Below are 191,266 nucleotides of genomic sequence, written 5' to 3' on the forward strand. Positions count from 1 at the left end.
AACTGTTGCTGTAACCTTGTGATATTCAGTATGGTTAGCGATTTGTTTTTCAAGTTCTTCGATACGAACTTTTGCATTAAGGGCTGCTTCATAATCTTCTTTAGCAGCTGCAGCTTCTTGTTTAGCTTTTTCTTCTTCAATTTCATGTTCCACAGCATGTACATCTGTCACTGGGTGTTGTGCTGCCAAGTGAGCAGCTGTCACATCGACAAGGTCTATAGCCTTATCAGGTAAGCTACGTTGTGGAATGTATTGAACTGAGTAATCAACAGCTGCTTTCAAGACTTCATCTGGCAAAATGACGTTGTGGTGTTGTTGATAAAGATCACGAATACCTTGAAGAATCTTGAAGGTATCTTCAGCAGATGGAGCATTAACCTTCACTTCGTTGAAACGACGAGCAAGGGCTGCATTTTTCAAGATAGTATTACGGTATTCATCTTGAGTAGTTGCGCCAATCACTGTCAATTCTCCACGTGAAAGAGCTGGTTTCAAGATATCAGCAAGACCTTTAGACCCTTGACCATCACCTGTGCTACCAGCACCAAGGATTTGGTGAATTTCGTCGAAGAAAAGGATAATATTTCCAGCTTCTTTGACTTCGTTTACCAAGTTTTGAATGTTTTCTTCAAAGCTACCACGGTATTGAGTACCAGCTTCAAGTCCAGAAATATCAATAGAAATGATCTCTTTGTTCTTGATTGCTGCAGGAACGTCACCATTCACGATAGCTTGGGCCAATCCTTCTACTACTGCAGTTTTACCAACACCAGCATCACCGACGAGAACTGGATTATTCTTTGTGCGACGAGAAAGAATTTCAGAAGTTTCTTGGATTTCTTTATTACGTCCAATAACCGGATCTAACTTACCTTCACGTGCTTCTGCTGTTAAGTTACGTCCAAGTTTTGCAAGAATCCCATCTTGTTTCATACCTTTACCTTGAACGTACTGAGCTTGTTCACTTCCTTCGCTTGGAAGTTGACCAGTTTGACGGTAAATAGCGAATTCTTCAGGCGTTACTTCACGGCCGTTAATCAAGTAACGACGGTTTTCTGAACTGTATCCACGCATACCACCCATCAATTGGTTAAATAAATCATCCATGTTGTTAAAGTTATTAAAGTTGTTATTCATATTTCATACCTCGTTTGTTTTCAAATTTACTTAGTCAAAATAATTTGACTTTCTCTGACCTTTGTTTTAAAAAATTTAGACTAGCTATTTGCTACTCTACGTATAATTTCAGGTTTTTCTTTATCCAATACAGGTTTTTCGATTGGACTTCTAAAAATACTAATGTTAACCATAGGTTGTACCTCTTTTCTAGGTTTTACCCTTACTTTGATCTTAAGATAGTATATACAATCACCTTAAAATCAAGGTTTTCTAAGGACTTTCATGATCCTTATGTTTTTAGTATATCACTTTGGTCAGTTTTAGTCAATAGATTTGACCAAATTTGACTAATTTTTTTTAAAAAATTTTTATAACAAAAAAACCAGTCACTCTGACTGGTTTTTGATTTACTATTTATAAATCTTAGCTCAATGCATCATCCATTGAAAGAACTTCGTGGAAGACACGTTGTGTTAATTCAGTTTTTTGCTCTGGAGTGAGGTATTTAGTGTTTACACAGTATCCAGAGATACGTACGATTACGTCTTCACCTGACATGATCTTTTCGTAAACATCGTTCAAGTCCATAACGTTCAAGTTAACGTGTTGTCCACCGTTTTCGAAGTAACCATCAAGGATTGTTACTAAGTTATCAACTTGTTCGTCACGAGTTTTACCAAGAGCACGTGGTGAAACTTGAGTTGTCAATGAGATACCATCAGCTGCATAACCAAAGTCAAGGCTAGCAAGTGAGTTCAAGTTTTGCAACCATCCACCTTTAGCTTTGTTAGATGGGTTCGCACCTGGTGAGAAGAATTCCAATTTAGACAAGTTCACAGAACCATCTTCGTTGAGGTATACACCTTTGTGGACTGGTGAGTTACCAGTTTGTTTAGAGTAAGCAACGTTAGATGTGATTGTCAAAAGTGATACAGTAGCTTCTGCGTCTTTGTAAAGTTTGTGGCTACGTAGACGAGTTGTGTAAGCTTCGATCAACCATTCTGCCAATTCGTTTGAACGTGGGTCATCTTCACCCCAACGTGGGTATTCACCGATTGTTTCGTAATCGTAGATGTAGCCATTTTCGTCACGGATTGGTTTAACTGTAGCGTACTTGATAGCTGACAATGTATCAACAGTGTTAGCAAATCCACAGATACCGAATCCCATGTTAGCACGTTGTTTAGTTGGCAAGAAGGCCATTTGAACAGCTTCGTAGTTGTACTTATCAGTCATGTAGTGGATGATGTTCAAAGCATCTACGTAAGTGTCAGTCAACCAGTCAAGAGATTTTTCAAAGTTTGCCTTAACTGATTCGAATTCAAGAACTTCGTCACGGATTGGTTCGATGTCAAATACTTTATAGTCTTTATGAACATCGTCGTAACCACCGTTCAAACCAGTAAGAAGAGCTTTAAGAACGTTAACGCGAGCACCGAAGTACTGGATGTTGTGACGTTGTTCTTCGTTTTCTGGGTCAAGTGGAGACACACAACATGAGATACAGCTCATTTCACCGTATCCATCTTTAGCCATTGTTGTAACACCTTCGTATTGGATTGAAGAGTGTTTGTGGCTCATGTGCATACAGTAGCGACGGAAGTTGTATGGCAATTTGTCAGTCCAAAGAACTGTCAAGTTTGGTTCTGGAGAGTTACCGATGTTATCAAGAGTGTTCAAGAAACGGTAATCCATTTTAGTAACACGGTGACGACCGTCGTTACCCATACCAGCCATAGAAGTTGTGATGAAGGTTGGGTCACCTGAGTACAATTGGTCATAAGCTTTTGTACGAGCAAATTTAACTGTACGAAGTTTCATAACGAAATCATCAATAAATTCTTGGATTTCTGATTCAGTAAATGTACCACGAGCAAGGTCACGTTCTGCGTAGATATCCAATACGATTGGCACACGTCCTAGAGATGTAGCTGCACCGTTGATAACACGGCAGACAGCCATGAAGGCAATGTTTACCCATTGGATAGCTTCTTTAACGTTCATCGCTGGTTTGCGAACATCAACTCCGTAAAGATCACCCAAGCGTACAACTTGTTGCAATGCTTGATATTGAAGGTTGATTTCTTCACGAAGACGGATTGTTTCTTCATCAATTTCTTCGATTGAGTTCCAATCGTTCACTTTTTCTTGCATCAAGTAGTCTGCACCGTAAAGAGCAAGACGTGCATAAACACCGATGATACGTCCACGTGAGTATGCATCCGGAAGACCAGTTACAGTGTGAGCGTGGCGAGCACGACGGATGTTTGAAGTGTAAGCACGGAAGATACCGTCGTTAACAGTTGTTACATATTTTGTGAAAATTTCGTGAACAGCTGGATCTGGTTCGTATCCATTTTCTTTCAAAGTAGTTTCAGCCATACGGATACCACCTTTTGGCATGAAGTTCAATTTGAAGAGTTCATCGTTTTGGATACCAAAGATAACTTCGTTTTCTTTGTCGATGAATCCTGCAGGGATGTCAGCGATAGAAGTTGGACGAGTGTCCATTGGGAAACGAGTTTCTTCGTAGTGTGCTTTAGTTTCTTCTACGATTTTTTTGATGTGAAGTGAACGCTCTGTTGGTCCTGCAAGGAAGCTTTCGTCTCCATCATAAGGTGTGTAGTTAGCTTGTACAAAGCGTGATACACTTGCTTTTTCTTTCCAGTCAACACCTTTAAAGCCTTCCCAGGCTTTGTCAAAAATGTCCTGTGCTTCAACAACTGTCTTAACAACCATGTTAATGTCCTCTTTTATCTTTCTAGTAACAGTAATCTGTTACATTCATATATTCAGTATAACACACAGTAAACGATTCCAACAAGTGAAATCACACTTTTTAGGCACTTTCTTTTATAATACAGTTGTTATTTTAGTACAAACTGTAGTATATTTTTGAAAAATAATTAGCTATTTCCTATTTTTTCAGAAAAAAGGTATAATAAGGCTAGAAAAACTACCAAAGAAAGGCCATTTCATGCTGATATTTCCACTGATGAATGATTTATCCCGTAAAATTATCCATATTGACATGGATGCCTTTTTTGCTGCTGTAGAAATTCGTGACAATCCTAAACTTAAAGGGAAACCCGTTATTATTGGTAGCGACCCTAGGAAAACAGGTGGTCGGGGTGTTGTTTCAACCTGTAGTTATGAAGCCAGAGCATTCGGCATTCACTCAGCCATGAGTTCTAAAGAAGCTTATGAACGCTGTCCTCAAGCTATTTTTATTTCTGGGAACTATGACAAATATACTACTGTTGGCCAACAGATTCGAGCTATTTTTAAACGATATACGGATAAAATTGAACCCATGAGTATCGACGAAGCTTATCTAGATGTAACTGAAAACAAGCTTGGTATCAAATCTGCTGTTAAAATTGCTCGTTTAATTCAGCAGGATATCTGGAATGAATTACAATTAACAGCTTCTGCTGGTGTATCATACAATAAATTTTTAGCTAAAATGGCAAGTGACTATCAAAAGCCTCGTGGTTTGACAGTCATTCTTCCTGATGAAGCTGAAGATTTTCTCAAACAAATGGATATCGCTAAGTTCCACGGTGTGGGCAAGAAAACAGTTGAAAAACTCCATCAAATGGGTGTATATACGGGTACTGACCTTTTAGAGGTTTCTGAAATCACTCTCATTGATCGTTTCGGAAGACTCGGTTTTGATCTATATCGTAAAGCTCGAGGTATAGATAACTCTCCTGTCAAATCAAATCGTATCCGTAAGTCTATTGGTAAAGAAAAAACTTACAGTAAGATTCTAAGTCTAGATGAAGATATTAAAAAAGAACTAACTCTCCTTTCGGAAAAAGTTGCTCTTAGTCTTCAAAAATATGAAAAAAGTGGTAAGATCGTCATTTTGAAAATCCGCTATGCTGACTTTTCTACTTTGACAAAACGAAAAACACTGAATCAACAAACACAAGACTCTAAAGAAATTGCTCAAAGTATTATCCAACTCTATGAAACACTGAGTGATAAAGACAAGGGAGTCCGTTTATTAGGAGTTACTGTGACTGGATTTTAAAAACCTTGAAGGAATCTACCCTCAAGGTTTCTTTTCTTATACAAATAGTCGAATGAAGCTATAAAGTAGTAACACACTACCAAGGACAATACGGTATTTACCAAACACTGTAAAGTCGTGTTTTTTGACATAGCTAGTCAAGAAACGAATGGCAACCATGCTGACTGCAAAAGCCACTACCATTGCTACCAAGAGCAAGAAGAATTGACCAAAACTCAAGACTTCTCCAGCCTTGATGAATTTAAAAATCTTCAAAGCGCTGGCTCCAAACATAACTGGAATTCCTAGATAGAAGGTAAATTCTGTTACCACTGAACGACTAGTCCCATTCAACAAACCACCTACGATAGTTGCTCCGGAACGGCTAGTCCCTGGTAGAAGGGCCAAGACTTGGAAAAGACCGATATACAATGCTGTTTTGTAAGGTAATTTGTCTAACTCAGTAACTGTTGGCTCAATCGCTTGCGCTTTGTTACGTTTTTCAAGATAGATAAAGGCAACCCCATAAACAATCAACATGATGGCTACTGAAACCATATTATGGAAGTGAGTATCAAACCAATCATCAAACTTAAAGACTAGGAGAAGAGGTAGGGTCGCAACAAAAACTTTGGACCATAATTGCCAGGTTCTACGAACTTGAACTTTATCCTTACCTGGTTTGAAGGGATTAAGCTTGTTAAAGTAGATAACCATAACGGCTAAGATTGCACCCAGCTGAATGACTACGTTAAACATAGACATGAAGGCTTCATTTTGATCTTTATACTGGATAAACTCTTCTGCTAAAATCAAGTGACCAGTACTTGAAATCGGCAACCATTCCGTAATTCCTTCAACAATACCAAAAAAGATTGATTTTAAAATTTCAAAAAAATACATAGATTACTCCTTTTACTATCCTCCATTATATCATACTTTTAAAGCATGTGTTGAGTTTTCTTTAGAAAGCACCAACACTTCCACCACCGCCACCGCCTGAGAAACCACCACCAGAGCTACCGCTTCCGGATGATACAGAAAAGGTACTTGCTGTATTTGCGACCGATGTGTATAGATTGATTTGAGTAGCAGATGTGTGAAATTGTTTATCCCACCCACAAGATACATAAAGATTCATAGCAGCATTTTCAAGTTGAATCTTGTGAAGCTTCATGATTTTATTTACCTTCTTAGCGTATCCATAGAGAGTTGCATAGACCAAAAGACGATTCCAAACAACAATACTCTCTAGTTCAGCCTTATCAAGATGAGCAATATCCCGAAGCATATTTTCAAAACTTGTCCAGAGATAAACAACTTCTGCCCCTTCTTCATTTAAGACTCCATCACGAGAAGGTCCTCGAGTTACTAAATGAATCAAACCGCTCGCTAGTAAACCAATTAAACCTAAGGAAAGTAAAGGAAGCGAGAAATAGCCATGTGTTCGAAAACTATAGTAGAAAATGATAAGTCCGACAACACCTGTTACAGACGAACAGACTTTCATTTTTTTCACAAGATTATTTTCTTTTTCCGTTAAAGGTCGATAATAACTTGGAATTCGTAAAATTTTCACCTTGTCTCGAACACAACTTTGCATGCGTTCAAGTCGTCTCTCAAAGGAACGCTTGAGGTGCATGCCGAATTCTCGAATATGCTTCTCATCAGCTTCCTTAGCTCCATGGAACAATCCAGAAGAAACTTGATATTCAGGGAAAAGGTCTGAAAGAGCCAATTCTTTATTTGTAGAAAGAGTCATCCGCAGACACTCCTTCTCAAAATTAGACAAACCTTTTTCACTGTTAATTTTTATCCAAGGTTCTTCTTCACCTTGAAAAATGGATAAATGCCCTCGATCGACTAAATCTAACAAGGTTGCTTGGATTAGTTGTTCAAAGGTGAATTTACCAAATTTCTGCTTGTTTAGAGGGCTAACTTCCTCTAAGGATGTTGAATAGATTGCTTCTGCCAAAACCATTGGAGGTAGGTCCATTGGGGGTTCGTAGAGACGATGATTCTTTGGATATACCTTTTTAAGAGTCGTATGCTGACGAAATTCTCTATAATAGTTGATCGTTAGTAGTAAGAGGGCCATAAAGAAGATTGGAAAAATCCATTTTATCATGACCTTGGCGTGCACTTTATCAGCCTTTATTTCTACCTCAACTCTTTTGAAGTTACTTAAATCATCTTCATTCAACCCTTGACTTGGAGCACTCGAGAAAGCTTCTCTCGGCCAATAGGCATGTAGTTCAACTTGACGTTTTTTAGGAAGATCCTTCATCTTCACCCAGTAGATATCATTGACTTTTTCGACACTTCCCTCATTGAGGAGTTCACCAGTATGGAAAAAGAGTTTCTCTGCCGGACTATCTGAAGTTACTCGAAATTCCAGATCTTTGATATCCCCTGAACTATCTGTCAGTGGTTGCCAATTTAGCTCAGCAATATCCTGATATAAGAAAAGAAGGTTTTTAAGTTGCCAAGTAACAGTTACACGAACAGTATCTCCTGCGTTTCCCGGATTAAAAATGGTAACCTTGTAGCCATCCTCTTCTTCCTTAGTATATGAAAGGACGTCTTGAACAATCTGGCCATTTTTGGATACTAAAACAGTTGGATCATCATCAATTTCAAATCCCTTCGGCATTTTCCCTGCGTTTCCGAGTCCAATCAATTGACCATTAAAATCATCTTTAAAGTGGTAGGTGATTGTTTCTTTGAAAACCGCTGTATTATCTGCATGAATATTCAAATCACCCTTATAGGATAGAATATCGAAGTCTACTGCAAAAACTAGACGAGGTACAAATAGCAAACAGGTAAATACCAGAGCAAGAAGCCATCTCTTTTTCATTTTACATTCCCTTTCATGTTTTTTCACTATTATATCATTTTTTAGAAGTTAAGGTTTACTTGTATTGAAAATCTTATCATTTTTAGATACAATAGAGGGAGCCATTTTTAGACTAGAAATAGGAGAAAACATGAAAAAATTATGCTTATCTATCCTTGCTAGCTTAGCCCTTACTCTAGGACTAGTTAGCCAGGTCCAAGCCGATGAATATTTACGCATCGGAATGGAGGCAGCTTACGCACCATTTAACTGGACTCAAGATGACGATAGTAATGGCGCTGTCAAGATTGATGGAACAAACCAATATGCTAACGGTTACGATGTTCAAATTGCAAAAAAAATCGCTAAAGATCTTGGTAAAGAACCACTCATTGTAAAAACAAAATGGGAAGGACTTGTTCCAGCTCTGACCTCTGGTAAGATTGATATGATCATTGCTGGTATGAGTCCAACCGCTGAACGTAAGCAAGAAATTGCCTTCTCAAGCAGTTACTATACCAGTGAACCAGTGCTTTTAGTCAAAAAAGATTCAGCCTATGCAAACGCCAAAACACTAGATGATTTTAAAGATGCAAAAATCACTTCTCAACAAGGGGTTTACCTTTACGACTTGATTTCTCAAATTCCAGGCGCTAAAAAAGAAACTGCTATGGGTGATTTCGCTCAAATGCGTCAAGCTCTTGAAGCTGGTGTCATTGACGCTTATGTTTCTGAACGACCAGAAGCCCTAACTGCTGAGTCAGCAAATGCAAAGTTCAAAATGATTCAGCCTGAACCTGGTTTTAAAACTGGGGAAGAAGATACCTCTATCGCTATCGGTCTTCGTAAGGATGACGAACGTATCAGCCAAATCAATGCTAGCATCGAAACCATCTCTAAAGATGAACAAGTTGCCCTAATGGATCGTATGATTAAAGAGCAGCCTGTAGAAGCTACAACTACTGAAGAAAACAGCAGTAATTTCTTTAGCCAAGTTGCTAAAATTCTAACTGAAAACTGGCAACAACTCTTGCGTGGTGCTGGAATCACACTTTTAATTTCAATTATCGGTACTATCGTAGGTCTTGTTATTGGTCTTGCTATCGGTGTTTTCCGTACTGCACCTCAATCTGAAAATCAATTTATCTACGTCGTTCAAAATATAGTTGGTTGGATTCTCAATATCTATATTGAAATTTTCCGTGGAACTCCTATGATCGTACAATCTATGGTTATCTACTATGGAACTGCCCAGGCTTTCGGAATCAACCTAGACCGTACTCTGGCTGCTATCTTTATCGTTTCTATCAATACCGGTGCCTACATGACCGAAATCGTTCGTGGTGGTATCCTAGCTGTTGACAAGGGACAATTTGAAGCAGCTACTGCTCTTGGTATGACTCATAATCAAACCATGCGTAAGATTGTTTTACCTCAGGTAGTTCGAAATATCCTACCTGCTACTGGTAATGAGTTCGTCATCAACATCAAGGATACTTCTGTATTGAATGTTATCTCTGTTGTAGAACTTTACTTCTCAGGAAATACAGTAGCAACACAGACTTACCAGTACTTCCAAACCTTTACCATCATCGCAGTTATCTACTTTGTCCTCACCTTTACAGTAACACGTATCCTACGCTATATCGAAAAACGGATGGATATGGATACCTACACTACAGGTGCTAACCAAATGCAAACGGAGGATTTGAAATAATGAATCAACCCATTCTTGAAATCAAACACCTCAAAAAATCCTATGGACAAAACGAGGTCCTAAAAGATATTTCCCTTACTATCCATAAAGGAGAAGTTATTTCTATCATTGGAAGTTCCGGTAGTGGTAAATCAACCTTCCTACGTTCGATCAACTTACTTGAAACACCCACTGAAGGTGAAATCCTTTATCACGGTGAAAATGTCCTCGAAAAAGGATATAACCTCACTCACTATCGAGAAAAACTAGGAATGGTCTTCCAGTCCTTCAACCTTTTTGAAAATCTAAACGTGCTTGAAAATACAATCGTTGCCCAAACAACTGTACTCAAACGTGATCGCTCAGAAGCAGAGAAAGTTGTTAAAGAGAACCTTGAAAAAGTTGGCATGGGAGAACGTTACTGGCAAGCCAAACCTAAACAACTTTCTGGTGGGCAAAAGCAACGTGTCGCTATTGCTCGCGCACTTTCCATGAATCCTGATGCCATTCTCTTTGATGAGCCTACATCAGCCCTTGATCCTGAAATGGTTGGTGAGGTTCTCAAAATCATGCAAGATTTAGCTCAAGAAGGCTTGACCATGATCGTCGTAACCCACGAAATGGAATTTGCTCGCGATGTATCACACCGTGTCATCTTTATGGATAAGGGTGTCATTGCAGAAGAAGGAAAACCTGAAGATCTATTTACAAATCCCAAAGAAGAACGTACAAGAGAATTTTTACAACGCTATCTTCGATAAGAAAAAGACTGCCATTGCAGTCTTTTTTTATATTCCAAAAAATTAAAAGGCAGATTCTTTTCGAACCTGCCTATATCCAAAGACTAATCTTCAAATTTTTCATGATTTTTATTGTAGAAATCAATTAAGCCGAGGGCTGTTTCAAAGGAAATGTTTTTAACTTTCGCACGTCCTTGAGCCAAAGCAATGATAGACATCTCACGCGCATTCGTTTCCTTAGAAATACGATACCCTGTGATCTTCTTATCACGAACCCAGCTAACAACTGCTTCTACTTTTTCAAAGTTAGACTTAGCCATGTTATTCTCCTATTTTTTTCTTTACGCAACTTCATTCTATATGTTTTTATAGTATTTGTCAATTGAAACACATATATTAATAAAGTTATTGCGTTAAGATTATAATTATTTAGCTTTCAAAGCTGATAATATATGGGTTCGAATATCTTCAACTCCATTAGGATTTGCTGGCAAGAATATTGTATTATTTCCTTGTTTATCTGCAAAATTATTCAATGTATCCAAATACTGATTGGTTAATAGGATTGACATAATTTGTTCTTCAGTTAATTCGACATTGGCTCCTTTTAACTCTTTAATAGAATCAGCAAGTCCATCAACAATTGCTTTCCGCTGCTCTGCGATCCCCACACCATGGAGGCGATCTTTTTCTGCCTCAGCTTCTGCCGCTGTAACGATCTTAATTTTATCTGCTTCAGCCAATTCTTGAGCTGCCACTCTCTTACGTTGGGCAGCATTAATTTCGTTCATTGATTGTTTGACTTCTGCATCCGGCTCAACTTTGGTAATGAGCGTCTTAACGATAATATACCCATACGTTGACATTTCTTCCGCTACTTGTTTTTGAACTTCTAATGCAATTTCATCTTTTTTCTCAAACAATTCATCCAAAGTTAACTTAGGAACAGATGAGCGCAATGCATCTTCAATATAAGATTTGATTTGAGCTTCAGGTCTCATCAATTTATAGTAAGCGTCTGTAACGTTTAACTCATTGACACGATACTGAGTTGCGACATTCATAGTCACAAAAACGTTATCTTGGGTTTTGGTTTCAACCACGATCTCACTTTGTAAAAGGCGTAGCTGCACACGAGCTGCAATTTTGTCAATGCCAAATGGTGCCCGTAGATGAATACCACTATTACTTAACTTTTGATACTTACCAAATCGTTCGATAATTGCAACAGACTGTTGACGAACGACATAAACAGAGCTCACTAACATAGCTCCTACAATAAGCATTAGAATCACTAGAACAAGTAAAACTTGTAAAACCATGGGAATCTCCCCCTTTCTTCACTTACATTATAGCACTCGTATATAGGTTAGGCAAATGATATGATAAAAATTTTATAGGATATTAAACAAGCATATTATATAGAGTTTCATTCCCATTCAAGTTAATATAAGACGGATCAAATTTTTCCATTCGGTGAATCAAGCCCGCATAATCATGCTTGTTAGCAAGAGCAATCCCGATTAAGACTGGTCCTGTTCCCTTGCTGGCACGTTTAATATACTCAAAACGTGTGATGTCGTCATTCGGTCCTAAAATATCATTTACAAACTCACGAAGAGCACCTGGACGTTGTGGGAAGTTTACCACAAAGTAATGCTTGATCCCATCATAAATCAAGGCACGCTCTTCCATCTCTGGCATACGGTTGATATCGTTATTTCCTCCAGAGATGATACAACAAATAGTCTTACCCTTTATATAATCTGACAGTACTTCCAAGGCCGCCACACTAGCAGCACCGGCAGGCTCAGCAACAATCCCCTGTTTAGAGTATAGATCTATCAAGGTCTCAGAGATTAAACCTTCATCAACTCCGATAAGCGTTTCAACATTTTTACGGGTTGCTTCATAGGTCAATTGTCCAACCTTCTGCACAGCAATCCCGTCTGCAAACTTATCAATTTCTTTAAGTTTAACCGGACCTCCAGCCTCAAATGCTGCCTTCATGGAACGAGCTCCGTTAGCTTCTACACCCAGAACTTCAATAGCCGGATTCGTTTCCTTTATATAAGTAGAAACTCCTGCAATGAGTCCTCCACCTCCTACAGGCACCAAGACAGTATCAAAATCAATGGATTCTTTTCGCGCTTCTTCTAAAATTTCATAAGCTACTGTTCCTTGACCAGCTTGAACATAGGGATCATCAAAAGGATCAATAAAGGTACGATTTTCAGCAACTGTATAGTCTTGAGCTGCCTTAGCCGAGGCATCAAAGGTATCTCCTACCAATTTGATAGTTACAAAATCTCCACCAAAGAAACGAACCTGACCAATTTTCTGTTGAGGCGTTGTAATTGGCATAAAGATTGTTGCAGGAATCTTCATCTCGTTACAAGTGTAGGCAACACCTTGAGCGTGATTTCCCGCTGATGCACAAACTACTCCACGTTCTCGTTCTTCCTTAGTCAGTTGCGAAATGGCATAATATGCTCCACGAATCTTAAAAGAACGCACTCGTTGAGCATTTTCTTTTTTGAGATAAATTTTTGCGCCGTATTTTTCTGATAAATAATGATCGTAGTCAAGTGGTGTATTGGCTACGACACCACTCAGAACCTTGTGGGCCTTCACCACATCTTTTGCACTAAGCATAATCTTCTCCTTGATTCTTTTTCAAGATAAAAAGCGGGTTAGGTACCCCCCAACTCGCCTTCTATTTTTATTCTCAAAAATTAGTTGTAGATTTTGAATGCGTCATCGTCGTTTTTACCAACAAATGGCATTGCTTTACGCAATTCTGCACCAACCTTTTCAATTTCAAGGTTAGCTGCTTGTTCACGGTAAGCAGTCAATTTTGGACGACCAGCTTTGTAGTCGTTCACAAAGTCGTTAGCAAATGTACCGTTTTGGATGTCAGCAAGAACTGCTTTCATGTTTTCTTTCACTTGTTCAGTGATGACACGTGGACCTGAAACGTAGTCACCGTATTCAGCTGTGTTAGAAATTGATTGACGCATTTTCTTGAATCCACCCTCGTAAATCAAGTCAACGATGAGTTTCATTTCGTGAAGCACTTCAAAGTAAGCCAATTCTGGAGCATATCCAGCTTCAGTCAAGACTTCAAAACCAGCTTCAATAAGGGCAGTCAAACCACCACAAAGAACGGCTTGTTCACCAAACAAATCTTCTTCAGTTTCTTCTTTGTATGTTGTTTCAAGAAGACCTACACGCGCTGCACCAACACCTTTACACCAGTCCATAGCGATGTCTTTAGCATTTCCTGTTGCATCTTGGTAGACGGCGTAAAGCGCTGGAACACCAAATCCTTCTTCGTAAGTACGACGTACCAAGTGTCCTGGTCCTTTAGGAGCACACATGAAGACATCAACATCTGCAGGAACTTTTATGAATTCGAAGTGGATGTTGAAACCATGTGCAAAACCAACTGCATTTCCAGCTTCCAAGTTTGGAGCGATTTCTGCCTCGTACAATTCTTGTTGAATTTCGTCTGGTGCCAAAATCATGATAACATCAGCCAATTTAGTTGCTTCTGCTACTGTATAAGTACCAAAACCATCTTCTTTTGCCTTATCAAAAGATTTACCTGGACGAACACCGATGATCACATCGTGACCTGAATCACGCAAGTTTTGAGCGTGAGCATGACCTTGTGAACCATAACCGATAACAGCGATTTTTTTACCATCAAGTGCTGCTACTTTTACATCTTTTTCGTATTCCATTTGAACTGCCATAGTTTTTCTCTCTTTTCTATTATTTATTGCCTGATAGGCTAGATTAACAAATTTAGGTTGGATTTTTAATCGCGGGTAAATCCAGTTGCTCCCGTCCGAGCGATATTCTTGATACCGTATGGTCGAATAACCCGAATCAAAGCTTCACTCTTTTCCGCATTCCCAGTCATCTGAACAGTAATGGAGCTCGGAGCCACATCAACAACAGTTGCACGGAAAGGCTGGATAATAGCTAAAATTTCTGCTCGCTTCTCCGCAGGCGCTGAGACCTTGATCAGAATCACTTCACGCTCGAGATGCGGTTTATCTGTGATATCACGGACACGAATAACGTCGACCTGACGGTTGAGTTGTTTGATGATTTGCTCCACTTCATCGTGAGATGCAACATCAATGATAATGGTAATTCTAGACACATTAGGATTTTCTGTCGCCCCTACCGAGATACTCTCAATATTGACTTGGCGTCTAGACAAAACACCGGTAAAACGATTGAGAACTCCTGACCGGTTTTGAAGTTTGGCTGTTAACATTCTACGCATTAAACTTCACCCCCAACATCTCATGATTACTCTTACCAGCTGGTACCATTGGTAAAACATGCTCTTTACGAGAAATATCTACCTCGATAAACATTGGTACATCTTCCAAGATGACTTCCAAATCCTTCTCTAAGGTTTCAGGATTATCAAATTTATAATTCTTAATCCCGTATGCTTGAGCCATTAATTGGAAATCAGGAAGGCTATCAAAGACTGACTCAGATGTTCGTCCATCATAGAAAGCTTCTTGCCATTGACGAACCATCCCAAGTGAATGGTTATTAAGCATGATGACCTTGATTGGAATCTTGTAGATGTTCAAGATTGCCAATTCCTGATTGGTCATTTGGAAACCACCATCACCGACAAAGAGCACGACCTCCTTATCTGGATTAGCAATTTTTGCTCCAATGGCTGCAGGAACTCCGAATCCCATGGTTCCTAGTCCACCTGAAGTTACGAGTTGACGCTCGTTTTGGTATGGATAGTATTGAGCAGTCCACATTTGGTGTTGTCCGACGTCAGTTACGACAATGGCATCACCCTTAGTCAATTCGCCTATACGTTCAATAACTGCTTGTGGTTGGACGACACGTTCCTTCTTATCATAAGAACGAACACGATTCTTATCTTTGGTAACTTTTTCAATCCATTTTTCAGTATTGTTACGAACGATTGGCTCCGCTAGCAACTGCTGCAAGGCCTTTTTCGCATCACCAACAACTGGGATATCAACAGCGATAATCTTACCAATCTCTGCTGGATCGATATCAATATGCGCAACTTTGGCATTCTTCGCAAATGTCTTAGGATTACCAGTCAAACGGTCATCAAAACGACAACCAATCGAAATCATAAAATCAGCTTCTGTCATCGCAATATTAGCCGCAAAGGAACCATGCATCCCACCCATTCCCAAAAATAGCGGATGACTGGTTGCGATTGTTCCCTGTCCCAAAAGACTGGTCACAACAGGAATTTGATAACGCTCTGCAAATTCATTTAACTCCGCAGCAGCCTCTGCATAGCTAATCCCACCACCAGCTAACAAAACTGGCTTCTTAGCCTTAGAGAGTTGCTTCAAGATCTTCTTGATTTGCATCTCATTTGGCTCTAAAGTTGGTTGATAACTTGGTAAATCTATCTCTGAAGAATAGACAAAGTCCGTTTCAAGAGCAGAAACATCTTTTGGCAAGTCAATAACAACTGGCCCTGGGCGACCCGTAGTCGCAATATGTACAGCCTCTGTAATCACACGTGGAATATCTGCTGTCTCACGAACCTGATAGTTGTACTTGGTAATTGGCATGGTAATTCCGACAATATCTGCTTCTTGGAAAGCATCCTTACCGATTCCCGCTCTTGCTACCTGACCTGTGAAGACCAAAAGGGGAACACTGTCACTCATAGCATCTGCAATACCAGTAATGGCATTGGTAGCTCCTGGTCCACTTGTGACGACTGCGACACCAAGTTTCCCTGTTGACTTAGCATAACCTTCTGCTTCATGAAGACAACCTTGTTCATGCCGACCTAGAATATGGCGAATGCCTTTAAAATTATAAATAGCATCATATAAAGGCAATACCGCCCCGCCTGGATAACCAAAAATCGTATCGATTCCCAGGTCACGGAGCGTTTCCAAAACGAGTTCTGAACCTGACTTTGGTGAGTCTAAAATGATTTTCTCCATCGTTCCCCTTTCTCTTCTCTTAAAATGACTTGTTTCTATAATACCATTTTTTCAAAAATTTTCAAGACAAAAGAAACAATTTTCTGAATTTTCTATCTAGATACTTTACACTATCAAATAGATTAGAAAGTTTATACGTATTTATATTTTTTGAATAGAAAAAAGGTTGAGACAAAATGTCCCAACCTTTTGATTATTTACTAATTAAAGTGAGTTAACGTCAACCTTGATACCAACACCTTGAGTAGTTGTGATTGTCAAGCTTGTTACGTAAGTTCCTTTTGCTGTAGCTGGTTTAGCTTTTTGGATTGTTTCGTTGAATGCTTTGAAGTTTTCAACTAACTTGTCAGCTTCAAATGAAACTTTACCGATGATAGCTTGTACGATACCTGCACGGTCAGCACGGTAAGTAATTTTACCACCTTTAGACTCTTCAACTGCTTTAGCAACATCCATTGTTACAGTACCAGTTTTAGGGTTTGGCATCAAGTTACGTGGTCCAAGGACACGTCCAAGACGTCCAACAAGAGCCATCATGTCAGGTGTAGCGATAACTACGTCGAAGTCCAACCATCCGTCGTTGATTTTAGCAACAAGGTCGTCTTCACCAACGAAGTCTGCACCAGCAGCTTTAGCTTCTTCAGCTTTTGCACCACGTGCAAATACAAGAACGCGAGCTGTTTTACCAGTACCGTTTGGCAATACCATTGCTCCACGGATTTGTTGGTCAGCTTTTTTCACGTCGATGTTCAAATTGTATGCAACTTCTACAGTTGCGTCAAATTTTGCAAAGTTAGTTTCTTTTGCAAGAGCTACAGCTTCTTCTACGCTGTATGCTTTTGTGCTGTCGATTTTCTCAAGAGCAGCACGAAGTTGTTTGCTTTTTTTAGCCATTTTCTATTCTCCTTGTAAGTGGTTCAATCGATTTTCATCTCCCACGTCACTTCTCGAAATGATGAAGTCTTGCGGGTTATATAGGGAAGTTATTGATTAGTCAACAACAGTGAATCCCATAGAACGAGCAGTACCTTCGATCATACGCATTGCAGACTCAATGTTTGCAGCGTTCAAATCTGGCATCTTAGTTTCTGCAATTTCTTGTACTTGTGCACGAGTAACTGTAGCAACTTTAGTTTTGTTAGGTGTACCTGATCCTTTTTCAACACCTGCAGCTTTTTTCAAAAGAACAGCAGCTGGTGGTGTTTTAGTAACGAAAGTAAATGATTTATCTTCGTATACTGAGATAACAACTGGAATGATCATACCAGCTTGATCAGCTGTACGAGCGTTGAACTCTTTTGTGAATCCCATGATGTTGATACCAGCTTGACCAAGAGCAGGTCCAACCGGTGGAGCTGGTGTAGCTTTACCAGCAGGGATTTGCAATTTTACAAGTTTTTCGACTTTTTTAGCCATTTTTAAATCCTCCTTTGTGGTTTTGGCGGTAATTTAAGATTTTTACCTCCCACAAGTATGTTTTACACATACCCTACTATTATACACTAATCTATCTCAAATGCAAGAGAAAAATTCTATTTTTAGAGAAATTTTATTACTGACTTTGACTATCATTTCTTTCGTGAAAGAGTCCTGAACTACAAACAAAAAACCGCTCTGTTTTGAGCAATTAATAAAAAATAATAAAGTTTAGTAGGAGTCCAGCTTTAAGAGCAGGCTTGTCCCTTTTTCAGTACTTCCGCTCTCCACAAATCCAAGGGACTCAAAACATCGTCTGGAGGCATAATTGAAATCATAGATTTCCTGAACTTTTAATTCTTTCCATCCTCTTTGTCGAGCTAGATCAATCAAAGTCTTCAAAACCTTACATCCAAGTCCTTGATGCTGGTAAGTTGGATTGCCAATCACAATAGGAAGATTCTCCTGAGATAAGGCTACATCACCAATTGGAAGCCACTCTCCCTTTTCTCGAAATTCAATCCAGAACAAATCCCCGTGTTCCTCTAAATAGGAATACATGGCATTTAATTTTTCCAAACTATAGGGAATTCTAATGCCATCTACCAGTTCCACCAAATCCACATCTTGATACCAGGATAAAGCTGCATCACGATGATCTGCTAAAAAATAGGGAACTAGACGTAGGGAATCATCTATCTGAATAATCTTTGGCATCTTTTTTTACTCCTAACAACTGCTTCGCAGCCTGATTAAAACCATCACACCAGTTATACCATTTTGCTTCATACTCATCTTGGGGTAAGATATGATTTTTTAAATCCAGAACAGAGTATATCTTTCTTTCCTCGCAAACTTGCGCATAGAGATGATATAGTTCATCACCACCATCTTTATCCCACTCAGCAGAAATCGTATCCTGACCTAGCAACAATGCCTGATAAGCTCTGTGATGCCCGTCTGTAATTAGCAAGCAATCTCCAAATGCAAGAACACTGATTGGATTTATATTTGGCCTCTCTACCGAGTGATAAAGCATCTGGATATCTTGCAACTTCTTTTCTGATAAGTATAGTTGAGTCGGATGAAGATCTGCAATATTGACTTTCATTTCTTTCTCCTCATGGAAATTTGATGCCTACTTCTGCTTGCCAGTAAATCTCCATCGAAAGCGAAGTTTGTCATAAAATGGAAATTCAATGAATAGAATTCCAAGACCCAGACAGAGACTGGCAAGAACATCTGATGGGTAATGAACTCCCAGATAGACTCTGGAAATGATTACACTTACTAGATAGATTCCCAGTAAAATCTGGAGAATGAGCTTTACTGTCCTATATTTCACTCTCTGTCCCACAATGATAATTAGAGAACCGATTAAGAGGGTTACTGCTAGCGAGTGACCACTAGGGAAAGAAAATCCTTTTTCTTCAACCAAGTGTAAAATTTCAGGTCGCGGACGTTGATAGAGGTGTTTTAAGGACACAATTAAAATTCCAGCCAAACTAAGATTGCCAGCTACTAAAAGGCTTTCTGACTTCCACTTTTTCAGATAAAAAATAACAGTCAATAGAATTGCCCAAGAAATAACGATTGGTAAGTCAATCAGACGAGTAATCCCTCGAAAGATAGTTGTCAATATAGCTGGTAAATCTCCACGAATTGCTGTCTGGATAGACGAATCAAATGGTATCAATTGTTCTGGATAAAACTTAACGACATAACCCAGAATTACAAATAGTAAAAGGGCAAAAGAGCCCTTTGTTAAATATGTTTGTTTATCTTTCATAGTATTTCAAAGTTGGTTTCAAGAGGACAATTAATAACCAGAATGAGATGGCAAAGATGACTCCTTCAATCAAATTAAATGGTAAGACCATTGCCAACAAGTAATTACTAAGTCCTAGAATATTCTCTATATCGAAGTTAGCAAATTTTGCGTACAAAGGTACAGCATAAACGTAGTTTAGAACTAACATGGCTAAAGTAATACCAATCGTCCCTGCTAATGAAGCTAGGACAAAACGCATGGTTGTACGCTCTTTTTTCCAAATCAGACCAAAAGCAAGAACAAAGACTCCTAAGGCTACGATATTCATCGGCAAACCAATGTAGGTACTAACTCCTTGATTGTTCAAAAGGATTTTCAACAAAGACCGAAGGAATAGTACTCCTAAAGCCGCTGGTAAATCCAAGACTACCAAACCTACAAGAACTGGTAAGATACTGAACTCAATCCTTAAAAAGGGTGCCGCCGGTAGAAGCGGAAAGTCAAAGTACATCAACACAAATGAAAGTGCTGATAAAATTGCAATGGTCGAAAGTCGACGTATGTTTGTCATAACAGGTTCCTCCAATTTTCTATAAAATCAGAAGAAGTTGGAAAGTTTCTCTCTATCTACTCTCTTAACTATCTCAAAAACAACCTAAGCTTACAAAGAAACTGGTTTTATTTCTATTATAATGAAGCAGAATAGACAAAGCTATCCTTTCGTCTTCTCCCATCCAGACTATACTGTCGGTTGTGGAATCTCACCACATCAGCTTGCGCTCGCGGACTTCTTTTAGAGTAAGGAAATGGAGATTTTTATTTTAGACTAGGCGACAAGCTGTAGGCATAACTTTTGGTTAGGCAAAGCTTGGCAACAAAGTATAAAAGGAAAAGAACATTTCCGAGTAAAAGTCACCGCCGGTCGGGAATTACACCCAGCCCTGAAGACCCCTTTATGATAACAAAAAAAGCTTGCAAGCGCAAGCATTTTATCTCTTATCAGTGTTTATTTCAACTTATCCGTTTCGTAAGTATGAACCAGTTCGAGACCCGTAAAATTCTGTTGACGAAGGGCCTCATAGACAATCATACATACCGTATTAGATACATTGAGGCTACGAACATGTTCATCATTCATAGGAATTCTGAGAGCTTTTTCAGGATGTTCCCGCATAAATTCCTCAGGCAAACCTTTATCTTCACGCCCAAAAAGAAAATAATGGTTTCCTTCTATCGTGAAGTCAGCATCTGAATAGACCTTTTCTGCAAACTTGGAAATCAAGTAGACTTGACCATCCATTTTTTTCATAAATTCATCTAAACTATCATAAAAATAGATTTCAAGTTTGTCCCAATAGTCTAGCCCGGCTCTCTTCATTTTACGATCATCAATCGGAAAGCCCATCGGTTTGATAATATGAAGGGGCGCATTCGTCGCCGCACAGGTTCGTGCAATATTTCCCGTATTCTGTGGAATTTGTGGTTCAAACAATACAATATGATTGGCCATGCCTTGCTTCCTCTCACTAGTGCAAAAAAATAGCCACACTGCCCGGAGTCAAGCTCAGCAAACAGCGTGGTTAAGGCATCGTTAACTTACCTCACAACAGGTTTGAAGTAAATCAGCGAAACTACTTTTTTAGTATAACACTTTCAGCTTGATTGTCAATAGAAATGACTTGATTTTTTCATTTTTTTTACAAGCATATTTACAAAAGTTAAAATTTCAACTTTCAGCAAGCAATATCATAGAATTTACATAGATTAAGAATTTTCGGAACAAGTTTTTTCATAAACATATGATGTTTAAATCAAAATATTTATTCGAATTCCCCTAATCCCTTTATTAAAGAAGGAAACAGTCGGTTGTTGAGTGCATTTTTTTCTAAAAAAAGGTATGATAGAGACATATTGAAAAAGTAGGTTAACTAACTATGAAGATTATTCTTGTCGGAGGGGGAAAAGTAGGTTCTGCCCTCTGTCGTTCACTGGTTGCTGACAACCATGATGTTGTCTTAATTGAACAGAACGAAACTGTTCTAAAATACTTGACCAGCCGTTTTGATATTATGGGAATCGCAGGTAACGGAGCTGACTTTGCTATGTTAGAAGCAGCCAATGTTCAAGATTGTGATATTTTCATTGCCATGACTCAATACGACGAAGTCAATATGGTTTCGGCTGTTTTAGCCAAAAAAATGGGAGCAAAGGAAACCATTGTTCGTGTACGAAATCCTGAATATTCCAACCCTTACTTTAAAGAAAAAAATATTCTTGGATTTTCACTCATTGTAAACCCAGAACTCCTAGCAGCTCGTGCTATCGCTAATATTATAGACTTCCCCAATGCTCTTTCTGTTGAGCGTTTTGCAGGCGGATTGGTCAGTTTGATGGAATTTAAAGTTCGAAATAATAGCAATATTTGTCAGATGTCTATTGCTGATTTTCGTAAAAAGTTTGGCAATGTTATTGTCTGTGCTATCGAACGCGACCACAAACTCATGATTCCTAGTGGAGATATGATTTTAGAAGATAAAGACCGTATCTTTGTGACAGGACATCGTGTCGATATGATGCTCTTCCACAACTATATTAAGTCCAGAGTTGTTAAGAGTTTACTCATCATAGGAGCTGGGAAAATTGCTTACTATCTCTTAGGTATGTTAAAAGACAGTCGTATCGATACCAAGGTTATTGAGGTCAATCCTGAAAGAGCCGCCTTTTTCAGCGAAAAATTCCCTAAACTCTATATAGTCCAAGGTGATGGAACAACTAAGGACACCCTCTTAGAAGAAAGTGCACAAAACTATGATGCTGTTGCCACTTTGACAGGAGTCGACGAGGAAAATATCATTACCTCTATGTTTTTGGATAACATAGGTGTTCAGAAAAATATTACCAAAGTAAACCGCACTAGCTTATTAGAAATTATCCACGCAACAGATTTCTCAAGTATCATCACCCCTAAAACAATCGCCGTTGATACCATCATGCACTTTATCCATGGTCGTGTAAATGCGCAATATTCTGACCTTCAAGCTATGCACCATCTAGCAAATGGACAGGTAGAAACTCTTCAATTCCTGATCAAGGAAGCCAATAAAATGACTGGCAAGCCTTTATCTCAATTGAAGCTCAAAAAAGATATCTTGATTGCTGCTATTATCCGCAATGGAAAAACGATCTTCCCAACAGGAGAAGATGCCCTCCAGGTTGGTGATAAGCTAGTGGTTATCACTTTGCTTTCAAATATCACCAAGATTTACGATTTGTTAGAGAGGTAAGCTATGAATAGAAGTATGGTACGCTTTCTTCTTGCAAAGCTACTCTTGATTGAAGCTGGGCTACTTTTAGTTCCGGTTGGTATTGCTCTTTACTATCGAGAATCTAATCAAGTTTTTACAGCTCTTTTCTCTACCATTGGAATTCTTGTTGTCCTAGGTCTTCTCGGAATCATCAGTAAACCTAAAAAACAACGTATCTATGCCAAAGAAGGAGTCCTAATTGTTGCCCTATGTTGGATCCTCTGGTCTTTCTTTGGCTCCCTTCCCTTTGTCTTTTCAGGTCAAATCCCCAATTTTATCGATGCCTTCTTCGAAACTAGTTCCGGCTTCACTACTACGGGAGCAACTATCTTAAATGACGTTTCTGTAATAAGCCGTTCTCTTCTGTTTTGGAGAAGTTTCACCCACCTCATCGGAGGTATGGGAGTGCTAGTTTTTGCCCTAGCTATTATGGACAATGCAAAAAATAGTCACTTAGAGGTTATGAAGGCCGAGGTCCCTGGACCAGTATTTGGTAAGGTGGTGTCTAAGCTAAAAAATACAGCACAAATCCTCTACATCCTGTATCTGGCAATGTTCGCCCTCTTTGTAGTGATTTATTATCTTGCTGGTATGCCACTCTACGATAGTTTTGTCATCGCTATGGGAACTGCTGGGACTGGTGGTTTCACTGTTTACAATGATGGAATCGCCCACTATAATAGTTCTCTCATTACCTATCTGACGAGTGTTGGGGTCTTGATGTTTGGTGTCAATTTCAACCTCTACTACTATCTCATGCTTCGTCGAGTCAAGGAATTCTTTTTCGATGAGGAGCTTCGTGCTTATCTCTTGATTGTCGTTGTTTCTACCGGTTTAATTACTCTCAATACACTCCACCTTTATAGTGGCGTTTCACAAAGTTTTGAGATGGCCTTCTTCCAAGTTTCTAATATCATTACGACAACTGGTTTTGGTTACGGAAACATAACCAATTGGCCTTTGTTTTCACAATATATTTTACTGATGCTGATGGCGATTGGTGGTTCTGCTGGATCTACTGCTGGTGGTCTCAAAGTGATGCGTGGAGTTATTCTAGCTAAAATTGCTAAAAATCAATTTTTGTCTACCATATCACCTCACCGTGTTTTAACTCTCCATGTTAACCAAACGGTAATTGATAAGGATACCCAGCACAAGATTCTCAAGTACTTTGTAGTTTACGTCATGATTCTACTCAGCTTAATTTTCATTATCAGTTTAGATGCTGACAATTTAATGATTGTTACGAGTGCCGTTTTCAGTTGCTTTAACAATATCGGCCCAATTCTTGGAACAACTGCAAGTTTCTCCATTTTTAGTCCATTTTCAAAACTCCTCCTATCCTTTGCAATGATTGCAGGACGTCTTGAAATTTATCCAATCATATTACTCTTTATGAAGCGAACCTGGTCTAAGCGTTAGCAATGTTATTATCAAAAAGCACATCCCTCATTTTTTGAGGGATGTGCTTTTTCTGTTGATAAGATTTTTAAAAGACAGTTGAGAGTCAAAAAATAACACTTGGGAAAAAGATGATTTTTCATGAATCATTTTAGTTATAATTTTTAAAAAACGTAGAGGTTTTATATGAAAAAAATGAACAAATCAATCCAACTTCTTTTATTGATTTCCTTGGTATATTTAGGTTGCTGTAGTTGCTTAGTTTGGCCTGGTATTGCTTTAACACTCAAACAATCCTGCTTTTACTTTTTACTTCTCTTACTATTTTTAGCAGGTATCTGTACATTTATCCACTATCTTTCAGGTCATAATCATGTAAAAAGTCAACTACATAATCGTAGTAGATCCTTCTTTTTATTGTATAGCAGCATGGTTATCATTAACGTTGCTGGAGTCTGTTTTATTTTATTTGAAAGTATAAGCACTGACACTCTACTACAAAAAGAAATCGTTGACTTGTTACTCATCTCTTTCTTTTTCCTTTTCGGACTTGATATTGCTACCTTTCTGCCGTTAAACAAATGGAGAAAATTACCAACTCATAAAAAGACAGGCAGGCTAACAACCCTTATCTTTCTTAGTTTATTTTTTCTGCACAATCCTTTAACCATATTTTCTGTCAGTTTTTATATCCTTTTGGGAGTCAGCTTTCTAAACTTTTTATTTCCTAAAACCTTAAGACAAGATTTATCCTTCTATAGTCATTTAATTCGAAATATCTTACTTGTTTTATCTACACTTATGTTCTGGTAGTTAATAGAATTCCTGTCAGAAGTATGCTATAATGAAATAAATTTTTTAGGAGATATATGAATGAATTTTTTTAAAGATTATCGTAAACGATTGATTTGGCTAGGAATCTTTCTTGTCGCTATGTGCCTATCGCAAGTTCCTATCGTGACTTTAATGCTACTTCAAAAAACTCAACTTGGATCTATCTGGTCATCTCTAATAGTGGGACTTGTCTCTACTGCTGTTGTTACACTCTTTTTATATGGTGCTCACAAAAGTAAGTTATTAAATCTAAAATCAAAACTCTTTACTATTAATGACGCCCCTCGAATTGCTCTTAGTTATGTAGCCATTGTCACAGGAAATCTGATTGGTGCGATTTGGTTACAACTTCTGAAGCAAACAACTACTTCGAATCAAGAGGCTATCAATAGCATCATGTCAGAAAGCTCTCTAATTTCCAGCATTTTCGTGGTTGCAATAGTGGCACCTATTTGTGAGGAAGTTATCTGTCGAGGTATCATACCTACTAAACTCTTCGAAGGATACGAGAAAATTGGATATATTTTCGGTTGGTTTCTCTTCACTATAGCCCATATACCAAATAATATTCCTTCTTTCTTGATATATGGCTGGATGTCTGCTGTCCTAACTTGGACTGCTTATCGCACCAAACGACTAGAGATGTCTATCTTACTGCACCTAGTGAATAATGGAGTCAGCATTCTATTGCTTATCCTCCTTACATTCCTTATCAAGGTTGTTGGTATAGATGCTTTTCAATAAATAGAAGTTCCACTACTAATATAATTTAAAATAAAAAGACTAGAAATCTATCTAATTTCTAGTCTTTTTTGTCTATTTAAGAACGAAACACGAATTAGCTGCGAGAAGTTACAATACGGAGATAGTGACAGTAAGCTAGTCCACTCCTAAATGTTACGACACGAAGAGGCGAAAATGACTATTTTTCGTCGATGAGTTAGTAAGGCAACTAGACCGCTTTCTAACTATTACGACGAAAAAATCCACGAATCAATACCATTCGTGGACTTTTCCTAGTGAAGCGTTTAGGTAAACTGCCATAGCGGTTACCGTTTATTAGATTACGACACGGAGTTTGGCAAATCGATTATATTTACCAAACGTAGTTAGTAGGGCAGTTAGCTAGTTCGCCGAATAGCGACTAGCGTCCAACAATTAGGAACTTTAGTTCCAATTGTTGATACTGAGTTACATCTTTTCTTCCAACTCCACATCTGGATACTTGTCAGCAAACCAGCGGAGGGCAAAGTCATTTTCGAAAAGGAAGACAGGTTGGTCAAAGCGGTCCTTGGCCAAGATGTTTCGACTTGAAGACATGCGTTCATCTAAATCTTCAGGTTTAATCCAACGCACTGTCTTTTTACCCATTGGAGTCATGACCACTTCAGCGTTATACTCACCTTCCATACGGTGTTTAAAGACTTCGAACTGGAGTTGTCCAACAGCACCTAGCATATACTCACCTGTTTGGTAATTCTTATAAAGCTGGATAGCTCCTTCTTGTACCAACTGTTCCATTCCCTTGTGGAAGGATTTTTGTTTCATAACGTTCTTAGGCGAAACTTTCATGAAAATCTCTGGAGTAAAGGTTGGTAGTGGTTCAAACTCAAACTTGTTTTTCCCAACAGTCAGAGTATCTCCAACCTGGTAGGTCCCTGTATCATAAACCCCGATGATATCTCCTGCTACGGCATTGGTCACATTTTCACGACTTTCCGCCATAAATTGGGTGACATTAGAAAGTTTAGCTCCCTTACCAGTACGAGGCAAATTGACACTCATACCACGCTCAAATTCACCCGATACAATACGAACAAATGCGATACGGTCACGGTGTCGAGGATCCATGTTGGCTTGAATTTTAAAGACAAAACCTGAGAAATCCTTATCATAAGGGTCGACAAGTTCACCGTCTGTTTTCTTGTGTCCATGAGGTTCTGGAGCAAACTTGAGGAAGGTTTCAAGGAAGGTCTGCACCCCAAAATTAGTCAAGGCCGAACCAAAGAAGACTGGTGTCAAATCACCTGCAAGAATGGCTTCCTCTGAGAATTCATTTCCTGCTTCATTCAAAAGTTCAATATCATCTTTCACTTGTTCGTAGAATGGGTTGCTAGCAAAGAGTTTATCGCCATCTTCTAGGCTGGCAAAACGTTCATCACCTTTGTAGAGTTCCAAACGTTGGTTATAGAGGTCGTAGAGCCCCTCAAAGGCTTTCCCCATCCCGATTGGCCAGTTCATTGGATAACTTGCAATACCCAAGACTTCTTCCAATTCTTGCAAGAGATCTAGTGGTTCACGACCGTCACGGTCTAGCTTGTTCATAAAGGTAAAGACTGGAATCCCGCGGTGTTTGACAACCTCAAACAATTTCTTGGTTTGAGCCTCGATCCCCTTGGCAGAGTCCACTACCATGACCGCAGCATCCACCGCCATCAAGGTACGATAGGTATCTTCTGAAAAGTCCTCGTGTCCTGGAGTGTCTAGGATGTTTACCCGTTTCCCATCGTAGTCAAACTGCATAACAGATGAGGTTACCGAAATCCCACGTTGTTTCTCGATATCCATCCAGTCTGACTTAGCAAAGTTTCCTGTTTTCTTCCCTTTTACAGTACCTGCCTCACGAATCTCTCCCCCAAAATAGAGCAATTGCTCAGTGATGGTTGTTTTCCCCGCGTCCGGGTGAGAGATGATGGCAAAGGTACGGCGTTTCTTAATTTCTTCTTGAATAGTCATAACTTCTCTTTCTTTCTACTTTTTTAATTATTTCAATTTATAATCACTCTTTATTACATCGGACCCTAACATTCCTTTCAACACTCCATTATATCGGATTTTAGAGAGTTTTTCAATTGCTTACACAAGAAAAAGCAGGTCAAGATACTAGACCTGCTCTTCAGATTCTTTTGTTCAATATTTATTTTGTATCGCTAGTTACAATCTCTTCAAAATTTAATTTTTTCTAGAGCAATTTTCTTTTGCCAACGTTTTTTAAACAAGATATCAAAAAGTACTAGGGCTGCAGATAGAATGATTGAAACCAGAAGATACTTTATCCATATAGGGGCATTTGGAATAAACGGCGTCGTATTCAAGAGTCCGTAATTCCCACCTGTTACTTGATTGACCCCAACTAAGAAAAGGTTGAGAATAAAAGTGTAGGCGATAATTCGATACTTTTTAAGTAGGCTTTTATCGTAGTGATTCATGAGATAAACCAGGGAATTGACCAAGAGGGCATAATGGCCAATCAGGAAAGAAAAGCTGGTAATATGCGGGAAATCATAGGGGTCAAAAACAGGATAGCCTAAAGCAAACACTGCCCCGCTGGCTCCCATAAGGGCAAAATACTGCTTGGTTTTCCATTTATCTGGTAAGAATACAACCGCGAACATGGCCAAACGACAATGGTAAAGAGGCAGGCTGTTCGAAAACGGAATCCCAAATCCAATATACCAAGTATAGAGCGCTAGCAGTTGCGCTATTTGAATCCACTTAAACAATCGAACAAATTTGGGATTTTTGTAGTAAGTAAGAGAAGCATAAATAGACAAGGCAAGAAGGCCTATCATGACACCGTACCAAAAAATCGGGATAGGCGGTGGCGTCGTTTGGGTTCTTGTAATAAAATGATGCATAAAGTCTCCTTAAGGTAACGAATTCAGTTGTATATTAACTATTCTTATGTTTATATTTAACAAGTTGATTGATAAGGATGAGAATACCTGTCATCAAACTGGTTACTATCAAATAGTTAAGCAAACTACCATGATCTCCAATCACAGGTGGCTTGCTCATAAAGCCATAATTTCCTCCTGTCAAGAGGTTGGCAAGAAAGATAATGGCATTAACCCCAAAAGTCATCTGGCATATTTTCCAAGTATCCCCTTTTTCAACTTTATAATATCTAACAAGATAAATCAAGCAGTTAGCCAAGAGGGCCCAGTGTCCGAAAACATTGTTCACAGACGAAACATGAGGGAAAGGAAAAGGATAAAAGACTGGATAAACCAAAGCCATGATAGAACCAAAAACTCCCACTAAGGCAAAATATTGCTTGAAAAAGGTCTTATTAGGGGCAAAAAGAATCATCCACATAGCCATGCGACTATGGTAAAAAGGGAGAGCCTCAGATAGGGGCAGACGTGCAGCAATATACCAAGCGTTGATAATGAGCAACTGAATCAATTGTCCCCAATACCAAAAGTTTCTGTAACCTTTAGATGATGCGAAACGAATCGATAAAACAGCTATAATTACCAAAGAAGTAGGTAATAAAAAGTACCAGGCTCCCAAATGAGGAGGAACTGTCTTTTTACTGGTAAAAAGCAACTCCCAAATTGTCATATGTCATCCTTAAAGTGTTCTAGTTGAGTCAATTCTACATCCTTTTTAGCAACTAGAAACGACTGTTATTCTTTTTTCTAATTTCAACCATTATATCGAAATAAAAAGTATTTTTCAATTTCTGTTTCTTTTTAGCTTGGCTTGCCTTATTTATAGGAAAATATGGTAAAATAGAACAGATAAAGAATCATCATTTCACGAAAGGATATCCGATGAAAATTACGCAAGAAGAGGTAACTCACGTTGCCAATCTTTCAAAATTAAAATTCTCAGAAGAAGACACTGCTGCATTTGCGACAACACTCTCAAAAATTGTTGATATGGTCGAATTGCTCAGTGAAGTCGACACTACTGGTGTTGCACCTACTACAACGATGGCTGACCGTAAAACTGTTCTCCGACCTGATGTGGCCGAAGAAGGAACAGACCGTGACCGCTTGTTTAAAAATGTACCTGAAAAAGATAACTACTATATCAAGGTGCCAGCTATCCTAGATGATGGAGGAGACGCCTAATGACTTTTAACAATAAAACGATTGAAGAGTTGCACAATCTCCTTGTTTCTAAGGAAATTTCAGCAACTGAACTAACACAAGCAACTCTTGAAGATATCAAGGCGCGTGAAGAGGTTATCAATGCCTTCGTTACGATTGCTGAAGACCAAGCTCTTGCTCAAGCTAAAGCTATCGACGAGGCTGGAATCGACGCTGACAATGTCCTTTCAGGAATTCCACTAGCCGTTAAGGATAATATCTCTACAGACGGCATTCTGACAACTGCAGCGTCAAAAATGCTTTATAACTACGAGCCAATCTTTGATGCAACAGCAGTTGCCAATGCAAAATCTAAGGGTATGATTGTTGTCGGAAAAACTAATATGGACGAGTTTGCCATGGGTGGTTCTGGTGAAACATCATACTACGGTGCAACTAAAAACGCTTGGGACCACAGTAAGGTTCCCGGTGGTTCATCTAGCGGTTCTGCTACTTCTGTAGCTTCAGGACAAGTCCGTTTGTCACTTGGGTCTGATACTGGTGGTTCTATCCGCCAACCAGCTGCCTTCAACGGAATCGTTGGTCTCAAACCAACCTACGGAACAGTTTCACGTTTTGGTCTGATTGCCTTTGGTAGCTCGCTAGACCAGATTGGTCCTTTTGCTCCAACCGTTAAGGAAAACGCCCTATTGCTCAATGCTATAGCTAGCGAAGATGCCAAAGACTCTACTTCTGCACCTGTTCGTGTAGCAGACTTTACTTCTAAGATTGGTCAAGACATCAAAGGTATGAAGATCGCCCTTCCTAAGGAATACCTTGGTGAAGGTATTGATCCAGAAGTTAAAGAAACCATCCTTAATGCAGCTAAACACTTTGAAAAACTTGGTGCTATCGTGGAAGAAGTTAGCCTTCCACACTCAAAATACGGGGTGGCAGTTTACTACATCATCGCTTCATCAGAAGCATCATCAAACTTGCAACGTTTTGATGGTATCCGCTATGGTTTCCGTGCTGAAGATGCTAAGAACTTGGATGAGATTTACGTTAACACTCGTAGCCAAGGATTTGGTGATGAGGTCAAACGTCGTATCATGCTTGGTACTTTCAGTCTTTCATCAGGTTACTACGATGCCTACTACAAGAAAGCTGGTCAAGTTCGTACCCTTATTATCCAAGATTTCGAAAAAGTATTTGCAGATTACGACCTCATCCTTGGTCCAACAGCTCCAAGCGTGGCCTTTGACTTGGATTCGCTCAACCACGATCCAGTTGCTATGTACTTGGCAGACTTGTTGACCATCCCAGTCAACTTGGCTGGTCTACCAGGAATTTCGATTCCCGCAGGATTTGCTCAAGGTCTACCAGTAGGTTTGCAATTGATTGGTCCTAAATACTCAGAAGAGACTATTTATCAAGTTGCTGCTGCTTTTGAAGCAACAACAGACTACCACAAACAACAACCCGTGATTTTTGGAGGTGATAACTAATGAACTTTGAAACAGTCATTGGACTTGAAGTCCACGTAGAGCTCAACACCAATTCAAAAATCTTCTCACCTACTTCTGCCCACTTTGGAAATGACCAAAATGCCAACACCAACGTGATTGACTGGTCTTTCCCAGGTGTTCTCCCAGTTCTCAATAAAGGTGTTGTTGATGCCGGTATCAAGGCCGCTCTTGCCCTCAATATGGACATCCACAAGAAAATGCACTTTGACCGTAAGAACTACTTCTATCCAGATAATCCTAAAGCCTATCAAATTTCTCAATTTGATGAGCCAATCGGTTACAATGGTTGGATTGAAGTAGAACTTGAGGATGGTACAACTAAGAAAATCGGTATCGAACGTGCCCACTTGGAAGAAGATGCCGGTAAGAACACCCACGGAACAGATGGTTTCTCTTATGTTGACCTCAACCGTCAAGGGGTGCCATTGATTGAGATTGTATCTGAAGCCGACATGCGCTCACCAGAAGAAGCCTACGCTTATCTAACAGCCCTGAAGGAAGTTATCCAATATGCTGGTATTTCCGACGTTAAGATGGAAGAAGGTTCCATGCGTGTAGATGCTAACATTTCCCTTCGTCCTTATGGTCAAGAGAAATTTGGTACCAAGACTGAGTTGAAAAACTTGAACTCCTTCTCAAATGTCCGCAAGGGTCTTGAGTACGAAGTGCAACGTCAGGCTGAAATTCTTCGCTCAGGTGGTCAAATTCGCCAAGAAACACGTCGTTACGATGAAGCGAACAAGGCAACTATCCTCATGCGTGTTAAAGAAGGTGCTGCAGACTATCGCTACTTCCCAGAACCAGACCTACCACTCTTTGAAATCTCAGATGAGTGGATCGAGGAAATGCGCACTGAATTGCCAGAGTTTCCAAAAGAGCGCCGTGCTCGCTATGTCTCTCAACTCGGATTATCAGACTACGATGCTAGTCAGTTGACTGCCAATAAAGTCACTTCTGACTTCTTTGAAAAAGCTGTCGCCCTCGGTGGTGATGCCAAACAAGTTTCTAACTGGCTCCAAGGTGAAGTGGCACAATTCTTGAATGCTGAAGGCAAGACACTAGAACAAATCGCATTGACACCTGAAAACTTGGTGGAAATGATTGCCATCATCGAAGACGGCACTATTTCATCTAAGATTGCCAAGAAAGTATTCGTTCACCTTGCTAAAAACGGTGGCGGTGCTCGTGAATACGTGGAAAAAGCTGGTTTGGTTCAAATCTCAGATCCTGAAGTCTTGATTCCAATTATCCACCAAGTCTTTGCGGATAATGAAGCAGCTGTTGCCGACTTCAAGTCAGGAAAACGTAACGCTGATAAAGCCTTCACCGGCTTCCTCATGAAGGCAACCAAAGGACAAGCCAACCCACAAGTTGCCCTTAAACTGCTTGCCCAAGAATTGGCTAAGTTGAAAAATGATTAATCAATAAATCTAAATATAACTGTCACAAGCTGATATAAAATTCTAGCTTGCTGCCTTGCACTCTGTACTCACATAGTTAGGAGACATATGAAAAAGTTATATACTCTTATCGCTACCTTCTTGCTTCTTCTATTTGTGACACCTCTACAATCAATCGATGCGGGTGTTGGACATTCTCGAAGTGGTAGCTCTAGCCGTAGCAGTTCACGAAGTAGTAGTTCTAGTCGCAGTAGTTCACGAAGTAGTAGTTCTAGTCGTTCAAGTGGTAGTTCTTCTTCTAGAAGCAGCTATCGTTCTGGCGGTAGTTACTCAAGTTCAGGTGGATCTTTAGGTACCGGGATGACTATTCTTATCATGTTTGGTGTCGGGGCTTTCCTACTCTTCATGCTCATCAAGTACCTTAACGATCAGAACACTCCATCTGAAACACCGTATAGAAGACATACTACTAACTACGAACCAGAGCCAATTAGCCATCGTAGAGTTGAAAATAATAACCAAGCTATCGACCGACTCAGATACTACGATCCAAACTTTGATGCGGATGCTTTCACTACATGGGTTAGAGAAGTCTACATCCAGTTACAATCAGCTTGGACTAAAAAAGATTGGAATTTGGTGCGCTCACTTGAAAGTGCTAGCCTCTATACTCAACACAGTGCTCAACTGGAAGAACATATTCAGGCACAAACAACAAATGTCTTGGAACGAGTTTATGTTGATAATGTACGAATCAAAGATTTCAAGAGTAATCCAGATGGAAATGATACTTTAGTGGTTATCCTTTCATCTACTTTGAGAGACTATGTCATCGACGACAAGACTCGTAAGGTTATCGAAGGAGATCCTAAACAAGATCTATTTACAGTTTATCAAATGAACTTCATCCGCAAACATGGTAGCCAAACTGAAAACAATGTTCAAGATGAAGCTGTTAGCGACCACTGTCCAAACTGTGGTGCTCCACTTAAAATCTCAGCTATTAGCCAATGTGAATACTGCGGAGCTGAGCTCACACGTAGTCCAAATCAATGGGTTCTTGATACCTATGAAGTTGTGGATGAAGACGAACTTTATAATTAGGAGGAAATTATGGGATTTATCCGTGCTGCCCTTTCAGCTGGGCTAAATAGTTTTAATGATAGCAAATTCAAGGAAGCCGTTGTACTTCCAGACCAAGTCTCTGCAGACGTCATGGCCATCAAGGGACAATTGCTTACAAAAGATCCTGACGGTGGTTCAAGACAAAGCAATCAAAATACAGGACTATTAACAGACGGTTCTGTTGTCATTGTCCCTCAAGGATATGTTGCTGTTCTTGTCAATAATGGTACCTTCCTAGGGGATGTACTTGAAGCTGGAAGCCATGAATGGCGTGCAGGTGATAACGCTTGGCTCCTTGAAAAAGGTGGAATCAAGGGTACTTGGGAAAACTTCAAAAACCGCTTCTCTTTTGGTGGACAAGTTATTACTCGACAAGAAATCATCTTTATCCGTATGCAACCAATCGCAGGGAATAAATTTGGTACCCAAAATGCTGTAGAGTATTTCAGTGAACGTTACCAACAAATGCTCAATATCCGTTTTTACGGTTTGTTTGACATCAAAGTTGCGGATCCAGTTCTTTTCTATGTTAGCTCTATCAGTCAACAAATTGAGGAACATAAACCATTTACACTCCAAGATATTGCTCAAGGAACACTTCGACAAAATATCTCTCCTAAAATCGCAATTGCTATCGCTAAGTATACCAATGAAAACAGAGTTGATATCTATAGCCTCAATGCCAACCAAGATACTTTCAATGAACTTGCTAAACAAGAAGTCAACAAGGTATGGACAGGACTTTACGGTATTGAAGCAACCAATATCCTTCTTGAGGATTTGAGCTACGACCAAGAAAGCATGGAGATTGTACGTAAACTTGACAGCGAACTCGTTGCTATGAAATACAATACCATCGAGATTGAAGAACGTCGTGCTCGTAACGAAGCTCTTATTGCTGCAGCTAATAACGAAGGTAATGGCAATGGTATGAATATGATTATGGGAATGAACCTAGGGCAAACACTTGGTGGTCAATTAAACCAACAAGCTCAACCTGTTAGCCCAAATCAAACTGTTCCCCCAGTACAACCTGCTGATCCAAACCAAGTTGTTAATCCGGTACAAACTTCAAGTCCTGAGCAAGTTGCTACTCCTGAACAACCAACTAATAAAAACTTCTACATCGAAGTCGATGGCAAGTACGTATTAGTAACCAAAGATGAAGAAGGAAACATCGTTCCTGTCAATTAATCTCACTTCCCTGATATTTGAGAAATCTTACGACTTATGATACAATAAAGAGTAAATTATTTTATTAAAGAGGTAAAAACATGATTGAAGCAAGTAAATTAAAGGCTGGTATGACCTTTGAAACAGCTGACGGAAAATTAATCCGCGTTTTGGAAGCTAGCCACCACAAACCAGGTAAAGGAAACACTATCATGCGTATGAAATTGCGTGATGTCCGTACTGGTTCAACATTTGAAACTAGCTACCGCCCAGAGGAAAAATTTGAACAAGCGATTATCGAAACTGTGCCAGCACAATACTTGTACAAAATGGATGATACAGCTTATTTCATGAACACTGAAACTTACGACCAATACGAAATTCCTGTTGTAAATGTTGAAAACGAATTGCTTTACATCCTTGAAAATTCTGAAGTTAAAATTCAATTTTACGGAACTGAAGTAATCGGTGTAACAGTACCTACAACTGTTGAATTGACAGTTGCTGAAACTCAACCATCTATTAAAGGTGCTACTGTTACTGGTTCTGGTAAACCAGCTACAATGGAAACTGGACTTGTCGTTAACGTTCCAGACTTCATCGAAGCAGGACAAAAACTCGTTATTAACACTGCAGAAGGAACTTACGTTTCTCGTGCCTAATCTCTAGAAAGAGGTCATTCTATGGGAATTGAAGAACAATTAGGCGAAATCGTTATCGCCCCACGTGTACTTGAAAAAATCATTGCTATCGCTACAGCTAAAGTTGATGGTGTCCACTCTTTTTCAAACAAATCAGTATCTGACACCCTTTCAAAACTTTCACTTGGTCGTGGCGTCTATCTAAAAGAATCTGAAGAAGAGTTGACAGCTGATATCTATCTCTATCTAGAGTACGGTGTCAAAGTACCTAAGGTTGCAATGGCTATTCAAAAAGCTGTAAAAGATGCTGTTCGTAATATGGCTGACATCGAACTCTCAGCTGTAAACATTCACGTTGCTGGTATTGCACCAGATAAAACACCAAAACCACCATTGACAGATTTGTTTGATGAGGACTTCCTCAATGACTAATCCATTATTAGAATCCAGACGCGAACTAAGAAAATGTGCCTTCCAAGCACTGATGAGTCTTGAATATGGTTCTGATATTGAAACTGCTTGTCGCTTCGCTTATACTCATGATCGAGAAGACGACGAGGTAAAACTCCCTAGTTTCCTAATCGATCTTGTATCTGGTGTTCAAGCTCAAAAAGAGGAACTAGATAAACAAATCACTCAGCATTTAAAGGCTGGTTGGACGATTGACCGTCTAACCTTAGTAGAAAAGAATCTATTGCGTTTAGGAGTCTTCGAAATTACTTCTTTTGATACTCCTCAACTCGTAGCTGTGAATGAAGCTATTGAGCTTGCAAAAAGCTTTTCGGATCAAAAATCAGCTCGTTTCATTAACGGACTGCTCAGTCAATTCGTAACTGAAGAAAATTAAATAAAAAAAGTGTTTGATAGATATCAAACACTTTTTTATTTGTCTCCTCAAATTCTATCTAAAAAAACGATTATAGATTAAATTAGAAAGCAACAACCAGATGAAATCTGCATGAATAAGAAAGTTAATAAAACTATGGCACAGGATGGTGATTTTTAAATTCTTTGTCCAACGGTAGACTAAAGCAAAGAAAAGACCGAAAAAACTATAAACCAACAAACTGATGGGGTCGCGATGGGACAATACCAAATGACTGAGTCCAAATATAAGAGCTGATAAGATGACATCCAAGTAGTATTTGGACTTAGGGAAAAAGGTATTCATAAAATATCCTCTATGAACTATCTCCTCCAATATAGGCCCCAAAATGACAACGGAAATAAAAGAGAAGCAAGTCGTTAAAATAGTAGATTGCTCACTGAAGGATAGGACCGAAAGAAGGTCTTCAAAGATATAGTGATTATTAATGAAGCGACTAAACTGTAAGTAAAAAGCACTTAACAACTGACGGACAAAATAAGCAGCCACTAAACTAACTAAAAGGTAAAAGAATCTGGATTTCTTCGAGCCCTTTTTTTCAAAAATATAGAGCATTCTTTTCTTTTTTAGCCAATAGATAAATAGTCCTAAAAGAGCTAGTTGCTCTACTGCTACAATAATAGAATAGCCATCCATACCCCAGACAAACATCTTAGCCAGATAAAGACTACTGAAATCTAGTAGATAAATTGATAGGAATACCAGTAATGTATAGATTCCCAAATGACCTATTTTTTTCATACTCACTCCCAAAAAGCTTTGTTGACTTATTTTTATAGCACACGCATCCCTTGTTATATTAACAGATATTTTTACAAGAGTCAATTTTTCATTCTGAAATGTATTTTATAGAATCCAAAAAGCTAGAACTATATCTTAGTCCTAGCTTACTTTTTAGTATTTTCTAAAGCGTTGGTAACGTTCCTCAATGAGCTGCTCTAGTGGCAGTTTACCAAGTTCATCAAGTTCTGCTCGGAGTTGTTCTTTGACTTGCTTGATTAGATCTTTACTTGATAGACCTACCTCAGAGATAACCTTATCAACAATTTTCATATCTAGCAATTCAAAAGAAGTAATTTTCATCAACTCTGCAGCTTCCATGGCACGACTGCCATCCTTCCATAGAATAGACGCAAAGCCTTCAGGACTGAGAACTGCATAGATCGAGTTTTCTAACATCCAAACACGGTCAGCTACTGCAAGAGCTAAAGCCCCTCCTGAGCCACCTTCACCGATAATAATGGCAATAATTGGCACCTTAAGATCACTCATCTCCATGAGGTTACGGGCAATAGCTTCACCTTGGCCACGCTCTTCTGCTCCGACACCAGGATAGGCTCCAGCCGTGTTGATAAAAGTTACAACAGGACGGCCAAATTTTTCAGCCTGCTTCATCAAGCGAAGGGCTTTTCGATAACCTTCAGGATGAGGTTGTCCAAAGTTACGGTTAAGATTATCCTGTAAGCTTTTACCTTTTTGAATTCCAACAACAGTTACTGCTTGGTCTCCCAACCAACCGATACCACCAATAACAGCACCATCATCTCGGAAAGAGCGATCACCATGTAGCTCTACAAAGTCATCAAATATTCCTGTTGCGAAGTCCAAGGCAGTTAAGCGGGTTTGTTCACGTGCTTCTCTGACGATTTTTGCAATATTCATCAACAATCCCCCTTATGTAACCTTACTAATCGAGCAATCATATCTGGCAATTCTCTCCGTTTAACAATCGCATCCACAAATCCATGTTCTAACAAAAACTCTGCCTTCTGGAAATCCTCTGGCAAATCTTCCCTTACGGTATTTTCAATGACACGACGTCCAGCAAATCCTACCAAACTTTGAGGCTCTGCCAAGATAATATCCCCTTCCATAGCAAAGGAAGCTGTAACACCACCAGTTGTTGGATCAGTAAGGATTGTTAGGTAAAAGAGACCTGCATTGGAATGACGTTTGACTGCTACAGAGATTTTAGCCATCTGCATCAAACTCATGATTCCTTCTTGCATACGTGCTCCACCAGATGCTGTAAACAAGACGACTGGTAATTTTTCAGCTGTCGCGTATTCAAACAAACGAGTGATTTTTTCACCAACTACTGTTCCCATAGACGCCATGATAAAGTTAGAATCCATGATTCCAAGAGCAACTTTTTCGCCCTTAATCAAAGCAGTTCCTGTAACAACAGCCTCATCAAGACCTGTTTTTTCACGCATTGAGGCTAATTTTTTCTGGTAGCCTGGAAATTCCAATGGATCTTGCGTCTCAATTCCTGTGAACATCTCTAGGAAGCTTCCCATATCAATGGTTAAAGCAAGACGCTCTTGAGCTGAAATACGGAAGGTATAGCCACAGTGAGGACAAATACGGTCACTTCCCAAATCCTTTTGGTAAATGGTATGTTTACAACCTGGACATTTTGAGAAGAGTTCGTCTGGAACCTCAGGCTTGGCTTGGGGCTTTTCTCTAAGTGAACGATTGGGATTAATTCGTATATATTTATCTTTTTTACTAAATAGAGCCATACATCCCCCTTTTCAGTCTCATACTTTTTATATTATTCTTTTTCTTGATAGTGTGGTAAGAAAGTTTCCATCAAGAATGAAGTATCGTAGTCCCCTGCTATCACACGACGATCTGAAATCAAATCGAGTTGAAAATCAGCATTGGTGACGACCCCTTCAATTTCGAGTTCATAAAGAGCTCTTTGCATTTTCATGAGTGCATCAAAACGATTTTCACCATGAACAATAATTTTAGCAATCATACTATCATAGTATGGTGGAATGGTATACCCTGGATAAACTGCAGAGTCAACACGCAAGCCAACACCACCGCTTGGTAGATAAAGATTAGTAATCTTACCTGGGCTTGGTGCAAAATTAAAGGCTGGGTTTTCTGCGTTGATACGGCACTCAATAGCATGTCCTTTTAGAACAATGTCTTCTTGTTTCAGAGTCAAAGGTTGACCTGACGCAATACGGATTTGTTCCTTGACAATATCCACACCAGAAACAAATTCGGTTACTGGATGTTCTACTTGGACACGAGTATTCATTTCCATAAAGTAGAATTTACCAGTCGCTTCATCTAGCAGGAATTCAATGGTACCAGCATTCTCGTAACCAACAGACTCCGCTGCACGGACTGCTGCAGCACCTATTTCATTACGGAGTGTTTTCCCAATAGCAATCGAAGGACTTTCTTCTAAAACCTTTTGGTTATTCCGTTGAAGCGAACAGTCACGTTCACCAAGGTGAATCACATGTCCCATCTGGTCAGCAAGAATCTGTACCTCAATATGGCGAGCAGGATAAATCACACGCTCAAGGTACATAGCTCCATTACCAAAGTTGGCTTTGGCTTCACTAGAGGCTGTTTCAAAGGCTGACACAAGATCCTCTGCTTTTTCAACCTTACGAATTCCTTTACCACCACCTCCAGCTGAAGCTTTCAGCATAACTGGATAACCAATTTTTTCAGCAATAGCAAGAGCCTCTTCTGCTGTATGGACCTCTCCATCTGATCCTGGAATGACAGGCACCTTTGCCTTAATCATTTGAGCACGGGCGTTAATTTTATCTCCCATGACATCCATGACACGAGCTGATGGTCCGATAAATTTGATCCCAACTTCTTCACACATGGTTGCAAATTTGGAATTTTCACTTAAGAAACCAAATCCAGGGTGAATAGCTTCAGCTTCAGTCAAGACCGCAGCTGATAGGATGGCATTGATGTTCAGATAAGATTCTGTAGCCTTCCCAGGGCCGATACAGATAGCCTCATCAGCCAAAAGCGTGTGGAGAGCTTCCTTGTCAGCAGTCGAATAGACAGCGACTGTTGCAATTCCTAATTCTCGTGCCGCACGAATAATACGAACAGCAATTTCACCACGATTGGCAATTAAAATCTTACGAAACATGGAAAACCTCCCTAGTTTCCAATAGCAAAGGTCAGAGTACCGCTTGCTGCAAGCTTACCATCTACTTCTGCCTTCGCTTCTACTACGGCGATTGTGCCACGACGTTTGACAAAAGTTGCTGTCATGACAAGCTGATCACCAGGAACAACTTGTTTTTTAAATTTCACTTTGTCCATACCAGCATAGAAAACGAGCTTCCCTTTGTTCTCAGATTTTGATAATTCCAAAACACCCGCTGTTTGTGCCAAAGCTTCCATAATGAGGACCCCAGGCATAACTGGGTATTGAGGAAAATGACCATTGAAGAAAGGTTCGTTAATCGTTACATTTTTAATAGCAACAATGGTATCTTCACTTACTTCCAAAACACGATCCACTAAGAGCATAGGATAACGGTGTGGCAAAGCTTCTTTAATTCCTTGAATATCAATCATTTGATACGTACCAAGCCTTTCCCAAACTCAACCATTTCTTCATTTTCAACAAGAATTTCTGTTACAACACCGTCTTTAGGTGCTGGAATTTCATTCATAACTTTCATAGCTTCAATGATGACCAAGGTTTGGCCTTTTTTAACAGTATCACCGACTGAAACAAAATTAGGTTTGTCTGGTCCGGCAGCCAAGTAAGCAACTCCGACAAGTGGACTTTCTACAAGGTCCCCCTCAGCTACAGATTCACTAGCACTTGATTCTGAAACTGCTTCTACAACTTGTGTTGTAGTTGGAGCTTGTGGTGCAACTGTAGGTACAGCTGCTGGAACTACAGGTTGAGGTGCTGGACTTGTTTCTGCCACAAGTTTCGCTTCATTCTTACTGAAGACCAACTCGTCCGTTCCATTTTTATAAGAAAATTCTTTCAAGCTCGACTGGTCAAATTGTGCCATCAAGTCTTTGATTTCATTTAAATTCATTTTTACTTATTCTCCCAACGTTTGAAAGCAAGAACTGCGTTATGCCCACCAAATCCAAAAGTATTTGAAATAGCATAAGGAATTTCATGTTCCAAGCCTTGTCCATAAATAACGTTTGCTTCAATGTAGTCTGACAATTCTGTTGTTCCAGCTGTCATTGGAACATAGTTGTTACGGATTGCTTCAATTGTTGCAATAGCCTCAACTGCACCTGCTGCACCGAGCAAGTGGCCTGTAAATGACTTGGTTGAAGATACAGGTACTTCCTTACCAAGAACCGCTACGATAGCACCACTTTCTCCCTTTTCATTAGCAGGAGTTGATGTACCGTGAGCATTGACATAAGCTACTTGGTCTGGTGTGATTTCAGCTTCCTCCAAGGCAAGTTTGATAGCTTTAATAGCACCTTGGCCTTCTGGATGTGGTGAAGTCATATGGTAGGCATCACAAGTATTCCCGTAACCGACAACTTCAGCTAGGATAGTTGCACCGCGTTTTTCAGCATGTTCTAAGCTCTCAAGAACCAACATCCCTGAACCTTCACCCATGACAAATCCATTACGGTCTTTATCAAATGGAATAGAAGCACGAGTTGGATCCTCTGTTGTTGAAAGAGCTGTTAGGGCTTGGAAACCAGCGATTGCAAATGGAGTAATTGAAGATTCTGATCCACCAACTAACATGATATCTTGGAAACCAAATTTGATAGAACGGAAGGCGTCTCCGATCGCATCATTTGATGAAGCGCAAGCTGTGTTGATAGATTTACAGATACCATTAGCACCAAAGCGCATAGCTACATTTCCTGCAGCCATATTTGGCAAGGCTTTTGGAAGTGTTAATGGTTTAACACGTTTTGGCCCTTTTTCGTGAAGTCGAAGGACTTGGTCTTCGATTTCTCTGATTCCACCGATACCTGATGCAACGATGACACCAAAGCGGTCTTTATCAAGCGCTTCTACGTCAAGATTTGCATTGTTCACTGCTTCTTGAGCAGCATACAAGGCATACAAAGAATAATCATCGAAACGATTGGTATCTTTTTTTACAAAATATTTGTCAAAAGGAAAATCATTAATCTCTGCTGCATTATGAACGTCAAAAGCACTGTGATCAAACTTGGTGATTTCACCAATCCCAATCTTTCCATTCTTTAAACTGTTCCAAAATTCTTCTGGCGTATTCCCAATTGGAGATGTTAATCCATAACCTGTTACTACTACACGATTTAGTTTCATTTTCATACCTCTATTTTAACTCTTATTGCATGGTAAGTCCACCATCAATTGCAATGACTTGTCCCGTTAGATAATCTTGGCTTGCAAGAAAGGCTGTGACCTCTGCCACTTGCTCAGCTTGACCAAATTGTTTCATCGGAATTTGTGCCAACATGGCATCTTTTACCTTATCAGATAGGACTGCAGTCATATCTGATTCAATCATTCCTGGAGCAATGGCATTGACACGTACATTACGGTTGGCTACCTCACGTGCTACTGATTTGGTAAATCCAATTAGACCAGCCTTAGAAGCAGCGTAGTTTGCTTGACCGATATTTCCCATCAAACCAACGACACTGGACATATTGATAATGGCCCCTTCACGAGCTTTTATCATCTGCTTCAAGACTGCTTGCGTCATGTTGAAGGCTCCCGTTAGATTGACTTTCAAGACCTTCTCAAAATCATCTTCTGTCATCTTCAGCATGAGAGTGTCTTGAGTAATCCCAGCATTATTAACAAGGACGTCAACTGAACCTAGCCCTTCAATGGCTTGATCTACCATTCGTTTTGCATCCGTAAAGTCAGAAACATCACCAGAAATAGCAAGGACCTTCACCCCGTAAGGTTTAAATTCGTCTAGAAGCTCCTCGGAGATTTCACCACGACTATTCAAGACAACGTTGGCTCCCAAGCTGGCAAATTTATGAGCAATGGCAAGACCAATTCCTCGACTTGAGCCTGTAATAAAGACATTTTTCTGTTCTAGTTTCATTTTTCTCCTTTCAGAACTTCTACCATTTTGGTCTAATTTTCTAAGAGTGCTTGTAAACATGCTTGATCTTCCACATTTGTAAGTTGAGCAGTTTTATCAATCTTTTTGACGAATCCAGACAAGACTTTCCCAGGACCAATTTCGATAAAACGCGTCACACCAGCTTCTTGCATGACTGCAATGCTTTCATAGAAACGCACAGGTTCCTTAACTTGACGAGTCAAGAGTTCTGCAATTCGTTCTTTTCCCATGACTTTTGCTTCTGTATTACCAACAAGTGGACAAGCAAAGTCATTAAACTCAACATCTTCTAGGGCCTGAGCTAATTTTTGACTAGCAGATTCCAATAAAGCTGTATGGAAAGGTCCAGAAACATTTAGCGGAATTAAGCGTTTTGCTCCTGCTTCTTGCAAGAGTTCAACTGCTCTATCCACTGCAACCACCTCACCACCAATAACAATTTGACTTGGGGTATTGTAGTTAGCTGGAGTTACAACGCCAAGTTGAGAAGCTTCTTGACAAGCTTGTTCAATAACTTCAACTGAAGTATTGAGTACGGCTACCATTTTACCAGACCCTGCAGGTGCTGCTTCTTCCATATAAGCCCCACGTTTAGCAACTAGAGCCACCGCATCTTCAAAATCCAAGGCGCCACTAGCTACAAGGGCAGAATATTCACCAAGAGACAGGCCTGCCACTATATCTGGTTGGTAACCTTTCTCCTTTAGTAATCGGTAAATGGCAACGGATGTAGCCAAAATAGCTGGTTGTGTGTAACGAGTCTGATTTAGCTTCGTTTCATCGTTATCAATCAAGTCACGAAGATCATAACCTAAGACTTGGCTAGCTTGGTCGATTGTTTCCTTGACGATAGCATATTGGTCGTATAGTTCACGTCCCATTCCAAGGTACTGGGCTCCTTGACCTGCAAATAGAAAGGCTGTTTTAGTCATTTCTTGTAACTCCTGCCCAACGAGCGGCTTCTGTTTGAATTTTCTCAGCTGCACCATAGTAGATATCTTTTAAGATTTCTTCAACTGTTTCTTCTTTAGATACCAAACCTGCAATCTGGCCGGCCATTACTGAACCGCCATCTACATCACCATGGACAACAGCTTTAGCTAAGGCTCCAGCGCCCATTTGTTCAAAGATTTCTAAGTCTGGATTTTCTTGTTTAAAGGCATCTTTTTCAGCTTGCTCGAAATCACGAGTCAATTGATTTTTGATGGCACGAACTGCGTGACCAAAATGTTGTGCTGAAATAGTTGTATCAATATCACGAGCTTTTAAAATCTTAGCTTTGTAGTTTGGATGAGCATTTGATTCTTTAGCAACTACAAAACGAGTTCCTACTTGCACAGCTTCCGCACCAAGCATAAATCCAGCAGCAGCTCCCTCACCATCTGCAATACCACCTGCAGCGATAACAGGAATTGAAACAGCCGCTGCAACTTGACGAACCAAGGTCATGGTTGTTAATTTACCAATGTGTCCACCGGCTTCCATACCTTCACAAATGACAGCATCTGCACCGATTTTTTCCATACGTTTAGCCAAAGCTACGCTAGGAACTACAGGAATAACGGTGATTCCTGCTTCATGAAATCGCTCCATATATTTACTTGGGTTTCCTGCACCAGTTGTAACTACCTTAACCCCTTCTTCAATCACAAGGTCCACAATATCATCAACAAATGGAGACAAGAGCATGATATTGACACCAAAAGGCTTGTCTGTTAAAGATTTAATCTTATCGATGTTGGCTTTAACCACTTCTTTAGGTGCGTTTCCTCCACCAATGATACCGAGACCACCAGCTTTTGAAACAGCTCCAGCCAAATCGCCATCTGCTACCCAGGCCATTCCACCTTGGAAGATAGGATATTTAATATTTAATAGTTCAGTGATACGTGTTTTCATATTGCCTCCATAAGTCTTGCTTACGTAATAGTTCGACTTTATTATAATTTGACGGTCAAACTATTACCTAAACAAGAGGGAGCGGGTCTCCCCTACTCCTTCTTTATTTATTCTAATTATTTAGTTTGCTCTTCAACGTAAGCAACCAAGTCGCCAACTGTTTTCAAGTTGTCTTCAGCTTCGATTTGGATATCAAAAGCGTCTTCGATTTCTGAGATTACTTGGAACAAGTCCAATGAATCTGCATCCAAATCATCAAAAGTAGATTCAAGTGTTACTTCTGATGCATCTTTTCCAAGTTCTTCAACGATAATTTCTTGTACTTTTTCAAATACTGCCATGATAGACTCCTTTAAAATAAATAGTTTTTTATAACAATGTGATCACCACATGATTACCTAAATTGTAACAATAAGTGTGCCCCATGTCAAACCTCCACCGAAACCTGACAAGAGAATTTTTTGGCTACCATCCAAATGGATGAGCCCTTCTTCTACACACTCAGAAAGTAAAATCGGGATACTTGCCGCACTAGTATTTCCATACTTCATCATATTAGCAGGAAGCTTGTCACGATCGACACCGATTTTTTTAGCCATCTTATCTAAAATTCGAATATTCGCTTGATGAAGCAAGAGATAATCGAGTTCATCTGCTGATATTGGACTTTTTTCGATGGTCTGTTTAATAGATTTAGCCACGTCTCGAATTGCAAAGTCAAAAACTGCTCTCCCATCCATTTTCAAGAAAACATCTGGTTCTTCTTGAATCGAAAATGGTGAAATCAATCCTGTCTGTCCATAAGTGAGACACTCACCACGAGAACCATCGCTATTGAGACTTTCAGCTAAGAAATGTTTTTGGTCACTTGCCTCAAGTAGTACACCACCAGCTCCATCTCCGAACAAGACAGCTGTTGAGCGGTCAGACCAATCCAAAGATTTTGACATGGTCTCACTACCGATAACCAACCCCTTACGATATGTTCCTGAAGAAATGAACTTTTCTGCAGTCGATAGGGCAAAAACAAACCCACTACAAGCAGCTGTTAAATCATAGGCAAAAGCCTTATGAGCGCCAATCTTTGCCTGAACACGAGCTGCGGTTGAAGGCATCATCGAGTCAGGTGTCATAGTCGCTATAATGATGAAATCTAGCTCTTCAGCAGAAATCCCTGCCTTCTCTAGAAGTTGTCTTGCAACCTCTGTAGCCAAATCTCCTGTTGATTCTGTCTTGGAAATATGGCGTTCTTTAATCCCTGTCCGACTTGAGATCCATTCATCACTCGTATCCATGACCTGAGCCAAGTCTTCGTTAGTGATAATCTGCTCTGGAGCATAATGAGCGACCTGGCTTATTTTTGCAAAAGCCATTACTTCAAATCCTCCAAAAAGTGATAAAGATTCGTTAGCCCTTTACCCATAACACTCATTTCTTCAGGACTCATGCCCTCGATAATTCTTTCGACCATGGCCTTATGGAAACGTTTATGGAGACGATGTACGAGGCGACCTTTCTTTGTCAAATGCAGATGCACTACACGACGATCTTTATCTGAACGGATACGTTCGATGTATCCTTTTCGTTCCAAATTGTTTAAACTCGTTGTCACAGTCCCTAGAGTTACCATCAACTCTTTGGACACTTGACTTGGAGTCACTTCTGGATACTTACCGATAACATCAATCGTGTGCATTTCTTTGATAGAGATATCTTTGAAACGACTACCTCGCAAACTTACTTCCTCGATCACTAGGACGTTGTTAAAAATTGATGTTAAATAGTCATTGACTTGTTGGTAGTCCATTTCTCTTCCCTCCTTTATCAAAAAAAGTTTAATAATCAAAACATTTGACAAAAAAAGTATATCAAACTTCAAAGAATAGTGCAAGTATTTTTTATTTCCCGATAAATTTTGGACGTCTTCTTTCAGAATGTGCACGAACACCTTCTTTAAAATCTTCCGTATAGGATAGTGATTTTTGTAGTTCCAATTCAAGTTGAGCATATTCATGCCACTGCTTGAACTCACTTTCCCAAACAAGTTTCTTAATCGCAGCATAGGAATTTGAAGAACCACGTCTCAATTTTTTCAACAATTGTTCTCTAGTTTTCTCTAATTGTTCACCAGTACATAGACGATATAGAGCTCCTGCCTCCATTGCCTTTTCAGCGGTGAAAGCTTCTCCAGTCATAGCTAATTGAGTTGCTCTAGTTGCACCGAGCGATCTTGTCAGCAAGAATAAGCCACCCGCGTCAGGAGCCAATCCTACACCTACAAAAGCCTGGATAAATTTAGACTTGTCAGATGCGATACAGAAATCAACTGCCAAGGCCATATTGGCTGCAGCTCCAGCAACTGCTCCATCCACCTCCATGATAACAGGCTTAGGAATCTGTTTAATCTTATAAGAAATAGTATTGACCAATTCAGCAATTCGAGTTAAGGAATCAATATCATCCTCATCGACAGCACGTTTCATTTCAACTAAATCACCACCGACAGAAAACACCTTACCAGCAGCATTGATGAGAATAAATGAAACAGAATCGTCTTTTTCAGCTAATTCCAGTGCTTCTAAAATTTCTTCACACATAGGAATATGGAAACCATTTGCCACCTCGGGACGATTTAAAGTAATCACCGCTAAATCGTCTTGAACTTGAAAGATAATATGATTCATAGCCACTCCTTTAATTTAAAAAGCTGATTAAATTATTTTATCTTCAAAGTATATCTTTTTCTTTTTATTTATACAAGCAAAAATAGATTAAAAGTGTATCAGCCGATTTTTAAAGGGTATTTTCTATACTAAAAATAACGACGTTAAGCTAATCATGTCCAGACCTCTAATAAGATGTAGCCTTTCCTATTGCAGATTGAAAAAAGCCCTTCTTTCTGCTATAATCGTATAAAATACAAACTGAGGAGTTTTTATGAAGGTTGTAAAATTTGGAGGAAGTTCACTCGCCTCTGCAAGCCAATTGAAAAAGGTTTTAAACATTGTAAAAAGTGACCCTGAACGTCGTTTTGTAGTTGTGTCTGCACCAGGAAAGCGCGATGCTAAAGATACCAAGGTTACGGATGCTTTGATTAAATATTATCGTGATTATGTAGCAGGAAACGATATCAGTGCTAGTCAAAATTGGATTATCGATCGTTACGCTGCAATGGTTAGCGAACTAGGGCTTAAACCAGCTGTTTTAGAACGAATCTCTAAAAGCATCCGAACTCTCGCTACCCTTCCAATTGAAAACAATGAATTTCTTTACGATACCTTCCTTGCTGCAGGGGAAAATAACAACGCTAAACTCATTGCAGCTTACTTTAACCAAAATGGATTAGAAGCTCGCTATGTTCATCCGCGAGAGGCTGGTATTGTTGTTACAAGCGAACCTGGAAATGCTCGCATCATTCCTTCAAGTTATGATAAAATCGAAGAGCTCAATAATGGTACAGAAGTTCTAGTTATCCCAGGATTCTTTGGCGTGACCAAGGAAAATCAAATCTGTACCTTCTCTCGTGGTGGATCAGATATCACTGGTTCAATTATCGCAGCTGGAGTTAAAGCTGACCTTTATGAAAACTTTACTGATGTTGACGGAATTTTTGCTGCCCACCCTGGTATCATTCATAAGCCACATTCAATCCCTGAATTGACTTACCGTGAAATGCGGGAATTGGCCTATGCAGGTTTCTCTGTACTACATGACGAAGCACTCCTTCCAGCCTACCGTGGTAAAATTCCTCTCGTTATCAAAAATACCAATAATCCTGACCATCCAGGTACTCGCATTGTTTTGAAACACAGTAGTGATGAATTCCCAGTAGTGGGGATTGCTGGTGATTCTGGTTTTGTCAGCATCAATATGTCCAAGTACCTCATGAACCGCGAAGTTGGTTTTGGTCGTAAAGTACTTCAGATTCTAGAAGACCTGAATATTGGTTGGGAACACATGCCTACAGGTATCGATGACCTGTCTATCATCCTTCGTGAGCGCGAGCTTACACCAATCAAAGAGGAAGAAATCCTCCGTCAACTTGTTCAAAAAGCTGAAGTTGACCATGCTGAAATCGAACATGACCTGTCTATCATCATGATTGTTGGCGAAAAAATGAAGCGCCATATCGGGGTAACTGCTACAGCCACTCGTGCCTTATCTGAAAACAATATCAACATTCAAATGATGTCACAAGGTTCTAGTGAAGTTTCAATCATGTTCGTTGTCCACAAAGACCAAGAAAAAGCGGCTCTTAAGGCTCTCTACCAAGCATTTTTCGGTGAAAGTAAGGAAGACTAAACATGGCACAATCTCTCAACAAAGTCGTTGACTTACAAACTACTGGAACTTCTTACCTCTCTATACAAGGAAAAGTTGGAAAATTTCTGGTAGGAGACCAGGCCTTGGAGTTTTACTCGGATCGCAATATTGAAGATTATATTCAAATCCCATGGTCTAGCGTTAATCAAATTGGAGCCAATGTTTCAGGCCGTAAGGTTAGTCGTCATTTTGAAGTTTTTACAGACCAAGGAAAATTCCTCTTTGCCTCAAAAGACTCCGGAAAAATTCTTAAAATTGCTCGGGAAAAAATCGGAAATGAAAAGGTTGTGAAGCTTCCAACCTTACTCCAAATCATCGGTCGTAAAATCAAAAATTTATTTGCAAAAAAATAGAAAGTTTAGTATAATCATAGCAACGGATAAGTAGGTTATCCTCTTCTTCCAGAAAGTCTGCGGATGCTGCGAGCAGATAGGAGAGATAGGTGAAATTCTACCGTTGTTTTAAATCAAATACAGAATCAAGTGCACACCTGTGAAGTTGGATGGAACCGTGGCTCTGCCACTCCAACGCTTTGTCAGGTGTGCTTTTTTCATAAAGGAGTTTATATGCTAGATATCAAACGTATTCGTACAGACTTTGATGCTGTCGCAGAAAAATTGGCTACACGTGGTGTAGATGCTGCTATCTTGAACGAGATGAAAGAAATCGATGCTAAACGTCGTGACATCTTGGTTAAGGTTGAAACCCTCAAGGCAGAGCGTAACACGGTTTCTGCTGAAATTGCTCAAGCTAAGCGCAACAAAGAAAATGCCGATGATAAGATTGCTGCCATGCAAACCCTATCTGCCGAAGTCAAAGCACTCGATGCAGAATTAGCTGAAATCGATGCTAAATTGACAGAATTTACCACTACTCTTCCAAACATCCCAGCTGACAGTGTTCCTATTGGGGCAGACGAAGATGATAACGTAGAAGTTCGCCGTTGGGGAACTCCTCGTGAGTTTGACTTTGAACCAAAAGCCCACTGGGATCTCGGAGAAGACCTTGGTATTCTTGACTGGGAACGTGGTGGAAAAGTCACTGGAGCTCGTTTCCTCTTCTATAAAGGCCTCGGAGCTCGCTTGGAACGTGCCATCTACAACTTTATGCTAGATGAGCATGGTAAGGAAGGTTATACTGAAGTCATCACCCCTTACATGGTTAACCATGATTCTATGTTTGGTACTGGCCAATATCCAAAATTCAAGGAAGATACTTTTGAGATCAGCGATACCAACTATGTCCTCATTCCTACAGCTGAAGTACCTTTGACTAACTACTACCGTGATGAAATTCTTGACGGAAAAGACTTGCCAATCTACTTTACTGCTATGAGTCCATCATTCCGTTCTGAAGCTGGTTCTGCTGGTCGCGATACTCGCGGTTTGATTCGTTTGCACCAATTCCACAAGGTAGAAATGGTGAAATTTGCTAAACCTGAAGAATCATACGAAGAACTAGAAAAGATGACAGCTAATGCTGAAAACATCCTTCAAAAACTCAACTTGCCATACCGTGTCGTTGCTCTTTCTACAGGAGATATGGGCTTCTCAGCTGCCAAGACTTACGACTTGGAAGTTTGGATCCCAGCACAAAATACCTACCGCGAAATCTCAAGCTGTTCAAATACAGAAGATTTCCAAGCACGTCGTGCCCAAATCCGTTATCGTGATGAAGCCGATGGTAAGGTTAAACTTCTCCACACCTTGAATGGTTCTGGACTTGCTGTTGGACGTACCGTTGCTGCTATTCTTGAAAACTATCAAAACGAAGATGGTTCTGTTACTATTCCTGAAGTCCTTCGTCCATACATGGGTGGAGCTGAAGTCATCAAACCATAACAATTTCAGATAAAAAAGAGGCTGGGACAAAAGTCCTGGCCTTTCAATTGTCTTTAGATTGTCGTGCAAGACGCAGTGGTTGAGTGGGCTCTACTTCGCTGATTTCATCAGCTTTTACAGCCCTACTCAACTGTGCGGAGGTGAGACGACGAAATCGAATTCTAACGAATTACCGATTTCTGTCCCACTCTCTTTTTAAGTGATTCAAAAGAAACAGGTAGAAATCATGATTTCTACCTGTTTTTATTTATTAGTAACCACCCATCATTGAAGGATCCATAGTTGGTGCTGGTGCTACAGGTTCTGGTTTGTTGGCCACAACGGCTTCTGTTGTCAAGATAAGACTTGCAACTGAAGCTGCGTTTTGAAGGGCTGAACGGCTAACCTTAACAGGATCGATAATACCTGCTTCAATCATGTTGACCCATTCACCTGTTGCAGCGTTGAAGCCTGTACCAGCTTCTGCATTTTTCAAACGATCGATAACGATTGAACCTTCATAGCCTGCATTGTAGGCAATTTGGCGAACTGGTTCTTCCAAGGCACGAAGCACAATGCTACGTCCTGTTGCTTCATCACCTGTCAATTCTAAAGCTTCAACAGCTGGAATGACATTCACTAAGGCAGTACCACCACCTGCAACAATACCTTCTTCCACTGCTGCACGAGTAGCGTTAAGGGCATCTTCGATGCGGAGTTTCATTTCTTTCAATTCAGTTTCAGTTGCAGCACCGACCTTGATAACTGCTACTCCACCTGATAATTTAGCCAAGCGTTCTTGGAGTTTTTCACGGTCGAATTCTGAAGTTGTTGTTTCGATTTGAGACTTGATGACAGCTACACGGTTAGCAATCGCTTCAGGATTTCCTGCACCTTCAACAATGACTGTGCTATCTTTATCTACAGACACTTTAGCTGCTTGCCCTAAAGCTTCGATGGTAGCATCTTTCAACTCAAGTCCAAGATCTTCTGTGATAACAGTTCCACCTGTCAAGATTGCGATATCTTCAAGCATAGCTTTACGTCGGTCACCAAATCCTGGTGCCTTAACAGCAACTACGTTGAAAGTCCCACGAATCTTGTTCAAAACAAGGGTTGGCAGAGCTTCACCATCAACATCATCTGCAATAATCAAGAGCGGACGGCTACTTTGAAGAATACTTTCTAGAAGTGGCAAGATTTCTTGGATATTTGAAATTTTCTTGTCAGTGATTAAAATGTATGGATTTTCAAGGTCTGCAACCATTTTTTCATTGTCAGTGACCATGTACTGTGATAGATAACCACGGTCAAATTGCATTCCTTCTACGACTTCAAGTTCTGTTTCCATACCACGTGATTCTTCAATAGTGATAACTCCGTCTTTACCAACTTTTTCCATGGCTTCAGAGATGTATTCACCAACTTTTTCAGAACGAGATGATACTGCAGCGACCTGAGCGATAGCTTCTTTATTGGCTACTGGAATAGCATTGTTCTTCAAGGCTTCAACAGCTGCAGCGACCGCAGTTTCAATCCCACGGCGAATACCAATTGGATTTGCGCCAGCAGTAACGTTTTTGATTCCTTCACGAACGATAGCCTGAGTCAATACTGTTGCAGTAGTAGTCCCGTCACCAGCAATATCATTCGTCTTAGAAGCTACTTCTGATACCAATTTGGCACCCATATTTTCAAAGTGGTCTTCTAGTTCGATTTCTTTAGCGATTGTTACACCATCATTGGTAATCAATGGTGAACCGAATGATTTTTCAAGAACAACGTTACGACCTTTAGGTCCCAAGGTTACTTTAACAGTGTCAGCTAGGATATCAACACCGCGAACCATAGCTGAACGTGCATCAGATGAAAATTTAATGTCTTTTGCCATACTTACTTTCTCCTCCTATTCTTCGATAATTGCCAAGATGTTAGCTTCACCTACGATGATATATTTTTCATCCCCATCTTTGACATCAATACCTGCATGAGCTTCCACTAAAACCTGATCTCCAACCTTTACACTTGGAACAACCAAATCACCGTTCAAGGTGCGAACACCTTCCCCAGTAGCTACAACTTTAGCTGTTTTTGTTTTTTCTTGGGCTGATCCTGCCAGAACAAAGCCTCCGACAGTTTGTTCTTTTTCTTCAATTTTCAAGACCACGCGGTCTCCTAATGGTTTCAACATCTGCTTTCCTCCATAAGACAATCATATTATTAGCACTCTTTATCTACGAGTGCTAAACCATAGTTCTATTGTATCACTTAGTCAGAAATAGTCAAGAAAAAAACACCTCAAAAAATGAAAGAGATGTTCCTTTAATATTAATTGAGAATTGTCAATTTTCGATTAAAATCATCGACTACTTTTTGTAGATTGATCCGCCCTCGATAGATACCATATCCAATAACCACCATTCCCAATATTCCAATCAAGGCAAGTAAAATTCCGAAAATTAAGAGTGGGAGGAAGGTTTTATGAAAAAGATAAATCAATACCACACCAATACTAGCAGTGATAAAGAGCAAACTGAACCAACGACCCAGATTTTCAAGCATGTGACGTTGATACTTAATTTCTGTTTCATATCCATTAACAAGTTCTTGTTTTGTAACCATGAAAATCCTCCTGATAAAATTTGAGAATGAAGTGTAAGAGAAGGAGGTTAGTCTACTTCATTCTCAAAATTTTTACTAGTAAATATTGGGGTCTCTTGACCTTAGTAATTAAGATGTGGGTCAAAGATACCTAGAGCAACACCAATTAAGGCAACAACAACTAGAATTAACATGACTTTGTTTGGTGAAACTTTTTTCTTAGACATCAACCACCAGCAAATAGTGATGAAGGTTGCTGTCAAGAGACCTGGATAAACACCATCAATCTTTTCTTGAATTTTAAGGAAGGCTTCTCCGTTAGCATTTTGGAATTCGAGTGCTGTTGTAACAGAGACCCAAGTCGCTGCAACGGCACCGATAACCATACCACCGACAACGCTAATTGCTTTACGAAGAGCTTGTCCCTTTGGTCCTACTAGGAATTCAACGGCCTTATCCCCTAATTGATACCCTTTGAAGAAGGCAAAGCGCATACCAAAGTATACTAAGAAATTCCATACGACGATGTAGAAGATAGCACCAGCGATGTTCCCACCTTTAGAAAGACCAAGGGCGATTCCCAAAAGAACTGGAATCAAGGTACCAACGACCAAAGAGTCACCAATACCAGCGATTGGTCCCATCAAACCGGCACGCATCCCATTGATGGTTTCACCATCTACTGCATCTCCATTTGCACGTGCTTCTTCCAAACCAGCTGTAATCCCTACAACAAGAGATCCAAGTTGTGGTTCAGTATTGAAGAAGGCAGTATAGGTTTGCATAGCATCTTTTTGTTCTTCTTTTGTATCATACATTTCTTCTACGATTGGAAGCATAGAAGTCAAGTACCCGAAGGTTTGCATGTGTTCTTGAGAGAAACAAGTCAAATGACCATAATACCAATGATGAAATGCTTTTGCTAATGTTTTCTTTGAAATTTTCTTTCTATCAGCCATTTTAAATATCCTCCTCATCATCGTCTACGTAAACAACCCCAGCCGGAGCAGCTTTCATAGATTTAATCACTTCAAGTTCATAGTAGATTACTGCAAAGATCAATGAAACAACTGCACTAGCTACCAAGTTCAAGCCGAGAGATTTAGCCAAGGTAAATCCAACAAAGAATGGAATGAAGTCAGTTGCTTTTGTAACAATTTGTTTCAACAAGATAGCAATACCGACACATGGGAGAAGGGCTCCAACTGTAAAGAGGGCTTTCATCCAGAAACCATCCATAGGAAGGTAAAGTTTCATCAAATCAACCATGTTTTCACCATATTTAGTGATAATCATAGTTGGAAGGAAAGAGAAGAGGAAGTGAGAGATCCATGGGTAAACCCAGTCAACTGCGTAGAGTTTTTTGAAGTTTCCTTCTTCAACGGCTTTCCAACCAATGTGTTGCCAAAGCAAGTTCATGGTAGCTGTTCCGTAGAAAAGAACTGTACCGATTGTTCCAACGGCCGCACCGATTGGGGCTGCAGCTGCTGCAATTCCAGCTTCATCTGTGATGTGATTTGCATGCACAAACAAGATAGCAAGAGGAACACCGATATAAGAGATGGCACGAACATCGGCAGATACGGTTCCACCAGGTGTTACCAAGGCGATATAAACGACTTGAAGGGCAACCCCGACCATAATACCGGTTGTCACATCTCCAAGAATTAAACCTGAAATCAACCCACCGATCAAGGGACGACCGAGTGTATAGTTCCCGATACTGGAACCTCCCATACCAGGCATTGAAGACAAGCTGGCGAAAACAGCAAGCAAGATTGCTTGAATCCATGAAATTGTCATAACAAACGCTCCTTTTTGTTTGTAAATTTATTTAACAGTTGAACTGTTAGTTTTAAAAACCAAATTTTGATTTGAAATCATCCCAATAACCGATCGAAACATCAGGCAACAACTGGAATTTCACCTTATATCCTGCTGCTTGAATGGCTTGGAAGGCTTCTGCTTCTTCCTGTGTGATGGATTGGTTATTACCCAATTTCACTGCACCAGGTCGATCATTTGCAGGGCCAACAATGATTTCTTTAACATCTCCTGGGACAAAACCTTGATCCACCAAAATTTCCTTCATATCAATTGGGTTTTTGGTAATCAAGAAGTACCGACTGTCAGATTCCGTTACTTTTGCTGATTTTTCTTTAAAGGCTTCCTTTGTCCATACAAAGGTTTTCTTGTCTGACGCACCCTTGTATGCTTGAATTAAAACCTTGTTTGATGCTGCTGCATCGTTTACGGCAATCAAACCATCACATGGTTTTTCCTTTGCCCAACGTGTGACTGTTTGACCGTGAATCATGCGGTCATCAATCCGTACAAATGTTACTACCATAAGGTACCTCCCTATTAAATATCGTCATCATCTTCTTCAGCACTAGTGGCTGAAACTTCAAAAGGCTGTAGTGCAGATTGTGCTTCTGATAAGATAGTTGCTGACAAATCGTCTCCATCCAACACATCCTTCATCACAACTGCTGTCAAGGCCATGGTGAGGTTCATCCCACCAAGGATCAAAGTTCCATCTAGCTTTCCAGCTTCTTCTAGGACAGTGGCTGCCGTGGTTAATGGACTACCACCTACAATATCTGCCAAGACCAGCACAGAATCATCTGCTGTCAATTCTGAAATGCTCTCTCTAAAGTCAACTGCAAAGTCATCGATCGATTTTCCTTCTTTAAGTCCAACTGCAATGACCTGATTCATCTTGTCACCAGCAAACATAGCTAGCGATGTTTTTAGCCCTTCTGCCAATCCACCATGACTGACTAAAATGAGGTATTTCATTTTGCTACGCCTCCTTTATTTGACTCTATTGTAGATTATTTGGAAGCGCTTTTACATTGTCAAATGTCACATTATAAACATGACATTTAGCAATAAAAAAATGACATCTGTCACTTGACACGATGTCATCTTATTTTCTTTAAACTCCTACCTGAAGACTACTTTCAATCTCCCTTTGAATTTGCGGCAGGCGGTTCTCAACATCCTGATCGCGTAAAGCATTGCTAATTAAATAGTCAAGCTTTTCTAAAACTTCTTTGGATACATTCTTGGGACTACTTTCAACAGCTTGTTCCATGATACGATTTAAGGTCTGATTGGTCAAGGAATCCGTGCCAAAATCATCTACCTGTAGAAGATCTTTACTAGACTGACTTTGGACCACCTGTGGCATAACGGAAATCCCTTGAGATTGTGCAAAAAGAGTTTGTTGGATTTCTGGATCCTCTGTCAACACTTGCATCAATTCCCAAGCTAACTTTGAATGAGGAGTCCGAGCTGACATAGCAAAAGAAGTAGTCGTAACCAAGGTCGCCTTGGTGGTTTTTGACTTAGCAGGCATAGGAATACAGGTCCAGGTGAAGTTTGAATATTTGGAAACATGGTAGGGATAAGGTTTATAAGTCCTATATTGAGCCAAAGTCATGGGGTAAAACGCTACTTTCCCTTGGTCAAAATCTTTGGAACTCACCTTATAGTTCTTATTCAGCTCTTCCAATTTTTGTAAAAAAGTCAAAGATTCTTTGACTTCTGGAGCCGTAAGTTTGAGCATCCCACCCTGAAAGAGACTGCCTCCATTTGCTGCCAAAGCTTCTTTCCAGGTGTATTCTGTACTCCCAAACTGATCCAATTGACCATCTCCATTGGTATCTTTGGTTAGTTTTTTACAAATTGTATAGAACTCTTCCAAGCTCCAACCTTCTTTGGGAACCTCAATGCCTTCTTTATCCAGCAAATCTTTATTGACACACATCAAAATAGGATTACTTTCATATGGCAAGGCATAGGTTTGCCCCTGATAGACACCTGATTCAAATGCAACAGGATAAAAAGCAACTTGGTCTTCTTTATTCATATAGCCGTTTAACTTTTCTAAAACGCCACGTGCCGCCAATAAGGACAAATCTTTCTCAGAAACCATAAACACATCAGGGGTCTTTCCTGATACAATTTTTTCTGAGAGCCAGTTTGAATATTCCGACTGCGGAATTCCATTTTCATATTCCACACGAACATTAGGATGGGACTTTTCAAATTTTTGGATCGCAAGATCCAATGCATGGGAACGTTGACTGGTCGGTACATCCCAACTAGAACCTGCATAAACTCCTATATGAAGGACGGTCGGTTGCTGTTTCCACCAATAAAAACCAGCACTCAAAGAGAGCATAAAAAGGAGACAAATCCCTAAACAAAGTTGCTTTCGCTTCAATTTCATTCCGTATTTCCTTTTGAAAAATCACGTCGGGTCACTCCTGTTTGGACTGACCAAATCGCTAATTGCGTTCGATCTCTTAGGTTTAATTTCGACAAAATCGTTGATAAGTAATTACGAACAGTTCCTTCTGATAAGAAGAGTTTAGCCGCAATCTCTTTATTTGACTCACCATAGCCAATCTCTTGGATAATGCGCCATTCCGTCGTACTCAAATCCTTAACGTTATCCTCATCCACAGCAATAGAGAAATTTGATTTGGCCATTTGTGAGAAAATTTGAAAGACCTTGCTTGCGATATCAGGGTTGATCATTGCTCCTCCCTGATGTACCACCTTAATAGCTTCATAAAGCTCCTCTGTCGAGGCTCCTTTTAAGAGATACCCTGAAGCACCATACTTGAGCGCACTATAGATAAATTCATCATCGTCAAAGGTTGTTAAAATAATAATTTTGATATCCGGATAGTGCTCTTTTACTTCTTTTGTAGCCAAAACCCCATCCATGCCTGGCATCCGAATATCCATTAAGATTAAATCCGGATGCGAGTGTGGAATGCTAGACAAGACATGATTCCCATCTTCCACTGTGGCTACCACTTCAATATCTGAGTAGGCCGACAAAATAATTTTCAGAGATTCTCGAATCAAGGACTGGTCATCCGCCACCATTACTTTTATCATCATCTCTTATCTCCCTTCTTTATATTTTGGTAAACTAACACGTGTGAAAAATCCATCGCGACTTTCAAATTGAAGCTGGCCTCCTAGAATTGAAATACGCTCCATCATCTGTTTGAGTCCGTAGCCATAGGTCAAGGTTTCAAACCCAACTCCATTATCCTGCAACTCAATCATGTAATCTTCTTCGTCCTCAAAAAAATGGAGGTTCATGTGGCTGGCATGACCGTGGCGAACCGCATTAGTCATAGACTCTTGTATCACACGAAAGATTGTATCTTCAATCATGACGTCCATATCGACATCAACCCATTCATAGTTGAAATCAACTTGCAAGTTTGAAAGAATTTGGTACTCGCGGATTGTCTTTTCTAAAGCATCTTTGAGGGTTCGCTCCTCAAGGGCTCCTGGACGAAGGCGATTGAGAGAGCCTCTCACATCCTGGATTCCTTCACGGACGACTTCTGATACGTTTTTTACCTGCTCTTTGGCACGACTTGGATTGATATCAATCAAGACCCCGACAGCATCTAAACCTGCTGAAATCCCTGTTAACGCGTGTCCCAAGGTATCGTGAATCTCCCGCGCAATCCGCTTGCGCTCCCGATCCTCCGCAATCTTCTCAGATAAGGCCATATAGTTGTTCAACTCGGTATTAACCTTGGACACCATGGCCAGCTCTTGTTCAACTTCATGATTTTCCGCAAGGACATTCATGATATAAAATAAAAGTGAAATAATGAAGAGTACCATATTCAAGGCGTAGAGGGAATTCTTTAAGAAAAAGGCCAAAATACGGATAGATTCAGGATAAAAATGAATATAGGTATCAAGAGAAGGAATTGGGAAGAAAAGCGAAAAGACGTCTGAATTGGTTACAAGGAGCATCAAGAAGCTCACTAGGATAAAGGCAAACCAATACTTCCGATCTCTCTTGGTATTCAACTCTTTGGAGCCATAGAAGATATCCGCAAAAACCAAGAGAATGAGCCCGTTATAAGCTATGTTCTGAACCCACATCAATAGTAGCATCAGGAGAATCTCCAGAAGATTCCTCTTATCAAAAATGGACCATCGACTTGTTTGAGGTCTATAACGACTCATTGATATTAAGGCAATTCCAGCAAATAAGATTGCTGACAACCAAAAAGTCGTAGATGGAGCAAAAGGAATACGCTCTAGGCGCTCCAATAATAGAGAGGCTTGGCGTTGAGCGATGATATAGTTGGTTGCTTGAAGATAGATAATACTGTTGAGCATAACAGCAATAAAATTCACGACCATAAGAATGGCCAAACTGTATCGAACACCTCTAAACTTTCTCATTACTGCCACCCATTCACATCAAACTGATCAATGTTTTCCTTTGTCATCATTTCAACTGGAATAATCACCTCTTTGGTATAGCTCTTCCCTTCAGAAATATCTTGGATAACTTCCATAACACGGTCTCCCATCTTCAAGGGAGATTGAGCAACGGTTCCCACTACATCATCCGTCGAGTGCAACAAGGATTTCATATCTGGTGAGCCATCAATTCCATAAATTGCAATGGACTGGCTATTTCCTTGCTCCTTAATTGCAGCTAAAGCTCCTATAGCCGAGCGGTCATTTAAGGCAACCAAGGTATCAATTTCAACCCCTGATTGTAAAAAATTCTGGACAGCCGGCATGGCGATCTCCGTTTGCCCCTTGGTTTCTAGTTCCGATACAATCTGATAAGAACTGTGCCCCTCTATAGTGTCTTTAAACCCCTGAATCCGCGTATCTGCTGAGACAGTCCCTTTATGCTCCAAAAGGAGGACTCGAGCGCTAGAAGAACGTTTCATGAGCTCTTTAGCAATCATTACTCCCGCTTGGTAGTTATCAGATACAATACTTGCATCGGGCTTAAAATTTTTCAGTTGGGTATCGACTGCAATGATTTTAATTCCTTGTTTTCTAGCTTTTTCAAGAGCAGTTAAAATGGACTGGCTATCCCCCTTGACCGGATTGATCACAATCACATCAACTTTTTGAGCACAAAAATCATCAATCTGCTGGCTCTGCCTTTCTTCATCCAATTCTGGATCTCGGACGCAAACAAGAGCTCCTCTTTCATCGGAAATTCGACTAATTTCCGAATGAATACTTTTATAGAACTCATTGTTCATGGTCATATAGGTTACACCAATTTTAGTCTGATCCTTGATGCCACTTGTTTGACAACGGCCAAAAATCCAAAAGAGAATACAGACAACTGGAATCAGCAGTAATATACGCTTTATCATCCATTTCAACAATTCTTTTTTCTCTTTATTTTCCTTCAAATTTCATTCCTTTTCTGAAAATTTTGAATATATATTACTTTATTCTACTACTTTTTCAAAAAAAATGCTTGATTTTATTGTACAAGGACATTTATTTGACCTATTTTAAGAAGTAATTTCCGAACAATAAAACTAGAAACAATAGAAAAAGCCAGTCTATAAACGAACCAGCTTTTTTCTATAATTGATTCTAGAAAGGAAGCTCCTCCTCTTCCAAAACAAGATCTGCTAAGTCTTGACCAGCATTATTTTCACGCATAGCACGTTGAGCACGACTTTCCAAAAGTTGGAAGCCTGTAGCGAGAACTTCGGTCACATAGTTGGTCTGACCATTCTTCTCAAACTTACGGGTACGGAGCTCCCCATCGACAGAAATGAGACTGCCTTTAGTCGCGTAGCTAGCCAAGGTTTCAGCCAGTTTGCCCCAGACAACAATATTGATGAAGTCAGCTTCGCGTTCCCCATTCTGGTCCTTGAAACGACGGTTAATAGCAATCGTCGCACGAGCCACAGACTTGTCGCTGTTGGTTTTGTGCAATTCTGGTGTTGCAACTGTTCTTCCAATAAGAATAACTTTATTATACATTTTTTCATCCTCCTACTTATTTATTCGAAGGAAATCAAAAAAAGTTACAAAATTTGTAACTTTTTTTATAATGTTAATCTCTGTGAATCATAAATCCAGTTGCTTGTTGATTGGCCATGATAGTCATGTCTGTGATTTGTACTCGTCGTGGTTGACTGGTCACATAAACGACAGTATCAGCGATATCTTGCGCCTGCAAAGCTTCGAGTCCCTGATAGACCGTCGCCGCCCGTGCCTCATCTCCATGGAAACGGACTTTTGAAAAATCAGTTTCTACAATTCCTGGCTGAATAGTGGTCACCTTGATATCTGTCGCAATGGTGTCAATCCGAAGGCCATCTGAAAAAGTTTTAACTGCAGCCTTGGTTGCTGAATAGACCGCTGCACCAGCATATGCGTAAATCCCTGCAGTAGAACCCATATTGATAATATGCCCTTGATCAGCTGCTACCATGGAAGGCAAGAGGCAACGCGTAACCGCCATTAATCCCTTGACATTGGTATCCAGCATAGTCAACATATCCAACTCTTCATAATTTTGATAAGGAGCTAGACCCAAAGCAAGTCCAGCGTTATTGACCAAGATATCAACCTGACCTACTGTCTCTAAAATTTCTGAACAAACAGTCTTTACCATGCTCATATCTGTAACATCTAACGGAAAGGTCCAGATTTTTTGATTTGGAAAGGCTTCTGCGAACTCAGTTTTTAGAGTTTTGAGCCTTTCTGTTCGACGCCCTGTGAGTACAACATTCTCACCTTTTTCTAGATATGCACGCGCAATGGCTTCACCGATACCTGATGTTGCACCTGTAATGACTACATTTTTTGCCATCTTATTTCCCTCAAGCAAAGATTATAAATCACTTTTAGTGATTAAGCAGTCCAGTGCTTAGCCGGGTCAAAGGGTGCTCCAACTACCTGGTCGTCTGATAATTCAATGACACCACGTTTTTGGGGAGCATTTGGCAAGGCAAGCTCACGAGGACTACACATCATACCAAAACTCTTTTCCCCACGAAGTTCCCCCGGGAAAATGAGATTGCCTTTTGGCATCATGGCTCCAGGAAGAGCAACAATGGTTTTCAAACCAACACGTGCATTGGGAGCACCAGCAACGATTTGTACTGTTTTGTCATTCCCAACAGCAACTTGGCAGATATTGAGGTGATCACTATCTGGATGCGCAACCATTTCTACAATTTCTCCAACCACAAATTTGGGTTCCTTGTCGTTGATGATTTCTTCAGCAAATCCTTGAACCCGCAATTCTTGGTTCAAACGTGCTACTTGGTCGTCAGTTAAAAAGACTTGCCCGCGCTCAGAGATTTCAAACATGCTAGAAACTTCAAAAATATTCCAAGCGACAGTCTCACCAGTTTCTTTTAGGAAAACACGCGCTACATTACCTTTACGCTCAACATCTAGCTTGGCATCTCCACTGTTTTTCACGATGACCATAAGGACATCGCCGACATGTTCTTTATTATATGTAAAAATCATTCTTTTCTCCTATTTCAAACTTGCTAAAAAGTCATTGATTTGCCCCTTGGTTTTACGGTCACGATTGACAAAACGTCCAATCTCCTTGTCCTTGTCTAAAACAACAAGACTTGGAATCCCGTATACATCCCAAAGTTTAGCAAGTTCCATGTACTCATCTCGGTCTATCCGTATAAAAGTGAACTCTGGATTTGCCTCTTCAATCTCTGGCAAGGCAGGATAGATATAACGGCAATCGCCACACCAATCCGCAACAAAAAGGAAGACCTTCTTGCCATCCTGCTCTACTAGATTTGCTAATTCTTCAATATTTTTAGGAGAAATCATAAGACTTCCTCCTCGTAGATGAGATCTTCATCTTCATAGACAAAGGTATAGTGACGACCATCTTCAAAAATGACACCACCAACAAGACGTTCAAGGCTACTTTCGTACACTTGGACATAGAGAGTCCCAATCTCACCCATTTCTGAGAAAGAGTCACGCACAATAGCAGTTAACTCTTCCTGTGTCTTCATGAGTTTGTGATCATCAGCTACTTTCTTAGCACCAAAGGCAAGTGCTCCAAGCCCTGCCACGACTAAACCTGTTTTAATAATATTTTTCGTTTTCATGCTAACATTGTAACACAAAAAGGCTCAAGGAACAATGAAAAAGAGAGTGGGACAGAAATCGGTAATTCGTTAGAATTCGATTTCGTCGTCCCACCTCCGCACAGTTGAGTAGGGCTGTAAAAGCTGATGAAATCAGCGTAGTAGAGCCCACTCAACCACTGCGTCTTGCTCGACAATCCAAAGACAATTGAGAGGCTAGGACTTTTGTCCCAGCCTCCTTTCTAATTTCTAAACATTAATAATTTCTCTCACCAAACAAACCTTCTGGTAAATCATGGAATCCCTTGCCTGCCTTGAAGTTTTCAAATTTACCTAGTAAGAACTGGTAGGCATCCAAGCGACTCTCGTAGCGAATCATGGCATCTTTAGCGCGCTCATCTTGATCTTCTTCATAGACCTTTTGACTTTCCTTAAGAGCCATATCGTTGATCATAATCTGGGTATTAACCCAGGCTTCAAATTCCTTCATAAATTCTTGCTCGTAACTCATTTTTTCTCCTTATTCTAATCCACGGAAAAAGTCTGTATCAATCTCACGGTAGGGCTGGATATCCTGAACGTACTCCAAGACTCCTTGAAATTCTCCATTTTCATCGTGTACAGCAGCATAAGTGATATGAACAAACTTGCCTCGTGACTCGGACTTGAACCACATCTCGTACTTGTCTTTTTTCCCTTCACGAAGACCTTGCATAATCGCTTTGACTTTCTCCAAATATTTTGGTGGATGGCATAGTTCGACATTTCGTCCAACCTGAGACGGTGTCCTCTTGAAAATCATTTCATCTGCTGGAGTATTGTCATTATAATACTGGAAGATATCATCCTTATTAACAAAGGTAATCTCCATCGGCAAATGATTAAGGATAAGATTCGCCTGTTCAACTGAGAGATAGCCATTGCCAAAAGCAAGCTGGCTATTGCGATCTAGCACCGTTTCCTTTTCCTTTGGTGTAAAGGTGATAGTAAACTGACCTTCTGGTGTATCGATCACTTGCTGAACTTGTCCATCTACAGTTTCTGGCTGAGTTGGTTCTTCTACACTTTTCTCCTCAACAAAACGTTTACGTTCAGGAACCCATTTCTCAGACGGGCGGATAATAGCATATCCATAGGCATCACTTTCCTCAGCAATCTGAATCCAGTCATCCTGGGTAAAGGATTCAAGCAGAATCATGAGAAGGATTGATTCTTCCTTAAAAATCATACTTTCAAACTCTGTCGCAAAAGCTTCAAAAGCTTCCTTTACGGTGGAAATCGGTACTTCTGGGAGCGACTTAGCTGCCACTAAAGCTGTTTGAAAGAGATCCCTAATCTGATCATCGACTCCCCACATGACTTTTGGTGGCGAATCATGTCCATAACGCTCCATGATTGGAAAGAAGAGCTCTTCCTTGCGCTGGTAGTGAATATCAAATTGACCAACAAGCCCCATCTGACGCACCAAACCCTTACGCATCTCCGCCAGCATTTCCTCGTCGTCCACAGATTCATAAGTCGAGAGCAATCTACGGACCCGAATCAAGGCAGCACGGAGAGCTAGATTTTCATCCTTAAAGACACGCACGGGATGACCTGGATGCTCTGTATCTTCAACTTCGACACCCTTAACAGCATTTTTAAAAAGATTGGCATGAACATCACAGAGCTCCATGACATCTTCAAAGGTCACACCTGAGTCCGAGTTCATCAGCTCATGCTCCATGAGGGAAATCTCAATAGCAGATACACCTGTAAAAGTAGCATCAAATCGTTCCTGAACGGACTCTGGAGAGGCTCCATTATGCAATTCTAATAAAATATCCCTCAGGATATGAATACGTTCATCTGTCATTAGTCTAACCCGATAACTTCGTAACCATTTGCTTCAAGCGTACGCACAATCTTATCCATAGGAGTCCCTTCAAGCTTTGAGCCTTGTTTGAGCGACACTTTTCGCCCTACAGTATTACGCATCAAGGGATTTGCAAGAGGTTTAAAACCAAGCTCAACCAAAATATCTAAAACTTCTGGATGTTTATCCACCACTTCCGCAACGGGAATAGATACGTCAATAATATTATCCATCACAACCTCCATTCTGTTTTCACAAAGGATTTTCTTTTTTCATTATACCACAAGGGCTAGGATAAAAAAACTAGCAGTACAAGCCTACTAGTTTCTTCCTATTACTCTGCTTCGATGATTTCTGCTTCTTTTCGAATCGTTTCTACATCTCTTTGATACTGAGCTTCACTATAATTGACTAGTTTGGATAATTCTCTTTGCAAACTTTTACCCATAGGTTTCATGGTCGTATAGGTTAAACCACCTGAAACGACACCTCCTAGGATTGGGATAAATTTGCCCACTCCTTTAGCAAAGCCTCCCTTTGTCAGATTCACCCCAAAAATTTTCAAAACTTTTTCTAAAATAGGATACCACAAAGTCTTAGCCAAAGCCTTCTGAGGAACTGTCTTCATGACATGTTTAGCAACTGATACTCCCCCAGCTCGAAGGAGAGCTCCTGCACTATTGACTCCAAGCATGACCCCGAGATAGAGCAAGAGTGTATTTTTGGCTTCTTCACTCAATTCATTTCGTGAAGCCCAAAGATCATCATAGCCATAAATATATCCCAATTCTTGAGCCAATTTTAACGAAAAAGCATAAAACTGAGCGACATCTGTTGGAATGGTGATTGCAAGAGCTAGACCACCAGGAATACCTGCAAGAACAGAAGTTCCACTCGCCAATAGAACATTATCCTTAATAGAAGAATCGGCAACTTTATCTAAAATATCCTGAGATAACAAGGCTGTTGGCCCCTCCTCTAGTAATCGAGGAATATCTTTTGGGTCTAATTGTTTGGAAAATTTATCTACTAAAAATTTTGACCTATCAACTTTGACGACAGGGAGTTTCACGACTTGTTGCAATACTTGCATAGCTAAATCTTGTTTAGACATCTAGTTTCTTCTCTTTTTCTTTCAATTTGAACTATATCATATCACATTTGCTCCATAAAAGAAATTTTAAGAACTTATTTTTTCTTTCTAATTATCCTTTAAGTCTAGAATACCCTCATTCTTCTAAACAAAAAGAGGGTTGCCCCTCTTTCTTATTTCTTATCCAGATTGCGTAACATTTCGTCAATCTTGTTTCCATACTCGATGGATTCGTCTTTGACGAAGGTCAAGTCTGGAATTTTATACAATTTCAAATTGTGACCAAGCTCACGTTTGATAGTTCCGGTTGCTTTTTCAAGGCCAATTTGGGCCTTTTGATTATCTGAAGCAAGATTACTCAAAATGGTGTAGTAAACCTTAGCTACAGATAAGTCACCTAGCATCTGAACATCTGTGATGGTCACACCTTGGACACGGGGATCACGGACTTTCTTTTGTAAAATCTCATTGACTTCGCGTTTGATTTCCATGCCCACACGATCCGTACGGAAATGATTTCCCATGCTATTCCTTCCTCTCTATTGAATCAAAAGCTAGGCCAGCAGACCTAGCTATTTCTAGAAGATAGAGGAACTAGAGCCATTTGAATCTAGGAAACAAGCCTTAGATAGAACTAAGGGTTCATCAAGGCGCTGTTGACAACGAGTCAAATGAGCTATCGTTTCTCTATTATCGTTTAATTTCTTCCATGATATAAGCCTCAATCACATCATCAGTCTTGATATCATTGTAGCCATCAATCATGAGACCACCTTCACGGCCGTTTGTAACTTCTTTGACGTCATCTTTATAATGTTTCAAGCTTGCAAGTTCACCATCGTAAATAACGACGCCGTCACGAATAACACGGACTTTAGAGTCACGGGTAACTTTACCGCTAGTAACCATAAATCCACCGATTGTTCCAACTTTAGACACTTTGAAGGTTTCACGGATAATTGCTTCACCGATAACTTTTTCTTCAAATTCTGGATCAAGCATACCTTTCATGGCTTCTTCCATCTCTTCGATAACCTTGTAGATAATGCTGTGGAGACGGATTTCTACATCGTCTGCTTCTGCTTGTTGGCGGGCTTGTGGTGTAGGACGTACGTTGAAACCTACGATAAAGGCATTTGAAGCTTCGGCAAGAGTCACGTCAGATTCGTTGATAGCACCAACTGCTGAGTGGACGATGGTAACTTTTACACCTTCCACATCAATCTTTTGTAGGGAGGCAGAAAGGGCTTCAACTGAACCTTGTACGTCGGCTTTGATGATGACGTTAACAGACTTAAGTTCACCAGCTTTAAGAGTATCAAAGAGGTTTTCAAGACTTACACGCTGTGTAGCTTGACGTTGTTTCATAAGAGCACGTTTGGCACGTTCTTCACCAGCTGCACGAGCAGATTTTTCATCTTCGTATACAGCAAAGTGATCACCCGCCATCGGTGCTTCGTTCAAACCTGTAATGGATACTGGTGTTGATGGTCCTGCAACCTTAACACGACGTCCAAGGTCATTGGTCATGGCACGGACACGTCCGAAAGTATTACCAACAACGATTGGGTCTTGGACATTCAAGGTACCTTGTTGAACAAGGAGGGTTGCAACCGCACCTTTTCCTTTATCCAAACGGGCTTCGATAACAGTACCGATGGCGCGTACGGTTGGGTCTGCTTTGAGCTCTTGAATTTCAGCTACAAGAAGAACAGTTTCCAAGAGTTCATCGATATTTTGGTTGAACTTAGCTGAGATTTCTACAAACTCAGAATCTCCACCCCAAGCTGTTGACATAACACCGTGTTCAGCCAATTCGCCGATAACGCGTTCTGGGTTAGCACCTGGTTTATCAATCTTGTTAATAGCAACGATGATTGGAACATTAGCTGCTTTTGAGTGGTTGATGGCTTCGATAGTTTGAGGCATAACCCCGTCATCTGCCGCTACGACCAAAATCGTAATATCGGTAACAGAGGCACCACGTGCACGCATAGAAGTAAAGGCCGCGTGTCCTGGTGTATCAAGGAAGGTAATCTTCTTACCATTTTCCTCAATCTGGTAGGCACCAATATGCTGAGTGATACCACCTGCTTCTCCTGTAGCGACACGAGAATTACGTAGGGTATCCAAAAGGGTTGTTTTACCATGGTCAACGTGTCCCATGATAGTTACAACTGGTGGACGTTCAACCAACTTGTCTTCATTTAGATATCCATCTTCTACGAAGAAACGTTCGATATCCGCATTGTCCACTTCTACCTTTTGTTTAGCTTCAATTCCATAATCAACCATGAGGAGTTCGATTGTTTCTCCATCCAAAGATTGGTTTTGAGTGGCCATAACACCCATCATAAATAGTTTCTTAACAATCTCAGCTGGTTCTCGTTTGATACGTTTTGCGATTTCCGCAACGGTCATACCATCTGTATATTCAAATTCTGTTGGCAATTCATGGAATTTACGCTCTGTAATAGGTTTTGGAGCCTGATTACGGTTATTTTGTTTATTGCCTTTTTTATTTTTCTTATTGTTATTCCAGTTACTATTTCTTTGATTTCTCACTTGATTCTGACTACTTCGATTCTTTTGTTGTTTTCTAGGACCATCTTCCTCATGATCGTAATCATCACGATCTTTGTCTGGTCGAGCTTGCTTTTTACGACGTGTATCCACTACAGCCTCTTTGGCTACAGGAGCTACTTCAACTACAGGCTGAGTTTGTTCAGCTAGTTTAGCAGCTTCCTCAAAGATTTCCTCTGGCTCCTTGCGTTTATTAGCTTGAGCCAAGGCTTTTTTGGCAACTTGAGACTGTTTGAAGCGTTCCTCGCTTGAGCGTGCGTATTCTGCATTTTGCTCAGCCTTCAGAGCTGCTGCTCGGGCTTTAAAGTCAATACGAGGGCCAGCTTGGTTGGGACGATTATCAGCTTGTTGGCGATTATCATTGCCACGATTTCCTTGGCCTTGTGGTTTCTTCCCTTGGTCGTTAAAACGACGATTGTCACGGTTCCCTTGACCAGGTTTCCCACCATTACGGTTATCGTTCTTTTGACGGTTACCGTTTTGTTGTTGATCGCGGTTGTTACCCTTGTTTTGCTTGCGTCGTTCCGCTTGCTCTTTGGCACGCGCTTCACGTTCCGCCTTAAAGTTTCGACTCTGCGGTCTTGCAGCTACAACCTTTTCTTCCTTAGGAGTTGCTGGCGTAGCTGGTTTACTTTCCACCTTCGCTTCACTTGCTTTTGGCGCTACAGGTTTTGCTTCTGATTTAGGAGCAGCAGACTTAAAGCTAGCTACGATTTTTTCAGCAGCAGCAGCCTCTACGCTTGAAGCATGGCTTTTCACTTCCAAGCCCAGCTCTTTTGCACGCGCTACAACTTCCTTACTTTCTTTTCCAAGTTCTTTTGCGATTTCGTACAATCTTTTCTTAGACAAATCATGTCCTCCTCTTCTATTCCATAAGAGACCTCATTTTCTTTGTAAATCCAGCATCTGTCACAGCCAATACTTTTCTTGATTTCCCGACTGCTATGCTTAATTCCAGTGTTGAAAACACGGTAATAACTTCTACTTGATAATAGTGGCTTTTATCCTGAATCTTCTTGGTTAGATTGGGGCCAGCATCATGAGCTAGAAATACCAATTTAACTTTCCGGTCTTGAATGGCTTTGACAACCATTTCTTCACCCGAGATGATTTTCCCTGCTCGCTGAGCCAATCCCAAGAGATTACTTACTTTTTGCTTATTCAAGTCCTAACTCTCTTCTTTTTACTTTGTGATCAACATAGGCGATCAACTCGTCATAAAAGCTTTCTTCAACTTCCATATTAAAGCTACGGTTAAAGACTTTTTTCTTTTTAGCCTCTAGGGCTTCTGCATTGTCTAGCTTGATATAAGCGCCCCGGCCATTGGCCTTGCCTGTCGGGTCGATAAAGACCTCACCTTCTTTGTTCTTGACAATACGAAGTAAATCTCGCTTGTCAATCACATCGTTGGAAACAACAGACTTGCGCAAAGGGATTTTTCTTGTTTTCATCTTTCCCTCCTCTTGCAGATCTTATTCTTCAGTCAATTCGTCTGTTTCAGCGTAATCCACTTGACCTGCTTCTTCCATAGCTTCAAATTCACTTGCAGACTTGATATCGATACGGTAACCAGTCAAATGTGCTGCTAAGCGAACATTTTGTCCACGACGACCGATAGCAAGAGATAGTTTGTTATCTGGCACAACCACCAAGGCACGTTTGCTGTCATTTTCATCAAAGATAACTTGGTCAACTTCGGCAGGAGCAATGGCATTGTAGATAAACTCAGCTGGATCTGCTACCCATTCGATAACGTCGATGTTTTCTTCTACCGGTACCATGCGGTCACTCTTAGCATCGTAGCGAGCTGGATGGAATTTGCTAGTGATTTTCTTGATGTTAGCACCACCACGTCCAACGATTGTTCCGATAGCATCCACGTTAGGATTGTGGCTACGAACAGCAACCTTTGTACGGTCACCTGCTTCACGAGCTACGCTCATGATTTCAACGGTTCCATCGTAAACTTCTGGAATCTCTTGTTCCATCAAACGTTTGATCATCTCTGGGTGGCTACGGCTAACAAAGACGTTTACTCCACGAGGATTGTCTTCCACTTTGTAGACATAAACTTCGATACGGTCATGGGAAGCAAACACTTCTCCAGGAATTTGGTCTTGTTTTGACAATTGGGCTTCGATGCTACCAAGGTTAACATAAATGAAACGGTTGTCAAAACGTTCTACTGTACCTGACATGATTTCTTGTTCATGCTCTTTGTATGTATTGTAGGTAATTGCACGTGTTTGCTTACGCATTTTTTCCATGATAGTTTGTTTAGCAGATTGGGCTGCTACACGACCAAACTCTCCTGGTGCTTCTTCAAATTTGATTTTGTCACCAAGCTCATAGGCTGAATTAATAGCAAGGGCATCTTTTAAACTGATTTCCAAACGGCTATCAAATACTTCATCAACAACTTCACGGACAGTATAGACAGTAAAGTCACCTGTCTTTTCGTTGAAATCAATAGCTACACTATCAGATTGACCATAGCGTCTACGGTAAGCAGAACGAAGTGATTCTACTACTGCGTCGATGATATCTTCTTTCTTGATTCCCTTGTCTTCTTCCAAAATGCGGAAGGCCTCTAGCATTTCTTTACTCATGTTCTTTTTACTTTTGAATTCTCAAAAGCTATCCTTTCTTTCTATAATTTTACTGCTAAACGTGCTTTTGATACCAAGTTATATGGAATTTGGACTGTTTTCTTGCGAGTTTTATCCATATATTCCATAGTCAACTCATCCTCTTCAAAGGACAACAAGGTTCCTTCAAAAACCTTTTGCTTATCGATGGCTTGATAGAGCCCGACATGGATGTATTTCCCAACCGCTCCAGCGACTGCTTCCTTGGTTTTCAAAGGACGCTCCAATCCTGGACTTGTAATTTCTAGGAAATATTGTTCTGGGAAGGGATCCGGCTTGATAGTATCTAGGACAGGACTGATAATTTCAGTCAAGTCTGCCGTATCATTCAAGGTGATTCCTTCAGGCTTGTCTACAAAAATACTAAGAATCATGTCACTGCCAATCTTTCCGTACTCGATATCTACGAGTTCAAAAGGAGCTTCAATAACAGGTTCTACGACTTCTCTGACTAATTCAACGATAGTTGCGATTGCGTCCACCTCCTCATAAGCAAGAGGCGAAGATATCTCCCCGCCTCTCTTTCTTATATTCTTGTTATTAGTATAACACAAATCAATCCAATCTGCAAGGATTTGACCTTTTCACAACCAATAGAAGGCTTTCCTTCTAAGGTTTCTGCACGATTTTATAAATGATGTTTCCTTTTACTGAGACATATCGAATAATCCCAAGTCATATTTCCATGCTAAAATACGTCGTACAGACTCATCAATACGCTCTTCTGTCAAGTCCCCAGAAGAAATTTTCTTTAATAGATAAGGAATCTGAGTTTGGTAGGAAGAACCTAGGATTAGATCATTTCCAGCTAATATTACCTGGAGAGCAGCTTCATCCTGACTGACAAAATCGGCTAACCCTGCCATATCTAGATCATCCGTCATTATGACCCCTTTAAAATTCAGCTCCTTGCGAAGAATTTCGTTGATTTTTGGCGAGATAGATGACGGCACTGTATCAATTTTAGTCAGGATGTTGTGAGAAACTAAAATACTATCCGCACCTGCATCTATGCCAGCTTGAAAGGGTAGAAAATCTGCTTGTCTTAAATCATCCAAAGAGCGGTTGTCTCGGATAATGTCGGTATGACTGTCTCCATTATCACCATATCCTGGGAAATGCTTCAAGGTTGAACCGACCTTATTCTTTTGAAGTTCTTCTACAACTTGCTTAACATAACTTGCAGTTATTTGGGCATCTTGTCCGATGGTCCGATCGTAAATAAAGGCTGATGAATCACCTGCAAGATCCGCAACTGGAAAGAGTCCAGCATTGATACCAACAGATTTCAGCACCTCTGCCTTTTTCCTAGTATCAGAAAGAACAGCCTCCATCCCTCCTTGATGATAAAGGGTCATAGGAGATTGGAAAGGAGTATCCAAAATCGAACTGATACGAGTTACTGTTCCCCCTTCTTCATCTGAACCAATCAATAAAGGAGTCTTGGAAGCAGCTTGGTAGCGACTTGTCAAAACTTTCATATCCTCTAAGGTTTGTCCTTCAAAATCTCGTCCAAATAAGATATAACCAGACAAATGATAGGATTTGAGATCTTCTATTTGATGATCGGCAGGAACTCTGGCCCAGAATAATTGCCCGACTTTCTCCTCCAAGGTCATTGTGGCTAATCTATCTTCAACAACCTTTTGCTTATCTGTTTCACTGGTTTGAGTAGTTTTCTCAGTTTTTTCTACTTGCACATCTGCCTGTCGATGATGTTGATGATCCAAAAAAATCAAACCACCTATCACAAGGAGAAAGAAAAAATAGACTACAACAGGTTTTATGCTTCTTCTCATAACCCCTTCATTATACCACTTATCAGGGCACAAGTACACACTTATCAAAATCCCAAATCTATTAAAAAACTCAAGGATTTAGTCCTGTTCAAGACAGAACTAAATCCTTGAGTTACATGTTTACATTCCATTTGAGTGAACAACAGTTTTTCACTAACAAGTCTTCACATTAAAACTGAGCTTCAACTCTATAAATGACTTGACCCTTGCTTGAAAACTTTTGCTCATACTCAGTCATGACATTTCCTTCAAAGTCGCTGGCATGTAAATCTAACCAAACACCCTTGAGTTTCATGCCATATTGTGAAAAGCTCACTAAGCTATATTCAAACAAACCACGATTATCTGTCTTGAAATGAATTTCACCATGTTCAGGTAAGATTCGTTTGAAAGTATCCAAGAAGCTCTTATAAGTCAAACGACGCTTCTCATGGCGTTTTTTAGGCCATGGATCCGAGAAATTCAAATACAAGCGGTCGATTTCACCATCTTCAAAATAATTTGTCAATTCTGAACCATCAACCCATAAAAGTTTGATGTTGGGAACTCCAACTTCTAAGACCTTGTCTAATGCATAGCTTAATACAGACTTCTGAATATCAATCCCGATATAGTTGATGCCAGGATTTTGTTTGGCCATTCCTGTTACGAAAGCACCTTTGCCGCTACCAACCTCTACATGGATTGGATTGTCATTGCCAAACAAATCTCGCCACTTTCCTTTAGCTTCTGCAGGGTTTAAGACAACATACTGCGGATTAGCCTCTAACAGTTCTGTTGCCCCTTTACGATTTCTAACTCTCATTTTTTCTTTCCATACTTTTCTCGGAAGCTACGCAAAGCATAGATTTCCCGATTTACATTATCCAAATCTTGATTTTCATAGTATTTGGTAATGAGGCTCAAAAATGACAGTTGAGCATACCAATATAACTTATTCAAGACAGTTTGATTATACTTATAGCCATAATTAGCTAGCCATTCTTGCCACTGATACTCTGGAATATAGTGACAGAGCAGATAGGCCACATCAAACATACGATCAGTCAAGCGAACGGAATCCCAATCTACTAAATAAATCAAGCCACTCTCTGTCTCAAACCAGTTGCTATGACGAACATCCCCATGGACTATGGTTGCATAGTCTTCCCTAAAGCCAGGAAGATTCTCACGCAAATCACCTAAAACCATACGTAGATACTGGTTGTTTTTTAAAGCATCCGGAGCCTTGTTTACCCATGACTGAAGTAAATCCGAAGGTGTTTCCATTGCATATCCCAATCGTGTCAACTGGGTCATTAAGGGACGTGAACAGTGTAAACGTGTCAAAATATCGATAATTTGTTTACGGTTCATATCACTTGGCGTCAAAATTTTTCCTGTCAACCATTCCTGAGCGGACATATCACGGCCGTCTGGTAAACGACGGCTCCAGAGCAATTGTGGTGCAATTTGCTCTCTAGCTAAACCAGGCAGGATTGGAGAAGTATTCATTTTTATAAAAACACGTTTTCCATCAGGATAACTTCCCATATAAGCTTTTCCGCTCTTCCCAGATATCGGGGTTAGCGTTAGCTCAATATCACCCAAGTCCATTTCTTTCCTCCGAATAAAGTTTCCTTATTATTCTACTAATTTTTATGCTATTCGTCAACCAATCTTCTCAGTTGATATGGCAAATAAAGAAATTGCAAGACAAGACTTGCTCCCACAAGTGCTAGAACAAGAATTTTGTCCTTAAAAATAAGCAATCCTATGAGACTTTCCAAGATTAAGACAAATATTCCAATCGCTCTCAAAATTTCCTTCAAACCTTTCTCTTTTTGCCCCTTACCTACTGGGAATAATTGCGTCAAATATTGATAGCCAAAGGCATGATAGAGGGATAGAAGCTGGAATAACAAAAGATAATTGAATAAAATTACAATTGCGACTGCAATCCAAGATTGCTCAATGAAGATAAGAGCAGTCAAAGATAGGATTATGAGTCGCAGACTAAGGGCGAATAAATCTCCATTTCTCAGATAGGAGCGGAGATAAAGGTTCTGCCAGATTTTCCCTGGTACTTTCTGAACTCCCTTGAGGATAAAGTCCAGATAAGCTCGGCGCTTAACACTATTTGAAATCCCCTTGACCTGTGTAAAGAGGGCAAAGAATCGAAGCAAGAACTGCTTACGTTTACTTTCTTGTGCAATGACATAATCCCAGTCAAGTCCATTTCCAAGGAAAAAGTTGCTAGACTTTTGGCGAAAAATTACGTATTTTGCTATCCCCAAGACAAGGAGATAGACTCCAAAAATCGGCAAACCAAGACCCATGGCTAAGAATAAAGGCGCAAAAAGGAGCAAAAAGAGAGTCTGTACACTGACCCAAAAGATGAAAGAAATCAGACTTTGCTTCTGGATGTGTTCTCTCACTTCTTCTTCAGCAACTAAAAGAAATAGTTTGTCAGGCGCTTCAAGATAGGTCGCAATACCACCCCAAAGCAAAAGTAAAATAGATATCATCCCAATCAAAATTAGGATTGGGAAATGATTCTCAGGAAAGTGTTGGAGCAACTGGTTGTACTGGTAGGACAAAAACCCTAACAACACCAACAAAAATAAGACAAAATGATCATTGAGCACATAACGGAGATAGCCCAAGCATTCCTTGCGAAATTCCTGCTTTCGTTTTAAAAACAAGTCCTTCATAGCCCCTCCTCTTTGGTCAGAGCCAAATAGATATCATTGAGGCTTGCTTCTGGCATATCAAAGGCTTCTCGGAGTTGTTGGAGATTTCCTTTTGCTCTTACTTGACCTTTGTGAAGAATGACAAAAGAGTCACACATCTTTTCAGCAGAATCAAGAACGTGGGTACTCATAAGGATAGACTTTCCTTTTTTCTTTTCCGCTTCTAGAAGTTGAATCAAATCTGAAATCGCCAAAGGATCAAGACCAAGGAAAGGTTCGTCTACGATAAAGAGACTAGGATCCACGACAAAGGCACAGATTATCATAACCTTTTGCTTCATCCCTTTGGAAAAATGCACTGGAAACCAATCCAATTTTTGATCCAAACGGAACATTTTTAAAAGCGGCTCTACACGTTCAAAAGCTAGATTTTGCTCGATGCCATAGGCCATAGCAACTGTCTCAATATGTTCTCTGAGAGTCAATTCTTCATACAAGCTAGGAGTTTCAGGGATATAACCAATTTTCTTGCGATAGCTCGAAGCATCCTCTCCTAGAGTCAATCCGTCAATCTTAATCTCCCCACTATATGGCGTCAAAAGACCAATAATCTCATTGATAGTCGTAGATTTCCCCGCACCATTCAAACCTATCAAACCGACCAACTGTCCACTCTCAACTGCAAAGGACACATCTTTCAAGACAGGGACATGAACATAGCCTCCTGTCAGGTTTTTAATTTCTAACATATTTTCTCCGAATCTGGTATAATGTAGCTATATTATATCAAAATTCAATACACTAGAGGTGGTTTTTATGTCAGATTGTATTTTTTGTAAGATTATCGCAGGAGAAATCCCTGCAGCCAAGGTTTATGAGGATGAGCAAGTCCTTGCCTTTCTTGATATTTCTCAAGTAACACCTGGTCATACCTTGGTCGTACCCAAAGAACACCATCGTAATCTTTTAGAAATGGATGCTGCGAGCGCTAGCCAACTCTTTGCTAAGGTTCCAGTCATTTCTCAAAAGGTTATGAAAGCTACCCAAGCTGAAGGCATGAATATCATCGCCAACTGCGAAGAGGTAGCTGGACAAACCGTTTTCCATACCCATGTCCACCTCGTTCCTCGTTATGGTGCCGAGGATGACCTAAAAATTGACTTTGTTGCCCATGAACCTGACTTTGACAAACTTGCCCAAGTCGCTGAAACGATCAAAAACGCTTAAGGAGTTCCTATGAAACTATCAAATTTACTACTTTTTGCTGGATCAGCAGTCGGATCTTACCTCCTCGTTAAAAATCGTGAAGTTATCACTGAAGAAGTTTTAGATACAACTGATCGCGTTGAAGCAATCAAAGGTGATTTAGATGTTATCCAAAATAGCTTACAAATTATCAATCAACAAAAAGAAGTCATCAAGGAGTATCAAGAAGACCTCACTTACAAATTTAAAGTCTTAGAGAAAGACCTCCAAGCAAGACTTGCTGTCATAAAAGAACTACAAGAAACTGAAGAAAACTAAAAAGAAAGCATCCAACTTTCCTTATATCCCCTTAAATCCATCTTGGGTTACTAGATTCGAACAGAAAAGGGAGGGAATGAAAATGAAACAATTTTTAAAAGTTCTGATGCGAGTGGTTCTGATTATTTCTGGTGGCCTCTGTCTTCTTGTCGCCCTAGCATTTCTACTTGTGGCCAATCTTTTCAAGGCCTCATCAAGTGACATTCGAGAAGGAAATAAAACCTTAAAACAAATCTTTATTTCCCTTGACCTACCTCCAGAAAAAGTAGAATCAAATGGACACTATCAATACGAGGGGGGAGGATTAGATTTTTATGTGACTTTCTCAGACGAGGTCATCAATAGCCACCCTGTCCTTAAAGAAAGCCCTAATCTCACTAAAAACCGACTCAAAGTCTATGTCTTAAACACAGGAGATATTTCCTACTATTCAGTAGAAGACAACTTATTCAATCATGGTTTATCCCAATTTTTAGAGGAGGAAGGCGAGAAGTATTTCCGAGAAAACGGAAAGAAATCACATTCTTCTTACACAATTCTAACTTTGAATGATTCGGAAAGCATGAAAAAGGGGATCGCATTTTATGAAAAAGCTTTGACCTTGGTGGATATCCAGGACAATTCGGCGATTAAGCGCATTGATACCGTCACCGTTAAACCTGGTAAGGAAGCAGAACTCAAGCAACTCATCCAGGACATGGATAAAGCCGGCTTGCTCATTCAAAAATATCAATAGCAGATCAGTCAGAGAATCTTTTCTCCGATACTAACTACAAACAAAAAAAGAGCCTTATGGCTCTTTTTTGTTTTATTCACCCTCAAAGGCATCTTTTATGTGGTCAAAGAAGCCTTTTTTCTTTGGATTGACTTTCAAGTCACCTGCAGCTGCGAATTCTTTCAAGGCTGCTTTTTGGCGATCGTTCAAGCCTGTAGGCGTAACGACATTAACAGTGACGTATTGGTCACCAACAGCACCACCACGAAGGCTCGGTGCTCCCTTACCACGTAGACGGAATCGTTTACCGGTTTGAGTTCCCTCTGGAATCACCAATTCAACATCACCGTGAACGGTTGGGATATCGACAGTATCACCAAGAGTTGCTTGGACGATATTGAGGTTTAACTTGTAGAAAATAGTTGTTCCTTCACGTTCAAATTTGTTGCTCGGCTCAACATTAACAACGACATACAAGTCACCATAAGGGCCTCCGTTAAAGCCTGCCTCCCCTTGACCAGCTAGACGAATTTGTTGACCAGTTTCGACACCTGCTGGAATTTTCACATGGACACTGTGGGCTTGTTTTTCATGACCTGTTCCATGACATGTTGTACATGGATCTTTGATTTCTTTTCCGCGACCATGACAGACATCACAGGTTACTTGGCGACGCATCATACCAAGCGGTGTTTGAGTATCGACGTTGATAACACCAGAACCGTGACAGCGTCCACAAGTAACCGGACTAGTGCCCGGCTTAGCACCTGAACCATTACAAGTACGACAGCTTGATTCACGATTGTATTTGACTTCTTTTTCAGTACCAAAGATGGCTTCTTCAAAAGTCAAATTGACGCGATACTGGAGGTCATCACCTTGACGAGGAGCGTTTGGATTGCGAGAAGAACCGCCTCCGCCGAAAAAACTTGAGAAGATATCTTCAAATCCACCAAAACCGCCTGCACCATCGAAGCCACCGAAACCGCCTGCACCACCAAAGCCGCCGTTGGCTCCAGCCGCACCATATTGGTCATAAGCAGCACGTTTCTGTTCATCACTTAAGGTCTCATAAGCTTCTTGAACTTCCTTGTACTTTTCTTCGGCACCAGGTTCTTTATTGATATCTGGGTGATATTTTTTAGATAATTTCCGATAGGCTTTCTTGATCTCATCTTGAGATGCATTCTTTGAAACGCCCAAACGGTCATAAAATTCAGTATTGTTCATTTTAGATACCAAGACCGTAAAATTCGACTGAAAAATAGGAAATCTGACGCAGGAGCGATGCTCCTAGACAGATTTATCTTTTTTCCGAGAATTTAGGTCGGGTTCAGTTCCTTTCTTTCATATTGAGTAAGAAACTTAAGAGCTCGAGTTCAATTCCCCGAACGCTCTTTGTTCCTTTCTATAATTTTCATGTAAAACTTTAGAGGCTGTTTTCTATACTCTTCTTCACTTGATCAAACTCTTCATCTGATAGAGTAAATATCAAATCCTCTTCTGCATACTCGTTTTGTTCTTTAAAATAGTTGTCCGTATCAGCTGCCAAGCCTAACCTTAGAATCACTTTTCTTGCAAACTCTTGATGGGCAAAACCGATAGCCGTAATGATTTGTTTATCTTGCACAACCAGTTTAGGTTGGAAATTTTCACGTGGCAGAAATTCAAAATAGTCAAAGAAATTTTGCCAAATTCCACCTGTAAATTTCGTGTCCTTCAACAGACCTGCTTTCGCCAATAAAAGTGGAGCTGAAGAAATGGCTACAATTAGGATATCTTGCTCACCAAGGTCCCTCAAAAACGAAATCAATTTCTCATCCTGTAGAGCAGGCCCTATATTTACCATTCCTGGCAAAATCACACAAGAATACTCTTCTATACTGATTTTATCCAATGTTTTCGTCGGTTGACAGAGCAAACCATCCTCAGAGACCACCATCGAATGCTCAGAAGCTACATAATCAATCGTGATGTCAAAAGACAGAGCTAAAGTACTCGTTAAAGCAGTTATCTCATAAAGAGAAAAATTAGGATAAATCAAGCAAAGTACTTTTTTCATACGCAACATCCTCTATTTTACCGAAAAACAGAGGCTGGGTTGCAACCTCTGGATTTCTTCTTATCATTACGACATTCTAAAACAAAGTCGATTATACTTTGTTTTTGAACTAGTAAGGCTGAATTGAGTTTCGGCTAAAAACTTCGGAAAAAAGATAAGCCATCTTTTGTGCATCGCACAAGGCGATGGCTTCCTATTTTTCTTTCGTTTTCTTAACGCCTCAACATCTTACTTTTCAGTAAACTCTCCGTCTACGACGTCATCGCCTGCGTTTCCTGTTGCTTGTGCGCCTTCTGCTCCTGCTTGAGCTTGTTGCGCTGCTGCGGCTTGTTCGTAGAGTTTAACAGCAAGTCCTTGAGCTTTTTCGTTCAATGCTTCAAGTTTTGCTTTCATTTCGTCCAAGTTGTTGTCTTCTTGAGCTTTCTTAAGATCATCAAGGGCAGCTTGTGCAGCATCACGTTCTGCATCGAATCCTTTGCCTTCAGTTTCTTTGATTGTCTTTTCAGTCGCAAAGATAGCTTGGTCTACTTCGTTACGAAGGTCAACTTCTTCTTTACGTTTCTTATCTGCTTCAGCGTTTGCTTCTGCATCTTTCATCATGCGATCGATTTCTTCGTCTGTCAAACCTGAGTTTGATTGGATAACAATTGTTTGTTCTTTTTGAGTTCCAAGATCTTTGGCTTTAACAGATACGATACCGTTCTTGTCGATGTCGAATGTTACTTCGATTTGAGGGATACCACGAGGTGCAGCTGGGATATCAGTCAATTGGAAGCGTCCAAGAGTCTTGTTGTCTGCTGCCATTGGGCGTTCCCCTTGAAGAACGTGGATATCAACGGCTGGTTGGTTGTCTGCTGCAGTTGAGAAGACTTGTGATTTAGATGTTGGAATAGTAGTGTTGCGGTCGATGAGTTTTGTGAAGACACCACCCATTGTTTCGATACCAAGTGACAATGGTGTTACGTCAAGAAGGACAACGTCTTTGACATCACCAGTGATGACACCACCTTGGATTGCAGCACCCATAGCAACTACTTCATCAGGGTTAACTGATTTGTTTGGTTCTTTACCAGTTTCAGCTTTAACAGCTTCAACAACGGCAGGGATACGAGTTGAACCACCAACAAGGATGACTTCGTCGATTTCTGACAAGCTCAAACCTGCATCTGAAAGGGCTTGGCGAACTGGAGTTTTAGTACGTTCTACAAGATCACGAGTCAAATCGTCGAATTTAGCACGAGTCAAGGTCATTTCCAAGTGAAGAGGTCCAGCCTCACCAGCAGTGATAAATGGCAAGCTGATTTGAGTTGAAGTCACTCCAGAAAGATCTTTCTTAGCTTTTTCTGCTGCATCTTTCAAACGTTGAAGAGCCATCTTGTCGTTTGACAAGTCGATACCATTTTCTTTCTTGAATTCTGCTACCAAGTGGTCGATAATTTTTTGGTCAAAGTCGTCACCACCGAGTTTGTTATCCCCTGCAGTTGCCAATACGTCAAAGACACCATCACCCAATTCAAGGATAGATACGTCGAATGTACCACCACCAAGGTCGAATACCAAGATTTTTTCTTCTTTGTCAGTCTTATCCAAACCGTAAGCAAGAGCTGCTGCAGTTGGTTCGTTGACGATACGTTCTACTTCAAGGCCAGCGATTTTACCAGCGTCTTTAGTTGCTTGACGTTGTGCATCGTTGAAGTAAGCAGGAACTGTAATAACAGCTTTGGTTACTTTTTCACCAAGGTATTCTTCAGCGTAACCTTTCAAGTATTGAAGGATCATAGCTGAAATTTCTTGTGGAGTGTATTCTTTCCCGTTAGCAGAAACTTTTTCAGAAGTTCCCATCTTAGATTTGATAGAGATAACTGTATCTGGGTTTGTGACTGCTTGGCGTTTTGCAGCGTCACCAACGATGATTTCACCGTTTTTGAAAGAAACTACAGATGGAGTTGTACGATTTCCTTCTGGGTTTGCGATGATTTTTGATTCAGTTCCTTCAAGAACTGCAACTGCTGAGTTTGTTGTACCTAAGTCAATACCGATAATTTTAGACATGTGTTTTTCTCCTTAAATTTTATATTCTATTTTCTATTTTTCTTTTTGATACTTCCCTTAAGTGGTGGGGACGTGAGCAACTCCCTTCGGGATTTCATCACTTATTTTTGAGCCTATTGTCTCAAAAATCCCCTGTTTCACCACGGCGGGAAATATCTTCCTTGCAAGCCTCCGGCTTGCTTCTTATCTTTCTTTCATAGTTTTCTGTCGTTTCGGACAAGGTTTTTAAGTTCTCTAGCCTAGTTATATACGACCACCATAGCCGGTCTTAGGATGCGGTCATGGAGTTTGTAGCCTTTTTGGAAGACTTGTGCAATGGTGTCTGCTGGATGCTCATCATCAGCTGGAACTGTTTGAATAGCCATATGGTAGTTATGGTCAAATTCACCGTCCGCTGGAATTTCTTCAATTCCTTCTTCTTTCAGAGCGTGAATCAAGCTTTCTTGGACCATTTCTAGTCCTTTTTTGACATCATCTGTCAAACCTTCAACAGCAAGAGCTCGTTCAAGGTTATCAAGCGATGGCAAGATTGCTTTTGCTAAATCTTGGCTACGATAACGTTGCAAGAGTTGGCGCTCTTCATTGGCACGACGCTGAATGTTTTGCATTTCTGCGTGGGCACGAAGATATTTGTTTTCAAACTCCTCGGCACGTTCATTAGCCAAGTCCAATTCCGACTTCTCAGGAGTTGTTTCTTCTACTGGTTCAACAACTTCCTCTTCTTTTACTTCTTCATTTTTTATATCTTGGGCCATTTTCGCCTCCTTTAATGATTTCAATCTTAATTCACTTCATAGTGATTACTGCTAAGATAGCGGTAAAAATCAGTCAACTTCATGGTTAGAACTCGATTGACAACATTGAGTTGATTGACCAATTGTTGATAATCCAGATTTACCGGACCTATAATCGCCAGAATTCCAAACCCACGATAGGGAATCAGAAACTTACTGCTAATTACTGCTAAGTCAGCAAGACAAGATTCTTGGCTATCCGCAACTCGGACACTTTGCATCTGGTCGCCAATCAGATTCTCTCGAATTTCCAAAGCTACCTTTTGTGGCTGATCAAAAAATTGATAGGCCCCTAAATTAGCGAAATTCAAAAGATTGACTTTGCCAGAAACCACGATATTTTCATTGAACATTTTTTTGAAGATATGCTCAACAAGATCCATAACGTTATCCGTTGTTGTGAAGTAACGTTGGATAATTTGCGGAATCTCTGTCCGAATCTTGTAGTGAATATCCAAAACAGTCTGATCCAGGAAACGTTCTTGAATCATGGTCTTGAGGCGATTTAAATCCTCCTGCAAGAAATTTCTCGGAATCAAAAACTGACTGGTAACTGTTCTAGACTCATCAAGCGTAAAAACTGCCAGAGCTGTATGTTGCCCGAGGACAACAATATCAAAAGCTGTTAGCTTCTGCCTACTTGGTTCCACATCCAGTGCTACAACCGTACAACCACTCAAGTCTGACAAGATTTTCGTTGCCTCTTGAAGAATATCCTCAAGTTTGAAGAATTCTTGATCAAAGGCTTTTACAATCTCATAAACTTGATTTTCAGCTAAACGGTCAAAGGATAGGGAGTGTTTGACATAGTATTGAAAACCAGCCACACTCGGCATCCGACCACTGGAAGTATGAGCCTTTTCAAGCAAACCTTGCTTTTCTAGAGCTGCCATATCATTTCGAATGGTAGCACTACTAGAGTTGATAGACTCTTGCAAGGCTTTGGATCCAACAGGTTCGTGCGTTTTGGTAAAGATGTCAATAATCAGATTTAAAATATTCTGCTGACGCTCCGTAACCATCTCGTCACTCCTCTCTGATAGATCTTTTTTTAGCACTCGACGTATCCAAGTGCTAACTTATGATTCTATTATACACCCTTAGAAAAGAATGTCAAGACAAAAACTCAAAAAATTAGCACTCTTTTGTCAAGAGTGCTAAAAATCGGTCTGAGGACCTAGAAAATCATCTTACATTCTCAAGATATTTCTTTTTAAGTCTATAAAAACTATAGATTAGGTAAGAAATCATGAGGGCATAAAGGGCAAAAATAAGGAAGAAAGATTGAGAGAGACTTTCGCGAAACAAGCTCATACAAATAACTAGACCGCCAGAGATAGAAACTATAGATGTACGAAGTCTAGATTTCACATCAGCCCATCGAAGACGATCGTCCATGAAAGATTGATCATTTGAATCTACATCACAAGTTGCTTTTCTAAAAACAGTATAAAAACAATTTTCCACAAATTCCCATCCTCTATTCTTAATACTTTGTAAATCTACCTCATTTTTTCTAAGGTAGCTAGTATTCCACACACGGTAAACTATATCATCTGGTCGGCATTGTTCAAAATAGAAAAAGCCAAAACGATTCGATTTAAATTTCCAACCTTTCAAATGCATCTCATGCAAATAATCTTCTACCTTATCCAAATCAAAAATGGTAAACATTCGAAATTGTACTTTGCTATTCATTATCTAACCTCCAAAATGGTTTTATTTATCAGATAATTCTCTCCACTTTTGAAACAATCTCCAAAAAATATAAGAAATCTGAATCGCGCAAACTATCAATAAAGTACAGTCTATGATAACAATCAAAAACATTCCCCAACTGAAATAACCTCTTCCACTGAGCAACTTTGAGAAAACCGGTAGTAACGCTGAAAAGAGAATCAAAATAGGAAGCATCCGCATTGTTAAAATCTTCTTGACCATTGCTAATTTCCCAGCCGCGTCATTATAAATTTCAAACTCGGCATCCGACTCAACTCCAGAATAAAGCTTTCTAAAATAGGAAAACCCATTAAAGTTTGTAATATGCTCCCAGCCAAAATCTTTAAACAGTTGTAAATAGGAAGCTCTCTCTGACTTTTTCATAGGATAAAAGTCCAACTGATAAACCACCTGCTCCGGTTGGCACTTTTCAAAAGTATACTTAACTGCAACTACTAAGTTAGAATAACTTACTTCCTTAAGTTTCCAGCCCTGAGCATGCATTTCTCCGAGATAGAGAGCCTCTCTATCATAATCCGCAATGGTAGCAATTCTATAAACAACTTTCTTTTCCATCAAAGTTCCTCCCGACTGTTTCTATAGAGTCGCTCAATACGTTTCAACTCAATCTCTAAAACTTTTCGACCCAAGTCTGTTATCTGATAGATTTTACGTTTTTCCTCTTCTCGGACAAAGGAAACCAAACCATCCTTTTCCATCTTCGATAGGGTTCCATACATAGTTCCAGGACTAATCGAAACTTGCGAATCTGTCATCTCTTTAACCTTTTGCGTAATACCATAGCCATGGTTCTCCTTTTGCAAACAGAATAGAATATAAAAACCCGTTTCAGTCATGGGAAGGTAGACACGCCTAATCTTATCTGTTAATTCCATTTAATCAGACCTCCTATTTAGTTCGATATATCGCACCTCGTTATATAAAATATATCACACCTCGATATAAAATGCAAGAAAAAAAAGATCGTCCTCACGGACAATCTTTCTGATTTATCATTAGTATAGATCTAGGTAGTTATCAATTTCCCATTGTGAAACGAAGGTTGCATAACTTGCCCATTCAATTCGTTTGGCTTCAAGGAAGCTAGTGTAGATGTGTTCACCTAGAGCTGCTTTTACCACTTCGTCTTCTGTCATGGCCTTCAAAGCGTTGTGAAGAGTTGATGGAAGGTCTGTGATGCCAGCCTCTTTACGCTCTTCTGCAGTCATGATATAGATATTTTCTTCGATTGGCGCTGGTGCTTCGATTTTGTTTTCAATACCGTGCAAACCAACTTCCAAAAGAACAGCCATTGCGATATATGGATTTGCCATTGGGTCTACTGAGCGCAATTCAAGTCGAGTTCCCATACCACGTGTAGCTGGAACGCGGACAAGCGGTGAACGGTTACGACCAGCCCAAGCGATGTAAACCGGCGCTTCGTAGCCTGGAACCAAACGTTTGTATGAGTTAACTGTCGGGTTCATGATAGCTGTGTAATTGTAAGCGTGCTTGATCAAACCACCAAGGAAATGATAGGCTGTTTCTGACAATTGCATTCCTTTTGGATCATTTGGATCAAAGAAGGCGTTGTTCCCTTCATCATCAAACAAGGACATATTGCAGTGCATTCCTGAACCAGCGATACCAAATTTAGGTTTAGCCATAAAGGTTGCATACAAACCATGTTTACGCGCAATTGTCTTTACAACAAGTTTAAAGATTTGAATCTTATCACAAGCACGAAGAACTTCATCATACTTAAAGTCAATCTCATGTTGACCTACGGCAACTTCGTGGTGACTAGCCTCGACTTCAAATCCCATTTTAGTCAAGACATTTACAATCTCACGACGGGTATTATCCGCAAGGTCTGTAGGCGCCAAATCAAAGTAACCACCCTTGTCATTCACCTCAAGAGTTGGGTCTCCATTTTCATCAAGCTTAAATAGGAAGAATTCTGGTTCCGGACCAAGGTTGAAAGATTTGAATCCAACTTTCTCCATGTGATGAAGAGCTCGTTTAAGATTGCTTCGAGGATCTCCAGCAAATGGCTCTCCTTCTGTTGTATAGACATCACAGATCAATCCTGCGACACTACCGTTCTCATCTCCCCAAGGGAAGACAGTCCATGTGTCCAGGTCAGGGTACAAGTACATATCTGATTCATTGATACGAACAAACCCTTCAATAGAAGATCCATCAAACATAGCCTTGTTTGACAAGACCTTGTCTAGTTGTTCATCTGTAGCAGGAATTTCGACGTTTTTCATTGTTCCCAAAATGTCTGAAAACATGAGACGGATAAAGGTTACATTTTTTTCCTTAACTTCACGACGAATATCTGCAGCTGTGATTGGCATGGTTTTTCTCCTTATATATGACGACTAGCGGTTGCCTAACCGCGACCAAAAGGCGATTGTTGAGAAGCAAAGCGACTTTGTTGAAGAACTTCATTCCGAAGGGCCCGACGCACCTCAGTTTGACTAACTGGTTTCTTGGCTCTCGCCTCACGTTCGGCATATTTTTTCTTGATAGCAGCAATGTTCAGACCTTCAGAGATATAATCCTTAATCTCAAGCAACCGATCCATGTCATTTAAAGAATACATCCGGCGATTACCTTCGTTTCGATCAGGTTTTATCAACTCCTGATCTTCATAATAACGAATTTGACGCGCCGAAAGATCGGTCAGCTTCATAACACTACCAATAGGGAAAACTGCCATATTGCGACGAAATTCTTTTTCCTTCATGTGCACTTCCTCTTCTTTCTGTCTATTATAGTCTAAAAAAAATCAATCGTCAATTGTTAATGTCATATCTTATGACATTATTTTATTTTTTCTGTATGAGACTCCGCAAGCGATCAATATCATAATTGACTAGAATTGCTACAAAAACTCCCATAAAAGTCTCAAAAACTCGAGCAAACACGTACAAAACAGTCTCTCCGCTCGGAATTGATAGGGTAATAATCAGCATAGCTGCAACTCCCCCAATAACTCCTGACTTATTGTTCATAGCAACATTTGTCATGATGGTTAACATGGTACATATCGGAACCACAAGGAGAGTTACCCAAAAGGCTCCATGAAAAAAGTTGTTCAAGAGAAAGAACATCAGCGCATAAAAACCACCGATACTATTCCCTAAAATACGTGATGTCCCAAAGTGGACACTCTTATCAAAGTCTTCTCTCAAGCTAAAAACGGCTGTAAGAGCTCCAATCTGAAGTCCCTTCCATCCAAAAAAACCAAAAATCATGAGGACCAAAAAAACAGCGATCCCTGTTTTAAAGGTGCGCATCCCTAATTTAAACTTGCTTTTATCAAATCTATACTTTTTAAAATAACTCATCATTTCATCTTTCTTTTTTTCCATTTTATCATAATTTTACTTTTTTGAGAAAAGGATTCCTCAATTGAAGAAAATAGGAACTAAAAAGAGAAGGGTATAAATCCTTCTCTTTTATAGTCCAATATTCTATTTTAGAATAAATACATGAAAGCCAAGGTGACGAGACTAGCAAGCAAGCCCACTCCCCAGAAGAAGAAATCGACCTTCCACTCACTCCAGGCTTGACCTTTACCAGAAAATCCACCCAACTCAAAATGGTGATGAACTGGTGTCATCCGGAAGATACGTTTTCCGCCAGTCAACTTAAAGTAGGTAACTTGCATCATAACAGATGTTGTTTCAAAAACATACACTATACCAATCAGGAGTAGCGTCCATTCTTGGTGCAGTGCCATAGAAATAGCGGCCAACATCCCTCCAAGAGCAAGACTTCCGACATCTCCCATAAAAACTTTAGCAGGCTTATGGTTAAAGACAAAGAAACCAAGAAGACCACCAATCATGGCAAGAATCACTAGGAGAATATCCAATTGGTTTTGTACATAAGCAATGACTCCATAGGCAGATAGGCTAATCACTACTGAGATACTTGCCAAGCCATCAATTCCGTCAGTCAAGTTAACAGCATTTGAAAAACCAACCAACCAGAAGAGAGCAAAGAAAATGTAAAGAACACCTAAGTGCAATGGATAACCAAATACATTTAAGACATCCCCTCCTCTTTCATAAAAGAGATAGAAGATAACTCCTCCTACTAATTGAAGCAAGAGCTTTTGTTTAGGATTGAGCCCTTCATTGATTTTACGAAAAACCTTGAGGAAATCATCTAAGAAGCCAACCAAACCATACAAAACGAGAATAAAGAGGATCATTCCAACATTGTTGGTTAGTTGATTAGTCAAAAGTGCAAGAACTAAACTAACTAAAACGCTTGTTACGAGGAAGACAATTCCTCCCATTGTCGGCGTCCCAGCTTTTGCCTGGTGTTGTTTAACATCCTCATGCATCTGTTGACCAGTAATCTGTGCTTTACGGTAAAAACGGATAAAAGCTGGAATTCCTACCACTGTAAGAACAAAAGTAAAGATTCCAGGAAAGATAGAAACTAGCATTCTAATCTCCTAAAGTTATTTTTATTTTCTGTATATTTTTTAAAGCTGTATTGGTACGAACACTTTGTTTTTTTACAGTTTCTCCTGTACCTTCAAATTCTACTTCGATATCCAGCCATTTTGCAAAAGTTTCGACATTCTTCTTAGACCAACCATACAAATCAGGCATCTCTTCTACCTTATCAGAAAGGAGTAAAATCTGCTCATTTGCGTCTAGATTGGTTCCTTCTGCCGCTGAACTTTCTTTGATTTTCGTTCCTGAACCGATAACGATTGGTTGAACAAGGTTACGTCGTAGTTCTTCTGCCAAATCTCCAGGGCTATAGTCTTTTGTTGAAGGCATAGCATAGTTAGTCGTAGTTGTAACCTGATCCAGACTTTTAGCAGTTGATTGAAGATTGAGAGATTCTTTCATCGCAGAAGCACGCTCCAAGATAGGGTTAGCGAACTCACCCAACTGAATCCCAGAATAATGCTGAGGTTGTTGAACTGTTACATAGAGGATGAAATCGGGATTTTCTGCTGGGTGCATAGAGACTACAGAGAAAATATAGTTTGTTTCCCCTCGGAGGTATCCTCCATTTTTCTCATCTGCAATCTGAGCGGTCCCTGATTTCAAGGCTACATTATAGCCAGGAACATTGACTGTTCCCTTACCTGTACTGTGGTTGTACATCGTACCATAGGTAGGATCCGTACCAACCATGACCATGTGATCTCGAGTCAAGCTAGCTGCTTCTTTAGAGACTGGATTTCCCACGACTTCTTTTTGTGATTTACGAACCGTTTGATCATTTGGATCATAGAGCGCACTGATAAACTTAGGCTCCAACATAATCCCATCATTAGCTATCGCAGTAAAGGCACGAAGCATCTGAGTTTGTGTAACGGAAATACCTTGACCAAAGGAACTCATGGCAATATTAACGATATTGTCCTCAGGTAATTGCCCAGCATACTCATCACTCATACCAAAACGAGTCGGCACTCCAAATTTGAAACGATTGAGGTAATCTAGCCAAGTAGTGTCCCCCATCTTTTGCTCAAGGAGAGTCATACCGATGTTACTAGAGTGAGCAAAACCTTGCGAGAAGGTCATCATTCCACCGCTTGTCAAACCTTCGTTAACGTCCCAGTCCTTGATAGTGGCATCAGCTACCTTCAATTCGCTACTGTTGAAATATTCTCCTCCAGGGAAGGTATTATTGTCAATTGCTGAAGCTAAAGTAATCACCTTCATGGTTGAACCTGGTTCATAGTTACTTTGGTAAAGGATATCACGCCAGACAAAGTCCTCTGTAATCCCTTCTTTGGTATCAGCATCAAAGGTTGGTCTTTGAGTTGTAGCGAGAATCTCTCCTGTCTTGGCACTAACCAAGGTCGCAGTCATATATTTACCCTTGACTTTTTCTTGGAAGGCATCCATTTGACTTTCCATGAAAGATTGTAAAGGACTAGATAGGGTCGTATAGACGTCTTTCCCGTTTACAGTCTGTCGGGTAACTTGCTCCGTACCTGGAACAATATTTCCTAAGCGGTCTTTTTCATAGGTAATGATACCATCTGTTCCCGCTAACAAGCTATTCAAGGAACTCTCGACACCAGATGTCCCAATGAGACTCTTTGAACCATCTTCATTTTCATGCAACTGCGCTAGTCCGATGAAAGATGAAGCAAATTTACCATTAGGATAGCTTCGATTTGGGCTAGTTGTAAAATCAACTCCCTCAACCTTAGCTGTTTCCAAATCCTTTTTTATGGACATCATATTGGCATAGGTAATACCATTCCCCTTTACACCAAAGGAAACTTGCTTAAGATTAGGTTGAGAAAGTTGTTCCTTGACGTAGGACTCATCCATATCTAGATATTTATGGAAGACTTCTGCAACCTTGCTATACTGAGACTCCTCTACATAGAGAATTTTCCCATTTGCAGATTTATATTCCTTATCGATAATCGCATAAATGTTGTAGGATGTTGCATCCTCAGCGATTGGTGTACCATTACGGTCATAGATAGTTCCTCGTTTTGCAGGAACTGTCCGAGTTGTTTGGTGGACCCTGCTTGCTTCCTTAACTAGGTCAACACCAAATTTTGAGCCTGTACCAATAATTACCGCAAAGTTAACCAAAAAAACAGCAAAGAGAAAGACGGCCAGAAGGCTCAAATTCTTTCCCACTAGTCTGCGGTTTTCTGTTGGAGATTTGCGATTTTTAATGGCAAAGCGTATGATTCGTTCTTTCCAGTTTTTCATTTACTACTCCGCCGATCGGATATTTTCATTATTTAATTGCAAGTCTTGTGAGTCTGCAATTCCGGTCAAACGTTCTGATCGGATCAATTCATTAACTTCTTGTTTCGCATCATCCAGCTCTGTCTTTTTTTCCTCAATTTGTGAATTGACTGTTGTCAAATCACTCTGAACCTGCAAAAGTTGAGTCTGCATATAGACTACACTGATTGCTAAGACAAGTGCTGTGATGGCAATTGAAAAGTAAAAGGCCTTTTCAACACGTGAAAATTTTTTTATACGAGCTTGTAGCAATTGGCTCGTTGTTCCTCTGTTTTCTGCCATTATTTCCTCTTACTTGTGAATTTTTCTTGCCACTCGAAGCTTGGCCGAGTGGGAACGATTATTGGCTTCCAATTCTTCCTTGCTTGGTAAAATCGGTTTTCGAGATACCAATTCCATTTTGGGCTTGAGATCGTCTGGGATGAAAGGCAAACCTTTAGGGACTTCAACTGTGGAAGCTTCCTTAAATAACTGTTTGGTCAAGCGGTCCTCCAGCGAATGGAAGGTAATCACTGATATTCTGCCATCTAGAGCCAGCATATCCATAGCTTGCTGGATTGATTCATCTGCAGCACCCAGTTCATCATTGACCTCTATACGGATAGCTTGGAAAATTTGTTTGGCTGGGTGGCCTTTTTTCTTGAGCTCCTTTGCCGGTTTGGCAGATTTAATAATCTCTGCCAATTCCGTCGTGGTCTCAATCGGTTTCTGTTCACGCGCCTGTTCAATTTTTCGAGCAATCTGTTTGGAAAACTTGTCCTCACCATATTTGAAAAAGATTCTTACCAAATCATGGTAGTCGTAGTGATTAACGACTTCATAAGCGGTCAAACTAGCTTCCTGATTCATGCGCATATCCAGCGGTGCATCCTTCTTATAGGAAAAACCACGTTCACGCTGATCCAACTGCGGGCTTGACACACCTAAATCATAACAAATTCCATCAATTTCAGTCACACCTAAGTCATGTAAGCGATTCTTCAAATGACGGAAATTATCCTTGATGAAGGTGACCATTCCCTTTTCGATATAGGGTGCCAAACGTTTTTGCGCATTATCAATGGCATTCTGGTCTTGGTCAAAGGCATAGAGATGCCCTTTCTCGCTTAACTTACTTAATAAATATTCGCTGTGTCCTGCTCCTCCCAAGGTCGCATCAACGTAAATACCATCAGGTTTTACATCTAGCATATCAATGGTCTCATGGAGCATGACCGTTACATGATGAAATTCTTTTGTCATATCTTATCTATTTTACCACAAATCCGACTAGCTTGCACCCACTAAAGCCAAAACATTCCATTGCTACTTTATTCCTTGTATTCAAGAGGTTTCTCAGCTACTTGAGCTAGCGCTGAGTCTACTTCTAGATTTAAGTGTTGATGAACTGCCTCTGCCACTGCTCTTGGTATACCAACTGCAACAATCTCGTCCACACTGGCTTCCTTGATTTTTGTCAGAGATTTGAAATATTTCATCAAATTCTGCTTGCGTTTGGGGCCTAAGCCGTCAATTCCATCCAATTGAGAAGAGAAGGAATTTTTCGAACGGAGTTGACGGTGGAATGTAATGGCAAAGCGGTGTACCTCATCCTGAATGCGTTGCAAGAGGAAAAATTCCTGAGAATTGCGAGACAACTCTACCACCTCAAGCGGATCTCCAAAAAGCAATTCATGGGTTTGGTGCTTGTCATTCTTTTGAAGTCCTGCGATGGGAATGTCTAAGCCCAGCTCCTCTTGGATAACTTGCTTAGCAATGTTAACCTGTCCCTGACCACCATCGATGACAATTAGATCTGGCGGTGTCAAACCGTCACGCTGGACCCGTCCATAACGTCTACGAATAACCTCTCGCATACTTGCGTAGTCATCTGGCCCGACCACCGTCTTGATTTTATACTTACGGTAATCCTTCTTGCTCGGTTTTCCGTTAACAAAAACAACCATAGCAGAGACTGGACTAGTCCCCATAATATTAGAGTTGTCAAAAGACTCGATACGGACTGGGGTTGGAATTTGTAGAAGTCGCCCAAGATTTTCAATAGCTCCTTGAGTCTTTTCGACTGACTTTTCCAGAAGATTAAACTTCTGTTCTAGACTAACACGCGCATTTTTGATAGCCAGATTAACAAGTTGTTTCTTCTCGCCACGTTGGGGCTTGAGAACCTTTGTATCTACCAAAGCCTTGATAGCTTCTTCGTCAATATCTTGAGGGATCAGGATTTCATTGGGGATCAGGTGAGATTTCTCCTGGTAAAACTGCCCCACATAGGTCAGGAAATCCTCGTCTGGATCATTGTAGTAAGGGAAGAGATTTACATCGCGTTCAATCAGTTTACCTTGACGGACAAAGAAAACCTGAACACACATCCAACCCTTATCCACGTAGTAACCAAATACATCACGGTTTTGAAGATCTTTTGCCATGACTCGTTGCTTAGTACGAAGGGTGCCAATGGCCTGAATCAAATCACGGTATTCCGCTGCACGTTCAAACTCCATACTTTGGGCAGCCAAAGCCATCTTACTCTTGAGTTCATCAATGATTTTATCGTCTTGTCCCTTGAGAAAATCAGAGACTTCTTGGGACATAGCTTTAAAATAGGCTTCATCTTTTCGACAAACCGTATGAGCCATACACTGGCCGATATGGTAATAAAAACAAACCTTAGATGGTGGATTGGTACACTTGCGAAAAGGGAAAATCCGATCCAATAGCCGTTTGATTTCATTGGCTGCCCCCACATCCGGATAGGGACCAAAATAGAGACCTCCGTCTTTTTTGACCTGACGGGTGATAATCAAGCGAGGATAGCGATCATTGGTGATTTTGATGAAAGGATAGGACTTATCATCCTTGAGCATAATATTGTACTTGGGCTTGTTTTCCTTGATGAGATTAATCTCTAAAAGAAGGGCCTCAATATTAGACTCCGTAACAATAAACTCAAAATCCACAATCTCAGACACCAGGGCTTCTGTCTTGGTATCATGGCTCCCACGGAAGTAGGACCGCACCCGATTGCGCAGATTTTTAGCCTTTCCTACATAAATGATAGTGCCGTTTTTATCTTTGTGAATGTAACAACCAGGGCTAGTCGGCAAGAGCTCCAGTTTTGATTTAATCAAGTTATTCATAATTCCATTATAGCAAAAAGCCCCCTGTATTGCTTAAATCAGAGAGCTCCAGTTCCCTTAGAAAATCACTTATTCCCCAGAATCATACAGTTCTTGAACTTCTTTTACATCTTGAGCTTGGATTCCATAATAGGAGCCTGCTGGTTGCATAACCGAAACTTCATTGGTGTGCTCCAAACCAATCGCATGACCTAGTTCATGCTCTGCTGTATGCAAAATGCGAGCATAGCTATAACCATAGTTTGGATTGGATAAATAATAATGATTCAAGCGAACGGTCACTGAAATGAATTGTTTGGTTAGGAGATTTGTCTGACTCTCCGCCTCACCTGCTACAGCTGTCGAACCATCATTCATTTCGGTAGCGAAAATATTGGCCTGATCCGGTTCGGTTACAAGCTCAAAGTTAAAAGCCCCTGTCTGGTTCCAGTTAGCAATAGCTTCAAGGTAGGCCTTTTGGAAAGTGGCATCCATTTGAGGATCAATATAGATAGTTGCTTGCGCCTTTAACCATTTCGCTCCTGAAGCCTGATGATGATCTGTCTGAGACAGACCTTGTAATTTACCAGTTTCTTGCCATTGTTGCCAACCTGCTTGGCCGACTTGAACCACTTTGCTAACTTGATTTAAAGTAGCAGGTAAATCACCTGTCACATACCAGAGAATCCCAAAAGTGATGAGAATTAAGAAGATAAGCGTCCATACAAGGCGCCAAAACATACGTAAAATCCCTAGTAAAAACCGACATAACACACGAATAATCCAGCCCATAATTGCCAACCTTTCTAAAAAAATAAGAACCCATCTTTAAGCCATGGATTCCCATTCTAAAGATAGATTCTTAATTCTACTAAAACAAACTGAAAGAAAGCTAAAATTAAGACAAGCGTTCTTCCAAAACAAAATCGATTGGCAAGGTAGTTAAAAAACGTTCCAATTGCTTTTCCCAATAATACCACTCATGGGTTCCTGCACTATGGCTATAGGTCACATCGAAACCAAGTTTCTTAAGATTTTTAACTGCTAGATTATTGGCAGAATAGAGATAATCTTGTTCGCCACACCAAACCCAGAGTTTGGTCTCCTTGTCTGACTTTTTGGCAAGGGTCTCAAGCGAGTAAGGGCTATTCACCCAGTCGTCAATTTTCCCAAAAACACCTCGCCAGTAGGCACGCGTTCCTAAATCTTGACTCTCAGGAGAAAACTCCTCGAAGCTAAGCGCTCCAGAAAAGCTAGCTGCATGGGAAAAACGGTCAGTTGACAATGCTAACTTAAAGGAACCGTAGCCACCCATTGATAAACCAGCAATGAAGGTTTTATCTCGCTCGTTGGTCATATTGGGGAAGAAGCGTTTGAGCACCTTAGGCAATTCTTCTGCTAGAGCTGTGTAATAGTTATAGCCATACTGAGTATCTGTATACCAACCATTGTTTGTATTGGGCATGACAACAATCAGATTTGTCCCTCGTAGCAAGCGTTCTACATTGGTCCGCTTGAGCCAGCTGTTGTGGTTCCCTGACATTCCGTGAAGTAGGTAGAGAACTGGAATATCTTTACTGTTTGGCTCTGTCACCCGAGATGCATCCGGATAGAGTACATTTACTCCCCACTCCATACCTAAAACTTCTGAGTAATACTCAATCTTCATTACTGCCATAACTTGCTCCTTATTCGTTTCAGATAAGAAAAAGCCGAAACTCGACTTTCTCTCTTGCTATTTAATCTTTATTTTGCTTCCATGACTACTGGTAAAATGGCTGGACGACGTTTCGTTTGTTCAAAAAGGAATTTAGCCAAATTGTCACGAACCTTACCTTTAAGATCAGCCCAGTCAAAGTCCTCCCCTTGGAGATAGTCTTCAACTGTTTGGTTCACCAACTCTGAACTTTCACGCAGAATATCTCGACTCTTCTTGAGATAGACAAATCCACGTGTATGCACTCGTGCTTTGGCAATGATTTTCTTCTCGCGACGGTTAACAGTAATAGCCACAATGAAAATACCATCTTCTGACAAGACCTTACGATCACGAAGAACGACATTGCCAACATCCCCAATAGCATTTCCGTCAATCAAGACATCACCTGCAGCAACAGCACCTGATGGAACAAAGTCTCCATGCTCATAAGACATGGTTGTGCCTTTTTTCGGGATAAAAATGCGTTCTGGCAACAACCCAACTGCCATAGCAGCCTTGGCATGAGCGTCCAACTCACGGTATTCACCTTGGATTGGGAAAAGATACTGAGGTTGTAAAAGATTAATCATCAATTGAAGATCACGCGCATTCCCATGTCCTGATACACGTAAACTTTGAGTAATCGGTTTAACGACACCACCAGCTTGGTAGACCATATTTTCTACACGTGCCATAACAGCTTCTTTAGCGATTGATGGCGTTGTAACGATATAAACCAAGTCTCCATCCTTGATTTCAACATAGCGGTGACGACCGATTGACATTTTTCGGAGTCCATTAATCGGTTCACCCATACGACCGGTTTCCAGGATAATTAACTCGTGGTCTTCAAAACGAGACATATCTTTGGGTTTAATCAAGAGACTTTCGTTAGCCAATGACAATTTTTTCAAGCGAATAGCTGTACGAACGATATTTTCAATATCAAATCCAGTCAAAACAACGCGACGTCCTGTCTCTGCAGCAGCATCAAAGACTTGCTGAATGCGAGAAAGGTTACTTGCAACGGCAGCTACAATGATACGTCCATCCCAGTCAGAAATGGTTTGCGTAATTTCATCACCAACTTCACTTTCGCTGGCTACTTGAATATTACTGTCTGCGTTTGCTGAGTCGCTTAGAAGAGCTAAAACTCCTTCGCGACCAATTTCTGCTAAACGACCAAAGTCAGTCGCATATGATTCGCTAGCCGTTTGGTCAAATTTGAAGTCCCCTGTATAAACGATACTTCCTTCAGATGTTTTCAAAACGACACCCAGACTCTCTGGGATAGAGTGAGTTGTGCGGAAGAAGGAAACCTCCGTACCGCCAAAGTCGATTTCTGTATTTTCATCAATAACATGGAAGTCATCGAATTTTTTAGCACTATCATTTCCTTTAACAAAAAGCTTAGCAAGCTCAATTGTCAACTCTGAACCAAAAACAGGAACTTTCACTTCTGACAAAAGATAAGGAAGAGCTCCAATCGCATCCGCATGTCCGTGCGTTAAAAAGACACCTGCAATACGGTCGCTATTTTCAAACAGATATTCCATATTTGGAATAACGACATCGACACCCAACTGCTCATTTTCAGGATATTTTAAACCTGCATCTAAAACAAAGATTGAATCGTTAATTTCTGCGATGTACATGTTTTTCCCGTTTTCACGAACACCGCCTAAAGTTGTTAATTTAATATTGGTCATTTTCCCTCCGAAGTATTACTATAACGTGTTTGTAGAGTCTTCACAACTCTCTTTTTGTAAAAGTCCAATTTACTTTTATCCGAATCTTTTCCTCTCATTATACCATTTTTTTACTAATTTTCAAAATGAAGATAGGATTTCAACTAGAGAACATTCACCACTGATAACCGAATCGCTTTGCTTTGTTTTCTCTTTGCGAAATCGCTATCCGCCAAAGGACCTAGGGACTTACTTCACAAGCAGCTAATCGGCAAAAAATCGTAATAAAGAGCTTACTCACAAATAAAAAAAGATTTAGAAGCTCTAAATCTTTTTAATCATCTTTAGTTTGGATAAATGTAAGTAACTTTACCTAAAAATTCATGTGGATTAAAGAAACCACGATAGTTAGCAATTTGTTTTTGACGTCTGTAGTTTGCTTCCAATACCTGAATAGAATTTTCACTTTGTACATCTGTCACATAAGCAACGTGTCCATATTCACCACCGTCCCAAACGGCGATTGCACCTACTACTGGAACATCTCCTACACGATAACCTTGAGCACTAGCATAAATCGCCCAAGTATTAGCATTTCCCCACCAGTTGCTAGCCCAAGGAGCCAATTCTTTTACGCCCCATGTACACTGACCAACAGGATATGAGTTCCCATAGTCTGTCGGAGTATTCACGACAACATCATCATCTGAAGCAGGATTCAAAGTACTAGTTGCATCAGAAGCCGGAGCACCGTATGAATAAGTAGCCTGAGCTGGACCGCTTACTTCTAGCACATCCCCTGGGTGGATCATATCAAAAATGCTTTTCCCGTTATTTGCTGCCAACTCATAAGGATCCATGCTATTTGCAGTAGCAATACCAAAAAATGAATCTCCGTCTTGGACAACGTAAGAAGATGCACTAACAGTTTGAGCTCCAACTGTCGCCAAAATAGCTGTAGATGTTAAACCAAGAGTCAGTTTAGCAACTGTTTTTTTCATAATAATTTTCTCCTAAAATTTTATTGATTATTTTTAATTTTTTTGTTGACAAGAGAATCATACCTGATTTACATGTCAGTTGTTTTAGAATTATGTTGTAGTCATGTTACAAATATGTATACTTTTACTACATAACATTCTAAAGAACAAATAATTTAAAAATTATAAGAGACAACAAAAAACTGAGATAGATTATCTCAGCTTCTTTTCTTCTATTTTTCCATTAAAAAGTCATAGATTTCCTGTACTGTTCCAAGTGCCATCATTTCTTGATTTTTAACAGTTTGTTTGAGATTTTGATAAATCTGACTTTCAGCGATGTCCCGCTTGGCAGCATCTTTATTTACTTTCATTACACCATTTTCAATCGTAACAAAACCAAGTTCTTCAAAAATCTGAATCATTTTGACTAGCAAGATCTGTTCTATCTTCAAAAAAGCTGATAAGTCCTTGAGCTTATAACGAATATCAAATTCTGGGAACTGGTAGATTGTCTTATAAAGCTTAGCGAATTGCTCTCTTGTACCATAACCTGTCAAATAGTATGCTTTAGCGATATCATTTTTAAAGTAAATAGCAGAGAAATCCTGTTCTTGCAACACTTGTTTGAGTAGACTGAGATCCTCGGGAATATTTTTTACAACGATTGCTGGGCTAGAAAGTATTTCTGGCAAATCACTGGTGAAATCTAGGATAGGCACTCCCGCTGGTAGCTCTACACTCTTACTACGGATGTTAAAAAGTTGAACACCGTCCACACGGGCATCTACCATCATCAACTGGAGGGTTGTTTGCCCATTCCATTGGTTAACAGAAAGGGTAACTGCCAATTCCAGTTGTTTTACCTGAGAAAACTCTGTAGCCTTTGATCCTTGGCCAAAAGCTACTACTTCAAAGCTCGCGGTCCCTTTGGAAATCTTCAATTTTAGATGACTATCTCCCGCTCCCATAGAACGAGCATTTTCAACTTGAAAATCTCGAATATAAAAAACAGGTTTTTGGTTATCCATTCCAAAAGGAGCTAATCGTTCAAAACTTTTAACCGTCTCTAAACTTAGGCTTTCCAAATCTAATTCTTCATCTAGATATAATGTATTCTTGCCCTTGGCATCTATCCCTTTGTCTTTTACATAGTTTTCTAAAATTTCCGATAAGGCGTCTAGCTGTTCCGCTTCAAGTGTCATACCTGCAGCGCCTGCATGCCCACCAAAGGCGATAAAAAGTTCCCGATGCGGATTCAAGGCTTCAAAGATATCGACTGCTTCAATACTTCGAGCACTCCCCTTGGCACGGCCATCTTCAATATTCAGAACAATAACTGTCTGCCCTAATTCTTCCAACAAGCGACCAGCCACAATCCCAAGAACTCCTGGGTTCCAACCTTCTTTGGCTAAAACTTGAACACTTTTGTTAGGGTCTACCAAACTTTTAGCTTCTTCATAAATGGCTTGAACGATTTCCTTGCGTTCTTCATTTTTTTCTTGAATCATGAGGGCAATCTCACGCACCTCTTCATCATCAAAGCCAGTTAGTAACTCCATAGCAGGATTAGGATCATCCAAGCGCCCTAGGGCATTTAATCGTGGTGCTAACTGAAAACCAACAGTTTCTTCTGTAAGGTCACTACTAGAAATCCCTGCAATTTCAAATAGTTCTTGGAGGCCTAGTCTTTGGGTATTGCGCAAAACTTCTAGACCATATTGAACCATGATACGATTTTCATCTGTCAAGCTGACCATATCGGCAATGGTCCCAATGGCAACCAAGTCTAGTAATTCAACCTGTACCTCTTCCAAGAGGGCGCAAGCTAGTTTAAAAGCCACTCCACAACCTGCCAAATGTTTAAAAGGATAGTCTGATTCAGGATGCTCCGGATGAACGATTGCATGAGCATCTGGTAAGACCTCTGGTAGAGAATGGTGATCCGTTACAATAACATCTACTCCCATAGATTGAGCCAAGTCAATAGCCTCATGGCCTGCAACTCCATTATCTACGGTTACAATCAAGGATATTCCTTGTTGCTCAATAAAGTACTTGTAGACACTGGCATTAGGACCATAACCATCTGTAAAACGATTAGGAAGATAGACTAAACACTCGGCTCCTAATTGTTCTAATGTTTCTTTAAGGATAGAAGCTGACGTCATCCCATCTGCATCGTAGTCTCCATAAACGAGAATAAATTCCCCCTGCTCTATAGCACGACGAATACGATTCACTGCCTTGTCCATATCGTGGAGAAGATAGGGATCGTGTAAATCATCTAGACTTGGTGCCAAAAAACGTGTCAAACTATCTTCATCCTTAATACCACGGCTAAATAATAGACGAGCAGCTTCAGGCCCTAGCCCAGCTTTCTTGGCGATTTTTGTAAAATCCGCGTCCTCAACTTGAGGTGCAAATTGCCAATTATAAGTCGGAATAATCAAAATTCATCCACTCTTTCTTACGATTCTATCGTTTTATTATAACATGATTTCAAGTTTTTCTCCTCTTTATTTCCTTAACTCTTTCAATCAAAATCCCAAAAAACTCCTGTCCTTATCAAAGTTAAAAAGCTATATACCAGTTGATAACTCTATCCCTTTCCAACAAGACCTAGCCAACATTTTAAAACATCCTCTCTTTATGCTACACTATTGACATGGAACATCATTTTAATCATCGAGCAGAATCTTTCGATTCTCCCAAAAACCAATTTCTAGCAGACCTTGTAAATGCAGAGATCAAGCAACAAGTCTCTGAGCTATCCACCAAATCAATCCTAGATTTTGGAGGAGGAACTGGACTTATCGCTCTTCCTCTAGCCAAACAAGCCAAGTCAGTGACCTTGGTTGACATCGCAGAAAAAATGCTGGAGCAAGCTCGTATCAAGGTTGAAAACCAAAAACTTGAAAATCTACACTTGATTCAACAAGACTTAGTGCTTAAGCCATTAGAGCAAAGATTCGATCTCATTATCGTTAGTCGTGTTCTTCATCGCATGCCTCATCTTGATTCCAGTCTAGCTATGTTCAAAGAACATTTGACTCTCGGAGGACAACTATTTATCGCTGATTATACCGTACCAGATGCAGAAAACCATGGTTTTATTATTTCGGAACTTGAGGAGACTCTTAAAAATCATGGCTTCTCAGACATTCAGACCCAAATACTTTATAGTTCCGACGATCTTTTCCTTGATAAACCTTCTCAACTATTTCTCACATCGGCGATAAGATAATCACTTCTTAGAACAAGCGCTGAAATAATTCTACTTCATTTTTTCTTCAGTCATCAAGCTTTTCTGTCTACTTCTTTCCAACTATTTCTATCATAAAAACTCTCCTTAAAAAAAAATAAGGAGAGTTTCTTGTTGCCATAAAACAAGCATCCAAGAAAACGCTTGCATAATTTTTTACCCCGTGTTATACTAATTTTAAAATAAATTTATAGGAGACTATTGATGAAGAACATATTCCCCCAACGCGAGAAAAAAATGGTTTATAGTATCCGTTCTTTGAAAAACGGAACAGGATCAGTCCTTATCGGAGCGAGCTTTATCCTACTAGCTCTTGCAACTCCTCATGTTGCTGCAGATGAGAATTTATCAAGCACTAGAGAAAATGTAAGCGCTGTTACTGTTGACCCTGTAGGTACAGATTCTATGCCAACTCCAAGTCCTGTTTCTGGTCAAAACAATGAAAACGATTCCCTTAAAACTGAAGAAAAGGCCAAAGAATCTGAAGTAGCTTTAACTACTGAAAGTGCTAAAGCTGAGGATGCTACAACCAATCCTTCTAGCGATCAAGTAGAAAAGAAAGACGAGCCAGCCACAACTTCAGAGGATAAAAAAACTGAAGTAGCTGCAAGTCCAGTTTCAGATGAAAAAACAAAAGTAGAAACTAATTCTGAAACTCCAATCGCAGACAACTACTTCCGTATCCATGTAAAAAAACTCCCAGAAGAAACTAAGGATTCTCAAGGTCTTTGGACCTGGGACGATGTCGAAAAACCATCTGAAAATTGGCCAAATGGAGCCCATTCCTTCAAAGATGCCAAGAAAGACGACTACGGCTATTACCTGGATGTCAAACTCAAAAACGAACAAGCCAAGAAAGTCAGCTTCCTCATCAATAATAGCAAAGGTGATAACCTTACTGGAGACCGTTCGGTAGAGCTTCTTTCTCCAAAGATGAATGAAGCCTGGCTAGATGAAAGCTACAAAGTATACAACTATCAACCTCAACCAGCTGGAACTGTTCGCGTCAACTATTTCCGCACCGATGGAAATTACGATAAAAAATCACTCTGGTATTGGGGAGATGTTAAAACGCCAAGTAATGGAGAATGGCCTGACGGTACAGACTTTACCACAACTGGAAAATATGGTCGTTACATTGATATCCCACTCAATGAAGCTGCTAGAGAATTTGGATTTTTATTACTAGACGAAAGCAAGAAAGGCGATGATGTGAAAATCAGAAAAGAAGATTATAAATTCACTGATCTAAAAAATCACAGTCAGATTTTCCTCAAAGATGATGACGAAACCATCTACACCAACCCCTACTATGTGCACGATATCCGCATGACTGGTGCCCAACACGTGGCTAAATCTCGTATCGAAAGTAGTTTCTCTACACTAGTTGGAGCTAAGAAAGACGATATCCTCAAACACTCCGGCATCACTGATTATCAAGGAAATAAAGTAGCTATCACAGACGTGGAAGTGGATGAAGCTGGAAAGAAAGTAACCTACATCGGTGACTTCTCTGACACTCAAAACCCTTACACTGTCAGCTACAATTCAGACCGATTTACCACACGTTCTAGCTGGCGTCTCAAAGACGAGACTTATAGTTACGATGGCCCACTCGGTGCAACTCTTAAAGAAGATGGCAAACGTGTTGATTTGACTCTCTGGTCTCCAAGTGCTGATAAGGTTTCCGTTGTCGTCTATGACAAGAAGGACCCTGAAAAAGTTGTTGGAACCGTCGATCTTAAAAAGGGAGAAAAAGGAACTTGGAACCAAACCTTGGATGAGAATTCAGGACTTGGCATCAGCAACTACACTGGCTACTACTACCACTACCAAATCGAACGCCAAGGTAAAACTGTCCTCGTTCTTGACCCTTATGCCAAATCATTAGCGGCTTGGAATAGTGATCTAGCAAAAACAGACCCTGCCCATAAAGTAGCTAAAGCTGCCTTTGTGGACCCATCAAAACTAGGTCCGCAAAACTTGACTTATGGTAAGATTCGCAACTTCAAATCGCGTGAAGATGCCGTCATCTATGAAGCTCATGTTCGCGACTTCACTTCAGATCCTGCCATCGCAAAAGATTTGACTAAACCATTTGGTACCTTTGAAGCCTTTATCGAGAAGCTCGATTATCTCAAAGATCTAGGGGTTACTCATATCCAACTCCTCCCAGTCTTGTCTTACTATTATGTTAATGAATTGAAAAACCAAGAACGTTTGTCTGCCTATGCTTCAAGCAACAGTAACTACAACTGGGGTTATGACCCTCAAAACTACTTCTCCTTGACTGGTATGTACTCAAGTAATCCTAAGGACCCAGAAAAACGTATCGCAGAATTTAAAAACCTCGTCAACGAGATTCATAAACGTGGCATGGGTGCTATCTTAGACGTAGTTTACAACCATACTGCCAATGTTGACATTTTTGAGGATATTGAGCCAAACTACTATCACTTCATGGATTCTGATGGTTCGCCACGTACTAGCTTTGGTGGTGGTCGTTTAGGAACAACCCACTACATGTCTAAACGTGTCTTGGTAGACTCTATCAAGTATCTGGTTGACACCTACAAAGTGGATGGTTTCCGTTTCGATATGATGGGAGATCATGATGCGGCTTCAATCGAAGAAGCTTACAAGGCTGCACGCGCCCTCAATCCAAACCTTATCATGTTAGGTGAAGGCTGGAGAACCTACACTGGTGATGAAAATACGCCTGTACAACCTGCTGACCAAGATTGGATGAAGAAAACAGATACTGTCGCTGTCTTTTCAGACGACATCCGCAACAACCTCAAGTCTGGCTATCCAAACGAAGGGCAGCCTGCCTTTATCACAGGTGGCAAACGTGATGTCAATACCATCTTTAAAAATCTCATTGCTCAACCAACCAACTTTGAAGCGGATAACCCAGGAGATGTTATTCAGTATATCGCAGCCCACGATAACTTGACTCTATTTGACATCATCGCCCAATCTATCAAAAAAGACCCAAGTAAGGCCAAAAACTATGCTGAAATCCATCGTCGCTTGCGACTTGGAAACCTCATGGTTTTGACGGCTCAAGGAACTCCGTTTATCCACTCTGGTCAGGAATACGGGCGTACCAAACAATTCCTTGACCCAGCCTACAAGACTCCAGTTCCAGACGATAAGGTTCCAAACAAATCTCACTTGTTGCGTGATAAAGACGGCAATCCATTTGTCTATCCATACTTCATCCATGACTCTTATGACTCTAGCGATGCTGTCAACAAGTTTGACTGGACCAAGGCAACAGATAAAAAAGCCTATCCTGAAAATGTCAAGAGTCGCGACTACATGAAAGGACTGATTGCTCTTCGTCAATCTACAGATGCCTTCCGACTCAAGAGTCTACAAGATATCAAGGATCGTGTCCGCCTCATTACTGTCCCAGGACAAAATGGTGTTGAAAAAGAAGACGTGGTCATCGGCTACCAAATTACAGCTCCAAACGGTGATATCTACGCTGTCTTTGTCAATGCAGATGATAAAGAACGTGAATTCACTCTAGAAAAAGACTTTGCCCACTTGAGAAAGGCCGAAGTCTTGGCTGATGAAAACCAAGCAGGACCAGTAGGAATTGCCAACCCTCAAGGTCTTGAATGGACTGAAAAAGGCTTGAGATTAAACGCTCTTACAGCTGTCGTCCTCCGCCTATCTCAAGGTGGTGCCATTGTAGAGCCAGCTGTTGAAGAAAAGCCAGAATTTGATCTTTCTAGCTTGAAAGTAGAACAAAATCAGGCCCAAAACCTAGCTGTCCAGCCTGAAACTCAAGAAACTGTTGTAGAGGCTCTTTCTCAAAAAGTCCTTCCAAACACAGGAACTGAAAACAAATCACCTCTTGCTCTTGCTGGATTCAGCATTCTGTCTCTTCTTGGACTTGGAAGCTTCCTAAAGAAAAAAGAGGAAAAATAGAGCTATAAACTTCAATAAGACAGCACGTCACAAATAATCAATAAAAAAGCAAGAACTAAAAATTCTTGCTTTTTTACATGAGCGAGTTAAAATAGAGACTTTTATGACCAAAGAATTCCCTTATAGGATAAAAGAAGAGCTAGGAATCATAATCCGTAGAAGAACATAAAGAGCCACTTTAATGTCACACATAGAGCTACAAATTCACGGATAAAGGCTGATATAATTCCTACAACGAGATACATTTCTTCCTCTTTTAATGGTTCTATTTTATCATCATTAGCCACATAGAAAAAGAGGAACTAAGGTTCTCTTATCCTTCTATCCTACTCTCTGCATCTGCCACCACTTGAGCAAGACTGGTTTGGCTTAATTCTTCTTCCATAGCTTCTTGAATTTTATCTAACTTTTCATCTAAAACCCCATGGATATTAGCTCCTACTGGACAGTTAGGATTAGGATTATCATGGAAACTAAAGAGTTGTCCAGTCTTTCCAAGGCATTCCACCGCTTGATAAATATCCAAAAGACTAATATCCTCAAGATTTTTGATAATCTCTGCCCCTCCAGTTCCACGCGCGACGGAAATCAAGTCTGCTTTTTTCAGTTGGGACAAAGTTTTTCGGATAATAACAGGATTGACTCCAACACTACTAGCTAGAAAATCACTAGTCACCTTGCTTTCCTTCCCTTTTAAGGCAATGATTACCAACATATGTGTCGCAATGGTAAATCGGCTTGAAATTTGCATGCAGTCCTCCTTTATTATCAACAAAGCTCATTCTTCTCTTATATTTATTATATCTCCTAGAGTTGTAATGTCAAGAGTTACGACTAAGCCAGTCGTCCAATTCAACATCATGTCCTTGACTCTGAGCGATTTCGTGCAACAAGTCCTGATTATGGGTATGGTGAATTCCATTGACTAAGCTTTCATAGTATACCTCATAGTAGGGCAATTTCAAATCTCTAGCCAATTGTAATTCTGACTCAACATCGTAATCAACACGACGAAAATCTATATCCTTCAAACCTTTGTCATCAAAATCCAAAATCATATATTGCGCTCGCAAATCCTCACGTAGACTTGCTGATAAAAAGAACGGTTGCCCAATTGAGCCTGGATTTAAAATGAGTTGTCCCTCGCTCCCATAGCGAAGAAATTGCTGGTGAATATGCCCATAAATCGCAATATCACAGTCAGGATTGGTTACTAAACGGTCAAAATCCTCCTGCTTGCCAAGATGGATCAGTTCTCTTCCCCAATTTTTATCCGGCAAATGATGGCTTATCCCTACCTTCAGATTTCCAAACTGGCGGTGTGTGTGCATGGGAAATGCCTGTAGAGCTTCAATATCATCTAGACTAATTTCTTCCATAATATACTGGCATTGGCGTAAGAGGTAGCGATGGCTAGGTCTACTTGTATCTAATTTTCGATGAGCAGCTCGCCATAAACTCTCTTCCCAATTTCCCAGAACTCGAATCGTAATCGGCAAGTCCTCTAATCGTCTGAGAATATTTTTTCGTCCTGTCCCAGGCATGAGAATATCTCCCAAAAGCCAATATTCCTCAGCGCCTGCCTTCTCTGCATCTGCTAAAACAGCTTCCAGTGCTCTTGTATTTCCATGGATATCTGAAAGTACCGCAATATTTGTCATATGATCCCCTCTTGCATTCTCTCCTTTAATTATAACACTCTCAAAATCAAAGTCAAAAGCATCTTGTTTGCTATCATGTTTTACTTTACTTTTTTAGTGAAAAGGATTACAATGAAGGTGATAAGAAATGAGGAGGTTTTTGCTATGACACAACGTTACGAAAACATCATGGTAGCAGTCGACGGTTCTAAAGAAGCTGATTTGGCTTTTATCAAAGGAGTTCAGTCAGCATTACGTAACCAGGCTAAATTAACCATTGCGCATGTAATCGATACTCGTGCTCTTCAAAGCATTTCAACATTCGATGCAGAAGTTTACGAAGAGTTACAAGTCGAGGCACAAGAGTTGATGGCAGAATATGAAAAGCGTGCAAGAGACGCCGGTCTTAAAGATATTCAAGTTGTCATCGAAATGGGAAATCCTAAAACTCTTTTGGCTAAAACAATCCCTGATCAAGAACATGTTGATTTGATTTTGGTTGGAGCAACAGGACTTAACGCCTTCGAACGTTTGCTTGTCGGCTCTTCATCTGAATATATCCTTCGCCACACAAGCGTTGACCTTCTCGTCGTCCGAGACAAGGATAAAACTTTATAATGAGAAAAAAAGAGGTCGGGAAAATCCCGACCTTGCTTTTTATTAGTGATAGCCTTTTATACAGCAAGGACTATATTCGTCAAAAAATCCTAAACTAATCTGTAAAGTAAAGGAGAGGATGTCCGAAAAATTGACAGCGGTTTCAAAGAGTGGTATACTAAAAGCAACTGAGAATGTAATCATAGTTTAGAAAAGGAGACTCATTATTTTGCCACTTGTTATAGACGACTTGGCATTCTTACGTCTAAGGGTATCATACATTTTGTTTTGAAACTACTTACTCTATTTTCCTAGTTCTCTATTAACAATCCCTCGGGAATATGAGCCCTTCGTTAACTAAATTAGCTAACCTCATCTATCATAGTAGCACTTTTCAAAGTTACTAATTCCGTATTCTTCTATCTTGAAGATGATAGATTGTTGTACACCTCCCTAAACTGTTACAATAATCTATGAGTTTAATTCGAAAGGATTGTATATGTCAAAAACAAAGAAAATACTTTTACTTATTTTCTGCATTCTTATCTTGACAGTCTTCCTCCCCATCTTGGTTGATTACCAAAAAGCAAGTGACCTAGGCATTCAATTGTTTAGCTGGAGAGAATGGAGTTTTGCTGCATTCATTTCTAAATACATCTTTTGGGGGACATTAATCCTATCAGTATTAGTTTTATCATCAATCCTAGTTATACTATTTTATCCTAAGCAATATCTGGATATTCAATTAGGTACTAAAGATGATAAGCTTAAACTAAAAAATTCAGCTATTGAAGGGTTCGTTAGATGTGTTGTTGATGATTATGAGTTGATTAAAAATCCAACTATCCGTGTAAATGTCAGAAGAAATAAATGTTTTGTTTACGTGGAAGGTAGAATAATTACATCAGACAACGTCTCTACTAAGTGCCAGTCAATTCAAAATGAAATAACTCAAGGATTAAGGCAGTTTTTTGGTCTTGACCGTGAGGTAAAACTTGAAGTTTTGGTTAAAAACTATCAACCTCCAACTCAACACAAAAAAACTGCAAGTCGTGTAGATTAAGGAAGTGAAAAGATGGAATTACTTAAAAAGTATCAGTATCCAATTTTATCAGGCTTAATAGGTATTATTCTAGCTTGTTTAATTATTTCCTTTGGTTTCTTCAAAACACTATTTGTTTTGATTTTCGGAGCTTTAGGAATTATAATTGGATTATATATCCAAAAAAACTATATAAATAAATAATAAGGAGTCGCATATGTCAAACTTGGAAAAAAACGTTTCTACAGAAAAAAATGAATCTACTGCTACTACTCATGAAGTAAAAGGAAGCCTTACTTATGAAAATAAGGTTATCCAAAAAATTATTGGTCTAGCATTAGAAAAAGTACCTGGTCTTTTGGACGTTGATGGAGGATTTTTCTCTAATTTAACTGAAAAAATTATTAACACAGATAATGTTACTCGCGGAGTTAATGTTGAAGTCGGTAAGACACAAGTTGCTGTCGATTTGAATGTTGTTGTAGAATACAAAATTAACGTTCCTGAACTATACAACAAAATTAAAGAAGTTGTCACTTCTGAAGTTTCACAAATGACAAATCTTGAAGTTGTTGAAGTAAACGTGAACGTTGTTGATATCAAAACAAAAGAACAATTTGAAGCAGACTCAGTGAGTCTTCAAGATAGAGTAACTGACGCAGCAGAGTCAACAGGTGAATTTGCATCCGAACAATTTGAAAAAGTTAAAACTGGTTTCAGTAGTGGTGTATCAACTGCTAAAGAAAAAGCAAGTGAAGGTGTCGAAGCTGTAAAAGATGTAACATCTAAAGAAAAAAGTCGTGTAAACTAGCTCCAAAATCTAATATGAACAAAACTACCTATTGAATAAATCCAATAGGTAGTTTAATTTTTCATCTTGGAGCTTCTAACTCATTCTATTTTCTCTTTCCTTATGACGTTCATAAGCCTTGATTTGGCGCTCTATTTCCTTTTTGATTGCAGGCTCTGGAGCGTACTTTTCTTTCCAGTTATCTGGTTTCAAGATTTTGTGGGTTACTGGATCAAAATGAGCCTTACCATCTGGGAAGATTTTACCCATGTTTGCTTGATGGACAATCTCAAAAATTCTCTCTGGGTCTACCCCCATTAAAACGAAACTTCCATAAGTAAAGTAGAGCGTGTCAATCAAAGCATCCACTTGACCAACGAGGGTTTTCTCAGCTGGTGTTGACTGAGATACTTTTTCGGCAGCTATATCAAGTACCTGATGCAAATCTTGTACAGCTTGTTGAAATTCCTCTTCAGAATTGCTTGCAGCACGGACAAATTCAACTAACTCTTCAATCTTAAAGCCGGCGCGATGAGTTGCCCCTTGCAAATCCCAAGCTATTGGTTCTTCTTGAGTTCGCTCGTCCATCATATGATGGAAGGTTTTAACCTTGTTAAAATGATAGTCACGACTGACAAAGACTTTTTCAGAAGACAAAACTCCAAAATATTCCAAAGCCTTATGAATCCCATCGTTTTGGTTGCTGGCAGTAATATGCTTGGCAACTTCTTTTACGCTGCTGCTACCATTTCCCATGGCAACAGACATCCCAACACCAGCCAACATTTCCAAGTCATTATCTGAGTCCCCAAAGGCCATGACTTGATTGAGATCAAAACCATACTCTTTCCCGACACGACGGATACCCTCTAACTTAGAATTTCCTTGATTGATAATATCGGCCGCGAATGGATTACTTCTGGTGAATTTCAAATGATTTAATACTTCAGCAGCATGGTTTGTCTCCTCAGGCGTCATCAACATAAGCACCTGATAGATTGGCTGATTGATTAAGTCCAACAAATCATCTTCCTTCTGAGGAAGGGCCTTACTGACCATACGATTAAAGGAATGACTAACAGTACGAGTCAAAAATTTAGGTACAAATCGACTAACTAGCTGTGAAAGAGGGCTGAGTCCAAAGGACATAATCCGAGAACCGACAACGTCTTGTCGCGTTCCCATGGCAATCTCTTTTCGATTTTCCTTGGCATACGAGATGATTTGTCTGAGACTTCTCTTATCAATAGGGCTAGCAAAAAGAACACGATCTTTGTTAAAGATATATTGGCCATTGTAGGTTACTGCAAAATCCAGGTCCAAATCGTCCATCAAATCCTTAACAAAAAAAGGTCCTCGCCCTGTTGCCACCCCAACAAGCACCCCTTGTTCTTTCACAATCTTGATAGCTTCCTTAGTGGACTTCAAAACACTCTTACTGTCATTTACAAGCGTTCCATCAATATCAAAAAACACAGCTTTGACTTCCATTCTATCTCATTCCTTTCTTTTATGATACAATGATTATACCACATTTCAGAAAAAGTGAGTGAATCATGACTAAGAAAATCCTTGTTTTACATACTGGTGGCACTATCTCCATGCAGGCAGATGAATCTGGAGCTGTAAGGACTAGTGCTGATAACCCTATGAATCATATCTCTAATCCTCTCGAAGGTATCGAAGTCCATTCCTTGGATTTTTTAAATTTGCCTAGTCCACACATCAAGCCTAAGCATATGTTAGCCCTCTACCATAAAATTAAACAAGAGGCATCGTCCTATGATGGTGTTGTCATTACACATGGGACAGATACACTAGAAGAAACGGCTTATTTCCTCGACACCATGGAGGTACCTCATATGCCTATCGTCCTGACAGGTGCCATGAGATCTTCCAATGAACTGGGAAGTGATGGTGTCTACAACTATCTTAGCGCCTTACGTGTGGCCAGTGATGACAAGGCTGCAGATAAGGGTGTGTTGGTCGTTATGAACGATGAAATTCACGCCGCCAAATATGTCACAAAAACGCATACTACTAACGTTAGTACCTTTCAAACACCAACTCATGGACCACTCGGGCTCATTATGAAGCAGGAAATTCTCTACTTCAAAACGGCAGAACCTCGTGTTCGTTTTGACCTTGAGAGCATTCAAGGGTTGGTCCCTATTATCCCTGTTTATGCGGGCATGACCGATGAACTTCTCGATTTACTTCCTGTTGACCAACTAGATGGATTAATTATTCAGGCTTTTGGCGCTGGAAATGTACCAAAGGAAACAGCTGAAAAATTAAAGTCTCTCAGTCAAGCAGGACTTCCTATTGCACTAGTCTCACGTTGTTTCAATGGGATTGCAGAACCTGTTTACGCCTACGAAGGCGGTGGTGTTTGTCTTCAGAATGATGGTGTATATTTTGTTAAAGAACTAAACGCTCAAAAAGCACGACTGAAGCTTCTTATCGCAATCAATGCTGGACTTAAGGGCGAACAACTCCAAACATATATGGAAGGATAATAAAAAACCAGGAAATCAGCTAGATTCCTGGTTTTTTTATTACTTTTTGCGAGTTGATTTGCGCTCTGTCAAACCATGAGGTAGGAGGACTTCACGTTCTTCTAATTCCTCTTTATGCATAATTTTAGTCAACATACGCATACTAATCGCACCTAAGTCATACAAGGGTTGTGCGATAGTTGTAAGGCTTGGTCGAGTAAAGCGAGCGATTTGAGAATCATCACTCGTAATGATTTCAAAGTCTTCTGGTACTGAAACTCCATGATCAGCCAAGCCGTTCAAGAGACCAGCCGCCAATTCATCACCAGTCACAATCGCTGCAGTTGCTTTTGAAGAAACTAAGCGCTCTGCCAGAGCATAACCATCATCATAGCGATATTTAGATTCAAATACAAGTCCTTCACTATAGTTGACTCCTGCTGCTTTCAAAGCTTCTTTGTAGCCAACCAAGCGAATTTTACCGTTAATATCATCTACCAACGGGCCACTCACAAAGGCAATTTTTTTGTTACGCTTCAACAAATGGCGAACAGCATCCGCAGTAGCATTCTTATAGTCAATATTAACACTTGGAAGCTGGTGTTCTACATCCACTGTTCCTGCAAGAACTACAGGGGTACGTGAACGTGAAAACTCTGAGCGAATTTTCTCTGTCAAGTGATAGCCCATAAAGATAATACCATCAACTTGTTTTGAAAAGAGTGTATTCACTACTGCCACTTCTTTTTCATCATCCTCATCACTATTCGCAAGGACAATGTTATACTTGTACATCTCTGCAATATCATCAATCCCTTTTGCTAGCGCAGCAAAATACGTGTTAGTGATATCTGGGATGACAACCCCAACAGTTGTTGTTCGTTTGCTTGCCAAGCCACGAGCTACTGCATTTGGACGATAGTCTAGGCGATCAATCACCTCTAGAACTTTCTTACGAGTGTTTTCTTTGACATTCTTGTTACCATTGACTACACGACTGACAGTTGCCATTGAAACTCCTGCTTCTCGGGCAACGTCATAAATTGTTACTGTATCATCTGTGTTCATACCGTTTCCTTTCTAATGTTGAAAATTTTGTTTTCATGTTTACACCACTACTAGTTTACCACTAATTGTAAGCATTTTCAAGGATTAATTGAACTTTCTTTGAAAAAATTTCACCGATAATCATATTTTTGTAAATCAGTTTACTTTTCTTGATTTTTAGGCCAGTTTGCAGTATGATAATAAAAAATTAAGTAGGAGGCATGGATGGCTTTTACGGATTCACATCGACGTTGTGCCAGTTTTGGTGTAGTGACTAATCTTCCAGACGATGTTATCGACTCAATCTGGTATATTATCGATCATTTTTTAAAGCACGTTTTTGAACTAGAAGATGAGTTGGAATTTCAGCTCTTAAACAGTAACGGTTCCATCACCTTCCGTTTTTCAAGTGAGCATCTACCTACAACGATTGACTTCGATTTTAATCATCCCTTTGACCCATTGTACCCACCGAAAGTACTTGTTATGGATATGGACGGTAAGGAAACCATCCTCCTACCTGAAGAAAATGACCTATTTTAAAAACTCTAGCCTTCTGACTAGAGTTTTCTTTTTTTAATAAATAGAACGACTGACCACTATACCACTCGGTTTTTTAAATTCTAAATCAAGATAGTCCTGATAAGTCCCAGGGACGATAAAACCTTGGGGACTCAGGATATCAGTTCCAGCCTCTCCAACAATAGAGTCGGCCAATAGAACACAGTTTGTACTGAGAACAAAGTAGGTTTTAAATTTAGAGGATGTGAACTTATAGAGGGTTGCATCAGCCTCGTGTTTCAGCTGATAAGAGTAGGTATGTTTGACCTCTCCTTCCCTTCTTTTCAGTAGTTGTGAACTTGGCTCCCAAGGTATCAAGAGGCTTTCTATCTCTCTCAATCGTTCTTCGATGGCTTTTTTCTGTTGTTGAGACAGGCTTAAACCATAGGTGAATAGCGTTTTCTGGCTTTCTCTCTTACAAAGTTCAATATATTTTTCACGATTGGCCTTAAATAAAACCCCGTCGCCAATTGTACCAAATAAGCGCTCTGAATGTGGGTCATAAGAGCCGTAGGAAATAACCTGACCTTGATAGCAGATATCTACATGACCCATGGCCAAGAAGAAAGATGATTCTGAAGTATGGATGAAAATTTCTAAATCAACAGATTTTTCATTTTTTCTCTCCAAATGCACTTCGCTTTCTTCTACCTGATGACTAGATAACCTTTCATTCCATCGTCGTAAGGTGCTGATGGGAATCAAGGCTGTCATGAATATAGGCAGGGTCATTCTCATTCTACGCTTGAGCTTAGGATTGCTTCTCCCTTTTTCAAAAAAGAATCCATCTCTGAGGCTGCTTGCCCCCAACATAATCAAGTAAAAACCAAGTAAGAGTAATTCAAAATTTGTCGCATCATGAAAAGGGGAATTACTATAGAGGCCAAATCCCATCATCCATAAAGCATCAAATAAGTAATTAATCCTCGGATGGATATGATTATTCCGGTATAGTAACCAGGTAATCAGACTGATTAGGCCTGTAAAAAGCTGATAACTTCCAATGAGAATAACCAAGAGATAGAGAGCGATGTCCTGCAAGATGACTGAATCAAATAGGATGACTGCAAGAAAAAGCTTGGCTAGAGTTACAAATATATTTTCTCTACGGGACTTTTCTTGAAACCATCGCGTCAATAGTTGCCAAACTGCCGACAAGAAAAAGTAGGCCATCAGGAGTTGGTAACCCAGTATCGGAACTACCTGCCCAAAACAAATCAAGAGGAGGCCTAAGACAATAGCTACAAGACCTTCCCCTATACTTTTCCATTTACTATAAGTTTCAGAAACCTTGCCCATTTTCTTTCTCCAATTGACGATATAAGTGACGAATCGGTTGTCCTAGGACTGGATGGATGAAATGAGGCGCAATTTCCTGCAGAGACTCTAAGACAAAGAGTCGCTCAGCAACATAAGGATGCGGCAAGATGAGATTATCGTTATAAATGACCTGATCCTCCATAAAAAGCAAGTCCAAGTCAATCAAACGAGGTCCCCAATGCACTTCTCTAACCCGACCCATTTCTGCCTCAATGTCCAACAAGGTTTCTAACAAGATTGGAGCCGGCAACCAAGTTTCTACTTCAATGACCTGATTGGCAAAACTATCTTGTTCTACACCGCCCCAAGGCTCAGTTGTAATCACACTAGACTCTTTGAGAATACGAATCCCACGAGTACTTATTTTTTCAAGAGCTTGCTTGAGATTAGCCGTCTTATCCCCCATATTGCTACCTAGAGCAATAAAGGCTCTTTGTTTGCGGCGATGGATGGTTACTGAACAGGTGTCTAGTGGTAGATGAATAGGCGCCCATGGTTTTTTGAGTTCCAGTTTAATTTCTTGAACTATTGGATAGGTTTCAAAAGTGCGCTCTACTAGTTTGTAGGCAACTGTTTCAACCAAGTCTTCAGTGGTTTCCTGAAACCAAGTCGTCCATTGCTGACAGAGCTCGCCATAATGGACAGATGCTTCCAAATCTAAATCCGTAGAAGCCTTGGTCATATCATAGGATAAGCTTGCATCAATGATAAATTTTTGGCCCAGTTCCTTCTCACTCGGGAAAAGACCATGATAGGCAAAAATTTCCAAATCCTTAATGCGCAATTGATCCATAATTAGTCCTTTCTAGAAAAAATCGTTTGAATCGATTTTTATAACCCCATAAGACGGTATGCTTGATCTCGAAGATCTTTGTCTGTCTCAAATACTCCACGAGCTACTGTTGTCAAGGTTGCAGTTCCTGGTTTTCGAACACCACGCATGCTCATACACATATGCTCTGCTTCAATAACAACGAAAGCACCTTTGACACCAAGATAGTCCATCAAAGCATCAGCCACTTCGATATTCAAGCGTTCTTGAATCTGTGGCTTTTTAGCATAAACTTCCACAGTACGAGCTAGCTTTGACAAACCTGCCACACGTCCGTCTGGAATGTAGGCGATATGAGCTTTCCCATAAAATGGCAAGAAGTGATGTTCACACATGGTATGGAAAAAGATATCCTTTTCTACTACCATATTGTCATCAATAATTTCAAAGGATTTTGACAAATGCTCCTCCGCAGTTTGACCAAGTCCTGAAAAAATCTCCTGGTACATGCGAGCTACACGTGCAGGAGTTTCCTGCAAGCCTTCGCGGTTAACATCTTCACCGACCGCTTCGATAATCATTTTTACAGCCGTCTCAATTTTTTGTGTATCCATTCTCTAGTTTTTCCTCTCCATCAGATAGGCTCTTACCTGGCTCAAGAAATACAAGGAGCCCGTAACTATCCTAACTGTTTTTTTCTCTTCATTTTCTGTCATTTTTTGATCTAGAAATTCCTTCCAACTTTGATAGTTGAGATTTCTAGAACGGGCTTCTTCTTTTAGCACCTCTTCGTCGGTCGCCCGACCATCCTCAAAGTGAGTGAGTGTCAGCTCAGTATCTGGCAAAGTTCCTAACAAGTCTAACATATCCTCCAAGGCCTTGGTTTTGATACATGTAAAAAGTATTTCCTTATGATAATCAGCAAATCGTTCTTTCAAGGTATCTAACAAAGCCTTGACAGCATGGGGATTGTGAGCCCCGTCTAAAATCATCAAAGGGCTTCTAGAAACAACTTCAAAGCGTCCAGGCCAACTTGTTTCTTCTAAGGCTTGAGCAAGCAAGTCATTGCTTGCTAGTTCTCGACCATCTTCTTTACAAAAAGTATCAAGTAAAGCTAGTGCCATCCCAGCATTCTCTATCTGGTGCAAACCCAGCAATCCTGTCTGAAAGCGACCTTGTCTAAGCGGGCTTGTATAGTCAAAAACTTCTCCCGTCCCCACACTTCCTTGATGACTGACTTGATAATCTTCCCCATAAACAAGTCTAGGAGCCGCTTTCGCTTCCGCGATTTGGTTGATAACTGCTAAGGCTTCTGGGACAATATTCCCCGTTACCAGGGGAACTCCTTGTTTGATAATTCCAGCTTTCTGCTCCGCGATAGCTTCCAAGCTATCCCCTAGTAAAGCTACGTGATCCAGGCCAATGGTCGTAATACCTGTTAAGATAGGCTGACAAACATTGGTACTATCCAAAAGTCCACCCATACCTACTTCCATAATGGCCACATCGACTTTCTCAGAAGCAAAATAATCATAGGCTATGGCAGTGATAATCTCAAATTCTGTCGTTCCTTGCAAATCATGAGCATGCTCCCCCTCAAGTAGTGAGCGATAGTCTACCATCAAGGTCTCTAATCTTGCTTCTGGGATAGATTCCTCATTAATGGCAATCTGATCGGTATAATGAATCAGATAGGGTGAGCTAAAGACTCCAACTCTTAGCCCCATCTTTTCCAACATATTCTTCAAAAAGGCTATAGTAGACCCCTTACCATTGGTTCCTCCGATATGGATAACCTTGAGTTTCAGATGGGGATTGCCACGTAGGGCTAATAGCTTCACCATCCTCTCCAAACCAAAATGCGGTTGGTCTGTCCGATAGTTAGCTATCCACTGATTCGTTTCGTTTTTATTCATCTTATTTATACTGTTTCAAGTTTAAATTTTCCGCATCATCTGCCAGACGGATGGCTGATGCAATTTCGACTGCCATCTTGTGGCTGGCTACATCGTGTACACGCACCACTTCCACACCTTGTCTAGCAGCGATACTAGTCACATGAGCTGAAGCCGTATCACGATTGCGGAAACCAGCTTCAGTTTCTGGGTTTACTTCAAAACCATTTTCTTCCAGAATATTGATGACAAAGCGCTTGCGAGAGACTCCTAAAAAGATAGGATAGCCCATCTCGTGTAATTTATTAAGGTCACGTAGAAGTATGAGGTTTTCCTTTTTGGTCAAGCCAAAGCCAATCCCAGGATCTAGCATGATGTTTTCTTTCGAAATTCCTGCTTTTTCCGCTCTTACTAGAGCACAGTCAAAGAAAGCTGTCATCAATTCTTCTACTGGTAGTTTTTCAAACTCATCTAAGTCTTCCTTTGTAAAAGGCGCACCAAAGCCAAAATGAGGGAAGATAAGTGAACTAGGGTGCTGAGGGCGTGCCATTACTGGATTAAACATGATGACTACCTGAGCTCCAGCTTTGGCAACCACTTCCGCCATCTTCTCATCCCCCATAAGACCTGTAATGTCATTGACTATATGGGCCCCAGCCTTTAGAGCTGCTTCTGCAACTTGACTTTTCCAAGTGTCTACCGAAATCAAAACATCACTTTCTTGACGAATAGCCTTAATGACTGGAACCACACGTTGGATTTCCTCTTCAATCTCAACATAGCTACTTCCAGGTCGAGTAGACTCTCCACCAATATCTAAAATAGTGGCACCTTCAGCAATCAATTTTCGAGCTTGTTTTAAGGCTTCTTCAATAGCAAAAAATTGGCCCCCATCAGAGAAAGAATCTGGGGTGACATTGATAATACCGCAAATAGCTGTTTTTGTATGATTGTCTCTTTTTTCCACGATTATCACTCAAATTTCATTTAGATTGGTATTCCTCTATTTTACTGTTTTTTTTGGATTCTGTCCAATTATCCCTCGCTACTCTCAAACTTTAAAAGAGCGCAAAAAAAAAGTGTGGGACAGAAATCGGTAATTCGTTAGAATTCGATTTCGTCGTCCCACCTCCGCACAGTTGAGTAGGGTTGTAAAAACTAATGAAATCAGCGTAGTAGAGCCCACTCAACCACTGCGTCCTGCTCGAAAATCCAAAGACAATTGAGAGGCTAGGACTTTTGTCCCAGCCTCCTTTTTTATATTCTTATTTTTCAGTCAAAGCTGCAAGTCCTGGAAGAACTTTACCTTCAAGAAGTTCCATTGAAGCTCCACCACCAGTAGAGATCCATGAGAACTTGTCTGCACGACCAAGGTTGATAGCTGCGGCAGCTGAGTCACCACCACCGATGATTGATTTAACGCCTGGTTGTTTCACGATAGCGTCCATTACACCGATTGTACCAGCTTGGAAGTCAGGGTTTTCAAATACGCCCATAGGTCCGTTCCATACAACTGTTTTAGCACCAGTCAAAGCTTCGTCAAATTTAGCGATAGATTTAGGACCGATATCCAAACCAAGGAATCCTGGATCTACTGCTTCACCTTCAGTGTCTTTCACTTCAGTGTAGTCTGCAAATGCATTAGCTTCTTTTGAGTCAACTGGCAAGATCAATTTACCGTTTGCTTTTTCAAGAAGAGCTTTAGCAACATCCAATTTGTCTTCTTCTACAAGTGAGTTACCGATTTCGATACCTTGTGCTTTGTAGAATGTGTAAGTCATCCCACCACCGATAAGAACTTTATCAGCTTTTTCAAGCAAGTTTTCGATAACACCGATCTTGTCTGAAACTTTTGAACCACCAAGGATAGCCACGAATGGACGTTCTGGAGCTTCAACAGCTTCTTGGATGTAAGCAATTTCGTTTTCAAGAAGGAATCCAGCAACTGCTTTTTCAACGTTTGCTGAGATACCAACGTTAGATGCGTGTGCACGGTGAGCTGTACCGAACGCATCGTTTACGAAGATACCATCTCCAAGTGATGCCCAGTATTTACCAAGTTCAGGATCGTTTTTAGATTCTTTCTTGCCGTCAACATCTTCAAAACGAGTGTTTTCAACCAAGAGAACTTGTCCATCTTCAAGAGCGTTAATCGCTGCTTCCAATTCAGCACCACGAGTAACACCTGGAAGGAATGTAACTTCTTGACCCAATTTAGCAGCCAAGTCAGCAGCTACAGGAGCAAGTGATTTACCTTCTTTGTCTGCTTCTTCTTTAACACGTCCAAGGTGAGAGAAGAGGATTGCACGTCCACCTTGTTCAAGGATGTACTTGATAGTTGGAAGAGCTGCAGTGATACGGTTATCGTTAGTGATCACACCATCTTTTACAGGTACGTTGAAGTCAACACGAACGAGAACTTTTTTCCCTTTCAAGTCAACGTCTTTAACAGTCAATTTTGCCATTAGATATGACTCCTTCTTTTTTTTTACGTGTTAATTATATCACAAAATCAATAAAAGAGATAGCAAAACCTTAAACTTTTCCTCCAATCATTTCACAAGATTAAATAAGGATAACCTTTGAAGCTATGACAGTATACACCACAATTTTTTCCTCATCTACTATGCAAAAAAGATTTGACTCTTAAAAGTCAAATCTTTTTTATTGTATGAAGTCAATTTTAGATCAAAATTCTAGCTTAATCTTCTTTTTTCTTTTGCGCTAGAAGTCCAAAGCCACCTAGGACTCCAACCAATCCAAGAGCCAGAAGATTTGCATCTGTTCCTTCACCTGTACTTGGGAGTTGTTTTCCTTCAGGTTTTTCAGCTTGTGCTTCTACTTTTGCTGGTTCCTGCTTAGCTGCTTGTGCTACTGGAGCAGGTGCAAGAGGTTTGTCATCTTGGACATCCACTTTTGGCCCAATCTCAACAATCTCAGTTACAGTTTCTTTGATAAGTTCTGTTCCCTTAAGACTGCGGTTGCCTTCAGTGTCAACTTCTACAAGATTTCGACGAAGTCCTTCAACTCCTGCTTGAACCAAGCGACGTTCTCCTGCTTTAAGACTAGGATTTACTCGTTCTTCATGGCCGTATGCAAGCTTTTCTTCTTCAACCACTAATGCTGGATTGCTGATAGTCAAATCTTTGACGCCGTCTAGCGGTTGAACACGACTTTCCACCTTGGTACCAACTTCAGTAATCTCAGCCACTGCTTCCTTGACTACTTCTGTCTCAAGAAGAGTGCGGTTGCCTTTGGTATCAACTTCAATCAGACGACGAGTTTGGCCTTCTACACCTGCCTGAACGATACGACGCTCTCCTGCATGAAGGCTAAGATTTACTCGTTCTTCATGGTCGTATGCAACTTTTTCTTCTTCAATCACCAATGTTGGATTGCTGATAGTCAAATCTTTGACGCCGTCTAGCGGTTGAACACGGCTTTCTACCTTGGTACCAACTTCAGTAATCTCAGCCACTGCTTCCTTGACTACTTCTGTCTCAAGAAGAGTGCGGTTGCCTTTAGCATCCACTTCAATCAGACGACGAGTTTGACCTTCTACACCTGCCTGAACGATTCTACGTTCACCCGCCAATAGGTCTCCTGACGGACGTTCTTGGCGTTCGAAGGCTTGAGTTTCTGTTTCAACCACTAGCTCAGGTAGAGTTTCAACTGTTGGAGCAGATTCCCCTTCTTCTAAGCTACCTACATGGTGGCTTTCTTCTGCAGGAGCTAGTTTCTTATTCAGCTTTTCTTTCATGTCCGCAAATGCTGCTGGAGTTGGCGTTTGTGAAGATAATAAAGCCTCAGCTTGCGCAATCAACTCAGATTGAGGATCTTTTTCAAGAACGGATTCAAGCAAGCTTTCCAATTCTTCTCTAGCAGTTTGATAACGTTGATTTCCATCCAAGTCTGCACCTGCTTGTTTTAAATCGTTCAGGGCTTGGTTGACCGCTTCTTGACTAGCATCGTGGTTTTCTAAGATGGCTTTTGCTGCATCAAGCTTCTCAACAAGAGCTGCTTGTTTTGCTGCATCCGCAAATGTATAAGCTAATGTTTCTTTGCGTCCTTGAGCAGATGTGATTTCTTGTTTCAGATATTCGTCGTTAATGGCTGCCTTAGGTGATACTAGAACATCAAATTCGACAGTTTGTCCTTGATAGTGCAACTCAAGTTTTTGACGGCCTGTCTTTTGAGAATCATAGCCTGTAATTTCGACTCCTTGGTCCGTAAAGCTATGTTCTGTCTCAGTTTCATCATCATACAAGACCTTGAAGCGTCCCTCTGATAAGTCAAGAGCATCGCCTACAAAGTAATCAATTTTCGGTTGCTTGCTAATATACAAGGCTGCGACTTCTTTTGGACCAGCTTCTTCACCAGTCACTTGAACCTTGAAGCTTCCTACAACTGGAAGACCAAGATAGGTTACTGTTAACTCTTGTTCACCATGATGGTGAGCATCATAGCCGTTAACAACTACACCTGCATGACTGAGGTTGATGACTTCATCTGCTTCTTCTCCCTCATATTTGACACGGAGAAGACCACCTTTGAGATTCAATTCCTCGCCATCTTGGTAAGTCGTCTTTTTAGGTGTTGCTTCTAGACTGATAGCCTTAATCTTTCTATCATCCTGAGGAATAGTTACAGCAAGAGTATTACTGATTTCTTTACCTGGCAATTGTGTACGATAGTAAAGAAGGCTTGGACGTTTTTCAAAGCTCAATGGTTCTGTTGCCAAATCTCCTCCAACTACCGTATTTAAGGTAGCGATTGGAGTTTGTGAATCTGCCTTGTCATAGACTGTAATGGTTGCTCCAGCAGGAACTTCTGAGAATCCAAGTTGAATCTTATTGTCTGTCAGAACACGCGCTGCAACTTTAGCCATTGGAATGTTTTGGCTCTCCGTATCAAGAGTTTCATACATCTTCCAGTTGTAGATACGGATGGCTTTCCATGGTGTTCCATTGTCAGACGTGATGACGTGCAAACGCCAGTCTTGCGCTGTAATTGGGCTATCAAGGGTAATATCTGAAACATGGGCTCTATTGCCACGAACAGCCTTAGCTAGTTTCCACTCCCCAGCTTCATCCTTGTAGTAGAGGTCGAAATCTTTAGTGTTCATCAAACCATCGTTAACAGATTCTCCACCAGCACCAGCATGATCCATGACCCATCTAACGACACGGCGTGGTTGGGTCAAACGAATATCAACGCTACCACTCAACTGAGCAGAAGACCATTTGTCAGATAGACTAGTGATAGTTCCATTCAACATACCTTCGATACCTTCGCCACCTTCTGTGTCTGGGAAGGTACTTCCGATAACAGTCGCTCCTGGAACGATATTTTCTGCTAATGGTCTTGGAAGACTTGTGTCTTGGACAGTCATTCCCCACTCAAAGTTTGTAGTTGCTGCTTCAGAACGAAGGCCATTCTTACCAACTGCGACAACCTTCAACTCCTGACTAGTACCAGTTGCACTAGCTGAACGGCTAACTTTTGGTAGGTAGATCGTAGTTGCAGATGAACCTGTCAATAGGCGCCAAGCATCGCCATCCTTCTCATAAACTTCATAGAAGTCAGCATCTTTATTTCCAGTAAATTGGACAATAGCTTCTGCTTCTTGGGCATTTTTAAGGGATTGTTTAGCTACTTTAAGAGCCGTTGGTGCTTGAGGTGCCTCTTGATTATCTGTTACTGTCAACTCACCCAAGTTAAATTGATAGCCCTTAAGAGCAGCAGTATTTTCAAAAGTGAGCTTGATACCGTAAATGGTCTGACCTGCCAAGGCACTCAAATCAAATTCATCTTTTGTCCAATCGTCAGATAGAGTCAGTTCTTTACGAGCATTCTCTCCACCATAAGTATAGTTTTTCTGAGTCGCAAACTCTACATAGACCTTGCTTCCCTTACCACCTTTATGAGCAACACGAAGTTTTGTTTTATCTGTTACTTCCAGTTTTGTAGAGTAAAGGCGAATATCTTGATTTGTATTTTCAGCTAAATCACCCGCAAATTTGAGTGAGTTACCACCATTGTAGGCATCTTCAAAGTCATAGTCAGCTTGAAGTTTAGCACCTGATGACGTTTGCCACCAGCGCCATGTAGGCAAGATACCTGATACAGAACGATAGTTCCATTCAGAATCCTTAGAAACTTTGCCGTCTACAAACCATTTTTTACCATGTCCTGTGTTAAAAGATGTTGTAAAGGTACGGCCTACTGCTGGTGTGCGGTCAGCTACAAGGTTGGCAATTCCGTACCAGTCCTTGTCATCTGGTTTTTGACCAGTTGGATCTCCTTGGTAACCTGTAAAGAAGATATTTTCATTCTTGTGATAGTCTTCGCCTGTCTTACCAAGACTAGTAATTGTATCTGGAGCAAAGAGTCCAAGTGATAAGCGGAGCTTGCCATTTTCATCTAGAAGGGCATCCCATTTCACTTTTGTCTTGTAAGAACCACCTTGTTGCAATTCCAAACCTGCAAAGACATCGTACTGACTACGTCCAAGCCATTTGGCCATAGTTACAGAGTAGTCATTTTTCTCTTTGGTCCAGTTAAAGTTGGCAAAGAAGTGATCCGCAGGAACCTTGTCTCCCTCTTTTTCCATGAATTGGTAATTGTATTCACCCAAACCATCTTCATGATAACGACCATATTCATAGGTCATGGCATCATACCAAGAATATTTCACTGGATGATTGACTTGAGCCGAATATTCCTTGGTATAGAGCATGAAGTCACGCATTTTCTTACCAAGAGGCGTTACGATATCTCCTGTTGTTTCTTGGTTGATAAAATATCCATCAAATCCATAGTATTTAGCCAAATCAACCAACTTACGAGCGATAGGGAAAGTTCCGTCTTCATCTTGTTTAAGGGCTTCGGCAAATTTTTCTTGGTCTGCAATACTATTAGACCAGTTGAAGAAGAGTGTACCCAATACAGGGACACCATTACGGTGACCAGCATCAATCACGTCCGGAGTTGGAACGAGCCCTTCCCAGAAGACCATTGAATTCAAGTATTGCCAGTAGTCAAAAGCATAGGCTTTAAACTCTTCACCACCTACAGAAGCGTGGTCTTTAGCCTTAGAGTTGGTATTGGCAAGAGCTTCAACCTTGGCATCCTTATTGGCTTTTTCGTTGACTACATGCCCACGGTAACGTTTAGCCAATTCAACTGAAGAACGATTAATAGCGTCGTCTTCACGGGCACCCGGTTCCCATTTCAACAAATCTTCCCAAGTGTCAAATTTAATTTCTTTTGGTCGAAGACTTTTTTCTTCTTTCTTAGGAACATCTGAGACAGTTGCTTTCTCTTCAGCCTTATTTTCTGTAGCCACAGGTGCTTCTTCAGCCTTTTTTTCTGTAGCTACAGGTGTTTCTTCAGCCTTAGGCGCTTCAGCAACCGGACTAGCTACTTCCTTATCAGCTGCAGTCAATTGGTCCAAGGTTGGTTTTTCTTCTGAAATAGGTTGTTCACTAACCTTGTTTTCTGTCTCTTCCAACTGCTTTAATACCTCCGGTGAAGCTGTAGTTGGTTGCTCTGATGGGGCAGGCGATGCTTGCTCTGTAGCCACAGCAGTAGTCCTTGTTTCATTCGCTGGGATTGCAACTTCTTCTGCTAGAGCTTGGTTGGCAAACAAAACCGAACCAATCATCAAAGAGCAGGCACCCACTGATAATTTTCGAATACTATAGCGGCAACGTTTCTCAAAAAATGGATTCTTCATTTTTTCTCCTTTCACTTCCAAAAAGTAAGCGCTTTATTTTTATTTTAAAAAAGTAACTGCCCTTAAAATAGCAGAACTGTTCATCTTTATTTTACGATATTTATAAGTAGAGTCAACAGTCATCCTAAAATATCTATAAAGGGGTGAATAAATGATATAAATTAGACAATCAATTACCTTTTTTTACATTTTCATGATATTTTTCTAAAAAAATACGTTTACTACTTGTTAGATTGCTTAGAATCCTTTAAAATAGAATGGGAGAAATTCCGCGATTAGTTTTCGGAGGGAAAATAAAATGTCCATTAATTGGCAGGAAATTGCATTTCACTTTTTAGGTGGCCTGGGACTATTCTTATATAGTATCAAAACCATGGGGGACGGTTTGCAACAAGCAGCTGGAGATCGTCTTCGATATTACATTGACAAATATACTAGCAATCCTTTCTTTGGAATTTTAGTTGGAATTGGGATGACTGCCCTGATTCAATCGAGTTCAGGTGTTACGGTTATTACAGTTGGTCTGGTTAGTGCTGGACTATTGACTTTACGTCAGGCTATTGGGATTGTTATGGGAGCCAATATTGGAACAACTGTCACATCCTTTATCATTGGTTTTAAATTGGGAGACTACGCATTACCTATGCTCTTTCTCGGAGCAGTCTGTCTCTTCTTCACAAAAAATAGAACCATCAATAACATCGGACGAATTGTCTTTGGTGTCGGTGGTATCTTCTTTGCCCTCAATCTTATGAGTGGCGCTATGGAACCCCTTAAGGATTTACAAGTCTTTAAAGACTACATGGTAGAACTTAGTAAAAACCCAATCTTGGGTGTTCTTGTCGGAACAGGTTTAACCCTTCTGATTCAAGCCTCCTCAGCGACCATCGGGATTCTACAAAATCTATACGCTAGCAATCTGATTGACCTTCAAGGAGCCCTACCAGTGCTCTTTGGAGATAACATTGGAACAACCATCACTGCTATTATCGCTTCCTTGGGTGCTAATATTGCAGCCAAACGTGTGGCGGCAGCCCATGTGGCCTTTAACGTTATCGGGACTGTTATCTGTATTATCTTCCTCGTTCCATTTACAGGCTTAATCCAATGGTTTGAGAGCTTCTTAAATCTAGCTCCAGAAATGACCATTGCCTTCGCCCACGGAACCTTCAACATTACCAATACAATCATTCAGTTTCCATTCATCGGAGCTCTTGCCTTCTTGGTAACCAAACTTATCCCTGGAGAAGACGAAGTTGTCAAATACGAGCCACTTTACCTTGATGAGCAACTGATCAAACAAGCTCCATCTATCGCTCTTGGAAATGCTAAAAAAGAACTTCTACACTTGGGTAATTATGCTGCGAAAGCCTTTGACCTCTCTTACGACTATATCATCAATTCTAATGAAAAAGTTGCAGAAAAGGGACATAAGACTGAAGAAGCTATCAATACCATTGATGAAAAATTGACTCGTTACCTCATTAGTTTATCTGGTGAAGCTTTGAGCCAAAAAGAGAGTGAAGTCTTAACAAATATCCTTGACTCTTCACGAGACTTGGAACGTATCGGAGACCACGCAGAAGCCCTGCTCAATCTTAACGATTATTTGCAACGCAAGAATGTTCAATTCTCTGAGGCTGCCTTAGAAGAACTAGCAGAGATTTATCTTAAAACTAGTGATTTCGTCAAAGATGCTCTTGAGAGTGTGGAAAACAACGACCTCGAGAAAGCTCAGGCTCTTATCGAGCGACACGAAGACATCAACAACATGGAACGTGTCCTTCGTAAGACTCACATCAAACGTCTAAATAACGGAGAATGTTCTACCCAAGCAGGTGTCAACTTTATCGATATTATTTCACACTACACTCGTGTATCAGACCACGCTATGAACCTTGCTGAAAAGGTTTTGGCAGAACAAATTTAAAACGAAAAAAATGCTTTGATTCTTTCGAATCAAAGCATTTTAAATAGCTCTCCAATCATAAAGGAAGATGCGGCTGCACCCCTGTATCTCGCTTCTTCCTTTTTGATAAAGCGGGCCAGATTGACTAACTCTGGCGCTGGAGTCTTAGGATTCTTGAGTAGTTCAAGTGTGACTAGCCCTGAAAGTCGGACTGCAAGCAAGCGCTCATTGGTGCTAGGCAATTGCTTAGCAGTCTCTACAAGTGCAAGCACTAAATCTTCACTCAGGTTTTGACGGGCATTATTATAAAGATCCCGAATCAAGGTTTCTAGGTTTGGCTCTTCCATCCCTATTACCTCCATCTTTTCTGTTTAATAATTTTTGATTAAATCTACTGTAGAACGATCCAATTTTTTAACCAAGGCTTGTAAGAAAGCTTGAGCTTCAAGGAAATCGTCCATTGCATAAAGGGTTTGGTGAGAGTGGATATAACGGGCACAAACACCGATTGTTGTTGATGGGACACCACCATTTTTCAGATGAGCTGCACCTGCGTCAGTTCCACCTTTTCCACAGTAGTATTGGTACTTGATTCCAGCTTCTTCAGCTGTCGTTAAAAGGAAATCCTTCATACCTGGGAGAAGCAAGTGACCTGGATCGTAGAAACGAATTAAGGTTCCATCACCAATCTTACCTTGACCACCATAAACATCACCAGCTGGCGAGCAATCCACAGCAAGGAATACTTCTGGATCAAATTTAGTTGTTGATGCATGGGCACCACGAAGTCCGACTTCTTCTTGGACATTAGCCCCAAGATAAAGTTCATTGCCTAGTTTTTGGCCTGACAAGTTTTCTGCCAACTCACTAACCATGAGAACTCCGTAGCGGTTGTCCCATGCTTTTGAGATGATATTTTTTGAGTTAGCTGTTAGGATTGCACTACTATCTGGAACAATGGTATCTCCTGGGCGGATACCATAACTTTCAGCCTCAGCCTTATCCGCAAAACCACCATCAAAGACGATATCTGAAATAGCTGGCATGGTTGGTCCGCCTGTTCCACGAGTCAAATGTGGAGGTACTGAACCTGAGATAACTGGAATTTCACGTCCTTGGCGCGTAAAGAGTTTAAATCGTTGGCTGCTGACAACCATCGGGTTCCAACCACCGATTTCAACTACTCGGAAGGTTCCATCTGGTTTGATTTCACTTACCATAAAACCAACTTCATCCATGTGAGATGCTACCAAAACACGAGGTGCATCGACTGCTTCTGAGTGTTTGATACCAAAAATACCACCTAGGCCATCAGTCACTACTTCATCCACGTGAGGAGTTATTTTCTCACGAAGATAAGCGCGTACAGGTGCTTCATGACCTGAGATAGCAGAAAGTTCTGTTACTTCTTTGATTTTAGAAAATAATGTTGTCATTTCTATCCCTTCTTTCTTTCAACCATTTTACCACTTTTTATAGGAGAAGGGTAGTGAAAATCATCAATCTATAGATCTATCTGCACCAAAAAAGAATCACGACTGTGATTCTTTTTATTTTGAATTTCTCTTTAAAGAAAAGTGATCTGGTACGGGATCTTTACCTATTTCAGACCAAGGATGACATCGTAAAATCCGTGCCAATCCCATCAGAATCCCCTTAAATCCATGTTTTTCAATAGCCTGAATCATGTAGTTTGAACAAGTAGGCTCAAATCTACAAGAAGGGGGGAATGCAGGGGATATAAAGCGTTGGTAAAAGCGCACAGGCGCAATTAAAATTCGTTTCATTATTTATTAGTTGTTACAGCCATGGTGTGTAGTTGGCTGATTTCTTTTTTGTTAAGACGACGGGATTCTCCTGGACGGAGACCTATCAAGTCTAAGTGTCCAAAACGTGTCCGAGACAACTTATCCACTTGAAGCCCAACTGCTTCAAACATCTTTTTAACCTGGTGGTTACGTCCTTCATGGATGGTCAATTGTACAACAGAACGGTTTTTAACAGGATCTACTTTGAGAATTTCGTAGACGGCCGGCTTAGTCTTCTTACCATCAATCTCAAGACCACGAGTTAAGGGGCGGAGGTTTTCCTTGTTAGCAATCCCTTTTACACGCGCCACATAGACCTTGTCAATCTCATTTCGAGGGTGAATCATCTCGTCTGTAAAGTCACCATCATTGGTCAAAATCAAGACACCTGATGTATCCCAGTCCAAACGTCCTACAGGATAGATACGCTCTTTCACATTAGGCAAAAGATCGACAACCGTCTTACGTCCCTTATCATCTGTCACACTAGAAATCACTCCGCGTGGTTTATTGAGCAAATAGTAAACCTTTTCTTCGTTGTAGATTGGTTGACCTTCAACTTCTACCTTATCGCCAGACTTAATGGTTGTCGCTAATTCACGTACTACCTGACCGTTAACAGTCACCAAGCCTTGCTTGATCAACTCCTCTGCTTTTCTCCTACTGGCCACTCCTGCGTGGGCAATATACTTATTGATTCTCATCTTCTTCTATCCTTTCACCAAATAATTGGCTTTCTTGTGCTTGAATTTCAAGCTCATCAATCACAGGCAATTCTTCCAAATGGTTAATACCCATGTAATCTAGAAAATAATCCGTAGTTACATAGAGATTAGGGCGACCAAGAACTTCTTTTTTCCCATCTTCTCGTATCAAATCGAAGGCCTGTAACTTAGCTAGAGCTCCGCTTGAATTAACCCCACGAATAGCGTCGATTTCTATACGTGTGATAGGTTGCTTATAAGCAATAATGGACAAGGTTTCAAGCGCAGCCCTAGATAGACTCTGGTTGATTGGCGCCTTAGAATATTCCTTCAAAATAGCTGCAAATTGAGGCTTGGTCACCAATCTGTAGGCCCCTCCTGTCTCAATCAGGGCCAAACTAGAATCCTGGTCTTTTTCATACTTTTTGGCTAATTTTTCTAAGCTTTGCTGAATTCCTGTTGGTGGTAACGATAAGAGTTCTGCCAACTGACGAGCCCTAATCCCATCTTCACCTGACACAAACAGGAGCGCTTCTATTTTTGCTAAAGTACTCATACGTCCTCTCTATCAAGCCTGACTTTGCTCTACTTGATTTTCCTCATTCTTTTTTATGAGATAAATATCTCCAAAACTCTCTTTTTGAATCAAGAGAATTTCTTGGGTTTTAATCAACTCTAAGGTTGCTAAAAAAAGTGTAATGACCTCTTGTAAATCCTTGGTTTCTTTAAACAAATCCTGCAGGCATAGTTGTTGCCCTTCTACCAAGGATTCCCGAACGATGACCATCATATCCTCAATCTTATACTCATCCCGTAAAATAGTTGTATGGTTTTTCGAGAATTCTTCCTTTTTCTTGGTCAGTAAGGTTGAAAAGGCTAAGAAAAGATCAATCGTGGTCTTATCATGCACGAGTTCTGCATCTTCGTAAATCAACTCTGTCGGTGCTTTAGAATAATACTGGGCTCGTTCTTGGTGCTTGACTTCCAACTGCTCTCCCAAGAGTTTAAACTTACGATATTCTTCAATCTGAGAAAGGAGATCCTGCTCTAGGTCATCCTCTAAATCAGACACTTCCGCAACCTTTGGCAAGAGCTTACGACTTTTAATCAGCATCAGTTGGCTAGCCATCAGCATATATTCACCTGCCACTTCTAAACGCATGGCTTGTAAGGTTGATATGTAGGCTAGATACTGCTCAATAACTTCTGTAATCGGTACATCATAGATATCCATCTGATACTTTGAAACCAAGTGTAAGAGCAAATCCAAAGGCCCTTCAAAATCTTTTAATTTAATATCCATTATCTATATTTTTCTAAGGTCATGACTGTTTTTAATCCCAATTTTTTGGCGATTTCATACAAGTCAACCTTCTCTTCAATTTGTCTCAGTATAAACTGTTCTCTCAATCCTTGAGCCGATAAATCTGCAAAGCCTTTTTCCTTTAGAAAGGCTTCTAACTGACGAAAAGCCCATTGACGAGAGTATGGCTTACCAGTTTTTTCAAAGAGGTAGGTCTGTCCCATCAAGGGTTCTAACTCTGCAAGTAAATTTGTAGGAAGGCTCAAGATTCTTTGTTGAGAAGCTTTATTGACTCTCAAAACTTGAAAATCCAGGTTCACATCACCTGTTTTTAAGGCTAGAATTTCACTCGGCAAGAGCCCCAGTTCTACTATTAACAAGGCTAGCAAGCGTCCTTCTGGATAAACACTTTCTTGCCAGAAAGAACTCAAGTCTAAAAGCTCTGACTTGACTTGTTTTTTCTCAGCCTGTTTGGGTAATTCCAAACGGTAAAAGGTGCCAATCTTTCCTTTCTGATATAAGAAGTAAAGAAATTGATTGCAAGCAGAAACTTTCCGCTTTTGGGCACTCATTTTAAAATTTGATAATTGAGCTTGGTAGATTTTTAAACTTGTCTCTGAAATTTGTTTTCCAACAAAATCCAAAAACTGCTCCAAATCATACTTATAAGACTGCTTAGAATTACTAGATAGATTTTGCTTTTCTTCTAAAAATACTGAAATCCATTCTCTCATTTGCTTCGAATCTCATATTCCTTACTAAAATCATGCAGGAGGGCATTGACAGCCTTGAGGATTGACTTTCGCGTGATAATTCCTTGGAAAAGGCCATCCTTACCAACGACTGGCAGGAAAGACTCATCCACTAGCTTATGTAAAACATCCGTCAATGTATAGTCTGGATTAACTACCGCGACATCCTTCTTTGTCATGTGAACAATATCCATATCCGCCATGACTTCCTGACTTAAATCCTGCTCCATTTGATATGCAAAAATATCTCTAAGCCCTATGGTCCCAACAAATTTTTTCTCAGCAGTCACTACTGGAACTCGTGTATAAGTCATCTGGCTAAGGAGGAGAATTGCATGATCTGCATTGTGAGTATCAATGAGTACAGCCAAATTTTCAGCAGGAGTCAAAAAGGTTTCCTCTTGCTCCAGCAAAAAGAGTTCAAATTCTTTGGCAATCATCGAGCAAACTCCTTGGATAAGCCAGGATAAACCTCATGAGCACGTGTCAAAAAGTCCACTTTGAAATAGCTGTCATCTATCTCTACACGAGCATAAAGACATTCTCTGATGGTTCCACGTGGTTGGCTGATAGAACCTGGATTTAGAAAGAAGGTCTTCCCTTCCATCCAAGCATTTGGTACATGCAAGTGACCATAGAGACAGATATCAGCATCTTCCTCTTGAGCCCAAAAATCTAGTTTTTGGAAATTGAAGTTAATGTCAAATAAGTGTCCGTGAGTCTGGATAATCTTGGTAGGACCCAGTTGAGTCACTAAGCGTTCTGGATAATCTGAATAGAAATCCATGTTTCCTCTAACTACCTGAATCCCTTCCCAGAGTGGTGAATCTGGGCGAAGCTCCGAGTCACCATCGTGAAAAATGGCATCAACTTTCCCAAGATAGCGATCACGTATTTCTTCGACAATCAAGCTATCTCCATGGGAGTCGCTCATTACAATGATGGTTTGCTTTGCCATGATGGAAATACCTCCAAAAGTTTCTTAACGGCTAAGGCACGGTGGGATTGACTATTTTTTTCTTCAAGAGTTAATTCAGCTGATGACTTGCCTGTTTCTCCTACTAGGAAAAGAGGGTCATAGCCAAAACCATTTTCACCCTTAGGTTCAAAATTAATGTAGCCTGGCCAATCAGCTTCGACCACCAAGCTTTCCTTACCTGGGCTAGCCACAACCAAAGTGGTGTGGAATTGTGCCGAACGGTCCTTGAGTTCAAAGACCATGGCTAATTCGTGCAAGAGTTTAGCATTGTTTTCCTGGTCAGTGGCTCCCACTCCTGCAAATCGAGCTGACCAAACGCCTGGTAATCCACCAAGGACATCGACTTTAAGACCAGAATCATCTGCTAGAACCATCTTGCCTGTCAATTTGGAGATGGTTTCAGCCTTAAGGCGAGCATTTTCTTCAAAGGTCATACCAGTTTCGGCAACTTCAGGCAGATCTGGGTAATCATTGAGATTCTCCACATCATATCCAAGTTTGTCAAAGATAGCACGAAATTCCTTGGTCTTCCCTTCATTACGAGTCGCTATCAACAAGGTTTCTCTGACTTTGCTAGTTTCAAAGAAGGTTTCAACATCTACTCCTTCTTTAGGTAATTCCACATGCAAGAGTTGTCCATTTTCAACTAATAGCAAGGCACCTTGGCGTTGAATGACTTCCAAGTTTCGACCGGCTTCTGCATTTAATATCTCAACGATAAAAGATAGCAAGCGAAAGTTGGAAGACCAGCGCATTACCGTAATCGTGATTGGAAAACCATTTTCCTCATCACGGAAAATGCGAGCCAAATCCATAAAATCGAGATCAAGAGGATCTTTTATGAGGCTATAGATTCCACCGTAGACGTCCCAGACACCTACATACCAGTCCTGGTCATCCTTGTATTCATAAATTTTGTTTGTCATAATGTTACATGCTCCACATGAATCTCTTTTTCTAGCCATTCCGCTCCAATCTGAGCAAAACTATGGCTATTTGCAGTCGTATAAAAACGGTGTTGTAGAGGCCCCGCATCGCGGCCACGATTAATCTCAAAATAATTGAGTAAGACAGAGATATCCCGTACACACTCTGCTCCACTATCAATCAGTTTTACCTCTGGTCCCATCACATTTTGGATAATGGGTCTGAGGAGCGGGTAGTGGGTACAACCCAAAATCAAGCTGTCTACCTTGCCCACTAATGGACGCAAGGTTTCATAAACTACTTTCTTGGTCACACTGGTTGAAAGGGCACCAGACTCAACCAAGGGAGCAAACTTAGGGCAAGCCAAACTTTCAACTTGCAAATTTGGATCTAGGTCATGAATTTTTTGACGATAGATATCTGATTGTACTGTCATCGGTGTTCCAATCACACCGATTCTCCCACCCTGACTTGCTTTGATAGCAGCTGAAGCACCCGGTAAAATCACTCCAAGAACAGGAATATCGAGTTTGGATTTAATTTCTTCCCAAACAACTGCTGTTGCAGTATTACAAGCGATGACAATCATCTTGACATCCTTAGTCAAAAGAAAGTTGACCAACTGCCAAGTATACTCACGAATTTGCTCAGCAGGACGAGGCCCGTAAGGTGCCCGTGCCGAATCTCCAATATAGACGATTTCTTCATGAGGAAGCTGGCGCATGAGCTCACGTACAACGGTCAAGCCTCCAACGCCCGAATCCAAAAAACCAATTGGTCGATTATCCATACAGTCTTCTTTCTAGTCTTATTTTTCTGATTGATAGTTCATTATCATTACATTTCTCGTTAAAATTTCTGACAGACTGGTAAACTCCAGACTATCTCCCTCTTAATCATAATCAAATATCAATAGAATGCAAGGAAAAAGTCTTATCCTTAAATATCAGTTGAACATAGTGAGAAGTCTGGAATTTTCATCCCAGACTTTTCCTATTTATTTCTTTTTATTGTTAGCAAGGGCTGCTTTTTGTTGGCGAATGATTTGGTGGTACACTTGTTGTACCTTAGCTTCGCTTGGCTTTTGACCATTTGCACTCAACAGAGTACGAACTGCTTCTGCATTCAAACGTGGGTTATCAGCAAATTCTTTTTCAATTTGCTTGCGCACCAAGTACATTCCTCCAAGAGCTCCACCTAGAAAAGCTAAAACAATCAAGACAATTGCTAAAATAAGGTCCATAATATTTCTCCTGTTTCTTTTTGAATCTTCTATATTATACCATAAAGTCCCACGCCTGACTAGTTTGATTTACGCTTTCAAAAGGGTAGGGCATTACTCAGATTCTTTTTCAGCTCTAATCTTTTTTAATTCAATAAAATTAAAAAAGAACTAAAATTTGGTAAAATAATTCAGTTTTTCCTAAAAAACCTTGCATTGAATCTATTTATTTGCTATATTAAGATTATACAAAACAAAGGAAACATCTTTCTGCAAGGCTTATTTTTTTACAAGAAAATGTATGCGCTTACAGATTTGAGAAAGGAGTTTTTATGGAGAAGAGCTATTGGGAAAAATCCTGTAAGTATAGCATCCGAAAATTGACCGTTGGAACTGCTTCTGTTTTACTGGGAGCTGTTTTTCTAGCAACACAGAATGTAGCTGCCGATGGCATCGAAGTGAAAGAAAATCAAGCAAGTGTCAGTGAGACTACGGTTCAAGTGAATACAAAAGTAGAGGAACCCACTCAAGAGAATAAGGAAAATCAACCAAGCACAAAAAATCAAACTTCTACTGAATTAGCTGACAAAGAGGTAAAACCTGAAAAGGAAACACCTCAAACACATCATCAATCAGAGACTAACGCTGTAGTTGAACCTTCTGAAAATAAGGAGAGTGAAAAACCAGAACTTCCTATGACTAAGCAAGAAAACTATCAACTTCATTACGACCAACCAACTGCTCCTTCTTATGACGGCTGGGAAAAACAAGCCCTGCCAGTCGGAAATGGAGAAATGGGGGCAAAAGTTTTTGGGCTCATCGGTGAAGAAAGAATCCAATACAATGAAAAAACTCTCTGGTCTGGTGGGCCACAACCGGATAGCACCGACTACAATGGAGGGAACTATCAAGACCGCTATAAGGTCTTAGCAGAAATTCGTAAGGCATTAGAAGAAGGAAACCGCCAAAAAGCAAAACAATTAGCGGAGCGCAACCTAGTCGGACCAAACAATGCTCAGTATGGTCGTTACTTATCTTTTGGTGATATCTTTATGGTCTTTAACAACCAAAAGAAAGGCTTGGAGAATGTTACCGACTATCATCGTGGCTTAGATATTTCTGAGGCCATCTCGACTACTTCTTATACCCAAGATGGTACAAACTTTAAACGCGAAACCTTCTCTAGCTATCCTGACGATGTTACTGTGACCCACTTGAGTAAAAAAGGTGATAAAACCCTTGATTTTACACTCTGGAATAGTTTGACTGAAGATTTGATTGCGAATGGCGACTACTCCTGGGAATATTCGAATTATAAACAAGGGGCAGTTACGACTGATCCTAATGGTATTTTGCTCAAAGGAACTGTCAAAGACAATGGTCTGAAATTTGCTTCCTATCTCGGAATCAAGACAGACGGACAAGTCACTGCACAAGATGGCTATTTGACTGTCACCGGAGCCAGCTATGCGACCCTTTTACTCAGTGCCAAGACCAACTTTGCTCAAAATCCAAAAACCAATTATCGCAAGGATATTGACCTAGAAAATACTGTTAAGTCTATCGTAGAAGCTGCCAAGGCAAAAGATTATGAAACCCTAAAAAATAATCACATTAAGGATTACCAAAGTCTCTTCAATCGTGTTCAACTAAATCTTGGCGATAGCAAGTCTAGCCAAACTACAAAAGAAGCTCTGCATACCTACAACCCAGAAAAAGGGCAAAAACTAGAAGAGCTCTTCTTCCAATACGGACGTTATCTACTCATTAGTTCTTCTCGTGACCGGACAGATGCCCTTCCTGCCAACTTGCAAGGAGTCTGGAATGCAGTAGACAATCCACCTTGGAACTCAGACTACCACCTCAATGTCAACCTTCAGATGAACTATTGGCCTGCCTACATGAACAATCTTGCAGAAACTGCTAAGCCAATGGTCAATTATATTGATGACATGCGCTACTATGGTCGTATCGCTGCTAAAGAATATGCAGGTATCGAATCCAAAGAAGGCCAAGAAAACGGTTGGTTGGTTCATACTCAAGCAACACCATTTGGCTGGACAACTCCAGGTTGGAATTATTACTGGGGTTGGTCTCCTGCTGCCAATGCTTGGATGATGCAGAACGTCTATGACTACTACAAATTCACCAAGGATGAAACCTATCTCAAAGAAAAGATTTATCCAATGCTCAAGGAAACAGCCAAGTTCTGGAATTCCTTCTTGCACTACGACAAATCTAGTGACCGTTGGGTTTCTTCTCCATCATACTCACCAGAGCATGGAACTATCACAATTGGGAATACCTTTGACCAATCTCTAGTTTGGCAGTTATTCCACGACTATATGGAAGCGGCCAATCACCTGAAGGTCGACCAAGACTTGGTGACAGAAGTGAAGGCTAAATTTGACAAGCTCAAACCACTTCATATCAACCAAGATGGCCGAATCAAGGAATGGTACGAAGAAGACAGTCCTCAATTCACTAATGAAGGAATTGAAAATCATCACCGCCACGTTTCTCATCTGGTTGGGCTCTTCCCAGGAACCTTATTTGGCAAAGATCAGCCTGAATATCTGGAAGCAGCACGCGCAACCCTAAACCATCGTGGAGATGGTGGTACCGGTTGGTCTAAGGCTAATAAAATCAACCTCTGGGCTCGTCTCCTAGATGGAAATCGTGCCCATCGTTTGTTGGCAGAACAACTCAGATCCTCAACTCTAGAAAACCTCTGGGATACGCACGCGCCTTTCCAAATCGATGGAAACTTTGGTGCAACCAGTGGGATGGCAGAAATGCTTCTCCAATCCCACACCGGCTACATTGCTCCATTACCGGCCCTTCCAGATGCATGGAAAGATGGTCAAGTCTCAGGTCTAGTAGCTCGTGGTAACTTTGAAGTCAGCATGAAATGGAAAGAAAAGAATCTTGAAACGCTATCCTTCCTTTCTAATGTGGGTGGAGACTTAGTCGTAGACTATCCAAATATCGAAGCTAGCCTTGTCAAGGTAAACGGTAAGGAAGTACAAGCTACCCGCATCAAAGACAACCGTATTCAACTTACGACACAAAAGGGCGATGTCATTACCTTTGAAAACTTCCCTGGTCGTATTACTCGTCTGACTACCCAACGAAAAGATTCAACGACTGCAGAACTTAATTTCAATGCTGTTGAAGGGGCAACTCATTATGTCATCCATCGGGAAAGTAGAGATGAAACTGGTCAAACTTCTACTGTCCGTGAGTTTACAACCAACCAAACTCGCTTTATCGACCGTTCTATTGATTCAAGTCATGCCTATACTTATACCGTTAAGGCTATGCTAGGAGACCGTTCAACACCTGTTTCTGATGTTGCTTCAATTTCCGCCTTTAGTGAGCTCATGGACGATCGTGACTCTCGCATTCAGTATGGCGCTGCCTTTGGAGACTGGTCTGACTCCGAACTCTTTGGCGGAACAGAAAAATACGCCGATATCTCAAATGGGAATTATTCCGATAAAGATGCAACAGCAACCATTCCTTTCAATGGACCTGGTATTGAAATCTACGGACTCAAGTCTTCTCAATTAGGACTTGCTGAGGTTACAATTGATGGTAAATCTGTTGGAGAGCTTGATTTCTATACAGATGGAGCTACTGAAAAGGGTGTCCTAATTGGTCGTTATACAAATCTTTCTTCAGGCCCTCACCTCATGACTATCACTGTTAAGCGGGAACATAAGGGACGTGGAAGTGAACGCTCAAAAATTTCCTTAGACTACTTCAAGGTCTTCCCAGGTCAAGGAGAAACAGTTGAGAAGATAGATGATCGTGATTCTCGTATCCAGTACGGCTCAGCATTTAAAGACTGGACTGATGCGGAACTCTATGCTTCTACAGAGAAATATGCAGATATTAATGCAGACGATAGTCTCGCCCCTGAAGCAACTGCAAGAATTCCATTCTCTGGTACAGGTATCCGTATCTATGGACTGAAAACATCTGCCCTTGGTAAGGCACTTGTGACTCTCGATGGAAAAGAAATGCCAAGCCTTGACTTTTACACTGCTGGAGCTACCGAAAAAGGAGCATTGATTGGAGAGTTTACTAATCTAGCAGATGGTGATCATGTCCTAACTTTGAAAGTGGACCCGGATTCTCCAGACGGTCGAAAGAAAATCTCCCTTGATTCATTCGATATTCTAAAAGCTCCATCAGTATCATTAGATACACCAAGCCTCGAACCTATAAAGGTAGAAGATAAGACAGTTACCCTAACTTTACCAACTGGTAACTGGGATGCTGTTGCTGTGACATTCCCTGGTGTTACAGATCCCCTAGTCCTAAGAAAAGTCGATGAAGATCATCTTGTCACTTCTGGCGAGCAAACTGTATTAAGCATAAAGGATAACAAGGTAGAAATCGGCATTCCTGAAACTACGGAACGTAAAACTGGCAATCCAATAGAAGCTTATGCTATCCTAGGAGAAACACGAAGCAGTACTATTGTAACAGTCTTTCCAAAAGGGGAAACTGCACCTGTAGAAGATCCAGTTGTTACAAGCAAAGGTGACGAGCCTGCTCCAGTAGTAACCATTCCTGAATATACTGACCCAATTGGTACTGCGGGAGAACAGGAAGCACCTATTGTGGATATCCCTGAGTACACTGAGCCTATCGGTACTGCAGGGGAACAAGCAGCGCCTACCGTAGATATTCCTGAGTATACTGAGCCTATCGGTACTGCGGGCGACCAAGCGGCGCCTATTGTGGATATCCCTGAGTACACTGATCCTATCGGTACTGCGGGAGAACAGGAAGCGCCTGTCGTAGATATTCCTGAATACACTGAGCCTATCGGTACTGCAGGGGAACAAGCAGCGCCTGTCGTGGATATTCCTGAATATACTAAGCCTATCGGTACTGCGATCGACCAGGCAGCGCCTACCGTAGATATTCCTGAATATACTAAGCCTATCGGTACTGCGAGCGACCAAGCAGCTCCTATCGTGGATATTCCTGAATACACTGGCCCTATCGGTACTGCGAGCGACCAAGCAGCGCCTATCATCTCTCTTCCTGAGTTTAAACTCAAAGCCTTAAAAGACCAGGCTACCGGAGTTCAAGTCATCAGTGGAGCAAATGAGCTAGGTGAAGCAAGTTATCTTGAAATCCAGAAAGTAGACAAGCAAGAACTCTTGGGCAAGAAATATGATGCCTACGACATTCAACTCAAGAATGAAAATGGTCAACTAATCCAAGCAAAAGGTGCTGTACTGGTTCGGTTACCAATTTCTGGCACAGTCCAAGAATTCTATCGCTTCAGTCCAGAAAAAGACTTGAAAGCACAAGATTTCACAATTCGTAATGGCATGCTTGAGTTTCTCACCATTGATTTGACTACTTATGCTATCGTCTACAAGACTGAAACAGAAGTCCAACAACCAAGCTCAAGTCAAATCGAAGAAGCTAGTCCATTAGCAAATAAAAACCAGCTCAATGGTGAAAATTCTACAAATGACAAACAACTTCCTGCCACTGGAGAAGAGGCCAGCCCACTCCTCTTCATGGCAAGTCTCAGCTTAGCTTTAGCTGCAGCCTTCTTGCTTAAAGGTAAAAAATAGTGATCCCAATAAATCTATAAAGATTTAGATAAATAGAAAAAGGATGAGTAAATTACTCATCCTTTTGATTTCTTTCAGAGTCTTTTAAAATAAACTAAAAAGCCAGTTATAAATCCAGTTAAAAATCGAATATAACAAATTCAAAAGGAGTTCATAAAAAAATAAACAAATGTGATACCAAATGAATTCTACAATCATAATCAGTGGCTTGACTAGGATATAAAATAAAATATCCCAAATAAATTTCATTTTTTATCTTCCTTTCTAGGAAGTCCCGCAATCCAAGGCAGAGCAGATATCATTTTATAAGCCGCAAGAAATTTAACAACCTCTAAGGCTTTTGGCTCAGATTCCTTCTTCTCAGTCAGTACTTCCATTCCTTTTACCCAGAGGCATGTCCCAATAATTCTAGCCATTCCTGTAAAAAAATTTGGTTGGTTGTCCATGTGATTCTCCCCTAGTTCATGTCATTTCTAACAGATTAGTTCTTATTGTATTCAGTATATCAAATTTATATAGATTATCAAGTTTTTATCTGCAAAATAAAAAAGTTTCATAATCTTTCTAGAAGCCTTCTAGCTAGATTATGAAACTTTAGTGATTATTTCATTTCTTTTTTATAGCGTTCCAATTCTTCTTGGTTAGCCCAAACGTAATGACCTGGACGAATTTCAACCATAGAAGGTTTGTCTGTTTCATAGTCATGTTGGTCTGGATCATAGACTTTCAAAACTTTCTTACGTTCCAAGATTGGATCTGGAATCGGCACAGCTGATAAAAGTGCTTGTGTGTATGGATGAACTGGATTGTTAAACAATTCTTCAGTTTCAGCCACTTCAACAATGACACCCTTATAAATTACCGCGATACGATCAGAGATAAAACGAACTACTGACAAATCGTGGGCGATAAAGAGATAGGTCAAGCCCAATTCCTTCTGGAATTTCTTGAGCAAGTTCAAAACTTGGGCACGAACTGAAACGTCCAAGGCTGAAATTGGCTCATCTGCGATTACAAAGTCAGGTTGCATAACCAAGGCACGAGCGATACCAATACGTTGACGTTGTCCACCTGAAAACTCATGAGGATAACGTGTCAAATGTTCAGCCAAAAGTCCAACTTCACTAATGATTTTTTTAACTTTTTCTTGTCTTTCTTCCTCATCCTTAAATAGATGGAAATTATAAAGACCTTCAGAAATGATATAGTCAACCGTGGCACGCTCATTCAAACTAGCAGCAGGGTCTTGGAAAATCATTTGAATACGACGGATTACTTCAGCTTCTTGAGCTCGTGATTTTTTACCGTTGATCTTTTTACCTTCGAAGAGGATATCCCCTTTACTGGTATTATTCAAACCGATAATTGCACGACCAATCGTTGTTTTACCACTACCTGACTCACCAACTAGAGAGAAAGTTTCACCTTTGTTGATAAAGAAGTTAGCATTTTTAACGGCTACAAACTTTTTGCTTCCTTCACCGAAGGAAATCTCTAAGTCTTTAATTTCTACTAATTTTTCAGACATTTCCTTCCTCCTAGTTTTCTAGATGAACAAGACCCATTCTCTCACGAATCTTGTCATGTAAATTTGAAATTACTGCTGGTTTTTCAACTTTTGGAGCTCGTTCATCAAGCAACCAAGTTTTAGCCCAATGAGTATCTGACACAGCAAATTGAGGTGCTTTTTCTTCAAAATCGATCTTCATTGCGTAATCTGAACGAAGAGCAAATGCATCACCTTTTAATTCTGTATATAGTGACGGAGGAGTACCTGGAATTGAATATAGTTCTCCTTTATCATCAGCTAACTGTGGCAAACTTGATAAGAGGCTCCATGTGTATGGGTGACGTGGATCGTAGAAGATTTCTTCAACTGTACCATACTCAACGATTTCACCAGCATACATAACCGCAACTTTGTCAGCAATACTTGCTACCACACCAAGGTCGTGTGTGATAAAGATTGTTGTAAAGTGGTATTCATTTTGTAGAGACTTCAACAAGTCAATAATCTGAGCTTGAATGGTAACATCAAGGGCCGTAGTTGGCTCATCACAGATAAGAACATCTGGACGACATGCAAGAGCGATAGCGATAACGATACGTTGACGCATCCCTCCAGAATATTGGAATGGATACTCCTCAAAACGCTTTTCAGCATCAGGAATACCAACCTTATTCATGTAGTCGATAGCCATTTCTTTTGCTTCTTTAGCTGTTTTACTTTGGTGTTTAATAATAACCTCAGTAATTTGGCTTCCGATTGTTTTGATTGGATCCAAACTAGTCATAGGATCTTGGAAGATAGTTGCAATCTTAGCCCCACGAATTTGTTCCCAATCTTTGTGAGACGAAAGTGCTGTTAGGTCTTGTCCACGGTAATCGATGCTCCCCTGAGCGATACGACCGTTTTCTTCTAACATTCCTGTAAAAGTTTTTGTCAAAACTGATTTACCCGAACCAGATTCTCCAACCAAGGCAAGAACTTCTCCTTCAATCAACTCAAGAGAAACTCCGCGAATAGCGGTCAAAACTTTGTCACGAACATCAAATTCCACGACAATATCTTGAGCAGATAAAATTACATTTTTATTATTCGTCATTTCTACTCCTATCTATGTGTACGTGGATCACTAGCATCGGCTAGGTTTTGTCCAACAATGAATAGTGATAAGGACACCAAGACCAAAGTGGTCAATGGAATCCAGAAGAGGTAGGCATTTGTCGTTACGTTCTGAGAATAATCTGAGATCAAACGTCCCAAACTAGGAACCGTAATCGGTAGACCAAGCCCAAAGAATGAAAGGAAAGCTTCATACGAGATAAAGGCTGGCAGCATTTGTGTCAAAGTCGTCACGATAACAGATACCAACTGAGGCATAATATTTTTTACTATAATTTTATAAGTTGGTGTCCCCAGCGTCTGAGAAGCAAGGTTATATTCCAAATCACGATAACGCATGATTTGAATACGGATTGAATAAGCAATACCAATCCATGTAGTTACACTCATGGCAAAAATCAAGTTCCAGAAACCTGCACCGATAGAGTAAGTCAAAACGATAACGATCAATAGCGATGGAATATTGTTGATAACGTTGTAGACTTCCATCATGATACGGTCTACTGATTTTGAAATACCCCAGATTCCACCTACAATCACACCGATAACAAGGTTGATAAAGGTCGCAATTACAGAAATCAAGATAGAGTTACGAGCTCCAAACCAGACACCATCAAAGAGAGATTTCCCGTTACTATCTGTACCGAACCAATATTCACCATTCGGTTTGATATAGCGAGCACTAAAATCATTTACCTTACTTACATCGTTAAAGTCAAAATCTGAGAACATTGGGTAGATAAAACTCATCAAAACGATGGCAATCAAGATACCAAGCATGATGACTGTTGATTTTTTCTTCAAAAACTGTCTAAAGACAGAACCCCAGTATGAATAAGCAGGAGTATCAATTGCTTCAGAGGCAAAATCATCACGTTTTACAAATTGAAATTTATCATTACTAATTGTAGACATTATTTGCCTCCTTTCTCTGTCAGTTTAATACGTGGGTCAATCATAGTCATCCAAATATCCCCTACAAATAATGAGAAGATAGAAATACATGTAAAGATAAAGACAAGACCAACAACCATATTGTTGTTTGATGCTTTTACAGAGTCAATCAGCATTTTACCCATACCAGGGAAAGCGAAGACTGTTTCTGTAAGAGTTGCTCCACTGATAACACCAATAATAGAACCTGGAATACCTGAAACGAGTGGTACCATAGCGTTCTTAAAGATGTGTTTATTTGAAATTTCTTTCTCAGATAGACCTTTTGCACGTGCAAAACGAACGAAGTCTTGAGATTGTAAGTCAATCATGTAACGACGAATCCAAATTGCCATACCAGGTGCACCCAACAAGCCCAAAATCACTGCAGGTAAAACATACGAACGCCAGTCTCCAGCACCCAAGATAGGGAATGAATCTGGGAATCCAATTGAAGAACCAATCAAACGAATGATGTATACAAGGGCAATGGTTGGAAGAGCAAGTAAGAAGGTCAAAGCTCCTGTAGAGAAACTATCAATCCAAGTATTCTTGAACCGAGCCATTGCAGAACCAAGTGGAATTGCAATCGCGTATGAAATAGCAAGACCAATCAAACCTGTGATAGCAGAGCTTGTAATCATTGAAGGATATTGATAATTACTTTCAGTAGCTGTATAAGGATCATCCTTACCATAGTTTGCTACTTCACGTGCATCTGCTTGACTTGGAGATTTGTAGGTTCTTGAGTAAATGTTAACTGATGATGTTTTCTTACCAGTTGGGAATTGAACTTCTGAAGTCTTGGTTTGTCCTTGACCTTGTGTGATAACTTGAAGAACAGGAGTATTGGCATAAGTTGGGTAAGAATCTCCTAAGTTCAAGTTGACAAAGTTTTGGTGAACAAATGGGAATTGACTGTTGAAGTACAAGAGGTATTTATGTTTAGTCCCTGAACCTACTAGAGACCATCCAATAGCCGGATCGTTTTCAAATCGCAAATAACGCTCTAAATTAGGATTTTCCGGGTCTTGAATCTTATTTGTATGGTCAATTTCAAGCAAGTTTGCATAGAATTTGAACACACGCTCGAAAATAGGGATTTCACGAGTAGCATAGAATTGTCCGCTCTCTGTGAATTCACCCAAAGTCCAACCGTTACCAAGTTGTTGGATATATTTTTCGTAGATAGCTTTATTTGTATCGTTTGCATCAACGGTTACAGAAGGGTCAATGCTACTAGCTTTTTCCTGCAACTCTTTCGTATCGTAATATTCGATATAACCCATACGCTCAAAAACAGTATTTTCATAGTTATCACGTTTATCAGCTGTGGTTGCAATTTTATTGTAGTTAGTATCTTGTTTGAAGATCAACTTCCGTGGAACCATCGTATAGATGATTGTGTAAATCAAGGTCGTTACTAAAAAGATAGAAACTAACGACCGCAAGATACGCATAAAAACATATTTTTTCATATTATTTCCTTTAAAATCCCAAAAGAACCTTCTCCTTTTGGAGAGAAAGTTCTGATGAGCATTATTTATTTCACGTGGCTCGCTAATTCTTTTTGAGCTTTTTCGTTTGATTCAGCTTTTTCTTTGAGCCATTTTTCACGAGCTTCTTTGTACTCTTTAGCAGTTACAGTGTTAGCTTGCAATTTAAGATATTTGAAGTAAACATCTGAACCTTTATCACCAGATTGAGTATAAGATGCTGAGAATGGAACAACACGAGAGATAATAGGAGCTGCTCCTGAAGATGCCATTGCAGGAAGGAAGAGTGAGCTATCTGTCAACCAAGCTTGAGCTGCTGCATATTTTTCATAACGAGTCGCAAGATCGCTTGTTTCATTTCCAGCTTCATCAACTAATTTATCATATTCTTTCAAACCAACTTGAGCAACTGCTGGGTTAGATGGATTGTCATATCCCATGTAAGTCTTAGTTGTTTCGCTATTAGTTGTTTTCAAGATATCAAGGTATGTTGATGGGTCTTCATAGTCAGGGTTCCATCCAACTGCACCTGAAAGATCCCAATCCTCTGCAGCTGCGCTAGCTGCGTAGTATGTGATATTGTGTAGTTCGTCTGTAGTGATTTGTTGGATATCAATCACTACATTTTCAGTTCCAAGTGTAGTTTCAACTGATTGCTTGAATGACTGGATACGAGCAATGTAACCTTTAGATGTTTGGTCTACTGGAATATCCAAGTGGATAGGGAATTTCACACCTTCAGCTTCTAGAGCAGTTTTCGCTTTAGCTAATTCAGCTTTAGCCTTATCCGCATTGAAGAGTCCATCTTGACCATCAGCAAGGTTTACATTTTTCCACTCATCACCATAAGTAGCAACTTTTTCAGTTACCATGTCCCCAAATGTTTTACCGTTAGCAGACACAAACTCTGGTTTTACAAAGAGGTTACGAACAGCAAGAGGAGCTCCCTTTTCACCATTAAGTTGAGCAGAGTATGCAGTACGGTCAAATGCAAAGTTCAAAGCTTGACGGAAATCTTTATTAAGAAGGGCTTTCTTAGTAGCAGTCTTTTCTTCGTCAGTAGTTTTTGAAGTGTATTTGTATGATTGACGATCAATATTGATACCCAAACCAGCGATACCTGGACCTTGTGGATTGTAGTAGATATTGTCTTTGTATGTTTCTTCAACTTTTGAGAAGTTTGAGCTGGTTGGGAAAAGACGAGCATAGCTGTAAGCTCCACTTGTAAAGTTACGTTCAAGTGATTCTTGGTCTGAACCATCGTAGTAAGCAAGGGTTACAGTATCCAAATGAACATTATCTTTATCCCAATAGTTTTCATTCTTCACAAATTCGATAGATGACTTAGCAGTCAAACCTCTAAGCAAGAATGGACCATTGTAAAGCAAAGAAGTTGGATCAGTCGCTTTACCGAAGTCTGAACCTTTTGATTTTTCAAATTCTTCGTTCAAAGGCCAAAAGATTGAGTAAGCCATTTTAGTATTCCAATACGGCTCAGGCTTGTTCAAAGTGTATTGGAGAGTATAGTCATCAACTGCTTTAACACCAACTGAAGCAAAATCTTTATTGTTTCCGGCTACATAATCAGCTAGACCTTTAACTGAATTTTCTGCTAGATACATTGCTGCTGATTTGTTATCAGCCGCGTGTTTCAAACCATTTACGAAGTCTTTAGCAGTTACTTCTGCGTACTCTTCACCATCAGAAGTGAACCATTTTACTCCCTTACGAATCTTGTAAGTATAAGTTAAACCATCTTGTGATACAGACCAGTCTTCTGCAACTGCTGGTGTAATGTTCCCATATTTATCATTTGTAAATAGGCCATCAATACCATTTGAAGTAGCCACTTTTGTACTTTGTTTACCAGAGATAAGATAATCCAAAGTTTCTGGATCAGCGGTATATGTATAACCGTAAGCTTTTGGAGCCTCTGCATCATTAGATGATTTTGAAGAACCGCAAGCTGCAAGAACACCTGTAGCAAGTAATGCAACACCGGCTACTGCAAGAATCCGACTTTTTTTCATATTTATAAACTCCTCGTTTTAAATTGTGGATATTGAAAATTATACCACAGTTTTTTTAAAAAGTAAACGAATTTTCAGAATATTTTGTCGCATGTTTTTTTAAACATTTGAATCTTATGTTTTCAGAAAAGAAAACTATTGACGAGAAACAATTTTCAAGGTATAATAATAAAAGTTAAGGCGGTATAGCCAAGTGGTAAGGCACGGCTCTGCAAAAGCTTGATCGTCGGTTCAAATCCGTCTACCGCCTCTATATAAACGAAGACTCCTAACGGAGTCTTTTCTTTTTTACACTTAAAAAGCTTTATCAGTTTTCTCTGATAAAGCTTTTGTTTTATTCAGTTTCTTCTTCTGATTCAAGTTCTTGGATTTGAACCTTAAGCTTGGTGACACGACCATTTTTGACCTTGTCATTTGTCAAGGTGATATGCTTATTTCCACTATCTAACTCATAGCTGAGTTTCTCAGATGTTGGAATAGTTCCCACACCTGTCAAATAATAACCAGCAATGGTATCTACATTGTCACTTTCAAGCTCGACATCAAAATAATCATTGAAATCGTTCAAATTCATTGTCCCTTGGACAATATGAGTGTCCTCGCCGATAGTATGAACATAGACTTCAGCACGGTCAGTTTCATCATCAATCTCACCAACAATCTCTTCAAGGAGATCCTCAAGTGTTACCAAACCAGCCATTCCTCCGTATTCATCAAGAAGAATAGCCATCTGTCTTTGTGAATTTCTCAGTTCTTTTAACAAATCGTCCACAAAAATGGTTTCAGGTACAAATAAAGGTTCCTGTAATATCTTTCTCAATACAATATTATCAAAACCATCGGTAAACCCTGCTTTTAGCAGATTCTTTGTATGAATCAAACCAATGACATTGTCCTTATCGCCGTCATAAACAGGAATTCGAGAAAAATTTTGTTTTAAGATACTTTCGATAATGGTCTGAGTGTCATCTTGGATATCTACCATAAAGGCATCTGTTCGAGGAACCATGACTTCACGCGCCATAAGCTCATCCAGTGAGAAAATCCCCTGCAACATCTCGATTTCATCAGCATCCAAAGTTTCTTCGCTTTTAGTCAGCATGTACTCAATCTCATCACGAGTCATTTTTTCGTCTGCATCGTCAAATGTCATCGGCGTCAAACGGCTCAAAAGATTGGTTGATGCAGATAGCAACCAAACAAAGGGACTCACAATCTTACCGATAGCAATAATAAATGGTACCGTTCGGATTGCCAAGGCATCCTTAAGATTTAGAGCAATGCGTTTAGGATAAAGTTCGCCAAAAACGATTGAAATATATGTCAAAAAAGCAAGTGATAAGAAAGAAGCTACTGCATACGCAGTTTCGCTATTTCCCATCCATGAGGCTATCAATTGTCCTAGAGAGTCTGCTAGTTTAGCCCCTGACAAGATTGTAATTAAAGTAATACCAACTTGAATGGTTGATAAAAAGTGATTGGGGTTTTCAAGTACCTTTAGCAAACGGATATAGCGTTTATCTCCCTCTTCAGCCTTTTGTTCAACACGTGAGCGACTAAGAGAAACTATAGCCATCTCTGTAGCAGAGAAAAAAGCATTTAAAAAGGTCAAAACAACTAATAATACAAATTGCAGTAACAAATCCTGACTGCTCGGGTCTTCCATTTTCCTTCTCCTAAAAAGTATAATTGTGACTATTATACCATATTTTTCAACTTCTACACATTAAATTGTGATTTCTATAGTAAATCCCCTACCGAAACAATAAGGGACCGACTATCTATTAGTTCTTTGTAACAGTTACTTTTCCTGTTCGGTAATCTAACTGAATTCCCTTTTGAACGTTAGGAACCACGACGTTAAACTCCAATTCACCATCAGATGATTTGGCTTCAATTTGAGATGCAGAAGGAACCAAATCTTCTTCTGTAGCGTAGAGCAATGTGACACGGTAACGCACGCGCTTATTTTGATCCAAAGCCTTTCGAACTAAACTTTCATAGTAGTTTTGTCCAGTCGAATCTTCTGCGCGTGCTTGGTTGGCCCAGGCTGTTTGTACAGCGATATTTTTGGGATTGCTAGTAGATGCATCAAAACCATCTAAACCACCAATCAAGGCATAGCCTAATAAATGTCCTCTATCTACAGCGTGATTATAAGTCCCTTTTAGGTTTTTGACCTGATGCCATCCTGCCGGGGTCCAAGAAGTTGAACCATTCCCGGTTTCTTCACGGTCTTTGTACTGTCTTGTTGCTTTTGACATGAGGGCGTTAGCCACAGTTGGAACTGTCTCCCCACCTACAGTTTTTGTCTTGTTATCAGCATAAGGTTTACTTGAGACCTTTGCATCTAAGTTCGTTTTGTTCCCATTTACGATAAAGGCACCTGCTCCATTCCACTCAAGAGTACCCTTTATTTGTTTTTTTACCGAATCAGTCAGTACACTCTCGGCCAATTTTTGGCTTGGAGTATCAAGCGACTGGGATTTCTGGTTAACCTGTGTTTTCGGTGTAGCATTGGAAGCCTGCATTTCTTTTATGTAGTAACTTCCTGCCGACAAAAGTAGGAAAAGCAGAAGACCTATGAGTGCCTGCCTTGTTTTTTTATTCATACTTTCTCCTTCATTTCACTTCCTAGAAAAGAAGCTGGGACAAAAGTCCTAGCCTCTCAATTGTCTTTGGATTGTCGATCAAGACGCAGTGGCTGAGTGGGCTCTACTACGCTGATTTCATCAGCTTTTACAGCCCTACTCAACTGTGCGGAGGTGGGACAACAAAATCGAATTCTAACGAATTACCGATTTCTGTCCCACTCTCATTTCCCTGTAAATTTCGCAATTAACTCATGCCACTTTTCTGGAGCTAAAATCGCCCATGGATCTTGCCCCTTGCCTAAGATACCGTAGCCAATCATCAAGCCAATTCCAAGTGCTAAGACACCTAAAAGTAAAACAATGATGACTAAAAGAAATCGACGCAACACATAAGCTACTTCTTTATTCATCTTCATCAGCTTCCACACTTACCCGTTCAATATTAGCCCCTAACTGAGCTAATTTTTCATGAAAACGATAATAGCCCCTATCCAAATGGACAAGTTTTCCAACAACAGTCTCACCTTCAGCCACTAAGCCTGTCAATATCAAGGCTGCACTTGCACGAAGGTCCGTAGACAGCACTTCTGCCCCTTGGAGAGGTTGCCCGCCAACAATACGAGCAGTGTCACGGATAATCTCAGAATGCAAGCCCATGCGACGCATTTCCTCTAGATGTTGGAAACGATTCTCAAAGACTGTCTCAACCATAGTTGATTCTCCTTGAGCAACCGTCATAAGAGCAGTAAACTGCGCCTGCATGTCCGTTGGAAACCCTGGATGTGGTAAGGTCTTGACATGAACTGCTTTTAGTTTGTCTCGTTGAGAACGGATGCGGATTCCTTCATCTTCATCGATGACTTCAACACCCATTTCTTGTAATTTCGCCAACAAGGGACGGTTGTGTTCCCAGATAGCATCTTGAATCAGGACATCTCCACCTGTCATTGCAGTAGCAACCATGAATGTCCCTGCTTCGATGCGGTCTTGAACAACGTTATGGGTTGCACCATGCAAGTTTTCAACACCAGTGATAGTAATGCTCTCTGTTCCCGCACCTTTGACTTTAGCACCCATTTTATTTAAAAGAACAGCCAAGTCTACAATTTCAGGTTCACGCGCAGCATTTTCGATAACAGTTACGCCATCAGCTAGCGTTGCAGCCATCATCAAGTTTTGGGTTGCCCCAACACTAGGAAAGTCCATATAGATATGGGCTCCATGCAAGCGTTCTGCCTTAGCTTCGATATAGCCAGCTGTTTGGGTGATCTTAGCCCCCATTGCTTCCAAACCTTTAAGGTGAAGGTCAATCGGACGACTACCGATCGTACAACCACCTGGCATCGAAACTTTAGCGTGACCAACCCTAGCCAGGATTGGACCCAAGACTACAATAGAAGCACGCATCTTGCTGACATACTTATAGGGAGCTTCTTCTGTGATATCATCTGTTGCATCCACTTCAACAATGTGTGCATCTTGGTCAAAATTAACTTTCGCATTTAATCCACGAACTACTTGGTTCATGGTAAAGACATCCGATAGGATAGGAACATTTTTTAAAACTGTTTTTCCTTCGCTTGCTAAAATTGTCGCTGCAAGTAGTGGCAAAACTGCATTTTTCGCGCCCTCAATGGTAACACTTCCGACAAGGCGATTATCGCCACCTCGAACTACAATTTTTTCCATAAATATTTTCCTTTACTTTCGAGTTTAGAATAATGTCCGTACGGCTTCTTGCCATAGTTGGTAGAGATTTAGGAAAAAAGAACTGATTAGATACCCTAAACCGATACTACACAACACTACCAAAAGTCGTACTTTCCTCGCATTGTCCTTAGTCACCTTCAAAATTTGATCCCATTTGACTAAATCTTTCAAAAGTTGAAAAACTAGGTAGACAAAAAACATATGACTACTGAGGGTAAAAAACAATTGAATCATCTGCCTATTATACCATCTTCTCTTTTTCAACGCTAGTCTATGGACTTGCACTATATTTTATGGGTTGTTTTTCAAGTAATCAATTGCATCCTGAAGTGTTTTTACAGGAACAATCTTCATGTCTGTTTTAATCATTTCAGCAGCTTCTACAGCCGTGTCATAATTACTTTTAGCATTAGGATTGGCCTTTTTAGCTTCTTCAGTTACTGGATTGTTAGGAGCAAAGAATACAGTAGCTCCTTTTTTTGCAGCAGCAACAACTTTTTTGTCAATTCCACCAATATCACCAACATTTCCATCTCTGTCGATACTTCCTGTACCAGCAATAATACGTCCATTTCGAAGAGTTGGATCTGCAATTTGCGTATAGATGGATAAACTAAACATCATTCCAGCACTCGGACCACCAATGCCAGCAGTTGAAAACTTGATTGGCACATCACTTGACACTTCTGTGCGGTCAATCAACCCGATTCCAATACCATTTTTCCCATTTTCCAGAGTAATGATTTTTCCTTCAGCGGTTTTGACTTTCCCATCTTCTTGATAAGTAACCTTAACCTTGTCACCTAGAGTTTGAGAGTTGACGTAGTCGACCATTTCCTTAGAGCTCTCAAAAGTCTTATCATTGACAGCTGTTACAGTGTCAGCGATATTGAGAATACCCTTGAAGGTTGAGTTATCTGTTACGGTCAAAACATAGACTCCCAGGTATTTGAGTTCTATCTCCTTGCCCGCCGCCTTCAGACCTTGATATTTGGCCATATTTTGCGAAGTTTCCATGTAAAACTGGTTGATTCGCATAAATTCTGCATCTGAAGAACCACCTGTCATTTCTTTGGCACTACGAATATCTGTAAAAGGTGTTAGCCAAGCATAAACCAAGTCCACCATTCTGGCGTGTTTAACTCCTACCGTCACAAATTGGTAAGAACCTTCTTCTTGATCAGATTGGTTATTGACTTGTAAAACCTTTCGAATATCTTCTGAAGTCCCTGGCACCTCAATATAATAAGGAAGTGGTACCGTAAAAGCTATAAAAGTGATAATGAGCCCGATGATTAAATATATGGGCCATCTAGTTTTTTTCTTCATTCTTTAACTCCTCCAAGACTACATTTGGTACATACTTGCTAATATCTTGTTCAAACTTCAATAGTTCTCTAACAGCTGAAGAGCTGATATAAACATGCTCTGGGCGACTATGGAGATAGACTGTCTCAATCTCTCCTGCTAATTGATGGTTGTAAAAATCAAAACTGGCTTCATACTGAAGATCCGCAGCGTTACGCAAACCACGAACAAGAACATGGACACCTAGTTTTCTAGCAACATCAACGACTAATTCATCATGAGAGGATATGACCTGGACATTTTTTAGGTGTCCCACCGCTTTTTCAACCGTCTCTAGCCGACTTTCTATCGGTAAAAATCCATTTTTGTGTGGATTATAAAAAATTCCCACATACAATTTATCAAAGAGCTTACTTGCACGCTCAATGAGATCCATATGCCCATTTGTCATTGGATCAAAAGAACCTGTGAATAGCCCAATTTTATCTGACATAAACCGTCACCTTACTAATCCCATATATTTTTTCCTTCCAGATGCCCAAACAGGCGATTTCTTCTGGAAGTTCTACTGATTTATCGGTCTCACAGACCACCATGACATCTTCTGAGAAAAGATTTCTCTCCGCCATTTTTTCAATGTCGGATACGATCTGTTCTTTTGCATAGGGAGGATCCAAAAAGATGAGATCAAAGACACCATCCACTTGCTCCAATGCGCGACTGGATTCCATTTTCAATAATTGAAATTTAGAGGTTTCCTTGGTCATCTGAATGTTTTCTGCCACAATATTCTGTGCTCGGCGATCCTTCTCAACTAGGACAGCGCTCGACATCCCTCTTGAAACCGCTTCAATGGATAAGCCCCCACTACCAGCATAGAGATCTAGCACACGCCCTCCTTCAAAGTAAGGGCCAATCATATTGAAAATAGCTCCGCGGACCTTGTCCGATGTCGGCCTCGTTGTTTTCCCGTCCAAGGTCTTTAAAGGACGTCCTCCGTAGATTCCTGATACGATTTTCATAAGGTATATTATACCAAATTCTGATGAAATAAGAAAATCGAACCTCTCGGTTCGATTGATTAAAGAATATTCTCGTAAGTATCTCTGACTTCTTGTGGCCAAACACTGGTTTGAACTTCACCGATGTGCTTCTTACGAAGTAAGAACATGGCCATACGAGACTGTCCAATTCCTCCACCGATTGTCAAAGGGAAAAGTCCGTTCAAGAGAGCCTTATGCCATTCTAGACTCAAGCGATCTTCATCTCCCGTAATAGCTACCTGACGACGAAGAGTGTCTTCATCGACACGAATCCCCATTGAAGACAATTCAAAGGCTGCACCCAAATTATCATTCCAAACAAGGATATCTCCATTTAGACCCTTGTAGCCATTTTCAGATTCTGTTGTCCAGTCATCATAGTCCGGCGCACGTCCGTCATGAGGTTTTCCATCTGACAATACACCACCGATACCAATTAGGAAGACCGCACCGAATTCCTTACAGATAGCATTTTCACGTTCTTTTGGAGTTAAGTCTGGGTAACGTTCTACCAATTCTTCAGTATGGATAAAAGTAATTTGCTTCGGCAAGATTGACTCAATATCATAGCGGGCTTCGACTGCCAGCTCTGTTAAACGAATAGCCTTATAAATCTTTTCGACCGTTTCTTTAAGGTAGGCAAGATTGCGCTGTCCATTTGGAATAACTTTTTCCCAGTCCCACTGATCTACATAGACTGAGTGAGTAGCATCTAGTGAGTCTTCGTCTGGACGAAGGGCCTTCATGTGAACAAAGAGGCCTTCTCCCTCACCAAAACCAAAACGAGCCAAGGTATGGCGTTTCCACTTGGCAAGTGAATGCACCACTTCATAGGTTTCATTAGGAATCTGCAAAACCTTAACTGAAACTGGATGTTCAATACCTGAAAGGTTGTCCTGCATCCCATCACCAACCTTACTCAAGATTGGTCCTTGCACTTCTACTACTTCTAACTTATCTTTTAAATATTGGGTAAAGGTATTTTTTACAAAGGAAATCTCTTCTTGCTGATGGATAAAACTTTTCTTCATACGTTCCTCCTTTTGAATAATAAAAAGATTATACCTTTTTGTTATTAAAAAGGAAAGTAAAAATTAAAAAAGAGCTCATTTGAGCTCTAAAAGTATTAATCGTCACGTCCAAAGATTCGTAAGAAGCTAAGGAAGAGGTTGATAAAGTCGAGGTAGAGGCTAAGTGCTAAAGAAATTGCCCAGCCTGTAGCGACCTGACCATCTGACTCTTCGTAAACATAACGAATTTTTTGATTATCCCAAGCAATGAGACCTGCAAAAACAAGCACCATAACAATACTAATAATGTAATCCATTAGGTCACTATTTAGGAAAATATTGACAACCATGGCGAGTATCAGACCAAATAGGGCTGCAATCAAAGCACGACCGATCCCACTCAAATCTTTTTTGATGACTACTCCTACGATAGCCATCACGAAGAAGAGGGCTGCACTGGAGATAAAGGCTGTCAAAACTGTCCCAGGAAGATAGAGCGACACAATGAAGCTTAGTGAAAAACCATTGATCGCTGAGTAGAGCAGAAATATTGGAAAGGTTGCTGGACTATTCTTTACCGCTAAACCACTTGCAAAAATTACTAGAGCTACTTCTACAATTCCTGTGACAATTAACCATATGCGGGCGTTAAGCATTAACTGAACAAGAAGATCTTGGAAGGTTGTTAACATCAAGGCTGAAACGATTGCAGATAAGGCAATCCCAATCCCTACAAAAGCATAGACTTTTGCATAAAATTGATTCAGACCAGAACGTTCTTGAATAATTGTTTGATTCATATCTTTTTCTCCTTATGAAATCTTTTTACTGATTATAACAAAAATAAAACAATTTAACTCAAATAAAACATGAGTATGCCTGCAGCAATTGCAACGTTGAGACTTTCCGCCTTCCCTTTCATGGTAATATGAACCAGTTGGTCTGCCTGATTTGTCATGAATTGACTGATTCCTTGACCTTCATTTCCCATGACCAAGACGAAATCTGCTAGCTGAGCAAGCTCACGATAATCTTTAGAGTTTTGGGACAAAGTAGTTGCCAGAATTGGTAAATTGCCCTTTTTAGCCTCTTCTACAAAAGTTTCAACAGGCATCCGATAAATCGGTACATGAAAATGACTGCCCTGCATGGATCGGAGAGTCTTCAAGCTATATATATCTGCTGACTTGCTTGAAACAATGACTCCAGAAAAACCTGCCGCATCTGCCGTCCGAACCATTGTGCCAACATTTCCAGGATCCTGCACGTCTTCCAAGAAAAGATATTTTCCAGAGGTGAAATCCGGCAACTGCTCTTCTTCCTTTTGAACAATGGCTACAATGCCCTGAGGAGTTTGTGAATCTGCCAAATCAAGCAAGATTTCTTCGGCAACAAAGACGGTCTGAGGGTAGTCCGTTAATTTTTCACCATACTCTGAAAGGGCAAATATTTTCTCAATCTTAGCACCAGCCTGAACAGCCTCTTCAAACAAATGCCATCCTTCAATTAAATAAGAAGATTTTCGATATTTTTTTTGATGCAATTTCTTGGCATTTTTTACCACAGAATTGGCTTTAGAGGTTATAATAGTCATAGGAGTATTATAACACAATCAAGGAGGTTTGGTATGCAAAAGGTCAAAATGATCGCACAGGGTCGCGTTCAAGGCGTTGGTTTCCGCTGGGGCGTCTATACCCTTGCCCTCGAAATAGGTGGAATCACTGGTCGTGTCTGGAACAACGATGACGGAACCGTTGAAATTCTTGCCCAAGCAGAGTCTTCAGCTATCATGGCTAAGTTCATCCAAGAAATCCGAAAGGGACCTACTCCCTTCTCAAAAGTAACTTATCTAGATGTTCAATTGAGCAACTTCCCATCCTATTCAGATTTCAAAGTAGCAAATTAGGTCTCTAGAACTATTGTATATTTTCAAAAAAAACAGTAGAATAGAAAGGTATCATTTTTAAGAAGGAATTAAAACAGTGAAATCAATTAAACGAATCGCCCTCTCTATCATGGGAGTGGCCATGCTATTAGTCTTAACAGGCTGTGTCCAGGTTGATAAAGCAACTGGACAACCAACAGGATTTATCTGGAATACAATCGGAGCACCTATGGCTGAAGCCATCAAGTACTTTGCTACTGATAAAGGGCTAGGCTTTGGGGTCGCTATTATTATCGTAACCATCATCGTCCGCTTGATTATTTTGCCACTGGGTATCTATCAATCTTGGAAGGCAACGCTTCACTCTGAAAAGATGAACGCCCTCAAGCATGTTCTTGAGCCACATCAAACTCGTCTCAAAGAAGCAACTACTCAAGAAGAAAAACTGGAAGCCCAACAAGCTCTCTTTGCTGCTCAAAAAGAGCACGGTATCAGCATGTTTGGCGGAGTAGGATGTTTCCCTCTCCTCATCCAAATGCCTTTCTTCTCAGCGATCTACTTTGCTGCTCAACATACAGAAGGTGTTGCTGAAGCTAGCTTCTTAGGAATCGCACTTGGTTCTCCAAGTTGGATTCTTATCGCCTGTGCAGGTGTTCTCTACTACGTCCAATCGCTCCTTTCACTACACGGAGTTGAAGATGAGACTCAAAGAGAACAACTCAAGAAGATGATTTACATGAGTCCAATGATGATTGTCATGTTCTCAATCTTTTCACCAGCCAGCGTTACGCTTTACTGGGTTGTCGGTGGTTTCATGATGATCCTTCAACAATTCATCGTCAACTACATCATTCGTCCAAAACTTCGTAAAAAAGTACGTGAAGAATATGCCAAGAACCCACCAAAAGCAAGCAAAACTTCAGGTGCTCGTAAAGATGTAACTCCTGAATCAGCAGCAGTTATCTCAACTTCTACTAAGAAGAAAAATAAAAAACGCAATTCTGGAAAACAACATTCTAGATAAAAAATAAAAGGCTTAGCATTCTAGCTAAGCTTTTTTTATATCAGAAAAGCCCGATGTTCCCATCAGGCTTCTTTTTATCCATGTACACGTTTCATGTAATCTTGATAACTTTCTGTATCCATCAATTCCTTAGCATTCTTCACACGATCTGCCGTTGGAGGTTTAACCCCTTCAAGAGAATACGGAATGCCAAGCTCGCGCCATTTGAATTCTCCCATAGTGTGGTAGGGTAGGATTTCAAACTTATCAACGTTTTTAAGAGTTTTTACGAACTTACCAAGCTCAATCAAATCTTCATCACGGTCTGTCAATCCAGGCACAAGAACGTGACGAATCCAAACAGGTTTCCCAATATCTGACAAGTACTGAGCACATGCCAAGATATTTTTATTGGTTTGACTGGTTACAATCTTGTGTTGTGCTTCGTTGATTTCCTTGATATCAAGAAGAACCAAGTCTGTCACGGCCATTAACTTATTGAACTTTTCTAGATAGCGTGGTTTATTACGGAATGGAAGGGCACAAGTATCCAAGGTACAGTGGATTCCTTTTTCTTTTGCTTTGGTAAAGAGGGCAATCAAGAAATCAATCTGCAAGAGAGCTTCTCCTCCACTGACTGTGATACCTCCCTTGTCTCCCCAGAAACCACGATAACGAAGCGCTTCTTCTAGAACATCATCTACTGTTCGTACACGAGATTTATTGGTTTCCATCGCCCATGTGTCAGGGTTATGGCAATATTGGCAACGCATCTGACAGCCCTGCAAAAAGACAATAAAACGAATCCCAGGGCCATCTACCGCCCCAAAACTCTCTGTCGAATGCACCATTCCTGTCACTTGTCCATAGTCAATTGTTTCTTCAGACATCACGTCACCTTCCTTGAAACCGTTTTATAGCTTTATTATATCATGCCTGAAAAGAAAAACCACAGATTTTGTCTATTTTTTAGAAAACAAACTGTTTTTCACTTTCAACTTTCATGATTTTCAAAAATTCTTCTAATCCTTGTCAAATTCGAATCCATAGAGAGTTGCAAAATAGTCCTCAGGTCGCTCTGCTCTACGGATTAGCCGTGCACTACCATCCTCTGTATAGAGAACCTCTGCTGAACGAAGTTTGGCATTGTACTGGTAGCCCATAGAGAAGCCATGCGCACCTGTATCATGAATGACTAACAAATCACCAATTTCTGTTTGAGGTAGTTCACGATTAACCGCAAATTTGTCGTTGTTTTCACAGAGTGAACCAACAACATCAACGACTTCCGTCTGACCGTCAGGATTCATCATATTGGTGATGTGGTGATAAGCTCCATACATAGCCGGTCTCATAAGATTGACAGCTGATGCATCTACTCCGAGATAAGTTCGGTAGGTTTTCTTTTTATGGGTTACTTTAGTCACAAGAATTCCATGAGGCGCTAACATAAAACGTCCTAGTTCTGTAAAAATCTTAACTTGACCAAGACCTACTGGCGTAAGAACTTCTTCATAAACCTGACGAACCCCCTCACCAATTAAAGCAATATCATTTGGCTCCTGGTCCGGACGATAGTTGACCCCGATTCCTCCAGAAAGATTGATGAAGTCCAGCGAAATACCTAACTTTTCCTTGATTTCTACAGCCAGTTCAAAAAGCTGGCGTGCTAATTCTGGATAGTATAGGTGAGTCACTGTATTAGAAGCTAGAAAGGAATGAATCCCAAAAGTTTTTGCTCCCTTTTCTTTCAAGAGAGCAAAGGCTTCAAAGAGCTGTTCCTTAGTCATCCCGAACTTAGCTTCACCAGGATTATCCATAATATCCGTTCCTAATTCAAATACGCCACCAGGATTGTAACGGCAAGAGATAATCTCAGGGATGCCTGCTGCACGTTCTAAATGGGCGATATCTTCAAAGGCATCCAAGTTGATAGTCGCCCCTAATTCGCGGGCATAGGCGTACTCTTGGTCTGGTGTATTGTTAGATGAAAACATCATCTCCGACCCTGTAAATCCAAGCTTATGACTCATCAAGAGCTCTACATAACTAGAACAATCCACTCCACATCCTTCTTCTTGTAAGATTTTTAAGATAGCTGGAGTTGGAGTTGCCTTAACTGCGAAGTATTCTTTAAAGCCTTTATTCCAAGAGAAAGCTTCATTAACTGCGCGTGCTTTCTCGCGAATACCTTTTTCATTGTAGAGATGGAATGGAGTTGGAAACTCTTCAACAATCTTTTCTAAGTCTTCACGTTTAATAAATGGCGTCTTCATAGGGCTCCTTCATATTCATTATCAAAGAAAGGCTGGGACGAAAGTTCCAACCTTTAAGCATCTTATTCTCTCTTATTTTTCTGTTTCAAAGATGTTCCCAACTTCAACTTCAATTTGTTGGTTCTTCACATCAATATTGGTAACTTTTAAGAGTGATTTGTAGTCAAACTGCTGTTCACGATCTTCCTGCGCATTATCAGCAAAGACAGCTACACCAGCTAACTCAGAATCAAACTCTGTTAAAAGGCTAATCATACCGTTAATCGTTCCTCCGCCTTTCAAGAAGTCATCAACAATCAAGACACGGCTTCCTGCTTTAAGGCTACGTTTTGAAAGGAACATTTTTTCAATACGATCGCTAGAACCTGAGACGTAGTTGACACTAACAGTTGAACCCTCAGTGATTTTCAAGTCACGACGGACAATGACAAAAGGTACGTTGAGAACATTTGCTACTGCATTTGCAAGCGGAACCCCTTTGGTCGCTACCGTCATAACAGCATCAATCTTTTGGTCCATAAAGCTCTTGGCAATAATGCGGCCGATATTTTTCAAAATAGCTGGAGTGCTAAGAAGATCAGACAAATAAATGTAGCCACCTGGCAGAATGCGGTCGCTCTCTGAAAGTTTATCGCGAAGCTCTTGGATGATTGTTTTGGACTCAAGGGTAGAGATAGAAGGTGTGAAAATAACTCCACCACCAGCACCTGTCACCGTTTGAATATGGCCGATTTCAATTTCTTCAAAGGCGCGCTTAATAATGACAATATCTTCTGAAATAGAAGATTTGGCAGATTCATACTTTTCCGCAAAGGTATTGAGACTGGTTAATTTGTATGGATTGTTAATCAAATAATTGGAAATAACAACCATCCGATCACTTCTTCTTAATTTCATTAGTTATTCACCATTCTTTTTAATTAGTCTTTTTCTCATTATATCACACTAAAGCAAAAAAAACGAACTTTATTGTCTAAATAAAGCTCATTTTTTTAGTTTCTAGTCTAATTTTGGCTTGTAGAAGGAACGATTGTCCATTGCAAAGACTTTATTGGTCATTTCACCCTCATCAACAAGAGCCAGAGCTGTTGACATCATCATCATACTTGCATCCAAATTATCAATCATATGAATAATTTCAGCTTCCATCACACGAGGACGAACAGGACTACCATACTCGAGTAATCCATGGTGGCTGAGAATCACATGGCGCAGAAGCACCACTTCTTCTCGAGTATCATCAATGCCAAGTTCCATAACCGCTTTGGTAATCTCGCTATCAATCAAGGCGATATGTCCGATAAGATTTCCTCTCACTGTATACTCTGTCTGGTCCGGACCTGTTAACTCAATAACCTTAGCCAGGTCATGCAACATAATTCCGGCGTAGAGCAAGCTCTTATTGAGTTGTGGGTAGATATCTGCAATTGCCTCTGCTAAACGAACCATAGTTGCCGTGTGATAAGCAAGCCCTGTTTCAAAGGCATGGTGGTTAGTTTTTGCAGCTGGATAAGAATAAAATTCTTTATCATATTTGGTATAGAGGGCCCGAACGATTCGTTGCCAGATGGGATTTTCAATCTTGAAAATCATCTGTGCCATATACTCACGGATTTCTTTAACATCCACTGGTGATTTGACCTTGAAGTCTGCTGGGTCATTGGGTTCGCCAGGCTGAGGTAAGCGAAGCGTAATTTGATTGACTTGTGGAGTATTATTATAAACTTCTCTGCGCCCTTGCATGTGGACAACTTTTCCTGCAGTAAAGGCCTCAACATTGTGAGGTTGGGCATCCCAGAGTTTTCCTTCGATTTCCCCACTATCATCTTGGAAGGTAAAGGCTAGGTAGTTTTTCCCAGCACGCGTCTGTCTCAGGTCAGCTGATTTGATTAGATAAAAGCCCTCGAACAGTTCATCTTTTTTCATGTGACTAATCTTCATATTCTTCCTCATCTTCTTGGAACTGGAGCAAATCAAGCATAGGCTCACCTTCTGACAATTCAATATGTCGGAGAGTTCGCTCGATAGCTGAAGTACGTCGGTTTAACAATTCATCAATATTACCAGTGGCATGTTGGAGGTGTTTTTGCGCTTTAACCAAAATGCCACCAAACTTGCCAAATTCGGTTTTGACGTTGGCTAGAGTTTGGCTAATATGATCCGCACTCTTTTGGATATTCAGAGTCTTGAAGCCAACAGATAGGGAGTTAAGAAGGGCTGACAAGGTACTTGGTCCAGCCACGATAATCTGCTCCTCCCGTCTCAAACCATCAAAGAAAATCGGATTTCTAACGATTTCTGAGTAAAGACCTTCTGTTGGGACAAACAGAACTCCAAAATTGGTCGTCCTTGGCGGTGCTATGTACTTGTTCTTGATATCTTTGGCAAAACGCTTAACGCTTGTTTGGAGTGATTTGCGACAATTTTCGATTTCATCCTTATCACCTGCTTCATAGGCTTCTTCTAGACGGTAATAATCTGCCAGTGGAAACTTAGAATCAATCGGTAGATAAACATATTCCTGGTCACCTTGACCAGGTAACTTGATAGCGTACTCCACTCGCTCACTCGAATTTTCAACCGTTGCAAATTCTCGCTCATACTGGGCAGGTGTCATGATATCTTCGATAATCTGCCCCAGTTGTAATTCTCCTAGAATTCCTCGAGTTTTTGTACCAGATAAGACCTTATTAAGAGCGCCGACATCACGGGCAACCGTCTGCATTTCTCCAAGGCCGCGATTGACAGATTCCAGTTGTTTTGAAACTGTCTCGAAAGACGCTTGCAAGCGTGTCTGCAAGGTCTTTTCTAACTTTTCCTCGACCGTTTGGCGCATCTGCTCTAAACGTTGCTCATTTGATTCCTGCAAGGCCTGTAGTCGTTGGTCAGTCTTATCTCTGGTTTGGAGGAGGTTTTCATTCATCTCCTGTCGAACCTGGGTCAGACCTTGGTGCAATTCAATTCGCACCTCCTGCAAACGGTCGCTAACAGCCACTTCTAGATTTTTTTGGTCCAGCTGGCTTGCTTGTCGCGCTTGCTCAAATCGATAATCTAACTGGTCTGAAAGGTTATCTGCCTGGTCTTCTAAACTTTTGGTCAGGTATTTCTCCTGCTTTTCCTGCCTTTGCCAAATAAGAAAGAGCCCGGCTAGGTTAGCAATTAGTAACAGTAGTAATATAATCTCCATCCTATCTCCTGTCCTTGCTATGCAGTACAACCACATAGCCATCTGGGCAAGTCACCGAAACTTCCCTATCTATATATTCGTTAGAAGCGTAAACTTTCTTAAAGAAAAAATTCGCCTCCGTCAGTTCATACTTGGCTCCGATAATAGTCAACTGACTATCCCTCACAGGCATAAAAGCAAGATAATCATAGTCCGAACGTGGTTCTAGCTGACTGGTCCCTTCTGGGCAATAGCTAATCAAGTTTTGCCCATCCTCAATCTCTATTTGGCGCATATAGGGTGCCAATTTAGGATTGCTGGGTAGAAAGACATTGGCCAGCATATGATCGATGCGACCACCTAGGGCTCCAAAAATGGTCACCTGAGCCTGAGGATTTTTTTCAAAAATCGTTAACAGTGCTAGTTCTAGATCGGTATCATCCTTCTCTGGCTGAGCTTGGACAAAGTGCTGGGCACGTTCTTGAATCAACTGACGTTCTTCTACAGTCACAGAATCAAAATCCCCAACTGCTAAAGCAAGAGGAAGTTCTTCTTCCAATACCCAGAGTGAGCCTCGATCCACACCGACAAAACAGTCAAAATCTGTCCGGTAGTGACCGCGGTCTCCCCCTGCAAAAACTGCAACTTTAGTCCAGTTGATTTCTGAGAGCTTGCACTCGTTCATTGACATCTCCCTTAAAGACATAAGATCCCGCTACAAAAACTGTAGCGCCAGCTTCTTTGGCTTGAGCAATGGTCTGATCATCAATCCCGCCATCCACTTCAATTTCAAAATTCAAACCTTTTTCCTCACGAAGGGCAACCAACTCACGAACCTTATCCATGGTTTCAGGCAGAAAAGCTTGCCCACCAAATCCAGGATTAACTGTCATGACTAATACTTGGTCAACTAAGTGTAGCACATGCTTAATCGCCTCAACAGGTGTACCAGGATTAATGACGACTGAAGGTTTGACACCAAGAGAACGAATTTTTTGAAGGGCCCCATGGATATGAGGTGTTGCTTCTGCATGGATGCTGATGATGTCTGCACCTGCACGCGCAAAGTCTTCTAAATGATGTTCAGGATTAGAGACCATCAAGTGGCAGTCAAAGACCATCTTGCTGTGGGGACGAAGAGCCTCGACCACACCTGCACCAAAACTGATCTGAGGTACAAAGTGACCATCCATGATATCGATATGGGCGTATTCTGCCCCAGTTGCTTCTAGGCGTTTAATTTCACGTTCAAAGTTGGCATAATCTGCTGCCAGAATTGACGGAGCAATCTTGTATTGAGACATAGGCTTCTCCTTATTTTGGAATTTTTTTGCTGACTTTTTTATAGGTTTCCCTGCGATTTTCAATCTCACTGAGGAATTGTAGGTAGTTGTCAAAACGGAAGGTAGCAATGATACCTTCTTCTACAGACGGTTTAACCGCGCAAGAAGGTTCGTGGGTATGCGTACATGTACGGAACTTACAGTCGCGACTGACTCTAGCAATCTCTGGAAAGGCCTGGTTCAGCTCTTCAGCCGTTGACACTTCATAATCTAGCGATGAAAAACCTGGTGTATCTGCGATTTTACCTCCATTTAGGTTGTAAAAACTAACAGCTCGAGTGGTATGACGACCACGACCCAAACTGTCTGAGATTTCTCCCGTTTCTAGATTGAGATCAGGTGCGATTTTATTGAGCAAAGTTGACTTTCCAACACCCGTCTGCCCCATAAAGACCGTCACTTTGTCTGTCAACAGAGGTAAGAGCTCTTCCTTACTAGTCACAAAGTCGTAGCCAATAGCACGATAGGTTTTCTCGTAAAAATCCAACTCTTCGCTATCCTCTAGTAAGTCCATTTTGGAAATATAGACGATAGGATGAATGCCCTTGTGCTCCAAAAGAACCAAGAAGCGATCCAACAAGTTGCTATTAAAGTCAGGCTCTTTGACCGACATGATAACCACAGCTTGGTCAATATTGACAATGGGTGGGCGAACCAGACTATTTTTTCGTTCGTGAATATTGAGAATATAACCTTCGGAATTTTCCTCCGCAGAAAAATCTACCCAATCTCCAACATAGGGCGTATGGCCTTTTTTACGAAAATTCCCACGCGCGCGTGTTTGATAGACCTGGTCTTCACTCTCTACATAGTAGAAGCCGGCCAAAGCTTTAATAATTTGTCCCTGCATCTTAGAGTCCTTGTCCTTTAAGCGCATCTGCTAGACTGGCAAATTCTGCCAAGCTAAGAGCTTCACCACGTACACTTGGTGACAAGCCTGCCTGGTCCAGAGCCTTGGTCAACTTATCCTTGACTTCCTCGGTCTTCCCAAAGTAACCTGTCAAGTTGTTCCACAAGGTCTTGCGACGATGAGTAAAACTAGCCTTGGAAACTTTAAAGAAAAATTTCTCGTCTTCCACTGCTACAGCAGGTTCTGGGCGTCGTACCATTTTTAGGATAGCTGAATCCACATTTGGTGCTGGCACAAAGACCGTACGAGGTACGATAAAAGCAACCTTGGCGGTCATGTAATACTGAACTGCAATCGACAAGCTGCCGTAAGCCTTGGTATTTGGCTTAGCAGAGATACGATCTGCCACTTCTTTTTGCATCATAACCACAAACTCACTAAAAGGAATACCACTTTCAATCAAGTGCATGAGAATAGGCGTCGTGATATAGTAAGGCAAGTTGGCTACTACCTTGATTGGCAAGTCAGGATTTTTAAAATTCTGGATGTGCTGTGCCAAGTCAACTTTTAGTATGTCTTCGTTGACTACGGTCACATTGTCAAAATCCCGCAAGGTATCGGCTAGGATTGGTACCAAGCGGTGGTCAATCTCAAATGCCATGACTTGAGCTGCACGCTCAGCTAAAAACTCAGTCAAGGCACCAATTCCTGGCCCAATCTCGATGACATTGACTTGGTCATCAATTTCAGCCGTATCCACAATTTTTTGAAGGATATTGGTATCGGTCAGGAAATTTTGTCCGAAGGACTTTTTAAAGGTGAAACCGTGACGCTCTAGCACTGCCTTGGTCACGCTATAATCTGCAATTCTCATTTATTCTCTTTTCTAATATTGAAAGGTTTTCTAATCTTGAGCTCTTCCTTCTTGTTCCTCACTAAGCTTTTGCATGTCTCTAAAAGCTGTTAGGCTAACATAGGCACCCGCTTCATGGTATTCCGTTGGGTTAATGGCATAGTCAAAGAATTCAATCATGTTACCAGCGCTTTCAATCATGCCATTCCACTTTTCATCAAAAACCATTCGCAGACGTTTCCAATCGGTAAAGACTGGGACAGAATTTCGGCCATTTTTGCCTTCTCCAGTTGGTATGTTAAATTTAGCTGATTCTTCTAAAATAAAGGAATTTGCTTCCTGACCACCCTCTGGGAAGCCTGAAGCCGCCTCTAAAGGCAATAAGAATTTGGCTTTTGGCACAGCCATTGAAAAGAACTTATAATAAAGCTTATAAATTACTTCTTCGTCTTCTGTCGTCGGACTATCTAGTTGTCCCATCAAAAGCATCCATCTTACTACATCAGGATTCATGACAGGCACTTGTATTTCTGGTAAATCAGAAAAATCTGGTTTTTGAACCAAGGCAGAGGCACTGATGCTGACTTCCTTGGAATTAAAGATTGCTCCCAAGGCACCATTTAGGTAAAAGGCTGTCCCTAGGAAATTTTCAATCCCTTTTTTATCTTCCGTATTTTCAATCAGTTTGACGACTGAGTTTGGTCGACTATCAATGGTTTCCTTGAATTGGCGATACCAAGATAGTGTCAAAAGCATAATCATGGGATCCGTGCAAAGATAGCCTTCCTCTCCTCTATCATAAGTAGTTGAAAAGAGGTAAGGTTCGCCCGTTTTTTCCGAATACACTGCATAAACAGAATCTGCTTCTAAAAGCTTATCTTTAACGATTTCCGCGAGACGTTCCAACTTACGAGTGTTGGATTGATAGCTTTCTTCACTTTCAGTTTCCTGATTTTGACGGCATTTCCATAAAAAGAGACGTAAAATCTCTACGCTGTCATCAAGGCTAGCTGCCAAATAGTCTTCATTAGTCAATTGCCCCTCTTGGATGGCTACAAAAGCACGATAAAGAGCATCTGAATAGCTAGATAATTTTTGCTCTTCATCAACACCTGAACTAAAGAGTACACTTCCTTTTTTCAATTTATCCAAAGAAAGATTCCTATCAACTACTAGATGGGCGAGTACTTGATCAGTTAAACTATCTGCATCTTTATTTTGACTGCTGAGTTTTTTGACTTCTACAGTACCAAGAGCCTCCATTCCTTGGTCAGGATTGCAAAACTGCAACTGATCCCCAACCTTGAGACTGCCTTCTAAACTCCCAACGATCAATAATTGATTCGTTTCCTTCATTGGGAGAAAGTCCAAAACTCCCACACACGCATTGTTTTTAGACTCTTCTGCTTCAGTCTTTTTCAAATAGCCAAAGATTCCCATAAATTCTCCTCATTATCTCCTCTTAGCACAATTCCTATGGAGTCACTTTTCTAATGCTTGCTACCAAGCCTGATTAAACCGTATATGATTACTTCTATTGTATCACATTCCCTCCACATTTTGGGGGAGTTTCTCAATTCTCATATGATTTCATAGCTTCTTCAACTTCAGCTAGACTTATCCCAAATAATTCTAAACGTTTAAGGAGTTGTTTCCCATTGGAATAACCGATACGAAGACTTTCTCCTAGATATTCTCTGCGTTTTCGGCTATCTGCGCCGGCTAAAAAACCAAGTCGAATCAAGTCACTACGGCTAATATCAAAGTCGCTTTCTGCTTCAAACTGCTCAGTTACTTGTTCTAGTGCTGTCTTCAAGTCTTCGTAGCTAGCATGCTCAATTCCTAGAGAACGTCCCTTGGTCTTGGACTTAGGCACTGCCTCATCACGTTTGAGAAAGGCGTGTTGAACTGTCGGAATGGCCGTCATAATCATGCGACGGATTCGCTCCCCATTATAATCAGGATCTGTAAAAACAATCACCCCATGACGTTCATGTAAACGTTGGATTCGTTCAAGATCTTGTTCATTGATCGCAGATCCACGAGTCTCATAAGTCTCCACATCAAAGTAGCGTTTTAAATTAGCCGAATCGTCACGTCCTTCTACCACGATGACTTGGGAAATTTTCTCTTTCATGATTTACGTTCCAATCCAAAGATGCCTTCTGCATTGGTACTTGTCGCAGTTGCCAATTCTTCTGTCGTCATGCCACGCAAGTCCGCAATAAAGTCCACTACATAGCGCGTGTAAGCTGTCTTGTTTTCACGCCCGCGCTTGGGTACTGGGGCTAAATAAGGTGCATCCGTTTCTACCAAAATCTTATCCAAAGGCAACTCTTTAGCTGTTTTCTGAATATCTGTCGCCTTCTTGAAAGTCACTACTCCAGAAAAGGAAATTGTCATACCAAGTTCCACAAACTTCTGAGCCCACTCTAGAGAACCTGAGAAGGAGTGCATGATGCCGCCACGTGGACCAACTCCCTCACTCTTAATAATTTCATAGGTATCTTCGAGCGCATCACGGGTGTGAACCACAAAAGGTAAATCTAATTCCTTAGATAGCTGAATCTGACGACGAAAAACCTTTTCTTGAACTTCCTTAGATGCCGTCATCCAGTGGTAGTCCAAACCAATCTCACCCAAGGAAACAACTTTTGGATGTTTTAGTTTTTCTAGCAAGTAAGACTCCACTTCCTCTGTGTATGTCCCTGCTTCCGTTGGATGCCAGCCAATCGTCGCATAGAGTTGGTCATACTTGTCCACTAGTTCAAGAGCACGCTCAATAGTCGGTTTGTCAAAACCAACAATATTCATCCGGGTTACACCCATTTCAGCCGCTAAAGTAAGTTCTTCTTCTTCGCGTCCCAAAAATTCTTCCACATTCAAGTGGGTATGAGTATCAAAAATCATTTATATTTCCTCGTTTTTTCTACCTTCTATTATACCAAAAAAACTAGTCTCATCCTTATAGGAAAAAATATTTTGAAATCATTCATTTTTTCTTGACGACTTTTTTTCATAGCAGTATAATAACTCTTGTTGAAATTTTCAGAAAAGGAAAGAAAATGTTTACAAAACTAAAATATACCTTTATTGGTCGTCCCCTTAAGTCCTTAACTGAAGGCGAGGGAGGACTACTTGGAAAAACGCAGGCACTCGCAATGCTATCAAGTGATGCCCTATCTTCTATCGCTTATGGACCTGAACAGGTCGTTCTCGTATTGGCTAGTCTTTCTCCGCTTGCTATCTGGTGGAGTCTCCCTATTGGCATTTTTGTCCTCTTACTATTAGCTAGCCTGACCATTTCTTATAGACAAATCATCCATGCCTACCCTCAAGGTGGAGGTGCCTATATGGTTACTCGAGAAAACCTCTCCCCTGAGTTAGGTTTGATTGCTGGGGGAAGTCTGCTTGTTGACTATATGCTAACAGTAGCCGTATCAGTGGCAGCAGGAGCTGATGCTATCACTGCTGCACTTCCTGCCCTCCATCCTTACAACCTCCACATCTCTATTTTTCTAGTATGTTTGCTCATGCTTTTAAATCTACGAGGCTTGAGGGAATCTGCTAGTTCTCTGATGATCCCCGTCTATCTCTTTATCTTTAGTACGGTCTTCCTCTTATTGTTTGGTATCTTCCAACTGTTGACAGGTTCTCTCAGTTATCATGCAACTTCTGCAATTGGTCAAACTGTCCCAAGTCTCTCAATTGTCCTAATTTTAAGAGCCTTTACCAGCGGTTCGGCCTCACTAACTGGAGTTGAAGCTATCTCAAATGCCGTTCCATTTTTCAAGACCCCTAAAGAAAAAAACGCAGCTCAGACGCTTACTATCATGTCTCTAATTCTTGGATTTCTATTTGCAGGGATTACCTTCTTAAACTACTGGATGGGGATTACACCTCAACACGGAGAAACAATCCTCTCACAAATGGCTAAAGGGATTTTAGGGGGTTCAGCTCTCGGTCAGATCGTTTATTATCTCTTCCAATTCTCAACTGCCCTAATCCTAGCCGTTGCTGCAAATACTGGTTTTTCTGCCTTTCCAATGTTGGCTTACAATATGGCTAAGAACAAGTACATGCCCCATCTCTTTATGGAAAAGGGAGACCGCCTGGGTTACTCAAACGGTATCTTAACACTAGCCTTTGGCGCTATGATTCTTCTGCTCATTTTTAACGGAAATACAGAACGCTTGATCCCTCTCTATACAATTGGAGTTTTCGTCCCCTTTGCTCTTTCTCAAACAGGGATGATTCGCCACTGGAAAAAAGAAAAAGGCTCTCATTTCTTGAAGTCAGCTTTTGCAAATATCCTTGGTGCCATCATTTGTTACGCTATCGTTCTTATCCTACTCTTCTTCAGACTTGGAGATATCTGGCCATTCTTCCCAATTATCCTGGTCCTAACCTTCCTCTTTTTGTCCATCCACAGTCATTACCAAAAAGTGGCCAAACAACTTCGACTTTATGAAGGAATTCAAAAGAAAACCTACGACGGCAATGTCGTCCTTGTCTTAGTGGGAAATGTTACTCGAGTAAGCGTCGGAGCGATTAATTACGCTCAAAGCATTGGAGATGAAGTTTTGGCCATGCACATTTCCACCAAGGAAACTGAGGAAAAAGACCAAGAAATCCTCCAAGAATTTGCCGACTACTTCCCAAATATTACTCTTAAAAACATTAATACCAGCTATCGCGATATTATCACACCTACAGTTCGATATGTTCGAAAAATCTCTCAAGAAGCCAAGAAAAAGAACTACACGGTTACAGTTCTAGTACCCCAATTTATCCCTAACAAACCTTGGCAAAATATCCTCCACAATCAAATGAGCCTTAAATTAAAATATGCTCTCAGATGGCACGAAGATGTCGTCGTTGCTAGCTACTCTTATCATTTGAAAGAATAAAGAAAAGCTCAAAATCAGAGAAATTATCTTCTGATCTTGAGCTTTTTCTATATGTGATTTTTTCAAGACGTCTTCTAAAATGTCTATTCTCAATCAATAACTTTAGAAAATTCTATCTTTTAGATAAAAGAAAAATCAGTAGGCTCGAGTTCCTACTGACTTCTTTGTTTCATTTGTTTGGATTATGCAGCCAAAACTTTGCGTCCTTTACGACGACGAGCTGCCAATACGCGACGACCGTTTTTAGTTGACATACGGTTACGGAATCCGTGTTTGCGCGCACGACGAAGTTTACTTGGTTGATAAGTACGTTTCACGATGAATACCTCCTCATAGATTTTGTATTCGTTTAGCCGGCTATAAAGTGATCAGTTACTAAACATACTTTACTATTCTATCTGATTCTTACGTATTTGTCAATAGCTCTGACAAATGTTTCCAGCTTTTTTGCTATGAAAGCCTTATCTACGATACTGCTTCAAGAAGCGAGTCATCTTTTCCTGTATTTGGGCTAACTCATCGACACGCGGTAGATAAACGATACGGAAGTGATCTGGTTCTTTCCAGTTGAAGCCACGTCCATGTACCAAAAGCACTTTTTCTTGTTTCAAGAAATTAAGGACAAATTGTTCATCGTCATCGATACGGTACATATTGCGGTCGATTTTAGGGAAGATATAAAGACCCGCTTTTGGCTTAACAGCTGATAAACCAGGGATATCTTGAATGGCATTATAAATAAAGTTTCTTTGCTCATAGATACGACCACCAGGAAGAAGCAACTCATCCACTGACTGGTGACCACCTAGTGACGTTTGAACTACCTGCTGAGCAAGGACGTTCGAACAGAGACGCATGTTTGAAAGCATGTTGAGACCTTCAATGTAGCCCTTTACATGATGTTTAGGTCCAGACAAGACCATCCAACCAACACGGAAACCAGCGATACGGTGAGATTTAGACAGACCATTCATGCTGACACAGAAAAGGTCTGGAGCCAAACTTGCGACTGGTGTGTGGACATTGCCATCCATAACCATACGGTCGTAAATTTCGTCCGCAAAGATAATCAAGTCATTTTGACGAGCAATCTCGATGATATCTAGTAAGAGTTCTTTAGGATAGAGAGCCCCCGTTGGGTTATTCGGATTGATTAAAACGATAGCCTTAGTATTTGAACTAATCTTAGACTTAATGTCATCTAGGTCTGGATACCATTCCGCTTCTTCATCACAGACGTAGTGAACGGCATTTCCCCCAGCCAAGCTGACTGCCGCAGTCCAAAGTGGATAGTCAGGCATAGGAACCAAGACTTCATCGCCGTTATCCAAAAGCCCTTGCATAGACATAACGATTAGCTCACTAACCCCATTTCCAAGGTAGATATCATCAATATCCACATTGGGGAATTTCTTTAGTTGGCAATACTGCATAATCGCCTTACGAGCTGAAAAGATACCTTTTGAATCTGAATAGCCTTCACTATCACGGGCATTCATAATCAAGTCGTGGATAACCTCATCTGGAGCTGTAAAGCCAAACTCAGCTGGGTTCCCTGTATTTAGACGAAGAATTTTTTCTCCATTTGCGCGCATGCGCATAGCTTCTTCCAAAACTGGACCACGGATATCATAAGCCACATGCTCTAATTTTATTGATTTGTTAAATTCTTTCATTCGAGTTCCTCTATTCATCAGGATAGTTAATATTATACCACTCCAAAACGAAATCGTAAATTTCCCAGTACTATTCCACAAAAAAACCTTGCACAATGCAAGGTAACAGAGCAAAGTCGATTTCTTTCTATTTTTGGAGAAGAAAGAGTAGATAGCCTTCTCTAAAAAGCTGGACAAATTGGACCAAAATCTTTGTAGTGAAACTCTGGTGATCGAAAACAAAGTCATTGTAAGGGATGGTAACTGCATGAACAAAAGAATTTCTGCTTCTATTCAGCAAAACGCAAAGAAAAAATAAGTAGACTGACCAACATTAGGAATAATGTTAGACTAAGCCGAGTCTAGTTGTAACAATACCACCTCACCAACTTATTTCCTTGCCCTGTCAATTCATATTATACACTAAAATCTTTGCATTTTCAAACAAGTATGCATATAAAAAGAGCTCAATATTTAAGCTCTTTTTGTATGCTATTTTGCAATTTCTGCCAACATTTTCTCGATGTGTTGGATGGATTTTTCACGTCCAAGCAAGTAGATGGTATCTGGTAATTCAGGACCATGCATTTCACCTGAAACGGCGATACGGATTGGCATGAAGAGATTTTTCCCTTTGATACCAGTTTCCTTTTGAACTGCTTTGATTTGTGGGAAGATATTTTCTACCACAAATTCATCATCTGACATGGCTTCGAGTTTGGCTTTAAAGGCTTCAAGTACAGTCGGCACCGTTTCACCAGCCATGATTTCTCGTTCAGCTTCTGTCAATTCTGGGAAGTCTGAGAAGAAAAGGTCTGTCAATGGAACGATTTCGTCCACTGACTTCATTTGTGGTTTGTAGAGTTCTACTAATTTCTCAGCCTTGTCTGTCAAACGTCCTGCTTCTTCAAGGAATGGTTTTGCCATTTCAAAGATAGTCTCAAGATCCGCATTCTTAATGTACTCATTGCTCATCCAGTCCATTTTCTTCTGATCGAAGGCTGCTGGAGACTTGCTAAGACGGTTTTCATCAAAGAGCTTGATGAGTTCTTCACGAGAGAAAATTTCGTCTTCCCCGCCAGGGTTCCAGCCAAGAAGAGCAATAAAGTTAAAGACTGCTTCTGGAAGGTAACCTTTCTTGCGGTAATCTTCGATAAATTGAAGGGTATTAGTATCACGTTTAGACAACTTCTTACCAGTTTCAGAGTTGATGATCAAGGTCATGTGACCAAACTCAGGTGCTTCCCATCCGAGCGCTTCATAAACCATGAGCTGTTTTGGTGTGTTGGCAATGTGGTCATCTCCACGGATAACGTGAGAAATTTGCATGTCGTGGTCATCAATGACAACGGCAAAGTTGTAAGTTGGGTATCCATCTTTCTTTTGGATAACCCAGTCCCCACCGATATTGCCGCCTTCAAATTCGATATCGCCTTTGACCATATCATGCCACTTGTAGATACCAGACTCATTCACTGCCAAACGAACCGTCGGAATGATGCCCGCTGCTTCACGTTCAGCCACATAAGCTGCTTTTTCTTCTTCGCTCATACCAAGGTATTCGTTGATGTAGCGAGGTGTTTCACCGGCTGCTTCTTGACGTTCACGTTCTGCTGCTAACTCTTCTTCTGTAACGTAAGATTTGTAGGCTTTTCCTTCAGCTAAGAGTTGGTCGATATATTTTTGATAGAGTTCCAAACGCTCAGACTGGCGGTAGTTTTCATGAGTCTCTGGACTTTCATCCCAGTCCATGCCTAACCAACGAAGGTTCTCAAGCTGTGAACGTTCTCCGTCTTCGACATGACGTTTGCGGTCAGTATCTTCGATACGGATAATAAAAGTTCCACCATGGTGGCGTGCATACAAATAGTTAAACAATGCTGTACGGGCATTACCGATGTGTAATAGTCCTGTTGGACTTGGTGCGTAACGCACACGAATATCTTTTGACATATCTTCTCCTATAAAGTCTCTAGGCGTCTGCCTTTTTGCTCTCTATATTATATCACAAGTCTTGCCAGAGTCCAATTTCTCTTTTCGAGAAAAAGCAAAAAGAGTGGTAAAACCACTCTTTTTATTCTATTATAGACGAGCGTTAAGTTCTTTGCTCAATTCTTCAAATCCTGGTTTACCAAGAAGGGCAAACATGTTACGTTTGTAAGCTTCAACACCCGGTTGGTCAAATGGGTTGATAGCATTCAAGTAACCTGAAAGGGCGATAGCCAATTCGAAGAAGTAGATTGTGTAACCAAGAGTGAAGGCGTCTTGCTCAGGAAGAGTCACGTACATATTTGGCACGTCACCGTCAGTGTGGGCAAGAAGAACACCGTCAGTTGCTTTTTTGTTAACGAAGTCAACGTCTTTTCCTTGAAGGTAACCAAGTCCGTCAAGATCTTCTTCCAAAGTAGGGATGATCACGTTCTTACGAGGTTTGTCAACGCGGACAACTGTTTCAAACATGATACGAGTTCCTTCTTGGATAAATTGACCCAATGAGTGCAAGTCTGTTGAGAAGTTAGCTGAAGTTGGGTAAATCCCTTTTTGGTCTTTCCCTTCTGACTCACCAGCCAATTGTTTCCACCATTCTGAGAAGTATTGAAGGGATGGCTCGTAGTTTACCAAGATTTCAGTTGCATAACCTTTACGGTAAAGGATGTTACGAACAGCTGCATATTGGTAAGCTTCGTTTTCAGAGATTTTATCTGAAGTATAGTCTTTACGAGCTGCGTTAGCACCTTCCATAAGGGCTTTGATGTCTGCACCTGACGCAGCGATTGGAAGCAATCCAACTGCTGTCAATACTGAGAAGCGTCCACCGATATCATCTGGAACAACAAATGTTTCCCAACCGTTAGCATCTGCTTCAACCTTAACAGCACCTTTTTGGCGGTCAGTTGTTGCGTAGATACGTTTGTTAGCTTCTTCTTGTCCGTATTTCTTAACCAAAAGTTCTTTGAAGACACGGAAAGCAATAGCTGGTTCAGTTGTTGTACCTGATTTAGAAATCACGTTCACTGAGAAATCTTTATCTGAAACGTACTCTACCAAGTCAGCAAGGTAAGTAGATGAGATTGAGTTTCCAGCGTAAAGGATTTGTGGCGCTTTGCGTTCTTCTTTTGTTTGCAAGTTTGCAAAATGGTGGTTCAAGAAATCAATCGCAGCTTTAGCTCCAAGGTATGATCCACCGATACCGATAACCACCAAAACGTCGCTGTCTGATTTGATTTGTTCAGCAGCTTTCAAGATGCGATCAAATTCTTCGCGGTCGTAGTTTTCAGGAAGGTCCAACCAACCCAAGAAGTCGCTACCAGCACCAGTTCCTTTACGGATCAATTCGTCTGCTGCTGTAACTTGTGCTTGCATGTACTCCACTTCATGTGGTGCAACAAACTTGTCTAATACTTTTGAATAATCAAATTTAATATGTGACATAGTATTCCTCCAAAATTTCTTCTTTTCTATCATAACGCTTACTAACAATTTTTTCAAGTTTTTATACTAAAAATTTCCAATTTTTATCACAATTCAAACGTTTGCATAAAAACACGATTCTATAAAGATTCGTTAACGATGAATAAAAAAACGACTAAGATTCTAGTCGTTATAGTTCATTCAATAAATACTCAAATAATTCTAAGTTGCCATCTTCTTCATTGACCAAGAATTCTGGATGCCACTGGAGACCAATAATACGGTGTTCATCGATAGATTCGATTGCTTCAACAGTTTGATCACGTGGATCCACAGCCGTCACACGGAAATTGGGTGCCAGATCTTTAATGCTCTGACGATGCACTGAATTAACCTGACTTTCTTTACCAAATAATTTAGACACTACACTGCCATCCACTGTCTCAATAGAATGTGAAGTCCCAAAAGGTAGACCTTGCCAATGACCTTCAATATCCTGATTGAGTGTCCCTCCAAAGGCAACGTTGACAAGCTGAACGCCACGGCAAATGGCTAAGATTGGCTTGTTCTGACGCAAGGCTTCTTGTAGAAGAGCTAGTTCAAACTCGTCGCGAGTTAGGTTATAGTCGTCGCTATCAATTGTTTTTTCCTCACCATAAAACTGAGGATGAACATTTTGTCCCCCAGTCAAGATGAGTTTATCAATCATTTCTACATAGTCATGGACCACCGACTCATCACCAACTGGAATGACCAAAGGAAGTCCGCCAACCTGACGAATACTCTCAGCAAATTTACAAGAGACTGATGAATGAATATTTTTTCCTTCTGCGTCCACAGGACATAGGTTTGCCGCTACTCCAACAACTGTTCTTGCCATCACTGATTTCCTTTCCTTTTCTATTGATAATCTTATCTTATCATCCTTCCCCACTCCTGTCTAATATGTATTTTTTAAGTCCGTGATAAAATTTTTTTATCAGAAAAAGTTGCCCAAAATTAGGACAACTTTTTTGCTTATACTCAATGAAAATCAAAGAGCAAACTAGGAAGCTAGCCGCAGGTTGCTCAAAACACAGTTTTGAGGTTGTGGATAGACTGACGAAGTCAGTAACACATATACGGTAAGGGGACGCTGACGTGGTTTGAAGAGATGTTCGAAGAAGTATTATTCAAAGACAAATTGATTGTGATAAAGTTCAGAGTAGAAGCCTCCAAGCTTGAGTAATTCATGGTGATTTCCTTGTTCGATAACCTCACCATCCTTAAGGACAATGATCTGATCGGCATTGAGAATGGTTTTCAAGCGATGGGCAATCACAAAACTCGTTCTTCCTGCTACAATTGCCTCCATGGCATTTTGAATCTTGCTCTCTGTTACAGTATCAACGTTTGATGTTGCCTCATCCAAAATTAAGACCTGTGGATCTGTCATCAAGGTACGAGCAATAGAAATCAACTGCTTCTGACCGGTTGAGAATACGCTCTGGTCATCATTAATCAAAGTATCATACTTATCTGGCAGGCTTTCGATGTAGTCATGGATGTGTGTAGCCTTAGCAGCTGCTTCTACCATCTCTTGACTAGCATCAGGGACACCAAAGCGAATATTGTCTCGGATGGTTCCGCTGAACAAAACAGAATCCTGTAGGACAATTCCTACCTGACTTCGCAAACTGTCTAAATCAAACTTGCGAATATCTGTTCCATCAAAGCTGATACCACCTGCATCCACATCATAAAAACGATTAATTAAGTTCATGATGGTCGTTTTCCCCGAACCTGTCGGACCAACAACCGCAATCATTTTCCCTTTTGGAGCTGAAATGCTAACATCTTTTAGAATCGGTTTCCCTGGCAGGTAGGAGAAGTCCACGTTACGAATCTCCACACCTTCTTTTAATTCGTTAAAAACTGGAGCATTTTGAGGACGAATTTCTTCTTCTGCATCAAACATTTCTTGGATACGTTCTGCACCTGTAAAGGCCAGTTGCAAACTTCCCCAGCTCGCCGCTAATTGGATAATAGGTTGGTAATATTGCTGAGAAAACTGGGTAAACATGACAATCAAACCCAGAGCTGTCGCTGTCTCGATATTCTGATCATTCAGTAAGACAGCTGAACCGACAAAAATAACAATAGCTGTATTGACCAAGCTCATTCCGTTCATGACAGGAAAGAGAATTCCTGAAAATAGTCTGCCCTTAAAGGTTGCTTTACGGACACGCTCGTTTTGCTCAACAAAACCTGCGATCACATCATCTTGAATACCCTGAACGATAACGGCTTTTTGACCTGAAATACTCTCATCCATGTAGGCATTGAGCTTCCCAACCTCTTTTTGCTGAAGATTGGTATATTTTCTTGCCAATTTCAAAATGACAATCAGCATGACGACAGCTATTGGAGTGCTAGCAATCGTAATCAAAGCCAAGGTAACATTCTTTGCGAACATGACAATCAACAAACCAATATAAAGGGCAATATTGGTCATAACAGACACCAGACTTTCGTTGAAAGCCTGTAGGATGTTATCCAAATCACTGGTAAAACGTGACAGGATATCACCATCTTGATGGCGGTCAAAGAAGGAAACAGTCAAGCGAGAAAGCTTGCCAAAAAGCCCCTTACGCATCTCATTTGTCGATTCGGCAATAATACGGCTCATCAAAACCATATAGATAAGACTCGACACCACGAGCACAATCAAAATATAGGCAAGATTAATCAGGAGTCCGTATAGACTTTGCCAAACCATATCTGAATTTCCATTTTGATAGGCTATAACCAAATTAGCTAGTTCCGTTACTGTTTGACCTGCAAAAACTGGAAAGAGGGCTTGTGCTACCGTTGCAATGATAATCATAGTGATAACAACGACAAAGGATATCTTGTAAACTTTAAAATAGTTCCAAAAGAATTCAAATGTCTTCATCCTACTCCTCCTTTCCTTTTTGCGTCTCGTAAATTTCACGATAAACTGGGTTTGTTGCAACCAACTCAGCATGTTTACCTTGACCAATCAAGCGCCCTTGGTCAAGCACTAAAATTTTATCAGCATGCACAACAGAGCTAATCTTTTGTGCGATGATAATCGTAGTCGTCCCCTTTAAATCCTTGTTGAGGGCTTCTTGGACCAAACGCTCTGACTTGGCATCAAGGGCAGAAGTTGAATCATCGAAAATCAAGATACGAGGATTGCTGACAATCCCACGCGCAATGGACATTCTTTGTTTTTGTCCACCAGAAAAGTTAGTTCCACGTTCCTCAACCGGACTTTCAAAAGCCAATTCCATGCGACTAATAAATTCACTCGCCTGGGCAATACGAGCTGCGCGTTCCATTTCTGAAACTGTCGCATCTCCCTTTCCTTGTCTGAGATTATCTGCGATGGTTCCACTAAAGAGAATGGCTCTTTGTAGGACGATAGAGACAGTCTTGCGAAGCGTCCCTTCACTAACTGTACGAATGTCCTTTCCGCCAATTTTGATCGAACCTTGCTGAGGATCAAACAGTCGTGGAATCAACTGAGCCAAGGTTGATTTACCTGCACCGGTTGCTCCGACAACCCCAACCATCTCACCAGCTGCGATATCAAATGATACATCTTTTAGGATAGGTTCTTCATCATTTGGATAGGTGAAGGTTACATTTTCAAAACTAAGACTTCCTTCCAATTCTTCATCTTCCACATCCTTGAAGGTCATAGCCGGTTCTGTATCAAGGATTTCACGAATACGACGGAGTGAAATCATGGCACGAGTGACTGAATTCCCCAAAAATCCAACCATGACAATGGTAAAGATAATTTGACTCAGGTAGTTTACAAAGGAAGCAATGGAACCAACTACTGACGGATCTGACTCTGCCATACCTGCTACAAGCCAGATTGAGAGAAAAACAGCCCCATACGAAATTAACATCATTGCAGGTTGCATAACAGAAAAGGCATAACCAATATAAAGGTTTTCTCCCAATAATTCATCTGACACCTGCGTAAATTTATCAAACTGATCTTTTTCTCTGACAAAAGACTTAACCACACGCACACCACGCAAATTTTCTTTAGCAATGGCATTGATACGCTCTAGTAAAGTCTGGAACTTTGAAAAGCGTGGTCCCACCACTCCCATCATAAAACCCATTATGACAACAATCAGAACGACCATGAGAACCAGCACCCACCATAGAGAAGGTAGGGTGACAACTGCTAATATAAAGGAACCGATAAACAAAAGTGGTAGTCGAAAGAGAATTTGGAAGGTCATCATGACTACGTTTTGAATCTGGTTGATGTCGTTGGTCATACGAACAACAAGGTTCCCTGCATTAAATTCCTCAATATTGGCGTATGAAAAAGTTTGAATCTTGCGAAAGGCATCTTCACGTAAGTCAGACGAAACTCCTTGAGCAATGTAAGCAGCTAACACAACATTAATGCCTCCTGCAATCAAACCAATCAAGGCAACAAGAATTAACCAAAAACCAATATGATAAATAGCTTCATTATCACCAGTTAGCAGTGCCTCTAAAACCTCCTGCAAATAACGCGGTTGCAGGAGTGAACTCGTTACCATTAGACCTGTCATAATTAAGGAAGCTAAAACCTGCCATTTATAGGCTTTTATTTTCTGAAACAGCATATTTCCCCCTTCTAAGATAGACAAAAGGGAACGACAACTCTGTCAGTCCCTTCTTATGCTTTCATGTTGATGCTATTCTAACAAAAAAGAATGCTATTGTCAAAGCACTCAGCTCTCGCAAGCTTGTACAATGACGACATCAGCATTCTATTGAATCATTTAAAACATCTGCTAATATAGAGAATTATTATTTCTCTGAACTAGCTTGCTCTTCTAACTTAGATCGACCAATTTCACGGTAGCTACGGTCCCCAACAATCTCAACTGAGAACTGACCATCTTGGTACTCGAGAATCGTCACACTTCCATTATCAAGACCATGCGGATGCATGCCGTTAATTAAATAAACAATGGTTCCAATAGTCATTCCATGGCTGACTACGAGGGCATTCCCACCCCCATTAGCTTCCATTTCCTTGGCAATGGCTTCAAAACCTTCCCAGATACGACCACTTAGTTTTTCCCAACCTTCAGCCCAACCTGCTGTGTCTACTTCTACCAGACCTTCAGCTAGCTCAGCATAGGACAAACGATGCACATGATCAACATTAAAGATACGAGGAATAATCCCCATAAATAAGTCCCCATCATAAGCACCATCAAAACTACCAAAGCACCATTCACGGATTCGCTTATCCATACGATAAGGAATTTGCCCTGTTAAACCTAGTTCCTCAAGGATAATTCCCATAGTCTGAATAGTCCGCCCAGAGTCGCTTGAATAAGCACGTTCAAAGGTTAAACCTGACTCACGCAAGCCAATCCCCAATTCATGAATGCCTCGTTCCCCTTCAGCTGTCAGTGGAGTATCACTCCAACCTTGAGCACGCCCAATCGTATTAAACATTGTTTTCCCATGACGTACTAGATACAATTTTACACTTGACATATTCTGTCCTCCATATGTATCTATTATAGCATGATTTCAGGTAAAAACCTCGTCCTAACCCACTGAGTCCAACATCACCACTTAAACTAGATTTTACAAATCTGATAATCTATGTCTTATCATTCTTAGAAGGAGTAACTTTAGATGGCTCGGTGGCCTCTTTTTTAACCTGTTCTTCTTTTGACTTTTTTTCTGTTTTCTTCGTCTTATCGTCGATCTTTTTCAAAGGAGAAAAGTGAAATTCAAATTGATTTTTCCCGGTGTCAACAATCGCTGTAAATCCCTTTTGGTCATTACGATAAGTTGCCTTTCCTGCATCAAATGACTGCTGACCACTCTCAGAATTAGCTTTTTCATAAGTTCTCTTAGCCATTGCAAATGCAAGAAGTTTTTCTTTATTGAGGGCATAATCCTGATGATGAGCTACTTGTCGATTTAGATAAAACTGTAGCAAGAGACTAAAAATTCCAGCAATAGTAACTGCGTAAAGGAGAACTCCAGCCCTAACTTTTTTCTTTTTCCACACGATAGATGAACTCCCTCTCTAGTCCCTTTTCAAACTGAAAATTAAAATGGACATTTTGCCCGTTTTGGTAAATATGAGCTGATTTCAGACCGTAAACCATCGGCTGGTAGCCACGTCCACTGGCATCTGTTTTTCGAAAATCATTTGACCTTGATTTACCCATGGAAATGGGGTTCCCATCCTGTTTGAGGTAAAGTCTATCATTCTCTACTTTTTCAAATTGGGCTCGATTCAGCTCTGCTTCCAGCTGATCCACAAATAAGAGCCATTCTTTTTGCTCACTTTTCTGCTGGTAGCGAACTTCTGAAACCAAGAGTTGGCTCATAGATTGAAAAAGAAGTAAACTCCCACTAATCACAATAAGAGCAACCAGGGATTCTAAAAGAGTAAACGCTCTGACTCTACTTATCTTGAATCGCCAGTAATTTTTCAGTTCCATGATACACCTCCAAACCTCGCTCATTCGAGACAACATGAACCGTAAGCCCATTGACCGTCAACTGCTTTTGTCCAGTCTGCAAAGCCATACGAACCACACGCAAAACTTCTTCCTGTTCTAAGAGTCTTGCTTCCTGTCGTCTACTTTCTTGAATCTGCCCTAACAAGAGGGTTGCAATACTGGCAAAAATAGCTAGTGAAATCACTGCCTCCAGTAAAATAAGCGCCTTAATTTTTTGCTTCTTGAATACGTTTAATCTTTCCATTTCCTAGATATAGTTGGTAGCGAACTACTTCTTTCCTTGTTTGAAATCTCACACTTGCAAGAGACGAATTTCCTCCAGCCTTATCAAATGTGATTGACTGATTGGACTGTAGTTGAATCCCTTTTGGAATAGCTAATTTCTGATAGCCATTTCCAATACTTCTCTCTTCCAAAATCAAGTTGATCTTCTGCTGACTAGCCAAACTTCGCTTCTGGGTTTCCCGATAAAGTTCCTCAAATTCCATAAAGAAAATTTGCTCTTCCACAGCTGCAAAAGTTGATTGAACTGAACTTGACAAACCCAAGGCTAACAGGCTGACTATTCCTAAGACCAATAAACTTTCTAGCATGGTAAAGGCCCTAATCTGCAACTGACTGACTCTTATTTTGCTTGGCATGATACTCTTTATAGGCTTTTGCTTGCTCAGCAGTAATGCGTCCATCTGCCTGTAATTTGCTTAGACTAGCATCTTCATTTTTATCCAGACTATAGAGTTCTGCTTGGCTTTCTACCACCTTAACGACAGCTGCTTTCCCCTTATCATTGACTGCATCCTTTTGCTTGGTAAGATTTGGAACAAAAAGTAAAAGTAGGACGCTAATGATAAGCAACACCACCAACATTTCTACCAGTGTAAAAGCTTTTGCCTTCGTTTCTTTTAATTTCATCATCATTTTTTTCATCTAAAAATTTACCTCCATATTTTGATACATCGGCAGCAACATAGCTGCATACAATAAAACGATTAGCAGGGCTACAAAAATAAAGACCAGTGGTTGAACAAGGTTCATGGTCCGATTGACTCGGGTAAAGAAGGATTCCCAGGTTTTTTCCGCATATATTTCCAATTCGCTTCCCAACTTGGATTTAACCTCTCCATATTCAATAATTAATACCAACTCTTTTCTAAAGAAGGGATAGATCTGAACAACCTTAGAAAATTCATGCCCATTTTGCAAAGCTTGATCTAAATCGTATCCAATTTCTTTGAAAAGAGGATTCCCTTGCTCCTGCATCATCTGGAAAATCTGTGTCAACTCTAAACCTTGTCCAATCATATTTCCCCATTCCCGAGCATAATAGGCAGTTAGATAATACTGAACAAACACACCTAAAAAGGGGATTCTAGCCAGATAAGAAAAGACTTGTATCTTCTTAGATTTCCTGTAGAAAATCAGCCCTGTTAAAGATAGTAGACCTAACGCTAGAACAAGCCCAAGAAAAATATGTGGCAGCTTACTTATCACTAAGGTAGCTATGTTACTACTATCCAGTTGGGGCAAGAGATAATTCCGCAATCCTAGCATAATTAACAGTAAAAAAGCAAGCAAAATAAGTGGGTAGGTCGCAACTTCAATTAACTTCTTCTTGACCTTAGCAAGATTATCCAAATATTCTTCAATTTTCCCCAAACTCAAATGGAGATTTCCATGAACTTCAGCCAATGAAAGCTGAGTGACAATCGCACTCGAAAAACCTAAATTCCCCATCATTTCCGAGAAAGATTTTCCTTTCGATAGTCCTAGGCGCATCTGCGAAACATATTCCTTCTCCAACAAAAGACTTCTATCAAGAAAGGAAATGATTTCTACCAAGTGAAAACCACTAGAAAACAAATTGTTAAAGAGAGTGATGATTTTCTTCTGCTTACTGGTAGCTAATTTTCTCCGTTTCAGCTTGAAGGGCAGTGATATGTCCATCTTTAAGAAGCTGATCAATGTGCTCATTCCACTTTTCTGCCTGGTGTTCTGAATAATTTTGGTTTGCAAAATCAATAATTCCTCCTCCCCCGATTAGTCTCTGGTAGCAAACACCTTGTAAAACAACTGCGAGTTCATCTTCACTGACACCAAGTTCTAAAAGACGCTCATAGACCCCACGAATACTCTTTGCATGAATGGTCGAGAACACTGTAGCTCCCGTTAAGCTAGCTCTTACAACAGCACGGGCTGTTTCGCTATCCCGGATTTCTCCAATGATTAAAAGATCTGGGCGGTGTCGCAAAGAAAGTTTTATCAAGTTTTCATAGCTCAGTCCAATAGCTTCATTGAGTTGTAATTGCAGCATCTCTTCTTGCTTAATCTCGACTGGGTCCTCAATGGACATGACTTGTTGTCCCTTAAACAACGACTTAGCTAATTCATGCATTAAGGTAGTTTTACCACTTCCTACAGGTCCTGCAAATAGATAAAGGCCGCGTTGCCTAAAGCCCTTTTCCAGTTCCTTAAGGTCTTGAAACCAGAAACGCAACTCTTGTTCTTCATCATGCAAAAGGCGAATAACTAAACTTTCATGACCACGATAATCTCCTACCGTCGATAAGCGTAGTGAAGAAACCTTGCCATCATGCTGATAATCACAGGACCCAAGCTGACTACGACGCTTTTCTCCAACATTCATCCCCGCAATAAATTTAAAATGACTAATAACTGCGCCCAACTTTTCAAAGTCATAACTATTAATCAAACGCCTTTCATCACCTATTCGCATATGCAACTCATAAACCTTGTCCTTGGGAATAAAATAGATATCCTGAGCTCCATCCTTTTTTGCGAGACTAATCAATTCTTGTGCAAGTGCTTGTACCATATTCCCTCCTCAGTTAATTATTCGAAGAAAATACAAAAAAAGAACAACTTTATTAAAAAGTTGTTCCATCTTTTTTGATGCGACACGTCCGGTGGATTTCTAAACCCGTTTGTTTTTCATAACCAGGTCTGAATTTTTCATCTGGTATAACTTGACCATCTTCCAGTAAAGCCAAGGAATGATATTGCTGCAGAAATTCATCACATTCCTCACACCAACGCTTATCCTCCGGATTCCAAAATATGGTCATTAAGTCTCCTCGACTTTTATATAGTGGAATTTTCTTTTCCAGTTCAAACCAGCAAGATTTATAATACTTCAAGGCATCATAGTAATTTTCAAATTTCTTACTACTAATGACGTCTTCTTCCCATCCTTCTATGAACCACCAAGGTTCAAAATCCCCGTACATTTCTATAACTCGATACATAGTTTCATTTCCTTTGTATCGTATATTATAGCGAAATTTTAAGAACAATGAAAGAAATTTGCTTGCTTTCACGAATTATCTAATATTTTCAAAAAATCCAGCTATTCTAAAAAGAATAACTGGATTCAAAATTCGACTAACCTTCTGAAATATCGTTTTCAATGATAACCTTAATCGCATGATGATCTGCAGCCTTACCAAATACTTCATAGGCCTTTTCAATTTCACTTAGTTTGAAGTAATGAGTTACCAATTTTTCTGGTTCAATTTTATGGCTTTCTAAAGCTTTCAAAAGCTGAGGAGTTGTATTGGTAGAAACCAATCCAGTAGTAACATTAATGTTACGAATCCAAAGAGTGTCCAAATCAAACTGAACTGGTTTACCATGCACACCACAGTTGGCTACTGTTCCATCTACACCGATAATCTTTTGGCAGAGATCAAACGTTTCAGGAATACCAACAGCTTCTATAGCAACATCCACACCTCTACCATCTGTTAAATCATAAATTTCTTGAATTGCTTTTTCAGGGTCTGAAGAATTAATCTTATGAGTAGCACCGAAAGAAACTGCAGTATCCAAACGGTTATCATCTAGGTCTACCATGATCAATTTAGCAGGTGAATAGAATTGAGCAGTCAATAGAGCTGCTAAGCCAACTGGACCTGAACCAACGATTGCTACACTACAACCAGGCTCAACTTTTCCTTTTAAGACACCAATTTCATAACCAGTTGGTAGGATATCAGATAACATAACCAAGGCTTCATCAGACAAATCAGCTGGAGTGTGGTAGAGAGTATTATCAGCATGAGGAACACGAAGATATTCGGCTTGCATACCGTCGATCAAATGTCCAAAAATCCAACCTCCTTCGTCTTCACAGTGGGCATAGATTCCCTTTTTACAGTAGTAGCATTTACCACAGGCACATACACAAGAAACCAAAACCTTATCGCCTTTTTTGAAGTTTGAAACGCCTGCTCCAACTTCCTCTACAATCCCGATTCCTTCATGGCCAAGGATAGTTCCACTCTTACATGCAGGGACATCTCCTTTGATAATATGAAGATCTGTTCCACAAATAGTAGTTTTTACAATACGCACAATAGCGTCAGTTGGCTTGCGAATAACTGGTTTGTCAACATCAACAAATGAAGCAAGTCCTGGTTTAACATATGTATAGGCTTTCATAAAGCTTACCTCCGTTTTTTTATTTGTATTGTTTATATCATAATTGTAAGCCTTTTCATAAATAAAATCAAGTAATATGTGAAAGAAATAACAAACTAAATTAAAAAAAGTAGAAACTAAATTAGTTTCTACTTTAGAGATTATGCTTGATAACGTTTTTCACCATCAAGGTAAGTTGCTACCAATTCCAAATCCTTATCAAGAACGATAAAGTCAGCATCGTAGCCTTCACGGATTTGTCCACAAACGTCATCAATATGAACTGATTTTGCTGGGTTGAGACTGGCCATCATAACTGCTTCATGTGGATTTGCAATGCCCCATTCAACAACATTTTTCAAACCGTCTTTAAGTTTGAGAATAGAACCTGCCAAGTTCCCAGTAGATTTGAGACGTGCAGTACCATTTGAAACCACAACTGGGAATTCTCCTAGCATATAGTCCCCATCTTGCAAACCACCCGCTGTCATACAGTCAGTGATAAGAGCAATATTTTCAGTACCTTTTTGTTTAAGTAGAATGTCACAGGCCTTAGGATCAACGTGATGCCCATCGCATATCAATTCAGCATAAGTATGTGGCAATTCATACATAGCACCAACCATACCAAGCTCACGGTGAGTTAACCCACGCATACCATTATAAGCATGAACCCAAACACTTGCACCAGCGTCAACAGCCTTCTTAGCCTGATCAAAAGTTGCATTTGAGTGACCTAAAGCAACAGTAACACCTTCACCAGTAACCGTACGTACAAAGTCCTCAACACCTTCACGTTCAGGTGCAAGGGCAATTTTATTTAGAAGACCATTAGCAGCCTTCTGCCAAGCACGAAATTCATCCATGCGAGGATCTTTCATGTAAGCAGGGTTTTGAGCTCCTTTAAATTCCTCAGTAAAGTAAGGACCTTCAAAGTAAATCCCACGAATTTTAGCACCAGAAGCCTCTTGATAACGCGCACCAATATTTTCAGTAACAGCTAATAATTGTTCGTATGATGATGTTAGAGTAGTTGGTAGAAAACTAGTAACACCTGTGCTAAGAAGACCTTCACTCATTGTATGAAGAGTACCTTCGATGTTATTATCCATAACATCAACTCCACCAAATCCGTGAATATGTGTATCAACAAGACCAGGAGCAATACTATAACCAGTATAGTCAATAATTTCTGAGTCCTCAGATACTTGATCCACATGCTTACCAAATTTACCATCAATTAGTTCTAGAAAACCGCCACGGCGAACACCATGAGGATAGAAAAATTGATCCGCTTTAATATATTTAGGCATAATGATAACCTCCGTAATTCATTTTTCTAATATTTATTATGTCAATTACATTATAAACCTTTCTGTGTAATTTGTAAATGGTATAGACCTATTATAGTTAAATTTATAAAGAAATAATATAAGATTTAGTAAATATATAGTAAAGTAATATTGATCATTCAGGTTAACAATAAAATTTAGAAAAATATAAGTAATTTTAAGTAACTGCGAGAGAAAAAAATGGAAGAGAAATTAAAAAAACAAGGTCCGAAAACCTTGTCTTTAATACTATACCGGCGGCCGGGGTCGAACCGGCACGTCCTTGCGGACACTGGATTTTGAGTCCAGCGCGTCTGCCAATTCCGCCACGCCGGCAAATAGTAACTGGGGTAGCTGGATTCGAACCAACGCATGAGGGAGTCAAAGTCCCTTGCCTTACCGCTTGGCTATACCCCAATAATATAAAATAGGCGAGTGAGGGGAATCGAACCCCCGAATGTCAGAGCCACAATCTGATGTGTTAACCACTTCACCACACCCGCCATAACGTTTAACACGGGCAGTAGGAATTGAACCCACACTGAAGGTTTTGGAGACCTTAGTTCTACCTTTAAACTATGCCCGTATAAGATGGAAGGGGAGGGATTCGAACCCCCGAACCCGAAGGAGCGGATTTACAGTCCGCCGCGTTTAGCCTCTTCGCTACCCTTCCGTGTAATATAA

Annotated in this window: 189 protein-coding genes, 6 tRNA genes and 1 riboswitch (1 of these 196 only partly in view); of the genes, 34 read left to right on the forward strand and 161 right to left on the reverse strand. The window is 40.4% G+C overall.

The window, feature by feature from the left end:
- Together O3643_RS03370 and pflB are read right to left on the reverse strand one after the other, a co-directional pair.
- Positions 1-1,137: the 5' portion of an AAA family ATPase gene (locus O3643_RS03370; RefSeq protein WP_371499862.1), read on the reverse strand. It extends 966 nt beyond the left edge of the window; the window shows 1,137 of its 2,103 coding nt (coding positions 1-1,137); it begins with the start codon at positions 1,135-1,137; its stop codon lies off the left edge, out of view.
- 405 nt (positions 1,138-1,542) lie between these two features.
- Positions 1,543-3,858 (reverse strand): formate C-acetyltransferase, encoded by a 2,316-nt coding sequence (gene pflB / locus O3643_RS03375; protein WP_004251975.1) that lies wholly within the window; start codon positions 3,856-3,858, stop codon positions 1,543-1,545.
- Between the two features lie 238 nt (positions 3,859-4,096).
- Between pflB and dinB the strand changes: the two genes are divergently transcribed.
- Positions 4,097-5,158, forward strand: coding sequence for a DNA polymerase IV (gene dinB, locus O3643_RS03380; RefSeq protein WP_371499864.1), 1,062 nt, complete (start codon positions 4,097-4,099; stop codon positions 5,156-5,158).
- Between the two features lie 36 nt (positions 5,159-5,194).
- Here the strand turns inward: dinB and O3643_RS03385 are convergent, their stop codons facing one another.
- Positions 5,195-6,040 (reverse strand): undecaprenyl-diphosphate phosphatase, encoded by an 846-nt coding sequence (locus O3643_RS03385; RefSeq protein WP_036756966.1) that lies wholly within the window; start codon positions 6,038-6,040, stop codon positions 5,195-5,197.
- A gap of 61 nt (positions 6,041-6,101) precedes the next feature.
- The gene (locus O3643_RS03390; RefSeq protein WP_371499867.1) at positions 6,102-7,997 is read right to left on the reverse strand and encodes a DUF2207 domain-containing protein; all 1,896 of its coding nucleotides are present in this window, start codon (positions 7,995-7,997) and stop codon (positions 6,102-6,104) included.
- Between the two features lie 130 nt (positions 7,998-8,127).
- Between O3643_RS03390 and O3643_RS03395 the strand changes: the two genes are divergently transcribed.
- Positions 8,128-9,693 carry an ABC transporter substrate-binding protein/permease gene (locus O3643_RS03395; RefSeq protein ID WP_371499869.1) on the forward strand — a complete coding sequence of 522 codons (1,566 nt, stop codon included), beginning with the start codon at positions 8,128-8,130 and terminating at the stop codon, positions 9,691-9,693.
- The gene (locus O3643_RS03400; RefSeq protein ID WP_371499871.1) at positions 9,693-10,433 is read left to right on the forward strand and encodes an amino acid ABC transporter ATP-binding protein; all 741 of its coding nucleotides are present in this window, start codon (positions 9,693-9,695) and stop codon (positions 10,431-10,433) included. The genes O3643_RS03395 and O3643_RS03400 overlap by 1 nt, the downstream gene beginning before the upstream one ends.
- 83 nt (positions 10,434-10,516) lie before the next feature.
- Here the strand turns inward: O3643_RS03400 and O3643_RS03405 are convergent, their stop codons facing one another.
- From O3643_RS03405 to O3643_RS03465, 13 genes are all read right to left on the reverse strand, one after another.
- Positions 10,517-10,732, reverse strand: a complete 216-nt coding sequence (locus tag O3643_RS03405; RefSeq protein WP_004251963.1) for a hypothetical protein — start codon at positions 10,730-10,732, stop codon at positions 10,517-10,519.
- A gap of 105 nt (positions 10,733-10,837) precedes the next feature.
- Positions 10,838-11,734: an SPFH domain-containing protein gene (locus O3643_RS03410; protein ID WP_004251962.1), complete on the reverse strand. Its 897-nt coding sequence runs from the start codon at positions 11,732-11,734 to the stop codon at positions 10,838-10,840.
- Between the two features lie 82 nt (positions 11,735-11,816).
- Entirely contained in the window at positions 11,817-13,067 is a 1,251-nt protein-coding gene (gene ilvA, locus O3643_RS03415; protein WP_004251960.1) for a threonine ammonia-lyase IlvA, read from the reverse strand.
- An 80-nt stretch (positions 13,068-13,147) separates the two neighbouring features.
- Complete coding sequence (ilvC, locus tag O3643_RS03420) at positions 13,148-14,170, reverse strand: ketol-acid reductoisomerase (RefSeq protein WP_371499874.1); 1,023 nt, start codon at positions 14,168-14,170, stop codon at positions 13,148-13,150.
- A gap of 65 nt (positions 14,171-14,235) precedes the next feature.
- Positions 14,236-14,712, reverse strand: a complete 477-nt coding sequence (gene ilvN, locus O3643_RS03425; protein WP_004251957.1) for an acetolactate synthase small subunit — start codon at positions 14,710-14,712, stop codon at positions 14,236-14,238.
- Complete coding sequence (locus O3643_RS03430; RefSeq protein WP_006152123.1) at positions 14,705-16,405, reverse strand: acetolactate synthase large subunit; 1,701 nt, start codon at positions 16,403-16,405, stop codon at positions 14,705-14,707. The genes ilvN and O3643_RS03430 overlap by 8 nt, the downstream gene beginning before the upstream one ends.
- A gap of 204 nt (positions 16,406-16,609) precedes the next feature.
- Positions 16,610-17,299, reverse strand: coding sequence for a 50S ribosomal protein L1 (gene rplA / locus O3643_RS03435; protein ID WP_001085672.1), 690 nt, complete (start codon positions 17,297-17,299; stop codon positions 16,610-16,612).
- A 96-nt stretch (positions 17,300-17,395) separates the two neighbouring features.
- Positions 17,396-17,821: a 50S ribosomal protein L11 gene (gene rplK, locus O3643_RS03440; protein WP_001085808.1), complete on the reverse strand. Its 426-nt coding sequence runs from the start codon at positions 17,819-17,821 to the stop codon at positions 17,396-17,398.
- A 231-nt stretch (positions 17,822-18,052) separates the two neighbouring features.
- Complete coding sequence (locus O3643_RS03445) at positions 18,053-18,538, reverse strand: GNAT family N-acetyltransferase (protein WP_371499878.1); 486 nt, start codon at positions 18,536-18,538, stop codon at positions 18,053-18,055.
- Positions 18,513-18,932, reverse strand: coding sequence for a chromosome partitioning protein ParB (locus O3643_RS03450; protein ID WP_371499880.1), 420 nt, complete (start codon positions 18,930-18,932; stop codon positions 18,513-18,515). Before O3643_RS03450 ends, O3643_RS03445 begins: the two co-directional genes overlap by 26 nt.
- A gap of 27 nt (positions 18,933-18,959) precedes the next feature.
- Positions 18,960-19,610, reverse strand: coding sequence for a phosphatase PAP2 family protein (locus O3643_RS03455; protein ID WP_371499882.1), 651 nt, complete (start codon positions 19,608-19,610; stop codon positions 18,960-18,962).
- Entirely contained in the window at positions 19,600-20,163 is a 564-nt protein-coding gene (locus O3643_RS03460; RefSeq protein WP_371499884.1) for an ECF transporter S component, read from the reverse strand. Before O3643_RS03460 ends, O3643_RS03455 begins: the two co-directional genes overlap by 11 nt.
- 147 nt (positions 20,164-20,310) lie before the next feature.
- Positions 20,311-20,545, reverse strand: a riboswitch (FMN riboswitch).
- A gap of 53 nt (positions 20,546-20,598) precedes the next feature.
- Complete coding sequence (locus O3643_RS03465) at positions 20,599-21,102, reverse strand: tRNA (cytidine(34)-2'-O)-methyltransferase (protein WP_006151966.1); 504 nt, start codon at positions 21,100-21,102, stop codon at positions 20,599-20,601.
- Between the two features lie 424 nt (positions 21,103-21,526).
- Between O3643_RS03465 and trkA the strand changes: the two genes are divergently transcribed.
- The 3 genes from trkA (at position 21,527) to O3643_RS03480 (ending at position 25,876) form a co-directional block, all read left to right on the forward strand.
- Positions 21,527-22,876 carry a Trk system potassium transporter TrkA gene (gene trkA, locus O3643_RS03470; RefSeq protein WP_371499886.1) on the forward strand — a complete coding sequence of 450 codons (1,350 nt, stop codon included), beginning with the start codon at positions 21,527-21,529 and terminating at the stop codon, positions 22,874-22,876.
- Positions 22,877-22,879: 3 nt separating this feature from the next.
- Positions 22,880-24,319, forward strand: a complete 1,440-nt coding sequence (locus tag O3643_RS03475; RefSeq protein WP_371499888.1) for a TrkH family potassium uptake protein — start codon at positions 22,880-22,882, stop codon at positions 24,317-24,319.
- 852 nt (positions 24,320-25,171) lie between these two features.
- Positions 25,172-25,876, forward strand: coding sequence for a CPBP family intramembrane glutamic endopeptidase (locus O3643_RS03480; RefSeq protein ID WP_281137728.1), 705 nt, complete (start codon positions 25,172-25,174; stop codon positions 25,874-25,876).
- 447 nt (positions 25,877-26,323) lie between these two features.
- On the opposite strand, the gene O3643_RS03485 is transcribed toward O3643_RS03480, so the two are convergent.
- From O3643_RS03485 to O3643_RS03495, 3 genes are all read right to left on the reverse strand, one after another.
- Positions 26,324-27,868 (reverse strand): peptide chain release factor 3, encoded by a 1,545-nt coding sequence (locus O3643_RS03485; protein WP_371499890.1) that lies wholly within the window; start codon positions 27,866-27,868, stop codon positions 26,324-26,326.
- 209 nt (positions 27,869-28,077) lie between these two features.
- Complete coding sequence (locus O3643_RS03490) at positions 28,078-28,770, reverse strand: TIGR02206 family membrane protein (protein ID WP_371499892.1); 693 nt, start codon at positions 28,768-28,770, stop codon at positions 28,078-28,080.
- Between the two features lie 34 nt (positions 28,771-28,804).
- Complete coding sequence (locus O3643_RS03495) at positions 28,805-29,479, reverse strand: TIGR02206 family membrane protein (RefSeq protein WP_371499894.1); 675 nt, start codon at positions 29,477-29,479, stop codon at positions 28,805-28,807.
- Positions 29,480-29,691: 212 nt separating this feature from the next.
- On the opposite strand from O3643_RS03495, the gene gatC reads away from it, so the two are divergent.
- The 8 genes from gatC (at position 29,692) to nusB (ending at position 36,667) form a co-directional block, all read left to right on the forward strand.
- A complete protein-coding gene (gatC, locus tag O3643_RS03500; RefSeq protein ID WP_225750684.1) occupies positions 29,692-29,994 on the forward strand; it encodes an Asp-tRNA(Asn)/Glu-tRNA(Gln) amidotransferase subunit GatC in 303 nt (100 codons plus the stop codon).
- On the forward strand, positions 29,994-31,460 hold the full coding sequence (gatA, locus tag O3643_RS03505; RefSeq protein WP_371499896.1) for an Asp-tRNA(Asn)/Glu-tRNA(Gln) amidotransferase subunit GatA: 1,467 nt from the start codon (positions 29,994-29,996) through the stop codon (positions 31,458-31,460). The genes gatC and gatA overlap by 1 nt, the downstream gene beginning before the upstream one ends.
- The gene (gene gatB / locus O3643_RS03510; protein WP_247912767.1) at positions 31,460-32,902 is read left to right on the forward strand and encodes an Asp-tRNA(Asn)/Glu-tRNA(Gln) amidotransferase subunit GatB; all 1,443 of its coding nucleotides are present in this window, start codon (positions 31,460-31,462) and stop codon (positions 32,900-32,902) included. The genes gatA and gatB overlap by 1 nt, the downstream gene beginning before the upstream one ends.
- Positions 32,903-32,989: 87 nt before the next feature.
- Positions 32,990-33,985, forward strand: a complete 996-nt coding sequence (locus O3643_RS03515) for a zinc-ribbon domain-containing transport protein (protein WP_247912768.1) — start codon at positions 32,990-32,992, stop codon at positions 33,983-33,985.
- A gap of 9 nt (positions 33,986-33,994) precedes the next feature.
- Positions 33,995-35,200 carry an SPFH domain-containing protein gene (locus O3643_RS03520; RefSeq protein ID WP_016466752.1) on the forward strand — a complete coding sequence of 402 codons (1,206 nt, stop codon included), beginning with the start codon at positions 33,995-33,997 and terminating at the stop codon, positions 35,198-35,200.
- A gap of 80 nt (positions 35,201-35,280) precedes the next feature.
- Positions 35,281-35,841 (forward strand): elongation factor P, encoded by a 561-nt coding sequence (gene efp, locus O3643_RS03525; RefSeq protein WP_004251910.1) that lies wholly within the window; start codon positions 35,281-35,283, stop codon positions 35,839-35,841.
- Between the two features lie 21 nt (positions 35,842-35,862).
- Entirely contained in the window at positions 35,863-36,252 is a 390-nt protein-coding gene (locus tag O3643_RS03530) for an Asp23/Gls24 family envelope stress response protein (RefSeq protein WP_371499899.1), read from the forward strand.
- Complete coding sequence (gene nusB, locus O3643_RS03535; protein WP_016466755.1) at positions 36,245-36,667, forward strand: transcription antitermination factor NusB; 423 nt, start codon at positions 36,245-36,247, stop codon at positions 36,665-36,667. The genes O3643_RS03530 and nusB overlap by 8 nt, the downstream gene beginning before the upstream one ends.
- A gap of 54 nt (positions 36,668-36,721) precedes the next feature.
- Here the strand turns inward: nusB and O3643_RS03540 are convergent, their stop codons facing one another.
- From O3643_RS03540 to O3643_RS03605, 14 genes are all read right to left on the reverse strand, one after another.
- Positions 36,722-37,447 (reverse strand): lysostaphin resistance A-like protein, encoded by a 726-nt coding sequence (locus tag O3643_RS03540; RefSeq protein ID WP_371499901.1) that lies wholly within the window; start codon positions 37,445-37,447, stop codon positions 36,722-36,724.
- 153 nt (positions 37,448-37,600) lie between these two features.
- Entirely contained in the window at positions 37,601-38,368 is a 768-nt protein-coding gene (locus tag O3643_RS03545) for an acetyl-CoA carboxylase carboxyl transferase subunit alpha (RefSeq protein ID WP_004251895.1), read from the reverse strand.
- Entirely contained in the window at positions 38,368-39,231 is an 864-nt protein-coding gene (gene accD, locus O3643_RS03550) for an acetyl-CoA carboxylase, carboxyltransferase subunit beta (protein WP_371499904.1), read from the reverse strand. The genes O3643_RS03545 and accD overlap by 1 nt, the downstream gene beginning before the upstream one ends.
- Before the next feature lie 32 nt (positions 39,232-39,263).
- Entirely contained in the window at positions 39,264-40,631 is a 1,368-nt protein-coding gene (gene accC, locus O3643_RS03555; protein WP_371499906.1) for an acetyl-CoA carboxylase biotin carboxylase subunit, read from the reverse strand.
- Positions 40,632-40,642: 11 nt separating this feature from the next.
- Positions 40,643-41,065 (reverse strand): 3-hydroxyacyl-ACP dehydratase FabZ, encoded by a 423-nt coding sequence (fabZ, locus tag O3643_RS03560; RefSeq protein ID WP_000565518.1) that lies wholly within the window; start codon positions 41,063-41,065, stop codon positions 40,643-40,645.
- The gene (gene accB, locus O3643_RS03565; protein ID WP_371499908.1) at positions 41,062-41,544 is read right to left on the reverse strand and encodes an acetyl-CoA carboxylase biotin carboxyl carrier protein; all 483 of its coding nucleotides are present in this window, start codon (positions 41,542-41,544) and stop codon (positions 41,062-41,064) included. The genes fabZ and accB overlap by 4 nt, the downstream gene beginning before the upstream one ends.
- Before the next feature lie 2 nt (positions 41,545-41,546).
- Positions 41,547-42,782 carry a beta-ketoacyl-ACP synthase II gene (gene fabF, locus O3643_RS03570; RefSeq protein WP_371499910.1) on the reverse strand — a complete coding sequence of 412 codons (1,236 nt, stop codon included), beginning with the start codon at positions 42,780-42,782 and terminating at the stop codon, positions 41,547-41,549.
- Between the two features lie 22 nt (positions 42,783-42,804).
- The gene (gene fabG, locus O3643_RS03575; RefSeq protein WP_024054345.1) at positions 42,805-43,539 is read right to left on the reverse strand and encodes a 3-oxoacyl-[acyl-carrier-protein] reductase; all 735 of its coding nucleotides are present in this window, start codon (positions 43,537-43,539) and stop codon (positions 42,805-42,807) included.
- Between the two features lie 32 nt (positions 43,540-43,571).
- Complete coding sequence (gene fabD, locus O3643_RS03580; protein ID WP_371499913.1) at positions 43,572-44,492, reverse strand: ACP S-malonyltransferase; 921 nt, start codon at positions 44,490-44,492, stop codon at positions 43,572-43,574.
- Positions 44,485-45,459 carry an enoyl-[acyl-carrier-protein] reductase FabK gene (fabK, locus tag O3643_RS03585; RefSeq protein WP_371499915.1) on the reverse strand — a complete coding sequence of 325 codons (975 nt, stop codon included), beginning with the start codon at positions 45,457-45,459 and terminating at the stop codon, positions 44,485-44,487. Before fabK ends, fabD begins: the two co-directional genes overlap by 8 nt.
- A 116-nt stretch (positions 45,460-45,575) precedes the next feature.
- Positions 45,576-45,800, reverse strand: a complete 225-nt coding sequence (locus O3643_RS03590; RefSeq protein ID WP_000257840.1) for an acyl carrier protein — start codon at positions 45,798-45,800, stop codon at positions 45,576-45,578.
- A 57-nt stretch (positions 45,801-45,857) separates the two neighbouring features.
- Positions 45,858-46,832, reverse strand: a complete 975-nt coding sequence (locus tag O3643_RS03595) for a beta-ketoacyl-ACP synthase III (RefSeq protein WP_371499918.1) — start codon at positions 46,830-46,832, stop codon at positions 45,858-45,860.
- Positions 46,832-47,266 (reverse strand): MarR family winged helix-turn-helix transcriptional regulator, encoded by a 435-nt coding sequence (locus tag O3643_RS03600; protein WP_070677052.1) that lies wholly within the window; start codon positions 47,264-47,266, stop codon positions 46,832-46,834. Before O3643_RS03600 ends, O3643_RS03595 begins: the two co-directional genes overlap by 1 nt.
- 91 nt (positions 47,267-47,357) lie before the next feature.
- Positions 47,358-48,143, reverse strand: a complete 786-nt coding sequence (locus O3643_RS03605; protein WP_371499920.1) for an enoyl-CoA hydratase — start codon at positions 48,141-48,143, stop codon at positions 47,358-47,360.
- Between the two features lie 253 nt (positions 48,144-48,396).
- Between O3643_RS03605 and O3643_RS03610 the strand changes: the two genes are divergently transcribed.
- From O3643_RS03610 to serS, 3 genes are all read left to right on the forward strand, one after another.
- Positions 48,397-49,761, forward strand: a complete 1,365-nt coding sequence (locus O3643_RS03610) for an aspartate kinase (protein ID WP_371499922.1) — start codon at positions 48,397-48,399, stop codon at positions 49,759-49,761.
- A 2-nt stretch (positions 49,762-49,763) separates the two neighbouring features.
- Complete coding sequence (locus tag O3643_RS03615) at positions 49,764-50,135, forward strand: DUF956 family protein (RefSeq protein WP_004251868.1); 372 nt, start codon at positions 49,764-49,766, stop codon at positions 50,133-50,135.
- Positions 50,136-50,348: 213 nt separating this feature from the next.
- On the forward strand, positions 50,349-51,623 hold the full coding sequence (serS, locus tag O3643_RS03620; protein WP_036756896.1) for a serine--tRNA ligase: 1,275 nt from the start codon (positions 50,349-50,351) through the stop codon (positions 51,621-51,623).
- 250 nt (positions 51,624-51,873) lie between these two features.
- Here serS and groL read toward each other — a convergent pair whose 3' ends face one another.
- From groL to O3643_RS03775, 31 genes are all read right to left on the reverse strand, one after another.
- Entirely contained in the window at positions 51,874-53,493 is a 1,620-nt protein-coding gene (gene groL / locus O3643_RS03625; RefSeq protein ID WP_036756892.1) for a chaperonin GroEL, read from the reverse strand.
- A 15-nt stretch (positions 53,494-53,508) separates the two neighbouring features.
- Entirely contained in the window at positions 53,509-53,793 is a 285-nt protein-coding gene (gene groES, locus O3643_RS03630) for a co-chaperone GroES (protein WP_024053998.1), read from the reverse strand.
- Positions 53,794-53,930: 137 nt separating this feature from the next.
- A complete protein-coding gene (locus tag O3643_RS03635) occupies positions 53,931-54,224 on the reverse strand; it encodes a hypothetical protein (RefSeq protein WP_004251862.1) in 294 nt (97 codons plus the stop codon).
- Positions 54,225-54,325: 101 nt separating this feature from the next.
- Positions 54,326-55,180 carry a PTS system mannose/fructose/sorbose family transporter subunit IID gene (locus O3643_RS03640; protein ID WP_250306803.1) on the reverse strand — a complete coding sequence of 285 codons (855 nt, stop codon included), beginning with the start codon at positions 55,178-55,180 and terminating at the stop codon, positions 54,326-54,328.
- Positions 55,164-56,006, reverse strand: coding sequence for a PTS sugar transporter subunit IIC (locus O3643_RS03645; protein ID WP_006151610.1), 843 nt, complete (start codon positions 56,004-56,006; stop codon positions 55,164-55,166). Before O3643_RS03645 ends, O3643_RS03640 begins: the two co-directional genes overlap by 17 nt.
- Before the next feature lie 52 nt (positions 56,007-56,058).
- On the reverse strand, positions 56,059-56,553 hold the full coding sequence (locus tag O3643_RS03650; RefSeq protein WP_000261775.1) for a PTS sugar transporter subunit IIB: 495 nt from the start codon (positions 56,551-56,553) through the stop codon (positions 56,059-56,061).
- 14 nt (positions 56,554-56,567) lie between these two features.
- Positions 56,568-57,005, reverse strand: a complete 438-nt coding sequence (locus tag O3643_RS03655) for a PTS sugar transporter subunit IIA (protein WP_006151794.1) — start codon at positions 57,003-57,005, stop codon at positions 56,568-56,570.
- 139 nt (positions 57,006-57,144) lie between these two features.
- On the reverse strand, positions 57,145-58,443 hold the full coding sequence (locus O3643_RS03660) for an ABC transporter substrate-binding protein (protein ID WP_006151627.1): 1,299 nt from the start codon (positions 58,441-58,443) through the stop codon (positions 57,145-57,147).
- On the reverse strand, positions 58,440-59,123 hold the full coding sequence (locus O3643_RS03665; protein ID WP_004251853.1) for a response regulator transcription factor: 684 nt from the start codon (positions 59,121-59,123) through the stop codon (positions 58,440-58,442). Before O3643_RS03665 ends, O3643_RS03660 begins: the two co-directional genes overlap by 4 nt.
- A gap of 6 nt (positions 59,124-59,129) precedes the next feature.
- Entirely contained in the window at positions 59,130-60,446 is a 1,317-nt protein-coding gene (locus tag O3643_RS03670) for a sensor histidine kinase (RefSeq protein ID WP_371499926.1), read from the reverse strand.
- Positions 60,446-61,390 (reverse strand): substrate-binding domain-containing protein, encoded by a 945-nt coding sequence (locus tag O3643_RS03675; protein ID WP_371500093.1) that lies wholly within the window; start codon positions 61,388-61,390, stop codon positions 60,446-60,448. The genes O3643_RS03670 and O3643_RS03675 overlap by 1 nt, the downstream gene beginning before the upstream one ends.
- Before the next feature lie 229 nt (positions 61,391-61,619).
- Positions 61,620-62,015, reverse strand: coding sequence for a single-stranded DNA-binding protein (locus tag O3643_RS03680; RefSeq protein ID WP_371499928.1), 396 nt, complete (start codon positions 62,013-62,015; stop codon positions 61,620-61,622).
- A 73-nt stretch (positions 62,016-62,088) separates the two neighbouring features.
- Positions 62,089-62,850 carry an SDR family NAD(P)-dependent oxidoreductase gene (locus tag O3643_RS03685; protein ID WP_371499930.1) on the reverse strand — a complete coding sequence of 254 codons (762 nt, stop codon included), beginning with the start codon at positions 62,848-62,850 and terminating at the stop codon, positions 62,089-62,091.
- 41 nt (positions 62,851-62,891) lie between these two features.
- On the reverse strand, positions 62,892-63,518 hold the full coding sequence (ytpR, locus tag O3643_RS03690) for a YtpR family tRNA-binding protein (protein WP_371499932.1): 627 nt from the start codon (positions 63,516-63,518) through the stop codon (positions 62,892-62,894).
- A gap of 9 nt (positions 63,519-63,527) precedes the next feature.
- Positions 63,528-63,845: a thioredoxin family protein gene (locus tag O3643_RS03695; protein WP_371499934.1), complete on the reverse strand. Its 318-nt coding sequence runs from the start codon at positions 63,843-63,845 to the stop codon at positions 63,528-63,530.
- A complete protein-coding gene (locus tag O3643_RS03700) occupies positions 63,842-64,132 on the reverse strand; it encodes a DUF4651 domain-containing protein (RefSeq protein ID WP_371499936.1) in 291 nt (96 codons plus the stop codon). The genes O3643_RS03695 and O3643_RS03700 overlap by 4 nt, the downstream gene beginning before the upstream one ends.
- A 235-nt stretch (positions 64,133-64,367) precedes the next feature.
- Positions 64,368-64,622 (reverse strand): DUF1912 family protein, encoded by a 255-nt coding sequence (locus O3643_RS03705; RefSeq protein ID WP_004251830.1) that lies wholly within the window; start codon positions 64,620-64,622, stop codon positions 64,368-64,370.
- Between the two features lie 9 nt (positions 64,623-64,631).
- On the reverse strand, positions 64,632-65,966 hold the full coding sequence (locus O3643_RS03710) for a DUF438 domain-containing protein (protein WP_371499939.1): 1,335 nt from the start codon (positions 65,964-65,966) through the stop codon (positions 64,632-64,634).
- The gene (locus O3643_RS03715; protein ID WP_000368732.1) at positions 65,966-66,199 is read right to left on the reverse strand and encodes a DUF1858 domain-containing protein; all 234 of its coding nucleotides are present in this window, start codon (positions 66,197-66,199) and stop codon (positions 65,966-65,968) included. The genes O3643_RS03710 and O3643_RS03715 overlap by 1 nt, the downstream gene beginning before the upstream one ends.
- 101 nt (positions 66,200-66,300) lie before the next feature.
- Positions 66,301-67,080 (reverse strand): hypothetical protein, encoded by a 780-nt coding sequence (locus tag O3643_RS03720; RefSeq protein WP_371499941.1) that lies wholly within the window; start codon positions 67,078-67,080, stop codon positions 66,301-66,303.
- A gap of 152 nt (positions 67,081-67,232) precedes the next feature.
- Positions 67,233-67,583, reverse strand: a complete 351-nt coding sequence (rbfA, locus tag O3643_RS03725; RefSeq protein ID WP_004251823.1) for a 30S ribosome-binding factor RbfA — start codon at positions 67,581-67,583, stop codon at positions 67,233-67,235.
- A gap of 166 nt (positions 67,584-67,749) precedes the next feature.
- Complete coding sequence (gene infB, locus O3643_RS03730) at positions 67,750-70,491, reverse strand: translation initiation factor IF-2 (protein WP_371499943.1); 2,742 nt, start codon at positions 70,489-70,491, stop codon at positions 67,750-67,752.
- Positions 70,492-70,507: 16 nt separating this feature from the next.
- On the reverse strand, positions 70,508-70,807 hold the full coding sequence (locus O3643_RS03735; RefSeq protein ID WP_195183830.1) for a YlxQ-related RNA-binding protein: 300 nt from the start codon (positions 70,805-70,807) through the stop codon (positions 70,508-70,510).
- The gene (rnpM, locus tag O3643_RS03740) at positions 70,800-71,093 is read right to left on the reverse strand and encodes an RNase P modulator RnpM (RefSeq protein WP_004251817.1); all 294 of its coding nucleotides are present in this window, start codon (positions 71,091-71,093) and stop codon (positions 70,800-70,802) included. The genes O3643_RS03735 and rnpM overlap by 8 nt, the downstream gene beginning before the upstream one ends.
- A 21-nt stretch (positions 71,094-71,114) precedes the next feature.
- Positions 71,115-72,251, reverse strand: coding sequence for a transcription termination factor NusA (gene nusA / locus O3643_RS03745; protein ID WP_006147911.1), 1,137 nt, complete (start codon positions 72,249-72,251; stop codon positions 71,115-71,117).
- 41 nt (positions 72,252-72,292) lie between these two features.
- A complete protein-coding gene (rimP, locus tag O3643_RS03750) occupies positions 72,293-72,772 on the reverse strand; it encodes a ribosome maturation factor RimP (protein WP_004251813.1) in 480 nt (159 codons plus the stop codon).
- Between the two features lie 165 nt (positions 72,773-72,937).
- Entirely contained in the window at positions 72,938-74,089 is a 1,152-nt protein-coding gene (locus O3643_RS03755) for a glycoside hydrolase family 3 protein (RefSeq protein WP_371499946.1), read from the reverse strand.
- Positions 74,090-74,258: 169 nt separating this feature from the next.
- On the reverse strand, positions 74,259-74,894 hold the full coding sequence (gene trmB / locus O3643_RS03760) for a tRNA (guanosine(46)-N7)-methyltransferase TrmB (protein ID WP_006151508.1): 636 nt from the start codon (positions 74,892-74,894) through the stop codon (positions 74,259-74,261).
- Entirely contained in the window at positions 74,891-75,685 is a 795-nt protein-coding gene (ccrZ, locus tag O3643_RS03765) for a cell cycle regulator CcrZ (RefSeq protein WP_006152316.1), read from the reverse strand. Before ccrZ ends, trmB begins: the two co-directional genes overlap by 4 nt.
- A 47-nt stretch (positions 75,686-75,732) precedes the next feature.
- On the reverse strand, positions 75,733-76,782 hold the full coding sequence (locus O3643_RS03770; protein ID WP_371499949.1) for an ABC transporter permease: 1,050 nt from the start codon (positions 76,780-76,782) through the stop codon (positions 75,733-75,735).
- Positions 76,779-77,510, reverse strand: coding sequence for an ABC transporter ATP-binding protein (locus O3643_RS03775; protein ID WP_371499951.1), 732 nt, complete (start codon positions 77,508-77,510; stop codon positions 76,779-76,781). The genes O3643_RS03770 and O3643_RS03775 overlap by 4 nt, the downstream gene beginning before the upstream one ends.
- Before the next feature lie 67 nt (positions 77,511-77,577).
- Between O3643_RS03775 and O3643_RS03780 the strand changes: the two genes are divergently transcribed.
- From O3643_RS03780 to O3643_RS03790, 3 genes are all read left to right on the forward strand, one after another.
- Complete coding sequence (locus O3643_RS03780; RefSeq protein WP_006152183.1) at positions 77,578-77,988, forward strand: HIT family protein; 411 nt, start codon at positions 77,578-77,580, stop codon at positions 77,986-77,988.
- Between the two features lie 9 nt (positions 77,989-77,997).
- Positions 77,998-78,285 carry a hypothetical protein gene (locus O3643_RS03785; RefSeq protein WP_371499953.1) on the forward strand — a complete coding sequence of 96 codons (288 nt, stop codon included), beginning with the start codon at positions 77,998-78,000 and terminating at the stop codon, positions 78,283-78,285.
- Positions 78,286-78,367: 82 nt separating this feature from the next.
- The gene (locus O3643_RS03790) at positions 78,368-79,021 is read left to right on the forward strand and encodes a hypothetical protein (protein ID WP_371499955.1); all 654 of its coding nucleotides are present in this window, start codon (positions 78,368-78,370) and stop codon (positions 79,019-79,021) included.
- Between the two features lie 72 nt (positions 79,022-79,093).
- Here O3643_RS03790 and dnaJ read toward each other — a convergent pair whose 3' ends face one another.
- The 21 genes from dnaJ to recJ form a co-directional block, all read right to left on the reverse strand.
- Entirely contained in the window at positions 79,094-80,230 is a 1,137-nt protein-coding gene (dnaJ, locus tag O3643_RS03795) for a molecular chaperone DnaJ (protein WP_371499957.1), read from the reverse strand.
- A 199-nt stretch (positions 80,231-80,429) separates the two neighbouring features.
- Complete coding sequence (locus O3643_RS03800) at positions 80,430-81,062, reverse strand: DJ-1/PfpI family protein (protein WP_371499959.1); 633 nt, start codon at positions 81,060-81,062, stop codon at positions 80,430-80,432.
- A 228-nt stretch (positions 81,063-81,290) separates the two neighbouring features.
- The gene (gene dnaK / locus O3643_RS03805; RefSeq protein WP_254724536.1) at positions 81,291-83,114 is read right to left on the reverse strand and encodes a molecular chaperone DnaK; all 1,824 of its coding nucleotides are present in this window, start codon (positions 83,112-83,114) and stop codon (positions 81,291-81,293) included.
- Positions 83,115-83,353: 239 nt separating this feature from the next.
- Entirely contained in the window at positions 83,354-83,869 is a 516-nt protein-coding gene (gene grpE / locus O3643_RS03810; protein ID WP_247912803.1) for a nucleotide exchange factor GrpE, read from the reverse strand.
- A 26-nt stretch (positions 83,870-83,895) separates the two neighbouring features.
- Entirely contained in the window at positions 83,896-84,930 is a 1,035-nt protein-coding gene (gene hrcA, locus O3643_RS03815; protein WP_371499961.1) for a heat-inducible transcriptional repressor HrcA, read from the reverse strand.
- Between the two features lie 163 nt (positions 84,931-85,093).
- Entirely contained in the window at positions 85,094-85,606 is a 513-nt protein-coding gene (locus O3643_RS03820; protein WP_371499963.1) for a DUF2812 domain-containing protein, read from the reverse strand.
- A 21-nt stretch (positions 85,607-85,627) separates the two neighbouring features.
- Positions 85,628-86,203: a DUF2812 domain-containing protein gene (locus tag O3643_RS03825; RefSeq protein WP_371499965.1), complete on the reverse strand. Its 576-nt coding sequence runs from the start codon at positions 86,201-86,203 to the stop codon at positions 85,628-85,630.
- Positions 86,203-86,523, reverse strand: coding sequence for a PadR family transcriptional regulator (locus O3643_RS03830; RefSeq protein WP_000423982.1), 321 nt, complete (start codon positions 86,521-86,523; stop codon positions 86,203-86,205). Before O3643_RS03830 ends, O3643_RS03825 begins: the two co-directional genes overlap by 1 nt.
- 120 nt (positions 86,524-86,643) lie before the next feature.
- Positions 86,644-87,990 (reverse strand): type I glutamate--ammonia ligase, encoded by a 1,347-nt coding sequence (gene glnA, locus O3643_RS03835; protein WP_004251784.1) that lies wholly within the window; start codon positions 87,988-87,990, stop codon positions 86,644-86,646.
- Between the two features lie 35 nt (positions 87,991-88,025).
- The gene (locus O3643_RS03840) at positions 88,026-88,382 is read right to left on the reverse strand and encodes a MerR family transcriptional regulator (RefSeq protein WP_371499967.1); all 357 of its coding nucleotides are present in this window, start codon (positions 88,380-88,382) and stop codon (positions 88,026-88,028) included.
- Between the two features lie 82 nt (positions 88,383-88,464).
- Entirely contained in the window at positions 88,465-88,986 is a 522-nt protein-coding gene (locus tag O3643_RS03845; RefSeq protein WP_371500095.1) for an aromatic acid exporter family protein, read from the reverse strand.
- Between the two features lie 131 nt (positions 88,987-89,117).
- On the reverse strand, positions 89,118-90,098 hold the full coding sequence (mraY, locus tag O3643_RS03850; protein ID WP_371499969.1) for a phospho-N-acetylmuramoyl-pentapeptide-transferase: 981 nt from the start codon (positions 90,096-90,098) through the stop codon (positions 89,118-89,120).
- Between the two features lies 1 nt (position 90,099).
- Entirely contained in the window at positions 90,100-92,355 is a 2,256-nt protein-coding gene (gene pbp2X, locus O3643_RS03855; RefSeq protein WP_371499971.1) for a penicillin-binding protein PBP2X, read from the reverse strand.
- A 3-nt stretch (positions 92,356-92,358) separates the two neighbouring features.
- The gene (gene ftsL / locus O3643_RS03860) at positions 92,359-92,676 is read right to left on the reverse strand and encodes a cell division protein FtsL (protein ID WP_024053600.1); all 318 of its coding nucleotides are present in this window, start codon (positions 92,674-92,676) and stop codon (positions 92,359-92,361) included.
- A gap of 9 nt (positions 92,677-92,685) precedes the next feature.
- A complete protein-coding gene (gene rsmH / locus O3643_RS03865; protein ID WP_371499973.1) occupies positions 92,686-93,636 on the reverse strand; it encodes a 16S rRNA (cytosine(1402)-N(4))-methyltransferase RsmH in 951 nt (316 codons plus the stop codon).
- A gap of 68 nt (positions 93,637-93,704) precedes the next feature.
- A complete protein-coding gene (gene uvrC, locus O3643_RS03870) occupies positions 93,705-95,531 on the reverse strand; it encodes an excinuclease ABC subunit UvrC (RefSeq protein ID WP_371499975.1) in 1,827 nt (608 codons plus the stop codon).
- A gap of 69 nt (positions 95,532-95,600) precedes the next feature.
- Positions 95,601-96,302 (reverse strand): M57 family metalloprotease, encoded by a 702-nt coding sequence (locus O3643_RS03875; protein ID WP_371499977.1) that lies wholly within the window; start codon positions 96,300-96,302, stop codon positions 95,601-95,603.
- A 106-nt stretch (positions 96,303-96,408) separates the two neighbouring features.
- On the reverse strand, positions 96,409-97,188 hold the full coding sequence (locus O3643_RS03880) for an alpha/beta hydrolase family protein (protein ID WP_036754784.1): 780 nt from the start codon (positions 97,186-97,188) through the stop codon (positions 96,409-96,411).
- Between the two features lie 68 nt (positions 97,189-97,256).
- Positions 97,257-98,918, reverse strand: a complete 1,662-nt coding sequence (locus O3643_RS03885) for a ribonuclease J (protein ID WP_371499979.1) — start codon at positions 98,916-98,918, stop codon at positions 97,257-97,259.
- Between the two features lie 323 nt (positions 98,919-99,241).
- On the reverse strand, positions 99,242-99,898 hold the full coding sequence (locus O3643_RS03890; RefSeq protein ID WP_371499981.1) for a CHAP domain-containing protein: 657 nt from the start codon (positions 99,896-99,898) through the stop codon (positions 99,242-99,244).
- A 212-nt stretch (positions 99,899-100,110) separates the two neighbouring features.
- Positions 100,111-102,330 carry a single-stranded-DNA-specific exonuclease RecJ gene (recJ, locus tag O3643_RS03895; protein ID WP_371499983.1) on the reverse strand — a complete coding sequence of 740 codons (2,220 nt, stop codon included), beginning with the start codon at positions 102,328-102,330 and terminating at the stop codon, positions 100,111-100,113.
- A 215-nt stretch (positions 102,331-102,545) separates the two neighbouring features.
- Here recJ and O3643_RS03900 point away from each other — a divergent pair, with 215 nt between their 5' ends.
- Both O3643_RS03900 and O3643_RS03905 read left to right on the forward strand, forming a co-directional pair.
- On the forward strand, positions 102,546-103,124 hold the full coding sequence (locus O3643_RS03900; RefSeq protein ID WP_371499985.1) for a class I SAM-dependent methyltransferase: 579 nt from the start codon (positions 102,546-102,548) through the stop codon (positions 103,122-103,124).
- Between the two features lie 222 nt (positions 103,125-103,346).
- A complete protein-coding gene (locus tag O3643_RS03905; RefSeq protein ID WP_371499987.1) occupies positions 103,347-107,084 on the forward strand; it encodes a pullulanase in 3,738 nt (1,245 codons plus the stop codon).
- 313 nt (positions 107,085-107,397) lie between these two features.
- Here O3643_RS03905 and O3643_RS03910 read toward each other — a convergent pair whose 3' ends face one another.
- Positions 107,398-107,835, reverse strand: coding sequence for an Rrf2 family transcriptional regulator (locus O3643_RS03910; protein ID WP_371499989.1), 438 nt, complete (start codon positions 107,833-107,835; stop codon positions 107,398-107,400).
- Between the two features lie 70 nt (positions 107,836-107,905).
- On the reverse strand, positions 107,906-108,745 hold the full coding sequence (locus O3643_RS03915) for a metallophosphoesterase (RefSeq protein WP_371499991.1): 840 nt from the start codon (positions 108,743-108,745) through the stop codon (positions 107,906-107,908).
- Positions 108,746-108,889: 144 nt separating this feature from the next.
- Between O3643_RS03915 and O3643_RS03920 the strand changes: the two genes are divergently transcribed.
- The 4 genes from O3643_RS03920 (at position 108,890) to O3643_RS03935 (ending at position 111,174) form a co-directional block, all read left to right on the forward strand.
- A complete protein-coding gene (locus O3643_RS03920; protein ID WP_006155803.1) occupies positions 108,890-109,342 on the forward strand; it encodes a universal stress protein in 453 nt (150 codons plus the stop codon).
- 478 nt (positions 109,343-109,820) lie between these two features.
- On the forward strand, positions 109,821-110,384 hold the full coding sequence (gene amaP, locus O3643_RS03925) for an alkaline shock response membrane anchor protein AmaP (RefSeq protein ID WP_371499993.1): 564 nt from the start codon (positions 109,821-109,823) through the stop codon (positions 110,382-110,384).
- A gap of 12 nt (positions 110,385-110,396) precedes the next feature.
- On the forward strand, positions 110,397-110,567 hold the full coding sequence (locus tag O3643_RS03930) for a DUF2273 domain-containing protein (protein WP_024054512.1): 171 nt from the start codon (positions 110,397-110,399) through the stop codon (positions 110,565-110,567).
- A 13-nt stretch (positions 110,568-110,580) separates the two neighbouring features.
- Positions 110,581-111,174 (forward strand): Asp23/Gls24 family envelope stress response protein, encoded by a 594-nt coding sequence (locus O3643_RS03935; protein WP_024054513.1) that lies wholly within the window; start codon positions 110,581-110,583, stop codon positions 111,172-111,174.
- 75 nt (positions 111,175-111,249) lie between these two features.
- On the opposite strand, the gene O3643_RS03940 is transcribed toward O3643_RS03935, so the two are convergent.
- The gene (locus O3643_RS03940; protein ID WP_371499996.1) at positions 111,250-112,644 is read right to left on the reverse strand and encodes a Cof-type HAD-IIB family hydrolase; all 1,395 of its coding nucleotides are present in this window, start codon (positions 112,642-112,644) and stop codon (positions 111,250-111,252) included.
- Positions 112,645-112,709: 65 nt separating this feature from the next.
- Between O3643_RS03940 and O3643_RS03945 the strand changes: the two genes are divergently transcribed.
- Positions 112,710-113,672: an asparaginase gene (locus O3643_RS03945; protein ID WP_006147873.1), complete on the forward strand. Its 963-nt coding sequence runs from the start codon at positions 112,710-112,712 to the stop codon at positions 113,670-113,672.
- Between the two features lie 39 nt (positions 113,673-113,711).
- On the opposite strand, the gene ccpA is transcribed toward O3643_RS03945, so the two are convergent.
- Positions 113,712-114,719, reverse strand: coding sequence for a catabolite control protein A (gene ccpA / locus O3643_RS03950; protein ID WP_004251755.1), 1,008 nt, complete (start codon positions 114,717-114,719; stop codon positions 113,712-113,714).
- 204 nt (positions 114,720-114,923) lie between these two features.
- On the opposite strand from ccpA, the gene O3643_RS03955 reads away from it, so the two are divergent.
- Positions 114,924-115,241: a DUF960 domain-containing protein gene (locus O3643_RS03955; protein WP_004251754.1), complete on the forward strand. Its 318-nt coding sequence runs from the start codon at positions 114,924-114,926 to the stop codon at positions 115,239-115,241.
- A 33-nt stretch (positions 115,242-115,274) separates the two neighbouring features.
- Here O3643_RS03955 and O3643_RS03960 read toward each other — a convergent pair whose 3' ends face one another.
- The 7 genes from O3643_RS03960 to O3643_RS03990 all read right to left on the reverse strand — a co-directional run bounded on the left by O3643_RS03960 (position 115,275) and on the right by O3643_RS03990 (position 126,984).
- Positions 115,275-116,558, reverse strand: coding sequence for a DUF308 domain-containing protein (locus tag O3643_RS03960; protein WP_371499999.1), 1,284 nt, complete (start codon positions 116,556-116,558; stop codon positions 115,275-115,277).
- Positions 116,542-117,372: a dihydroneopterin aldolase gene (gene folB / locus O3643_RS03965; protein WP_371500001.1), complete on the reverse strand. Its 831-nt coding sequence runs from the start codon at positions 117,370-117,372 to the stop codon at positions 116,542-116,544. The genes O3643_RS03960 and folB overlap by 17 nt, the downstream gene beginning before the upstream one ends.
- 38 nt (positions 117,373-117,410) lie before the next feature.
- Positions 117,411-117,965 carry a GTP cyclohydrolase I FolE gene (gene folE / locus O3643_RS03970; protein WP_371500003.1) on the reverse strand — a complete coding sequence of 185 codons (555 nt, stop codon included), beginning with the start codon at positions 117,963-117,965 and terminating at the stop codon, positions 117,411-117,413.
- Between the two features lie 3 nt (positions 117,966-117,968).
- Positions 117,969-119,267 carry a folylpolyglutamate synthase/dihydrofolate synthase family protein gene (locus O3643_RS03975; RefSeq protein ID WP_371500005.1) on the reverse strand — a complete coding sequence of 433 codons (1,299 nt, stop codon included), beginning with the start codon at positions 119,265-119,267 and terminating at the stop codon, positions 117,969-117,971.
- A 1-nt stretch (position 119,268) separates the two neighbouring features.
- Positions 119,269-120,213: a dihydropteroate synthase gene (gene folP / locus O3643_RS03980; RefSeq protein WP_371500007.1), complete on the reverse strand. Its 945-nt coding sequence runs from the start codon at positions 120,211-120,213 to the stop codon at positions 119,269-119,271.
- A gap of 298 nt (positions 120,214-120,511) precedes the next feature.
- Positions 120,512-121,711 (reverse strand): phosphoglycerate kinase, encoded by a 1,200-nt coding sequence (pgk, locus tag O3643_RS03985; protein ID WP_006147868.1) that lies wholly within the window; start codon positions 121,709-121,711, stop codon positions 120,512-120,514.
- Between the two features lie 236 nt (positions 121,712-121,947).
- A complete protein-coding gene (locus tag O3643_RS03990; RefSeq protein WP_371500009.1) occupies positions 121,948-126,984 on the reverse strand; it encodes a G5 domain-containing protein in 5,037 nt (1,678 codons plus the stop codon).
- A gap of 298 nt (positions 126,985-127,282) precedes the next feature.
- Here O3643_RS03990 and O3643_RS03995 point away from each other — a divergent pair, with 298 nt between their 5' ends.
- Complete coding sequence (locus O3643_RS03995) at positions 127,283-128,914, forward strand: Na/Pi cotransporter family protein (protein ID WP_004251733.1); 1,632 nt, start codon at positions 127,283-127,285, stop codon at positions 128,912-128,914.
- 29 nt (positions 128,915-128,943) lie between these two features.
- Here the strand turns inward: O3643_RS03995 and O3643_RS04000 are convergent, their stop codons facing one another.
- From O3643_RS04000 to O3643_RS04055, 12 genes are all read right to left on the reverse strand, one after another.
- Positions 128,944-129,240, reverse strand: a complete 297-nt coding sequence (locus O3643_RS04000; protein ID WP_371500012.1) for a bacteriocin immunity protein — start codon at positions 129,238-129,240, stop codon at positions 128,944-128,946.
- A gap of 24 nt (positions 129,241-129,264) precedes the next feature.
- Positions 129,265-130,329, reverse strand: a complete 1,065-nt coding sequence (pepA, locus tag O3643_RS04005) for a glutamyl aminopeptidase (RefSeq protein WP_371500014.1) — start codon at positions 130,327-130,329, stop codon at positions 129,265-129,267.
- Positions 130,330-130,443: 114 nt separating this feature from the next.
- Positions 130,444-130,680 (reverse strand): membrane protein insertion efficiency factor YidD, encoded by a 237-nt coding sequence (gene yidD / locus O3643_RS04010; RefSeq protein WP_314945632.1) that lies wholly within the window; start codon positions 130,678-130,680, stop codon positions 130,444-130,446.
- Positions 130,680-131,405: a pseudouridine synthase gene (locus O3643_RS04015; RefSeq protein ID WP_371500016.1), complete on the reverse strand. Its 726-nt coding sequence runs from the start codon at positions 131,403-131,405 to the stop codon at positions 130,680-130,682. Before O3643_RS04015 ends, yidD begins: the two co-directional genes overlap by 1 nt.
- Positions 131,392-131,961, reverse strand: coding sequence for an SMC-Scp complex subunit ScpB (scpB, locus tag O3643_RS04020; protein WP_247912838.1), 570 nt, complete (start codon positions 131,959-131,961; stop codon positions 131,392-131,394). Before scpB ends, O3643_RS04015 begins: the two co-directional genes overlap by 14 nt.
- A gap of 12 nt (positions 131,962-131,973) precedes the next feature.
- Positions 131,974-132,708: a segregation/condensation protein A gene (locus tag O3643_RS04025; RefSeq protein ID WP_371500018.1), complete on the reverse strand. Its 735-nt coding sequence runs from the start codon at positions 132,706-132,708 to the stop codon at positions 131,974-131,976.
- A complete protein-coding gene (xerD, locus tag O3643_RS04030) occupies positions 132,708-133,442 on the reverse strand; it encodes a site-specific tyrosine recombinase XerD (protein ID WP_371500020.1) in 735 nt (244 codons plus the stop codon). Before xerD ends, O3643_RS04025 begins: the two co-directional genes overlap by 1 nt.
- Positions 133,439-133,900: a cyclic-di-AMP-binding protein CbpB gene (gene cbpB, locus O3643_RS04035; RefSeq protein ID WP_036751926.1), complete on the reverse strand. Its 462-nt coding sequence runs from the start codon at positions 133,898-133,900 to the stop codon at positions 133,439-133,441. The genes xerD and cbpB overlap by 4 nt, the downstream gene beginning before the upstream one ends.
- Positions 133,897-134,418, reverse strand: coding sequence for a metallophosphoesterase (locus O3643_RS04040; RefSeq protein WP_371500023.1), 522 nt, complete (start codon positions 134,416-134,418; stop codon positions 133,897-133,899). Before O3643_RS04040 ends, cbpB begins: the two co-directional genes overlap by 4 nt.
- Complete coding sequence (locus O3643_RS04045) at positions 134,394-135,404, reverse strand: nucleoside-triphosphate diphosphatase (protein WP_371500025.1); 1,011 nt, start codon at positions 135,402-135,404, stop codon at positions 134,394-134,396. The genes O3643_RS04040 and O3643_RS04045 overlap by 25 nt, the downstream gene beginning before the upstream one ends.
- On the reverse strand, positions 135,362-136,156 hold the full coding sequence (racE, locus tag O3643_RS04050) for a glutamate racemase (protein WP_247912844.1): 795 nt from the start codon (positions 136,154-136,156) through the stop codon (positions 135,362-135,364). Before racE ends, O3643_RS04045 begins: the two co-directional genes overlap by 43 nt.
- 207 nt (positions 136,157-136,363) lie before the next feature.
- Positions 136,364-136,609 (reverse strand): YneF family protein, encoded by a 246-nt coding sequence (locus O3643_RS04055; protein WP_004251708.1) that lies wholly within the window; start codon positions 136,607-136,609, stop codon positions 136,364-136,366.
- Between the two features lie 311 nt (positions 136,610-136,920).
- Between O3643_RS04055 and O3643_RS04060 the strand changes: the two genes are divergently transcribed.
- Positions 136,921-142,194, forward strand: coding sequence for an SIALI-17 repeat-containing surface protein (locus O3643_RS04060; protein ID WP_371500028.1), 5,274 nt, complete (start codon positions 136,921-136,923; stop codon positions 142,192-142,194).
- Between the two features lie 245 nt (positions 142,195-142,439).
- Here O3643_RS04060 and O3643_RS04065 read toward each other — a convergent pair whose 3' ends face one another.
- The 6 genes from O3643_RS04065 to O3643_RS04090 form a co-directional block, all read right to left on the reverse strand.
- Complete coding sequence (locus tag O3643_RS04065) at positions 142,440-142,640, reverse strand: hypothetical protein (protein ID WP_006147852.1); 201 nt, start codon at positions 142,638-142,640, stop codon at positions 142,440-142,442.
- A 155-nt stretch (positions 142,641-142,795) separates the two neighbouring features.
- Positions 142,796-143,722, reverse strand: a complete 927-nt coding sequence (locus O3643_RS04070) for an ATP-binding cassette domain-containing protein (protein ID WP_006147851.1) — start codon at positions 143,720-143,722, stop codon at positions 142,796-142,798.
- A 10-nt stretch (positions 143,723-143,732) separates the two neighbouring features.
- Entirely contained in the window at positions 143,733-144,800 is a 1,068-nt protein-coding gene (locus O3643_RS04075) for an ABC transporter ATP-binding protein (protein WP_371500031.1), read from the reverse strand.
- A gap of 8 nt (positions 144,801-144,808) precedes the next feature.
- On the reverse strand, positions 144,809-145,735 hold the full coding sequence (gene oppC / locus O3643_RS04080) for an oligopeptide ABC transporter permease OppC (RefSeq protein WP_036752266.1): 927 nt from the start codon (positions 145,733-145,735) through the stop codon (positions 144,809-144,811).
- Positions 145,735-147,231, reverse strand: coding sequence for an ABC transporter permease (locus O3643_RS04085; RefSeq protein ID WP_371500034.1), 1,497 nt, complete (start codon positions 147,229-147,231; stop codon positions 145,735-145,737). Before O3643_RS04085 ends, oppC begins: the two co-directional genes overlap by 1 nt.
- A gap of 65 nt (positions 147,232-147,296) precedes the next feature.
- Entirely contained in the window at positions 147,297-149,279 is a 1,983-nt protein-coding gene (locus O3643_RS04090; protein WP_006152175.1) for a peptide ABC transporter substrate-binding protein, read from the reverse strand.
- A gap of 179 nt (positions 149,280-149,458) precedes the next feature.
- Between O3643_RS04090 and O3643_RS04095 the strand changes: the two genes are divergently transcribed.
- A tRNA-Cys gene (locus O3643_RS04095) sits at positions 149,459-149,529 on the forward strand.
- Between the two features lie 84 nt (positions 149,530-149,613).
- On the opposite strand, the gene O3643_RS04100 is transcribed toward O3643_RS04095, so the two are convergent.
- The 11 genes from O3643_RS04100 to O3643_RS04150 all read right to left on the reverse strand — a co-directional run bounded on the left by O3643_RS04100 (position 149,614) and on the right by O3643_RS04150 (position 158,538).
- Positions 149,614-150,945 carry a hemolysin family protein gene (locus O3643_RS04100; protein ID WP_371500036.1) on the reverse strand — a complete coding sequence of 444 codons (1,332 nt, stop codon included), beginning with the start codon at positions 150,943-150,945 and terminating at the stop codon, positions 149,614-149,616.
- A gap of 118 nt (positions 150,946-151,063) precedes the next feature.
- On the reverse strand, positions 151,064-151,891 hold the full coding sequence (locus O3643_RS04105; RefSeq protein ID WP_371500038.1) for a DNA/RNA non-specific endonuclease: 828 nt from the start codon (positions 151,889-151,891) through the stop codon (positions 151,064-151,066).
- A 203-nt stretch (positions 151,892-152,094) separates the two neighbouring features.
- The gene (locus O3643_RS04110) at positions 152,095-152,289 is read right to left on the reverse strand and encodes a DNA-directed RNA polymerase subunit beta (protein ID WP_371500040.1); all 195 of its coding nucleotides are present in this window, start codon (positions 152,287-152,289) and stop codon (positions 152,095-152,097) included.
- Positions 152,276-153,562, reverse strand: a complete 1,287-nt coding sequence (gene murA, locus O3643_RS04115) for a UDP-N-acetylglucosamine 1-carboxyvinyltransferase (protein ID WP_371500042.1) — start codon at positions 153,560-153,562, stop codon at positions 152,276-152,278. Before murA ends, O3643_RS04110 begins: the two co-directional genes overlap by 14 nt.
- 24 nt (positions 153,563-153,586) lie before the next feature.
- Positions 153,587-153,817 (reverse strand): DUF1146 family protein, encoded by a 231-nt coding sequence (locus tag O3643_RS04120; protein WP_033587493.1) that lies wholly within the window; start codon positions 153,815-153,817, stop codon positions 153,587-153,589.
- A gap of 57 nt (positions 153,818-153,874) precedes the next feature.
- On the reverse strand, positions 153,875-154,912 hold the full coding sequence (locus O3643_RS04125) for a SepM family pheromone-processing serine protease (protein WP_006147840.1): 1,038 nt from the start codon (positions 154,910-154,912) through the stop codon (positions 153,875-153,877).
- Positions 154,896-155,384 (reverse strand): pantetheine-phosphate adenylyltransferase, encoded by a 489-nt coding sequence (coaD, locus tag O3643_RS04130; protein ID WP_254724576.1) that lies wholly within the window; start codon positions 155,382-155,384, stop codon positions 154,896-154,898. The genes O3643_RS04125 and coaD overlap by 17 nt, the downstream gene beginning before the upstream one ends.
- Positions 155,374-155,913, reverse strand: a complete 540-nt coding sequence (gene rsmD / locus O3643_RS04135; RefSeq protein WP_049494510.1) for a 16S rRNA (guanine(966)-N(2))-methyltransferase RsmD — start codon at positions 155,911-155,913, stop codon at positions 155,374-155,376. Before rsmD ends, coaD begins: the two co-directional genes overlap by 11 nt.
- A gap of 59 nt (positions 155,914-155,972) precedes the next feature.
- Positions 155,973-156,965 carry an aspartate--ammonia ligase gene (asnA, locus tag O3643_RS04140; RefSeq protein ID WP_006147837.1) on the reverse strand — a complete coding sequence of 331 codons (993 nt, stop codon included), beginning with the start codon at positions 156,963-156,965 and terminating at the stop codon, positions 155,973-155,975.
- A 95-nt stretch (positions 156,966-157,060) separates the two neighbouring features.
- Complete coding sequence (locus O3643_RS04145) at positions 157,061-157,744, reverse strand: Bax inhibitor-1/YccA family protein (protein ID WP_074324314.1); 684 nt, start codon at positions 157,742-157,744, stop codon at positions 157,061-157,063.
- 53 nt (positions 157,745-157,797) lie between these two features.
- Positions 157,798-158,538 carry a TrmH family RNA methyltransferase gene (locus tag O3643_RS04150; RefSeq protein WP_371500046.1) on the reverse strand — a complete coding sequence of 247 codons (741 nt, stop codon included), beginning with the start codon at positions 158,536-158,538 and terminating at the stop codon, positions 157,798-157,800.
- A gap of 33 nt (positions 158,539-158,571) precedes the next feature.
- Between O3643_RS04150 and O3643_RS04155 the strand changes: the two genes are divergently transcribed.
- Both O3643_RS04155 and yidC read left to right on the forward strand, forming a co-directional pair.
- A complete protein-coding gene (locus O3643_RS04155; RefSeq protein ID WP_004251635.1) occupies positions 158,572-158,850 on the forward strand; it encodes an acylphosphatase in 279 nt (92 codons plus the stop codon).
- A 76-nt stretch (positions 158,851-158,926) separates the two neighbouring features.
- A complete protein-coding gene (gene yidC / locus O3643_RS04160; protein WP_036752222.1) occupies positions 158,927-159,853 on the forward strand; it encodes a membrane protein insertase YidC in 927 nt (308 codons plus the stop codon).
- Between the two features lie 74 nt (positions 159,854-159,927).
- Here yidC and pflA read toward each other — a convergent pair whose 3' ends face one another.
- From pflA to O3643_RS04220, 12 genes are all read right to left on the reverse strand, one after another.
- Complete coding sequence (gene pflA, locus O3643_RS04165; protein ID WP_004251620.1) at positions 159,928-160,722, reverse strand: pyruvate formate-lyase-activating protein; 795 nt, start codon at positions 160,720-160,722, stop codon at positions 159,928-159,930.
- A gap of 132 nt (positions 160,723-160,854) precedes the next feature.
- Positions 160,855-162,108: a diaminopimelate decarboxylase gene (locus O3643_RS04170; RefSeq protein WP_371500049.1), complete on the reverse strand. Its 1,254-nt coding sequence runs from the start codon at positions 162,106-162,108 to the stop codon at positions 160,855-160,857.
- A 72-nt stretch (positions 162,109-162,180) separates the two neighbouring features.
- Complete coding sequence (purR, locus tag O3643_RS04175) at positions 162,181-163,005, reverse strand: pur operon repressor (RefSeq protein ID WP_006147832.1); 825 nt, start codon at positions 163,003-163,005, stop codon at positions 162,181-162,183.
- Positions 163,006-163,107: 102 nt separating this feature from the next.
- Positions 163,108-164,049, reverse strand: coding sequence for a 3'-5' exoribonuclease YhaM family protein (locus O3643_RS04180; protein ID WP_371500052.1), 942 nt, complete (start codon positions 164,047-164,049; stop codon positions 163,108-163,110).
- On the reverse strand, positions 164,039-165,295 hold the full coding sequence (gene rmuC / locus O3643_RS04185) for a DNA recombination protein RmuC (RefSeq protein WP_371500054.1): 1,257 nt from the start codon (positions 165,293-165,295) through the stop codon (positions 164,039-164,041). Before rmuC ends, O3643_RS04180 begins: the two co-directional genes overlap by 11 nt.
- A gap of 1 nt (position 165,296) precedes the next feature.
- Positions 165,297-165,959 carry a thiamine diphosphokinase gene (locus O3643_RS04190; RefSeq protein ID WP_371500056.1) on the reverse strand — a complete coding sequence of 221 codons (663 nt, stop codon included), beginning with the start codon at positions 165,957-165,959 and terminating at the stop codon, positions 165,297-165,299.
- On the reverse strand, positions 165,922-166,578 hold the full coding sequence (gene rpe, locus O3643_RS04195) for a ribulose-phosphate 3-epimerase (RefSeq protein WP_371500058.1): 657 nt from the start codon (positions 166,576-166,578) through the stop codon (positions 165,922-165,924). The genes O3643_RS04190 and rpe overlap by 38 nt, the downstream gene beginning before the upstream one ends.
- A gap of 10 nt (positions 166,579-166,588) precedes the next feature.
- Positions 166,589-167,467 (reverse strand): ribosome small subunit-dependent GTPase A, encoded by an 879-nt coding sequence (gene rsgA, locus O3643_RS04200; RefSeq protein WP_371500060.1) that lies wholly within the window; start codon positions 167,465-167,467, stop codon positions 166,589-166,591.
- 1 nt (position 167,468) lies between these two features.
- A complete protein-coding gene (rsmA, locus tag O3643_RS04205) occupies positions 167,469-168,341 on the reverse strand; it encodes a 16S rRNA (adenine(1518)-N(6)/adenine(1519)-N(6))-dimethyltransferase RsmA (RefSeq protein ID WP_371500062.1) in 873 nt (290 codons plus the stop codon).
- 30 nt (positions 168,342-168,371) lie between these two features.
- Positions 168,372-169,760 carry an SseB family protein gene (locus O3643_RS04210; protein WP_371500064.1) on the reverse strand — a complete coding sequence of 463 codons (1,389 nt, stop codon included), beginning with the start codon at positions 169,758-169,760 and terminating at the stop codon, positions 168,372-168,374.
- 133 nt (positions 169,761-169,893) lie between these two features.
- Positions 169,894-170,457 carry a ribonuclease M5 gene (rnmV, locus tag O3643_RS04215; protein ID WP_371500066.1) on the reverse strand — a complete coding sequence of 188 codons (564 nt, stop codon included), beginning with the start codon at positions 170,455-170,457 and terminating at the stop codon, positions 169,894-169,896.
- Entirely contained in the window at positions 170,454-171,230 is a 777-nt protein-coding gene (locus tag O3643_RS04220) for a TatD family hydrolase (protein ID WP_371500068.1), read from the reverse strand. The genes rnmV and O3643_RS04220 overlap by 4 nt, the downstream gene beginning before the upstream one ends.
- Before the next feature lie 155 nt (positions 171,231-171,385).
- Between O3643_RS04220 and O3643_RS04225 the strand changes: the two genes are divergently transcribed.
- A complete protein-coding gene (locus tag O3643_RS04225; protein WP_371500070.1) occupies positions 171,386-173,230 on the forward strand; it encodes an APC family permease in 1,845 nt (614 codons plus the stop codon).
- A gap of 182 nt (positions 173,231-173,412) precedes the next feature.
- Here the strand turns inward: O3643_RS04225 and rpmH are convergent, their stop codons facing one another.
- From rpmH to O3643_RS04340, 23 genes are all read right to left on the reverse strand, one after another.
- Positions 173,413-173,547 carry a 50S ribosomal protein L34 gene (gene rpmH, locus O3643_RS04230; protein ID WP_000831905.1) on the reverse strand — a complete coding sequence of 45 codons (135 nt, stop codon included), beginning with the start codon at positions 173,545-173,547 and terminating at the stop codon, positions 173,413-173,415.
- Positions 173,548-173,691: 144 nt separating this feature from the next.
- Positions 173,692-174,906 (reverse strand): pyridoxal phosphate-dependent aminotransferase, encoded by a 1,215-nt coding sequence (locus O3643_RS04235; protein ID WP_004251584.1) that lies wholly within the window; start codon positions 174,904-174,906, stop codon positions 173,692-173,694.
- Positions 174,907-175,377: 471 nt separating this feature from the next.
- Entirely contained in the window at positions 175,378-176,838 is a 1,461-nt protein-coding gene (gene gltX, locus O3643_RS04240; RefSeq protein WP_036752180.1) for a glutamate--tRNA ligase, read from the reverse strand.
- Positions 176,839-176,967: 129 nt separating this feature from the next.
- Positions 176,968-178,317, reverse strand: coding sequence for a glucose-6-phosphate isomerase (locus tag O3643_RS04245; protein WP_006155638.1), 1,350 nt, complete (start codon positions 178,315-178,317; stop codon positions 176,968-176,970).
- A 169-nt stretch (positions 178,318-178,486) separates the two neighbouring features.
- The gene (locus O3643_RS04250; RefSeq protein ID WP_004251575.1) at positions 178,487-179,176 is read right to left on the reverse strand and encodes a gamma-glutamyl-gamma-aminobutyrate hydrolase family protein; all 690 of its coding nucleotides are present in this window, start codon (positions 179,174-179,176) and stop codon (positions 178,487-178,489) included.
- Between the two features lie 288 nt (positions 179,177-179,464).
- Positions 179,465-181,231, reverse strand: coding sequence for an ABC transporter ATP-binding protein (locus tag O3643_RS04255; RefSeq protein ID WP_371500073.1), 1,767 nt, complete (start codon positions 181,229-181,231; stop codon positions 179,465-179,467).
- 1 nt (position 181,232) lies between these two features.
- The gene (locus tag O3643_RS04260) at positions 181,233-182,939 is read right to left on the reverse strand and encodes an ABC transporter ATP-binding protein (protein ID WP_371500075.1); all 1,707 of its coding nucleotides are present in this window, start codon (positions 182,937-182,939) and stop codon (positions 181,233-181,235) included.
- A gap of 187 nt (positions 182,940-183,126) precedes the next feature.
- Positions 183,127-183,828 (reverse strand): histidine phosphatase family protein, encoded by a 702-nt coding sequence (locus O3643_RS04265; RefSeq protein ID WP_036752169.1) that lies wholly within the window; start codon positions 183,826-183,828, stop codon positions 183,127-183,129.
- 109 nt (positions 183,829-183,937) lie between these two features.
- The gene (gene comGG / locus O3643_RS04270; protein WP_036752166.1) at positions 183,938-184,354 is read right to left on the reverse strand and encodes a competence type IV pilus minor pilin ComGG; all 417 of its coding nucleotides are present in this window, start codon (positions 184,352-184,354) and stop codon (positions 183,938-183,940) included.
- The gene (comGF, locus tag O3643_RS04275; RefSeq protein ID WP_036752164.1) at positions 184,332-184,793 is read right to left on the reverse strand and encodes a competence type IV pilus minor pilin ComGF; all 462 of its coding nucleotides are present in this window, start codon (positions 184,791-184,793) and stop codon (positions 184,332-184,334) included. The genes comGG and comGF overlap by 23 nt, the downstream gene beginning before the upstream one ends.
- The gene (gene comGE / locus O3643_RS04280) at positions 184,756-185,058 is read right to left on the reverse strand and encodes a competence type IV pilus minor pilin ComGE (RefSeq protein ID WP_036752162.1); all 303 of its coding nucleotides are present in this window, start codon (positions 185,056-185,058) and stop codon (positions 184,756-184,758) included. The genes comGF and comGE overlap by 38 nt, the downstream gene beginning before the upstream one ends.
- Positions 185,021-185,455 (reverse strand): competence type IV pilus minor pilin ComGD, encoded by a 435-nt coding sequence (gene comGD, locus O3643_RS04285; protein WP_371500079.1) that lies wholly within the window; start codon positions 185,453-185,455, stop codon positions 185,021-185,023. Before comGD ends, comGE begins: the two co-directional genes overlap by 38 nt.
- Positions 185,418-185,741 (reverse strand): competence type IV pilus major pilin ComGC, encoded by a 324-nt coding sequence (comGC, locus tag O3643_RS04290; protein WP_036752159.1) that lies wholly within the window; start codon positions 185,739-185,741, stop codon positions 185,418-185,420. The genes comGD and comGC overlap by 38 nt, the downstream gene beginning before the upstream one ends.
- A complete protein-coding gene (gene comGB, locus O3643_RS04295) occupies positions 185,742-186,758 on the reverse strand; it encodes a competence type IV pilus assembly protein ComGB (RefSeq protein ID WP_371500097.1) in 1,017 nt (338 codons plus the stop codon). It lies immediately after the preceding gene.
- Entirely contained in the window at positions 186,706-187,647 is a 942-nt protein-coding gene (comGA, locus tag O3643_RS04300; RefSeq protein WP_049494535.1) for a competence type IV pilus ATPase ComGA, read from the reverse strand. The genes comGB and comGA overlap by 53 nt, the downstream gene beginning before the upstream one ends.
- A 52-nt stretch (positions 187,648-187,699) precedes the next feature.
- Positions 187,700-188,077, reverse strand: a complete 378-nt coding sequence (locus O3643_RS04305) for a DUF1033 family protein (RefSeq protein WP_036752150.1) — start codon at positions 188,075-188,077, stop codon at positions 187,700-187,702.
- Positions 188,078-188,213: 136 nt separating this feature from the next.
- On the reverse strand, positions 188,214-189,272 hold the full coding sequence (locus tag O3643_RS04310) for a zinc-dependent alcohol dehydrogenase family protein (RefSeq protein WP_371500082.1): 1,059 nt from the start codon (positions 189,270-189,272) through the stop codon (positions 188,214-188,216).
- Between the two features lie 140 nt (positions 189,273-189,412).
- On the reverse strand, positions 189,413-190,564 hold the full coding sequence (gene nagA / locus O3643_RS04315) for an N-acetylglucosamine-6-phosphate deacetylase (protein WP_371500084.1): 1,152 nt from the start codon (positions 190,562-190,564) through the stop codon (positions 189,413-189,415).
- Between the two features lie 270 nt (positions 190,565-190,834).
- A tRNA-Leu gene (locus O3643_RS04320) sits at positions 190,835-190,918 on the reverse strand.
- A gap of 9 nt (positions 190,919-190,927) precedes the next feature.
- Positions 190,928-190,999 (reverse strand) — tRNA-Gln (locus tag O3643_RS04325).
- 13 nt (positions 191,000-191,012) lie between these two features.
- Positions 191,013-191,085 (reverse strand) — tRNA-His (locus O3643_RS04330).
- Between the two features lie 12 nt (positions 191,086-191,097).
- Positions 191,098-191,168 (reverse strand) — tRNA-Trp (locus tag O3643_RS04335).
- A 6-nt stretch (positions 191,169-191,174) separates the two neighbouring features.
- A tRNA-Tyr gene (locus tag O3643_RS04340) sits at positions 191,175-191,255 on the reverse strand.
- Positions 191,256-191,266 lie beyond the last annotated feature (11 nt).

Source organism: Streptococcus sp. 20925_1_44 (genome assembly GCF_041432435.1).
GTDB classification, from domain to species: Bacteria; Bacillota; Bacilli; order Lactobacillales; family Streptococcaceae; genus Streptococcus; species Streptococcus infantis.

Bases quoted from the DNA above. Each gene is read 5' to 3' on its own strand.
- pflB (WP_004251975.1), bottom strand. From the start codon at position 3,858: ATGGTTGTTAAGACAGTTGTTGAAGCACAGGACATTTTTGACAAAGCC.
- dinB (WP_371499864.1), top strand. From the start codon at position 4,097: ATGCTGATATTTCCACTGATGAATGATTTATCCCGTAAAATTATCCAT.
- O3643_RS03385 (WP_036756966.1), bottom strand. From the start codon at position 6,040: ATGTATTTTTTTGAAATTTTAAAATCAATCTTTTTTGGTATTGTTGAA.
- O3643_RS03390 (WP_371499867.1), bottom strand. From the start codon at position 7,997: ATGAAAAAGAGATGGCTTCTTGCTCTGGTATTTACCTGTTTGCTATTT.
- O3643_RS03395 (WP_371499869.1), top strand. From the start codon at position 8,128: ATGAAAAAATTATGCTTATCTATCCTTGCTAGCTTAGCCCTTACTCTA.
- O3643_RS03400 (WP_371499871.1), top strand. From the start codon at position 9,693: ATGAATCAACCCATTCTTGAAATCAAACACCTCAAAAAATCCTATGGA.
- O3643_RS03405 (WP_004251963.1), bottom strand. From the start codon at position 10,732: ATGGCTAAGTCTAACTTTGAAAAAGTAGAAGCAGTTGTTAGCTGGGTT.
- O3643_RS03410 (WP_004251962.1), bottom strand. From the start codon at position 11,734: ATGGTTTTACAAGTTTTACTTGTTCTAGTGATTCTAATGCTTATTGTA.
- ilvA (WP_004251960.1), bottom strand. From the start codon at position 13,067: ATGCTTAGTGCAAAAGATGTGGTGAAGGCCCACAAGGTTCTGAGTGGT.
- ilvC (WP_371499874.1), bottom strand. From the start codon at position 14,170: ATGGCAGTTCAAATGGAATACGAAAAAGATGTAAAAGTAGCAGCACTT.
- ilvN (WP_004251957.1), bottom strand. From the start codon at position 14,712: ATGCGTAGAATGTTAACAGCCAAACTTCAAAACCGGTCAGGAGTTCTC.
- O3643_RS03430 (WP_006152123.1), bottom strand. From the start codon at position 16,405: ATGGAGAAAATCATTTTAGACTCACCAAAGTCAGGTTCAGAACTCGTT.
- rplA (WP_001085672.1), bottom strand. From the start codon at position 17,299: ATGGCTAAAAAAAGCAAACAACTTCGTGCTGCTCTTGAGAAAATCGAC.
- rplK (WP_001085808.1), bottom strand. From the start codon at position 17,821: ATGGCTAAAAAAGTCGAAAAACTTGTAAAATTGCAAATCCCTGCTGGT.
- O3643_RS03445 (WP_371499878.1), bottom strand. From the start codon at position 18,538: ATGCCAAAGATTATTCAGATAGATGATTCCCTACGTCTAGTTCCCTAT.
- O3643_RS03450 (WP_371499880.1), bottom strand. From the start codon at position 18,932: ATGAAAGTCAATATTGCAGATCTTCATCCGACTCAACTATACTTATCA.
- O3643_RS03455 (WP_371499882.1), bottom strand. From the start codon at position 19,610: ATGAAAGATAAACAAACATATTTAACAAAGGGCTCTTTTGCCCTTTTA.
- O3643_RS03460 (WP_371499884.1), bottom strand. From the start codon at position 20,163: ATGACAAACATACGTCGACTTTCGACCATTGCAATTTTATCAGCACTT.
- O3643_RS03465 (WP_006151966.1), bottom strand. From the start codon at position 21,102: ATGGCCAATCATATTGTATTGTTTGAACCACAAATTCCACAGAATACG.
- trkA (WP_371499886.1), top strand. From the start codon at position 21,527: ATGAAGATTATTCTTGTCGGAGGGGGAAAAGTAGGTTCTGCCCTCTGT.
- O3643_RS03475 (WP_371499888.1), top strand. From the start codon at position 22,880: ATGAATAGAAGTATGGTACGCTTTCTTCTTGCAAAGCTACTCTTGATT.
- O3643_RS03480 (WP_281137728.1), top strand. From the start codon at position 25,172: ATGAATTTTTTTAAAGATTATCGTAAACGATTGATTTGGCTAGGAATC.
- O3643_RS03485 (WP_371499890.1), bottom strand. From the start codon at position 27,868: ATGACTATTCAAGAAGAAATTAAGAAACGCCGTACCTTTGCCATCATC.
- O3643_RS03490 (WP_371499892.1), bottom strand. From the start codon at position 28,770: ATGCATCATTTTATTACAAGAACCCAAACGACGCCACCGCCTATCCCG.
- O3643_RS03495 (WP_371499894.1), bottom strand. From the start codon at position 29,479: ATGACAATTTGGGAGTTGCTTTTTACCAGTAAAAAGACAGTTCCTCCT.
- gatC (WP_225750684.1), top strand. From the start codon at position 29,692: ATGAAAATTACGCAAGAAGAGGTAACTCACGTTGCCAATCTTTCAAAA.
- gatA (WP_371499896.1), top strand. From the start codon at position 29,994: ATGACTTTTAACAATAAAACGATTGAAGAGTTGCACAATCTCCTTGTT.
- gatB (WP_247912767.1), top strand. From the start codon at position 31,460: ATGAACTTTGAAACAGTCATTGGACTTGAAGTCCACGTAGAGCTCAAC.
- O3643_RS03515 (WP_247912768.1), top strand. From the start codon at position 32,990: ATGAAAAAGTTATATACTCTTATCGCTACCTTCTTGCTTCTTCTATTT.
- O3643_RS03520 (WP_016466752.1), top strand. From the start codon at position 33,995: ATGGGATTTATCCGTGCTGCCCTTTCAGCTGGGCTAAATAGTTTTAAT.
- efp (WP_004251910.1), top strand. From the start codon at position 35,281: ATGATTGAAGCAAGTAAATTAAAGGCTGGTATGACCTTTGAAACAGCT.
- O3643_RS03530 (WP_371499899.1), top strand. From the start codon at position 35,863: ATGGGAATTGAAGAACAATTAGGCGAAATCGTTATCGCCCCACGTGTA.
- nusB (WP_016466755.1), top strand. From the start codon at position 36,245: ATGACTAATCCATTATTAGAATCCAGACGCGAACTAAGAAAATGTGCC.
- O3643_RS03540 (WP_371499901.1), bottom strand. From the start codon at position 37,447: ATGAAAAAAATAGGTCATTTGGGAATCTATACATTACTGGTATTCCTA.
- O3643_RS03545 (WP_004251895.1), bottom strand. From the start codon at position 38,368: ATGAATATTGCAAAAATCGTCAGAGAAGCACGTGAACAAACCCGCTTA.
- accD (WP_371499904.1), bottom strand. From the start codon at position 39,231: ATGGCTCTATTTAGTAAAAAAGATAAATATATACGAATTAATCCCAAT.
- accC (WP_371499906.1), bottom strand. From the start codon at position 40,631: ATGTTTCGTAAGATTTTAATTGCCAATCGTGGTGAAATTGCTGTTCGT.
- fabZ (WP_000565518.1), bottom strand. From the start codon at position 41,065: ATGATTGATATTCAAGGAATTAAAGAAGCTTTGCCACACCGTTATCCT.
- accB (WP_371499908.1), bottom strand. From the start codon at position 41,544: ATGAATTTAAATGAAATCAAAGACTTGATGGCACAATTTGACCAGTCG.
- fabF (WP_371499910.1), bottom strand. From the start codon at position 42,782: ATGAAACTAAATCGTGTAGTAGTAACAGGTTATGGATTAACATCTCCA.
- fabG (WP_024054345.1), bottom strand. From the start codon at position 43,539: ATGAAACTAGAACAGAAAAATGTCTTTATTACAGGCTCAAGTCGAGGA.
- fabD (WP_371499913.1), bottom strand. From the start codon at position 44,492: ATGACTAAAACAGCCTTTCTATTTGCAGGTCAAGGAGCCCAGTACCTT.
- fabK (WP_371499915.1), bottom strand. From the start codon at position 45,459: ATGAAAACACGTATCACTGAACTATTAAATATTAAATATCCTATCTTC.
- O3643_RS03590 (WP_000257840.1), bottom strand. From the start codon at position 45,800: ATGGCAGTATTTGAAAAAGTACAAGAAATTATCGTTGAAGAACTTGGA.
- O3643_RS03595 (WP_371499918.1), bottom strand. From the start codon at position 46,832: ATGGCTTTTGCAAAAATAAGCCAGGTCGCTCATTATGCTCCAGAGCAG.
- O3643_RS03600 (WP_070677052.1), bottom strand. From the start codon at position 47,266: ATGGACTACCAACAAGTCAATGACTATTTAACATCAATTTTTAACAAC.
- O3643_RS03605 (WP_371499920.1), bottom strand. From the start codon at position 48,143: ATGAATCATATTATCTTTCAAGTTCAAGACGATTTAGCGGTGATTACT.
- O3643_RS03610 (WP_371499922.1), top strand. From the start codon at position 48,397: ATGAAGGTTGTAAAATTTGGAGGAAGTTCACTCGCCTCTGCAAGCCAA.
- O3643_RS03615 (WP_004251868.1), top strand. From the start codon at position 49,764: ATGGCACAATCTCTCAACAAAGTCGTTGACTTACAAACTACTGGAACT.
- serS (WP_036756896.1), top strand. From the start codon at position 50,349: ATGCTAGATATCAAACGTATTCGTACAGACTTTGATGCTGTCGCAGAA.
- groL (WP_036756892.1), bottom strand. From the start codon at position 53,493: ATGGCAAAAGACATTAAATTTTCATCTGATGCACGTTCAGCTATGGTT.
- groES (WP_024053998.1), bottom strand. From the start codon at position 53,793: ATGTTGAAACCATTAGGAGACCGCGTGGTCTTGAAAATTGAAGAAAAA.
- O3643_RS03635 (WP_004251862.1), bottom strand. From the start codon at position 54,224: ATGGTTACAAAACAAGAACTTGTTAATGGATATGAAACAGAAATTAAG.
- O3643_RS03640 (WP_250306803.1), bottom strand. From the start codon at position 55,180: ATGAGGAGGATATTTAAAATGGCTGATAGAAAGAAAATTTCAAAGAAA.
- O3643_RS03645 (WP_006151610.1), bottom strand. From the start codon at position 56,006: ATGACAATTTCATGGATTCAAGCAATCTTGCTTGCTGTTTTCGCCAGC.
- O3643_RS03650 (WP_000261775.1), bottom strand. From the start codon at position 56,553: ATGGTAGTAACATTTGTACGGATTGATGACCGCATGATTCACGGTCAA.
- O3643_RS03655 (WP_006151794.1), bottom strand. From the start codon at position 57,005: ATGAAATACCTCATTTTAGTCAGTCATGGTGGATTGGCAGAAGGGCTA.
- O3643_RS03660 (WP_006151627.1), bottom strand. From the start codon at position 58,443: ATGAAATTGAAGCGAAAGCAACTTTGTTTAGGGATTTGTCTCCTTTTT.
- O3643_RS03665 (WP_004251853.1), bottom strand. From the start codon at position 59,123: ATGATAAAAGTAATGGTGGCGGATGACCAGTCCTTGATTCGAGAATCT.
- O3643_RS03670 (WP_371499926.1), bottom strand. From the start codon at position 60,446: ATGAGAAAGTTTAGAGGTGTTCGATACAGTTTGGCCATTCTTATGGTC.
- O3643_RS03675 (WP_371500093.1), bottom strand. From the start codon at position 61,390: ATGATAAAGCGTATATTACTGCTGATTCCAGTTGTCTGTATTCTCTTT.
- O3643_RS03680 (WP_371499928.1), bottom strand. From the start codon at position 62,015: ATGTATAATAAAGTTATTCTTATTGGAAGAACAGTTGCAACACCAGAA.
- O3643_RS03685 (WP_371499930.1), bottom strand. From the start codon at position 62,850: ATGGCAAAAAATGTAGTCATTACAGGTGCAACATCAGGTATCGGTGAA.
- ytpR (WP_371499932.1), bottom strand. From the start codon at position 63,518: ATGATTTTTACATATAATAAAGAACATGTCGGCGATGTCCTTATGGTC.
- O3643_RS03695 (WP_371499934.1), bottom strand. From the start codon at position 63,845: ATGATTTCTCCTAAAAATATTGAAGAATTAGCAAATCTAGTAGAGCAG.
- O3643_RS03700 (WP_371499936.1), bottom strand. From the start codon at position 64,132: ATGAAAACGAAAAATATTATTAAAACAGGTTTAGTCGTGGCAGGGCTT.
- O3643_RS03705 (WP_004251830.1), bottom strand. From the start codon at position 64,622: ATGAGTTACGAGCAAGAATTTATGAAGGAATTTGAAGCCTGGGTTAAT.
- O3643_RS03710 (WP_371499939.1), bottom strand. From the start codon at position 65,966: ATGACAGATGAACGTATTCATATCCTGAGGGATATTTTATTAGAATTG.
- O3643_RS03715 (WP_000368732.1), bottom strand. From the start codon at position 66,199: ATGGATAATATTATTGACGTATCTATTCCCGTTGCGGAAGTGGTGGAT.
- O3643_RS03720 (WP_371499941.1), bottom strand. From the start codon at position 67,080: ATGTCTAAACAAGATTTAGCTATGCAAGTATTGCAACAAGTCGTGAAA.
- rbfA (WP_004251823.1), bottom strand. From the start codon at position 67,583: ATGGGAAATCATTTCCGTACGGATCGTGTGGGCATGGAAATCAAACGC.
- rnpM (WP_004251817.1), bottom strand. From the start codon at position 71,093: ATGAAAACAAGAAAAATCCCTTTGCGCAAGTCTGTTGTTTCCAACGAT.
- nusA (WP_006147911.1), bottom strand. From the start codon at position 72,251: ATGAGTAAAGAAATGCTAGAGGCCTTCCGCATTTTGGAAGAAGACAAG.
- O3643_RS03755 (WP_371499946.1), bottom strand. From the start codon at position 74,089: ATGAGAAGAAGCATAAAACCTGTTGTAGTCTATTTTTTCTTTCTCCTT.
- trmB (WP_006151508.1), bottom strand. From the start codon at position 74,894: ATGAGAGTTAGAAATCGTAAAGGGGCAACAGAACTGTTAGAGGCTAAT.
- ccrZ (WP_006152316.1), bottom strand. From the start codon at position 75,685: ATGGACTTGGGTGATATTGAGCTAACGCTAACCCCGATATCTGGGAAG.
- O3643_RS03770 (WP_371499949.1), bottom strand. From the start codon at position 76,782: ATGAAGGACTTGTTTTTAAAACGAAAGCAGGAATTTCGCAAGGAATGC.
- O3643_RS03775 (WP_371499951.1), bottom strand. From the start codon at position 77,510: ATGTTAGAAATTAAAAACCTGACAGGAGGCTATGTTCATGTCCCTGTC.
- O3643_RS03780 (WP_006152183.1), top strand. From the start codon at position 77,578: ATGTCAGATTGTATTTTTTGTAAGATTATCGCAGGAGAAATCCCTGCA.
- O3643_RS03785 (WP_371499953.1), top strand. From the start codon at position 77,998: ATGAAACTATCAAATTTACTACTTTTTGCTGGATCAGCAGTCGGATCT.
- O3643_RS03790 (WP_371499955.1), top strand. From the start codon at position 78,368: ATGAAACAATTTTTAAAAGTTCTGATGCGAGTGGTTCTGATTATTTCT.
- dnaJ (WP_371499957.1), bottom strand. From the start codon at position 80,230: ATGAACAATACTGAATTTTATGACCGTTTGGGCGTTTCAAAGAATGCA.
- O3643_RS03800 (WP_371499959.1), bottom strand. From the start codon at position 81,062: ATGAAAAAAGTACTTTGCTTGATTTATCCTAATTTTTCTCTTTATGAG.
- dnaK (WP_254724536.1), bottom strand. From the start codon at position 83,114: ATGTCTAAAATTATCGGTATTGACTTAGGTACAACAAACTCAGCAGTT.
- grpE (WP_247912803.1), bottom strand. From the start codon at position 83,869: ATGGCCCAAGATATAAAAAATGAAGAAGTAAAAGAAGAGGAAGTTGTT.
- hrcA (WP_371499961.1), bottom strand. From the start codon at position 84,930: ATGGTTACGGAGCGTCAGCAGAATATTTTAAATCTGATTATTGACATC.
- O3643_RS03820 (WP_371499963.1), bottom strand. From the start codon at position 85,606: ATGAATAGCAAAGTACAATTTCGAATGTTTACCATTTTTGATTTGGAT.
- O3643_RS03825 (WP_371499965.1), bottom strand. From the start codon at position 86,203: ATGGAAAAGAAAGTTGTTTATAGAATTGCTACCATTGCGGATTATGAT.
- O3643_RS03830 (WP_000423982.1), bottom strand. From the start codon at position 86,523: ATGGAATTAACAGATAAGATTAGGCGTGTCTACCTTCCCATGACTGAA.
- glnA (WP_004251784.1), bottom strand. From the start codon at position 87,990: ATGCCAATCACAGCTGCAGATATTCGTCGTGAAGTTAAGGAAAAAAAT.
- O3643_RS03840 (WP_371499967.1), bottom strand. From the start codon at position 88,382: ATGAAGGAAAAAGAATTTCGTCGCAATATGGCAGTTTTCCCTATTGGT.
- O3643_RS03845 (WP_371500095.1), bottom strand. From the start codon at position 88,986: ATGAGTTATTTTAAAAAGTATAGATTTGATAAAAGCAAGTTTAAATTA.
- mraY (WP_371499969.1), bottom strand. From the start codon at position 90,098: ATGCTAGTTTCTATCTTTCCTGGAATCTTTACTTTTGTTCTTACAGTG.
- pbp2X (WP_371499971.1), bottom strand. From the start codon at position 92,355: ATGAAAAACTGGAAAGAACGAATCATACGCTTTGCCATTAAAAATCGC.
- ftsL (WP_024053600.1), bottom strand. From the start codon at position 92,676: ATGGCAGAAAACAGAGGAACAACGAGCCAATTGCTACAAGCTCGTATA.
- rsmH (WP_371499973.1), bottom strand. From the start codon at position 93,636: ATGACAAAAGAATTTCATCATGTAACGGTCATGCTCCATGAGACCATT.
- uvrC (WP_371499975.1), bottom strand. From the start codon at position 95,531: ATGAATAACTTGATTAAATCAAAACTGGAGCTCTTGCCGACTAGCCCT.
- O3643_RS03875 (WP_371499977.1), bottom strand. From the start codon at position 96,302: ATGGGCTGGATTATTCGTGTGTTATGTCGGTTTTTACTAGGGATTTTA.
- O3643_RS03880 (WP_036754784.1), bottom strand. From the start codon at position 97,188: ATGGCAGTAATGAAGATTGAGTATTACTCAGAAGTTTTAGGTATGGAG.
- O3643_RS03885 (WP_371499979.1), bottom strand. From the start codon at position 98,918: ATGACCAATATTAAATTAACAACTTTAGGCGGTGTTCGTGAAAACGGG.
- O3643_RS03890 (WP_371499981.1), bottom strand. From the start codon at position 99,898: ATGAAAAAAACAGTTGCTAAACTGACTCTTGGTTTAACATCTACAGCT.
- O3643_RS03900 (WP_371499985.1), top strand. From the start codon at position 102,546: ATGGAACATCATTTTAATCATCGAGCAGAATCTTTCGATTCTCCCAAA.
- O3643_RS03905 (WP_371499987.1), top strand. From the start codon at position 103,347: ATGAAGAACATATTCCCCCAACGCGAGAAAAAAATGGTTTATAGTATC.
- O3643_RS03910 (WP_371499989.1), bottom strand. From the start codon at position 107,835: ATGCAAATTTCAAGCCGATTTACCATTGCGACACATATGTTGGTAATC.
- O3643_RS03915 (WP_371499991.1), bottom strand. From the start codon at position 108,745: ATGACAAATATTGCGGTACTTTCAGATATCCATGGAAATACAAGAGCA.
- O3643_RS03920 (WP_006155803.1), top strand. From the start codon at position 108,890: ATGACACAACGTTACGAAAACATCATGGTAGCAGTCGACGGTTCTAAA.
- amaP (WP_371499993.1), top strand. From the start codon at position 109,821: ATGTCAAAAACAAAGAAAATACTTTTACTTATTTTCTGCATTCTTATC.
- O3643_RS03930 (WP_024054512.1), top strand. From the start codon at position 110,397: ATGGAATTACTTAAAAAGTATCAGTATCCAATTTTATCAGGCTTAATA.
- O3643_RS03935 (WP_024054513.1), top strand. From the start codon at position 110,581: ATGTCAAACTTGGAAAAAAACGTTTCTACAGAAAAAAATGAATCTACT.
- O3643_RS03940 (WP_371499996.1), bottom strand. From the start codon at position 112,644: ATGGAAGTCAAAGCTGTGTTTTTTGATATTGATGGAACGCTTGTAAAT.
- O3643_RS03945 (WP_006147873.1), top strand. From the start codon at position 112,710: ATGACTAAGAAAATCCTTGTTTTACATACTGGTGGCACTATCTCCATG.
- ccpA (WP_004251755.1), bottom strand. From the start codon at position 114,719: ATGAACACAGATGATACAGTAACAATTTATGACGTTGCCCGAGAAGCA.
- O3643_RS03955 (WP_004251754.1), top strand. From the start codon at position 114,924: ATGGCTTTTACGGATTCACATCGACGTTGTGCCAGTTTTGGTGTAGTG.
- O3643_RS03960 (WP_371499999.1), bottom strand. From the start codon at position 116,558: ATGGGCAAGGTTTCTGAAACTTATAGTAAATGGAAAAGTATAGGGGAA.
- folB (WP_371500001.1), bottom strand. From the start codon at position 117,372: ATGGATCAATTGCGCATTAAGGATTTGGAAATTTTTGCCTATCATGGT.
- folE (WP_371500003.1), bottom strand. From the start codon at position 117,965: ATGGATACACAAAAAATTGAGACGGCTGTAAAAATGATTATCGAAGCG.
- O3643_RS03975 (WP_371500005.1), bottom strand. From the start codon at position 119,267: ATGAATAAAAACGAAACGAATCAGTGGATAGCTAACTATCGGACAGAC.
- pgk (WP_006147868.1), bottom strand. From the start codon at position 121,711: ATGGCAAAATTGACTGTTAAAGACGTTGACTTGAAAGGGAAAAAAGTT.
- O3643_RS03990 (WP_371500009.1), bottom strand. From the start codon at position 126,984: ATGAAGAATCCATTTTTTGAGAAACGTTGCCGCTATAGTATTCGAAAA.
- O3643_RS03995 (WP_004251733.1), top strand. From the start codon at position 127,283: ATGTCCATTAATTGGCAGGAAATTGCATTTCACTTTTTAGGTGGCCTG.
- O3643_RS04000 (WP_371500012.1), bottom strand. From the start codon at position 129,240: ATGGAAGAGCCAAACCTAGAAACCTTGATTCGGGATCTTTATAATAAT.
- pepA (WP_371500014.1), bottom strand. From the start codon at position 130,329: ATGACAACATTATTTTCTAAAATCAAAGAAGTAACAGAACTTTCTGCT.
- yidD (WP_314945632.1), bottom strand. From the start codon at position 130,680: ATGAAACGAATTTTAATTGCGCCTGTGCGCTTTTACCAACGCTTTATA.
- O3643_RS04015 (WP_371500016.1), bottom strand. From the start codon at position 131,405: ATGAGAATCAATAAGTATATTGCCCACGCAGGAGTGGCCAGTAGGAGA.
- scpB (WP_247912838.1), bottom strand. From the start codon at position 131,961: ATGAGTACTTTAGCAAAAATAGAAGCGCTCCTGTTTGTGTCAGGTGAA.
- O3643_RS04025 (WP_371500018.1), bottom strand. From the start codon at position 132,708: ATGGATATTAAATTAAAAGATTTTGAAGGGCCTTTGGATTTGCTCTTA.
- xerD (WP_371500020.1), bottom strand. From the start codon at position 133,442: ATGAGAGAATGGATTTCAGTATTTTTAGAAGAAAAGCAAAATCTATCT.
- cbpB (WP_036751926.1), bottom strand. From the start codon at position 133,900: ATGATTGCCAAAGAATTTGAACTCTTTTTGCTGGAGCAAGAGGAAACC.
- O3643_RS04040 (WP_371500023.1), bottom strand. From the start codon at position 134,418: ATGGCAAAGCAAACCATCATTGTAATGAGCGACTCCCATGGAGATAGC.
- O3643_RS04045 (WP_371500025.1), bottom strand. From the start codon at position 135,404: ATGGCTAGAAAAAGAGATTCATGTGGAGCATGTAACATTATGACAAAC.
- racE (WP_247912844.1), bottom strand. From the start codon at position 136,156: ATGGATAATCGACCAATTGGTTTTTTGGATTCGGGCGTTGGAGGCTTG.
- O3643_RS04055 (WP_004251708.1), bottom strand. From the start codon at position 136,609: ATGGACCTTATTTTAGCAATTGTCTTGATTGTTTTAGCTTTTCTAGGT.
- O3643_RS04060 (WP_371500028.1), top strand. From the start codon at position 136,921: ATGGAGAAGAGCTATTGGGAAAAATCCTGTAAGTATAGCATCCGAAAA.
- O3643_RS04065 (WP_006147852.1), bottom strand. From the start codon at position 142,640: ATGGACAACCAACCAAATTTTTTTACAGGAATGGCTAGAATTATTGGG.
- O3643_RS04070 (WP_006147851.1), bottom strand. From the start codon at position 143,722: ATGTCTGAAAAATTAGTAGAAATTAAAGACTTAGAGATTTCCTTCGGT.
- O3643_RS04075 (WP_371500031.1), bottom strand. From the start codon at position 144,800: ATGACGAATAATAAAAATGTAATTTTATCTGCTCAAGATATTGTCGTG.
- oppC (WP_036752266.1), bottom strand. From the start codon at position 145,735: ATGTCTACAATTAGTAATGATAAATTTCAATTTGTAAAACGTGATGAT.
- O3643_RS04085 (WP_371500034.1), bottom strand. From the start codon at position 147,231: ATGAAAAAATATGTTTTTATGCGTATCTTGCGGTCGTTAGTTTCTATC.
- O3643_RS04090 (WP_006152175.1), bottom strand. From the start codon at position 149,279: ATGAAAAAAAGTCGGATTCTTGCAGTAGCCGGTGTTGCATTACTTGCT.
- O3643_RS04100 (WP_371500036.1), bottom strand. From the start codon at position 150,945: ATGGAAGACCCGAGCAGTCAGGATTTGTTACTGCAATTTGTATTATTA.
- O3643_RS04105 (WP_371500038.1), bottom strand. From the start codon at position 151,891: ATGAATAAAAAAACAAGGCAGGCACTCATAGGTCTTCTGCTTTTCCTA.
- O3643_RS04110 (WP_371500040.1), bottom strand. From the start codon at position 152,289: ATGAAGATGAATAAAGAAGTAGCTTATGTGTTGCGTCGATTTCTTTTA.
- murA (WP_371500042.1), bottom strand. From the start codon at position 153,562: ATGGAAAAAATTGTAGTTCGAGGTGGCGATAATCGCCTTGTCGGAAGT.
- O3643_RS04120 (WP_033587493.1), bottom strand. From the start codon at position 153,817: ATGATTCAATTGTTTTTTACCCTCAGTAGTCATATGTTTTTTGTCTAC.
- O3643_RS04125 (WP_006147840.1), bottom strand. From the start codon at position 154,912: ATGAAGAAAAAAACTAGATGGCCCATATATTTAATCATCGGGCTCATT.
- coaD (WP_254724576.1), bottom strand. From the start codon at position 155,384: ATGTCAGATAAAATTGGGCTATTCACAGGTTCTTTTGATCCAATGACA.
- rsmD (WP_049494510.1), bottom strand. From the start codon at position 155,913: ATGAAAATCGTATCAGGAATCTACGGAGGACGTCCTTTAAAGACCTTG.
- asnA (WP_006147837.1), bottom strand. From the start codon at position 156,965: ATGAAGAAAAGTTTTATCCATCAGCAAGAAGAGATTTCCTTTGTAAAA.
- O3643_RS04145 (WP_074324314.1), bottom strand. From the start codon at position 157,744: ATGAATCAAACAATTATTCAAGAACGTTCTGGTCTGAATCAATTTTAT.
- O3643_RS04150 (WP_371500046.1), bottom strand. From the start codon at position 158,538: ATGACTATTATAACCTCTAAAGCCAATTCTGTGGTAAAAAATGCCAAG.
- O3643_RS04155 (WP_004251635.1), top strand. From the start codon at position 158,572: ATGCAAAAGGTCAAAATGATCGCACAGGGTCGCGTTCAAGGCGTTGGT.
- pflA (WP_004251620.1), bottom strand. From the start codon at position 160,722: ATGTCTGAAGAAACAATTGACTATGGACAAGTGACAGGAATGGTGCAT.
- O3643_RS04170 (WP_371500049.1), bottom strand. From the start codon at position 162,108: ATGAAGACGCCATTTATTAAACGTGAAGACTTAGAAAAGATTGTTGAA.
- purR (WP_006147832.1), bottom strand. From the start codon at position 163,005: ATGAAATTAAGAAGAAGTGATCGGATGGTTGTTATTTCCAATTATTTG.
- O3643_RS04180 (WP_371500052.1), bottom strand. From the start codon at position 164,049: ATGAAGATTAGTCACATGAAAAAAGATGAACTGTTCGAGGGCTTTTAT.
- rmuC (WP_371500054.1), bottom strand. From the start codon at position 165,295: ATGGAGATTATATTACTACTGTTACTAATTGCTAACCTAGCCGGGCTC.
- O3643_RS04190 (WP_371500056.1), bottom strand. From the start codon at position 165,959: ATGAACGAGTGCAAGCTCTCAGAAATCAACTGGACTAAAGTTGCAGTT.
- rpe (WP_371500058.1), bottom strand. From the start codon at position 166,578: ATGTCTCAATACAAGATTGCTCCGTCAATTCTGGCAGCAGATTATGCC.
- rsgA (WP_371500060.1), bottom strand. From the start codon at position 167,467: ATGCAGGGACAAATTATTAAAGCTTTGGCCGGCTTCTACTATGTAGAG.
- rsmA (WP_371500062.1), bottom strand. From the start codon at position 168,341: ATGAGAATTGCAGATTATAGCGTGACCAAGGCAGTGCTAGAGCGTCAC.
- O3643_RS04210 (WP_371500064.1), bottom strand. From the start codon at position 169,760: ATGGGAATCTTTGGCTATTTGAAAAAGACTGAAGCAGAAGAGTCTAAA.
- rnmV (WP_371500066.1), bottom strand. From the start codon at position 170,457: ATGAAAGAGAAAATTTCCCAAGTCATCGTGGTAGAAGGACGTGACGAT.
- O3643_RS04220 (WP_371500068.1), bottom strand. From the start codon at position 171,230: ATGATTTTTGATACTCATACCCACTTGAATGTGGAAGAATTTTTGGGA.
- O3643_RS04225 (WP_371500070.1), top strand. From the start codon at position 171,386: ATGTTTACAAAACTAAAATATACCTTTATTGGTCGTCCCCTTAAGTCC.
- O3643_RS04235 (WP_004251584.1), bottom strand. From the start codon at position 174,906: ATGAAAGAATTTAACAAATCAATAAAATTAGAGCATGTGGCTTATGAT.
- gltX (WP_036752180.1), bottom strand. From the start codon at position 176,838: ATGTCAAAAGATATTCGTGTGCGTTACGCACCAAGTCCAACAGGACTA.
- O3643_RS04245 (WP_006155638.1), bottom strand. From the start codon at position 178,317: ATGTCACATATTAAATTTGATTATTCAAAAGTATTAGACAAGTTTGTT.
- O3643_RS04250 (WP_004251575.1), bottom strand. From the start codon at position 179,176: ATGGCAAGAACAGTTGTTGGAGTAGCGGCAAACCTATGTCCTGTGGAC.
- O3643_RS04255 (WP_371500073.1), bottom strand. From the start codon at position 181,231: ATGAAGACATTTGAATTCTTTTGGAACTATTTTAAAGTTTACAAGATA.
- O3643_RS04260 (WP_371500075.1), bottom strand. From the start codon at position 182,939: ATGCTGTTTCAGAAAATAAAAGCCTATAAATGGCAGGTTTTAGCTTCC.
- O3643_RS04265 (WP_036752169.1), bottom strand. From the start codon at position 183,828: ATGTCAAGTGTAAAATTGTATCTAGTACGTCATGGGAAAACAATGTTT.
- comGF (WP_036752164.1), bottom strand. From the start codon at position 184,793: ATGGAACTGAAAAATTACTGGCGATTCAAGATAAGTAGAGTCAGAGCG.
- comGE (WP_036752162.1), bottom strand. From the start codon at position 185,058: ATGGAAAGATTAAACGTATTCAAGAAGCAAAAAATTAAGGCGCTTATT.
- comGD (WP_371500079.1), bottom strand. From the start codon at position 185,455: ATGCCAAGCAAAATAAGAGTCAGTCAGTTGCAGATTAGGGCCTTTACC.
- comGC (WP_036752159.1), bottom strand. From the start codon at position 185,741: ATGAAAAAAATGATGATGAAATTAAAAGAAACGAAGGCAAAAGCTTTT.
- comGB (WP_371500097.1), bottom strand. From the start codon at position 186,758: ATGGACATATCACTGCCCTTCAAGCTGAAACGGAGAAAATTAGCTACC.
- comGA (WP_049494535.1), bottom strand. From the start codon at position 187,647: ATGGTACAAGCACTTGCACAAGAATTGATTAGTCTCGCAAAAAAGGAT.
- O3643_RS04305 (WP_036752150.1), bottom strand. From the start codon at position 188,077: ATGTATCGAGTTATAGAAATGTACGGGGATTTTGAACCTTGGTGGTTC.
- O3643_RS04310 (WP_371500082.1), bottom strand. From the start codon at position 189,272: ATGAAAGCCTATACATATGTTAAACCAGGACTTGCTTCATTTGTTGAT.
- nagA (WP_371500084.1), bottom strand. From the start codon at position 190,564: ATGCCTAAATATATTAAAGCGGATCAATTTTTCTATCCTCATGGTGTT.